Origin of the sequence: Chryseobacterium tructae (genome assembly GCF_030409875.1) — a bacterium.
Classification (GTDB): domain Bacteria; phylum Bacteroidota; class Bacteroidia; order Flavobacteriales; family Weeksellaceae; genus Chryseobacterium; species Chryseobacterium tructae.
Map to the genome: position 1 here is coordinate 3,517,958 of NZ_JAUFQR010000001.1, position 230,686 is coordinate 3,748,643.

Sequence of the window (230,686 nt, forward strand, 5' to 3'; positions counted from 1 at the left end):
CAGAGCCATCAGATGTTAATTACGGCGGAAATGTGCATGGCGGAAGTGTTATGAAATGGATTGATCAGGCAGGCTATGCGTGTGCCACTACCTGGAGTGGAAATTATTCAGTTACAGTATATGTTGGAGGAATACGTTTCTACGAACCGATTAAAATTGGAGAAGTGGTAAAAGTAGATGCTCAGGTCATTTACACTGGAAGCTCAAGCATGCATATTGCGATCAATGTCTTTTCCAGAAATCTGAAACAGCCTACTTTTGATAAAAAAACACATTGCATCATCGTCTTCGTTGCTGTGGATGAAAATGGTAAAAAGCTGCCTGTCCCTAAATGGACCCCCGAAACAGAAGAGGAAAAACTACAGGAACAATATGCCAAGCGTCTGATGGAACTCAGAACTCAGATTGAGGATGAAATGAAACCCTTTTTATAGAAATGTATAGCTTTGAAGCATTCGAATACTTTCAGTCAAAATATTGAGAGTATGGATACTAGGTACAAAATGAATCCAACTTTAGAAATAAGCTATTCCCATCAATGAAAAGCAAAAACAGAAACTTATTATTGAATTTTATAATGACCCATTTGCTTTTGAAAGGAATAATTTTAACAAAAACAACGGTAATTTACGCATCAATATCAACGGAAAGGAAATTCGCAATATAGAAGAACTGAATACCCAGGCCAAAAGCATGCAGGAGGTAATCAGAAAATACAACAATCCTGTAGAAATAGATAAGGCAATACATTATCCAATATATTAAACATCAATATCACCAAATCCTGTGGTTTTGAACTAGGTATTTATGATTAAAGATATGCTCAGTTTTTAGGTTTTGGCTAAAGCCAATGGATTGCATATTCATTTATTCGGATGGGCTAAAGCCCATCCCTATTGATGTTGATATCGGGATGGATAATAGATGTTTAACGACAAGATCTTTTATCTTTTATCTTTTATCTTTTATCTTTTATCTTTTATCTTTTATCTTTTATCTTTTATCTTTTATCTTTTATCTTTTATCTTTTATCTTTTATCTTTTATCTTTTATCTTTTAATCATAATTTATATCTTTGTAACATCAAAAGGAAATGGTGTTCTTCCTTCCCCAACCGCTTTACAAAAGCTGATGACGCCTGATTGAGAGATTATTAAACAATAACTAATCAGGATTATTATGTCAAAAAACCAACGAACACTTGTTAAAAAAACAATTTTTCACACTCAATTTTTCTTTAGAAAATTTCCGGCACTGCCTTATATTGGCAAATGGCTTCTAATCAGTATCATTATTGGAGCTTTGGCAGGAAGTGCCTCTGCTGGCTTTTTACAATCGCTGGAATGGGCGACAAATTTTAGAGAAAGCCATTTATGGCTAATTGCTTTGCTTCCTGTGGCTGGTTTTTTAATTGGGCTTATCTATTATTATTGGGGAAAAGATGTGGAGGCTGGAAATAATCTTCTGATTGATACTATTCATGATCCTAAAGAGATTATTCCATTCAAAATGGCTCCTTTCGTTTACTTAGGAACCATTGCCACTCATTTTTTTGGAGGTTCAGCTGGTCGTGAGGGAACAGCTCTTCAGATGGCTGGTGCTATTGCGGATCAACTTAGTAAACCTTTTAAGCTTGATAAAAATGAAAGGAAAATATTAATTATCTCTGCCATTGCTGCCGGATTCGGTTCTGTGTTTGGAACTCCTTTGGCAGGTGCTGTGTTCGGACTTGAGGTATTTCTGATCGGAAGGATACGTTATAATGCCATATTCCCAGCTTTTGCCTCAGCAATTCTTGCGGATTGGGCTACCAACCTCTGGAATGTAAAACATACTCACTATCATATTGATTTTATCCCTAAACTAGAGTTTCTCCCTATCTTATATAGTATTTTAGCAGGTATTACTTTTGGTATTTGTGCTGCAGCATTCAGTAAAATCATTCATTGGGCAGGGTCTATTTTTAAATCGAAGATTAAATATCCACCGCTTCGTCCGGTTATTGGAGGAATTATTATTGCCCTTGCCGTTCTGCTCATGGGTACAACAAGATATATCGGACTGGGAGTTCCGGTGATTCTGGAGTCTTTTGAAAAGCAGCTCCCATTCTATGATTTTGCCATAAAAATGATTTTTACCATCGTTACCCTTTCAGCAGGTTTCAAAGGTGGTGAAGTAACTCCATTATTTTTTATTGGAGCAACATTAGGAAGTGCATTATCCCTATTTATTCCATTACCTTTTGGATTATTGGCAGGAATGGGATTTGTGGCTGTATTTGCAGGAGCAACCAACACTCCATTAGCCTGTATGTTAATGGGAATTGAATTATTTGGGGCAGAATGTGGTATTTATATAGCTATTGCCTGCGTGGTTTCTTATCTTCTTTCGGGGCACAATAGCATTTACACTAAACAAAAGATTGGTGAAGCTAAAAATAGAAGGTATGAGAGCCAACAGGATAGATCTATTTCCGATTTTCTTTAATCATCCAACAAGCCATTAAAAGACGCACCACGAACCACAAACCTCTCCAACACTGTTACCCGAAATACAACTATAATCCGTACTTTTGCACCATGTTCGATTACAGGTTAAAAGTTTTCCATACCGTAGCTTCCAGACTGAGTTTTACTAAAGCTTCTGAGGAGCTTCATATTTCGCAACCGGCAGTTACCAAGCACATCAAAGAAATTGAAGTTCAGTTGAGCACCAAATTATTTGACAGAAAGGGAACTTCCATACAGTTGACGCAAAGTGGTAAAATCCTGTATGAATACGCTGAAAAGATCAGAAATATCTATCGTGATCTGGAATTTGAAATCAGTCAGATCAACCAACAACATAAAGGAAAACTAATCATTGGAGCCAGTACCACTGTAGCCCAGTATATTTTGCCTGAAATTTTGGCCAAATTCAATGCTTATTATAAAGATATTAAAATTGAACTGTTGACTGGGAATACTGAAGCCATTTCCACTCTTTTAAAAGAAGAAAAAATCGACCTTGGTATTATTGAGGGGGAATCACAATCTTCTTATTTTGATTATAAAGCTTTTAAACCCGATGAAATTGTTCTGGCCGCCAAGTCAGATCATCCTCTGGCTCATAAAATGTTAAATGTAAAAGACCTCTATCAGCTGAATCTTATTTTCCGTGAACAAGGTTCAGGAACTCTTGAGTATATCCAAAACCGATTAAGAGAAAAGGGAGTTAACATTCATGAGTTGAATACCGTTATTCAGTTGGGAAGCAGCGAGAGCATCAAAAACTATCTTCTTCATTCGGATTGTATGGCTTTTCTTTCTATCAGTACCATTTTAAATGAGCTGAAAAATAATATTCTTACTGTTATTGACATTAAAAACTTCAATATTGAAAGAGATTTTCATTTTATCCTTCCCAAAGGAGAGCAATCAGAGCTTATAGAACTCTTTTTAAGATTTGCAGAGTAATACGTTTTGGCTAAAGCCAGTGGATCTTTTTTATTTTTTGGCGGGCTAAAGCCGACCTTTATTGATATTGATACCCCAATACAAAATAGTTGTTTAACGACTTTATCTTTTATAACTTTTAGTTATCCGGTATAACAAAATACAATTTACTTTGTAATAACATATTTACGAATTTTGAACCAGATTTTAAAAGTTCGAAATATGAAAGATTTCATTCAAAATGAAACGACACGAAAAGTAATTTTTATTGGATTGGCAGTTTTATGTCTTACTCCATTCATTTCTTCTCCCATTGCTCTGGCATTAGGTTTTGCCCTAGCTGTTTTTATGGGAAATCCATTTGAAAAACATTTGCATCAATATATTCATCTGTTGTTACAGATCTCTATTGTCGGATTAGGTTTTGGATTAAAACTGGATGAAGCACTTCATGCCGGAAAAACAGGATTAATGTTAACGGTTGTAAGTATTGTTACTGTAATGGTTCTGGGATATTTTTTAGGAAAGATCTTCAAGCTTGAAAGACCACTATCCTACCTCTTATCTGCCGGAACGGCTATCTGTGGTGGAAGTGCCATTGCTGCGGTTTCTCCTATCATTAAACCCACGACCAAACAAATATCTCTGGCTTTAGCAATTGTCTTTACATTGAATTCTATTGCTTTATTTGTATATCCTGCAGTCGGACATCTGCTGAATCTTTCTCAAGAACAGTTGGTTTATGGTGTGCTGTGGGAATTCATGACACTAGTTCTGTGGTAGGTGCTGCCAGTAAATATGGTGATGAAGCCTTAAAAATTGCCACTACGGTTAAATTAGCTCGTGCTTTATGGATTATTCCGGTTTCCCTGATCACCATGTTTATTTTTAAAAGTAAAGATTCAAAAATTAAAATTCCGTGGTTTATAGGGTATTTCATCTTAGCTATTTTACTGAATACATATTTTCCTATTATGGATACTTTCAGTACGGCTATTACTTCTTTAGCTAAATCCGGATTGAATCTGACCCTGTTTTTTATTGGATCTACTCTTTCTATTCAGACTTTAAAATCAATAGGTTTTAAGCCCTTGCTTACCGCTGTACTGCTTTGGGTAACCATCAGTATTGGAAGCTTGTTATACATCATTCACTAAAAACAGCAACACCCTTCTGAAATCAGGAGGGTGCTGCCTATTAAATGTGGAAATGTTTATTTAATTCTAAATAATTTGTTATATCTGCGGACAGTTATATACCTGTAGACAGCCGATATATATAGAGCAATATTCCGGTCCTGTTACAGCACCTGAACAGCTGCATCCACAAAGAGATAAATCCGGTTTACCGCTTATTCCTCCTGTAATGTTTTTCAAGTCTGCTTTTTTCAATTTTTTAGCATTTTTAGTAATGTTCATGTTATTTGTTTTTAGTTAAACGTATAGTTTTAGTTACATTCCAAAGTTAAACAAATATTAAATATTCGCAACACAATTATATTCAAATTATAATAAATTATTGATTTAATATAATTATGATACCATAAAACACAATAACTCTACTTCTATTTTTTAAACAATTCAAAATTTACTCTATAAATTCCAGATCCTTATTATGCGTTTCTGAAATTGTCAATGAAGAATAAAATGCCAAACCAAATACCACAACCCCTACAATTGCCGCACTTTCTACGACAGAAAAACTACCTTTAAAGAAGTCAAAAGCCAGAATCATTACAGGAACCAGCCCTCTTACCATATTCGGAACAGTAGTGGTGGCTGTATTTCTGATATTGGTTCCAAATTGTTCTGCTGCAAGGGTAACAAACATTGCCCAATAGCCTGTCCCAAAGCCCAGCCAAACACAGAACATATAATACTTTGTTTCAGTATTGGTATTCCCAAATAACATAATTCCTACGCCAACCAAAGTAAACAACAACATGTAAAATATAGCCATCTTACGTGATTTTAAAGCATGAGAAATAAAACCACTCATTAGATCTCCTACAGAAATACCTACATAAGCCCACATAATGGCCTTCCCTGGATTAATCTCCTTGATTCCGAATTCGGGAGCAAATTGATTGGCCAAAACAGCCAAGATCCCTATACAATACCAGGTCGGTAATCCCACAGCAATACATTTCAAGTATCGTATCAACCTGTCTTTATTGGTAAAAAAAGAGAGAAAATTTCCTTTGGAGACATTTTTATGCTCAATATTCTTATAAATTCCGGATTCGGAAACACTGATTCTCAATAACAGTAATAGAATCCCCATAATTCCACCGATGATATAGGAAATATTCCAGCCTCCGGCTAATTCTACTGTTAATTGCGCTACAACAGCTCCCATTAATCCAAAACCAGCCACTACAGAGGTACCAATGGCTCTTAAATTCTTCGGCAGACTTTCAGAAACCAACGTAATTCCGGCTCCAAGCTCTCCAGCCAGACCTATTCCCGCAATAAACCTTAAACCAGCATATTGATACACTAAATGCTCTTTTGGAAAATAAGGCAAAAATCCACAGGCTATATTCGCAAGAGAATATACCAGAATAGAACCAAAGAGTACGGAAAGCCTTCCTTTTTTATCTCCGAAAACTCCCCAGAATATACCTCCGATAAGAAGACCTACCATCTGACAATTTAGGATAAAGGTTCCGTCAACATCAGGATTAAGCCCTAAAGCTTTAAACTGGGAATCCTCACAATCCCAAACAGGAGAAGGTCATAGATATCTACAAAATAGCCCAAGGCTGCGATAATAACGGGAATAGAGAAAATGTACTTCAATTTTGAAGACAGAGATAATTCTTGCATTGTTAAGTTTTGATAAAAATAAAAAACCTTTCAATTTCTTGAAAGGTTTTTATAAAATATCTTATTCCGATTATTATCTTGCAATATTCACGGCTCTTGTTTCTCTGATTACAGTTACTTTCACCTGTCCAGGGTAAGTAAGTTCATTCTGAATTTTTTCTGAGATATCATAAGACAGTTGAGAAGCAACTTCGTCGTTTACTTTTCCACTTTCTACCATTACTCTTAATTCTCTACCTGCCTGGATTGCATAAGCACTTGATACTCCATCAAAGCTTAATGCTGCAGATTCAAGATCCTTCAGTCTTTGGATGTAAGATTCCAATACTTGTCTTCTTGCTCCTGGTCTTGCTCCTGAAATCGCATCAGCTACCTGAATGATCGGAGATAATAGAGACTTCATTTCAATTTCGTCGTGGTGAGCACCGATTGCGTTTACAACCTCTGGGTTTTCACCGTATTTCTCAGCCCATTGCATTCCTAATAACGCGTGTGGTAATTCTGATTCCTGCTCAGGAACTTTACCAATATCGTGTAATAGACCTGCTCTTTTAGCTAACTTAACGTTTAATCCTAATTCAGCAGCCATAGTTGCAGCGATGTTAGCTACTTCTCTTGAGTGCTGTAGTAAGTTCTGTCCGTAAGAAGAACGGTATTTCATTCTCCCTACGATTTTGATCAATTCAGGGTGTAATCCGTGGATTCCTAAATCGATGATCGTTCTCTTACCTACTTCAATGATTTCCTCTTCAATTTGTTTTCTTGTTTTTTCTACCACTTCTTCGATTCTTGCCGGGTGAATTCTACCGTCAGTTACCAATCTGTGAAGTGATAGTCTTGCAATTTCTCTTCTTACCGGATCAAAGCAAGAAAGAAGAATAGCCTCCGGAGTGTCATCTACAATAATTTCAACCCCTGTTACCGCTTCTAAAGCACGGATGTTTCTACCTTCTCTACCAATGATTCTACCTTTTACCTCGTCAGATTCAATGTTGAATACTGATACTGAGTTCTCGATAGCCTGTTCTGTTCCGATTCTCTGAATTGTTTGGATAACAATTTTTCTAGCTTCATTCTTAGCGTTCATCTGAGCTTCTTCCATAATGCTCTGAACGTGTGCCTGTGCTCTTGTTTTCGCTTCTGCCTTCATGGTTTCTACCAATTCTGCTTTAGCTTCATCAGCGGTGTAATTAGAGATTTTTTCAAGTACTTCTACTTTTTTAGCAGTAGCTGTATCTAATTCATGCTGTTTTTTGTCTAAAATTTCATTCTTTTTAGCATAATCTGCAATCTGTCTGTCTAAGTCTTTTTCTAGTTTTGCGGTCTTGCTAAGTTCGTCAGTCACTTTATGCTCCTTATCCTTCGTTCTTTTTTCAGCTTCCTGCATTTTTCTTTCACGAGCCTGAATATCTGAGTCATGCTGAGATTTCAATTCAAGAAACTTTTCTTTAGCTTGTAAGTTCTTTTCTTTCTTTATGGATTCAGCTTGTACGTTAGCTTTTTCTATAAGGTTTTCGGCGTTTTTCTTGGCATCATCTATAATGAATTTTGCCTTAGTATTCAGAGAGCTTTTTGAGAACATTATTCCCACGGCAGCTCCGATTACTAAACATACAACACCGACTATAACTTCTATCATAATGTATATTGAGTTTTAATTGTATTCATATCCTTTAAAAATAAAAAAAGCCTACAATAATCCAGAGATTGAGAGTAAACTCCTAATCAACACGATTTGAACTGATTTCCACTGTCTGTAATCCGGAAGACCGGCACGCCATTCAGAGGACATTTGTTCGGTAATTGTTTAGCGTTGAGTTTACCTTTAATGTGTTAGAATTATTGTAGGCAGTTTGTTCAGGAAAAAAAATCTATTTCCCGATTTCATTCAACGATTGATTGATCTGTTGTAATCTTTCGTTGGTTGAATTAATATTTTTTTCGTAGTTAAGAGAAACTACTTCTGCATTGGTTCCTAATTTTAGGGCACACATTGCTAAAGCATCTTGTTTATCTCTTACATCGAAGTTCTGTTCAAAATCTTTAATCATATTCTCGATCTGCTTCCCTACCTTACGCAAAGTCTCTTCCTCTGCCGCCGGTACGTTCAGCGGATACACTCTTCCTGCAATGTTGACGGTTATTCTCCTTACCTCCATTATAATCCACTGTTTTGAAGCTGAGCAATACAGAAATCAATTTCTTTCACCAATCTGTTGATGTGGTTTTTCATTAATCTATTATGTTCAGGATTTCCTGATATTGCTGAATAAAGTTTTATATTTTTTTGTTCTTCTGCTAATACCTGATTTCTTCTTCTCTCCTCATCATATTTTATCTTCAGCTCTTCATGCTCACTACTTAATTCTGATAACTTTTCAGTAAGATTTCTGTAATTTTTTTGCAGAGCCAAAATTTTTCTCTCTAATTCTGAAAAATTGTTTTCTAAATCTTGAAGCATTTCAGGTTTGTATATTCTAACTAGAAGCAAAAATAAAAAAATATTAACACTAACAAAAATAAATAGTCCTATATTTTGATTTCCCAACAAAAAAGGAGATGCAAAAGCACCTCCTGAATATTTTAATATGATAATTTCTTATTCGAATTTCAGTACAAACATCACCGCTCTGGTTTGTAATGTAGAGATAGCAGAAGCCCAATAAGGAGGCGTAGTCGCATTATCAGCCACTTTCTCATTGTTCATGAAGAATGTTCCTCTGATGGCAGGAGTCAGCTTAAATTTATTGAAATAAAATTGAATTCCCATTTCTGCAGACCACGCAAAGTTGTGGGTAGTGGATCTGAAGATTTGCTGCATGTTATCATCTGTAGAACTAGAATTAGACTGAAGATTTACAATATAATTCACCCCTGCCGCAACATAAGGTCTTGAATTATACCATCTTCGTCCATGAAGTTCCAAAAGTACCGGAATATCAACCAATGTAGATTTAATGTCTCTTACTTTATCTTTTTCCTGTAAAGGAATCGGCGTAAAAATAGGATTGGTGGTAGTTCCACCTTGAAATCTATCATTAGCTTGAGTATTAAAAGTCAACTGTCTTTGCGCAAACTGTAACCCCGGCTCTACTCTTACATCCAAATAATCATTCAATCTCCATTTTGCGATAAGCCCGGCACCGAAGCTATAGCTTTCTTTGGTACTGGTCACGAGATTTTGATTATTTTCCATTCCATAAGTGGAATTGAGTACGATTCGGTAGTCTAGTTTATTCCCGTTCAAATAAAAACCCCAACTGAATTTCTGCTCGTCGAAATCTTCCAGCTTATCCATTCTGTTTCGGGTTCTAAATTGCGCGTTTGCAAAAACGGCAACATTTACTGAGGTTAAAACCAGTGCTTTTAATAGAAATTTATTCATAGGTTACTTTGTTGCTTTATAAATTGTGGCTATACCCAAACTTAATTTTTTATATTCAACTTTCTTAAATCCCGTATCTAAAAGAATTTGCTTCATCTTCTCCCCGAAAGGAAAAGCATTTACAGAATCCGGAAGGTATGTATACGCCCTATTATCTTTGGAAACCAGTTTACCTATAGCAGGTAATATATTTTTGAAATAAAACATATAAAATGGCCCCATGAAACCCTCAACCTTTGAAAACTCCAGTATATAAACACTCTTGTTATCTTTCACTACTCTTCTTAACTCTGCCAAACCTTTGGGTAGGTTTTCAAAATTCCTTACTCCAAATGCAACGGAAACAGCATCAAATCTATTGTCCTCGAAAGGTAAATTTTCTGCATCTCCTTTTTGCATGGAAATTTTGCCGTCTAATTTAAGTTTTTTTATTTTAATAACGCCAACATTGAGCATTTGTTGTGATAAATCTAAACCAACTACTTTTGAACCGGTTCCTTTTTCAATGGTAATTGCCAGATCTCCCGTTCCTGTAGCCACATCCAGCACTTCTTGCGGGTTATCATTTTTCATCCATTTTACCAATTTATTTCTCCATAAAATATCAATTTTCATGGATAAAACACGGTTCAAAAGGTCATATTTCGGCGCAATATTGTCGAACATATCCTCTACCTGGCTCTTCTTTGTAGCCTCAGAATTGTAGGGAGTAACTTTAGTGATATCTTTTGTCAAACTTAAAACTTGTAATATTCTTTATAATAATTTAGGTAATCCTGCTTTCTGAAAACCTTTGATCTCGATTCCACTTGCTGGACATTCTTGATCACTTTGTCATAATCTTCATCTACGTTGTAGTAAAAATCTTCTGTGTAAAGCTTATTGAAACGCTTTGCTCCTCCGTAGTAATCCTTTCCGTCAATCACAGTCTTGTCAAGCGCTGTCAATAACGAATCTTTTTTAAGGTTATACCCGTAGTACTGGTCATTCACGTAGTAATCCTGATGAGCAATGTTGAGCAGACCTCGAAGTTTGTTCACTTCAAATGCAGAATCGTAAAGCATTTTTTTATTCTGATCGAAAACCTGAATAGAGTTTTTCCCTTATTCAAATCCACATGCACATACTGCCCCGCTGATATAACTCCTTCAGAACCATTGTTGATTTTAAAGTAATACGTGTTCGGGGTAGGATTATCTACCACATAATAATTCTTCTTGGCTAAAAAAAGGAAGTAGATCCCAAAGGCAACGATAAACGCCACACCTGCAATAAGTAAGCCTTTTAAGGATGGGTTGTTTTTCATAGATTGTAAAGTACAATTTTTGCAAATTTAATAATATTTTTAATTCTCTGTTATTAATATTAATTATTAACTTTGCATCTTTAAAAAAATCATTTAAACGAATGCCGAATACGATCATTATTGGCTCTGGATCTTACATCCCGAACAGAGTTATTGGTAGAGATTACTTCATGAATTCCGAGTTCTACACTGAAGACGGAGTAAAGATTGAAAAGCCTGTGGAAGAGACCATTGCGAAGTTTGTAGAAATTACAGAAATCGAAAACAGGAGATTCATTGAGGATGATCTTTCCAATTCACAGATCGGTTATAAAGCCGCAAAAATTGCCCTTGAGGATGCAAAAGTAGACGGTGAAGAACTGGATTATATTATTTACGCTAGTAATTTCGGGGAAGTTACTGAGAACGGCTACGCAGACTTCATGCCAACAATGGCGGCAAGAGTGAAGAATAAACTGGGGATTAAAAACAGAAAATGTGTAACGTATGACATGATTTTCGGATGCCCGGGATGGGTAGAAGGTATGATTTTAGCGGACAACCTGATTAAGGCTAAAGTTGCCAAAACCATTCTTATCATTGGAGCTGAGACATTAAGCCGTGTCACTGATCCCTATGACAGAAACAGAATGATCTTTGCTGATGGTGCCGGTGCTGTAGTGGTAAAAGCTACAGATGAAGAAAATGTAGGAATCATTGCTCACAACACCATCTGTGATAACGGCCCTGAGTTAAATTACCTTGAAAACCAACCTTCTATCAACAAAGAAGTAGATCAAAAACGTCTTTATGTGAGAATGTTGGGTAGAAAAATCTACGAATACGCACTTAAAAATGTTCCTGTAGCGATCAAAGACACTATTACAGACGCTGGTCTTTCTATTGAAGACATTGATAAATCCTTATCCATCAGGCGAATGCTAAAATGGACTATGCGATGATTGAAAGACTTCACAGACTTTACGACGTGAAAGAATATGATCACGCGATCTCTCCTATGACCATCCAAGACCTTGGAAATACGTCTGTTGCGACTATCCCTACCATGTATGATTTAATAATTAAAGGAAAAATGGAGGGTCAATCGTTTAAAGAGAATGGTAACATTGTAATGACTTCGGTAGGTGCCGGAATGAACATTAATGCTATCGTTTACAGATTTCCTTAAAAATAATTTTAATTAAAAATATAAAAAAGCACAAAGGAAGTCTTCTTTTGTGCTTTTTTTGAATCAGAATATGCAAAAGAATTTTTTAATCATTGCCGGAATCTTCCTATTTCTGGAAGTTTACATTTATCAGGCTGTCCGAACACTGACCGATAATTTCTGGATAAGAACCAGCTATTGGGTAATCTCTTTAATCATATATGGGATATTCGCTTACGAAGTCACCCATTATCAGAGATCAGACCGAAGTACAATGAGAGCCCAGATCATGATCTCTCTATTTCTGGTATTCATACTTCCAAAAATATTTATTGTTTTATTCTTATTGATTGATGACCTTATCAGAATCGGAGGATACCTGATAGGCTTTGCAAAACCTGCTGAGAATTTCTTCCCGGAAAGGCGAAAGTTTCTGAGTCTTGTCGGGTTAGGAATGAGCGGTGTACTTTCTGCCCTATTCATTGATGGAATTACCTTTGGTAAATACCGTCATAAGGTAAGAAAAGTCAAAGTAAAGTTCTCTAACCTTCCGAAAAGCTTTAAAGGGTACAAAATCATTCAAATCTCTGATGTTCATAGCGGAAGCTTTGCTGATCCAAGTAAATTACAGCATGCTGTTGATCTGATCAACGAACAAAAACCCGATCTGGTTTTATTCACCGGAGATATGGTGAATAACGTAGCAGATGAGTTCAAGCCTTTCATTCCTTTATTTTCAAAAATTAAAGCGAAAGATGGCAAACTTGCCGTGTTAGGAAATCATGATTACGGAGATTATGTAACCTGGGATTCTCCAGCAGCCAAGAAAGCAAACCTGGATACCTTGATCGATTACGAAAAGCAAGCCGGATTTGATATGTTGAGAAATGAACACAGAATCATTGAAAAGAATGGAGAAAAATTATACATTCTCGGGGTTGAAAACTGGGGACTAAAACCATTCCCTCAATTTGGAAAAATTGATGATGCTTTAAAAGGAGTACCTGATTCCGCTACAAAGATCTTAATGAGCCATGACCCCACTCACTTTGATTATGTGGTAAAAAAACACCCTAAAGATATCCACCTAACCCTTTCAGGACATACTCACGGGATGCAATTCGGTCTGGATCTTAAGAACATAAAGTGGTCACCTGTTCAATATCGTTATCCAAAATGGGCAGATCTTTATGAAAGCGAAGGGAAATTACTTTATGTTAACAGAGGATTCGGAGTATTGGGATATCCGGGAAGAGTTGGGGTATTACCTGAGATTACGCTTTTTGAATTAAGTTAATAAGGAGTGAGGTTCAGGCACATTTCTGACCTCATATTGTTTGATTTTTTTATAAAAACAACAGCATTTGATTTAAAGATACTTTTGAGCAAACAACTCAATACGTGTTTTTGAATCAAGTGCTTTTTTTATTTAATATAATCTGAAAAATACTAAAATATATAATCTTTCATTCGGGAAGTGGCCATTTCTTTTTCATTAATGAAGGAAAGAAAGTCTTCCAGTTTATCCTCCATTTTTTTACCCGAAAATAAGCTTCTATAAAATGGGATATCAAAACGGTATTTATTGAAATCTGTGAATTGCCAGATATTGAGATACACCAGAACGAACTCTTCATTCTGTAATGTTTCCAACACCATATTCTGATAATACTTCATCGGCAGAATCTGGAATACAAAATCATTGTAAGGTAATTGACTGTAAGGAGAGATACTTTCCGGCACAATACTCAGTCCATCTTCTTCTGTAATTTCAGTATCTCTTTTCAGACGTTTGAATGGAAAAAGGATATTGGCATTATCGATATTGGAGACATAATTGAATTCCAAAAGCTTTAGATTTTCTTGCGGAATTTTTACATCTTTCTGACGAATGCCTCGGATCTGTTTTCCCAAAAGATCCTGAATATCCTTTTTGGCATTTTCAATTTCTTCCAGATTTGAACCTTTATTATAAAAAGCAATTTCATGCCCTTGGGATGAAATTGCTTTGATAAGATTTTGCAGTTTTTCAGCAAGAGAAACCTCCACAAAAAAACTTGCTTTTGTATCATGAATATCTAAAATTCTGAGAATCGCTTTTGTATTCTCTTCTGTTATTTTCAACCTATCTCCATCGGTAATCTGAGAACCTCTTTTTACTTCGGCCTCAATATTCGCAATGTTAAAAGTCAACAATATCATTTAAATTAAATTTTAGATAAAGTTTATAATAAATTAAAAATCAATCGTTAAAGCAATACTTAATTAAAGTATAACTTTACATTATTAATCCTTAGCTAATTTTACTTTAAGATTCTTGATCATATCTTTAGACATTTCAGAAATTCCGAAATCGTAAGACAATCCCCAATCTTTTTTAGCTACAGAATCATCAATTGAAGCCGGCCATGAATCAGCAATTGCCTGTCTGAAATCCGGGTTATAATCAATCTTAAAATTTGGGATTTCTTTGGTAATTTCCTCTGCCAATTCTTTTGGAGTAAATGACATTCCGCCTAAGTTATAAGATGAACGAACCGTTAAACTTTCCTTCGGAGCATCCATTAATTTCAGCGTTGCATTGATGGCATCATCCATATACAACATTGGCATTCCTGTGTTCTCAGAAATGAAACTTGTATACTTTCCTTCTTCAATGGCTTTATAGAAAATCTCAACCGCATAGTCAGTAGTTCCACCTCCTGCCGGAGTCTTCCATGAGATCAATCCAGGATATCTGATACTTCTTACATCCACTCCATGTTTATCGAAATAGTATTCACACCACTTCTCCCCTGCCATCTTAGAGATTCCGTAAACAGTTGTTGGATTCAGTACCACATCCTGTCCTACGTCATGTTTTGGAATTCCTTTTCCAAACACAGCGATAGAACTCGGCCAGAAGATCTTTTTAAGAAGCCCTTCCTTAGCCATTTCACAAAAATGAAGGAGAGGTTCAAGATTAAGTTTCCATGCAAAAATAGGTTGCTTTTCCGAGGTTCCGGATAAAAGCGATGCAAGGTGATACACTGTAGTGATGTCATAATCCTTAATGATCTGTCTCACTAATTGAGTATTCGTAACATCCATCCTTTCATAATGACCCGCAGAAGTAATTCCCTCCTGCCATCTGTCAAGCCCTGAAGCGATAACATTTTCCGCTCCGTGAATTTCAACAAGTCTATTGGTAAGCTCGGTGCCAATTTGTCCCAAAGCACCTGTAATCAGTATTCTTTCCGTATAGGATTCCATTTTTCAGATTTTTTTTAGAATTGTACAAAAGTAAAAAAAACATGTCAACCATAATAATAAAGGTGAATTTAAAATGTATTCCCAAGTTGTCATGATTTTTTTTTAAACTAAATTTTGATTATTGCAGGAAACCTGAAACTGGAAGCTGGAAGTTATTAAAGCCCTTAAATACTAAAAAAACAAACTTATACAAGTTACAAGACCAATAGAAACTCCCAGATTCCCTCTTCCTTCTCCCTATTCTCTCTATCCTATTTTCCTCGCTCCAAGCTCAGGTTATTGATGTAATTTCCATATTTTTGTTATAAGAAAAACAATCAATATGAAGAAGATCTTAATGGCTTCGATTATATTAGCCAGCCAGCTTAGCTGGGCTCAGTTTACAGATATCAATATTGTAAAAGAGGTAAAGGTTAAGAATAAAGGTGTAGTGGTCTCTGCCCATCCATTGGCAAGTGAAGCAGGAGCAAAAATCCTGAGAATGGGAGGAAATGCCTATGATGCGATTACCGCTACTCAATATGCACTGGCAGTAGTATATCCTCAGGCAGGAAACATCGGTGGTGGTGGATTCTTGGTGGGGGTAAAAAATAATGGTGAAAAATTCACTCTGGACTACAGGGAAACAGCTCCCAAAAAAGCTTCCAGAGATATGTATCTGGATAAAAACGGAAAAGCAAACACTGATCTATCTCAGAACGGACGTCTGGCAGTAGGTATTCCAGGAAGTATAGCTGGTTTTTTTGCGACCTTGAAACACTGTAAACTTCCTATGGAAAAGATTATCCAGCCTGCTATTGATCTGGCAGAACAAGGGTTTGCTATTACCGAGCAGGAAGCAGATATGCTGAATAATAATAGAGAGCATTTTAAGAAACATAATACATCAGCCATCATTTTTGTAAAAGACAACCTATGGAAAGCCGGTGATCTTTTGATTCAAAAAGACTTGGCTGAAACTTTAAGATTGATCCAAAAACTGGGAGCTAAGGGTTTTTATGAAGGAAAAACAGCTGACCTTTTGATTGCCGAAATGAAAAAAGGTAATGGGATTATTACATTAGATGACCTTAAAAAGTATAAAGTTGCTGAAAGAAAAGCTTTAGAATTTGACTACAAAGGCAATAATGTCGTTTCAATGCCTTTGCCTTCAAGCGGCGGATTACTTCTTGCCCAGATGTTGAGAATGGCTAGCTTTGAAAATCTTGAAAAATACCAGCAAAACTCAACACAAGCTGTTCAGATCATGACGGAAGCAGAAAGAAGAGCTTTTGCAGACAGGGCTGAATATATGGGAGATCCGGATTTCATTCAGGATAAGACACCTTACCTGATTTCGGACGAATACTTAAAAGGCAGATGGAAGAGCTTCAGTTTTGATAAAGCAACTCCAAGTGCTGAAGTCGGAAAAATCATAGAACAACCTAAAGAATCTACTCAAACCACTCATATCTCTGTTCTTGACAAGGATGGCAACGCTGCTTCAGTAACCACTACTCTGAACGGATATTATGGAAGTAAGGTATTGGTTTCAGGAGCCGGTTTCTTTTTGAATAATGAAATGGATGATTTCTCTATTAAGCCTGGCGTTCCCAATATGTTTGGAGCGGTAGGTGGAGAAGCCAACTCTATTCAGCCAAATAAAAGGATGCTTTCTTCTATGACGCCTACAATTTTGCTTAAAAATGGAAAACCTTATATGGTCGTAGGAACTCCGGGAGGAACTACTATTCCCACTTCCGTATACCAATCCATTGTCAATGTAGTTGATTTTAAGCTCAATGCTAATATTGCAGTGAATGCTCCTAAGTTCCATCATCAGTGGCTTCCGGAAACCATAAAAGTAGAAAATAACTTCCCGGAAAGCACCATTACTGAACTGAAAAAGAAAAATTACACCTTTGAAAAGGTAAAACAAATTGGAAAGACAGAAGTAATTGTTCTTGACGAAAACGGCAACATTCACGCTGTAGCAGATGGTCGTGGAGATGATTCTGTAGCTGTGGAATAATAATATTCTCCCTAATATAACCTATATAGCTTCGGCTTCATTCCTTACAGACGAGATTATCTGTGGAATGAAGCCGAAGCTTTTTGATATCTCAACTTAAAACAACAGATTAATTTCCATGACTTTTATCAGTTTTTTAGATGAAATTTCTTAATTTTCGCCCTTAAAAAAACAAAACGACTGTTCATTGAAAGCAAAAAAAATATACAATCAGCTCTATTTTCAGGTAATTATCGCCATAAGTGCGGGAATTTTACTGGGAAACTTCTATCCTGAACTGGGAGAAAAAATGAAACCTTTGGGAGATGGCTTTATCAAACTGGTAAAAATGATCATCGCTCCGGTAATCTTCATTACACTTACTCTGGGGATTGCTCATATGACTGACCTTAAAAAAGTGGGAAGAATTGCTATAAAAGCAATGATTTATTTCTTCACCTTCTCTACCCTAGCCCTTATCATTGGTCTGGTAATCGGGAATCTATTACAACCCGGACATGGATTAAACATTGACCCTGCAACTCTTACCGGAAATGTCTCAGAATACCAGGAGAAGGCTCATGAGTCTACCCTTACACGCTTTATTATGAATATTATTCCTGAAACACTTTTCAGTCCTTTGGTAGGAGATAATATTCTTCAGGTACTTCTTGTTGCTATTTTAATGGGTGTTGCATTGGTTTTAACAAAAGAAAAAAGCCAGAAAGTAACTGATTTTCTTCAGGATCTTTCTGCTCCCATTTTCAAGATTGTTCATATTCTGATGAAGCTTGCTCCAGTAGGTGCTTTCGGAGCCATGGCATTTACTATAGGAAAATACGGTATTCATTCTGTCCTGAATCTTCTATTTCTGGTGGCCACCTTCTATATCACCTCTTTCCTTTTTGTTGTTTTGGTGTTAGGAGCAGTGGCATGGTACAATGGATTTAACATTTTCAAACTGTTATTTTACCTTAAAGAAGAGCTTCTTTTGGTTTTGGGAACAAGCTCTTCGGAATCTGCGCTTCCGGGAATTATGGAGAAAATGGAAAAAGCAGGTTGTTCACGAACCATAGTAGGTCTCGTAGTTCCTACTGGCTATTCTTTTAATCTCGACGGAACTAATATTTATATGACGCTTGCTTCACTGTTTATTGCCCAGGCACTCAATATTCCCCTTTCCATCGAAAAGCAACTGATGCTTCTTTTGGTAGCTATGCTCAGTTCAAAAGGTGCAGCTGGAGTTACCGGTGCAGGTTTTGTAACATTAGCTGCAACATTAGCTGTTGTGCCGGAAATTCCCATAGCCGGAATGACCTTAATTCTTGGTATTGATAAATTTATGAGTGAATGCCGTGCCTTAACAAATGTTATAGGGAACTCTGTAGCTACTGTTGTGGTAGCAAATTGGGAAAAACAACTGGACAAGGAACAACTACAATATTGCTTGGATAATCCTCAGGAGGTTGAAAAAGAGCTGGAAGGCTGATTTTAGATAAGAGAGAGTAGACGAAGAGATAAGAGACGAAAGAGATCCTCATGTATTGTTTGGACAGTGAATCTCAATAGTCAATTTTATCTCGTAAGTGAATAATGAAAGGGCTGCAAAACCAACAACTTTGAAAATTTAAACCAAAATATTCAAACTTGCAGGCTGTACTTTCACATGGACAGGGGATTCTATTTTATTGAATTCCCCATCAAGATGCCAGTTTTTGGTATTTACTTTAAATGAAATCTCTGAAACAGGAAGGTAAGTAACATATTCATCATCTTTTAGCCTCTTGGTAAACATTCTGAAAGCAAATAATGCAGAATAAGTTAAAGGAAATTTTTTAACCAAAACCATATCTACCAATCCGTCACTTTTGCTTGCTTTGGGTGCAATATAGGCGTTATTTCCGAACTGACGGGTATTGGCAATATTCAGCATCAGATACCTTCCGTTGTACTGTTTATATTCCTCTTCAAAGAAAGTAACCTTGATCGGTCTATAGTTAAAGAATGTTTTCAGGGAAACTTTGATATAATTTTTGAAGCCGCGGCTGGTTTTTTCAAATTCTTTGACCACTTTCCCATCAAACCCTGTTCCTGAAACGTTGATGGAAAGCCTGTCGTTAACAGTAAAAGTATCAATCTTTCTGGACTGCTTGGCTTTTATTTTCTCTAAAAGTTCATCCAAATTCTTACTGAAACGGGTTTCATTGGAAAATCCATTCCCCGAACCTGCCGGAAAAATAGCCAGAATTTTATCTGTAGAAATCAGATTTTTTGCTACGGTAGAAATTGTTCCATCCCCGCCAATAGCCACAAAAACATCTACTTCATCAAAATGTTTTTTGATAAATTCGTCTGTTCCCGGAATAGATTCAGAGACGTAATACAAAGGATTACCTACCTTATTTTTAAGTTCGTTCAAAAACGGCTGATAATTCTTTTTGGCCGAAAAAGGATTGATAATAAAAGCTACTTTTTCCATTACCGCAAAAATAGAAAATGCTTCCTGAACCCGGAAGCATTAAGTTATTTAATTTTCATTCTTTCTTTAAATTCTGCATTTAATGTCCCTTTCAACTCCTCCCATGAAATAGGAATCGTGATATCTCCAGCTGCAAATGCTGCAATTTCATATGGGCTATAGTGAAAATATAGATTTTTGTCATCAAAATAGAAGTTGTCTGAAGCTGGAATCTTTTCCACCAACAACATTTCTGAATTTTTCACACTTCCGTCTCCATCCATTGTTCCGCTGTTGATATTATTGATGTTTCTCATCAACATGGCTTCAAGTTTAGCCTTTGGCGTGGAAGTAATATCTTTTAATTCTAATTTTTTATTGTTCTTCAGGTCAAATATCCTTTCTGAGAACCCATAATTATCATGTGCTCCGCCTTCATATCCGCTTCCTGTATACTGAATATGCAGATACCCATTGGTATTGGATACAAGGTTCATATGGGAACTTGAATACCAATCCTGGCCATAAGTAATATCTGAAGCCCAATCTTTGCTGTCTTTTTTTATAGAATTAAAATAATTATTTTTTTCACCTTCCACATACGTTTGGAGTCCTGTTTTAGAAAAATCCTTTATTTTATCATTCTGAAAATAGATGCTGTCTAAAAGACTTTTATCTTTTATAGTAGGAAATACCAATAACTTAGAAGTATAAGTAAGCTTTAAAGAATCTGCTATTTTTGTAGAATCTTTTACTATTACTGAATCAACTACAAATTCTTCAGAACTTTTATTTTCCGTTTTATCGGTTGGTATTTCTGCCGTTTTATCTTTCTTACAAGCAGTAAAAACAAAGAACGAAGAAAGTGCAAGAACGGCAATTGTATTTTTCATAATTTTAATTTTTGGTATTTAATACAAAAACCATTCAAAAGATGAATGGTTTTAAAAAATTTATTCAAAAAAGTTAAAATAACTCTTACAAACTCCTTATTTTTATTTCTTTACAAGGCTGATTACCTGATTTTGTTGCTTAGAAGCGACTCCCCAAATTTGTTTGAAAGCCGGATAATATTCTTTAGGATAATCTGCACTGGCCACTTTTGTGTAAGATGTTAGTTCCAGTTTATTTCCTTTTTGTTCAACAGCATAACTGAATTCTATCTCTTTATCATCTGTCCTGATCTTTTTATTTTTTGGCATTTCTTCAATGACATATCCTTCCGGAAGTTCAAGAATTACTTTTTTCACTTTCATGGTAGGGGCACCAAAATCAATAGGATACCTTCTGTCCTCCGTCTGATCGAATTCATTGGATACTTTATTTAAAAACAACATTGGATTGATGATTAATTTTTTTCCTACTTTGTCTATTAAATTGGATGATGAAAATTTCATAGTGCTTTCAAATTCTCCGTTTTCCAATACTTTTGAATCAATTCCTGTAAAGTCTATAGAGAAATTCTCTTTATATTGCTTTTTATATTTTTCGGGGTTCTCATCGTAACTATCTTTCACATACATCGCAAAAGCTCCAGTATCTTTATCTGAATAAGATCCTGAAATCGTGCCATCGTCATTCAACTTTGCATCAATTGTGAGGAATGTGTTGCTCTCTTTCCTATTTTCCATCTGAATTTGTAGAGCTTTGGTCTTAGTTAATAAAATCCCGTATTGATTCCAATCTCTTAAAGGAAGCTCATCTATGGAAGACTGTTTTGAAGTAGCATCATATATACGATACTGTCCGCCCATATTCACTGATGCAAGCACAAAATCCATATTAGAAACATTGGGTGAGACAAGATTGATGATCCCATGTCCTACTGTAGAAATAACCATTGGATCTGCCTGAAGGCCAGCTTCACGGAAAAGCATAGTCAGATACAGATTAATTTCTGCAGCATTCCCTACTTTGGTCTCCAATAGTTTTTTAATTCCATCATCAGTATAGATTCCCTTATCTTTGTTCCAGGTGAATGTTTTTTGGACATATGAAAATAGAGCATTGGCTTTTTCAAGGTCAGTTCTCATGTTGAGTACGCCTGCAGGCATATTATCCTTTGCCAGTTTTGTTTTCTTTAATTCATCTCCAAAATATTCATTTTCATAAAGTCTTTTACTGATCTGATCCCAAGAAGAGGAATAAAGTTTGAATTCTTTAAAATTGGTGGAATGAAGTTCTGCACTTACCTTTGTTCTGTAATTTCTGTCATTTCTTACAAATTTTTCTGGTTTGAAGCCTTTTACATTCTCGTATGCAAATCTATACGTTTTGTATTGGGCACCAAAAATAGACTGTTCTTCTATTACTCTGTGCTTAGGAATCAAAGCTCCTGTATAGTTTATGTTATAAGAAATATTAATGGGAGCATCTAAAACATATTCTGTATAAAGAGAGGGTGTATCCGATTCAATTAAAAATTCTGGGATATTGAATAAATAAGGTGAGATAATCTCATACTGATATTCTAATACAGATCCGTTTTTCACATTGGGAAAAGCAAATTTGGTTAAGTTTATGTATTTACTTTCCTTACTTTTATATTGCGAACTTTTTTCCACTTTTACAGGAACGGTAGCACCATTCTCTAAATTATAGGTAAAGGCTTTGAATTTTCCCAACAGCTCTTTATCTGATCCCGACTGATACAGAGGAACTTCAAGATTTAACCAATCTTCTGCTTTGTCTTTATCATACACTTTTACTCTATAAAAATATTTTTTATGCAAATTTCCTGTAGAGTTATCGATCATAAAATGTACTGATTTATATAAGATCTCTGCCGGAGCATTTTCATCTAATAATGACTTTGCTTTTGAAAGATCTGCATCAGAGAATTTGGGCGGATTCAAAAACTCATGCTTTTGAGCTTGAACGACCATTATGTTTGCTGAACAAATAATCAGCAATATTATTTTCTTCATCGTTTATATTTTTGTGATTAAAATTTTTGAGTTATCCATGTTTATTATTTTCTTTCTGAAGCCTACATAATCATTGTATTTCTCTTTTGAGTAGGTTCCTTTATTGATCTGGATCTTTCTAATGACCTTTATTTCCTCGCCATTTTTAACAAAGCTCAATTTATAATGACCAAATTCAGAATTAATATTGGTATCATCAGGGGTCTCATCAGTCTTATAACCTTTAGGAATCGTAAAGTTGATCTCATAATCATCTTCATAAGATTGTCTGATCTCAAAAGGCAGCTCACGGTTTTCTTCTGTTTTATAAACATTATCTGAGAAAATAGGAACGGCTCTGAATATGAGACTGCTTCCTGCATTTTTACAATAATTATTAGTTTTAAAGTCTATATCATAGGTAATAACAGCTTTATCTTTGTCATTGACAAAGTTTTTCATTTCCACTTTTTCAAAGTTTAATACATCAAATCTTTTTTTCAATGCATCATTTTTTTCTTTGGGGTTAAGGCTGCCAAATCCTAAATTATAATCATATTGATTTCCTGTATAGAAGAAATTTCCTTCTCCTGATATGCTGTTATCTTCTCCTATTTTTATTTTCAGTTTTTGTTTTTCTTTATTCTGATCTGCTGAATAAATTGGTGTATTAATCAATTCAATCCCATTTTTCTTTATAGAAAGTACATTTCTATCTGTAGTACTATAACTTAAATGATTGAATGCAGTCTGCTGTGATGTATTTTCAAGCCAAATATTTCCGTTTTCTGTAGGCACCATTAAAATAGCATGGTTTCCGCCCATTTTCGGAAAGTCCGGATCAAAGGAAACCTGTGAACCTCCTGAGTTGATCACACAGTAGTAAGAAGGAATTCCCGCTTCATTCAATAGGGTTTTCATATAATTGGTAAGACCTTTACAGTCTCCATATCCTTTTTTATGCACTTCATCCGGCATCATAGGAAGCCAGCCTCCAATCCCCAATCCCACATATATATATCTGGTTTTGGCTTGCATATACTGATAAATCTTCTTTACCTTTTCTTCTACAGAGCCCTGAAGTTGTAGAGCTGCCACTTCGGATTTAATGGTAGGGGTAGATACGGCTACAGGGTCAATAAGATTGTTATAATACCACGTTCCAAAATCTGTCCAGTTATTTAAAGTTCCTTGTTTCCTGCCAGATTGAACTTGGTAAGAGCAAAACTTACCTTAGGCAATATTTTAACAGGCTCCGGAATCAATAATGCATCATCTATGGCAGGAACATTTTTATAAGAATATTTTTTTTCATTCCCATTACTACTCTCCGTTGCTGAAGCGTAGTTATATTTTGATGGATAAATTTTGGTTCGAAGATCAATTCCTGAGGTATTAATAACCTTCATTTCTGCTTCCTCCAAAGAGGTATTGGTAGAGTAAAAGGGTACAAAATCAGGGATGAAAATAGTATTTTTACCTTGAGACTGATAAGAAAAATCAATGGTATAAGGATATTGAACAGGAGTATATGAAAATATCATTACTCTATTATCAGAATAAAACACTCCTTGTGTATTATTTGCAAAATCGCTAAAATCCGATTTAGAATAACTTTTAATTTTCTTTCCGGATTCATCATAGATGGTAACTTTTATATCGGAAATACTGGTTGTTTTATCATAAGGAATATAAGCAGTCGCTTTTTCATCACCATCTTTATTTAAAACGGTGGTTACTGTAGTATATTGATACTTTATTTCATCAATTTTATTGATCTGAACCGTTGTAAGATCTTTTCTGATAACAACGTTAGCATTTTTCTTTAAATTTTCTGGGATTGAAGAAGCCGGATAGCTTTGGGCAAAATATAATGAGGCTGTAGACAATGCCCCAAGAAAGAATATTTTCATCATGGTTATTAAAATTAGACAAAAATAATAAAATCTTAATAACTGTTAAAAATAACTTAAAAAAAATTGCAACATCCAATATATTCAGCCTTTTTTAATAAAAAAAATAAATAGTAAATTACTATTTCAAAGAATTTAATATTATATTTTTGATATATTAGTGAAAACAAGAAGCCCCACCATGTGGAGCCTCAGCTAATACTTAAAAAAGCACTATCCTAAATCTACCTTAAATAAGGTTGTAAATAATCAAAGGGTTTTTCTATACAAACAAAAATGACGGGTTGAATGTATATTCCTTTTCAATCATTTAAAATTAAAATATTTCAAATATGAAATGGTAAACTTCATATTGTCTGCATTCCCAAAATTAGGATAAATTGTAATTAGTATAATTCAAAGTCTGTAGAATTAATTACACAAAAGAGTACAATAAATTCTACAGATAATCCCAATAAAAAAGACTTCATTTCTGAAGCCTTTATTTTTTTCATTTTCTAATCATTTGGAATTCTTTTACTATCATAAGTATCACTTCCAAGTCCTAATACAGGAATAAAAATAAACCCTAAGAAAAATAACAGAATAGTATACAATGGAGTTTCTTTTGCAAAACCTTTAGCTAATCTGTCATTAACTACCCACGCAGCAAACAGATTTACAAATGGAATTAAGAATAAAATGATCCACCATATAGGTTTTTTCACAATATCCAGCATGACAACAGCATTATAAATAGGGACAAAAGCTGCCCAGGCATCTTCCCGACCTGCTTTTTTAAAGATCTTGAACATACAATATCCATAGAATAGATACACAAGTAAACTCATGAACATTGATCCAATCCCTAATCCTGCAGCGGCTGCACTGGAAGCCGCATCTACCCCATTGTAGGGGTCTGTTTGTAAAAGAGTTAACATATTATTATTTTTTTTGGTTTCTTCAAATATAAAAAAAGCTTCTAAATAATTAGAAGCTTTTTTTTGATATTTTAAAAACGTTTATGCATCAATTTTTGCATACTTCGCATTTTTCTCGATAAATTCTCTTCTTGGTGGAACCTCATCTCCCATCAACATTGAGAAAACACTATCTGCTTCTACAGCATTGTCAATAGTCACCTGCTTCAGAATTCTGTGTTCAGGATTAAGGGTTGTTTCCCAAAGCTGCTCAGGATTCATTTCTCCAAGACCTTTATAACGCTGTACTTCAACACCTTTTCCGTCCGGAGACATTTCTAAAGTGAATTCTTCACGTTCTTTCTCGTTGTAAGCATATACTTTTTTGTTTCCTTTCTTTAATAGGTATAAAGGTGGCTGAGCAATATAAATATATCCATTCTCAATAAGTTCCTTCATATATCTGAAGAAGAAAGTAAGAATTAGGGTAGAAATGTGAGATCCATCAATATCGGCATCGGTCATAATAACGACCTTATGGTATCTTAGCTTAACCATATTCAAGGCCTTGCTATCTTCTTCAGTTCCTACAGAAACTCCAAGAGCAGTATAGATATTTCTGATTTCTTCATTATCATATACTTTATGAAGCATCGATTTTTCTACGTTCAAAATCTTACCTCTTAGTGGAAGAATAGCCTGGAAGTGTCTGTCACGTCCTTGTTTTGCTGTTCCACCTGCGGAATCTCCCTCCACAAGGAAGATTTCAGATTCAGCTGGATCTTTAGATGAACAGTCAGATAGTTTTCCAGGAAGTCCAGATCCTCCCATCGGAGATTTTCTCTGAACCATTTCACGGGCTTTTTTTGCTGCCTGTCTTGCTTTTGCAGCGAGAACTACTTTTTGAACAATAGTTTTAGCTTCATTAGGGTTCTCTTCCAAAAAGTTAGTAAGCATCTCCCCTACAATTTTATCTACAGCACCAGAAACTTCAGAATTTCCTAATTTCGTTTTGGTCTGTCCTTCAAACTGAGGTTCCATTACTTTTACAGAAATTACAGCGGTTAATCCTTCACGGAAGTCATCTCCTGTAATTTCTACTTTTTCTTTTGCCGGAAGTCCCAATTCATCTGCATATTTCTTTAAAGTTCTCGTTAAAGCTCTTCTGAAACCAGCTAGGTGAGTACCTCCTTCATGAGTATTGATGTTATTTACATACGAGTGAAGATTTTCGTTGAAAGAAGTATTGTAACGCATTGCTACTTCTACCGGAATATTATCTCTTTCTCCTTCCATGAAAATCACGTGTTCCATAATAGATTCACGGTTTCCATCGATATAAGCAACAAATTCCTTTAAACCTCCTTCAGAATGGAAAATTTCCGACTTGAAAGCACCGTCTTCTAATTTCTCTCTTTCATCTGTAAGGGTAATCGTAATCCCTTTATTAAGGTAAGAAAGCTCTCTTAAACGGGTTGCTAATGTATCATAGTTATAAACCAGTTCTGTAAAAATAGTATCATCCGGCTGGAAAAACTGCTTAGTTCCTCTTTTATCACTATTTCCAATTTCTTCAACTCCTGTCTGAGCTTTTCCTTTTGAATATATCTGTTGATAAACATTACCGTCTCTGTAAACCGTAGTGATCATTTCATTAGAAAGAGCATTCACACAAGATACCCCTACTCCGTGAAGACCTCCTGAAACCTTGTAAGAATCTTTATCAAACTTACCTCCGGCTCCAATTTTCGTCATTACAACTTCAAGAGCAGATTTTTGTTCTTTTTCGTGGAAGTCAACAGGAATACCTCTACCGTTATCGCTAACCTCGATTCCGTTTCCTTCTTTAATCGCAACGAAGATTGTGTCGCAGTATCCTGCCAATGCCTCATCGATAGAGTTATCTACTACTTCATAAACCAAATGATGAAGACCTCTTAATCCCACATCACCAATGTACATTGAAGGACGCATACGTACGTGCTCCATTCCTTCCAATGCCTGAATACTACTAGCTGTATATTGTTTTTGACTCATATTAAATATTAAAAATCCTGCTATATGCAAAGACTTACAAATATCGTGATTTTTTTCGAGGTATGAAAGTTAAAAAGTGTCAAAAAAAGAGGAGTTAAAAACAAAAAAAAAGCAGATGATATCTGCTTTTTTAATTTCTATTCAAATCTAGGAGTTGTTCTTTTTAATTTTAAATATATTTTTCAATTTATAACCACTACTGAATCTATTTTCCTTTTTGGTCAGATGTACCTGTACCTCCATTTTATCTGGATAAAGAAAAAATTCAAAATAATTAATTTCGTTTTTTTTCACTTCTATATCTCCTATCTGATCTTTTCCTTTAATCATATCATAATATTCTCCTAAAAATTTAAAGTCTGAAGACATACTGTCAAAATGAGGGGTTATTTTAAATATGAGAATATAAGTTTTCTTATCAAAATCGTAGGTTAAATTCTGCTCGATCTTTTCTATAAAAAAAGAGATATCAGATTGATCGTTCTTATTATTTGCATAAAAAAATTCATGAGGGAGCAGCAGTTTTATGTCTTTTTCCATCACATTCAAATCTCCTCTTGGAAGAACGTAATCATTGGTCAGATTCTGCAAAGATATATTTCCCAATGATCTGAAAAAACGATCAATATTCTTTCTAGTTACATTTTCATCTTTATCCTCAATATAAGCCTTATAAAGTGCAAGGGTACATTCATTACCTGATGTTTGACTATTGATATCTTTACATAATCTTGTTAACAGTCCTGGTGTAAATTCATCAACCTTTTCTTCAATATTAATTTTATTTACCTTGTTAATATCCCTGATTAACTGAACATATTTTGAAATCTTACTGTTTGCAGGCAGATCCATCATATTTAAAAAATGAGCAAGAACCTGTTCATTCGTCATATTCAGATAAATAACCATGTACAGAAAATTGGTAACATTATTTCGCGGATTATAGGTTGCAAAGTCTACCGTTCCAAAAGCCATTTTCCATGTATTATTATTTCGAACCGGAACTGTGGAAATATTCTTTCCCATCAGTTGGCTGTTCATCTGTGGAACAAATACAAATCCCGTATTCAGGAAATCATATTTTCTATTTTCAAAAAAGATCAGTTCAAGAGAATTAAAACTACTATCTCTTCCACTGGATCGCTGAAGATTCTGGTAATATATTTCACCAGCAACTCTTCTTCCTTCATCAATAAAAAAATTATATTCTGCCGGAAGGTTGATTTGTTCTCCCTGGGGCATATAGATTCCCTTCAATCCATTTCTGTACTGAGCAGAAGAAAATGAATAAAATAAAAAGAAGGCTGTAAAAATTCCTTTATATAAAAATCTCATGGTTGATTTCCTGGTCATATTATTTAATCAAAATTCTTGCAAGTATCGCTATTTTTTTCGAAGTATGAAAGTTAAATAATGTAGAGTTTTCTCAGCAAAAACATAAGGAATCACTAACCAATAAAAGATTCAAAATTAAAATGTATTGTTGAAATATCAACTGTTTTAAATCATACTCAACATCAATAATTTATGCGTAAATTTATTTACTGAAAAGTTGATATTATGGATGATTTTATTGCTGCCCGCGCCCAGATGGCGCTTTCTCTGGGCTTCCATATCATATTCTCCTGTGTGGGAATGGTAATGCCTTTCTTAATGGCTTTTGCCCATTGGAAGTACCTAAAAACCAATAATGAAGTATATAAAGGGCTTACGAAAGCCTGGAGCAAAGGGGTTGCTATCTTATTTGCTACCGGAGCTGTTTCAGGAACGATGCTTTCCTTTGAATTGGGTCTTTTATGGCCTGGATTTATGAAACATGCAGGCCCTATCTTTGGAATGCCTTTTTCATTAGAGGGTACCGCTTTCTTTATTGAAGCTATAGCCATTGGGTTCTTCTTATATGGCTGGGATAAATTTAATAAGTGGTTTCATTGGTTCTGTGGTTTCTTGTAGGACTTAGCGGGCTAGCATCAGGTATTCTGGTGGTAGCTGCCAATGCCTGGATGAATTCTCCTACCGGTTTCGATTATATAAACGGACAATACCTTAATATAGACCCAATCAAAGCCATGTTCAATGATGCATGGTTTCCGCAGGCGCTCCATATGACTGTTGCCGCTTTTTGTGCTACAGGATTTGCAGTAGCTGGAGTGCACGCCTTTTTAATTATGCGAAAAAAGAATGTGGAATTTCATACGAAAGCATTCAGAATTGCGGTAGGCTTTGCTCTTATTGGAGCCTTTGGAGCTCCTTTGAGTGGTGATGTGGCAGCAAAATCTGTTGCAGAGCGGCAACCTATTAAATTAGCAGCTATGGAAGCTCACTTTGAAACAGAAAAAGGAGCTGCCTTTGTGATCGGGGGAATTCCTGATGAAGACAAAGAGGAGATCAAATATGCCATTAAAATTCCGAAGGTACTCAGTTTTCTTGTTAGCAATGACTTCAATGCTGAAGTAAAAGGACTTAAGGATTTTCCAAAGGATGAATGGCCTCCGATAGCCGTCACCCATTATGCCTTTCAGATCATGATCTTCTTTGGAGTTATAATGATTTGTATTGGAACTATATACCTTTATGCTTTCTTCTTTAAAAAGGAATGGCTGACTAAAAACTGGTTATTAAAAACATTCTTAATTGCTACTCCTTTCGGGTATATTGCTTTGGAAGCAGGATGGACAGTTACAGAAGTAGGAAGACAACCGTGGATTATTTATGGAGTCATGAGAACGATAGATGCGGTAACTCCAATGCCTGGAATACAATATTCATTCTACTTCTTCACTGCTATATTTATATCTTTATCATTGATTCTGGTGTTTCTTTAAGAAGACAAGTACAAATGGTACCTAAACTTTATGACCCAACAGACCCACAGTTTAACGATAAAAACAAAAAATCATGATTTACATTGTTATAGGTTTTCTATGGCTTTCCATCTGTCTTTACATTATTTTAGGGGGTGCTGACTTCGGAGCGGGTATTGTAGAACTTTTTACCAATAAAAAAGCCCGTCATAAAACCCATGAGATCATGTATGAGTCTATTGCTCCTGTTTGGGAAGCAAACCATATGTGGCTGATTATCGCGATTGTTATCCTTTTTGTAGGCTTTCCTGAGATTTATACTACAATGTCTACCTATCTTCATATTCCTTTGGTATTAATGCTTGTAGGAATTATTGCACGCGGAACGGCTTTTACATTTAGGCATTATGATGCGGTAAAGGATAACTGGCAGGTTTTATACACCCAGATATTCTATTATGCCAGCCTATTGACCCCATTCTTTTTGGGATTAATTGCAGCTGCAACAGTTTCTCAATCTATCAATCCTGATGCTACGACCTTTCCGGATCTGTATATTTATAGTTGGCTGAACTGGTTTGGAGTTTCTGTAGGACTATTTACGGTAGCCTTGTGTGCTTATCTTGCCTCTATTTTTTCATTAAGAGAAACACGTGGTAAGGAAGAGCTACTCCTGATGATCAGAAAATCAAAACAAACCATGATTTTTGTAATCGTTACAGGAGTTCTAGTATTCGCTACTGCTTATTTTTCAGATATACCTCTTTTGAATTGGGTATTTTCCAAACCTTTAGGAATTATGGCAATTGCCTTTGCTACGGTTGCTTTACTCCTTATTTTAAGAGCTTTGAATAATCAAAAATTACTTCCGGTGAGGGCTCTTGCAGGCTTTCAAATGGTGATGATTCTTGTGGCAGCTACGTATCAGCATAATCCTAATATCATTTTATTAGGTAACGGACAACATCTTTCCCTTTTGGAACATATGGCACCGGCTAAAACTATTTCTGCCTTAGGTTGGGCATTAATGCTGGGCTCATTATTTATTCTTCCGTTTTTGTTTTATCTGATGGCCTCATTCAGTAAATTAAGAAAATAAATATGCAAAATTATAAGGACAAAGCAGAACTTATTGAAGAGATAAAGAAAAGATATATCCTCTATGATCAGGAATTGAACGACATTAAAGAGGAAGAAAAAGATCTGCTAAAATCCGGCGTTGACAAAACTCCGTCACAAAATATATCCTATCAGATTGGCTGGACACATCTTCTTCTGCAATGGGAAGCTGATGAAAAGAAAGGAATAGAAGTAAGAACACCTACGCCTGAATACAAATGGAATAATTTAAAAGGATTATATCAATCTTTTTATGATCAATATGGCTCTTATAGTTTATTAGATCAAAGAGCGCTATTACAAAAACAAGTGAATGAAATTATAGCCTGGATTGAAAGCCTTGATCATGAAACTTTATTTGTTCCTGAACAGAGAAAATGGGCAACAACACCAGCTCAATGGCCCGTTTGGAAATGGATACATATTAATACTGTTGCTCCTTTTAAAAATTTTAGAACGCAGCTTAGAAAATGGAAAAAACAAACCGGAACAGAATAGCTCTGTTCCGGTTTTTATTTCTAATCTATTATAGTAGAGATCATATTAATTCTTAATGGCTTTCTTAGAAATGATCCGATTGGAGGCTGTTGTAATTTTAATCAAATAAACCCCATTGATCAATGATGCTGTATTTAGTTTCAATCCTTTGGATTCCTGAACTAAATGCCCACTTTCATTATATACCTCAACATTCTTAATCTTTTCTTTTGTATGTAAGGTTAGCTCATTTTTAAATGGATTCTCGAAGGTAACTTCTGCAGCTTTTTCAATTTTCCTAGATTCAGTAGAAAGGACTTGTGCTTGCTCACTAATGATATATCGTATTATTTTTTTGGGGCTGAAAAAATATAAATAATTTCCTATCACTTGAAAGTTGGGATATTCCCCATAGCCATAATGAGTATAAACGTTATCTCCAGTACTAAAAACAGGTTGATTATTGATATTTTTCAGTACACCCGATGAAGAATAGGAAGCAATAGCAATATCTCCCTCATCATAAGATTTTAATAGGAAAAATAATCGATTGGCATTATCTGTATAAAAATTGGAGTAAGGCGTGTAGTTGATAGAATTTATTTCTTTATTTAAAGTAAAAACACCATTACTTCCAAAGCTGGCATCAAGAAATCCATTTGATTTTGTTTTAGAAATGAAGCATTGTGATGAGCCTCCATCAAGCATATTCAGCATAGAGCCATCCGCTTCATTATACATAGAATTTCTCACATTTATAGGTACAATTGAGGTTTCCCCTAAGCCATTATTACCATAATTGAGATCCAGATTACCAGTCATAATATTCAACTTTCTTATTCCATAATTGTTGATGTTAGAATCTACTGAACCGAATTCATAAGCAAAGTTATTATGAATTGCTCCATAAGCATAGGTTGTAGAATAGCTTAATGTAGATTGCCTTCCATTGGTTCCATAGCTTGAATCCAAGACTCCATTCGCCAAAATTCTTGTAAATTATTATCTTTTCGGAATACTATCGTACCATTAGGCAATATCTGTATATATCTTTTTCCGGAAATATCATTCGTTGCCCAATTCATTTGGAATGCGGTATCATATTGTCCTGCAGCAGAATACTTATCATCACTATAATTGATTAAATAGTCAGCATTTGCATCCAGTAAACTTGATGGAGAACCTAAACTTCCAGAATCTACAAAAGAACCGTTACTCCCAAAACTAATATCGGGAGTACCATTAGAATTTAACCGTATGTACTTTATATACTTATTGTTCCCGGCAATAGTAAGGTAAGTATAAGCAACTAATAATTGGTCTCCAATAAATTTATGGGTTGAATAACCTCCGTTATCATTATAGACAAATTCGCCATTATTGCCATAAGAAAGATCTTTTTGTAGAGAAACTTGTGCATTAATTAGACTACATGCACATAGCACAAGGCCTGTGGTAATTATTTTTTTCATGAGAATTTATGTTTTTATTAAGAACTAATTTACTAGTTTTTTTCCAACTACAAATAAAAAAGAGTGAACGTAACGTCCACTCTTTTAAACTTATAATAGTAATATTGTATATCTTATACCAGCTTCATCAAAAGATTTTCATCAATCTTCTCCACTTTTACAAGATTATTTTTCGTTAAAGTCTTAGAAGCTTTATCCCATTTCTTACCGGATAACTGGCTTCTTTCTTTTACTTCAGCCAAAGACATTGCTTCTTCCTGAGAATTAAGGATTTCAAGAATTACTTTTTCATCTTCACCAAGCTCAATTTGAGGAACCGCTTTCTCTGGTCTCATTTGAGGGAAGAATAATACTTCCTGGATTGAAGCATTGTTCGTTAAGAACATGATTAATCTGTCCATACCGATTCCTAATCCTGAAGTAGGTGGCATACCATATTCAAGAGCTCTTAAGAAATCTTGATCGATGAACATTGCTTCATCATCTCCTCTTTCAGATAATGCCATCTGAGCTTCAAAACGCTCTCTCTGATCGATTGGGTCATTAAGCTCTGAATAAGCGTTTGCGATTTCTTTACCACAAACCATTAATTCAAAACGTTCAGTTAAACCTTCTTTGCTTCTGTGTTTTTTAGTCAATGGAGACATTTCAATCGGATAATCTGTAATGAAAGTCGGTTGAATGAAGTTTCCTTCACACTTCTCACCAAAGATCTCATCAATTAACTTTCCTTTACCCATTGTTTCATTCACCTCAATTCCGATAGACTTCGCAAAATCGTATAATTCTTTCTCTGTTTTTCCAGTAATATCGAAACCTGTGAATTTAAGGATGGCTTCCGTCATGGAAACTCTTGGATAAGGTGCTTTGAAATCTACTTCATGTTCTCCAAATGTAGCTGTGGTAGTTCCGTTTACCTGAATCGCACAGAATTCCAATAGTTTTTCTGTGAAATCCATCATCCAGTTGTAGTCTTTATAGGCTACATAGATTTCCATGGCTGTAAACTCTGGGTTGTGAGTTCTGTCCATTCCTTCGTTTCTGAAGTTTTTAGAGAACTCATATACTCCGTCAAAACCACCTACGATCAATCTTTTCAGATATAATTCGTTGGCAATTCTTAAATATAATGGAATGTCTAAGGCATTGTGGTGCGTGATGAAAGGCTTAGCCGCAGCTCCACCAGGAATTGACTGCAGAATTGGAGTTTCCACTTCAAAATATCCTGCATCGTTGAAGAAAGTTCTCATCGCGTTGAACAATTTTGTTCTCTTCACGAAAATCTCTTTCACCTGTGGATTTACCGTTAAATCTACATAACGCTGTCTGTATCTTAATTCAGGATCTGTGAATCCGTCGTGTACAACACCATTTTCATCTGTTTTAGCCTGAGGAAGTGGACGTAAAGCCTTAGTAAGAAGTACAAAATTCTTTACTAAAACAGTCTTCTCTCCTACCTGAGTCGTAAACAACTCTCCTTCAATACCAATGATATCACCAATATCTAAAAGGTGTTTGTAAACTTCGTTATATAATTCTTTGTCTTCACCCGGACAGATCTCGTCTCTGTTGAAGTAAACCTGGATTTTTCCTTTAGAATCCTGCAATTCTGCAAAAGAAGCTTTTCCTTGAATTCTGCGGGACATTAATCTACCAGCGATCTTCACCTGTTTACTTTCAGAAAAGTCCTGTTTTATAGATTCTGTAGTATCTGTAATGGTATACTCATCCGCAGGGAACGCATTAATCCCCATTTCAGTAAGCTTATTCAGCTTTTCTCTTCTAATGATTTCTTGTTCTGATAATTGCATTTCTTATTTTTCTAAAAGCGTACAAATTTAGTCATTTTTGAGTTGACCGTCAATTGATTTTTTCAGAAATTTTAAAATGTCAGCCGAAATGAAGGTAAGATACGGAGTATTGAGATGTAAGAAATGAATTAATGTACTATTTTTAACTTTAAACAGTGAACTTAAAGCTAAATAAACCAATGTTTCCTATCCTTTTGAAGAACAAATGTCCAGGCCAAAATTCTGCTGATCTTTTGTCCCTGAGCCATATCAATGGTTTTAACTTCTATAGCTTTTACCTTTTTTAAAAGTGTAGTTAACTTATACAGATTATCTTTTTTAGAAACCAGGCACGTGAACCAAAGAACCTGGGATGAATATTGAACACTTTCATTGATCATATTAGCAATGAATGCTAATTCGCCCCCTTCACACCATAGTTCCGATTGCTGTCCGCCAAAATTAAGTAATGTTTTCTGTGCTTTTCCCTTGTTTAAATTCTTTGTTTTTCTGATATTTCCTTTGATCATCGATTCTTTGGAGTCGTGAAAAGGAGGATTACACATGGAAAATGTGAACCGATCTCCCGCTCCGATTATATTCTTGAATACATATTGAGTGTCAGGCTGATGCTGTAATAAAATCGATGACGATAAATCAGGATTTTGATCCAGAATTTGCCGAGCATTTTTTAAGGAATCTTCGTTAATATCCGTCCCCAGCATCTTCCAGCCATAGGATTGATGAGCAATTAAAGGATACACAAGATTGGCTCCTACTCCAACATCCAATCCTTTTACAGAAGTTCCTGTTGGAATTTCACTCCGTTTTTCTGCCAAAAGATCTGCAATATAATGAACATAATCTGCACGTCCCGGAATAGGCGGACATAGATTAGCATCAGGAATGTTCCAATCTTTAACATTATAAAAATGGAGAAGTAAAGCCTTGTTTAATAATTTTACAGCTTTAGGAATGCTGAAATTAATGGTTCTTGTCCCATGAATATTCACAAAGACATACTGCTTCAGTTCTGGCACACAAGAAATGAGCAGATCAAAATCATAAGGATTACGATGCAGATTTCTTGTATGCAGACTGGATTTTTCTGTGGACATATCTTATTTCTTCTGGCTCAGAATATATTCCACCATTTTTTTGGCATCTTCTTTAGATACCTGTGGATGAGCAGCCATAGGGACACCGCCCCAAACTCCACTGCCGCCCTCTATAATCTTGGAAGCTAACAACTCGATATCCTTGTCAGAATATTTGGCTGCGATTTCCTGATAAGAAGGTCCTATCATTCTTTCATTGACAGAGTGACATCCAGAACAGTCCAATGTTTCCATGATCTTGTCACCGGAAAGATTGGATGCCGCAGGAGCAGACACCGATGCAGCATCAGAAGATGCAACCTCTGCCGTATTTTCTTTTTTAGAACAGGAAAAGATCAGAAGACCTAAAGTTCCCGCCAAAAATAAATTTTTCATTATTTCTTCGCTGTAGAATCTGTTTTAGCAGCTTCAGGAGCAGGTGTAGCCGGAGTTGCAGCAGCTGGAGCAGCAGGCTTAGCTGTAGAATCTACAACGGTAGTTGCTTCTGGCTCTTCAAGCATCGTGTTGCTATCCTGTAATGAGTGATCTGCTTTTTTTGAGCAGCTTGCTAATAATAAACCTCCGATAAATGCGATTGCTAATACTTTTTTCATTATTTTTTCTATAAAATTTAGACAAAAGTATAAAAAATAAGCTTTTAAAACGATGACATATCTCCACTTTAAGCATATTTTTTTCTAAATTTAATGAAATCATAACGGTTATATAAAGCGATATTTTTAAATTTAGTCTATGGTTTTAATTTCTAAAATACTGTTTTTCACCAGCCATCATGGTTTTTATACTGTGATCCTCCTTTTTTTGATTTTTGGATTATTATCCTATCTCACTAAAAAAGCATGGCTATTGATCTTTGCAATTCCACTTTCCATTTTAAATGGACTTTGCGGACAATTTCTGAATGCCTGGTTTCTGAATCAATATGGTGTGCAAAGTACAGCTATCATTACATCTGATGTGGAAACCAATTCTACGCTGAATGAGATGTACATCCACGATTACGAGGCAGTTGTTAGAAAACAGGATGGGAAATATGTTTCCACGTTTTTCTCTACAACATCGGCTACTATTTATCCTATTGAAAATGCTATCCGAATCCCACGGATGGAACAAAGTTTTCCTGTAAAATATATTCCGGGATATGAAAAAAACATTGTCATTCTTTATAATGAATCTGAAGAAGGAAAAGCTGCACTGAAATATTCAAAGCTGGCTCCCGTAAACACGGCAAGGATAAAATATGAAGCAGACAGAACCAATAAAGAATTTGTTGCAGAATATATTATAGCTTTAGAAAATTACTTAAACACTTATGATGACGAAGCCTACAAAATACAACTCGAAGTATTGAAAAAAGAGTTGAAACAACTGAAATAACATCCTCAACATATAAATAACCATGAAAAGAAAAAAAAAATTGATTACCCCCTTAGCTTTCCCTCTATCCCTCTTATTATTGTCTTGTGATAATAACTCATCCAACAAAGAACAGGAATCCACGATCAAGGCAGAAAGAATCACCCTTTTAAACACCACAAAATCCTGGGACGGCACTCCTTATCCCAACTATCCTCAAACAAAACCAGAGATCAGTGTTTTAAAAATATCAATTCCTCCTCATCAACAACTAGACTGGCATAAACATCCTGTCATTAATGTTGCCTATGTAGCCAAAGGAGAAGTCTTACTGGAAAAGAAAGATGATGGTAAAAAAATTTGGGTCAGAGAGGGAGAAGCCGTTCCGGAGACTGTAAATTTAGTTCATAAAGGACAAACTGGAGATAAAGGAGTTACCTTAATCGTCTTCTATGCAGGAACTCCAGGAGTTCCAATAACAGAACCTGAATAGAAAATTAATATTTTTTTGAATTTTTTATTTTTTGTATTAAAAAAATTTCTACATTTGTCCCATGTTTACAATGAGCAACAATATTTGGTGGTGGCTTTCAAACTCTTCGTCGGGTCTGAAGTTATTGTCATGTTGCTAACCAAACAGCAGATATAAACAAAACAATATACAATATAAGGCTTTGACGGATTCCGTTAAAGCCTTTTTTTTATTCTAAAATCTAAAAAAATAAAACAGCAGATGTTTACTCAGAAAATCAAAATAAAAACCGTTTCGAAAAAAACTCTTGGAGACCTTCATACTCCTATGAATATTTATCTTAAAATCAGAGATAAGTTCAGGGATACTATTCTTCTGGAAAGCTCCGACTCAAAAAGTATTGATAATAATTTTTCCTTTATTGCCATCAATGCTGTTGCAGGAATTGAAGTAAAAAACTTAAATGAGTTTGAAATTAAGCTTCCTGAATCCACACCAGTAAAACAGTTTATCATGGAGCGCAATATCACTGAGATATTTGAAGATTTCCGTACTGTTTTTGATTGTGAAAAGACCAATGATCCTATTGAACAAACTGCACAAAGCCTTTTCGGGTATACAAGTTTTGAAGCGGTACAGTTCTTTGAAAATGTCAATTTAAAAGCACAAAGCCCGGAAGTAGAAATTCCCATCCTCAGATACAGATTATACCAATATGTAATTGCCATCAATCACTTCAACGATGAGATGCATATTATTGAAAACCAAATGAACGGTGTAAAATCTGAACTTCACCTATTGGAAAACCTCATCAAAAATCAAAATACTCCTGTATATCCATTTGAAAAAAATGGTCAGGAGACTTCAAATATTACTGATGAAGAGTATATTGAACTGGTAAAAACTGCCCAAAAACACTGTATGAGAGGTGATGTATTCCAATTGGTATTGAGCAGAAGATTTGAACAGAAATTCAAAGGAGATGAATTTAATGTATATCGTGCTTTGAGAAATATTAACCCTTCTCCTTACCTGTTTTATTTTGATTATGGAAACTACAAATTATTCGGTTCAAGCCCTGAAAGCCAATTAATCATCAAAGATAACAAAGCCATTATTCATCCGATTGCCGGAACTGCCAAAAGAACAGGGAATTTTGATGCCGATCTGCAGGCTATTGAACTACTAAAAAATGATCCTAAGGAAAATGCAGAACACACCATGCTGGTAGACCTTGCTCGTAATGACCTTGGAAAATTGGGAAAAAACGTAACGGTTACTAAACTAAAAGAAATCCAGCTTTTCTCTCACGTAATCCACATGGTAAGTGAAGTGACTGCCGATCTTCCGGAACAAATCAATCCTCTCGACATGATTTCTGCTACTTTCCCTCAAGGAACTTTAAGTGGAGCTCCAAAACATAAAGCTCTTCAACTTATCGATCAATATGAAAAAGATTCCCGCGGATATTATGGTGGATGTATAGGTATGGTAGGTTTAAATGGAACGTGTAACCAAGCTATTATGATCAGGACTTTTTTAAGTAAAAACAATACTCTTTATTATCAGGCAGGAGCTGGTCTTGTAGCAAAATCTGTCCCAGAAAGCGAACTGCAAGAGGTAAACAATAAACTGAATGCTCTTAAAAAGGCAGTGGAAAAAGCAGAAAAAATAGTGAAAAACTAAAAAGACCAGTAACCGACTACAAAATTAATCATCAACAAAAAAGTAATGAACAACAATATAAACACTCAACAATCAGCAGTAAAGGTTCTCGTTTTCGATAACTATGACAGCTTTACTTATAACCTTGTCCAGATCATCGAAAGAATCCTGAATCAGAAAGTGGACGTGGTAAGAAATGACCAGATCACCTTGGAAGAGATTGGAAAATACGATAAAATCATTCTTTCTCCAGGCCCTGGAATTCCGGAAGAAGCAGGGATTCTATTGGATCTGATCAAAGAATACGCTCCTACAAAAAGTATTTTAGGAGTATGTTTAGGACAACAGGCGATTGCAGAAGCTTTCGGTGGAAGTCTTATCAATCTGTCCGAAATTTTCCATGGAGTGGCTACTACTACAGACTTGGTAAAAGAAAACACCAAGCTGTTTAAAGATTTAACATCAGGACTTGAAGTAGGAAGATACCATAGCTGGGCTGTGAATCCTGAGAGCTTTCCCAATGAATTGGAAGTTACAGCAGTGGATAAAGATGGAATGATCATGGCTTTACAGCACAAAACTTATGATGTACATGGAGTCCAGTTTCATCCTGAAAGTATTTTAACTCCTGACGGAGAAATAATTATCCGGAATTTTTAAATCAGTAAAAAGCTATTGATTACAATTTCCATTGAAAAATTTAATGAAGTAAGCCCCATATGAAAGCAACAATACAAGATCCATCAACCCTAAAAACTCCTCAAATGAAAGAAATATTGCAATATCTATTCAACCACAATACCTTGTCAAAATCTGAGGCAAAGGCTATGATGATTGAAATTGCCCAAAATAAGTTTAATACAGCAGAAGTAACCGCTTTCATCAGTGTTTTTCTAATGCGAAATATTACACTGAAAGAACTTGAAGGCTTTAGAGAAGCTCTATTACAAATGGCAGTTCCCATCCATATTGATGCCAGTGACGCCATTGATATCGTAGGAACAGGAGGTGACGGAAAAAACACAATCAATATATCAACATTGGCCAGCTTTGTGGTGGCCGGAGCCGGGCAGAAGGTAACAAAACATGGAAATTATGGAGCTTCAACCACTACAGGCTCATCCAACGTACTGGAGGAACTTGGATACCAGTTCAAGAACAGTTCAGAACAGCTGAATGAAGATCTTGAAAGAGCTAATATTTGCTTTTTACATGCTCCTTACTTCCATCCTGCTCTTCAATCCGTTGGGTTATTGAGAAAATCACTGGGATTAAGAACCTTCTTTAATCTTTTAGGACCTTTGGTGAATCCTGCAAAACCTCAATACTCAATGATTGGAGTGTACAACCTGGAAATTGCGAGAATCTATCAATACCTTTTACAACAAGAAGAACAGGAATTTATTTTAGTTCATGGATTGGATGGCTATGATGAGATCAGTCTTACCCACGACAGCAAAATCATTACTAAGAAAGGAGAGGAAATCTACTCTGCCGAAGACTTAGGCTTCAATCCTGTAACTCTAGAAGATATTAAAGCAGGCGAAACTACCAAAGAAACAGCAAAACTATTTATGAATATTCTGGAAGGAAAAGGAACTGAACAGCAAAATGCTGTGGTTTTGGCCAACGCATCTGTAGCGCTTTATCATACCCATAAATTCGGAACATATGATGATTGTTTGCTATTGGCACAGGAAAGCTTAGAAAGTGGAAAAGCATTAAAAACATTCGAACTTTTGATTAATTAATCTTATCATTCATTATTTTTTGAACCATTAAGAATTTTTAAGGAGTGAAGAATCGTTAAGATCATAGCTAAAGCTATTTATTCAACGTCATCCTTATTATCCATTTTTGATGGAACTTAATTTACTTTATCAAATTTCCATATCAAATGACCATACTAGATAAAATTATTGAAAGAAAAAAAGAAGAGATTTTGGTTTCAAAAGCTAATACTTCTGTCGATCAATTAAAGAATACAGTATCTTTCAGAAGAAAAAGCTCTTCACTGAAAGAATCCATTAAAAATAAAAGCGGAATTATCGCTGAATTTAAAAGACAATCTCCATCCAAAGGAATCATTAATGACCGTGCTCTGCCTTTAGACATTACTTCAGCTTATGAACAATTTGGAGCAAGTGGAATTTCCATTCTCACCGATAAAGATTTTTTTGGCGGAAGTTTTGATGATATCCTGAACGTAAGAGATCATATCAAGACTCCTATTCTGCGAAAAGATTTCATGATTGATGAATACCAGTTTTATGAAGCCAAAAGCATGGGAGCTGATGTCATTTTATTGATTGCAGCCTGTCTTTCGCCTAATCAGGTTCAGGAATTTACTGCACTTGCTCATGAACTGGATCTGGAAGTTTTATTGGAAATCCATACAGAAGAAGAGCTGAAGCATTTTAATTCTGATATAGACTTAGTGGGAATTAATAACAGAAATCTGAAGGATTTTAAAGTGGACTTACAACATTCCGTTCAATTAAAAGACCAGCTTCCCAAAGATACCTTGTCTGTTGCAGAAAGCGGAATCTATAGTTTTGAAGATTTTAAATATTTAAAGGAAAAAGGATTTGATGGCTTCCTTATGGGGGAATATTTCATGAAGAATGCAGATCCTGCAAAAGCTTTTGAAGAATTTTCTTTATTAATTTGAGAATTTGAAAATGAGTGTTTACCATACCATCAACCCACAACAACAAAATTCATTCTAATGAATCAACCATCAGCAACTACCCAATTCTCCCCTGCTCTCAAAGTATGCGGCCTGACAAAGCCAGATCAGATTCAGGACTTAATTGCCGTGAATGCAGATTTCTTAGGTTTTATTTTCTACGAAAAATCGCCACGATATGTTTTAAATTATCTGAGTCTTGAGGATATCTCACAGATTAACCACAAGGGAAAAGTAGGCGTTTTTGTGAATGAAAAAATTGAAAAAATGATTGAAATAGCTGAAAAAGGAAAGCTCAACCTCATTCAGTTACATGGAGATGAAGATGAGAATCTGATTATTGAATTGAGAAAACATCTTAATCCTGAGATTAAAATAATCAAGGTACTAAGAATTGGAAATGATACTGTTCAAAACAAAAAGAAAATAGCACAGACTTTCAGTAATCAATCAACCCACAACAATCTGTTGCCTATCACCTATTACCTATTCGATACAGACAGCAAAGCATTTGGCGGAACAGGACAACAGTTTGACTGGAATCTATTGAATGAGTTTGAAATCCCACTCCCCTATTTTTTGAGCGGTGGTGTTTCGGAAGAGAATATCAAAAACATTGAATCATTGAATCAAAAGCCTTTTGCTATAGACATTAATTCAAAATTTGAAATAGCCCCCGGTGATAAAAATGTAGAGACCATTAAAAAATTCAAAACCATCATCCATGGGAGTCCCGAAGGGACGATTTAGCCCAAAATTAGAAAATGGAATAAGATGAAAAATTTTTGTGGGATTGACATGATTGAATATATTAATAGCTAAAGAATTTTCTCATTTGCTACCATTAAATCGTCCCTTTGGAACTCTCTGTTAATTTTGATTAGAATTAAAACTATGAAATACCAAATTAAACAAACCAACGAATTAACAAACAACGAGATTGAACATATTTTAAAGCTATGGGACATTTCTGTCTGGAATACAATGGAACCTGATTATTTCCGCAATTTTTTTAAAGATTCGGAATTTCATTTACTGCTGGACTTACATTCAGAAATCATGGCCATTTTCCGGCTTAATTTTGATTTCGTATTGAAGATCTCTGAGGAACAATATGCTTTTGCAGAAGCTGTAGGATTGGTTGCCGCTCAAAAGAAAAAGGGATATGGAGCTCAGTTGGTTGAATATTTTAAAGACAATGTCACCCAAAGAAATATAGAAACGGTAGGTTTCTGCCATGCGGATCTTCGTCCGTTTTATGAAAAATGCAATATTGAAATCCTGTATGATAAAGCAAAAGCCATTAAAGAAAATGAAAATTCTGAATGGGTGAATTCAGAAGACGATGATATTTTAATTTTTAATGTATCCCAAAAAGAAAAAGAACAACTCAATACATTGAGCCAGCAACATAACGCTTATTTAATTACTAAAGAATAAAGAAATGAATTATAAAAACCCTGATGAACACGGATATTATGGAGAATTTGGAGGAGCTTTTATCCCCGAAATGCTTTATCCCAATGTAGAAGAACTTCAAAAGAATTATCTTGAGATCATTGAGTCGGAAGACTTTCAGAATGAATATCAGGATCTGCTTAAAAATTATGTAGGGCGGGCAACACCGCTGTACTTTGCTAAAAACTTAAGTAAAAAATACAATACACAGATCTATTTAAAGCGAGAAGATCTAAACCATACCGGAGCTCATAAGATCAATAATGCCTTAGGGCAGGTTCTTTTAGCAAAACGTCTTGGAAAAACAAGAATTATTGCAGAAACCGGAGCCGGGCAACATGGTGTAGCCACTGCGACTGCTTGTGCATTGCTTGGCCTCGAATGTATTGTGTATATGGGAGAAATCGACATTCAAAGACAGGCACCCAATGTAGCCAGAATGAAAATGTTAGGAGCAGAAGTGATTGCAGCCACTTCAGGATCAAAAACCCTGAAAGATGCGGTAAATGAAGCTTTAAGAGATTGGATCAACAATCCTGTAACAACACATTATGTCATTGGAAGTGTTGTTGGCCCTCATCCTTTTCCGGATCTTGTAGCAAGGTTTCAAAGCATTATATCAAAAGAAATTAAAGAACAGCTTAAAGAAAAAATTGGAAGAGAAAACCCTGATTATGTAATTGCTTGTGTAGGTGGCGGAAGCAATGCAGCCGGAACTTTCTATCATTTTGTAGAAGAAAAAGAAGTGAAAATTATTGCTGCTGAAGCCGGAGGACTAGGTGTTGACTCAGGAAAATCTGCTGCCACTACATTCTTAGGAACACTTGGGGTACTTCATGGAAGCAAAAGCCTTGTTATGCAAACTGCAGACGGACAGGTCATTGAACCTCATTCCATCTCTGCCGGACTTGATTATCCGGGAATCGGTCCTTTTCATGCCCATTTATTTCAGGAAAAGAGAGCAGAATTTTTCAGTATTAATGATGATGAAGCCTTGAAATGTGCTTTTGAACTAACTAAACTGGAAGGAATTATTCCTGCTTTGGAAAGCTCTCATGCTCTGGCAGTCTTAGACAAAAAGAAATTCAAAGAAGATGATGTGGTTGTTATTTGTTTAAGCGGTCGTGGAGATAAGGATATGGAAACATACCTTAAAAATCTGTAAAATGTAAAAAGTATTCATGTACATGGCCTTAAGAGATAAAACCAGATCGTAAATCCATTTTACATGAATACATCAAACAATAAAAAAATGAAAAAACTAAATATATACTTCACCGCAGGAATTCCACAGCTGGAAGATACTGCAGACATTATAAAACTCATCCAGGATTCCGGGGCAGATATGATTGAAATCGGAATGCCTTATTCCGATCCTGTAGCTGATGGTCCCGTGATCCAAAAAGCCCACGAACTTGCTTTACAAAACGGAATGACCATCGAGAAGCTTTTTTCCCAATTAAAAACCATCAAGAATGACATAAAAATACCCGTAATCTTGATGGGATATATCAATCCTGTATTGAGCTTCGGATTTGAAAACTTCTGTAAAGAATGTTCAGAGAGCGGTGTTTCAGGGCTTATTCTTCCCGATCTTCCTCCTATTGAATTTGAAAAAAACTATCAGCATATTTTAAAAAAATACAACCTTAATTTCACATTTTTGGTTACCCCTGAAACTTCGGATGAAAGAATACAATATTTGGATTCATTAAGTTCAGGATTCTTGTATGCTGTAAGCTCATCTTCCACTACCGGAAATGAAAACACCGTTCTAAAGAATGAGCATTATCTAAACCGATTGGCAGATCTTCCTCTTAAAAATTCTGTGATGATTGGCTTCGGAATAAAATCAAAGGCAGATTTTGAAAACGTAACTGAGAAGGCAGATGGCGGAATCATAGGAACAGCTTTTGTGAATGTTTTGCTTCAGGATAAAGATTGGAAGAAAAGTGCCATAGATTTTATCCATTCCATAAAAGCTTAAAATTCACTAAATTTGTATATCAAAAATTGAAATGAATACAAATCAAAATAAAGCAGTAGAATTTGAAGATTTAGGAATCAAAGAATATCAGCCCGCATGGGATTATCAGGAACAACTGATGAAGAGTATTATTGATATTAAAATAAAGAACCGCGATCTGCCTGCAGAACAGCATATCACGACTCCCAACCACCTTCTTTTAGTAGAACATCCTCATGTTTATACCTTGGGGAAAAGTGGGCATGAAGAAAATATGCTGGCCGGAATTGATAAGCTAAAGGAAATAGAAGCAACCTACGTTAAACGAATCGTGGTGGAGATATTACTTACCATGGTTACGGTCAGGTCGTTGGTTATCCCGTTCTGGATCTTGAAAATTTCTTTACGGATATCCATTTATATATGAGAAACCTTGAAGAGGTTATCATTAGAACCATTGGTGAATATGGACTTAAAGGAGAACGCTCTCAGGGGGAAACCGGTGTATGGCTGGATGTTGGAAAACCTTATGCAAGAAAAATTTGCGCAATGGGAGTGAAAGCATCCCGATGGGTTACTTTACATGGTTTTGCATTGAATGTAAATACAGATATGCGTTATTTTGAATACATTATTCCGTGTGGAATTAAAGACAAACAGGTGACTTCTTTAAAAAGAGAACTTGAAAGAGAATTGACGCCGGAAGAGATGGAGAATCTAAAAGCAAACATCAGAAAACACTTTGCTGATGTATTTCAGGCTGAATTGATTTATAAATAATCACAACAAAATAAAATATATGATCCCTGTGTATCTGCAACAATGATACACAGGGATCATTTTATGGATTAGGCCTATCCTTATTACTAAGAATAGGAGAATTTACTCAATTACTGCCCTTCTTGCCGAAAAGGGCTAATTTATTTTTTTTAAATAAAGAAGATTTTAATACCTCATCCCATAGGGTCTTAATACCCAGTTTTCATAGACATTCAACGGATATTTTATTTTTTTTGAAAAAATACTTGCATATGTTTTAATTTTTCATAATTTTATTATCACTAAATAGTGAATAAACAAAATGCTATTTAGTTGAAAAATCATTAACCACCAAAATATGAGAACTATGAAAAAATTTTTGCTATCCTTGATGGTATTTGCATCAGTACTATCAATGAATTCTTGTTCAGATTCCAGTGCGAATCAGGAGAATGTGAATCCTCAGTCTAAGGAAATGGCCATGAAAGACTATGGCAGAACTGTTCCGGTAGGGATAGATAAAGAAGATGGTAAATTTAAGGTTTCCTTTATTCTTTCTGCTCAGCCTTATGAAATTAAAGACACTAAAGAAAACGAGGCTTATATTTCAATGATCAGCCAGGCTGTAAAAAATGAATCTCCTGTTCATGTTTTCCTTAAGTCTAATTCTAATGAAATTGTAAAGGTAGAAAGCCCTACTCTGGAAGATATCAATTTCTTTAAATCAGCTTTAACAAAAGAAGTAAGGGCAGAAAAAGGGATTACCAATAAACTGGCCAGTGTCATTCCTGATTTGGCAACTTTAAACAGCTTATTTACTCAGATCAAAAACCAATCTTGTGGAACTTCTACAGCATCATCTCCTTGTATTACTTTCAGATATCCTGTAGACGGCTGCTATGCGAGAGCTCACAAGATGAGACAGATTTTAAACAATGCCGGATATGAATGTGAAAAACAATTTGTATATGGTAATCTAAGAGCTACCACGGGTACCTGCTGTGTATCGTGGGTATATCACGTTGCGATTCTTGTAAGCTTTAAAAATGCTTCCGGAGTTGTTGAAAAAAGAATTATAGATCCATCTCTGGTTTCAACAGGCCCTATTACTGATACTGCATGGAGAGCTGCATGTACTAACTCTACTTGTGGTTCAGCTTCGGTTTCTTCCTATGCTAATACAGCAGGAAATGTTTACTACAGAAATCCGGCAGGATCTCTATTATATGATAACAATCTGGTGAATACGAATTGTACTCTAACAGCATTTTCAGCTCTTTCCGGCTGTTCAGCTCCAGTACCGAGTACAGCACATTGTGGATTCTAACTAACTTTTTATAGAGCTCCTGCATTTATTGATATATTGCAGGAGCTTTTTACTCTATACTTTATTATTATGAAAGCCTGGACTTATCTATTATTAATCTTTATCATGATCACATCCTGTTCTTCTAATTCTGAATCCCAGAAATTAACATGGTATAATAATTCTACCATCAACAATATCCTGGAAGACCCGGATAAACCGGAAGAGGTTGTCCGTGTAGCCATTGGAATAAGTGCTCAGGTCTTTTATATTTCAAAAAAATCTGCTGACTATAAAACACTAATTGAAAAAGCTAATCTAAGTTTTAAAAAAGGTAAAGCTTATAATATAGGTGTTGAAAATAAAACCAATATAGTTAAACAGATCAATGAGGTTAAATAATCCTTTGTCAAGTTCAATCTACGATCTTATTACAGAAATTCCGGCATCTACCTTAATCTCCGCCCCATGAATATAGGATGCCTCTTCTGAAGCAAGGAACAAAACTGTATTAGCAATTTCCTCCGGGTTTCCCTGTCTCCTGAAAGGGATTGTTGGAATGATATTCTCAACGGCTTCTTCAATTTGATCAGGAGCTAAGCCTGTATTGTTGAAAATATTGGTCTTAATATGCCCGGGGCTCACCCCATTTACGCGGATTCCACGCTCCGTTAATTCTACAGCGAATGTTTTAATAAAAGACTGTACTGCCGACTTCGCTGCCGAATACACAGAAAAGCTGCTCATCGCAATTTCTGTAGCAACAGAAGTATTAAAAATAACAGAACTTCCTGATTTCATCAATGGTAACAATTGCTGAACGGTAAAAAAAGAGCCTTTTACCAATACATTAAACAGTTCATCAAATTGGTTTTCATCAACACTTTCAACGGGAGCAAATTTTCCATAGCCTGCATTGGCAAAAATAACATCAACCTTTTCAGTGTATTGCTTTACCTCTTCTTGTAAACGCAATAAATCTCTCATATTTCCAGCATCAGACACAATTCCAAAAGCATTCTCTCCTAATTGTGTTAAAGCTTTATGAACGGTTTCTTCGCTTCGCCCGGTAATTATTACACGACCTCCTTCTTCAATAAATTTTTGGGCAGTAGCTAGCCCCATTCCGTTTGTTCCGCCGGTAATTACTGCTGTTTTGTCTCTAAATCTTTGCATTGTTTTTTGGTTTTAAAATTCTATGGCAAAGATTGGAATCTCGATGATGGAAAAAAATCCAATTCATGTTGAAAATACAAAAATCGATTCATTTTATAAAATAAATAATCATCATCAATAAAATCTTTCAAAATTAAATTGTACACAATTTAATTGTCTATATATTTGCATAGATAATTGATCGCAAAATAAATAAATAATTACTTAATAATTTAAAATAAAAAAATGTCATTAATAGAAAACTTGAACTGGAGACATGCTGTAAAAGCTTATGACCCAACAAAAAAAGTATCAAACGAAGATTTAAATACTATTCTGGAAGCAGCGAGGCTGGCTCCTACTTCATCAGGGCTGCAGCCTTTCCGTATTATCGTAGTAGAAAATCAGGAATTAAAAGAAAAAATGATTGCAGGTGCTTTAAACCCTGAAGTGATGAGAGATTCTTCACATGTTTTGGTTTTTGCTGCATGGGACAGCTATTCTAATGAGAAAATAGATAAAGTATACGACCACCATACCGATGTAAGAGATCTTCCAAGAGGTCGTTTCGGAAGCTACACAGATAAAATTAAAGAAATGTATGGAGCGCAGACTCCTGAACAGCACTTTGCACACACTGCCCGCCAGACTTATATTGCTTTAGGAATTGCTCTTGCTCAAGCTGCAGAACTTAAAATCGACAGCACTCCGGCGGAAGGATTCAGCAATGAAATAGTGGATGAAGTTCTGGGATTAAAAGAATTAGGCTTAAAAAGTGTAAGTCTTTTATATCTTGGATACCGTGACGAAGCCAATGACTGGCTGTCTTCTATGAAAAAAGTCCGTCTTCCAATGGATGAATTTATCATTAAAAAGTAATACCTTCACGAATCTTTCGTACTTAACCTTATGGAACTTTCAAATACACCCAAACTAGAAAACCAGATCTGTTTCCCGTTATATGTAATCGCCAAGGAAATCACAGGATTATACCGCCCTTTTCTTGATGAATTGGACATCACCTACCCTCAATATCTCGTTATGATGATACTTTGGAATGGCGATGGGCTTACGGTAAGTCATATCGGAGAAAAGCTATTTCTGGATAGTGGAACGCTAACTCCCCTTCTCAAAAGACTGGAAACAAAAGGGTTTATCACGAGAAAACGTAAAAAAGAGGACGAGAGAGTTGTTGAAGTATTTTTAGACGAAGCCGGAAAACAGCTTCAAAAAAAAGCCTGTGAAATTCCGGGCAAGATCCAGGAAAAAATTGGGATACAACCTGAAGAACTATTGGAACTTAAAGAAACAGTCTTAAGAATATTAAACAAAATAGAAAAATAAATGAAAACGTTATATACAACAAAAGTGACTGCTACAGGCGGAAGAAATGGCCATGTAAAAAGTGAAAACGGAGTGTTGGATCTTGAAGTAAAAATGCCTAAAGCATTAGGAGGAGCTAATGATGACTTTACTAATCCTGAAATGCTTTTTGCTGCGGGATATTCTGCATGCTTCGACAGTGCATTGAACAGAGTGATCAGTTTAGGTAAAGTAAAAACCGGCGAAACTACTGTGACTGCTCAGGTAAGCATAGGACAGATTGAAAACGGAGGTTTTGGATTGGCTGTAGAACTGGATGTTAATATTCCTGGAGTTTCTATTGAGGAAGCACAAGCTTTAACGGAAAAAGCACACCAGATTTGTCCTTATTCTAATGCAACGAGAAACAATATTGAGGTGAAGCTTTCTGTCACCAATAATGATTAATCCAATTTTTTTATAATTATATTTGAAATGAGCTGTTTTTATCTCAAAAACAGCTCATTTTTTATTTTTGAAACAGTTTGACTATTCACAATAGCTGCTCTATTTAATCGTTTAACAAAATAAAGTATTGAGTATCATTAAATAATGAAAACACTACCTACCATACTATTTTCTTTAGGGCTTTTTTTAATTCCTTACAGCTGCTCTTTTGCACAAAAGAACATTTCTTTACAGCAGATTAATGAGCCTAAAGCAGCAACACATATTAACCAGCTTATAGATGCTAAAACCTGGAACTTGCTATTTCCCAACAGGAATAATATTCAGGGAAAAAATAGTAATCATCAGGATTTTTATTCTTATCAGGCATTTATAAAAGCTGCCGCTCACTTCCCTGATTTTCTGAATCAAGGAACTCAGGAAGATCAAAAGAGGGAGCTCGCTGCATTTCTTGCCAACATCGCTCAGGAAACAAGTGGCGGCTGGGATGATGCTCCGGGAGGTTATTATAAATGGGGACTTTATTTTATTGAAGAAAACAATAAGGGAAATGGGAATAATTATTCTGATGCTTCTAAGGTAAACTATCCACCTGCAGCAGGACAAGCTTATTACGGTCGTGGCCCTAAACAGCTCAGCTGGAATTACAACTATGGACAATTTAGTGAAGCTTGGTTTGGTGATAAAAATATACTTTTAAAAAAACCTGGACTTCTGGCTGAAAACAATGTTTTATCTTTTGCCTCTGCCATCTGGTTCTGGATGACCCCTCAATTCCCTAAACCTTCTTGTCATGATGTAATGATCGGAAAATGGCAGCCCACAGAAAAGGATACAGAAAGCGGAAGGATCTCTGGTTTTGGAACTACTGTAAATATTATCAATGGGGGGATTGAATGCGGACAATCTACCACACAGCCCAAAACAAAGTACCGTTATGAATACTATCGTTATTTTTGTCAATATTTTGGAGTAGATCCCGGACAAAACATTAGCTGCAGCACTCAAAAACCATTTGGTAATTAATCAAAAAGGTTACAGCATTGTGCTGTAACCTTTTTGATAGAGCTTATTATATGATCTGGACTCTATCTTTTATTCAGATCACTTTTCTGATAAGCATCTACCTTTTTATAGGAATCGTTTTTCTCTTTTTCTTTTTTATCAGAGATCAAAATTCCGAAAAGATGATCTATTTCGTGTTGGAAGATAACGGCTGTAAATCCTTCTACTACTTCTGAATATTTTTGCCCTTTCAAATCTACATATTCCAATTGAATGACTTTGCTTCTATAAAACTGATCCCTGAAATCAGGAATTGACAGGTCTCCTTCAGGTCCAAGGTTCTGCAAATCGGATCTCCAAACAATCACCGGATTGATGAAATATTCTAAAGGTGTTCCTTCTTTATCAAAACGCTGTACCCAGATTACCTTTCTGTTGATTCCTACCTGCGGGGCAGCAATTCCTACTCCACCATCGGTTGAAAGAAGCGATTCTTTCATTCTTTCACCAAAACAGCTGTATTAGGATCTGTTGGATTGATTTCTGAAGAAAGGCTCAACAATGTTTTATGCTGATGCGCATCGGTAGTCTGATAGATTGGTAAAGCAGAATTGACATCTCCTTCATTGATAATGGACAGTTCTGTGGAAGTGAGTTTCTGTGCATTAAGCAATACTGCAAAAAGTAAAAATAGAATGGATAATTTTTTCATGTTGACTGAAATGTTAAACAAAGGTAGAGATTGTCTGGTGAAAATGGATCATTGTGTTGGATTTTTTGGGCTGGAAGCTGGAAGTTACGGTGAGTCATTAATTCTATATTCGTATTTCAGTTCTTAAGTTTTGGCTAAAGCCATTGGAATTTTATATAAAAGAAGAACGGGCTAAAGCCCGTTCCTATTGAATTTGATATTGTTCTGATTATTTAAAAATCTGTGTAATCTGTGTGATCTGTGAGAAACAAAAATTAAAAAGTCTTCGTCATATCGCTTGGGATAATCAGATTGAATTCTGTTGGAATATAATCTTTTGAAGGAACTTTTAATTCCGGATCTTCTGATTCAAAAACAGAGATTACAGCCATTTTCAGATTTGGATTTTTCTGTTTGATATACCAATAAGTTCCACCAAATTCTTTACTGTGATAATTACCGTTATAATGAATAAAGGTCTTTCCTTCCTGTATATTTTTCAGAATAGACTCAGCCATTGTAGCATCCTTTGTTGCTTGGGCCGAAATAAAATTCATCACCTTTGTTCCTTCTGCATGGTCACCCATCATTGCCTTCATTTCCGGATATCCCGGAGTATCCAATGTTACTTTGATAGGTAACTGAGCAATGTACGTTTTTTCTTTCTCACTTAACTTATTCAAAGATTCCAATCCTTCTTTTGCTGTTTGTGAAGCATATCTTCGTGGAATATTCGTTGCTATGAAATTCAGTTTTTTATTTTTAGCAAAATCTACTAAAGGTTTATAGTCTGTTGCATAGTTATTCCATAAACGGGCAGAATCTTTAAATGTTTTGGCATCTAATTTTCCATTCAGATATTGATTAAGCTGAGCTTGATTATCTCTTTCAAACATTTCAGCTCCCAGAATAAGTTTTCCGTTTTTCTTTTCATACAAAGCTTCTGTAATTTTAAGCTGAAGCCAGTGATTAATAGAACTATTATGGTTTTCTCCAAAGAAAACAACATCGTACTCGGACAATTCCTTGATTAGCTTATCGGTTTTTACTTCTTTTCCTTTTTGATCATAAAACTGATAAGCTTTAAAGTTCTGTGCACTTAATGTACAAAACCCTGCAAGCAGCATCGCTATGAAAATATTCTTCATTTTATATCTTTACTATTTTAATTTAACTACAAATTACATAAATATCCGGTACAAATTGGCATTTTTAGCTTTTGCTCCTGACATAAAAAAGACCGCTTTGCATGTTACAAACAAAACGGCCTCCTTAAAAATTATCTAATTATTATTTCTCAAGAGATGCGACAAGGTCTTTCCATTCCTGAAGTTCTGGAATTCCAGGTTTTCTTTTTCCAAAGAACTGAACAATAAAATCTCCTTCTTTATTGAATACTTCAATAGCCGTAACTTCTCCGTCTTCAGTAGGTTTTTTTACAATCCATGCTTCTGCAATTTTAGTGACATCCAGGTGTAAGTTGAAATCAGGATCCATTACATTGAACCATTGTTGGTGCCAAAGTGTTTTCTTTACATTTCCTGTATGAATTTGAATGATTCCTCTGTTTCCTACGAAACCATAATTGGGGTATTCTTCTCAGAAGCTTCTTCAAGGACGTTTACTACTTTAGAATTATCAATTTTCTGAGTAAATCCTTCTGGTGCCAATCTTAAAGCCTGAGTTCTGCTTACTCCAAACTTTCTGGTCATCATAAAGAAATCGTGGGTATCTTTTAATTCTGTCCATGCCTTTTTAAATCCTTCAACATCTATTTCTGCATCCGGTTTTTCTGCTTGTTTTGGAGCTACTGCTTCAAAAGTGAAAGCTTGGTTTTGATCTTCTGCTTTGAATTTTTCAATGATAGCATCAAATGCAGCTTCATCGCTTTTCTTCGTCAAATAGATCTTATGCAATGCCAATCCGTCTTTTCCAAAGAACTGAAGGCTTTTTTTATCTCCTTCCACTACTGCAAAGGCAAATTTCCAATGGTTAAGGAAAATTCTAAGGTCAATATCTTCGCCAACGAAAAGTTGTGCATGTGGGCTGCTGAAATCTCCATTTAGGTAGGTTCCTTTTCTTTCATGAACACATTCATCATTACGGGTAAGAGCCATTACTTTTCCCAATTGCTCTGCCTCTGTAAGAATTCCTGGAAAATCAGGATTTAATACAGTTACTCCTTCTCCTACGCCTGTTGCTAATAATTCTGCCTCACTTACCCCAAACTGGGCAGCAGCATTTCTTATTCTTACGTGTGGATTTTCTGCTTTCAGAGCTTCCCATTTTTCTTTTAAATCATTAACTAATGTGCTCATTATCTTATTTTTTTATTGTTAAAATTGTATAGATTCTTTGTATAGTTTCGTTTCCTGTTTTGCTTTTTATCTGTTCTTCTTTTTCAGAAGTTTTCATTCTTTTAAAGTGACTTTTAGATACCAACTCTTCCATTTCATCATTATTATAAAGCGTGAAATTATAAGCGGTAAATGGCAGCTTTTCCATGAAATCTCTTTGCCCGAATGTCAGTACAAAGGTTCCTTTATCCTTTAAAACCCTGCAGATTTCATTTAAAAATTCAACTGGATTTTCCCAGAAGTAAACGGTATTGACTGTAAATATTTTGTCGAAAGTCTCATTTTCAAAAGGAAGCTTTGTTCCTTCATATAAAACGAATTCTGTCTGATCCTCAAACTTTTGATTCAGTCTTTTGGCTTCCAGATTCATGGTTTCAGAAATATCAATCCCTGTATATTTCAATCCTTTAGCCAGGCTGAGAATGCTTTTCACATGATCTGCATTTCCGTGGCCTATTTCAAGGATGTTTTCATCATCTTCAATCAAAAGGGTTCTGATACTTTCTAACGTCATACCGATGTTAGTGGCATTCATCATTTCTCCGATCTCTACGCCTTTTTCTCCCTGAGGGTTGGCAAGATTCTGTGCAAGGGTTTTTAGTTCTTCTTTTTCCATGGTTATCCAAAAATGATCATTGGGTTATTAGTAATGGGGTGTTCGCAAATGGTACACGGAAAGTTATAAGCATGACTGATATTTTCTGCGGTAAAGACTTCCTCTGGAGTTCCATAAGCGGAAACCTGTCCTGATTTCATTAATAAAATTTTATCTGCAAACTGTGCAGCAAGATTCAGATCATGAAGCACAACAATCGCACTGTTTGCTTTCCTGGTAAAATTTTTGATAATTTCCAACGCCTTATACTGATGCTTGATATCCAGATTATTCAGAGGTTCATCCAGAAAAACCAGTTTGTGAGCGACCTCATTTTCCAGTTGTGCCATTACTCTTGAAAGATGTACACGTTGTTTCTCTCCACCGGATAGAGTGTTATATTCTCTGTCTTTAAGATGAAAAATATCTGTTTCATACATCTTGTTGTTCATCGCTTCAAGATCTGCTTTTCCGGGTTGCGTATCAAAATAAGGATATCTTCCCATCATCACTACATCTTTTACCTCAAGAGGAATATCATTGCTGTTATGTTGTGAGAACTTGGCTTTATGTATTGAAAGATCTTTTACATTCCAGTCTTCAATGGGCTTATCTTTAAATAGTACCTTTCGTTTTTCAGATTTTACTTCATGAGCCAAAACACTTAAAAGACTTGATTTCCCAGCTCCGTTAGGGCCAACAATCGCTAAAAATTCTCCATATTCCAAAGAGACATCTACCCCATCCAGAATACGGAATTCTTTATGCTTATAGTTAATTTGATGTGCTTTGATCATTACAGTGATTTTTTAAATTTAACCAAAATAGCGATAAAAATAGGCCCGCCCATTAAAGCGGTCAAAATCCCGATCGGTAATTCTGAAGGCTCTACAATACTTCTGCTGAATGTATCTGCGGTTAGAAGCAGAATACTTCCACATACTGCAGACAGAGGCAGAATAAGGTATAATTGGATTTGAACAACAGTCTCAAAATATAAGGTACTATAAGACCTACAAAACCAATAGTTCCTGAAAACGCTACACAGGTTCCCACCATTAATGCTACAGTGATAATGATCTGCTTCTTCAGTCTTTCTACATTAATTCCTAAATGTTGTGCATCTTTTTCTCCCAGCATCATGGCATTCAAAGCTTTTCCTTTAGGCAGTAAAATAATATAGGCTCCGATCATTACAATGCCGAGAATAATATTCTTCGTCCATGTTGCAGCTGCTAAACTTCCCAGATTCCAGAATGTAAGGTCTCTAAGCTGTTCATCTTTTGAGATGTATATTAAAAATCCTGTGATGGAGAAACCTATTGCTGTAATAGCGACTCCCGTCAACAGCATCATAACCACATTGGTTTTTCCGCCACTTGTGGAAATTTTGTATACCAGCATCATGGATAAAAAAGATCCTATGAAAGCAGAAATACCTACTAATGAAAATTGTACAGCTTCAGGAAGATATTCTTTAAAGTGTCCACCTAAAACAATAGCAATAGCAGCTAGTAGTGTAGCTCCTGAGGTAAGACCTATTAAATCTCCTGTTGCCAGAGGATTTTTAAAAAGCCCCTGCAGGCTTGTCCCGGAAACGGATAACATCCCGCCAATTAAAATAGCCATAATAATTCTGGCTGCTCTTACATCCAAAACTACATATTTATCACTTAATGATAAATCAGAATCTCCTTGTATTACTTTTCCTAAAACATTAAATGCAGATTTACCACCAAAATCGTAAACCCCTGTATTAATAGACCATACTGCTATGATACCAAGCAGTACAGTACTTATTGTCATGTAAAAGTATAATTTACTTTGTGTTTTCAATTAAAAGTTTGTTTAATCCAACTGCTGCTTCTCCTAGTCTTGGCCCAAAACCTGAAACTAACCCTCCATCCATTGCGATGATCTTCTTATTTTTTCCGGCGTTTGTCTGTGAAACTCCAGGCATTTTAAGCGCTCCTTCATTTCCTCCTGCTCCCTGTAATCCTGTTTCAAAGAAGAATAGTACATCAGGATTAGCTTTTACAACAGCTTCCGGAGTTAACGGTTTGAAATCTTCAAACTCATTTACTGCATTTTCTCCCCCTGCAAGACTAATTAAAGAGGCCATTGGGGTATTTTTACCTGCTACCATCAGCATATTTCCTCTTGCATAAATGAATAAGACTTTAGGTTTTTTAGCTAATGGCTGAACCTGCTTCAGATCTGCATCAATTTTATCATTCAGTTTCTGATAATCTGTATTTCCGATTGCTTTGGCAACGTCTTCGATTAACTTTTTGGTTCCTTCCACCGTATATTCCTGCTTAAACACATCTGCTTTAATTCCTGATGACTTGATTTTCCCCATCAGTTCAGGGTTGATATCTTTATCAGAAGCAAGAATTAAGGTAGGACTTACAGCCATAATCGGCTCAATTGTGATAGATCTTACGTGCCCCAGATTTTTAGCTGTAGCTTTTAAACTTGCCGGATACGTACTGGTAACATCTGTTCCTACAATTTCTTTTTCGTGACCTAAAGCACTTACAATTTCAGTAATTCCACCGTTTAAGGTTACAATTTTATTATTGCTTTTTGGAGCTTCTGAAGAAGCTTCTGTTGTATTTTCTTTTTTTGCACCTTCTTCTTTTTTGCAAGAGTATACTGCTACAAGAACAGAAGCTGCAAGGATGAATTTTTTCATAGATAGATATTTTTATTTTTTCTAATTCTGATACTATTCTTTGGATGTACTATAAAGGATCGAATTCAAAGTTGGTAAAACCACGTTCGCCTGATTTGCTATTTTTCATGGTATTAAACCTCAATTTAAAATAGAAACCTTCAGCATCTTTCAGTACAAAGAAACGATCTGAGTATACAAACGGAACAGGATTCGCTGATGTTCCGGTAGTGGTTCTCCATTTATCTCCAATCGCTCTGTGGTCATTAAAAACAAATTTATTAGCATCTACATCTTTTAGTTTGAATGCACTATATGCATCATCAAGACTTCCGGTTACATTTACCTGATAAGCACCTACTCCATTAAGGGTATTGGTTACGATAAAATCAGCATAAAAATAACTTCCGGCACTATTTCCTGGCGAGATGAATACTTCATTGGTAAATGTAGTAAATGCCAGATCCCATTTTTTCTTTTTAGGTTGAATTTTTACAGGAGTTCCTGTTTTAAGATTAAAGAATGCAAAATTATATTCTGTATCTTTTGCAATGATGTATTCTTTGATATTTGTGCTTTCAGCATTTAAATCTGCATAACGAATTTTATATCCATTCTGTGCTCTTACAATCTGAACTTTCTTCCAGCCTCTTGCATCTCCGGATAATGAAACAGCTCCAGCAGGTACATTTCCTGCAGCTGGCATTTCTCTACCCATATTAACCAGATAGATGGGATTATCGGCATCATTTTCTTTGATCGTCTCAAATCCTGAAGTCTGTGTTAGAAAATTTCCGTTTGGATTATCAATATATTTCAGGTTTTCAGCATCAAAAGTTCCTACCTGAGCAATTTCCATAAGACTTTCTACATTCTTTTCTTTTACTTTACCAAGGTCTGTAGCATTAGGTATTTTAATGACAGTCATGGCAAGAGAACCATTCATGATCACACGAAAATCGTCCCCGGTATAAAACCCAAGATCCCAGTCTGTTCTTTTGTTAATACTTGGATTTTCAAATTCACTCAGATCAATCCAAACCTGATTAGGTTCTGTGGCTCCCCCTATTGTAACATTTACTTCAGATCCTGTCATAGGACGAACAGCCACCGGATCTTCGTCTGCAGAAAGGCATGACTGTGTAGCAGCCATAATAGAAAGAAGAGATAATATTTTTAAATATTTCATAATAGTAACCTGTTATTTAAAATTGAAACATAAGTCTTGCAAAATAGCTTCTACCATAATATAAATTAACTGTTCCGGAAGCTGCCGTATGTGCTGAGCCTGCCATAGCGGTAGATCTTACACTTGTTACATCAAAAATGTTTTTAACTCCCACAGCAATCTCAAAATGGTTATTCCAGAAAGGCTGGCTTACGATGAAATCCATCATATGGAATCCATCTGTTTTACCAAGTCGAACGCCCCCGGCTGCATCGGATACATAAAGCCTGTCGTCTCCTGTATATTTATAATAAAGTGAAAAGTTGGTGTCTGTATTTTTTAGCTTGTATGTTGCTGAAGCTCCTGCCTGTACGAGATATTGGAAATCTTCAGGGGCACCATTTTTTACCTCTGTCATACTAACGGATGTTCCATTCACAGATCCTCTTACGGAAAAAGCAAACTGATCTTTTCTGAAATCTACATTGGCAGACAACAACATATTCTTATATCTATTGATATTCATATATTTATACGTAGAAGGTTCTTTGATGATCATCATGTCGATCCTGTCGCGTACATCAAGGTATAATGCATCTACACTGTATGCAATTCTCCAGTCATTGCCTGTTGTAAAATTTTGATCCCAAAAAGCTCCTATTGAAAAGCCGGTTTCAGGTTTTAAATCCGGATTCCCTTGTATATCATGATTAAGGTTCACAAAATAAGTATACAGTTCATCATACTTTGGAAAACGGTTGGCTGATCCTACAATGGCTCTAATATTTGAATTTTCTGAAGTCTTATATCTTGCGGAAAGTGAATAATTATACTGATTCGCAAAATTTTCACTTAGGGATAGCCTTACCCCTGGTCTTACAGAAAGGCGGTCTGAAATATTCCATTCTGCAGAAAGGAAATTGGAATAAGTAAAGATTTTTCTTTTTACGGCTTCTCCAAAGAAATCACCCGCAATCAAAGCAGCATATCCGTTGGTATGATCCAATTCATATCCAAGCTGGAAATCAAAAGTTTTATTGTCCAGGAAATTGCTGAACATCCCTCTTGAATAGATTACATCTGTTTTATAATAAGATTTTTCTTCCTGCTCACTTTTTACAAACCTGTTGGGAATATCATAGTTGTAATCAAAATACCTTCTGTCCTGATTTTGGTAAGAGAAATCTCCCATGTATCGGATGTGTCCCAGATTCGTCTGAATATTAAACTGATGGATCCAACGGTGTGTATTGTATTTTCTATCCCTGCTTTCATATTCTACTCCTCCTAGCCCATCGTTAAGAGGTCTTCTGCTAACTTCAGGATTATAGAAGTTGAAATTCTCTTTCAGGTAAGACATCTTATAGAAGAATGATGTCTTGTTTTTTGAATATCTTACCAATGCAGAAGCTTCATACTGATCTTTCGGGTTCCATTCATATCCTCTTTTACCATCCTGACCGAAATATTTGTATCCTTCACTATTCCCTTCATATCCCATAAATTGATTATGGTTGAAGTTCACATTCGCAAACCATTCATTATTAATATTATAATCAACATTCAGATTCTGAATATGTCTTCCCTTTCCTTTTTTCTTAAGATCGTAATTATCCCTTACTGTTTCTTCCTGAAGTGATCCTCTTACACTGACCTTCTTTGTATTATTCTTTTTTGTAATGATATTGATTACCCCGGCTACAGCACCATTTCCATATTCTACTCCCATACTTCCCTTAACAATCTCAATACGCTCAATGTTACTTAAAGCAATTTTAGTAAGGTCAATATTACTGCCCAATCCTGTATCTCCTACTACCGGAATATTGTCGATCAAGATCTTTACATAATCTCCATTAAGTCCCATAATATTGGCCGTAGAATTACCTGATCGGGAATCCGGAGTAACCTGAATATTAAGACTTTGATTCAAAACATCAGCTACATTGTTGGCCGCCATATTTTTGATTTGTACGGCATCTATAACGTCAACTTTATATATGGATTTATTGATAGACTGTTGTTTATACTGTCCTGTAATAACAACTTCTTCGACTTTCTTTTGATTAAGAGAATCCTTTTCTTGCGCATTCATCCAAACCGCTATGGATAATGACAGAATGGAAAGTACCTTCTTCTTCATAAGGGTAAAAAATTTTCGACAAATATAATGCTTTATTTAGAACAAGTAAAAATAATTATACAATTTGATGGAATAATTCTAAATAAAAATAATTGAGTAATATGGATATTTTTTTTGAAAATACGAGTATGTAAAGCTATTAGAGAAGATATAAAAATCAGATTTTTCAAAAAATTACTTCCAGTAAAGCCATCTTAATAAAGATGTCCTTATAAAGTGCTATTATTTATATAAACCTAATAGTAGTGCTACTTTCAAGACATTTTTCTTTTTCTTAATCCTTCCCTCTTTAAAAAAAACAAGATAAAAATCATGTTTTTATTTAGAATGATTAAAAATAATTATATACTTTTGTGGAATAATTCTAAATAATAATTTAAAAAATAAATTATGAAAACAAAACTATTATTGGCTTCAATGTTTGCTCTTACTGTTCAACAAACAGTTCTTGCACAGACAGATGCATTAGGATACACACAGGCAAATATGACATTGGGAAATGGATATCAGAATCGTGCATTCTTTAATCTCTCTAATGGGAATATCGTTTCTCAACCTGCAAATACATGGGATATTGCATTCTATAGAAACTCAAATTTTTCAGTAGGAACAAGAATTAATGATGCTAAAAACATTGAAGTATATACCGCTGCCACTAGCTTAGCCGAATGGGATAATATCAGTATCAACAACGAAGCGTCATGGGGCGAGCCGCTTTACAATCCTGACCAAATTACGGATTGGAGCCAGGGAGCTTTTGAACAAGGCCCTATTACTTCTCCTAATCCTAATCTTCCTGCAACAGGTTGGGGAATTTACAATGGATTAACTCACCACATCGTAGGTAAAGCAATTTTTGTTTTAAAATATGCTACAGGAGATTACATTAAATTTGCGATCGAAGATGCATTTATGGGATATACCTTTAAATATGCCAAATGGAATGGTACTGCGTGGGGTGCAACAGAAACAAAAACTCTGGCGAACGGAACAGATGATGCATTTTTCAACTATTTCTCCTTTGATACCGGAGCAAAAGTTCCTAATATGGAACCCTCTAAAAATGCATGGGACTTAGTGTTCACAAGATATTTTACAGATTATCCTTATGTAGATCAGCAAGGGAATCCACAAACAATGAAATACAGAATGGCTGGTGTTATCCAGAGTCCTAATATCTCTGTGGCTAAAGTAAGACCAGAGGTACAGGCAATCGCTACAGGAACTTTACCTACAGCATACTCTAATAATATAACTACGATTGGACATTCATGGAAACCTACTTCAGGAATTTATAATGATGTGGTTTATTATGTGAAGCAAGGGACGGATTACTACAGATTGTATTTCACTTCTAATGAAGGTTCACAAACTGGTAATATGTATTTCAAATACAAAAAGATCACCGGATCACTAGGAGTTACTGAAGTAAGCAAAAAAGCTTCTTTTGGAATCTATCCAAACCCGACAACGGCAGATAAAAGAGTAACTGTTTTGTTTGATGTAAAGGAAAAAGCAAGTAACAAAGGAAGTGTAGAAGTATACGACCTTACCGGAAAAAAAGTATATACTGCTGAATTAACTAATCAAACAGGATTTTACAGTCAAGACATGAACTTGTCGCACCTAACTTCAGGAAACTATATGGTAAAAATTACCTTTGGAGGAACTTCTGAAACGAAAAAACTTATTGTGAAATAATATTTTACTCAAAATACTTTCTATTTTTTCTAATAAAAGGGCGGCTTCAGTATTCTGAAACCGCCTTTTATTTTATCATACTCAAAGCTGGAAACCGATTAATAATATTCAGTAATCATATAGCTAAAAGGAGCTTACAGCCTTCCTCTTCCTGCTTCCAGCTCTTATCATTTAATAGATTTTAAATCCTTTGTAAACTTCCGCTCCACTTTCCATGATCTTGGAAGCATCCTTACGAAAATCCAATAAATGATCCTGTCCGTTGTGTCTGTTGTGATGATCTACACTTTCCCAAAGTTCAATCAGGAAGAATGTACCTTTGTTATCTTTATCTTCAACAAGATCATACTGCAGACAGCCTTCTTCTTTTCTTGTCTCTTTTACCAGATTTTGAAAAAGCTCTACTGCTTCCATCAAATAATTTTCATTAAACTTAAAAAGTGCAATGATATGTAAGTTCATATTCTAATATTTATTGATGTAAAAGTAAAATATTTTCAAAATCAAATTTCTTTTTAATCTCTTTATTTTTATCTATTAAAGCATATTTTTCAACTGAGTGCTGATTTATAAATAGTTATAGAACTCATTACAATCACCAATACTCCAATAACAATAAACATTTTTTTCACAGGAAGCTTTGCAGTAAGCATTGCGGAAAAAGGAGCCGTAATAATTCCTCCGATCAGAAGCCCTAAAATAATATTCCAGTGCTGAATTCCAAGGGTTAGAAAAAAGGTAGTGGCGGCTGTTATGGTCAGGATAAACTTGGCAACAGTGGAACTTCCTACTGCAAATCTTGGAGTAAATGCATTTTTGATAAGAGTTCCAGTTACTAATGGCCCCCAGCCTCCTCCTGCAAAGGAATCTATGAATCCTCCAATCACTCCAAGTCTTGTAAGATTGGTTTTCCTTTTAAGAGCTTTACTTTGTTTATCTTTAAAAGCATTGGAAAGAATTTGGAATCCAAGGTATAAGGTATAGAAAGCAATGATCGTTTTGGTAATCTTTGCATAATATTCGCCAAAATAGGTAAGACTTACTGCTCCAATAATTGCTCCAATAACTGCCGGAATAGCTAATTTTTTCACCAGACTTTTGCTTACATTTTTAAGCTTAATATGACTTATACTTCCTGCTGCTGTGGTAAAACTTTCTGCAGAATGAATACTTGCACTTACAATATGAGGAGGAATATTCAGAAACATTAAAGTCGTTGTACAGATAACGCCATAGCCCATCCCCATTGATCCGGCTACAATTTCTGCGAAAACACCCACCAGAAGCATCCAATAAAAAATATAATGATCCTTCGCCAAAACCTGTTGCAATTCATCAAAATATCCCAATTCATACAGCGAAAAAAGAGCAATTGATCCTAAAGCAATCGTTACAAACAATATATTAAGCCTTATCTGAATCTTTCTTGTAATGACCATACCTATGAAATTATAAGTTTATATCCCTTACTATTCTTTGTATTACTCATCAGAACAATACTACTTTTCAATCTTCCTCCCGTTTTCAAAGGCTTTATAATATCTACATCTTCTTTTGGAATCATAATTTATTCTTTTTGAAGTCTTGCAAATATCCAATAAAAATATTATCCTACAAAATAAGTAGACTAATTATTCAAAAAAAAGGATCAGGTCAATCGACCAGATCCATTAAAGTTTTTTTCTCAAGAATATTCAGTGAAGCATCCCGGACTTCAATCAATACATCATGTAAGCCACAGTGATCTTCGTTGCAGTCTTCACATTTTTCGTAGAAGTTCAGACTTACGCATGGAAGCATCGCAATGGGGCCATTCACAAGACGAATGATTTTGGCTAACTTCACATTTTCAGGATTTTCTTTCAAGAAATATCCCCCTCCTTTTCCTTTCTTACTGTCAAGGATCTCCGCTTTTTTCAGTTCAAGCAGAATGTTTTCTAAAAACTTTAAGGGTATCTTTTTGTGTTCCGCAATTTCGGAAATAAGAACCGGGCCTTCATTTCTTTTTTCTACAAGATATGAAAGTGCCTTAAACGCATATTGAGATTTTTTTGATAGCATCACAGCAAAAATAAGAAAATTGTTTAAATATGTTTAAGCTAAAAGGCAAAATTGCCCAAGAGCCCATAAACGGTTTCATTTTTTATCTTTTTTGCCATACCGTAGTTTTGCCTTTTTCCTATTAAATCGTTATGTTTGCCCTATGTTCAGTAAACAAGAAGCACAACAACTAAAAAAGGAATTTTGGACAGCTTTTGGAAAATCTTTTCCAAGAAAATGGATCCTGTATGACACTAAGATCAAGGATATGGCTTTTAAATTTTCTGCCGATAACAAAAAAGTAGAAGTTTCTCTTGATATCGAAATGAAAGATGAGATGTTCCGCGATGCCTACTATAATAAAATATGGTCTTTAGAGGATATTTTAAAGGATTTCATTGGAGATTTCCAGAAAGAAGAGCATTTTACATTAGAAAATGGAAAGGTTATCAGCAGGATTTGGGTCGAAAAAAATGGTGTTTCAATTTTCAACAAAAACACATGGCAGGAAATTTTTGAATTCTTCGTCGACAAAATGGATGGATTTGAAAGATTTTATTACGAATATGAGGATTTTATAAAGGACATATAAAATAATTACGAAATAAATACCGTTTTACACTTTAGGTTAAGATAAAAAAGAAAACTTATCTTTGTTCCATACCACTTAAACTAATAGATGAAACTAAACATGATTAAAAATGAGAAAAGTGTACAAAAACATTTTTGGAGAAGTTATTTCCAAAAGTAAAGCTATGAAGCTAGATGAATATCATCTGTATTATTATGAAAGTGACTCCGATATACTGAAAGAGATTGAATTTATCAACGATGAAAGTATATATAACATCAATTATTTCTTAAATGAAAGCGACAATGAAGCGGAAATCCTGGAATATCTGAAAGAAAAATCAGATTTCTTTGATATCGAAAAAAAGGAAACTGCTGACGGTTTCATTATTTCCACCAATAAACTGTATTCATTATCCGTAGACGATCTGCCTCTAATTTCCAAGACTGTTTTTAAAATTGATGATCCTGAAAACTTTATATGTTCTCAGGTTATTGACAATGAAACTCAGGAGCCACATCTTGAAAGAACCGTGAAATGCTGGTATACTACGGATGAAACCGGAGAGAAATATGCTGCCCTAGAATGCAGTTACCAGGAAGACGGAAAGCTCGAACTAGCTATTGATAAAACTTCAGATCCTGATAACGAACACAATTGGGCTCATTATGATTACGAAACATTTCATGAACTTCAGGAGCAGTATCAGGTGGATATAAGCTATTACAAAACGGCTGCATTACTTCCTAAGGAGGCTTATCAAAACTAGAAAAAATTTAAAATACATCAGACAAACCAATTACAATTTATAATATGGAAAACAATCCTATTTTTTGGGCAGATGGAGATGACCCACAAATGATTGCAGCGTACAAGAAAGCACAGGAAACTTTTAAATATTTTTGGCGCGAACAATCCTGGGAATACAGAAGAATCATTCCGGGGCTTGATGTATCATGTGTAAAAGCTCTTTTTTCAGATACAACAGAAACAGGAGAAACTATCGTTGAGCACATGTGGATCAATGATGTTGGTTTTGACGGTGAGCGTGTAACAGGATATCTGATCAATGAGCCCAACACCTTGAAAAATGTTCAGGTTGGAGATTATATTGACATTCCGCTTACTGAGATCAGTGACTGGCTTTTTGCGATCACTCCCAGTGTAAAGCAGCCTAAAGGTCTTTCTAAATTATTCTCATCCTCTGCAGACCCTCTTCCGAAAGCGTATGGTGGCTTTACCATTCAAAAGATGCGTTCAGATATGTCTGCTTCGGAAAGAAAAGATCATGATGATGCATGGCAGCTGGATTTCGGAGACTTCAATGATATCCTTGTGGTGAATAATCAGAAGGAAGAGCCTGAAAACCTTATCGAACATCCGATGAGCAGAAACATGAAAGATGATTTTGTCAAATTCTTACAGGAATACCCTGATGAGATTAAACAGATCGATGAAAATGGACAAACGCTTCTTCACAGAGAAACCATCGCCGGAAACTTGACCACAATACAAACCGCTTTGGAAGCAGGAGCTGATAAAACAATTCAATCCAAAACAGGAAAAACGGCGCTAGATTATGCAAAACAGTTGAATTGGACACATCTTATTCCGGTATTGGAAAATTATTAATAGCGAAACAATAAGAGTGAAAAACTTAGAAGAATACTAGATCAAATAAAAAAGAGAAGCTTTACAGCTTCTCTTTTTTTGTGAAGAAATAAATACTTTTAAATCCATTATTAAAACTACAGGTTTATTCTAAGTTCTATTTATTTTATTATTTTTGTGAAACTAAAATCATGAAAAACATTACCATTACTTCCACGATTCTATAAACAATCAAAACAAATTAATTTCAATATTCATTAAATTCTTAACCATGAAAAAACTTTTATTTTCGATCGCTATGCTAGCGACAGGATTTGCTTTTGGGCAAATAAATTTAGTACACTCTTTTCCAGCCAATGAAGATGCTGCCGTCTACATTAATGACAATCAATTACAGTATTGTACACAAGTAATAGATCAACCTATCATAAAAATTTACGGACAAAACTACAATTATATCAAAACGCTCAATATCACAATGCCAGCAGGCTATGAATGGATGATTTTTAATGCTGGTTTAGATTACCAGGTTTCTAAAAATATATTCAATTCGGATGACAAACTGGAGTTTATCGTTTATTTCCACAAAAGCGGCACCCCTGATTCGAAGCTAAAAATCATTGACGAAGATGGTACCATTATCAAAGATTTCCCTGGAACCTACAGAGTTGAATACACCAAAATCTATCATGACCCTATAGATAACACCAACAAGATAAAACTCCTTAACGAGACTACTCAACAAACAGAAATTTATTCATTACCTACTACAGTTCTTGCGAACAAAGAGATTATGACAGTAAAGAATAAATTAGCTGCCTTTCCTATTCCTGCTAAAACTACATTAAAAATCAATAATCCTCAAAACAATGCTAATAAAGTTGAAGTTTTTGATACAACAGGAAAATTGGTGATTAATCAGTCTTTTTCCAACCATGATGATCTTATTACTCTGAATGTACAAAACCTAGCTAATGGTCTTTACATTTATAAAATCGGAGATCTAAGTTCTAAGTTTATCAAAGAGTAAAATTAAAATACTAACTAACAAAAAAGAGAAACTGTACAGTTTCTCTTTTTTTATCTGCTTATTTATTCAGTATAGCGTTTAAGTAAGGTATTTTAACCGCTTTAGTGGTTCAAAAATCAATGATTGGATTGGATAATATTGTCTACTAATCCGTTTTCAATCGGGTTTCCGCCTCCATTATTATAAAAATCAAGCGGAATAATTCCCAATCTCTTCTTTCCAGAATATTGGGTATACTGTTTCAGCCACGGATTCATAGCCGGATCAACTCCTGATCCGCCCCATGCGTATTGGTAAGGCGTATGATGAAAGACTCCATAAGCAATACTATTAAAACTCACATAGAGGATCGCATCATTAGGAGCATTTATCTGCATAGCCCGTTCCAGATTTTCCTGTACATATTTTACCTTTTGATGGGTATCATAGCTTTCATAATTATCCTCAATATAGAATTTTTGCCCATTGGCATTCGTAGTTTCAAAAGTTGTATTATCCTTCCAGGCTCCAAACCTCACTCCTACTTTATTTTTATCAATCCCCGAGTTGCCGACATTCAAATCAAACCTGTATAAAAAGAGAATTTTTCCTTTGGCTTCATTCAAGCTGGGAATCGCGTTTCCCTGAAAGTAAAGTGTATTGTATTTTTTAAGGTATTTGATGAAGTTATCAGAAATATCCTGCCCGCTTTTCTCATTGTTTACAGACATTAAAATAGTTTCAGACGGATGATCTTTTAAAAATGACTGGCAGGCATCCAATACATTCCCAAAGGTGACTCCACAAGAAATAATTCCGTGATAGAGATCTAATGGATCAGAAGAATTGGATGAATTCACAAGCCGGATATCCAGAAAACGAATCCCGTTTTCCAGCTGTTGTCTAATATCATAGTTCTGACATCTTGCACCGAATGATGCAGAAGAGATTTTATACGTTCCCGAATCATGGGTTCCCGGAATACTTAAAGCTTTGAGAGAAACGTTTTGATTCAGCTTACTCATCCATTCCGAGCCATTTAATTTAAGATAAAACTGGTTAACACCAGATACTGAAACATTACAGTTGAAATAGGTATTTCCATCTGTTTTTAAAATATAAGTTCCTGATATCTTTTTAATGTTTCGGCTTCCAATCCACCAATTGTTTTCCGATTTTGAATTATGTCCCTGCCCGATCTGAATATCATGTAATTCACAATGTCTGTTTTGATAATCAAAGGATAAAATACAGGTAAACGCAAAGTTCAGTTTCCCTGGTAAAGCATCATTAGAGCTGCAACCTATAGCATCACCGCCAGATATTTTACTCTTAAACCATTGGGCCACCGTATCGGTACCGTGTCTTCCGGCCTGAACATCAATTTCCCAGGTATTTCCTGATTTTTGAATAATATCTAGTGTATTTTCCCAGGGCTGCCCTGAGGAAATGCTATGATCTGTAATAACCATCTTTAAATTACTCACTCCTTCCATCATTTGAAGAAGAAATCTGTTGTGTTGTTTGTTGGCATGATATGGTGATTTAGTAATATTCCTTATGATAATTGATAGATTTCTCTATCTTTTCCAACAAAATTAGATAGAATTAAAGTGCATTCATAGCGTATAAATACGTGATTTTGATTTCGGGTATTTTTACTTAATGATCAAGAGTTGTAACAAAACACTCTATTCAAATGTCTTATTATTAAAATCTTATGGTGAAATTTTTGTTATTTTTCATAGCCTCCTTTTTACTGATTTCATGTCATCCCATGAAAAGCAGCTCAACATTGGCTTATCATAAGGCTACAGATTCTTTAGATCTGGAGATCAATAAAATATATCAACAAGGGAATTTTAATGGTTTTTCTGTTTCCATCGTTAATGATGAATCAACTCTTTATCAGAAGGGGTTTGGATATTCAGATGTGAAGGAAAAGAAACCTTATACCATTAATACCATTCAAAATATAGCCTCTATTTCCAAAACATTGGTTGGAATTTCCCTTTTGAAGGCTCAGGAATTGGGAAAACTAAATCTGGATGAGCCAATACAGAAATATTTACCATTTAAGATTGTTAATCCTAATTTCCCTCAAAAATCTATTACCATACGCCAACTGGCAACGCATACTTCTTCTATTTTGGATAATGAATTCTATTTATCTAAAAACTACTTTCTAAAACCCGATCAAAATCTAAATGGAGCAAAGCTTAATTTTGATGATGAACAGGTATTCAACCCTTCAGATTCGCTCATTACAATGTCTGTCTTTTTAGAAAATGTATTATCTGAACATGGAAAATGGAATACAAACAGTTTTTCCTCCCATCAACCGGGAACAATGTATGAATATTCCAATGTAGGAACGGCTTTAGCAGCTTTTATCATAGAGCGGGCAACTGGTCAGGAGTTCAGTATGTTTACCAAAAAATATATTCTGAAACCCTTACAAATGAATGATTCAGGATGGAAATATGAAGACATTCAATTTTCAAAGTTCTCCAGGCTTTATGAAAATCCTGAAACAGTACTTCCCTATTATCTTTCTGCAACCTATCCTGATGGTGGATTTATCACTAATAGTAATGATTTAAGTAAATATTTGACTGAGCTCATCAAAGGATATAACGGAAAGGGAACCATTCTGAGCCAGAAAAGCTATAAAGAATACTTCACACCACAACTTTCTGCCGCTAGTTTTACAGAAAGAAATACTCAGAATCCTTACAGCGAATCTTATAATGTGGGAATATTTATTGGATTTGGCTATACAGGCTATATTGGCCACACGGGTGGAGATCCGGGTGTAATGTCTATGCTATTTTTTGATCCTAAAAATAATCTGGGGAGAATAATGGTTTTTAATACCAATTTCTCGGATAAGAAAGGAAATGATGCTTTTTATGGGATATGGAATGTGTTGGAGAAATATCAGAATCATTTCCGGAAATAGCTTTAAAACTTCTTTTCATTTTATTTATATTTGTATAAAGACACAAATAAAAAGGTCATTATGGAAAAGCTAAGAAATCTAAGAAAGCAAAGAGGGTACACCCAAGAATATATGTCTAAAATCATCTCGACAGATGTTTCAAACTACTCTCGAAAAGAGAATGACGAAGTAAGAATATACGATGATGAATGGGAAAAGCTTGCAAAAGCACTTGATGTTCCTGTAGAAGAGATAAAAGAGGAAAAGAAAACAGCAATAGTTCATAATAACCATGACAATACTACTTTCAATGACAATGCTGGTAGTTATTTAACCACTTCCATAGTATTCCCAATTCTATTGTTGAAAATTTACAGAGTTATATTAAGATTCTGGAAGAACAAGTAGAAGTCTTGAAAGAAGAGAATAAAAAATTGAAGTCTAAATAAACAATCATTTTCAAATAAAAAAGAGAAGCTTTTCAGCTTCTCTTTTATTTTATCCAAATTTCTTCTTTCTCAGCCAGAAGAACAATCCTCCGATAAGACCAATAATAATCAATGGGAGTAATAAATTCAGCCATTGCCAAGTGGTTCTTTCTTCTTCTATTCTATGCCTGTCGAGAAGTCTTTCTTCGATATTTCTGTTTCTCAATTCCATTAGATTGCTGTCATCCAATAGATAATCAAGGGCGTTTCTAAGGAACTGTTCATTTCCGAACTGCTCGTTCGTCAGCATGTCTACTCCCAATGGAAGCGGTTTTCCTTTGATGACTTTATTTCGTCCTATATCTCCATCTGCAATCACGATCATTTTATTTTCAGGACTTTCCGCTTTAAAGCCAGGATAAGATTTTCTTTCAATCCTTGAAGCATAAGCAGAATTAAATTTACCTTCCAGTGCTACTGCGAAAATCTTAGGAGTGCTTGGTTTTTCCATTTGTCCTAAGCTGTCTACCGTGGCAATTTCCTTCAGATCAACATAATTCGGAACCTGTTTCAGCAATGTTCTTTCACTGGATTCGAAAAGAACTTTTGTTTTGATATTCTTTCTTCCTCCCAATGTATCAATAGAAGTAGGAAATTCGAATTTTACAGGGTTGATATTTTTAGTAACCGGATTATTATTTTCAGCAATTCCAAGAGGGAAATAAGGCCATGGCAAACTTGTATATTGTGGGTTTCCGCTCACTTCTCCTGTTACCAGTCTTAATAAAGCAAATTTCTTTACATCTTTTACCAATGCATTGTTGATTCTTAATCCGTAGTTGAAGAAGAAATCAGTCATATTGATATCCACAGGGAAAGGCATTACTTTTTTAGATCTTGTCAGTGTATCCATTTCAGCATTTACGGCATCAATCATCCAGAGCGTTTTGCCACCGTTCATGATATATTGGTCAAGAATTACCTTTTCATTGTCTGTAAAAGCTTTTCTTGGCTTTGCAATCACGAGAGCACTCATTTGCTTCAATAAAGGTACATCTGCGGCAGTAAGCTCAACTTGGTTTTTAGGAATAATAGGTCCTGCGTCATAATTTTCCATTGCAAGATGCACAAATCCTTGAAATTCATCAGGGCTCAGTTCGTCCTGATTAACCAAGATTCCAATTTTTTTCTTTTTATCAGTTGCAATATTTTTAATGTTGGACACCAGGTTATATTCAAGACCTTCGATGGATCTTGTTAATTGCTGATCTGCATCAATACCTGCTTGCTGTACAACCAGCGGAATAGAAACTCCGTCTTTATCATATTTTATAACTGCATACGGGAAAAGTGTGATTTGTGAAATTTTTCCATCCTTTATATCCGGAAGGATTGAGGGCTGCATTCCCATTGCCATCAAAGTATCCTGAGACATCTTTGTTTTAATAGGGTCGATGAATTTGAAATCGATCTTCGGGTTAATTTTTCTGAATTCCTCCAGCATAAATTTAGTTTCTCCCTGAAGTTGTTTAAAGCTCGCCGGAAAATCACCTTCAAGGTACACTTCTACGGTTAAAGGTTTTTTAACCGATTCCAATACTTTAATAGTGCTTTCAGAAAGCGTATATCTTTTTTCTTTGGTTAAATCCAGTCTGATTCCTGAATAGGTAAGAATGATCACCAAAGGAATAATGGCAATTAAGAAAATTCCCAATGGAGATTTAGCATTGATCTTCTTCATAATCTACTTCTTTTTGTTAATAAAATGATTAGACAATACTAGGGATGCACCGATTACCAGAATAAAATAAGCAACATCCTTGAAATCGATAATTCCTCTTGTAAACCCAAGAAAATGTTGGTAAAACCCTATATTCTGAAGGATAAAATCTGCACCACCTAAGAGTTTATAACTCGCCAGCTGTTCGATACCAAAATACATAATAAAGCAAATGAAAACTCCCAACAAATAAGCCATAATCTGATTCTGAGATAAAGAAGAAGCTAAAATTCCAACTCCGGAAAAAGCAGCGATTAAAATAATCAGCCCAATATAACTTCCAAAGGTCATCCCCATATCAATATTACCTTCCGGAACTCCCAGCACATAAACTGTATACAGATAAATTAATGATGGAATCAGGCATAAAACCCCAACAATCCATACAGATAGAAATTTTCCCCCTACCAATTCTGAAACCTTTAACGGCTGTGAAAACAACCAGTTTAATGTTCCCGTTTGCTGCTCTTCAGCAAAAGTTTTCATGGAAAGTGCGGGAATAATGAACATTAAAAGCCATGGAACCAGCACAAAATAGCTCTGCAGCGAAGCTGCTCCGATCTCAAAAATATTTGAATCGTTGTCGAAAAAGAACAGAAAAAGAGTGGCGATCAAACTGAAGGCGGCAATAATTACCCATGCACTCCAGTTTCCAAAGTAACTCCAAAGTTCTTTCTTTAAAATTGCAATCATAGTTTTTTAGTAAAATGTAAAAAGTAAATAGGTATAAAACACACCTGCTCATTTACTTAAACAATTATTTGTTTTTTTTATTCTTATTAACAAGTTTTACGGTCATCATAATCAGAAATACAAGAACGAAAAATCCTGCAATTAATTGCCACCAGTACTCAAGTACCATAGATTTTAGAATTACGGTAAACACCACCAGAAATAAAATAAAGGTCGCTATTTCATTGGCCTGTCTCAATTTGATGTTGGCCGTTTCCAAAGTATTGCCATTTAATGCTTTTAATTGTAGCACTTTTTTCCAGCACCAATAATGATAAATGGCAAGCCCGATCAGGAAGGTAAGCTTCAAATGAAACCATCCCATCTTCATCAGTCCCGGATTTAAAAAGATCATAACCAATCCACATATTGCCATGATCACTCCGGCAGGCACGGTGATAATATTCCACAGCCTTCTGGCCATAAATGTATACTGCTCCCTCAGAATTTTCTTCTTTTCTTCAGGAAATTCGTCGGTATCCTTATAATAAACAAAGATTCTTACGAGATAAAAGACTCCCGCAAAGTAGCTTACCATAAAAATAATGTGCAGCGCTTTGATGATTGTATAAAGCATTCAGAAAAAATTAACAGCAAAGATAAGCTTATTATATAATTTTTAAAAATAATTTTCTTTTGATTGGGAAAAGCTACTATTCGGATCAAAAGTTTTAAAAAAATACAGCTATATAAAAAAATACTTCGGCTCGGGGCAGCGAAGCTGCCCGAGCCGAAGATTATATTGTATTGATTGTATTCAACTCAAAAATTAAGAGATCACTCCCAATTCTTTTCCTACCTTTTCAAAAGCAGCAATGGCTTTATCCAAATGCTCTTTTGTATGAGCAGCAGATAATTGAACTCTGATTCTTGCTTTTCCTTTTGGTACTACAGGGTAGAAGAATCCAATTACATAGATTCCTTCATCCATTAGTTTTTCAGCCATTTTCTGAGAAAGTGGTGCATCATAAAGCATTACCGGAACAATAGCAGCATCTCCATCAGGAATATCAAAGCCTTTAGCTTTCATTTCTGTTCTGAAATAGTCTGCATTTTCCATTACCTGATCACGAAGGGAAGTATCATCAGAAATCATATCCAATACCTTCAAAGCAGCTCCTACAATCCCTGGCGCTAATGAGTTCGAGAATAAATAAGGACGAGAACGCTGTCTCAGCATATCAATGATCTCTTTTTTACCCGAAGTAAACCCTCCTAAAGCACCTCCTAAAGCTTTTCCTAATGTAGAAGTAATAATATCTACTCTACCCATTACTTCATTCGCTTCGTGCGTTCCTCTTCCTGTTTTCCCGATAAATCCGGTGGCATGAGAATCATCAACCATTACCAATGCATCATATTTATCTGCAAGATCACAAACTCCTTTCAGATCCGCTACAATTCCATCCATAGAGAACACTCCATCCGTTACAATAATTTTGAAACGGTGATTCTTTTCTGAAGCAGCGATTAACTGTGCTTCAAGATCCGCCATATTGTTGTTCTTATAACGGTATCTTGCTGCTTTACAAAGACGTACTCCATCAATAATGGAAGCATGGTTCAACTCATCTGAAATAATAGCATCTTCTTCAGTAAATAAAGGCTCAAAAACACCACCATTAGCATCAAAAGCTGCTGCGTAAAGAATCGTATCCTCAAGTCCTAAGAAATCAGCGATCTTTTTTTCTAAATCTTTGTGAATATCCTGAGTTCCACAGATGAAACGTACAGATGACATTCCATACCCATGAGACTGAATCATATCCTGAGAAGCTTTCATTACCTCTGCATTGTTGGATAATCCAAGATAATTATTCGCACAGAAGTTCAAAAGCTTTTTTCCATTTGCTTCTATTTCTGCACTCTGTTGAGAAGTGATGATTCTTTCTCTTTTGTAAAGTCCGTCGTTCTCAATATTTTGAAGTTCGTTCTGTAAATGTTGTAGGTATTTTTCAGAAATCATTTTTAGTAATTTTTTAGATGTGCTAATTTACTAAAAAGGCAGTAAAATAAAACCTTTTATAAGCTTAATTCTAAAATTTGATCTTCAGGTTCTTTTTTAACATTATTAGTCTACTAATTTAGTAGGATAATATTTATATTTGTTTAAAATTTCTGAATATGCAATTGATTCCAGTAAAGAAAACAAAGAAACTCGTTTCAAGAAACTTTATCAATAACCACATGAAACCTCAGATCCCTGTCATTATCGAAGATTTTGTAGATCCTGAAAGCCCGGCATTTCAAAAGTGGAACTATGAATATTTCAAAGAAATAGCAGGCAGTCAAAAAGTAGACATCTATGGCAGTGAAATGGATTCTATGGACAGAGTGGCGAGCCAGCCTATTGCACAGACTACTTTTTCTGAATATCTTGATCTGATAGACTCTAGCCCTACTGAACATCGACTGTTTTTATTTAATCTATTAAGCATAAAACCAGAACTCAAAAATGATATTATCTACAATGATGTTACCAATGGTAAAATATTAAAATGGCTCCCTTTCATGTTTTTCGGTGGCCAGGGCTCTGCTACCAGAAATCATATTGACATTGATATGTCTCACGTTTTCATCACCCAATTTGAGGGCATTAAACGAATCTGGTTATTTCCCTGGGAACAATCTGACCTGATGTATAAACTGCCTTATAATTTCCATAGCTTGCCTAATATTAAAAATCCGGACTATAGACAATATCCTGCCTTACTTTACCTAAATGGCTATGAGGCCGTTCTCCATCCCGGTGAAACATTATACATTCCATCCGGATGGTGGCATTATATACAATATGAAACCGGAGGATATTCCATATCGGTAAGAGCGCTGCCATCAAGCGCACTTGAAAAATGGCGTGGATTTAAAAACCTTGTTATTACACGAAATTTTGATAATATCATGCGAAATCTATTTAAAGAAAAGTGGTTCAAATACAAGATAAAAATAGCCAATAAAAGAGGTGCAAAAGCTTTCAGTAAACAAAAAAGCTTTCAAATTTGAAAGCTTTTATATGATATTAAACAGTATTTAATGTTTAATGAACTTCATATGTTTTTCATTCACTGTAAAAATATAGGCTCCAGGAGTAAGTTCCCCAATCGGTATTGCCTTACCAGGTTTGAATACTGATTTTCTGATCAATTTTCCATCAATCCCATGAATAGAATATTCTGTTTCTTTATCAATCCCTTTTAGGTAAAGCTCATTTTTGGCAGGATTAGGATATAAAGCAAAACCATCTTTTTCTATTTCAGAAATACTCAAACTATTATCCTGAGCCACAGTAGAGTTCTTTTCTAAAATCTGATATTCATAATTAAACTGAATATTGACTATAGGAAACGATATACTTTCATTAAAATATTGGTTATTGAAAGAATTATTCAGTACTAAATAAGCAGTCTGACCACCTGTTCCAGTGATTTTTACCGGTAATGGCAGTTCAAAAAAGCTAACTGTAGGACTACTTTGTGTCTGAGACACTTTAAAGGTAAGCTGAGTTCCCGTTTGTTTCCATTTTATGGCATAGGTTGGATATCCTTCTCTATATACCCAGTCATTGAAGAATTCTGTAAAATCTTTTCCTGTAGACTGAAGTAAAGAAGCTTTGAAATCTTCTGTTTTAACGTAATTGTAGGCCAGTGCTGGTCTTGCATGATACTCTTTAAGTGCCTGATAAAAAGCATTGTCTCCCAAGATCCATTTTACCATTCTTAAAATATAACCTCCTTTAGCATAAGATAATCTGCTGTCAAAAATTCTATTTTCATTATTAAGTTCCGCATCCGGAACATAAATAGTCCCTCCTACACTACTGGTAATATAGTTAATTTGACCATTCAGATAATTCATGAACTCACTATTGGTCATGATCAACTTTTCATTGGCTAAGTGCTCTCCAAAAGTAGCAAAACCTTCATTCAGCCATATATCATTCCATTTTCCACAAGTGACTTTATCTCCAAACCACTGATGAGTAAGTTCATGAGCAATAAGACCTTTAGTCCATCCACTCATGGAAGACATGGTCTGATGCTCCATTCCTCCTCCATTCAGGTATTCCATATGTCCATATTTTTCATTACGGAAAGGATAAAGGCCGAAATAGGTTTCAAAAGTCTCCATTATTTGTTTTGTCCATTCAATAGTGGAGACCTTAACTGGATCTCCAGCTGTTCCCGGATAAATATAATTAACAAATGGAAATGGAGGATTTCCGATTGTAGAATTTTGCTTAGCAAAATTGGTAATAGATAATGCTATAAGATAAGCCGCAGTAGGATACATCGTCCTCCAAAAGGTAAGCTTCGTCCCGGTAGTTGGCGATATGATTTCAGACATTAGTTTTCCATTAGCTGCAACACTATATTGAGAAGGTGTCGTAATTTTAAAATCAAATCTTTCAATCTTATCATTCAGACTTTGTTTGGTTGGAAACCAATCTTGTGCTCCATAAGGTTCACTTAAGGTAGAAAAAACGGGGATTCCGGCTCCTTGAGTTCCTACCATAACCGTATTATCTGATGGGTCTGGAGAGCCTGAATAATGAATAGTCAATGAGTCCAGAGTGCTTGCAGAAATAGAAGTTGGAAAATCTATTTTAATTTCTTTAGTAGGCAACTGTTGAAACGGAATACTGTTTCCATGGTATTGTACCTGAGAAACCGTCAGAATATTGGAAAGATCAAAATAAATACTTCCCATGTTTTGATTCGTTTTAAAATGAGAAGTCACAGATCCTGATACAGAATTAACAGCAGGATTAATATTTAAATCCATCCTTTGATACTGTAGATCATAATTCAGAGTATTAGGGTTGATATTCCCGACTGGCATTTTCTTGGCAAAAGATTTCATTTCTTTTTTCACCAAACCTTTCATTTCGATATTATGATCCTGTTTTTGGCCATAAACCTGCTGAGTGATCAAAAAACTCAGCATCAGAAGGTACATTTTTTTCATATGCAGGGATATTGTATTCTTCAAATATAAAAAAAACCTCTTAATCATTGATTAAAAGGTTTTTATAATATATAAAATAAACTGCTTCTAAAGATCCAGCGCTGGTTCAAGAATCTTCTCCATTCTTTTCTTCACCATATCCACTGATCCTGAGTAATTATTAACCATCAAAGAGAAAACTAACGTTTTACCGGAATTGGTTTTCAGATACCCAGCCAATGTCTTCACTTTATTTAAAGTTCCCGTTTTTGCAAAAACCTGTCCGTTTCCAGTTCCAAGGAACATTCTTTTCAATGTTCCAGACTGTCCGCCAATAGGTAAAGACGTCAAATAAGATCTGTAATATTTTTCATCCATTAAAGAAGTCAAAAACTTCACCTGAGAAATTGGAGTTACATTATTACTTCTTGAAAGCCCGCTTCCGTCTATATAATTCAGACCCAACATATCAAACCGGCGTCTTTCAAATGCTCAGTCACTACCATTCTTCCTGATTCGGATGTTTGATCACCCAATCTCTGAAATCCAACTGTCTTTAACAACGCTTCTGCTAATGAATTATCACTATGCTGATTGGTATAATAAATAATATCACCTAAAGTTGGAGATTTGTATACAGAGATCATTTTTCTATTCTCTGGCGCCGCATCTGTCATTTTAGGAAGTACTTTTCCGGTAACAGCAATTCCACTTTTTACCAGACTGGTTCTGAAAGAATTGGCCAGGTAAGCTGGTGCATCTGGAAGTTTTGTTGTTAAAACCCCATCTCCATCGTATTTTTCAGCATACACCATCTGATGAGCATAGGGTGAAACATAGAAGTATTTCTTTTCTGTGGAGAAACCTGATTTCTTAACAATCAATTTTTCATTAGCCGGGTTAATAGCACGAGTTGTTCCTGCAGGCAGATAGTAATTATTGCTTTCTAGCCATACAACATTTTCCGGAAGCATTGCAATATTGCCTTTGAAAAGCGCTGTCTGAATAATAATATCACCATTTACCTTTCTGATTCCCTCACGTGAAAGTCCACCTATGAAATCTGAAATAATGTCTCTGTAAGATCCTGCTCCTGCTTTATTGGTACCCAAAGATGGATCTCCACTTCCAACCACATACAGGTTTCCATTGAGAGTTCCGTTTTCATCCACCGTTCCTGAATACTCCAATTGAGTGTTCCAACGATAGTTCTCTCCTAGCAGGTTTAATGCTGTTTCTGTAGTCAGTAATTTTGTAGTAGAAGCTGGCACTAACGGAGTGCTTTCATTGTACGAAGAGATTACTTTCTTCGTTTTCGGGTCATACACCACGAATCCCCACGTTGCATTTTTCAGCACAGGATCCGCCATCATTGTGTTTACATTAATGTCTACAAGTTCTTTAGCCGACAAAACGCTTCTCTCCATCGAGCTCGCTGGCGACGGAAGGTTTAAGCTGTTTTTCTGATTGTCGTAATTTTGAGAGTAAAGAACAGTAGAAACGGTAGATTGCGCCAGGAAAAGACCGGAAGCCAACACCGCTGCACTTGAAATATATTTTCTGAAATTTACCATCTATCCTTTTTTTGTTCTATAGTTTGAGCCTATAAAAAATGATAAGTTAAATCATTCAATTAAAAAGCCAAACACTTAATCAACGACCAAAAGTAGAAATTATTGTTATAAAACGGATCACAGACGTCTTATAAAAGAGTGTAAAGTTTGTTAAAAATTGTTAAAAATCGACAAAAACATCCTTTTTAATGCTTTGGTAAGCAGTAATCTCATCGAATTCTTTCAAACTTATCAAAACCAAGCTTTTAAACTTTTCATAGTTTTTCCCACGGGGTAATTTTAATAAAATCTGGAATTGATATAAATTATTCAGCCTAGCGATCTGGGCTCTTTCTGGTCCTAAAATACATTCTTCAGGAAGGTATTTTCTCAGAATAGATCCTAAAAACTGAGAGGCACGATCTACTTTATCATCTCTTCGATGTTTCAGTTCGATCATAATCAGCTTGGTAAACGGCGGATAATGGAATTTCTGACGTTCAGTAAGGATATATTTATAAATCTTCGCCGGATTATTCATCTTTATCAGCTGGAATACAGAATGATCCGGATTATAGGTTTGAATCAAAATTTTTCCTTTCCCAGAAGTCCTCCCTGCTCTTCCAGACACTTGTGTGATCAACTGGTATGCTCGTTCTTCCGCTCTGAAATCCTGAACATATAATAAGGAATCAGCTTTAGGAATGGCCACCAATTCTATGTGGTCAAAATCAAGTCCCTTGGAAATCATCTGTGTTCCTACCACAATATCGGTTTCCCCGTCTTCAATTTTTTCATACAGCTTTTCGTAGGCAAACTTCTTACGCATTGAATCTACATCCATTCTGTCCACCTCATTTTCAGGAAAGAGTTTGGAAACTTCTTCATGAATCTGTTCTACCCCTACTCCTCTTTCATTCAAATTTTCAGAATTACATTTCGGACAGGTTCGAGGTTTTGAAGCTCTTTGACCGCAATAGTGGCATTTCATTTCATTGGCCGCTTTATGATACGTCATGACTACATCACAATTGGAGCAATAATTAACATACCCACAGGTTTCACACTCTATAACATTGGCATATCCACGTCTGTTATGAAGAACGATGGCCTGGTTCTTTTCATCAATGGTATGCTTAATAGCGTCAATAAGCCTTGTCGAAAAATTTCCGGATACGTTTTTAGATTCCTGAGCTTCTTTGAAATTAATCAGTTCATATTCAGGCAAGTTAACATTCCCGAACCTTTCGTTCAGGAAGATGTATTTCATTTTATCTTTTCTGGCTCTGTAATAGCTTTCAACAGAAGGTGTTGCTGAGCCCAGAATAACTCCAGATTTATATAAACCACCCAGCACCAATGCCGCATCTTTGGCATTAAAGTAAGGAGTAACTTCTCTTGGCTTATAGGCGGAATCATGTTCTTCATCTACCACAATCAATCCTAAGTTCTGATACGGTAAAAACAAGGCATTTCTAGTTCCTACAAGAATTTGGATATCATTCTGCTTTATTCTACGCCATACTTCTACCCTTTCAAAATCTGTCAGTTTCTGATGGTAAAAGCCTAACTGTCTGCCATATTTTTTTTCAAGTCTTTGGGTAATCTGCTTAGTCAAAGAAATTTCAGGAAGTAAAAACAAAACATTCTTTCCTTCCCGGATGCATTCTTCAATTTTCTCTAAATAAATATGGGTCTTTCCTGATGATGTTACGCCATGAAGCAGTACATTTTTTCCTTCTTCAAAAGCTTCATCAATCTCTGATTTTGCAATTTTCTGTTCCTCAGACAGCTCTTCGATCTCTTCAATTTCACCTTCATAACTTTCAATCCTATCTTTCTGCATATAGTATTCTTCAACAAGGCCTTTGTCTGCCAATGCCTTGAAATGAGAACTTCCAAAATAGCCGTCTTCAAATAATTCGGCTTTTTTAATATGAAGATCAGGTTTTTCAGTCTGTTTTTCCAAAATCAGGAGGAACAGATCTTTCTGTTTAGGGGCTTTATTAAGTTTTAAAAGAATTTCGGTAAGATTCTGATTGCTTAAAACGCTATCATTGATTCTTACATAAGCAACCTCTTTAGCTTTATATTTTTCTGCAATTTTCTCATCAATCTCAATATACTGAAGATCAATCAGAGAATTGATGGTTTTAATAATTTCTTTCTTAGGAATAAATGCTTCAATATCTGTAAGATTAACTAGTTGTCTTACTTCCAGTGCCTGAATCAAATACATTTCATTGACATCCAGATTTTCAAAGTCAACAACTATTCCTGGTTTTAATTTTAAATACGTCTCACTTTCCAGTTTTAATGAAGATGGAAAAGCCAATCTGTAAATTTCGCCAAGGTTACACAGGTAATAATCGGAAAGCCAGTTCCAGAAACGGATCTGTTCTTCCGGAAGAATTGGTTTTTCGTCCAAAATACTGATGACATCCTTTGCTACAAAGTTATCCGGAGCATTGTCATGAAGTTCCAAAACAATTCCGGTATAGATTTTCTTTCCACCAAAAGGTACTAACACCCGCATTCCCGGCTGAATTTCAGACATCAGTTCTTCCGGAACCTTATAGGTAAAGGATCCTTTTAAATTCAGCGGTAAAACAATTTGAGCGTATGACAAGGGAAATATTTAAAGTGTAAAATTAGATTTTTCTGAAGAGAACTGCAATTTTTTGTTAATGATTACACCTATTTTGTCTTATCTTTATTTACCATTTTTTTCATGGAAAATTATATTTTATTATTTTTGATAGGACTTATAGCGGGTGCTCTGAACGCGGCAGCCGGTGGTGGATCATTCATTACTTTTCCCGCTTTTATTTATGCGGGTGTTCCTCCGATTCAGGCTAATGCCTCCAGTACGGTAGCATTATTTCCCGGCAGTTTAGCCAGTGCCTGGAAATTCAAAGAGTACATTCAGCCTTTTCCCAATATTTCAATAGTAGCAATGATTATTTTTACTCTTTTGGGGGGATGTGCAGGAGGTTTGCTTCTTTTATATACACCATCAGGGGATTTTAAGCTAATTGTTCCATGGCTTCTTTTATTAGGTTCTCTCGCATTTGCATTTGGAAAACAAGCCGGCAACTGGCTTAGAAAAAGAATTAAGATTGGTTCCGGATTGGTTTTAGGTGCTCAGTTTATTTTAGGAATATATGGCGGTTATTTTGGTGGCGCAGTAGGAATTATGATGATGGCTGTATGGTCATTATTCGGTTTATCAGACATTAAAATCATTAATGCTAATAAAACACTTTTTACAGGAATAGCCAATGCTGCGGCCGTTATCTTATTTATTTTAGCAGATAAAATATACTGGCCGGAAACCTGTACCATGATGGCTGCTACCATTCTAGGCGGATATTTTGGTGCACATTTTACCAAAAAACTTGATCCGGTCAAGTTAAGAACCGGAATTATATTCTTCAATTTTCTGATCACCATCGTTTTCTTTATAAAAACTTTTTTTTAGCCGAAACCTATATTTAGAATATAATATCTATTATCTCATACCACATCGCAGAGGTAAAAAACCCTACAATAATACTGACACCGATGATCAGATTGGTGAGCTTTGTATTCAGCCTGAACTGTTCTGCAATAATACTTGAGGTTACCAATGTAGGCATCGCCGCTTCAAATATGGTAATTTTTGCCACATCTCCTCTTATTCCCAATAATAAAGCCATTCCCAATACCATTGCCGGAGCCAGAATCAATTTATAAAGCATGGAAGCTGACATTTGAGGAATCAGTTTTTTCCACCCGTTAAACTTCAGCTGTAATCCAACTGAGAACAGGGCTAATGGACTTACGGTAGCAGCTAGTTTATCAAAAAGTGGTTCTGCAACGCTTAAATCAACAAATTGAGATAACACCAATGCGGAAATACAACCTATTAATGGGGGAAATGTAATTAATCGTTTAAAAATAAATACAGCACTTACCTTTCCTGATTTGCTTCCTCCTTTCACTGCGGCAATAATCCCTAATGTTGAAAGGGCAAAAAACATGGTTTGGTCACAAATAATGGCAATACTTAAAAGGCTTTCACCATAAAAAGCACTGATCAAAGGGAATCCGATGAATGAGGTATTGCTGTACCCACTGGCCAGTTCTAAGGTACTTCTGGAACGTCTTGAATATCCCCTATTTTTACTGTAAAACATTACATAAAAGAAACAGAATACAGAAACTAAGAAAGTGGCTGCAATTGGAAAAAGCATTTCCATTGTCCATTGTACCTTCGGCAGATATTTGAATGAAACTGCCGGTAGAGCAAGATAAAGAATCCAGGTATTGATCCCCTTGTGGGCATCCGGGTGGATAGATTTTGTTGCTTTGAATATCATTCCTGCAATAATGCACACTGCAATCAGAACAAAATTTACCATAACTATAAAGAAATATGCTGCAAAGTTACGGCTGATTTTTGAGTTGGAAGGGTAAAATTTATCTTTTTTTGAGTAGAATTTCTGCCGATTCCGGATGTGCAACTAGAACAAATTCTTTCGCTATTCACACCTTATAGGTTTTCAGAAATCTATATGGTTTACTCTATTGTATATTCAATTTAAAATTATCTCGCTGATTGTTCAGATTTTTAATGACAATGATAAAAAATCATTCATAATTTATTCTGCTATTTTTTTTAAAAAGTATCAAATAAACTCATTACCTCAACCTTATCCAAAGATTTCGAAAGGGTAATTCTTTTTGAAGTACCTGGTAACAGATCGAAGAAGTTGTCACTGAAATGAGTATCTCCGATAAGATATACATCTTTTGCCAACACATCTGTTGAGATTTCAATTTCTGTTGGGGATATCTTTTTAAGGACAATATTAGGTTTTGAAAGTTTCAGATCTTTAGGTCTTGCCGGAAAGAAAAGCTTCTCAGCTTTTATACCTTCACTGTCTGAACTTATTTTTAAAACCGCTTTAGATACATCAAATTTTGCCAGATCAGCTTTATTGATATTCAAAATTTTCTCACTTACATCAGCCTTTAGATCTCTGATGATATTGGACTTCCACAGTTGTTTTCCTTTAAAATCAATGAGTTCAATTTTTAGATCAGCTTTTATCTCATTCAATACATCACTGACCAGATAGATTTCATAGCTTTTTTTGTTTTCTGCAACTGAAATTAACACAGGTTCAAAACTTCTTTTTACCTGATAGTGAAATGCTTTCCAATTTCCTAAATAATCAATAGATGACCATGAAACCACAGGCCAGCAATCATTGAGCTGCCAATATAAAGTTCCCATATTATAAGGTTTTGCTCTACGATGAGCTTCTATCGCAATCTGCATACCTTTAGCCTGCAACAATTGAGAAACATAGTTGTATTTTACAAAACCTGTTGGAATTTTATAATCACGCTTTATATATTCATTAATGATATCCCAACCTCTTGCATGTTTTTCATGAGCCTTAATGGTTGGATTCTTTAAGTCCAGATCAGCAACTCCTGAAAACATTGATTTGGTAGTTGCTAAAGTTGGCATTCCCTGAAAACCATATTCAGACATGAAACGGCCTACTTTTTCATTATACATTTCGAAAGGTTGTTCTCCCCACCAAACGCCCCAATAATGAGAGTCACCTTCCGTAAGGCTTTCTTTATGCCCCCAGCCGATCGAGGGAGAGCTAGGCCAGTATTTATTTTTATCTGAAGTAAGATTTTCCTTCAATGTATTAGGAATCACTTCATGAAACAGCTTTTTATAATCTTTCCAAACTTGTAATGAATCTGCTTTTGAATAGTTAAACTGCTTTTGGTATCCCCAGTTGACGATGGCCTCATCAACTTCATTATTTCCACACCATAACGCGATAGACGGATGATTTTGAAGTCTGTTGACCTGATCTTTTACTTCTTCTTTTACATTCTCTAAAAATTCCTGATCTGCCGGATAAAAACTTCCTGCGAACATAAAATCCTGCCACACTATGATTCCGTTTTCATCACAAGCTTTATAAAATTCATCGTCTTCATAGATCCCGCCGCCCCAAATCCGGATCATATTCATATTGGCATCTTTGGCTGCCTTAATGAGTTTTTGATATTTTTCTTTGGTAATCCTTGGCGAGAAACTGTCAGCAGGTATCCAATTTGTTCCTTTGATGTATAAAGGATTTCCATTCAATTTAAAATAAAAAGATTTTCCCTTTTCATCTTTCTCCTGAATAAGTTCAATATCTCGTAAACCATACGTAACGTTGATATCACGAATGATTCGTCCTCCTTTCTTGTATAAGGAAATTTTTGTAGCATATACAGTAGGTTTTCCTCTTCCATTAGCCTCCCATTTCTTCGGATTTTTGATATTATAAGGAAGTCTAATTGTATTAAAACCTTTATTAAGATGAAATTTATGCATTCCTCTGTTTAGGTTAAACCATGTAAAATACTCCCCCTCTTCTTCAACGAAAATGTTCATATTAAATGATACCTGAGCCAAAGAATCAGTAAGTAACTTTTGTTCAACCTGAATATTCTTAACCTTTGCATTTCTCCAGAACTCCAGTTTTACATCCTTCCAGATTCCTGCTGTTACCAACCTAGGCCCCCAATCCCAACCAAACTGATACTGAGCCTTTCGTACAAAACTTCGCGGTGATTCAGGCAGAGTAAACGGAATTTTTTCAGCTAATTCTTTTCCTTCATTGACTGCAGATTTAAACTTTATCTGTAACAAATTTGTTCCTTGTTTCAAATATTCTTTCACAGGAATCTCCCATTTTCTGAACATATTATCTGTCTTCTTCAGCAATTTTCCATTAAGATAAATCTCTGAAAAGGTATCTAATCCATTAAAAACAAGATCAGTATTATCGTAGTCAAATTCTTTGAATGAAATATCAAAATTGGTTTGATAATCCCAATCTTCATTTTCTACCCATTGCACTTTCTTTTCATTTTCGTCTTTAAAAGGGTCCGGAATAAGCTTATTGTTCATTAGATCCATGTGTACCGTTCCCGGTACTTTTGCAGGAAGCCAGTTTTTATCTTTTGAATTTTTGAACTGCCAGTTTTCAGAAGACAAGCTTCTTTCCGAATACTGAGCAAAAAGAATATTCTGAATGAGAAGAAAGACAAAAAGTAAATTTTTATGCATCAATAATTTTGTTTACAATTCTATGGATTCCGTATTTAATAAGTTCACTGTTAAAATTAATAAGAAGTCCGAGTTTTATATTCATTTGTTTTAAATAGGTCAAGACCTGAGACTTGAAAATAGGATGCAATTCCAGTACAGATTTAACTTCAACAATTACCTTGTCTTCTACAATAAGATCAATTTTATAGGCATTTTCTATTAAAATTTCTTTGTATTGTAACGACAAAGGCACTTGTTGTTTTACATTAAGATTTAAAGTTCTTAATTCGTAAGCCAAAGCTACTTCATATGCATTTTCTAATAATCTAACCCCTAATTTTTTATGAACTTCTATAGCAGCTCCTATTATCTTATAGGATAATTCGTTTTCGGTCATTTGTGTGTTTTTATTTTTTAACGCAAAGTTTTATTTAATAGTGCGTATTATTTCTAAGTGAGCTAGGAGGGAATCGATTTGCAATCGATTCTGATGAAGCGAATGTTATCCATCAGCTTATTCAGTAGCTGCTGCCTGACTTTGCTTCCTTAAAATATAACAGTCTATTGGATAAAAAATTTGCGTTTAATCAATTTCTACAAAATAATCATTATATCATTCCAAGGAACAAGGAATCCAGATTCTTCATTACGCTCAGAATGACAAATAAAGGCATATTTATTATTTACCCTTTAAGGCTACGACCTCATCAGGATTAGCAAAAGATCCACCATCAGTAATCGCTGAAGAATGGAAATAGCCAGCTTTTGTAGCTTCTCTGATATCTTCAATATTTGAGGAACGAAGCCCACCCCCTACAAGAATTTCAATTCTTCCATTGGAAAGAGCCACCAATTTTTTCAGATTCTCCTTTCCTTCTGATACATTAGGTTTCTGACCTGATGTGAGAATGGTTGTAAAACCACATTCAATCACTTTTTCCAAAGATTCTTCCAACCCTTTTGCTCTATCGAAGGCACGATGGAATGTACACGGAAGTGGTGAAGCCAATTCAATCAGACCTTTATTCTGATCTTTATTTACCTCATCATTTTCGTCCAGAATCCCAAATACAAAACCGTCAACATGTAATGATTTCAACGCAGTTAAGTCGGTCTTCATCTGCTCAAGTTCAGTGTCTGAATAGGTAAAGTCACCTCCTCGGGGGCGGATCATCACAAAGATTGGAATATCTATTTTCTCTCTTAATTCTTTTGTAATTTCAAAATCGGGAGTTATTCCTCCTTCACTTAATCCTGAACATAATTCTATTCTGTCGGCTCCATTTTCAAAAGCAATTATTGCTGATTCAGGATTAAAACATGCTATTTCTATTTTTGACATTGTCTTTCTTATCTTTTAATTAAATTCGGGAGTATTTTGCAGTACATCGGCAATCAGGAAGGTATTATTTTCTTTACTCACCCTAACTTTGACAGGATATACGGCTTTTAATGCTTTATCATTAAGAACAACATCAAACAAATAATTGTTTTCATTTTCAGAAATTAGCTGGCATTTGGTTACCTGTACCTTATCCCAATCCTGTCCTGCAATTAAGAATCCAACGCCTATACCCGCTTTTTTAGTATCGAACTTTCCTTTCCATTTATCGTTGAACTCTTTTCCTGTAAGACTTCCATCCACATCCATATCAACACTCATGGCATCACCTTTATAATCGTAATACTCCTTGGTTGTTATCTTTTGCATATTCTTATCCAGGTTACCAAGATCTGATTTAAAATATTCTTCAATACTTTTTTCTAACCATTTTTTCGCTTCTTCTGCTTCATTTGCCTGAGGTTTAGCTTCCGTAACAACATTTTCCTTCACTACAGGTTCTGGTTGGGTTGCCATTGCTTCTTTCTTTTCTTCTTTACATCCTATTATTAAAAACAGGGAAGCGATAATCGTTCTTTTCATATTCTATCTGTCTATTTTTTTGGTGGTGTCACCTATATTTAGTTTCAATTTATTGGTTTATATAAAGGTGCAGGTAAATCAAAGATTTCCTGTTTTTTTAGCCACGAATCCACGAATAAATTCATTAGTGCATTCGTAGCCATAAGAAAATTGTGTATTATTTCACTGCAAATTCAGGTTTTTCAAGACGGTTTCCTTTCTGGTCGTATACCGCAAAGTTAAATCCATCCTGGATACAATACGCTCCGTATTCACCTTTTTTATTGATGGCGATAAAACCTACCTGGATATCTTTAAGATTTTTATTTCTTCTCTGATTAATCTTTACAATCCTGTCCACAGCTTCTTTACAAGCTTGTTGGGGACTTCTTCCTTGTCTCATCAGTTCTACCACAAGATGGGTTCCTACAGTTCTTATCACCTCTTCACCATGTCCGGTTGCCGTGGCAGCTCCTACTTCATTATCTACGAATAAACCAGCTCCGATAATAGGAGAATCTCCTACTCTTCCATGCATTTTGAAAGCCATTCCACTGGTGGTACAAGCTCCGGAAAGGTTTCCTTGAGCATCAAGAGCGATCATTCCTATGGTATCGTGATTTTCGATATTGGCAATGGGTTTATACTGACTTGTTTTCAGCCATTCTTTCCATTCTTTTTCGGATTCCTCGGTAAGAAGATTTTCTTTTTTAAAGCCCTGGGAAAGAGCAAATTGTAAAGCTCCATCTCCTACTAGCATTACGTGAGGTGTTTTTTCCATCACGGCTCTGGCTACGGAAATTGGATTTTTGATATGTTCCAGACAAGCAACCGAACCAATATTGTAATTATCATCCATGATGCAGGCATCCAATGTTACCCTACCATCTCTGTCTGGACGCCCACCATAGCCAACACTTCTCTCTTTGGGATCTAACTCTACAAGGCGAACTCCTTTTTCAACTGCGTCCAGTGCCTTTCCTCCTTTTTCCAGGATTGTCCAAGCCTCTTCATTGGCTTTGATGCCAAAGTTCCAGGTAGAGAGAACGATAGGTTGATTGGTAACGGTATTGTTTTCAGGCAATTCTTTAGCCATTAGATCTAATGGATTTACAGCCAGTGCTGCTGTAGCGATTCCCAGTTTTTTGATAAAACTTCTTCGGTTATTGTTCATTGTAGATCAAAATTATAGTATTAACAAATCTAAAAAAAACTTCTCTGAAATCCTTAGTCTGACTTAACGAATATTGATATCCTATTTTTAGCTATCTTTACTGCTGTAATGGATGCGTTCAAAACTTTCAGGAATATTGTTTTCTTTCAGGAATTGTCTGATGAGGAAATCAATGTTTTGGTAAGCATCAGCACTCCCAGACTTCTTCAGAAAAAAGAAAAGCTTACAGAACCCGGGCAGTCTTTTAATCAATTATTTATTCTCCCCAAAGGATTATTGAGGTTTTTCTTTGATGATGAAAATGGTATTGAAACCAATCTTTTTTTACCTTCAGATAAAGAAGCAGCTATTATGGAAAGCCCGGAATCATTTTCTGAAGAAAGTGATAGAAAATACACGATTGAAGCTGTCATAGAGTCACAGATTTTCTTATTCAACAAAGCTGAATTTGAAGAATTAGCCTTCCAGCATAGGGGAATCTATAATGCCTATCTAAAATCTTTAAAACAGATCATTAATACTTTAAAGGTACGCACCGAGCAGCTTTGCTCTACTTCTCCTCATTCACGATACGAAGATTTTCTGGAAAGTCGTCCCTTTACCTCTCAAAATGCCAACAGAAAGTATATTGCCAATTTCTTGGGCATTACTCCTAACTCTCTTTCAAGGATGACTGCAAGAGTTCATAAAAAAAGGAACGAAAGAAAAAAATAACTTAGGAATACTTTTTCTCACTTTATTCGATCTATTTTTGCTTACTCAAAACACTGTTAAACAAATCATTAAAAGCAAAAATGAGGAAAATATCATTCACGAAAAATTTATAAGTATAGAATTATCTTTAATCTAAAGTGGCTGCCCAATATTCATTAAGGGCTCGGTTACCACCTTGTTTTACATTTCATTATACCTTATACCAATTATATTATGCAAAGAATAACCTTACTTCTCTGCCTGTTCCTTTCATGCAATTTTGTTCAGGCATCTACAGGCGGAATAGAAGACAATATAGCTGATGTTGCATCCTGGCTCATTCTACTTGTTTTACCTTTTGCCGGGATCTACCTTTTCTGGAAAGCTCACATTTATCCGGAGAAAGTAGCCGAAAAAAAGAAGCATCCTCAGCTCAACGCCATAAAAAGTATGTGCCTCCTTTCCCTTGTTTTTGGAGGCCTTTTATGGCCGATTGCCTTAATCTGGGCGAATTATGATTATGGCAATCAAAATGAACAGAAAAATGACTCGGATAATATTAAATCTGAAGAAGAGCTTAACACAATTGAAAATTAACCCTTATGCTAGAATTACTCATCGCTATATATGCTGGAATCTGCTGGCTCCTTATCAAAAAGTTAAAATTAATTCCCTGGACATTTACCACTCAGGTTGTGGTATACTCTCTTCCTATTTTTGGATCTATTGCTTTAATATTAAGTCTGAACTACTATTGTCCCATTACTTCTGATGTAAAAGTCGGGAACAGAAGTGTTGATATTACTACCCAGGTTCTGGGAAAGGTAAAAAAAGTATATGTAAAGACCAATCAGGAGGTAAAGAAGGGTGATACTCTATTTGTATTAGACAGAGAGCCTTATATACAGGAAATTAAATCCCTGGAAGCAAAACTCAGCAATATGAAAGCGACTGTGAATTCCTACAATACAGATATTTCTGCTTCCAGAAAAAATATTGCAGGTCTGCAGTCTCAACTTGATTTAGCTAATAAAAGAGTGGCTCAATATAAGGAATTAGTGGACGCAGGTGCTGCCAACAAATTTGATCTGGAGCAGGCTATGACTAATGTCAACGATCTTCAGTCCAGAATCAGTGCTGCTCAATCACAGCAACAATCTTTAGAAACTAAATCCAATGCTTCTTACAATGGAGAAAACTCTTCTGTATCTGAAATTCAGGCAAAACTGGAGCAGGCAAAATGGAATTTGTCCCAAACGGTTGTTTTAGCTCCTACAGATGGCATTATTCCTAATGTCCAGCTTAATGAAGGAGCAATCATGGCTCCCTTTAAATCTGCTTTTGTCTTGATTCAGAAACAACAGTCTGTTATTGGATTTTTTGCACAAAATGAACTTGAAGCAGTAAAAAACGGAAATGAAGTAGAGCTTGCTCTTAAAACAGAACCGGGGAAGGTAGTTAAAGCCAAACTTGAATATGTGATTGATGCTACCAGTCAAGGAATCATGAATAATGCCGGAGGAATGCTGGGTGGAAATGGCTCTACAGCAGGACTTCCTGATACTGCCAGACAATTACCGGAAACAGATGGAAAGCTGATTGCCAAATTTATACTGGAAGACAATCAAAAGCAATTGACCGTGGGAGCCAGAGGAACAGCTGTCATTTATTCGGATCATATCAAACCTTTACATCTTATCCGAAAGGTAATGGTACGCATCAACAGCAAAATCAATTTCGTTATCCCTAAACTTCATTAATATGTATAAAAGATTAATTGTGGCGGGAGTTCTTTCCTTAAGTCTAAGCTCATGCATTGGCTATAAAGAACCTACAAAAGAGCATATAAACCAGCTAAAGGAAAATAGTGAAGTTGCCTCTCATATTACCATTCCCGATGACTGGATCTTTGATAGAAATGCCAATTCCAGATCTCTTTCTTATGACTGGATTACCGATCTTAAGACTCCTCAGCTGGAGGCTCTTATCAATGAGGGGATGCAATACAATGCAGATATTATCATTGCCAGGGAAAAGCTTAACCAAATTGAATTGGCCATGGAAATTGCAGGAAGCAATCTTTATCCAAGTGTGAATGCTGTTGCTAATACATCCAATAATCTGGTGAGTGAAAGCCAGATTCGCCGCATTGCATTGAAAGCCAATTGGGAAATTGATTTATGGGGTAAAAATAAATCGGCACAGATGGCCAGCACCAGCGATTATTTTTCGGCTAAACATCAAAACATACTGTTGCATCAATCCATAGCTGCTATGATTGCAAAGGCGTATTATCTCAATATTACCGGAAACATTCAGGAAGATATGATTAAAGGGTATATTCAGAAGACAAAGGAGCTTGAAAAATTATATGCTGTTCAGAAAAAGGTAGGAACAGCCAATGCATTGGATCTATCTAATATCTCTGCTGAGATTATTTCTTTAGAGGGATATCTTGAAAGGATCAGAAATGCCAATACCCAGTCCAGAAGATCTCTTGAACTTCTGACCGGAAAATATCCCGAAGGAAAATTGAAAACCCAAAACTTTTTTAATCCTGCAGAAAATAAGATCCCGTCTTCTTTTCCATTAGAACTTTTGGAAGACAGATCTGATATACAGGCTTATCATTTTCAGATAGAAAAAGCTTTTTATGAAGTACAGCAGGCCAAGGCAGCGAGGCTTCCCTCTCTAACTATAAACTCTTCCTTAGGAACAGCGGGAAGTAATGTAGAAGCAATCAATTCTTTATTTTCAAACCCATTGCTTAGAGTTGGCGGCGGATTAGTTTCTCCTCTATTCAATAACGGAAAACTTAAAAAGAATGTGGAAATTAAAAACTCACAGCAAAAGCAAGTGGTTGAGGAATATTCAAAAGCGGTTCTGAATGCGTTGAATGAGGTGGAGTCCTCATTAGCCAACCTGAACTCTATTGAAAAACAAATGGATTTCAATGGTAAAGCCATCAACGAGCTGAAAAACAATATTAACCTCACTCAAAAACAAATTAAAGTAGGAACCAGTAATAGTTTCGTTCTGATCCGTAAGCAGCGGGATCTTCTTAAAAATGAGATGAACCTCATCAATCTGGAACTTCAAAACAGAATGGAGCGCATTAATCTTTATATGGCTCTTGGCGCAAAAAACTTCATTTTTTCATAATTTTATACTCAATAAAGACTGCTGAAATATCATCAACAGTCTTTATTTATTCAATTAAATTAACCTTAATGTGGGAGTTTATCTCTGAAGTAGCCATAAACCCAGGTTCCTGCAATAGCACTTAAAAGGGTTATGGATACTGCCAAAGCTCCTGTTCCGATCTGAGCAAACAGTGGTCCTGGGCATGCTCCGGTAATGGCCCATCCAAAACCAAAAATAAGCCCTCCATAAATCTGACCTTTATTGAATTGTTTCGGAGCCAGTGTTATAGGTTCTCCGTAAATTGTCTTGATATTAAATTTTTAATAAGCCATACGGAAACAATCCCTACTAAAACAGCGCTTCCGATGATTCCATACATGTGAAATGACTGCAAGCGAAACATTTCCTGAATTCTGAACCAACTGATGACCTCAGCTTTTACGAAGATAATTCCAAAAATAATTCCTGCTGCCAGATATTTCAAGTTATGAAACCATTTGTGATCCGGCTTATTTTCGTTCACATGCGCTGAGTTCTGATAGCGGATATTTTGTTCTTGTTCTTTTATCATTGATTTTAGTCTTTAAAAATTAAACTTACAAGGCAAGGATCATTGGTAGAATAAGGTTTGCCATTAAAAACCCGCCAATCATAAAACAAATAGTGGCCACTAAAGAAGGCCATTGCAGATTGGAAAGCCCCATAATAGCATGCCCACTGGTACACCCGCCGGCATATCTGGTTCCAAAGCCTACCAGAAATCCACCAACAACCATCAGGATAAATCCTCTTAAGGTCAGAAGACTTTCGAAGTTCATAAGCTGCACTGGAACAAGATTGGTGTAATCTGTAATTCCATACCCTGCCAATTCTGTTTTCAAATCAGGATTAACTGTAATTTCAGATGGATTGAGAAGAAAATTGGCAGCAATCATTCCGCCAAAGAAAATACCTAATACAAAAAACAGGTTCCAGGCTTCCTTTTTCCAGTCATATTTAAAAAAGTTGACATTAGCCGGTATACAAGCGGCACATACATGCCTCAGTGAGGAACTTATCCCAAAAGATTTGTTTCCCATGATCAGCAAGGCAGGAACCGTTAATCCAATTAAAGGTCCCGCAATATACCATGGCCATGGTTCTTTTATAATTTCCAACATATCTATTTCTTATTATTTTAAAATTTTCGTCTGACATACAAAATCACTTTTGGAAACTCCGGTAGAAGCAATGGCTTTAAAACCACCTTCTATTTCCGTAAAGTTTCTGAATCCTCTTGCCTGAAGAATACTGGCTGCCATCATACTTCTATACCCTCCTGCACAATGCAGATAAAAATGTTCTTCTGACCGGATCTCTTCAATCCATTTATTAATATAAGCTAGAGGCTTACTGTAGGCTTCATTAATATGTTCAGCAGCATATTCATTTTCTTTTCTTACATCAATAATTTTCACGTTTCTCCCTTCGATCTCTTTTTCAAACTGCGCAGCAGAAATACGGTTGACAGAATCCGTTTCGTTTCCACTGTTCTTCCATTCTTCAAAACCGCCTTGTAAGAACCCAAGAATATGATCAAATCCTACCCGGCTTAACCGGGTTACTGCTTCTTCTTCATCCCCAGGTTTTGTCACCAACAGAATAGGCTGATTTACATCTGCAATCAATGCACCTACCCATGGCGCAAAATCACCATCCAACCCTATATTGACAGATTTCGGAATAAATCCTTTGGCAAATTCACTATTGTTTCTCACATCCAACATCAAAGCACCGGAAGCTTCTGCTATTTCTTCAAACTGTCTGGGTGTAAGAGCCTGTAATCCTTTGACAATATATTATCAAAACTATTATACCCTTTTCTATTCATCATCACATTCATTCCGAAATAATCTGGTGGAGGTAAAAGCCCATCTGTTACTGCTTGGATAAAGCCTTCTCTATTGTTCTGATTAAGCGCATAATTTATTTTCTTTTGGTTCCCTAATGTATCAACCGTTTCCTTTTGCATATTCTTACCGCATGCTGAACCTGCTCCATGAGCCGGATAGACTGTAATATTGTCATTTAAAGGTAAAATTTTATGGTATAAACTATCATAAAGTAATCCTGCCAGATCTTCCTGTGTCATATCCGCTGCTTTTTGAGCAAGATCCGGACGGCCTACATCTCCCAGAAATAAAGTATCTCCACTGAAAAGAGCCTGCTCATTTCCTTGTTGATCAATTAATAGGTAACAAGAACTTTCCAATGTATGTCCTGGCGTGTGCAGAACCTTAATTTTAACATCTCCTATTTTGAATATCTGCTCATCTTCTGCAATAATAGCCTCAAATTCCGGCTTTGCTGTTGATCCATAAACGATGGGAGCATTTGTTTTTTTGCTTAAATCAATATGTCCGCTCACAAAATCAGCATGGAAATGAGTTTCAAAAATATATTTTAATTGTACCCCATCTTTTTCTAACCTCTCCATATAAGGCTGGGTTTCGCGCAAAGGATCAATAATGGCAGCTTCTCCGGCTGAAGTAATATAATAAGCACCTTGCGCCAAACATCCTGTATAAATCTGTTCTATTTTCATCTTACTTATTTTTTGATTTTGTTTTTCTGAGACAAATTTCCTGTTTCCTGTTTTCTCCTACAGCTACTTTTGTTACATAACAGAATTTTGAGTGTAAACATCCCTATTTTTACTTTTTTTATAACCACAAAAGTTTATTTTTATAACACTTTAGGAAGTTAAAAGGTATCGCATAAAAATTCACTAAAGATGAAAATCTATGATTTGCATGAAGCTTAAGTGCTCTTTTCAGCAGTAAGCATAATAACTTATATTTTACTTAAGTGTTATAAAAACTTTTCTGGTTTTAATTATGTTCCATTTTTTTAACCCTTCAAGATAAGCTTAAAGAAATATCTCCTTGGTTATAATATAGATTCCCATTACCAAAATAAACCATCCAAAGGCAGGTTTTAATTTTTCACCATCTATCTTTTTTGAAATTTGTGATCCTATGATAATTCCAATGATGGCAATCACAGCAATAGTGATAAGTACATTCCATTCTATTTTTGCATTGCTGATGGATGAAAAAAAGCCAATAAGAGAGTTTAAAGAAATAATAACCAATGAAGTTCCTATGGCTGTTTTTATCGGAACTTTCAAAAGATTTACCAATGCCGGGATAATCATAAATCCTCCTCCTGCACCAACTAATCCTGTTAAAATCCCGACCATCGTTCCTTCACCAGCAGCTAGCAAAACTTTATTTGTATTCAATTCATTTCCGCTTACCTCTTCCGTGGTCTGATTCTTAATCATTTTATAAGAAGCCAGAATCATCAAAAAGGCAAAAAGCAACAGGAGAAAAATGTTTTTAGTCACAGTAAAACCTCTTATGCTGAGAAGTTCATCCGGAATCAGAGGCAGCCAATACATTCTGGTTAGAAAAATTGAAATAATAGAAGGAATTCCAAATATCAGAGCCATTTTAAAATTCACCAATCCTTTTTTAAAATAGGTTATGGATCCCACGGCACTGCTCATACCCACAATAAAAAGAGAATACTCTGTAGCCAATAAAGCATCAATTCCAAAAAGATATACCAAAACAGGAACAGTGAGAATACTTCCGCCACCACCGATTAACCCTAAGGAAACACCAATTAAAATAGATGCTGCATATCCTATAAATTCCATTTGTTCAAATATTATGATGCAAAAATGGGATTGTTTGAAGAGAAGTACAGCTACTTTTGTTACATAGCAGAATTTTGAGTGCAGATATTGTTAATGTTTAGTTTTTTTAACCACCCCGTCAAAAATTCTTTGAATTTTTGACACCTCTCCAGAGGAGGGGAATATAAACGTTTATGATTAGCTGGAGGAGAAAGACAAAGGAAACGTGAAAAAAAATGGGAATTACTTTGTGATTTTCAAGAGAATGATTTTGTTTCTTCCCAGTTTTACTCTTCCATCTTCTTCCAGTTGTTTCAGAAGTCTTGACACCACTACTCTAGCCGTTCCGAGTTCATTGGCAAGCTGTTCATGCGTAATTGTAATCATATCGGAATTAGTAAGCTCAGATTTTTTATGGAGAAGATCCAGTAATCTTTCATCTACTTTTTTGAAAGCAATCGCATTGATAATATCAAGTAATTCTTCAAAACGTTTGTGGTAAAGTCTGAAAATATAGTCCAGCCATTCCGGATGTTCTTTGATGAATAAAGAAACCTTATCTACAGGAAGAAAAAGAATCTCAGCATCTTCTTCAATTTCTGCTTTTACGATACTTTTCTCATTATGCATTCCTCCCAGAAAAGACATGATGCAGCTCTCTCCCGCTTTGATATAATACAGCAGAATTTCACGTCCGTCCTCTTCCGTTCGGATGACCTTCAGCATTCCTTTCATCACAATAGGAATAGAACGTATGGAGGCATTTTCATCCAAAATAATATCTCCTTCATGGTAGTTTTTAGTGATTCCGTATTGATATAGCTTTTCAACCAGATCAGGTGAAGAGGAGAATTCAGAAGAAAGTATGTTATCTTGCATTTTGTTACATTGAATAGGGCTAATTTACGCCAATTTCATCAACAAACAGCCATGCATTTGAATCCGCTCCCGGATTTCCGGCTGGAATAATTCCTGCATTTTCGATGATCACCTTAACGTATCTTGCATTTTGTGCTTCCAGGTTTACTTGTATTTTTCCTTTAGCGCTTTGAATTTCTTCTTTTCCTATTTCTTTGATGATTTTAAATTCTTTATTATCGTCAGAAATAAAAATTTTAACAGACTTTGCAAGATGGATCCAGCTTCCTTTGTTTTCTAATGTATTACAATAGATTTCTGAGAAATCGGTTTTCTTTCCAAAATCTATGATTGCCGTCACATCTTTTCCCTGAAAGCCAAGCCATGTCTTCCCTAATTGTTTTACGTTTCCAATAATTCCATCTACCAAGGTAAAGGCACCACCGAATGAATAATTCTCACTAGGCTGTTGCTCTAGGGTAATTTTCTTCCCTGTCGATTTTGAGACCGTAAATGATTGTGAAGAGACAGCACTTTTCAGCTGCCCATTTTCAAAATATGCAGATTTAATCGTCAATGAATTAGGGATCAACACAGGACTTTGATAAATAGGAGAGTTTGTCGTTGGAACACTTCCATCCAGAGTATATCGGATTCCGTTTGAATGTTGTGAGGTGGAAAGTTCGTAGGCAATCCCGTTGTTGGAAGGAACTACTTTTCCTGAAATGTTGTATATACTTTTAGCATAGTTAATATTCATTTTATCCAATATTCTAAAATGGCTGATGACCCTGTTTTCAAAATCTTTATAATTTTTAGGATCAGAAGTTCCCCATCCTACTTCCGCAAGAGCCATTAGTCTTGGAAAAATCATATACTGAACTTGTTTGAAATCCAGAATATATTCCGTCCATAAATTAGCCTGAACTCCCATAATATACTGAGCTTGTTCGGCATTCAGTTCGGTAGGAATCGGATCATAAGAATACACTTTATTCAATGGCGTAAATCCACCAAAAGCGTTAGGCTCAGTTTGAGGATCTCCCTGATAATGGTCAAAATAACAATAGGCTCCAGGTGTCATTACTGCGAAATGTTTTGATTTTGCGGCTTCAATACCTCCATTTACTCCTGTCCAACTCATTACAGCGGCATTAGGAGCCAGTCCACCTTCTAAAATTTCGTCCCATCCGATGATTTTTCGCCCTTTACTGTTGATGTATTTTTCAATTCGTTGGATAAAGTAGCTTTGCAACCCATGTTCATCCTTTAAATTATTCTTTTTAATTAATTCCTGGCAATAAGCACATTCTTTCCATCTTGTTTTAGGACATTCATCTCCGCCGATATGAATATACTGAGATGGGAATAATTGAATGACTTCATCCAAAACATTTTCTAAAAATGCAAAGGTCTGCTCTTTGGGACAGAATACATCATCAAAAACACCCCATTTAGTAGCCGCCTCAAATGGGCCTTTAGTACAAGCCAATTCTGGATAAGCAGATAATGCAGCCAGAGCATGTCCCGGCATTTCGATCTCCGGAATTACTGTTATATGCCTTTCCTGAGCATATTTCACTACGTCTTTGATCTGTTCCTGAGTATAAAAATAAGGGCCATAAGGTTTTCCGTCGAATGTATTATCTACATAAGCTCCAATCATTGATTCTTTACGTTTTGAACCAATCTGGGTAAGTTTTGGATATTTTTTGATTTCAATTCTCCATCCCTGATCGTCTGTTAAATGCCAATGAAAGGTATTGAGCTTGTACATTGCCAGATAATCAATGTATTGTTTCACCTCATCTACGGTAAAAAAGTGGCGACAAACATCAAGATGCATTCCACGCCATGCAAACTTTGGCTGGTCTTCAATTTTCATGGCAGGAATTTTTCCAGTGTCCTTATACTGATCAAACAACTGGATCAAAGTTTGAAGAGCAAGGAAATATCCCTGCTGACTATACGATTGAATTTTAATCTGCTGAGGATTAATAATGAGGCTATAAAATTCTTTGTTTGCAGTTGAAGTTTTTGGCAACGGTGTATACACCAACTGTGCTTCAGTCTGTTTTGTATCCTGGAGCTTTAATACAGAGCTTAATCGCTTTTTAAAATATCCGGTCTCATTCTTAGGTAAGTCATTACTAAGTTTGAAAACTTGAGGAATTATAAAGCTTCCTTCATTCAACTGTACATTTTGAGGATAGGGAATCAAATTCAATTTATTTTGAGAAAAAACAATATTTGAAATTACTAATAGCACGGCTAATAAAATACGGGTCATGGAATCAGATTAAGTTGATACTAATATACTTATTTTTCAAAACTTTTAAATAGCTCAAACTGTATATTTTAACAAAAAAAGATCATTATTTCACTACTTCAATGGATCTTAAAAAGTAGATTTATTGTTGGAGGGTTTATTAATATTAAGAAATATCTTAATCAATAGCCCTCTATTTATTTAATATTAAAAGACATTAAAAATCAAACACTTAAATCACTAACATCATCTTTTTTAAAACTAAAAAAAATTGTGGTTTATTTTTTGATAAGCTTACGTCACTTAAAAGATTAAACATCTAAATTTGTAAAAAAAATACAATGAGAAAAAACATTTTTATTGCTGCCGGATTATTACTTTCAATTTCTACACAAGCACAACTTTTTGATATGATAAAATCAACAGTTAAAGACAAAACAGGAATTGATCTTAATGCTCAACAGCCAACCAAAGGTTCCACTACTCCTGCTACGACCACTACAAAGCCCACTACAACGAATGTTTCAACCAACACATCTCCTGTGAATCTAGGAAATCTTACTTCAACACAGATTTCTTCCGGATTAAAAGAAGCTTTAAGTGTCGGAGTAACAGATGGAGTAAAGAAACTAGCATTAACAGATGGTTTTTTGAAGAATGAAGCCGTAAAAATTTTAATGCCTGAAAAATTAAGAAAGGTTGATGCTACTCTACGCTCTGTAGGACTTGGCAGCCTGGCTGATGAAGGGGTAAAACTATTAAACAGAGCTGCTGAAGATGCTGTAACAGAAGCTGCTCCTATCTTCACCAACGCGATCACTTCCATGACGATTACAGATGCTAAAAATATTCTCTTAGGGAATAATAATGCAGCAACAAGCTACCTGCAAAGCAAAACTCAAAGCCAGTTATTTACAGCTTTCCAGCCCAAAGTAAAAGCATCTTTAGGAAAAGTAGGTGCTGATACGGTTTGGAAGAATATGATTTCAAAGTATAACACCTTTACAGGACAAGCTGTAACGACTGATCTTAATGAATATGTTACTACAGAAACCATCAATGGAGTATTCAAAATGGTAGCAGATAAGGAAAGCGGAATCAGAAATACGCCAGCAATGAGAACGACAAACATTTTGCAGAAAGTTTTCGGAGCTCAGGATGCTAACAGATAGATCAAAAGTTGATTCTAAATACTAAAAAGGTTGTTTCGTTTGTGGAACAACTTTTTTTATGCTTTAATTTCTTTTGTCTTGAAACAAAAGAAGCAAAAATTCAAGACTTGGATTTCTATGCCAGTTAAAAGACAAACCTATGTGGTTTAATCTTTTTCACCACATCGTCACATAGAATAAAATTATTCGTGCATCTGTGGCGATTAAAAATCTGCGAGATAAAAATGTGGTTTTAAGAGATTCTTCATTCCGCATTGCTTTATTCAGAATGACAAAAATATCCCTGATCCAAATTTTCTTTTATTCCTAGAACATGATGGGAATTAAAATAAAAAACCTTGCGCTTGGCAAGGTTTGTATTGTATTTAGAATTGCATTTCAGGAATTTCACCTTCAATGATAAGGTCTGCTTCTGTTGCTTTGATGATATCTTCTACTGATACTCCCGGTGCTCTTTCCAAAAGTTTGAAGCCTTTTGGAGTTACTTCCAGTACCGCTAATTCAGTGACTACTTTTTTCACACAGTTTACTCCCGTTAAAGGAAGAGTACATTGTTTAAGGATTTTACTTTCTCCGGCTTTATTTACGTGCATCATCGCAACGATAATATTTTCTGCTGAAGCTACCAAATCCATTGCTCCGCCCATCCCTTTTACCATTTTTCCTGGAATCTTCCAATTGGCAATATCTCCATTTTCTGAAACTTCCATAGCTCCCAGGATCGTAAGATCCACTTTCTGTCCGCGGATCATCCCGAAACTAAAAGCTGAATCGAAGAATGAGCCTCCGTCTAGAATAGTAATGGTTTGTTTTCCGGCATTGATGACATCTGCATCTTCTTCGCCTTCGAAAGGAAAAGGACCCATTCCCAGAACTCCGTTTTCACTTTGGAATTCTACGGAAATACCTTCCGGAACATAGTTGGCAACCAAAGTCGGAATTCCGATTCCCAGGTTTACATAATAACGATCTCTCAGTTCTTTTGAAATTCTTTTGGCAATTTGTTCTTTTGTAAGCATAATAAAAACTTAGACTGCAATTTAATTATTTTCAGCCGAATACGAAAGGTATTTTGAAGCCGGAAGTTGGAAGAGAGAAGCTGGGAGTAAGTTTTAGTTGAAAAATGACTCTACTGCCCTATAATAACTTATATGCTTTATCCTGGGATCTGGTTTTAAATCTTCCTCAACAACAGATTATTGTCATCAATAATTAACATCGTTAGTAAAAATAATATCATTAATTTTGTATCCTTATTTATTAGAATGAAAATACTTTTAAGATACCTAAAACCTTATCAATGGCTGATTGTTATTTCTTTGCTATTGGCCACTATTAATCAGGTTTTCTCTTTATTTGCTCCTGCCATTACAGGAAATATACTGGATCAGCTGGTTACCCATCCTAATTTTTTCGATAAAGAAAAACTTTTACCAAGAAACATCGACGAATACCTTTATGGAACTTCGATCTACCATGGAGCTTTCTACTTTTTAGGGTTGCTTATTGGAACAGCAATGGTGAGTAGGATTGCGAAAGCTTTTCAGGATTATGTGGTAAGTGTTATTACCCAAAAGTTTGGAGCTAAAATTTTCACAGATGGTCTAAGACATTCCATGGCATTGCCGTATCAGGAGTTTGAAGACCAAAGAAGTGGTGAAACTTTATCTATTTTAACCAAAGTAAGAGAAGATTCAGTAAAGTTTATTACCAATTTCATTAATATTTTCTTTGGAATTTTGGTCAGTATCATCTTCGTTTCAGTGTATGCGATCCGCCTGCATTGGTCTATCATGCCTGTATATATTTGCGGAATTTTCCTGATCGCTTTCATCACTAATTTACTGAGTAAAAGAATAAAAGGCATTCAGAAAAATATTGTTTCGGAAACAACAGCATTAGCAGGAAGTACGACTGAAAGTCTTAGAAATATTGAAATTGTAAAGAGTTTAGGTTTAACGAATCAGGAAGTTATCCGTTTGAATAACAATACCTATAAAATTTTGGGGCTTGAACTCAGAAAGGTAAAAAGCATTCGTTCTTTAAGTTTTATTCAGGGAACGATGGTTAATTTTCTTCAACAGATGATTACCCTGACGCTTTTGTATTTAATCTTTAAAAATGTTGTTACTCCGGGACAATATCTTTCACTGATGTTTTATGGCTTCTTTATTTTCGGGCCTATGCAGGAGATTGGAAACATCATCATATCTTACCGTGAGGCAGAGGCTTCTCTTCAAAATTTTGACCGATTAATGAAAAAAGAGGTGGAAGAAAAGCCACTTCATCCTAAGCAAATTGGTGCTATTGAAGAACTGGAGTTCAAGCATGTTTCTTTCAAACATCAGTCGGCACAATATAAAGCGTTGAATAATATTTCTTTCGATGTTAAAAATGGAGAAACCATTGCTTTTGTAGGGCCAAGCGGATCTGGAAAAAGTACACTGGTAAAATTATTGGTTGGTCTTTACAGACCACAGGAAGGGAATATTTTTTACAATGGTATTAATGGAAAGGAATTTGATTTTGATGAACTAAGAAACCAAATTGGCTTTGTTACCCAAGACACTCAGCTGTTTGCCGGAACCATCAAAGAAAATCTTCTCTTTGTGAATCCGAAAGCTACCGAACAAGAGCTTGCCATTGCTTTACAGAAATCGAGTTGTACGGCCCTATTAGAAAGAGCTGAAAAGGGAATAGAAACCGTTATTGGTGAAGGCGGATTGAAACTGAGTGGCGGTGAAAAACAAAGAATCGCTATTGCACGAGCGCTTTTAAGAAAGCCTCATTTATTAATATTTGATGAAGCCACTTCGGCATTAGACAGTATCACTGAGGAAGAGATTACTACAACCATCAAAGATATTTCAGAGGAAAGAGAACAGATTACGGTTCTGATTGCCCACCGATTAAGTACCATCATGCATGCAGACAAAATCTATGTATTGGAACGCGGTCAAATTGTAGAAACAGGTTCCCACAATCATCTTATTTCTGAAAAAGGACTTTACTATGCCATGTGGCGACAGCAGATTGGAGAAAGGAAAACAACTGTTCCACAATCTTAGAAATAAATGAGTAAATATGGTGATAAAGTCGCTGATTAAGCTGTATTATATTCTGCCACGAATGCACGAATAAAAAAGAATTTGTGCATTCGTGGCGTTTAAAAATCTGCGTGATCTGTGAGATCTGCGAGAAGCTTTTATCTTGAGATTCTTCATTCCACATCGCTTCATTCAGAATGACAGCACAACAAAAAGACACTAAAAAAAGTTAAGTTTACTCAATAAACAAAGCGCTGAATCAATATTCAGCGCTTTGTTTTTATTATTAAATGTATTTCTTTAGAAATTACTCTTTAGTTCTAACGGTTCTTTGTTCAATTCTCTTTTCGAATTTTTCCCCCTGGAAAATTCTTTGAATCATAATACCCGGAATATGAATCTCGTTTGGATCTAATTCTCCCGGTTCTACCAATTCTTCTACCTCAGCAATGGTAATCTTTCCAGCACCTGCCATTGGATGATTAAAGTTTCTTGCAGATCCTTTGAAGATAAGATTTCCTGCATGATCTCCTTTCCACGCCTTTACAATAGAAAAATCAGCTTCAAAAGCATGCTCCAGAATGTGAGGTTTCCCTTTGAATTCTTTTACTTCTTTTCCTTCTGCCACTTCAGTTCCATATCCTGCTGGTGTGTAGAAAGCAGGAATTCCAGCCTGAGCAGCTCTGCACTTTTCAGCTAAAGTTCCTTGTGGAGTAAGTTCTACTTCCAGCTCTCCTGAAAGCATTTGTCTTTCAAATTCAGCATTTTCGCCCACATAAGAAGAGATCATTTTCTTGATTTGTCTTTTATGAAGCAGTAATCCCAATCCAAAATCATCTACTCCGGCATTATTTGAAATACAGGTAAGATCTTTCACATCACTTTCTACTAAGGCATTAATTGAATTTTCAGGAATCCCGCAAAGTCCAAATCCGCCTAGCATCAGCGTCATTCCATCTTTAATTCCTTCGATGGCTTCCTTTGCATTTTTTACTCTTTTATCTATCATGAAATATTAGATTTTTCTGTTGGCTAAATTTAATAAAAATTTATCGTATCTCAGACGACCAGAAAAAGTTCCTCATCCCTATCCCATCCTGAATACCTATTTTTCATATTAAAAATATCATTATCAAAATTTTATAGCTAAAAGTGAACAAATCGGTTCATTTTTTCTATATATCTCGTAAAATTGATTTATATTTGGCGTTCAAATTCAAAAAAAACATATCTTTTTTAATCTTCGGATATAATTGATTTAAACACAATATTAATGTAAAAATTATTTCTGACAGTTAAACGACTGTCTCTTCAATGCTTTTATCTCTTACTTTCCTTCAAATGGGAATACAAAAGCAAAATCATCACAAAACTTAAAATCAGAACTTAATATAAAACATGAAAAAACTATTTACGTCGGCGTTACTGGCATTAGTACTCAGTATTAACGTATATGCACAGGAAAAAACTTATTTTGATGAAAACTGGGAAAAGACCACCCAAGAAAACATGGAGTATTACCGTGAAACGTCTCCTAAAGGTAAACTTACATTAATTAAAGACTTTTATAAAAACGGAACACTTCAAATGGAAGGTCTGGCTTCTGATACTACTCCCAGTAATGAAGTTTTCGATGGTAAAGTAACCTGGTACACTCCTGAAGGAAAAGTAATGAGTGTCGTAAATTATTCTAAAGGTAAACAGGTTGGAGTTTCTCAGAATTATGATGTTAAAGGGAAATTAATTGAAGACTTGGTTTATAAAGCTGATGGTACTTTTTCAGGAAAATCATTCAGTTATAAAGATCCGGAAAACGAGTATTATTACAATACACTTACTGTATATGAGAACTCTACTCCTACCCAAACGATTATTTATGACGAGGATATCAAAGGAATCAGAACCGAAAGTATTATAGGTAAAGACGGTGGATACGAAAATAAATACTACGGTGAAAAAGGAAAGTATATCGGTAGTGGCAGTTCTGAATCCAATAGCGAAAATACTCAGGTAGATTATTACTATAACCCGATGAGGGTTTCTAAAATTGAAAAACATAAAAGTGACGGAAGCATCAAAGAAAGTATAATTTACTCTAAAAACGGAAAAGTTCTTCAGGAGCAGAAAAGAGGTAAAAAAGATGGTTCTAAGACGACCTATGACGAATCCGGAAAGAAAATAGCCGATCTGACTTATCAATATGAAAAAGAAAATGACATCTATAAACCTATGGATGGTGAAGATTATCAGTTCAGCTACGATTACAGCCATATCTCAACTATAGATGTTTATAAAGGAGGCCTACAGGTTCTTAATAAAGAGTTTAATGAAGAAGGAAAGCTTACTACAGAAAAGACTCTAAAAGATGGCTCAACCCAGGAGATTAAATATTACGCTCCGGATGGAAAACTAAAATCTACCTTAACTTATAAGGATGATACACCTTACAATGGTATTTCCTATGAAGGTCTTACCGAAATGCAGTATAAGGAGGGGGTTTTAGTGAATACAAAAAACTATTTTGAAGATCATAAGCTAAAGTCTGAGAAGAAATTGAATTCCAAACAAAATGCTTACGATGCTACAATCTATGACAATAAAGGGGCGATTTTATATACTTATAACCAACCTGTAAATGAAGAAGAATATGACTACAGTTTTACTGCTCAGATTGTACAATATGTAAAAGGAAAACCTGCTAATAAATCTTCTGTAAAAGGAGGAATTCTTCAAAGCGGAAAAATCAGAATAAAAGATTATTACGGAGCAAAGGAGCTTGAACGTAATGGAAAATGGATCTTATTAAAGGTTTATAATGCAGAGGGAAAACTTGTTCAGGATTCTAAAATTTTGGCTGATACCAGTGATAATTTTTTATCTAGTGACAGCAATACTGCTATCCAGGAAGATCAATTGTACAGTGATATTGATAATTAACAGATCATTTGAATATAGAGCAGTTTCAGTTTTTGGAACTGCTTTTTTTATGGGTGCCTACTGACAGATTATATTATAATGATTTTGCTGATGATTCAGTGATTCTTGTGGTTTAGCCTTGTAAGAATCAGGGTTTTCCAATACAAAACAGGCTGTCATTTCTGACAGCCTGTTTATTTCATGGTTATTTTTATTCTGCTACTGGATAATCAGTTTTAAAGTAAATAGCTTTCTTGCGTGAACTTTCACAAAATAAACGCCTTTCGGAAGACTTTCATTCACTAAAGAGAAGCGTTGATTATGAATATTTTTGGATTCATACAATAATTCTCCTGCTGCTGATACCAATTCTATCTTTTCAATTGGATAATCACTTTTAATGAAGGTAGGTTCACCCGGTCTTGTAGGATTTGGATACAGGATTACATTTTTCTCTGTACTTTTTGCCTCATCTACTCCTAAAGATCCTGAACTTACCTGAAACTGTACCCTGTTTGAAACTTCAGTATAAGAATCATTGGTAAACATTACCATATAATAATTACCTGGTGTGGTTGGTACACCATTTACATTTCCTGTAACAGTTTGGCTACCTTCCGTGACTCCATTGAAATACGTATAAGAAACGAAGTTATCATCCGGTGTCTGAACATTCTGAGGGTAAATTCCTAACCAGTCTTTAATAATTCCCGGTGAATCTGTCCATGAAGCTGTGATATTCTCCCCTAATGAATATACAGGCTTATTGATCCACAGCTCAGTAACAATATCTCCTACTTTAAAGAATACTTTTTCTCCGATTCCGTTATAGCCATCTTCCAATAAGTATTGAGCATAATAATATCCTTTGGGAAGACCTGTAAAATTAAGAGCTCCTGATGCTGTAGTTACATAGCTCCACTTTATTGAAGTGGTAGTTCCCGGAGTCTGACCCATTTTATAAATTCCTATCCAGTCTTTCTGTAGACTTGGAGCATTCGTAAAGTTGATCGTTACTGTTCCCCCTACAGGATAAGTATCTGCTGTAGCCTGCAATTGTACCTTCGGGCCTACATAGAAGTTCTTTTTAGGGGCAATTTCCGTATACCCGTTGTTGGCAAAAAATCCTGCAAAATATTGACCTTTATTAGGTAAGCCATTGGTAAAAGTAGTTGTTCCTGCTGTTTGTCCATTCGTGTAAACATAAGTCTGTGAAGTTGCAGAACCTCCCGGAGTCTGTCCTTTTTTATAGATCCCTACCCAATCCTGCTGATTTCCAGGACCTCCTGTATAAGTCGCAACGATAGGCTCATTTTGAGTATATTCTGTTTTATCCAAAGTAAATGTAGGATTCGAAACCACACTTCCGGTAATTTCAAACTGTTTTACATCACTCCAGTCACTCCATTCCAGATTTCTGTCTCTGTAACGGGTCTTTACATAATAAATTCCGTTCGGGATAGAATTTGCCGCTAAAGTTACCTTTGTAATATCTACTCCTTCATTTAAATTTTTAGCTTTATCCGGATTTCCGTTACCATCTTTTCCGAACCAGTTTTCAAAATCACGATAAAATTCTTTTTCAATCACAGAAAAATCTGCTGCTTTACTGATCAGGAACTGGGTCGTATTTAAAAGTTCACCATTAGATGATGAGAAAGTACTTCCATTCAATGTTAGAGGCAACGTAACCGATCCTGAGAATGTATTGGTAACAGATGGTTTTGCTGGCTTTGGCTGATTTTTATACCTGTGAAATGAATCTACCAATTCATTATTTTTCTTGGTATACTTTCCTCCGATTGAGTAACATTCTATATCTACTTTTCCGGTTACTACATCCACTTCAACAATTTGATACGTCCAATCAGTCAATGTTTTCTGAACATCATCAAAATCCTGCTCATTAGACATTCCCCAATACTGATCCCAGGCAGTTCCTCCTGAAATAATCTGGTAATTGGGAGTATTTTTCAACTGTCCTCTATGGTACAAATGATGGTGAGCTCCCACGTGCATTAGATACTTATTGGAGGTTACCAAAAGTGGAACTGCATTATTTCTTACCCATGTAGAGATATCTCCCACATACTGTTCTGCCTGATAAGGTCTGTGGCTTAATGAGATAATCCAATCCACTGTAGAGTCATTATTAGCCTCATTTAGGATTTGTTGAAGCCATGTTTGCTGAGCGGCTCCTGTATGTTCAGAACTTAAGCTGATAAACAATACATTTCCTGCCTGCTGAGCATAATAATTTCGTTTCCGGAAGTGATTCCTTTATATTTGATCTCATCAATATAGAAATGAGCATAATAGGAATTCATTCCTAAAGTTCCATAGGTTTCATGGTTTCCTACGGTTGTCTGAATAGGCAGATAAGGCGATAATTTGATATTCTTTTTGAAGTGAACATTCTCATAATGATCCAATGTTCCTACATCCACCTGGTCACCCACCATAAAAGTAAGCGCAATATTATCTGATGGATCAGAGTTGGCTCCAAATTTCTCCTTTAATTTTTTATAAGCATTCAGGGTAAGACTATCATATCTTGGTTCCGCTTTGATCTGGTTATCTCCCATGATCAGGAAACGGATCTTTCCATTAGCTGTTACCGGCTGCCCTGGCAAAGGAAGGGTTCTGAAGTTGTATACCGCAGATTCATTAGCTCCGGTTTTAATCTTATAATAATACTTGGTATTGGGCTGTAGATTACCAATTTTCGCCGTGTGATAATAGTAATTATTATTATATCCTGTATCTGAAAAAATGTTGGTTGTACCTGTAACAGTTACATTCAGATTCGTTGGGGAATCCCCATAGATCACAGTGGTTTCGTTATCGGAAGCAGTCTTCCAATTGACAATCATAGAATTCGGAGTTGGGTTTTGCAGATATGGGAACAAAACTTGTCCGAACGCCATTTGAGCCACGAAACAAAAAAAGAAGAAATAATGTTTCATAATGGTTGAATTTTAAAATGACATATAGATTTTTAATTTGTGAATCAATAATTTAAAAAATCATCACTCTGATTTTTATTTCGGGCAAAAGTAGATGTCCCATGTAAACTTTAGCTGATGGAATCTTAACGAATCTGTTAATTTTTTAGCAAAACCGGAATGTAAAAATTATAGTTTTTAGTACATTAAATATTTGGTGTATTCAAAAACTATTTTGTACATTTGCAACCTGTTATTCAACCTCTGACGATAAACGTGTAAGTTGCTTAGCTTTAACATTTTATTTTATTAATAATGGATTTATTAAAGTACGTACAAGACAAGTACATTGCGAAAAAAGAATTCCCTGAATTCAAAGCAGGTGATACAATTACTGTGTATTACGAAATTAAAGAAGGACAAAAAACTAGAACTCAGTTCTTCAAAGGGACAGTTATCCAATTAAGAGGTACTGGTTCTACAAAAACTTTCACAATCAGAAAAATGTCTGGTGATGTAGGTGTAGAGAGAGTATTCCCTATCAACCTTCCTGCACTTCAAAAAATTGAGGTTGACAGAAGAGGTAGAGTTAGAAGAGCTAGAATCTACTACTTCAGAGATCTTAGAGGTAAAAAAGCGAGAATTAAAGACGCTGCTTACAAGAAGAAATAATTCAGACAACAATAAATGCAAAAGGAAGCTGTTTACTCGTAAACAGCTTCTTTTTTTATGGGTAATTGGTAATGAGTACTCTTATATCATGAATTTTGGCATTCTGAAAAGAGCCTTATTAAAAATAATATTTCTCTTTTTATATTACTTATCCTTTTGTCTTGAAACAAAAGGATACAAAAATTCAAGACTGGAATTATCCGCTAAAAATTTAAATGTACTCCTAAAATTTCCAAACTCGCATGGATCATTCTCTACTGCTTCGATTCAAAATTACTCCCATACTCAGACAGTGGAAATTTTTTAACGGATTACATTCAAATTTTATTAACGCTCCTAATTCCTAAGTCGATTAAAGAGCCTGTTTACATCTATATTTTCAAATATAACTTTTTACTTTCCAGAATTTTGCCATCTTGGAAGGATCTCAGCTTCATATTTTAATACATTTTTTTATATCCTTATCCTTTTATCTTGAAACAAAAGGATACAAAAATTCAAGACTGGAATTATCCGCTAAAAATTTAAATGTACTCCTAAAATTTCCAAACTCGCATGGATCATTCTCTACTGCTTCGATTCAAAATTACCCCTATGTTCAGACAGTGGAAATTTTTTAACGGATTACATTCAAATTTTCTTAACGCTCCTAATTCCTAAGTCGATTAAAGAGCCTATTTACATCTATATTTTCAAATATGACTTTTTACTTTCCAGAATTTTATCATCTTGTAAGGGTTTCAGCTTCGTATTTTAATACATTTTTTTATCCTTATCCTTTTGTCTTGAAACAAAAGTATACAAAAATTCAAGACTGGAATTATCCGCTAAAAATTTAAACGTACTCCTAAAATTTCCAAACTCGCATGCATCATTCTGTACCGCTTCGATTCAAAATTACTCCCATGCTCAGACAGTGGAAATTTTTTAACGGATTACATTCAAATTTTCTTAACGCTCCTAATTCCTAAGTCGATTAAAGAGCCTATTTACATCTATATTTTCAAATATGACATTACTTTTTATACGGATTACCTTTTCCGGTTTCCAGGAAAAGCTTCAGACTACCCAAGAATTGCACCCAGCCATTGGAACAGATGTCATAGCATTCAATATCCGGACGTAAACCAAGGTGGGTCACTTTTATATGCGCATTTTCTGCACTTTGTTCTATTTTCCAAACAATTGTAGTTCCTATCCATTCAGTCTGGTTCTTTAATTCCGGAAGAGCAATCAATGAGTCTTCCACATACCAGATTATCTTTGAATTTGGCATTGATTCATTTACCTTCATTGTTTTGTAAATATCAGCTCCGAATCTTATTGTAAACACATCTCCTACTTGCTCAGAAGATCCTTCAAACATCTCAGTCCACCAAAGCGGAATCTGATAAGCTAAAGCATCATAAGATTTATCTGCAGTAGTTTTTACTTCTATTGTATTGGTATAATTATCCATGGTATTTATTTTAGTTTGGTTATACAATTTTATGGAAATTAATTGCCAATGGACTTTACATAGGACAAGAAATAGCCTGAGGAGCAATAGTTTAACCACCCCGTTAAAAATTCAAAGAATTTTTACCATCCCTCCAGAGGAGGGGAATGATTACGTCTTCAACTGCAATGTTATGGATAAATAGTAGATTTATTCGTTCTTTATAAGATATTGTAGGGGTGTAGATCCGGTATGCTTTTTAAAAAATTCAATAAAAGCACTGTCTGAGGAGAAGTCTAAGATATGTGACACCTCCCCTATTGAATTTCCGTCCACCAGAAGCTCTATTGATCGCTGAAGTCGCCATTGCTGTCTCCATTCCTGATAAGAAAGATCAGTTTCTTTTCTAAAAATACGGGTGATTGTTTTTTCAACAGCTCCGGTTTGCTCTGCAAGATTTTTCAGCATTGGCGGCATAGAAACTCGTGTTGTCCACTCTTCCACTACTCTTTTAAAGCGTCTGTCACTAGGCATTTTAAGATTCAGGTTTTCTTCAGGAGCCTGTTTTATTTCATCCCAAAAGACATTTAAAATATTATTCTGAGCGGTATTCAAAGCCTCCCATTCCCAAAAACACATTCTTTCAATGATTTCTTTTAATAAAGAGTTTACATGCAATACTTTGAGGCTTGCACTCATATACTTTTCAGCATATTCACTATCAAAATAAACAGATCTGTAAGCCACAACATTCCGGAAATTAACCCGATGAATCTCATTCGCAGGAATCCACAGCATCCTGAATGGCGGTAATACAAACTGTCTGTCAGAAGTGGTTACTGTCATACAGCCGGAAGGTGCGTACAGCAACTGAGCCTTGGACTTGTGGTCATGAAATCCGGAGTCATGCATAACCATATCCGAAGCAATACCAATAACTTTTTCTTTGAGAGTGTCAGCGTTAAACTCTTCATTCTGCTTTAATACAGCCATGTCCTATTTTTGATATTTTTTGTTTTTATATCATTATAAATATACACTGAATTTTTCAAAACTTTGCAGAAAAAAATGAAAAAGACAAATCCTCTTTGGCTACTCACTTTGCTTGTAATGCTTCCTCAGTTTGTGGAAACCATCTACAGCCCAGTTTTGCCAATGGTACAGGAAAAATTTGGAGTAAATGAAGAATCTACGACTTTAACGATAAGCTTTTATTTTATTGCCTTTGCTCTTGGGGTGGCATTTTGGGGTGTACAATGTGATAGAATTGGAAGAAAGAAGTCGTTGGAATATGGGTTGATCACTTATGGAATTGGAACTTTAGCTGCTATTTTTGCTCCTAATTTTACGCTTTTACTGATTGCCAGAATTATTTCCGCTTTTGGGATTGCTGTAGGATCTATCGTTACTCAGACTATTTTGCGCGATACTTATGACAAAGACCATATCAGCAAAGTATTTTCATGGATTGGAATTGGTTTATCCATCAGCCCGGTTATTGGAATGACCACAGGTTCAGTTCTTGCTTCTTCAGCAGGTCATCAGGGCGTTTTTATCACTTTATGTCTGGCAGCAATTGTATTTTACATTCTTTCCAGAAGGAATGTTTCTGAAACCCATCATTCCGGGAAAAAGATCGGTTTTCAAATGCTGTTCAGCTTGTTAAAACGAATGCTCAAAGATCAGGAAATCATCAAATGCTGCTTATTGATAATGAGTTTTAATGTATTGTTATTCTCCTATTATTCATTGGCTCCTTTTATTTTCAAGGAACAACAGTATTCATCGTATGTTTTTGGATACAGCAGCATTGTATTAGCAGCAGGAACATTTGCCGGAGCTAAGCTTAACAGATTTTTACTTCTGAAAAATACAACTCCTAAGATTTTAATAACATCAAGTGTAATAGGATCATTCATAGCCTCTGTTTTTGTATGGCTCCTGACTGATCATGGTATTTATTTCCTGATTCCGTACTTCTTTATTGTCATGGCCTTCAGTATTGCTATTCCGAATATTCTGAGTACCGCCCTGATCAATTATAAAAATGAAACCGGAAGCGCGGGAGCATTGCTGGGGCTTATTTATTATGTACTGATAGGAAGCGGATTGGTAACTATAGGATTCATTCAAAATCTGGGAATTTCATGCCTCATTTTTTCAGGGATTGGCGTAATTACTTTATTTGCATTCAAACCAAAAGAGAAAACCGTTTAAGCTCTAAACGGTTTTTTCTTTTTTAATGTTCCAATATAATATATTATAACAAACAATCCAATTACTAATGGGATCATATAAAGACACAGGAATATAAATGGCAAAAACCAAAGTTGCCAAAATCCACCATGAATAGCGTTGGAAGGATCTTTTTTATCAAAATACACAGTTACATCATTAGACCATTCCCTGCTGCTACTGCCATAATCAGCATGAAGGGTATATGAATGGTTGGAAGAATCATAATAAGTAATAATCGGAGAATATATTCTGGTATAGATATCCTGGTCACTATCCCTAGACCAGCTTTCTTTATACCCTGTAATTCTTGCTTCCGTTTTCACGCCATTAGATACTAAATCGATATGCCTGTAAATTTTACTACAACTGTAATAGACTCCTCCAATCCCCATTGCCAGGAATGAAAGGGTAAATATAATGGATAAAGAAACCACCAATAAACGATTACTTTTCACCTGTTTTTTTGGGGCTTTTAAACTACTTTTCATTCAATTTTCTTTTCAATGTAAAAACCAACATTTTCGTAAATACAGAAGCTATTTTCATTCTGAAATTGTTGAACTTGTTCAGTTATTTAATAAAATTATACAAAGTATCAAAAAATTTAGAATAGACTTCTATATGAGGCAGATGTCCCACATTTTCAAGCTCCACAAGCTTTGAGCCTTCAATTTCACGTTGGGTTTTCTTCCCCAGCTCCTGATACTGACCCATTTTAGGCTGAAGTTCCTTCGGAGCCCTATCTTTTCCTATGGCTGTTCTGTCTCTGGTTCCAATAATCAGTAAAGTAGGTACTTTTATGTTTTTAAATTCATAACAGACGGGCTGATTGTAGATCATATCGGAAGTGAGAGCGGCATCCCATGCTACCTGTGGATAATCCTTATGGAGTGTCCATCCGGCAATAAGATCAAGCCAAGGCTGATACTCTTCTTTCCATTGATTGTCATAATAGAATTTTAGCTGATAATTTTTATACGTTTCAGCTGTATTTTTAAGTTCAGATTGGTACGCCTGGTCTATATTCTGATAGGCAGCAAATGTTTTATAATCCTCAAGTCCAATAGGATTTTCCAGGATCAGCTTTTGAACTTTCTCAGGATACAGTAAAGTAAATCTTGTAGCGACCATCCCTCCCATTGAGTGTCCCAGAACAATTGTTTTATCAATTCCTAATTCATCTAAAATAGCTTTAGTATTTTCTGCCAGTTGTGAAAACGAAAATTGGTAATTGTGGGGTTTTGATGATTTTCCAAATCCAATCTGATCCGGAATGATCACTCTAAATCCTTTTTCTGACAAATCTTTGGCTGTTTTTTCCCAATAGGCACCATTAAAGTTTTTTCCATGCAGCAACATGATCGTTTTTCCATTGGCTTTTTGTGGTTTCACATCCATGTAAGCCATTTTCAGAGAGTTCTCCTGCGATTTTAAATTTATAAAACGAACTTCATAAGGGTATTTGTAATCAGATAACATGCCATCCAATGGCCTTATTTGTGAAAACAATCCTCCTGATACAGCTACTAACGCTACTGTAGTTATTATATTTCTAAAATATCTCATGCTTCTTTACTTTAAGTTCTTAAAATTAAAAAAACCGCTCCACAAGGAACGGTTTTCAACTGTTATTTTTAGTTAAATATTATTTTTAAGATACTTCTGCCATAGAAACTTCTTTCTCTTTTTTGGAAGGAAGATTCATTAAAACAATCGCAAAAAGAATTAATGCAATACCTACCCATTGTATAAATAACACCTTTTCACCCAATAATACAAAGGCCATGGTCACAGAAACCGGAAGTTCCAGTGAAGAAACAATGCTTCCCAATCCTAATCCTGCGTTAGGGAAACCAATATTAAACAGAATTGGGGGTATAATGGTTCCAAACAAAGCCAAAATAGCTCCATACGTCCAGAATATTGAATAATTAAAAGAATGGATATGTTCTGTATTTTCTGTAAAGTTGAGATAGAAAGTTTTTAATCCGTCAAAATACATCGGTCCAATCTGCGCAAAGAATAGGAATGCAAAAACCACGATAGAACCACCAGCCAGCATAATAATACTTTTTCTGAAAACAGGAAGATGAGTAGCTAATGTATTAGAGGTAAACATCGTTAGTGTATACGAACCTGCCGCCATCAGTCCCCAAAAGACTCCATGCCAATCCAATTCGATATCCATATTAATAAGGTTGGTTGCAAGAACAGTTCCCAGCAATACAATAATTACAGCAACAATTTTCCTTGCATTGGGCAGCTTTTTAGTCAGAATACTTTCGACCACTACACTGATCCACACCGATTGCATCAGCAATACGATAGCAATGGAAACATTGATATACTGTACCGCGATATAATAAAACAAACTTGTTCCTCCCAATGATGTTCCGGCAAGCATCAGCATTTTGACCTCTTTGGAATTCGGCATTGATAACTTCTTTTTTGACGTTAGGGTTTGAATAAGATTCAGGATCAAAAGCCCTGTCAAACCTAGTACAAATTGGGATGTAGTTACTTCAGATGTTGTAAAACCATCATGATAAGCCATTTTCACAAAAGTGGCTAACATTCCGTATATACTAGCACCAATTCCTACAAATAAAACACCTTTTAGTATATTTTTCTTCTTCATAATTTTTTTAACAGCCTGCAAAGGTACAATATATAAATTAAAGTACTTTGAAGTGTTGCTATAATAGATAAATAAGATCGCCACAAGCAAAGCTTGTGGCGATCTTCAATTGATTATATAAATTAGTTATTTTTTTACAATCACTTTAGAATTAGCTTCAAAGCCAAGTCCTTTCACTTTCACGATATAAGTACCATTTACCAAACGGCTTGTTGAAATCGCTTTTTTGTTTTCTGGAGAGATCTTATCTTCTGAAGAGACCAATTTACCAGACATATCATAAAGCTCTACACTTACTTTTCCAAGAGTCTTGCTTGGAAAATTAATGTAGAATTCATCTTTCGCCGGGTTTGGATAAACAGAAATCTTGTTATCCTTAATTGAAGTAATTTCATCTGTACCTAACGTAGCACATTCTGCAGGTACTTCAAAATTTTCTACCTGATCGTTAATATTCGTTTTATCCCCAGCTGATGCATTTATCCCTAATCCTCTTTTTGCAAAAACCTTCCAGATCATACATTTATCCTGGCCTTCTGTTGCTGCCAATTCTGCGGCTAATATTGCGTTTCTTCCTTCAATAAAACTAGGATCACATGTTTGCAGTTTAAGTCCATTAACAATTAATTGTAATACTCTAGAACTTCCATTTGTTGCATTAGCAGTTACATCAGATGAATACCCATATTTTTCTACATATTTCCAGTGAAGATCCCATAGCATAGATGCCCAAACAAAACCAATAGAATGCGAATCAGCAACCATTGTTCCATTATCAGAATACTCCATTCCGTTTGTATCAGCATAGGTAAAGCCATTCACATTGAAATCCGGAGAATATTTTTCAGGTCTGATTCCTCCACCTGTTATTGGCTGCCCAATTGGATAAGTCCCTATTCCTCTTGCAACAGTGGAGTTATCTCCTGGCTTGTTAGTAAGCATTAATGCAAAGAAGTCAGACCATCCTTCACCCATTTGTTCTTTAGAATAGGTTGGATTACCATTATAAGGTCTTGCATTTAAACAGCTATACCCATCTCCTGTTAATCTATTGGAAATTCCATGACCATATTCATGGGTAACAATACCGTTATCAAAGCTTCCATCATATTTTGTATCAGCTCTCAGCGTAGTATTTACTGTTGTATTGGCATCAAGTTTATCTTTCATAAACAATCCTTCAGCCTCAGCAACTAATATTGAAGGTATTGTAACTGTTGGAGAAACAACTCCATCGCCTGCCATATTACCAATTGTAGCGCCATTTGCAGCGTTGTTATAAATAATAGCTCCTATAGCTCCTGCTGTTTCTGCATTTTTAACTTTAATAGCAAAACCACAGGTTCCTCTTTGAATCAAAGCGATCTTACCTGTTAATTCACCTGCCGGAATGCTTGTACAAGCTTCTAAAACAGTAGGTATCTTAACATCTCCTGTAATTCCTATATCATTAAGCTGAGAACCAAACTGGGCTATTCCGGCATTTACAACTCTGGAAGCAGCATCTGTAGGGGCATTATACCAAAGTTTTCTATTAGAACCTAGCCAAAGGTACATTTGCATTATCGGGTTATAATTATCCGGATAAGTTGCAAAATTGGCATTATTAAATCCTCCTCCATCTTGGGATTGAGCAAAAACCTCATCATCATCTAGCCCTCCGTTCCCAAAATTATTACTTTGGAAATTTCTTGCAGACTCTGTAAACCCAAATTTATAGAATATATCATGCACCATATTGCTGATATAGAACAAATTGGTAGTTGCCGCAGATAAATTATTATATGTTAATCCATTGGGATCATAAGCAAAATTAAAGTTTCTTGTTGCTCCGCCATCAGGTGAAGCTCCAAAAGTTTGTTCATCATTATCTTTATCATCGTAAGCATATACATTATTTCCTCTTGTAATCGTATAATGAGTAGTTACGTTAGAATGCCATCCTTCGGGTGAAGAAGCAAGAATCCAAGGATTACTGACTAAAGAACGCTGCCCAAAAGTAGGAGCTTCAAGAGGTAAAGCAAAAACGTTATATGATGCATTATCCGGAGCAAAAAACATCATATTCTTTTTTTGGATATTATCATGGATATAAAAATCCTGTAGCTGCGGCATCATATTTACCTGACTTCCACTGTGGTCATGGCCATAAGCACCATCGTGAAAATTACATGCAAGGTTCAGGTTAATTTTGCTAAGAATTTTTCCGGTATTTGCATCGATCAGTATATTCCAGGAATTAGCTGTATCAGGTTCTTTAAATATAAACTCATATGCTAAACGAAGCTCTTTATTTTTATCACTGATATAAACAAGCCTTTGCTTTGCCGAAGTCAATTTATCTGTTCCTTTTTCAAAAAATCCAATAATCGGAAGACTTGAAACCTTATCATTTTCCAGATCAATTGCAATATTTTTAAGTGCTATTTTTTCACTTATTGATGCATTTTTAGCTGATGCAGCAACATAATCTTTTATAAAATTATCTGTATAGTAAGCTACTTTACTATCCTTAATAAGCGCCGTCCCTACTGAACTATATATTGGCAAGCCATTATAAGTTTGTATCAGTTTAACAACATCACCATTCAATGATTTTGAAGGATCTACATTATCAACAATAAAATTATTGAGGTCAGACTTCTTATATTCTCTTATTTTGTTTTGAGAAATATAATCTTTAATAAGCTTTTCATTATCTTGTCCGAAAACAATAGCCGGAAACACAGAAAAAACGGCAAATAAAAGAGGTAGAGTTTTGTTTTTCATATTCATTATCAAAGCCGCCAATTTACAAATATTTTATATAAAAAACATAAAATAAATACACAAAACATAAAATTGGATTTAAAATATATTTTAAATCCCTCAATATGAAGAATCCAATTCAGATTTTCAGATCCAAAATATATTTTCTAAAAGAAGAAAACTGCTCATAAGAGCAGTTTTCTATAATTACCTATTCTTTTAAAAGTTATTTTCTTACCATCACTTTTGAGCTAGCCTCAAAACCAAGTCCTTTTACTTTCACAATATAAGTGCCATTCACTAAACGACTTGTAGAAATTGCTTTCTTGGCATCCGGCGAAATTTTATCTTCAGAAGAAACCATTTTACCAGACATATCGTAAAGTTCTACACTTACCTTTCCTAGAGTTTTGCTTGGGAAGCTGATAAAGAATTCTTCTCTAGCCGGATTTGGATAAATAGAAACTTTATTTTCCTGTACAGACTTCACTTCATCAGTAGCCAATGAACGACATTCTTCAGGTAAATCAAAGCTTTCAACCTGATCGTAAATATTATTTTTAATCCCTGCAGAAGCATTTACTCCCAATCCTCTTTTTGCAAAGACCTTCCAGATCATACACTTATCTTCTCCATTGGTTGTTGCTAAATCTGCATTTAAGATTGCATTTCTACCATCAATAAAACTAGGGTTACAAGCCTGAAGTTTCAAAGCATCAGTAACCAGCTGCAATACTTTAGTACTTCCATTTGGAGTGCTAGACAATACATCAGAAGAATATCCATATTTTTCAACATATTTCCAGTGAAGATCCCATAACATTGTTGCCCATACAAATCCTATAGAGTGAACATCAAGAGATAAACCACCATTTGCGTTTGTATACACCATTCCGTTTGTATTTCCATACGTAAAGTTATTGATTGCAAAATCAGGAGAATATTGAGCAGGCCTGATTCCTAAACCAGCCGGAGTCTGTCCCATTACATATGTTCCTATACCTCTAGGAACTGAAGCATTATCTCCGGGTCTATTAGTGAGCATAAGTGCAAAGAAATCCGACCAACCTTCTCCCATTTGCTCCATACTAACATTCGCATTTAAACAGTTTGATCCTGTTCCTGTTAATCTGTTAGAGATACCATGTCCATACTCATGAGTGATGATACCATTATCAAAACTTCCATCCGGAGTCATACTGGTAGACAGATCATTTTTCAGAGTAACATTTACTGTTGTATTGGCATTCAATAGCCCTTTAATATAATCGCCTTCGGATTTTGTAATCAAAACGGTAGGAATCGTAACTGTTGGATCTGTTCCTGTCATATTACTCAATGAATTCCCATTGGCATCATTATTATAAATGATCGTTGCAACCGCACCGGCATCCTGAAGGTTTTTAGTTTTAACAACAAATGAACACGTACCTCTTTCAACCAATCCAATCTTTTCCACAAGAGATCCTGCAGGTAAAGCTGTACATCCATCAGAAACCAGAGACAATTTCACATCACCTGTAATCCCCACAGCATTCAATTGATTACCAAAGTCTGCAGTTCCCACCACAGGTTTTCTTTGAGTAGCTGTACTTGGTGCATTATAATAGAATTTTTGATTGATGGTACTCCACAGATACATTTGCATTCTTGGTTTACTTCCATCTGCTGGGCTTGAAAAGTTTGCATTATTTGTACCTCCACCATCTTGCGCTTCTGCATTCACATAGTCATTTCCTACCCCTCCTAATCCAAAATTATTTTGCTGGAAATTTCGCGCCGTTTCAGTAAATCCAAATTTGTAAAGATATCGTGAACCTTATTATTAATGTAAAATAAATTGGTAATCGCCGCATTTAAATTATTGTCCGGGGTGCCATTAATACTGAATGGAAAATCAAAGCTTCTATTAGCCCCACCATCAGCATAAGTACCAGGTGCATTAGTATTGGCCTTATCATCGTACGCAAAAACATTATTTCCTCTGGTATTTGTATAATGATTTGTTCCATCAGAATGCCATCCTTCCGGAGATGAGGTAAGTAACCAAGGGTTTGTCACTATTGATCTCGCCCCAAATGTTGCAGATTCTATAGGCAATGGAAACACATTGTAAGTCGCATTATCCGGTGACAATAAAGCAGACGGAGCACTCATCTTCACAGGTCCTATAAGATCATGGTGACTAAGTGTTGATTCGCCATGCGAGAAAGCATCATCGTGAAAGTTACAGGACAGGTTTAAGTCTGATTCACTAATAATTTCTCCTGTTTTTGCATTCACAAGAATATCCCAGTAACTAGGTGATTTCGGGTCCTGAAATGAGAATTGATAAGCCAGCTTCAGACTTCCTTTATCCTCAGCGTATACTAATCTTTGTTTTGCAGCATGTCCATTTTCTGCATCTGTCTCCGAATACCCAAGAATATGATAAGATTTTACCTCATCCTTCCCTAAATGATCTGCAATTTTTTGCAATGCCTCTCTTGCTGCAATGGAAGCGCTTCCCCCTGTAGATTCTTTATAATCTTTTACAAAATTATCTGTATAATAAACAATCTTTTTATTCTGAATAAGCGCAGTTCCTACAGAGCTATATACCGGAAGACCATTATATGTTTGTAAAAACTTCACAACATCTCCGTTCAATGATTTTGAAGGATCTACATTATCAATGATAATATTATTAAGGTCAGATTTCTTATATTCTTTAATTTTATTTTGAGAAATATAATCTTTAATAAGCCTTTCATTATCTTGTCCGAAAACAATTGCTGGAAATACAGAAAACACAGCAAATAAAATAGGTAGAGTTTTATTTTTCATATCCATTATTAAAGCAGGCAATATACATATATTTAATAAAATAAATACAGTTACGTTAAATCCAAAACACCTATAACACGAAAATAATAAACAATAACAATATTAACAAAATTAAATACATCACAATAAAGAGAACCTATTTTCTTATTATCTGCTTACAACACAGCAACAACAATGAGTTACATACTATTATCATCACCTAATAGAGAGAAAAAAAGCATTAAAACAGCAAAAACTTTCTTAATTTTCTTCTGTATATTTTAATTTTTTTTTAATTTTTTTCACTCATTAAACGCATTACTTTTAAAATAAATCACAAAAAAAAGCCGCTCAAATGAGCGGCTCCTATTTATAAATGGTTCAAAGATTATTTACCTTCTTCCATTTTTCTTTTCAACTCTGCTAATGCATCGATGTCTCCAAGAGTAGATCTTTCTTCGTTGTTTGAAGAAGAAGATACGTTTCTAGAAGAAGATTCTTTAACGTTTTTCTTTTCTTCGTCTCTGAAGATCCCTGTGTGAGAAACTACAACTCTCTTGAATTCTTTGTTGAATTCAATTACTTTGAATTGAGCATCTTCACCTTTCTTGATTTTAGATCCATCTTCTTTCTCTAATAATCTTGAAGGGCAGAAAGCTTCAACCTCAGCATCTTCGAATTGTACAGAAGCTCCTTTATCGTGAACTTCTACCGCTTTACCAGCGTGGATAGTTCCTTCAGCATATTTAGTTTCGAATTTATCCCATGGGTTTTCAGTCAATTGCTTGTGACCTAGAGATAATCTTCTAGCTTGGATATCTAATTCAAGAACTACAACATCTAATTTATCACCTACTGCACAGAACTCAGATGGGTGCTTGATTTTCTTAGTCCAAGAAAGATCAGAGATGTAGATTAATCCGTCGATACCTTCTTCTAACTCTACGAATACACCAAAGTTAGTGAAGTTTCTTACAGTTCCTACATGCTGAGATCCTACTGGATACTTAGCTTCGATGTTTCCCATGGATCTTTAGACAATTGCTTGATACCAAGAGAAATTTTTCTTTCTTCTCTATCTAAAGTTAATACTTCAGCTTCAACTTCATCACCTACTTTTACGAAATCTCCAGCAGATCTTAAGTGAGTAGACCAAGACATTTCAGAAACGTGGATTAATCCTTCAACACCTGGAGCGATTTCTACGAATGCACCATAGTCAGCAAGAACTACTACTTTTCCTTTTACTTTGTCTCCAACTTTCATATCAGCAGAAAGAGCATCCCAAGGATGAGCTTCTAATTGCTTCATACCTAATTGGATTCTTGTTTTCTCATCATCAAAGTCAAGGATTACAACTTTTACAGTTTGTCCGTCCTCAAGGATTTCAGATGGGTGGTTCACTCTAGACCAAGAAAGGTCTGTAATGTGGATCAATCCATCAACACCTCCTAAGTCAATGAATACACCGTAAGAAGTAATATTCTTAACAGTACCTTCAAGAACCTGACCTTTTTCAAGTTGAGCGATGATTTCTTTTTTCTGACCTTCGATATCTGCTTCGATCAATGCTTTGTGAGATACCACTACGTTTTTGAACTCAGGGTTGATTTTCACAACTTTGAACTCCATAGTTTTTCCTACGAACTGATCGTAATCTTTAATTGGCTTAACATCAATTTGAGAACCAGGTAAGAATGCTTCGATTCCGTGAACGTCAACGATCATACCACCTTTAGTTCTTGATTTAACAAAACCGTTAACGATTTCTCCAGTTTCGTGAAGTTCGTTTACTTTATCCCAAGCTTTAAGCGTTCTAGCTTTTCTGTGAGATAATTGTAATTGACCAGTTTTGTCTTCTCTCTTGTCTACCATTACTTCTACCTCGTCACCTACTTTAAGGCCTTGGTTGTAACGGAATTCGTTAAGAGAAATAACACCTTCAGATTTGAAGTTGATGTCTACGATAGCTTCTTTATCAGTTAATCTTACAACTCTACCAACTAAAACGTCATTATCGTTTAGGCTGTTAAGAGATCCGTTGTAGATTTCTTCTAAATCGCTTTTTTCTTTTCTCGCATCTGCATCAAGACCTGATTCGAAAGAATCCCAATCAAATTGTTCTGGTGCTACGTTGTGGTTTAATAAAACCTCTGCTGAATTTGTCTCTTTTGACATTTTCTAATAAAATTTGTATTCCTTCTTTTTTAACGGTTTGAATAAATGTGGATCTAAAAAATACGGAAGTAATTAATTTTTAATATTTTACCTTTTCAAACCTTTCACACAAAAAGTGGGTGCAAAGATATAAATTTTATTTGAGATAAGCAATATTTTCAAACCCCTTAATTCACCTCGCAAACATCTGGTTTTCAACACCAAGTAAAATATTAAAATGAAATGTTTAGCAATATCAGCTTATAAAGACTTTTTCCAATGCCTGTTCAAATTCTCTTTCATTTTCATGATTATAAAACGGTACTGCTGTAATTAAATATTCATCCGTATGAATGGTAATGGTCTTCTTTTGATCCCCCATATTTCTTAAAAAATCATCTTTCCATCTGTCATAATCTATTAAATGAGCTCCTTTAGGCTCTATAAAAACCTGATAGGTAAGCTGTTTATCTTTTTTCTGACTGCAAAACAGGATAAAATCCGGTTCAAAGGCACGTCCTAATTTATCAAAGATCTTAACTTCCCTTTCATTACGGATCAGGTGAATATCCTGAAATTTTTGTTTCAGTCCTTTGAAGCGTCTGGAAAACAATTCTACGAATCTTTTTTCTTCATTGGTTCCATAATTGGCGTTATAAGCATACCAAGGTTCATCTGAAACCACACCTTCCTGCCCGTCTGCTTTTATACTGCCTTTACTGACTCTTATTTCTTTATCTCTGAAAACCTCACGAATAGGCTGTGCCTTGAATGAAGATCCTTCATAATCCGGGGCGTTATGTTTAATATCTGCTTCTATATTCTGCAGTAATCCATTCAGGGCCTGAAGGTAATCAAAATGTGAAATTTCCTGGAGACGACCTTGGGTTCCGTAGAATATGATTTCCATTCCGCCCAAATATTTTTCATCCTCTATAAAATCCCAGATAGACTTTATATTAGGAAAATAGCGTGAAAGATTATCAAAATAATAAAACGGATTCCGGCTCAAAGCATATCTGATTACATGTTTCTGAATATCCTGAATTCTGACGCCTTCAGATTTTATACCTTCATCAAATGAAACCGGTTTTTCTAATTCAAAAAAGATATTGGATGTTCTTCCATTTCCTGAAGATAACTGATGACTAAACTTGGGTTTAATAATTCCCAGATCTTTAAAAGACTTTATCTGATCAAATTTTTTGGGGATTTTCCTGTTAGAAAATACGACTCCGCTTTTATATAATTCTGTGGTTTTAAATGCAGGTTTTAACTTCAACTGTTTGGTCTCAAGATTGGCTTCATCTTCATATATTCCGGAGTCTACCAATGCTTTTTAAGTTCTGAGATATAACGGCTGTCTTCTTTGGTATGATAGTACAATTCTTCTAAGATCTTCAGATCGTTTGAAATATCATCATCATATTTTCGAACAAACTTATCTTCTCCTTCTTCCACAGCAAACGGATAATATCTTGCTCCACGCCCAATTAGCTGGGCTTCGGAAAGGGTTGTTTTTCCTGGCTTTCCATCTTTGCCGTCACGGTCTTCATACAATCTTACAATGTCAAATAAGTTGAGCACATCCCAGCCTTCATTAAGCTTCTGAACCGCAAATACAGCACGAATCGGATTATTTTCTTCTTCCAGTGTATTGAGTAAGATCTGGTTTTTCTCTGCTTCTGAGTCATTGTTGGCACTCAGGCAGTTTTCTTCCCTGAAATAAGTCTGTATTCGTTTCACAATCTCATTGTTTGAAATATTTCTGGTTTTAAAAAAATCAAAAGCCTTTTGAACAACAGCAACTGTAGATGTTTTTCTGATCTTCTCTACCATTACTTCGGAGAAACCATCAATCAGTTGATGAAAGTTTTCTTTATTATGCTCTGATTCTTTGATGGTTTTCTTAGCTTTGAAAAGAATAACGGGTTTCAGATTAATATGATGTATAGTGGCTAGCTCCTGACGATACAAATTGAGAATCAAAGCCTGAATAATTCTTTCCTGTTCATCATACATAGAACGGACAAGATTGATCTCCTTTGAAAACTTATCCGTTCTGAACTGAGCCAGATCATATTTATAAATGACCTTATTCTTATACTTTTCAGTAATTTCCCGGCTTTCATAATCCAAAGTAGCTGTGAATTCCAAAAGGATATTTTCAAAATTCTGATGTAGAATCTCCAGAACGGTTTCTTCCCAACTCCCAAAAAGGTTTCCACTTTTAGTTCCACTGTTCAGATGATGAGCCTCATCAGCAATCAAAACGATCTTTTTGTCCTGAAAGTCTTCATAGGTAATACTGTTTTCTTTGGTATTATTTAAATCAATATGAAGCTGCTGAATCGTTGTAAACTTGATATTAATATTTTCATGATCTGATTCATCAAAATTATCGATCTGCTTCAAAAAAACTTCTTTCCCATTGATAACAATCTTCTCCTGAAATAAATATTTGGATGTATGAGGATTAAGAAAGTTATCCTTTGTTTTCTGAATGATATTATTGCTGTTGACAAAAAACAAAAAATTACGGTAACCTTTTTCATAAAGATGCAGCATCAAACCACCCATTACCATTGTTTTTCCGCTTCCTGTTGCCATATTATAAAGGAGATGGAGAGGCTTTTTCGGTTTACCATCAAAATCTTCCCTTTCAGTATATAAATAACGCCTGAAGGCTTCTTCCTGATAAGGACGAATTTCAAATTTCAGATTATCTGCGATTCCATTGGGCAAAGCAACTTCTGCCAAAGCCTTGCGCGCAAAAGGATTATTAAATATATCGTGTAAAAATGCCATCTGCTTAGTTTTTAAATTGATAAAATGCCTGGGTTACCTTTTGCTCTTCAGGTGTACACTCAAAGTTTCCATCCTTAAGGGAAGAAAGATTGACATAGAGCTGATTTTTGTCGAGCAATTCACAAAGATGCTGTTTCTGTTCCTGTAGGCTTAATGTTTTAAAATCTTCAATATGTTGTTCCTGTTTTTGGATATCTACATTATAGTTCAGAAAAGACTTCGTTTTCATTTCCTCCCAAACCTGAAGAAGTGTTTCTTCATCTTTCGCTTCTTCTATTTTTTCAATAAAGGTTTGATTGTATTTTTTGAGCTCGAGGTAGATGAATGAGCCGCCGCCTTGCCAATTGACATCATCAGTTTTTGAAATGCCAGTTATATCACCATTGATTACATTCTTCATTCTGCTTGTTGACAAATCTATCTGGCTTTGCATTTGTTCAATACCTATATATTGTCTTCCTAGTTTATGTGAAGTAGCGATCGTTGATCCACTCCCTAAATGATAATCAAGTATAATGTCATTTGGATTACTGAATATCTGTATCAAAAACTTTAATAGTTCTTCAGGCTTTTTTCCATTTCTAAATTCTACTCCTCCTTGTTTTGAAACATTATTATATTCTTTTTCAAAATTATAAAAGTTAGGAAATTGTTTTTTTGTAATATCACTACTTGTAGGCATTCCTTGATAATATCCTCCATTCTTATTCCCTTTTGGGGCTGAATAAAAAAATCTATAATTCACTGCATCATCACCCATATCCGGAACTTTAAAAAGTGTTTCTGAAGGATATTCATTTAGTTTCTCTAAATGTTTAACAAAAAATCTTCCACTACTATTTTTTTCTCTTATCGAACCACGAATACTAATCTTTTTGAGCCCTTCTTTACTTGATGGTATTTGAGTAACTTTATATTGATATGGTAGATACACCTCCACATTTTTTGATCCACATTGAATTGTTTCAATTATAGCTTCTGGATCTATTTCTATTTGTAAATTATAATCATCAATAGTTTTCTGTTCTTCAATAAAAGGCATTTTTTTATTTTTATCATTTGAATAAATAAGAATATATTCAATAACATCATTAAATTCTTTATCTCCTGTTAATGCTCTATCTGGATGTCTAACCTGAATATTAAAGTCACACAAATGCTTTTCAAACAAATCATTCATAAGGACTTTTAAGTAAGCGTATTGATGGAAAGAACATTGAACTAAAAAAACTCCAGAGGAAGACATTAATCTTTTAGCAGATTCAATTCTATTTTTCATAAATGTCAACCATGTAGATTGATTAAATGAATCATTATAGCTAAAAGAATCATTTCCCGTATTATACGGCGGATCTATATAAATCAGTTTCACTTTTCCAGCAAACTCTTTTTTCAAAGAATGCAATGCCAAAAGATTATTTCCTTTGATAATAAGATTGTCAGTAATAGTTCCATTTTCATTTCGTTTGAATTGATCAAAAGAATGTTCGCCATCTTTATCAAACCGTTTAGCATTAGTTAATACTTTGGGATCCAGCAATTCTGTAATTTCATCCTGCGCCAGAACTTTATTGAAGAAAATTTCTTCTCTTTTATCTTCCTCACGGCTTTGGCCGCCCTCCAGAATACAGTCTTTGAATGGCCAGACCAATGATACTTCGTTGTGTTGTTTCAGATGCTTACCATCAATCGTTAATCCTACTTTATTTTTAAATTGAGTATAGCTGTCATTCAGGTAATTTTTCTGTTCAAGAAATTGAATGAAAAGGTTTTGGTTGAATACCCAGACCTCTTTTACTTGTATGAAAAATTTTTCTTTCAGATCTGCATCTTCCAAGAGTAATCCGATCAGTTCTTCATCGAAGTTTTGTGCTTTATTCAAGACAACCCATTTTTTTATTTCTCCGTTATCGGAAACGTAATTAGGTTCTTTTTTAATTTGATTTTCCAGGGTTTGGTAGAGTTTCATGATGTTAAGTTTTGTTTCGTCAAATCTACTCGAAGCTCAGAGCTTACAATTATGGGAAACCATAAATAAGCTAAAACTTCAATAGCCAATTTTGTTTCGCAGGTGAATCTTCAATTATACAGTAGACAGATGATCTGCATTGTATTGGAATTGTCAAGGTCTGTATAAACTGAAATTCTACAAGCGAAGTTCAAAAAGCATTTATAAAGCCGAACATTGAAATTCTTCGCTTCGGAATACCCATTGAAGAATGACAATAATATAAACTTTAGTCACAACTTTCTGCACTTACTCTAAAACTCTATCATCCTAAAACCCTCAAACACAAAATTCACTACCTTTGCAGCATGGAACTACAATCAATTTATCAAAAGCTGCAGATTCAGGATATGAATCAGATGCAGAAATCTACTTATAAAGCGTCTGAAAACAATACAGATATTGTTCTGCTCTCTCCTACTGGCTCGGGAAAAACTCTTGCTTTTTTATTTCCGGTTCTCAGAAATCTGAAAAAGGACGTTCAGGGTGTTCAGGCTTTAATATTAGTTCCTGCCAGAGAACTCGCATTACAGATTGAGCAGGTTTTCAAATCGATGGGAACAGATTTTAAAGTTTCCGTTTGCTATGGTGGACATGATAAAAAGATTGAAGTCAATAATTTAATTGAAGCTCCGGCTGTTTTAATCGGAACTCCGGGAAGAGTTACTTATCACGTTAGGAATGATAATTTGATCCGAAAACAATCAAGACATTGGTTCTGGATGAATTTGACAAGGCATTGGAACTAGGTTTCCATGATGATATGGAGTTTATCTGTAATTCTTTAAAAGGACTTTCTCAAAGAATTTTAACGTCTGCAACAGCAATGGATGAAATTCCTGCATTTACAGGCTTAAAAGATGAAAAAATCATCAGCTTCCTTAAAGAAAATGATATAAAACCGGATCTTCAGCTAAGAAAAGTAATGACGATTCCGGAAGAAAAACTGGATACATTATTCAATTTGGTTTGCAAAATCGGGAATAAAAGAACGCTGATCTTCTGTAATCACCGTGATGCAGTAGACCGTATTTCTGAGCTTCTTCACCAAATGGGTATCGACAGAGAAACCTTCCACGGTGGAATGGAACAGGATGAAAGAGAACGCGCGTTACTGAAATTCAGAAATGACTCTGCAAGAATCCTTATCACCACCGATCTTGCTGCTCGCGGACTGGATATTCCTGAAGTAGAATCTATTGTACATTATCAACTGCCTCCAAAAGAGGATGCTTTCATCCATAGAAACGGACGTACCGCCAGGATGAATGCCAAAGGATTTGTATACCTGATTATGAATGAGGATGATAACTTCCCCTTCATCAAGAATGATACTCCAGAAGAAAGTGTTGCCGGATTTACTAAAGTTCCTGAAAAAACACCTTACCAGACGATTTATATCAGTGCCGGAAAAAAAGATAAGGTAAATAAAGTGGATATTGTAGGTTATTTACTTAAAAAAGGAGAATTACAGAAAGAAGATGTGGGTGTTATTGAAGTAAAAGATACCACTTCTTATGTTGCCGTTTCCAGAAATAAAGTGAATGCTCTTTTACGAAAGCTTCAGAATGAAAAACTGAAAGGGAAAAAAGTGAAGATGGAGGTTGCTTATTAAAGAAATAGTTCAAGATTTTTCTTTAATAAATTGAATACTGTTAATCAAAAATATTTTAATTGCCACGAATGCACGAATAAGATTAGTACATTCGTGGCAAAATTTTATTTTATCCCTCTTACTCTCATCGGAAAAGTATATACCGATTTTGAAGCTGTGATAAATAAAACATCATTATTTTCTCCTCCGAATGTTACATTGGAAGTCCATTTTTCGGGAATGGTAATATGATAAATTTTCTTTCCTTCACGGTTAAAAACATGAACTCCGTCTCCGGTTAAGTAAAGGTTTCCATGTTTGTCCAGCGTCATTCCATCTGAACCCATCTCGCAAAAGAGCTTCTTCTCAGATAGCTTCCCTTCACCCAGGATATCATATACATAGGTTTTTCCTGCGTCAATGTCTGAAAGGTATAATTTTCTTAATTTTTCACTTCCTACAATTCCGTTAGGCTGAGTAAAGGTCTCTAGCTTAGCAATTTTACCTTCTTTATTTCTGTAATAAAGGCTTTTGTGAGGCAGTTCTTGTTTAAAGTCTATCCAATAATCCCTTTCATATAAAGGGTCGGTAAAATACATTCCTCCAAAAGTATCATTCCAGACATCATTAGGGCCGTTTAATCTTTTCCCTTCGAAATCTTTTAGCAATACCTCTACTTTTTTATTTTTTGAAATCTTCCAGATCTCTCCTTTATCGTCTGAACAGGTGATCAAAAAACCATCTTTATCAAAATGGGTTCCGTTGGCTCTTCCTGTTTTGTCTAAAAACTCTACAATCTGATTACTTTTCCAGTCCCAATAATAGATTTTATCATTAGGCTGATCCGTAAAATAGACATTTCCCTCCTTATCTGTTGAAGGCCCTTCTGTAAAGCTAAACTTATCCGAAATCCTTTCCGGTTTCACTCCCTCATAAAACATTTTACTACTATTTACTGATTGGCAGTTTACCAATGCGAAAACCAAACCAATCAGGCTTGCTTTACAGATATTCTTCATACTTCATTTTTAGATCTGCAATTTACGATATGCTTAATCGGTTTCAAAAATATTTTCTCATTTTGATAAATTATTCTTCAAAATACAGAATGTCCCAATTGTCCTATTTTTGAAGTAGATCATATTAGGAGCGAAAAGAGATTATTAAGAGCTTTGCAGTAGAGGAATCGATACCGTTTATCTATGTAAATTCAGCGGGATAAATAGGAGTTGATTCGGATGAAAAATATTACCAAAATACTTTTATAGCATACGATAATGAGCGCAGAGTCCAACAACATCAAATCCCTGGATATTGAAAATGAAGATTTTAGAAATTCGGTAGGAACAATGGATGAGACCGGAAAAAGAAAATGGATCTTCCCCAGAAAACCTAAAGGAAAATACACCAATTATAGGAACTATACCAGCTATGCTTTATTAGCTTTATTCTTCGGATTACCTTTTCTAAAAATTAATAATAATCCTTTCTTCCTATTTAATGTTATCGACAGGAAATTCTTTATCATAGGACAGCCATTTTACCTTCAGGACTTTTTTATCCTTGCCCTTGGAGCGGTTACCTCTGTTATTTTCGTGATGTTGTTCACTGTAGTTTTCGGAAGAATATTCTGCGGTTGGCTTTGTCCGCAAACTTTATTTATGGAAATGGTATTCCGTAAAATAGAATATTGGATTGAAGGTGATCGAAACAAACAAATGAAGCTGGACAGACAGGAATGGGATGCTGAAAAGATCAGAAAAAGAATTACGAAATGGTCTGTATTTATTTTGATTTCTATGATCATTTCTACCTTTATGTTCATGTATATTGTAGGCTATGAACAGGTATTCCAAATTATGATTGAGGGGCCTGCAGAACATCCATTAAAGTTTATCACAATGATCTTTTTCACGATGACTTTTTATTTTGTTTTTGCATGGCTTCGTGAGCAGGTATGTACACTGGTTTGCCCTTATGGCAGACTTCAAGGTGTGTTAATTGATAAGCAGACCATCAACGTATATTATGATTTTAAAAGAGGGGAAGGCCGCTCAAAATGGAGAAATAATGAAGATAGAAAAGCTGCCGGTAAAGGAGATTGTATAGATTGTAATCAATGCGTTGTGGTCTGCCCTACGGGAATTGATATCAGAAATGGTCAACAATTAGAGTGTGTCAACTGTACAGCATGTATTGATGCCTGTGATGAAGTAATGGATAAAGTAGGCTTGCCTAAAGGGCTTGTTCGATATGCAACGGAAGCAGAAATTGAAACCGGGAGCAATTTAAGTTTACTCCGAGAATGAAAGCTACCACAGTTATTCTGGCGTTATTAGTTGGGTTCCTTGGCTTTTTAATGTATGATCGTGGTTCTATGGAAGCTAAATTCATTAAACCTGCCGGTTCTACTTTCTTTATTAAAAATGGTAAAATTACCAACACTTTTATCTATACTCTTCTGAATAAATCGAATGAGAAAAAGACATTGACCATTAAAGTGATCACTCCTGACAATGCTGAAATTACCTATTTCGGCTCTGAAAAAATCATTCTGAAGGGAGACCAAATCTTAAAAGGAAATATCAATATCTCTTTCCCTGAAGATAAAATCAAGTTCTCTAAACAAAATATGGTCATTGGTGTTTTTGATGAAAATGGAAAACTCATTGATTCTTTTGAAACAACCTTTGAAGGGCCATTTAAGCTTGCATTATAACGAATAGAAATAATATTTTGTAATTGATATTTGATATTTTTAGAGAGGTGCGGTTCGGGTTCCAGAGTTTGAACATATATTTTAAATGTAATAACTGATAACCATCATCATAAACAATTTCAAACTTTGAACCTTGAACCTCAAACTTTAAACCCAATTAGGCCTTATATTTCCTCATAAACTGAGTAGGAGTCATTCCGGAGTTCTTTCGGAATACTCTTACAAAGTAGGAATATTCTTCATAGCCTAACGTGAAGGCAATTTCAACGAGGTTTTCATCAAGATACATCAGCATTCTTTTGGCTTCCAATATGACTCTTTCCGTGATGACTTCTGTAGCTGTTTTTTGAACTACCGCCTGCACAATTCTATTCAAATGTTTGGATGAAATTCCCAATAAGGATGCATAATAGGCAATGGATTTATGTTCTGTAAAATGCTGTTCAATAAGACTTTCAAAATCCTGATAATGTTTAAAATAAGAAAGTCCGGCAGAAGAGGTCAATGTATCAAAATCCTTTGAAAATAACCGAGTAGCATGAATGAAGATCTGGGACATCAATGATAAGATAAGTCCGTTTTTCATCAAATCTTTAGATTCGTGTTCTTTTCCCAATTCCTGAAATAAATGAATGCACTTCTCTAATTCTACGGTATCCAACTGCAATTTTCTAGGAAAAGAAACAGATCCGAAAAAAGGAAAATTTCGCAATTTCTGATTGACATAATGCATTTCATAAAATTCCTGAGAACAAAAGAAAATGTATCCTTCTATATCTTCTGAAAGCTCCCAGCTGTGAATTTGTCCGGGAGATAAAAAAAACAAACTTCCCTCTGAAACATCATAGCGCTGGAAATCTATTTCGTGTATACCACTTCCTTTCGTAAAAAGAACAGCAGCATAGAAATCATGTCTGTGTGGTTTTTCTATGTGCTGATGCCCCACAATCAAATGCTTTTTCATGGTATTAAAATAAAAATCCGAAGGATTCTTACCCTGAAAAAGATCAATATGAAGAACGGAAATAGAATTCATCCTATACAATGGATTAATAAATGGCTGATAAAAGTACTATAAATAAAGCCAAGCTACAAATTCAATACAAAAAAGGATCGACAATCGCCGATCCTTCTTATATAATTTACTGATGATTATTTTATAACCAGTTTACTGTTATATACTCCTTTTGAAGAGCTTATGCTGATGACATATACTCCCTTAGGTACATTAACACTCAATTCTTGAGTATTATTTCCTTGGCTTTGATATGCTGATGAATAGATCAGTCTTCCGCTTGAATCAAATAAAGTGACTTTTACTTCTCCTTTTATATTCTGAGACTTGATAAAGAAATTACCATCACTCGGGTTAGGATATACTTTAATATCATCTGCTAATGGAGAGGATGCTTCTTTGGTCGAAAGACTTTGGGTTTCCTGGGTACATACTTCTAGTGACCATCCGGTAATACTTCCTGCGCTTCCCAGATAATTATCTGATGCAAAAAGCTTCCATTCACCTTGAGCCTTGTGCCCTTTAAATAGAGCCAAAGATTCAAACGATTTGGTTTCTCCCTGAACCGGAGAAGCACAAGCAACCGCACTGCCCGCATCACTGAATGAAGCTGTAATTCCTGAGGAGTTATTACATTGGCGATTCCAAACAAGCGCTGAAGAGCCTATAGGACTTTCAATTCCAATAGATACATGTCTCACATTCGGATGGGTAACTGTTGGAGTAACCTTAATTTTAGTAATCGTTCCTGTATTGTTTACCATTAATGGAATACTTACTTTAGGAGAAGATATTGGGTTTCCACCTACTCCACCAGGGCCATCAATAATCGCCACCGGATCACCGTTATACGTATAAGTATTACAGTTCTCTCCTATCACCGAATAATCGATTACAAAACTTGGGCTCACTGCATAATAAACATTATCAATGGCTTCCACCATAATAAAAGCATTGGCAGAGATAGAACCTGTAGGAATTGTTACCTGTTCATTACCATCATTAGGAGTATTAGCAGCAATTATGGTAAATGTTTTCCCTCCGTCTTTAGATAATTTAATGTTAACATTTGCCGTATTAATCGGAGCTTGGTTGGTATTGGCAACATCCCAGGTTACATTGAAGGCATTCCCGGAACTTAATGACTGTCCGAATGCAGGCGCTGTTATCTGAAACGGCCCAGCCGATGCATTTACCGTTACCATCATCTCATCTTTGCCAGTCTGTGGATCATTAACACTATTATTCCTTGCTGTTAAGGTGAAATTAAGATTTCTTGCCACGCTTGAAACAGATTCCCAACGCGTGGTTAGCACTCCGGCTAGCACTTTATTAAAATCAGGAAAATATCTGATGGGTTCGTTAATGGGTGATAAAGATCTAAAGTTCGGCCCGGCAGGTTTTGTAAGATAGGCAATAGAGTTTGCTCCCACCACCGTACTTCCGGCAGCATCCATCTGTTCCCATGTATAAGTATATGATGAATTATTTGCATCAGATGTTGTTCCTTTCAGAACAAAAGCGGTAGATTTTGGAATGGTATAATCTGCTCCGGCGTTAATTGCAGGAGCTGATGTGGCAAAAGGGGTATTTACACCACAAGTAACCCCGTTTATTGTGTTCTTAATCTCCGTTACATTAAAAGTGTGGTAATAATCATTGGAATTAAACTGGACATCTGTATTGCCTCCTGTAATTCCTGTATACGCCATAATGGTTGTCCCACTTCCAGGCTCTACTTCCGAGGTGTCTGATCCATCTAAATAAGAAGAAAATGTATGATTAGCTCCTAATTGATGCCCCATTTCATGAGCTACATAATCGATATCAAAAGTATCACCCTCCGGAAAATTACACGATGTATATCCTGCAGCTTTATAAGTACCACATATTACACCTAATCCGGCAACGCCATTGGCTCCTCTTTTATCAAATAAATGTCCCATATCATAATCTTCAGCATTAATGCGTGTAGATATCGCATAATATGCTCCTATATGATCATAATCATTTGTATCGTCTGCATCTGACTCATCAAACGGATCGGTAGCAGGATCCAAAAACACGACCAAATCGTTATTAGCAATCAGATTAAAATGGAGTGATAGATCTTTTTCAAAAACGGCGTTCATTCTTGTAAGACTGGCATTCATTGCAGCCAATACTACTCCTTTTTTCTCTGCCTCTGTAGCATTTGCAGGAGTTCCTGCAGCATTCAAATGATACTGAGCATATTCTCCCGTACAGGTTATGGCAAGTCTGAAAACATTAAATCCTGCCGTTTTTTTATTCGCTACGCTATTTTTTTTTTCGATAGCTGTTTTTTTTATCCCTTCATCCATCGTAGAACATTCAAAAGGTTCCTTCTCCTGCCCTCTTCTGGCATTGGAATCAAAAACAGCATATACTTTTCTGTCTTCTGAATAAGGTTCAATAAATTCTGTTATTCCGGAACGGGTGATCATAGAGGAAAAACCAACCGGAGACATACTGAACCTCAGATATACGGAAGGATCTTCCAGTGCAGTTCCTACATAAGATTTAATGTCTGGGTATTTTTTCTGTAATTCCGGTGCCATATTAGAATATTCCCAAACCTGGAATTTTTCTAGTCCACCTTTAGCCGTAGGAAGAGAAATAACGGTTCCTTTTGGGCTTGAAAAGCGGGCAGGTGCATTTTTCAAAAGCTGCCTGAGCTGATCTGTATTCAGGGAATACAATCCGGAATATTCAAGTTTTTCCTGTGATTTTTTTACTTTTTGAGCCCTAAGCTCGGTTCTTGTCCACTGTGAAAATCCAAAGAAAGGAATCATCAGTGCGAAAATTAAGAAATAATGTTTCATATCATTGTAGGGTTTTGTGTTTCACTAAATTATAAAAAAAATCAACTGTATTTTATATTTTTTCACAACATCATGATTTTTTTTCTCATTTTTAAAAATTTAATGATATAGTGGTACTTTGCAAGATATATTTGGATGAAACTTTAAAAAATTTTTATCTTTGAAGTTTAGGAGCTGTAAAATGAAAATAAACTTACCTGATAAACTGTATTATTCTATAGGAGAAGTCGCTAAGGCATTCGATGTAAACACTTCATTAATACGCTATTGGGAACAGGAATTTCCTATCATCAAGCCTAAAAAGAATAAAAAAGGAAACCGTTACTTCACTCCTGAAGATATCAAGAATTTACAGATGATCTATCATTTGGTAAAAGAAAAAGGATATACATTAGATGGAGCGCGTGTTGCTTTAACTACCAATAGTAAAATTTCTGAAACAATCACCATTATCGACCGTCTTGAATTTGTAAAAGCTGAGCTTTTAAAGCTGAAAGAATCATTGGGTGATCAAGATTCAGAATAATTCTTCAATTTTCCTTTAAATAATCCTTCATTAAAGGACATAAAATCTTATTTTTTAAGAGATTAAGACTTTTTATGTTTTAAAATCAACCATTCAAGCCTTCCCTATTGCCATGTATGGTTTTTATCAATATGTTTATACACATGATGAGAAAAAACTATTACCAAAAACTGGCTTTTATGGTCACCTTACTGGCTATACTATTAGCTTTCCAGAAATATACCAGCAAGGATAAAGAGCCTTTTCCTGAGGTGAAGTTTATTGCTGCTCCTTCCGCTTCTGCAAATTTATCAGATTTTGATCCGAATATTTTAAATCAAGAGCAATGGCAAAAACTTGGCTTTTCAGAAAAACAAGTCTCTACTATCCTTAAGTATAAAGATATCGTAGGAGGAACTTTCACTTCAAAGGAGCAACTGAAAAAATGCTATGCCATTTCCAATGAAAAGTTTGAAGAATTGAACTCTTTCATATTGCTTCCTGAAACCTCTGAAAAGAATATTTCTAAAGCTTTCCCCGGATTTGCAAAAAAAGAGGTTACGGTTACTAGAAAATTCAATCCTGATCTCTTAACTGTTCAGGAATGGAACAAAATGGGATTCAGTGAGCGACAGACAGAAGCTATTATAAAGTATAAAAACTACTTGGGCGGAAGCTTTATCAGTAAAGAGAAATTCAAAGAATGCTTTATTATTTCTCCCGAAAATTACAATAAACTGGAGCCTTATTTACTTTTACCTGCAAAAACTCCTGAGAATTTTAAAGCTTTCGGAGCTCAATATCCGGAAAAACCTAAGATACGATATCATCCTTTTGATCCTAATCACCTCGATGTTGATGGGTGGAAAACACTAGGCTTCACGGAAAAGCAAGCCCATATCATTGTCAGTTACCGGGATAGAAATCTACATGGCAGTTTTAAAAACCTTGATGATATCCAAAAGTGCTTTGTTATTTCTCCAGAGAAATTCCAAGAAATGAAACCATTTATTAAACTTACCTCTGAAACGATCATAAAGAAAGAGGAAATTAAGCAGGAAAAAACAGATTTTTCAAAAACAGATCTGAATGCCATTGCATTCAAACAACTTATAGAATTTGGTCTTGATGAAAAAAGTGCCGGCTCTATCATTGGTTTTAGAAAAAAACTGAGAGGTTTTGTCAATAAACAGCAGATCTTAGACACTTATAACATTGACAAATAATTAGTTCAGAAATTAATTTCGATTGCTCCATTGGACGCATCTGATGTCCCTAAATATACTTTAGCAGATGCTCCCGAAGAATGGCTGAAAGATCATCCTTATTTCAAATATTCTGCAGATAAAATTATATTCTACCGAATCACCTATCCCGATGATAAAAAGATCCTTAAGTTTTTAAAATTAAAACCTGAATATGAAGAAAAAATGAAATTATATTTAAAATAATCACCTCAATAATACAAAACGATCCAAAATAGTACTTGCTATTTTGGATCGTTTCTATTCTTAAGTATGCCTTTAAATTTTTAGTGATGCATATAGCTGCTAGGGCCGTTGGTTCCTTCAATGGATTCAGGAAGTATTCCATATTTGGAACGTAAATTAACTGTTCCCAGGGTCTTTCCGGTCTGGATTTCAATGACGCTAATCGTTCCGGAATTTAAATTAGGAATATCCAGCAGGTTATTTGTACTGCCACAACTTCCTTTCCTTTTTTGGTTTTAAAGAAAACCATATGATGTGCTCCTTTATCAGCAGTAAGGGTCTTTAAAAGTTTTAATTGTGGAAGATTACTTATGTCAAAGACTAAAACTTTTCCCGGATCGGCAAAACTTACATAGAGTCTGTTGTTATCATCAATGTACATTTCTAAAGTCCAGCCCAGTCCTTGTGTGCTTCCATCAAATATTTTAGTAAAAGCATCATATTTCTTGGTTGTAGCATTGTATGGAGCAATCCAGATATCTCCGCCAAGCATTGTTGTGGCAAGTGCATACTGTGGAAATTTTCCACGAAGCAATAAAACTTCAACAGGGCTTGATAAGTCTGTTGGGGAGTCTGCCACCTGATAGGTTTCTTTTATTTGATAAGTATTGAGATCTAATAAGGTACAGGTATTCCCAAAACCACTGGTAAGATCCGGATGAATAGTAGAGGTAACCATCATCAGTCCTTTCTCTTCATTAATAGAGATACCATGTGGATACATAATAAATTTATTAGGATTGTCCTGAATAGAGGCTTTAATGGTTTTGATAAGCTGATTATTATTGGCATTAAAAACTCCTACACTGCCATCTTTCAATCCTCCTGCTCCCCCCATAAAAGTCATAAAGAATCTCCCGTCATTGGTAAAGAATATATTTTCACCTACTGTATTTTCACCTGTGTCAATAGGTGTTGCACTTACTAGTTTTGGTTGCCCAATTTGATCTTTTTCAGTTTTTACCTGATAGAGATAACTACCTCCTAAAGCTGTTGTATACAATTTGTTGGCACTCTGGTTATAATAAAGGTGATGAGGCAGGACACCAACACCTAGTTCAAGCTTACTGCTAATATTTCCAAAATCCGGGGCTTCAGGATCGAGTTCTATTACTGCTATTCCATCTGGTTGTCCTGTTAAGCTTCTATAGTCAATATAAAAAGCAGTATCGTGTGGAATTTCTGAATGATTGTCGTTTTGACAATTAGAAGTGATCATCAGAATAATGATCAGCAAGGGAACTTTGTTAAATTTTAATTTCATGATTTTCAGTTATTTAGTTATTTTAATGATAAATATAACACAATTCCAATAACAAACTGAAAATATTACACCATTTAGTGATTATATTTGAATAATAATCTCACAAACCCGCTCCAATCCTTATTTTTTCACAAAGAATAAGTCAATTACCAACAGATCATAAAAAAAGTAGGAAAATATTTCCTACTTATCATATATAGCTTTAATTCTATAATAATCTTAATCAATAGTTTTGCTTGAGTCTGTGAGCAAAGTATTTAATGCATTCAGCTCATCCTCGGTTAAATCTCTCCATTTTCCAATGGGAAGATCCAGTTTGATATTCATGATACGAATTCTTTTCAGCTTTTTTACTTCATATCCTAAATATTCACACATTCTACGGATCTGCCTATTCAATCCCTGAGTAAGAATAATTCTGAAATTCATATCATCAATCTTCTCTACCTCACATTTCTTAGTCACTGTATCTAAGATAGGAACTCCATTTCTCATTTTTTGAAGAAATGTTGGCGTTACCGGTTTGTCTACCCGTACCAGATATTCTTTTTCGTGGTTATTTCTTGCCCGAAGGATTTTATTTACGATATCACCATCACTGGTTAAAAGAATAAGTCCTTCACTGGGCTTATCCAATCTTCCGATTGGGAAAATTCTTTTAGGATGGTTGATATAATCTACAATATTATTCTGCTCACGCTTGGTATCTGTAGTACATACGATTCCTACCGGTTTGTTGAAAGCGATATAAACAGGTTTGTCCTGCGGTTCTCTGATAGGCTTTCCATCTACCTCTACCAAATCTTCATCAGAAACCTTGGTTCCCATTTCAGGCACCTGCCCATTAATCTTTATTCTACCTTCTTCCAACAGCTTATCTGCTGCTCTTCTTGAGCAATAGCCTACTTCTGATAAATATTTATTGATACGTGTCTTTTCCATGAGTTTCTACCGTAACGGGTATAATTTTATTCGCCTTGAAATCTGAAGTCATTATTCAAAAACTGGTCTGTAGCATCTTCAATTTTATACTCTCCGATTTTTGTTCTTCTCAATTGTGTTAAATAAGCACCTACTCCTAATTCCTGCCCGATATCATGAGCAAGACTTCTGATATAAGTTCCTTTTGAGCATCCAACTGTAAAGCTTATCAAAGGAAAATCAATTTTAATATCGTTGAGATAATGAATCGTAGTTTTTCTGGATTTCATTTCCACTTCTTCTCCTGCCCTTGCCAGATTATAGGCTCTTTCGCCATCAATCTTTATTGCAGAATACACAGGTGGTTTCTGTTCAATTTCACCCACAAATTTTTCCAACGCTTCTTTTACCTGCTCTTCTGTGATATGAGTAATATCCTGATGAAGAATTTCCGGTTTTTCAGTGTCATAAGACTCTGTTTGTACTCCTATTTTAATTTCTGTCCAGTATTCTTTAGGGGCATCCTGGATTTCAGGAATCTTTTTGGTGAATTTTCCGCAACACACAATCAGAAGTCCTGTAGCTCTTGGATCCAGGGTTCCGGCATGTCCGATTTTAAATTTTTTAGGAAGATCAAACTCCCTTTTAAGTTTATATTTCATTTTATTGACAGCCTGGAAGGAAGTCCAATCCAAAGGTTTGTCTAATAAAAAAATGTGTCCTGATTGTAGATCTTCTGCAGTCATGAATGAGTATAAAAGAGGAATTTCTTATTTAAAGAAATAAAAATAAATTAACAAAGCGACCCCCACAAAGATACGGTACCATCCCCAAGGCTTGAAACCATACTTATTAAGCACTCCAATGAATGCCTTGATCGCAATAAGTGCTACGATAAATGCCACCACATTTCCAATAATGAAAATCATAATGTGATCCTGAGATGCCATGATCATTTCATATCCTTTCTGTGGATTGGGAGTTTCTTTCCCCCAAGTTTTCACAAAAACAGAATATACGGTTACTGCCAGCATCGTAGGTACCGCCAGGAAGAAAGAAAATTCGGCAGCTGCTTTTCTGGTAAGCCCTTGTGCCATTCCACCAATAATGGATGCTGCACTACGACTGGTTCCCGGCATCATTGCCAAACACTGCCAAAATCCTATGGTCACTGCTTTCTTTATTGTAATTCCTTTCTCATCATCAATGGTAGGATTTTTAAACCATTGATCTGCAAATAGCAAAACAACACCTCCTAATACCAATACTGAAGAAATGGCAATCTGATTTCCCAAAACAGCTTCAATCTTATCATCAAACAAATATCCTAAGACCAATGCAGGAACTACTGCAAAAGCCAGCTTAAAATAAAATTGGATATTATTCAGATCGAAAAACTTTTTCCAATAAGCTACAACAACCGATAAAATTGCTCCAAACTGAATAGAAACCTGAAACATTTTTAAAAACTCGTCATCAGGCATTCCCAGTAGATTAGCAGTGAATCCCATGTGCGCAGTAGATGAAATAGGAAGATATTCCGTTAATCCTTCTACAATGGCAATAATAATTGCTTTAATTAAATCCATATTCTTTTACCAAAATTAAAAGATTAAGAGATTGAGATATTTAAAGTACAGGACTCTAAATGTCTTAATCTCTTAATCTCTAAATATAAATTTTTATTTATTTTCTTTTTAAAATAGCGTAGACTTCTATCACAAAACCTATCACAACAAATAATGGAGCGATTCGGATTCTTCTGATAGAAAAGACATCGTCATTCCATGAGTTAGGGTCAAATTTACCATCTACAGTATTAGCATCAGCTCCCATCATCAAAAGAAATCCAACCACAATAAATGCCAGCCCGATCAGCATCCATTTAAAGTTCTGCTGTCCAAAATAGAAAGTGTTTTCTTGTGGCGCATCTGCTTCGCTTCCAAAGCTTGAAGCAGATAATTTATTTGTTTTTTTGCTCATTGTTAAGAGTAATATAAATCGTCAACGTTTGATTTTAAGAATCTCCATGTAGCGAAAATAGTACTTAAGACAGAAATAAAAACTCCTACCCCTAATACTAAAACTACCAACCAGAAATACTGATTATTGTCCTGTACGAAAGCTGATCCGATCTGGTTTGTGAAATAATACCAAACCCCGCCTAAAGCAATAAGACCAATGAAAGAACCAATAGCTCCCAAAACAATGGCTTCTATAATAAAAGGTTTAAGAATAAATCGTCTCTTCGCTCCTACCAGCTGCATGGTTTTAATAATAAACCTCTTAGAGAAAATTTTCAGACGGATAGAGTTGTTGATCAACACTACAGCTAATACTAAGAACAACAGTGAAAATCCAAAAATCCATTTTAAAATTCTGCTCAGATTATTGTAAACATCTACCATCAAAGTACTGTCATTCTTCACATCAATGATGCCCGGAACGGATTTGATTACCTTGATTGCTTCATCAATTTTTGCAGGATCTACATATTCAGGTTTTAAAGCTACCTCGATAGACGATGGAAAGATATTTTCTTCAAATAATGCATCACTATCAATACCCATACTTTTTTTAGCTTCCTTAGCGGCCATGCTTCTGGAAATATAGGTTGCTTTTTTTACAGGAGCTAACGTCTGTACCTTTTTAAAAGTTTCTTCCTCTAGTTTTGCAATTTTTATAGAGTCTTTCGCATCATAGTTTTCATCAAAGTAAGCGTTCACCACCAATTGTTCTTTGATATAGTCAGAATACTTCTGGGCATTAATTAAAATAAGCCCCATTAATCCCAACAAAAATAACACTAAGGCAATACTTATCACTACTGTAATATTGCTGGACCGAAGCCTTTTCTTATTAAACTCATCTACAGATTTAGCCATTAATATTAAAATTTTTGGCTAAAATAGAAAAAATCTTCCGAAATTTGGGAACGAAAAAGAGAAAATCACTGTTAATAAAATCATAAAAAACATTGAGTGTAAAAGCAAAAAAGCATCTTGGTCAACACTTTTTGACGGATGAAAACATCGCAAGAAAAATCGTAGAAGGTCTTAGTTTTGAGAACTATAATAACATTATGGAAGTAGGCCCCGGAATGGGAGTTCTTACCAAATATCTTCTGGAAAAAGATCACAACATTTACCTTGCAGAAATCGACACGGAGTCTATAGAATATCTGAAAAACAATTATTCGAAGGTTACAGAAGATACTTTTGTAGGTGATTTCCTGAAACAGGACTTTAATTTTATCAAAGATGAGCAAATTGCTATTATAGGGAATTTCCCATATAATATTTCCTCACAGATATTATTCAAGATCATTGATCACTACAAAATGATCCCTGAAATGGTGGGAATGTTCCAAAAAGAAGTCGCTGAAAGAACGGCTGCTGTTCCTAGAACTAAGGATTATGGTATTCTTTCGGTTCTTATTCAGGCTTATTATGATGTATCGTATATGTTTACGGTACATGAGAATGTATTTAATCCACCACCAAAAGTAAAGTCTGGTGTAATCCGTCTTACAAGAAATCCTAAAGAAGGTTTAGCGGGTAATGAAGTTCTTTTTAAACAGATTGTGAAAACAGGCTTCAACCAAAGAAGAAAGAAACTTTCCAATGCATTAAAAACCCTTATTATTCCTGAAGCTTTAAAAGGTCATGAATTTTTAGATAAAAGAGCGGAACAACTCAGCGTAACTGATTTCATCCACTTTGCCAATCTTTGGAAAGAAAACCAATAGAATATCTAACAAAAGCTCTTTTGATAAGGAGCTTTTTTATGATACTGATATAAAAAGAAAGCCTTTCTCATCGAAAGGCTTTACTTTATTTTATATTATTCTCTGTTCTTCAAAATGATCCAACCAGACCAGCTCATTTGAGCTTTAGATTTTGGATAATCATAGGTAAACTTATACCAGTAAGTTGCTGAAGGTAACCTCTTACCTAATATAGTTCCGTCCCAACTTGGAGTTTCTTTGGTAAACCTGAACATTTCTACTCCATATCTATCATAGATTGAGCCTTTAAAGTTTTTAAACTGACCTAAAGATTTCAGATCCAATACATCATTAATTCCATCATTATTAGGAGTAATCACATTGCTGATCTGTAGGGTAAAGAAATCAAAAGTTCCTATACAGTGAGTTCCTACTCTTCTCAACAAAATGGTATAATTAGTATTGTCTAAAAGTCCGGAAAAGATGTTGGAGTCCTGCCATGTAATTCCGTTATCAATAGAATATTCCAGAGTGCTTGGAGTATTATTCATTGGTGGATTTTCTGCAGCAATCGTCAAGGTCTTTTTAGAGGTTTCATAGTTGAGTCCGATTACATAAGGAAGTCCCGCTCCTCTCACTTCAGCTGAGAATATTTTTTTACAATATCCATTATCAATTTCAACGGTATAAATCCCCCATTTTTCTACATCAATTTTTTGTGTAGTGGCTCCTGTACTCCACTTATATTTATATTTAGGCCCTGCTCCTGCATCAAGGGTAACACGATCTCCATCACACATTTCAACATCAGTTAATGGGCTTTTAATTTCAGGAACAACTTCAATTCTTATGGTTGCAGGATTTAAAGATTTACACCCTTTTTCTCCTATTGCATATACATTAAACACTGTGGTCTTATATAAAGTAACCGTCTGTATATTGCCTGTTCCTGGGAAGTTATCCCAAAGATAAGTATTTCCACCCTCACCGGTAAGCGTTACTGTTTCTCCCGGACATATTTGTATACTGGATGCTTTTACTTTAGCAACAGGAGTTTCTTCTTTTAATAATTTCAGTTCAATCAATCTACTACAGAAACCTCCATTTGAAACCACCACATATAATATTTGGCCATCTGTACCATTGTAGTTCAGAATATTTTGGATATAATTATTATTCTCAGCAACGGCATCTGTCTGTTTTTCATAAAATTTAAATATTGCTCCCGGTGTTGTACTAATGGTTGGTTTAATAGTACTCAAATCAAAAGTCGTAATATCTGGCGTACTACATAACAACAATGTAGCATCATTTGCCTGTGGCGTGGTTCCCCCGTGAATTTCTATTGAAGCTTTACCAGGACATGGATTTCCAGGAACACTTACTTCAATAGTATAAGTTCCAGGTTGAGTAGCGGTAACAGTGTTAGTTGCAGCGTTAGGAATCAAGGTTCCGTTATAATACCATTGGTATAATAAATTGGGATCATTTACGGAAGCTGTAAGCACCTGAGGGACATTATCACAAACATTAATATCACTCGGCAATTTGTTCCGCCAGGCCCTAACAAGTCTACCCCGATATTAAAAGAACCACCTTCTAAAAATACTGCAGAGTCATAACTATGGTCAAGATAATCTGCGATAACCATTTTAAAATGATATTGCTGTCCTGCCATTACATCTGCTATAGCTGTAAGCGGTATTGTTCTTCCGTTAAAATTCGTCTCAATATTGGCTGTATTATATCCGCCAAAATATTGTTCGTTCACAGCTCCACAAGTCGTTCCGATTGCTGGGTGAATATTGGTGATACTTACCGGACCGGCTCCTCCTGGCAATATAGCCATGTTGGTGTAAGGTCCACCTGCTGTAGGCTTTAATAATATAACAAATGCATCCGCATATTTACAAGGAAAAGTACCTGTATATTCTTCCGATGCAATTAAATAGTTAAATTTAATTTGAGAAGTTGTAGGTACAAAGTCAAATTCTAAAAGTACCGCATCATTTAAGTCACTTGCAGGAACGCCAATAACTTGTGCCAGATCAGAATCTGTTCCACCGCCATTGGTATCACTATTACTAGATTCAAAAGTATTACCAGCCTTTCTTGCATACCCTGTAGAAAGTATAATCCCATCTTTAAAAGGAAAGTTCGTATTTGCCTTATGAAAATACCCCCATGCTCTGTTTGCATCTCCCGGGGCATGATTAGGAGTAATCTTTACGTTCGTTACATTCGGAGTGATACAAGTATTGGTTCCGGATGAGATCAACACATCCTTCACCAGTTTTTCTATAGTAAACGCTGATTCCGGATAGGCAGGAGCATTCACATCGATAAAAGCGCCTGCCTTTTTAGATTGAGCAGTCGCTTGCTTCTTTAGCAATTGTCTGGGTTGTTGATTTTGAGAAAATAAAGAATTTGAAACAAATAAAAAAAACAAACAAATCGGTAGGTATCTTATCATAATATTCTTGTTTCAACAAATTTAATTTTTTTTTAAATATCTCATACACATATTTGCATTTTTTATAAAAAAACAATAGAATTTCAACCAACAAAACAAGACTATAAGCAATAACACTCATTTTAACAAAATGATAATACAAATTGAAAAAACAATTTATAAAATTCACCAACATTCGAAAAATATTTTAAAATACAAACAACGTTTCGCTCTAGTAAACAAACAAACCCCTCGATAATGAGGGGTTTGTTTGTTTATATTACATTTTTTGCAATAATTTTAATTTCTATTTTTCAACAATATCCAACCGGAACGTTGCTCTAATTTTTTATTTGCAGGATTTTCCCATTGAACTCTATACCAATAAGTACCTGTAGGCAAGTTGATTCCTTTTAGAGATCCTTTCCATATCACATCTCCTTTACTTGCCTTGAAAACCTCAGCTCCATATCTATCAAAAATGGATGCCGCAAAATCTTTATATCCGCTTATCCCTGTAAAGTCTATGGTATCATTTATTCCATCCATATTCGGAGTAATGGCATTACTCAATACGAATGTAAAATAATCTATTGAGTTTCCACATTTTGCATCCTTCACTCGCACCCTCAAATGATACATCGTATTATTTAAGACTCCAGTAAATACATTTGAAGATTGCCAGGTTAATCCGTTATCTATAGAATATTCCAAACGCCTCCGGTCGGGTTACTTGCCGTAAGGGTGAGCGTCTGTGTGGTCTTATCATGAACAACATTTACTATTTCAGGCAATTCAGGATTAATAAGCTGTGCTGTAAAGACTTTAGAACAAACTCCATTACTGATTGTTACAGAATAAGTTCCGGCAATTTTTGTAGTAATAGTCTGCGTAGTAGCTCCTGTACTCCACAGATAAGTATAATTAGGCCCAGCTCCGGCATCCAGAGTACCATTATCTCCCGCACAGACATATACATTTTCTAATGTGGAAACAATAGCAGGCACTACTTCAATTTTTATCTTAGCTGGATTAATAGAGCTACATCCATTTCCTCCTAATGCAAATACAGAATATTCTGTAGTAACTGTAGGAATAACAACTTGTGTGTCTCCATTTCCGGTAAGGCCTACCCAATTATAAGTAATTCCCCCTGTTGCAGTAAGAGTAACAGATTCACCGGCACATATTTTCACTTTGTTTGCAGATACCCCAGCAATCGGAGGTCCTACCAGAACCGTAACATTTACAGGTGTAGAGGCACATCCATTAGCACCTATCGCTGTTACCGTATATACTGTTGTAGAGGTAGGCGACACGGTTTGAGTATTTCCGGTACCCGTAAGACCATTCCCCCAAGTATAGGTAACTCCACCAGAAGCCGCTAAAGTCACCGATTCTCCTTCGCAGATACGAGGCTGTGATGAAACAAGTGCTGCCACCGGCGCTACTTTATCCTGGGTTACTGTTACTGTTGAATTATATGAACAAGACAAGCTTCCAGGCTGGAATACATTGGAAACAGTTAATGTATATGTACCTCCTGCACTTACCACCGGAGTAAGGGTAGTTCCCCCTGATACAATAGCTCCCCCAACTGTAGTCCAGACAATAGTAGAGCCTGGTGGTATCACAGAAGCTGATGCATTAAGTGTTATTTGAGGTGTTGTACAGGTAATAGTCTGTGGCGTTGCTATCGTCAAGGTTATCTCTGCGGTTCTCAATAATTGCAGAGTAACCACATAGCTACACCCTCCATTGCTAACTCTTACAAATATTGTCTGATTTGCTGAAGTAGGTGAATATGTTGTAGGAGCCACAATAAAATTACCATTCCCCAAATCGGCATCTGTCTGATTTACATAATAAGTAAATGTCACGCCCGCAGCGGTCGTAATCTGGCTTTCTGATTCTTTAAGATTATACGTTAATCCCGGCTGATAGCATTTATGTAGGATTGCATTTTGTACTGTAAATGGTTCAGATACTTCAATGGTGATTGTTGCAGGAGTAGCAGAAGCACATCCATTAGCACCAATAGCAGTTACACTGTATGTTGTAGTCACTGTAGGTGATACAGTCTGAGTATTTCCATTTCCAGGGAGGCCGCCACCCCAATTATAAGTTGCTCCTCCTGAAGCGGTCAATGTTATAGATTCTCCTTTACAGATCTTTAATTTAGGAGCTGTAAGTGATGGATTGGGTGGTGCACTGTTTCCTGTTACCGTTACTGTTGCTGTCGCTGTACAATTGATATTTCCAGGTTGATATGTTTGTGATATGGTTAGCGTATAGGTTCCCGGTGCATTGATTACAGGATTTAGAGTAGTTCCTCCAGAAACAATATTCCCTCCTGTAGTAGTCCAGTTAAATGTAGCTCCGGTAGGATAGACTGAAGCTGAAGCATCTAATGTAATCTGAGAATTGGCACAAGTCAGTACCTGAGGAGGAACAATAGATCCTGTCATCTGTGGAGCCTTAACGAGATTTAACTCAGCTACCTTAGCACAGAAACCAGTTCTCACTCTCACATATACAGTTCCACCCGCGCTTTGATATGCTGCAGGAGTAGGAATTGTATTGTTATTCCCTGCATTAGCATCTGCCATTGCTGCATAATAAGTAAAGACGGCTCCTGGCGTTGTACTAATTGCAGGCTGTGCTGTAGGCAAATTAAAGGTAGCATTTCCTGCCGTATAACAGGCCGTTAATGTAGCGTTTGTACTGTAGGGGAAGTTCCTCCCACAACAGTAATGCTTGCTTCTCCCGGACAAGAGCTTCCCTGTACATAAACTTTAACGGTATAGAGTCCAGGTTGTGTTGCTGTATAACTAGCACCGGTAGCTCCCGGAATAGGATTATTATTTAAAAACCATGCATAGGTTACGTTAGGTTCCTGAACAGAAGCTGTAAAAGTCTGTGGTGTATTATCACACATATTTACAGAGCTTGGAAGCTGTACACCTCCTGGCCCCAAAATACTCACTCCTATATCAAATGAGCCTGCATCTAAAAACACGGCAGAATCATAATTAGCATCCTGAAAATCAGCTAATACCATTTTAAAATGATATTTTTGCCCCGGTACAACGGTAGCTTTTGCCGTTAAAGGAATAGTACGGCCATCAAAATTTGTCTCAATTTTAGGATTACTATTGGTACCTCCGTAATAAGTGACATTTTTAGGCCCGCAGTTTGGATACGCTGGATGAATATTTGTTACACTTACAGGCCCAGCACCTCCTGGAAGTACCGCCATATTGGTATAAGTGGGATCACCTACTTTTTTCAGCAATAAAGCAAAACCATCTGTAATATTACAGGGAAAATTATCTTGATATTCTTTTGACGCAAACAGGTATTTAAAGGTAACTTGAGAAGAAACTGCAACAAAATCGAATTCTATATAGGTAGCATTAGTCAGCTTGTCTCCAGGAATCCCCAAAGCCAAGGCAAGATCTGCATCTCCTGTCGTTCCCAAATCATCATTAAGATCGCCTATAGCATAATTTCCTGCATTTTTCGCAAATCCGGTGGAAAGAATAATTCCTTTGTTGAATGGAAAATTCGTAGTTGCTTTATTGAAGTATCCCCAGCTTCGATTTTGATTTGTTGGAGGTAGATTGGGATACACCACTACATTGCTTACATTATTACTGGCACATCCGCCTCCTGATATGAGAACATCTTTTATTAACTGAGTAATGCTGTATGAAGACTCAGGATAATTGGAAGTATTTACATCTATAAAAGCTCCGGCTTTTTTTGCTGCTATACCATTATTTTTTGAGGGTAATTCTTTTTTTACCACCCTGTTCTGAGCAAAAATAAAGCTTCCTATAAAAGCGAAAAATAACACTAAAAATAAACTTCCTTTCCTCCTATTTAACATTTTATATTATTTTAAACAAAAATACTATTTTTTTTGATTGAAATTCAGTTTAACACAATTTACATTGCTACTAATTCAAATTTATTTATCGTAGAATATCAACTTTATTTATTTCAATATCATAAAAAAAGACTGACAAAATAGTCAGTCTTTCAATTATTATTTTAAATTATTCTATATTCTTAAGCAGGATCCAACCTGTTTTTACAGTAAGCAATTTACTTGCGGGATCTTCAAAGGTAACCTGATACCAATACGATGCAGAAGGTAATCGTTTCCTTGGAAGTAACCGTCCCAATAAGGTCTGATTCTTTCAGCTTTAAACACTTCTTTTCCGTAGCGATCGAAAACCCTGCCACTGAAGTCTTTATATGCCATTATTCCTCGGAAATCAATAAAATCATTGATGTTATCACCATTTGGAGTAATGACATTTTTCATCACAAAAGTAAAATACTGAAGGAAGCCTACACAACTTGTATTCTTTACTCTCACACGAATAGAAATGATCTCATTTTTAGGCACATTGGTAAACACATTGGAAATCTGCCATGTAAGCCCATTGTCTACAGAATACTCTAAAATCCCATTACTAGGGTTAGATGCTGTAAGAACCATTGTTCCTCTGTCATTGTAATTAACATTAATAATTTCAGGAACAATAGCTTTTATAACCTGTGTTTTAAATTCTTTAGAACACACTCCATTGTTGATTGTTACTCTATATTCTCCTGGCTTATTCACTGAAATAGATTGCGTTGTCTCCCCGGTATTCCATTCATAGGTATATCCAGGGCCTGAACCTGCGTCTAGAGTAATCCTGTCCCCTTCACAGATATGTCCCCCTTTTAAAGTCGAAACAATTGCAGGAACCACCTCAACAGTAACTTCCGCAGGCACGGGAGACTTACATCCCTGTGCTCCGATGGCATATACAGAATATTTTGTTGTTTTGGTAGGACTCACCGTTCTTGTTCCATCTGTAATGGAAGCATTATCACTCCATAAATAAGTTGCCCCACCCGTTGCTGTCATCAGGACTGATTCTCCCAAACAGATTTTTAGTCTTGCTACATTAAGACCTGCAGTAGGGGTTTCTTCCTTATTCAAAGTTAATGTTGCGATCTTACTACAAAATCCTCCATTCGTTACAAGAACATGCAGCACTTCACCGTCGGTTCCGTTGTAACTGGTAGTATTTTTAATATTATTATTATTTTGAGCCTGTGCATCAGACAGTTTAGTATAAAAACGAGGTACAGCTCCTGTTGTTGTTGTAATCAAAGGTACCGCGCTATCTAGGTCAAAAGTAGTCAGTGTAGGTGTTGTACAAAGCTTAAACACAGCATTCTGTACTGTAGGACTCGTCCCCCCTATCACCGTAATTTTAGCTTCACCAGGACATTGGCTCCCTGGGCTCATTACTTTTATTGAATATACTCCTGGCTGAGTGGCCACATAAGCGACATTAGTTGCTCCAGGAATTAAGACACCATCTTTATACCATTGAAAGGTTGTCCCTGGAATCAATTCTAATTGAGCTTTTAATGTCTTAGGCTCATTATCACACATATTGATGGTAGGTGGCAGATTTGCCCCATTTTCATCTATAATTTTAACTCCAATATCAAATGATCCTCCTTCTAGAAAAACGGCAGAATCTAAGCTTGGATCTTTAGCATCTGCAATAACCATTTTGAAATGGTACGTTTCACCTGGAATTACATTCGCGATAGCAGTCAAAGGAATAGTTCTTCCAGCATAATTGGTTCCCACATGTGGAATATTAAGTCCCGCAAAAAAGGCCTCATTGATAGGACCACAATTAAAATATCCTCCTGCCGGAACAATATTTGTAGCACTCACTGGCCCTGCATTCCCAGGCAATACTGCTAAATTAGTATAAGTAGGATCTCCTACTTTTTTCAGTAAAAGCGCAAAAGCATCAGAAAATCCCTGACAAGGATATCCTGCTGAATATTCTTCTGACGCAAATATATAATTAAATCTTACCTGAGTAGAATTAGGAACGAAATCAAATTCTAGTGACACCGCATCTTTCAAAGTTACAGTAGCACCAGTAGCAGTCACAAGATCAGGATCACTCTGTGAACCAACAGTCTTGCTCGCCTCATCAATAAATTCATTTCCAGCCTCACTCGCATGACCCGTTGTCAATACAATCCCATCTTTAAAAGGGAAACTTGCTGTCCCTCTATTAAAGTAGCCCCAAAACCTATTACTATCAAATATGGTATGATTAGGAGTTACTGTAACATTGCTAATATTTGCTGTTGTACAAGTACTTCCTCCGTTAATCAGAATATCTTTTACCAACTGTTCAGGAAAATATCCTGTAGCTGGATAAGGAGGAACATTTACGTCTATAAAGTTAGTTGCCTTCAAACTAGGCCCTGTAGGCTGCACTTTTACTGACTTTCTACCAGGCCTAGCCTGTGAAAACAAAGAAGCGGTACTCAGTAAAAATGTTAAAAGAAAAAAGTAGTGTTTAAATCTATAATTTAACATTTTGATTCATTTTGTCCAAATGTAGCAAAAATAATTGTACCAATTCAGCATTCAAGACACTTATTACCTGATTTTCAACAAAAATTCACAATGAATATATTTTATTTTTAAATTTATTATAAAGAACACATTCTATTATATAAAAAAACAGATCAACAATACTGATCTGTTTTTCTATACCTATGATAATTTTTAAGAAAGTCTCTTATTCTTCTTTTTTCAATTCGTCAATCTCATTCCGAAGCTCGGCAATAATATCCTTCAAAGCTTTTATTTCGTTTTTATTTGAACTTACATTGCTTTTCAGTATGGCATTCTTTGCTTTTTCATTATGATCTTCTTCCTCTTCGTCTTCATTAATTTCTTCTATATCCTCACTAATTTCCTCAATGTCTTCCTGAATATCTTCTATATCTTCATTAATTTCTTCAATATCTTCACTGATCTCTTCAATGTCCTCGCTGATCTCCTCAATATCTTCCTGAATATCTTCGATATCCTCCTGAATATCTTCAATTTTTCGTGGCTTTTATTAACCGACATCTGAATAAAAATTGCAAGATAAATAGCCTCCAATGAAAGTACCGTAGTCAGAATCAGCAACATTTTATCAAAATCCACAATCTTCAGCATTGGGAGCAAAAACGAAGTAACAAACAACAGCGTATGCACAATCAAAGACTGAATAGATCCTATCCAGGAAGTGATACTATCCGCTATTTTTTCAAGAACTTCTGCTTTCTCATTATATTTTTTCATCCTTTATATTTTTTACAATAGTTCTTTAGTTACTCCTAATCCAAACAGCGCAAAATCGTATTTTGCAGGATCTTTATCATCAAATTGCCTGATCGCCGAATCCAATTCTTCTACTGTTTTCCAATCATTCTGAGTTCTTTCTAGCAACCCCAGTTTTCTAGAAATATTTCCGGTGTGTACATCCAATGGAATAGACAGGTATTTCTGATCAATATCTTTCCAGATTCCAAAATCTACCCCTCGCTTATCTTTACGCACCATCCATCTTAAAAACATAATAATTCTTTTGGCTGAAGAATTTTTGTATGGTGAACTGATGTGTTTATGGCTTCTGTGTTTTTCACTTTCCAGAAAACCATTTCTGAACCTTTCTATGGCATGCTGAAAATTAACTTCAGGATCTTTTACCTTAAACAGGTCTTCCAGGCTCTCATTTTCGTTATAAATTCTGTTGAATTGTCTAATAAAATAAGAAAAATCTTCTCCATTAAAGGTTCTGTGAATACTTTTGTCCTGAATATCTTTTAGATCTCTTTCAGAGTAATTCAATACAAAATCATAGGGTGAATTCCCCATAATATCCAGCATTTTGTTGGCAGAATTAATGATTGATTTTCTGTTTCCCCATGAGATTGTTGCGGCCAGAAATCCAGCGATCTCTATATCTTGTTTTAATGAAAAACGATGCGGAATCTGAATCGGATCATCTTCTATAAAATCTGGAGTATTGTATTGATCTGCCTTTTCATTCAGAAAGCTTCTAAGCTCTTCAAAGTTCAACATATTGATTTAAATTTTTACACTTTCCAGAGCTTTTGGAAGGAAGGAATTAGGAAAAATATTTCTGGCTTCATCGGTAAACACTGTTAAATCTGCATATCTGTTTGAAAAATGTCCCAGAATCAGTTTTCCAACCTGAGCTTTCTGAGCAATAGTAGCCGCTTCCAATGCCGTAGTATGCCCGGTATAGTCTGCCATTTCCTTTAAATCATGCAGGAAAGTAGATTCATGATACAGAACCGTAGCATTTTTAATGATCGGAATTACACTTTCAAGATAACGGGTATCACTACAGAATGCATAGGACACTGGTGGAGCCGGCTCAAGGGTCAACACTTCATTTTTAAGAACATAGCCATCACTTAAAACAAAATCCTTTCCTGCTTTTATATTATGATAATCACAGCTTTCTATTTCGTCGTATTTAGCAATTTCCTTCATATTCAAATGTCTGTCCTTCGGCTTTTCTTTAAAAAGATAACCATTACAATATATTCTATGATCTAAAGGAATGGTGTACACTTCTACCCTGCTATCTTCATAGATTTTTTCTGAATAATCTTTATCCAGCTCATGATAGACCACCTCAAAACCACGATGTGTTTCTGTAATCTGAAAGATCGTATCTAACATTTTTTTTATTCCTTTCGGGCCATACACATGTAAAGGGTTTTCCCTTCCTAAAAGACGGAAAGAGGCAATAAGCCCCGGAAGCCCAAAACAATGATCTCCATGAAGATGAGAAATGAAAATATGATTGATCTTTGAAAATCTGGCTTTTGCTTTTCTCAATTGCACTTGTGTTCCTTCCCCACAATCGATCAGGAAGTTTCTTTCTTCCATTTCCAGTAGCTGGGCTGTTGGTGAGGTATTGATCGTCGGAATCGCTGAATTAAAACCTAATATTGTTAAATAAGTACTCAAATCAATTGTTTATTGTAACAAATGTACGACAGAAATTTTAAAACATATATTTTGCAGCCAAATTTAAGCAGGAAAAGCATAAAAAAACCATTTCTCCGTGATAGAGAAATGGTTTATATTGATCTTCAGTATAGATTACTTTACTTTTAAAAAGTCCATAAACAGATCCAATGCCTGCTTACGGTGACTGATCTTGTTTTTATTTTCAGGTTCCATTTCTGCAAAAGTTTTGTCATAGCCTTCAGGAACGAAGATCGGATCGTATCCGAATCCTTTGTGACCTTTATTATCGGTCAATAAATTACCATGAACTCTTCCTTCAAAATATTGAGCTCCATTTTCGTCATAATAGCACAAAACAGTAACGAAATAAGCTTTTCTGTTTTCTACTCCCTGCATTTCCTCCAATACCTTTTCAATATTTTTAGCAAAATCATGATCTCCGGCATAGCGGGCAGAAAAAATTCCCGGTCTACCGTCTAAAGACTCTACTACAAGTCCGCTATCATCTCCTAAACTTGGAACCCCTGTCTTTTCAAAACAGTATTTAGCTTTGATTAAAGCATTGGCATGAAAAGAATCTCCATCTTCTACAATTTCTTCATGGATATTATAATCCGTAAGACTTTTAACGACACAGTCATTCCCTAAAATCTGCTGAATCTCTTCTTTTTTATGCTCGTTGTGTGTAGCGACCAATAATTCCATTTCTATATTCATTTTCAATTTTACTTTTTTAAATAGTGTTGATTACATTTCAGCATAATGTACTTTATATTTCTTCATAAAAAGATAGTAGAATAAAGCAAAAAGCACAATTCCGACCCCCAAAATCAGCCATTCTGAAACATTAAAAACTTTCGCAAAGCTTTCCTCTTTACCATATAGCACCAATAATGACAACGTCAGATTATTAAATGCATGCAATAATATTGGCATCAGTAAAGATTTTGTTTTATGATATACTAACCCCAAAACACATCCCAGCATTACCGCACTGATAAACTGCCATGGATTTCCGTGAACAACTCCGAAAATAATGGATGCATATAAAATAGCCTTCCATGGTGTTACTCCTTTATTAATTAACCCTTTTTGAATAATCCCTCTGAATATGATTTCTTCAAAGATAGGAGCCATAATGACGGTCATAATAATCATCACTACCGGATTATCGGTTAGCTGACTCATTAGCTGAGTAAAGTATTCATAAAAATCTCCAAAAAAAGGTCCTGAAGTAGGAATCAGTGTTGTAGTAAACTCTGAAATAAACATCATCCCGGCCATCATTGGAAAAATAAGTAGATAGGTAGAAAAATTAACGGACGAAAGATTGAAATTAAGTCTCTTTTGGGTAGTACGTCTTACAATGAAAAAATCAAAGAAGGCAATCGCTGTAACAAACCCTACAGAGTTAGCTACCATCAGAAACCAGTCTTTCAGTTCAAGATTTTCTTTGAAAATCACTTTCCAAAAGGTACTGAATAAAGACACCGCCATCGTTCCCACAAATAATCCAACCACTAAAGTAACAGCGCCCAGCCATGTGAAAGTAAACTTCGGATACCTGCTATTTTCCATTCTTTTTCTCTGTAAAAGTTTATTGAAACAAAGATAATTTTTTTGAATGCCACAAGCAACTAAAAAAGAAAATACTTAATTTAGCCTCATTGCCATGAATATCACCAAAACAAATACAGAAACTCCTTTCCCCGGTGTTGAATCTGAAATTAACCGATGGGTTACTTTTATTCTACAGACAACCTATTGGGGAATGCTTATATTCTTCTTCTGCCTTTTCATTATAGGCCCAGCTTATGGAATCTATAACAAAGGAACTAAAATGATGCTTTCAGTAGCATTAATATCCTGGGGATTCTCACTTCTGATTTTAATTCCTGTCATCCGACAATACATCATAAAAAGAAAGAATATTGCCCATAGAATTGTTATAGACCATACAGGCCTTTTATTTTATAATGTAAAACATGAAATCATACAACACATATTGTATACAGAGCTTCGTTCTTCAAAGCAAAATTTTGATATTTACACAGTTACCCCAATAGGTTCAAGTATTATTCCCTTGCTGGAAGTTACCGTACAGCAAGAAAAAAACGACCCCGAAATCAAGCGTATAGATATGAATCTTCCTCTTCGGGTTCTGAAAAATAAATTCACATTGTATGCTCATTTTATGCATGGAATTGCTGTATTCCGTCCAGATTTAAAAATAGACCCAATCGCTCTTAAAAGCTTCTCCATTGACCCAAACACCTGGCATATCAACAGTAAAAAAGGAGTTTCATTGGGCGGCTGGCTATTTATTTTGGCAGTGATTGTTATTACTTGTATCCTTGTAGGAATTCCATTTTTATTTTATGAATTTAAAAACTGATATGACAGAAAAGTTTCAAACCGTCACCTCTAAAGTGAATAAACCGATCACTTATCTTTTGATGGGAATGATGTGGGTAGTCGTCCTCATTATTGTTGTCCTCATCGGAGTTGTTTTCGAAAATATGTATAGCCACTTTAAAGACTATTTACAAAATGACCTTGGGACTTTTTTCATTCTTATTTTTGCCCAGTTCTTATTGGCATTTTGTTTTGTCGCCATGATTATGTCTTTAATCTATCGAAAAAAAGAACAGGTCCGAACCGCTGTTATAGATCAACAAGGGGTCACTTTTTATAGTAATTTAGGTAATATTATCAATACCATTTCATATCATGACCTGCAAAGGACTAAAAAAGGATCATATGACACTTATATATACAGCACAGGTGGAAAGTATCCTAAAACGTATTTGAATATACATCTTAAAAATCCATCAGGTGAAACTGCAATGACCCGTATAGATTTCAACTTTGAGTATGTTATTCTGAGTAATCAATTTGAAATGTACCGCCAGTTTTTAAGAGGAATCCAGTGTTTCCGGCCAGATCTAAGGATAAATCCACAAACGATTGAACAATATAGTCTTACTCCGGACTTTCCGCCGGTTAAAGACCCCCGTCTATTAGAATTTCTTATTGCATTTCTTTTTACTTTTGCTATTCTTGCATTAATTTATTCTGTTTCGCTGCTCTTATAGCGTTAAAATTATAGTGAGAGATTCATCACATCTTTTAATTACAAAGTAAAACAGGCCATCATAAAACGGGAAATTTGCTTATTAAATTTCATCTTGACATCTTATTATCCAATCTGCCTTTTACCTCTGATTGATATTGTCCTAATTTAAATTTGAAAACCTCATAAAAAATCACGATTTTTGCAACTTCAAAATACGATATGTCAGACTTAATCAAAGAAATACAAAAAAGAAAGACCTTCGGGATCATTTCCCACCCGGATGCCGGAAAAACTACCCTTACGGAAAAACTACTTCTTTTCGGGGGTGCAATTCAGGAAGCGGGTGCGGTAAAATCCAACAAAATAAAAAAAGGAGCTACCTCCGACTTTATGGAAATCGAAAGACAGAGAGGGATCTCGGTAGCGACTTCCGTATTGGCATTTGAATATAGAGATCATAAAATCAACATTCTTGATACTCCGGGTCACAAAGACTTTGCTGAAGATACTTATAGAACGTTAACTGCTGTAGATTCAGTAATTGTTGTTATTGACGTGGCAAAAGGGGTTGAGGAACAAACTGAAAAATTGGTTAAGGTTTGTAGAATGAGAAACATTCCAATGTTGGTATTCATCAACAAACTTGACCGTGAGGGAAAAGATGCCTTCGATCTTTTGGATGAAGTGGAACAGAAACTGGGATTAACGGTTTGTCCGCTTTCTTTACCTATTGGTATGGGGAGTGATTTCCAGGGAATTTATAATATCTGGGAAGACAATATTCAGCTTTTCTTAGAAGAGAAAAAACAAAAAGTTGGAGATTCTATCAAGTTTGATGATATTAATGATACTTCAATAGATGATGTTATTGGAGAAAAAGCAGCGGCTACTTTAAGAGAAGAGCTTGACCTGATTCAGTCTGTTTATCCGGAATTTAATCGTGAAGATTATATGAAAGGTGACCTGCAGCCAGTATTCTTCGGATCTGCATTGAATAATTTTGGGGTTCGCGAGCTATTGAATGCATTTATTGACATTGCTCCAATGCCACAGCCTAAAGAAAGTGACACCCGTTAGTAAAACCGGAAGAAAGTGCTTTCACAGGGTTTGTATTCAAGATCCACGCTAATATGGATCCTAAGCACAGGGACCGACTGGCTTTCGTAAAGATCGTTTCAGGAACTTTCAAAAGAAACGAAAACTATCTATTGGTAAGAGAAGGTAAAAAGATGAAGTTCTCTTCTCCGAATGCTTTCTTTGCTGATAAAAAAGAGGTAGTGGAGGAAAGTTTCCCTGGTGATATCGTTGGTCTTCATGATACGGGAAGCTTCAGAATCGGTGATACTTTGACAGGTGGTGAAAAACTAAGCTTCAAAGGGATTCCAAGTTTCTCTCCAGAACATTTCCGTTATATCAACAACAATGATCCACTTAAAGCGAAGCAATTGGCCAAAGGTATCGATCAGTTGATGGATGAAGGAGTTGCCCAGCTGTTTACCCTTGAAATGAACGGAAGAAAGATCATCGGAACTGTGGGAGCCCTTCAGTACGAAGTTATCCAATATCGTTTAGAGCACGAATATGGTGCAAAATGTACATATGAGCCTCTATCTATGCATAAAGCTTGTTGGGTAGAAGCTGATGAGAAATCAGAAGAATTTAGGGAGTTTGCAAGATTAAAGCAAAGATTCCTTGCCAGAGATAAGTACGATCAATTGGTATTTTTAGCGGACTCTTCATTCACCATCCACATGACTCAGGAGAAATTCCCGAATGTGAAACTTCACTTCATTAGTGAATTTAGAGATCATTAATTAAAAGCCTAGAAGCTACAAGATACAGATCCGCAGAAATTTTTCTGCGGATTTTTTTTGATCACCCCTCCGGAGAATGGGAATGATCACATCTTCAAGTGGAGTTTCTTTTCCTGATACATCTTAAGCTGAATTGTAAGTTCTACACTTGGATGTAAAAAGTGTTTTGTAAAACTCTTGTAAAACAAATACAAAGAACTGAAAATATTACAGTTATCATTTTACGACCATAATACATTCCATTTACAACTGCTTCCGATGCTTCATGACTAATTTTACTTCATCAAAAAAATAATATTATGAAAAAGTTTATCTTACTCATTGCAATTTCAGGTTCTTTTATTGCCTGTAAAAAAGGAGGAGTTTCTCAATCTAAAATGGAAGAAACGGTTAACAGTATAGACAGCACAGCTTCTGTTGCTTCAGATGCTATTGATAATGCGAACAAAATAGCAAACCAGGCTCTTGATTCAGCGAGTATAAGAATAAAAGATATTGAAGGCGCTAAAAACGAAATCCAGGATAAAGTTGAAAGAACATCCAAAATGGTAGATTCTTTATCTGATAAGATTGCTGCTACAAAACTGGAATCAAAAGTTGAGAAAAAAGATTCTGCTTCTAAAAAGTCTGAAAAGATCGTGGTTAATGTTCCTGCTCCTAAAGTTATAAAAGAAACCAAAGTTATTTATAAGGAGAAACCGAAGAATGACAGCTATGAATTGAATATGCCAAAAGATAAAATGGTAAAAACAGGATATCTTGTGGTACGAGCAGATAATGCCGAAACGGTAAAACAAATCATTAAAGAAGAAGCTATTAGAAACAATGGCTATATTAAAAGTGAAAACCAATCTTATATTGAATCGGCCAATCAACGGGATGAAAATCAAAAAGTATACAGCATGGACATTAAGGTTCCAATACAACATTTCGATGGCCTGATGGAAGCATTAAACAGTAATATAGGAGATATTGAAACCAGAGACATTCAGGTTACAGGACGTAATTATACAGACAATACTATTTGCAGCATCAATATAAATATCACCGATAAAACGGAAGCAGAAAAGACGCCTAAAACTTTTGGCGGAAAATCATTGGCTGCCATTGAATCTGGTTGGGATGTTATTACTTCAATATTCCTATTCATCCTTCCTTTATGGCCAATATTCTTGATCGGAGGTATTGGGTACTATTTTTATAAAAAGAAAAAAAACAACAATATTCCTAATCAGGATTCTCACTAGAATTTCAAAGTCCATCCTTGTGATGGATTTTTTGTTTTTTATTTTTAAGTGAAGCTTATTTTAAAACACAGATATCACGGATTTTCGCAGATGCTTGTGTTTGTTGATCTCTAAAATGGTCTATTTTAGGTTTTGGCTAAAGCCGAAGGAATATGATTTAATTATTTATTTGAGTGGGCTAAAGCCCACTCCTATTGATATTGATATTGATATTGATATTGATATGCAAATGGATAATAGATGTTTAATTAAAAAGGAATAAGATCCTTACAGGATGACAAAATTGACTATAATACAATGATTATGATACAAAAACGTATCTATCGCTAAAGAACTACCAGTATTGAGACTTAACAGCAATATCATTCATCATTCATCATTCATCATTCATCATTCATCATTCATCATTCATCATTCATCATTCATCATTCATCTTACTTATTACTCATAAAAAAAGGCTTCCAAACGGAAGCCTTTCAAATTATTTCATATTCACTACTTTGTCTACAACAAACTTTGTGTTACCTCTCCAGGGAAGAGCACCATTATATTCTTTGTAATGGAGATCAAAGGTTTTGCCACTGTTGGTTTCCAATTGTTTGAAAACTTCGGGGTCATCTACAGAAAACTCAAACTCGTAGCTTGTAATGCCTCCCGCTTTTCCTTTTCCAAATCCTTCCTGAATCAGTTTACCTTCATATGTTTTGAAGACATAGCCTTTTTTCATGGCATAATTCAGGTATCCGGATTTCACGCCTTCTCCGAAAACGAAGAAGAACTTATACCATACAAATACTCCTAACAATAGCAGTACGACACCAAGGGTGATCCACAAAGATTTTTTCATAGATAAGTGTGTTTTATTAATTCTTATTTTGCAATACTTCTTGAGATCACGATTTTCTGGATTTCAGAAGTTCCTTCGTAGATCTGAGTGATTTTTGCATCTCTCATTAATCTTTCTACGTGGTATTCTTTCACATATCCGTATCCACCGTGGATCTGTACAGCTTCAATAGTAGTATCCATTGCTACCTGAGAAGAGTATAATTTTGCCATCGCTCCGCTTTCAGAGATATCTTTTCCTGCATCTTTCTCACAAGCTGCTTTGAAACATAGCATTCTTGCAGCAGTGATCTGAGTTGCCATATCAGCTAATTTGAATGCAATAGCCTGGTGGTTGATGATCTCCGTCTTGAACGCTTTTCTTGTTTTAGCATATTTCAATGCCAATTCATAAGCTCCTGAAGCAATACCTAACGCTTGAGAAGCGATACCGATTCTTCCGCCATTCAATACAGCCATTGCAAAATTGAAACCAAATCCGTCAGCACCAATTCTATTTTCTTTTGGAACTTTTACGTTATTGAAGATCAAAGAGTGAGTATCACTTCCTCTGATTCCCAATTTATCTTCTTTTACCCCAACTTCAAAACCTTCCCAACCTCTTTCTACGATGAAAGCGTTGATTCCTTTATGTTTTTTCTCAGGATCAGTTTGTGCAATTACGATATAATATGTAGCTGTTCCACCGTTAGTGATCCAGTTTTTAATACCATTTAAAAGATAGTAATCTCCTTTGTCTTCAGCAGTCGTTTTCTGAGATGTTGCATCAGAACCAGCTTCAGGCTCAGATAAAGCAAATGCTCCGATTACCTGTCCACTTGCAAGAGGGGTAAGATATTTTACTTTTTGTTCTTCAGATGCAAATTTTTCAAGACCAGCACAAACCAATGAATTGTTTACAGACATTACAACTGCTGCAGAGGCATCTACTTTTGCAATTTCTTCCATTGCCAGCACGTAAGAAACGCTGTCCATACCTGCACCACCGTATTTTGGATCCACCATCATTCCTAAAAGTCCCATTTCGCCCATTTTCTTCACCTGCTCTACAGGGAATTTCTGGTCGCGGTCTCTTTCAATAACTCCAGGTAATAGTTCGTTCTGTGCAAAGTCTCTTGCCGCTTGCTGAATCATCAGCTGTTCTTCCGATAAATTAAAGTCCATAAAAAAAATAATTAGATAGCCGTAAATTTACACTTTTTAAGCAAATCTGAAAAAATAAATTAAAAGCGAGGAAAATACTGATGCAAAGGGAGATGGAAGAGCTATGAGGTGCAAGATTCGAGACGTATGATTTTATGATATTAATGGCTTATAGAACAGATAATGGTATTATCCATACAATCTAACTGGCAATAAAGCCGGATCAGATCATTAATCCGCTTTGTGGCTCCCAGAGCCCATTTCCAGAAGAATTGCTATGGTACACATTCAACTTATCTCTAATTATCAGATTCAAATGTATACAATTAAAAAAAATGCTTATATTTAGATTTCTTTATAAATTATTTAAAAAATCATGACGATCAAGAGATTATTCGATATTCCACACTACGCTTTAGAAAAATATCCTAAAACGGATATGTTTGTAACGAAGTATCATGGTGAATGGAAAAAAACTTCCACCCAGGAGTTTATTAATGAGGGAAATAAGATATCCAGAGGATTGCTGAAGCTAGGAATAAAGCCGGGAGATAAGATCGCTTTGATAACCACCAATTCCCGTACTGAATGGGCTATTATGGATTTCGGGCTATCCCAGATCGGTGTTGTTTCAGTTCCGGTATATCCAAGTATTTCTCCGGAAGATTATGAATTTATCTTCAATAATGCTGAAATCCAGTATTGCTTTGTTTCAGACAAAGAACTGCTTAATAAAGTAATGAAGGTAAAGCACAACATTCCAACTTTACAGGGAATCTTTACTTTTGATAAAATAAGTGGTGCGGCTAACTGGAGCGAAATTCTGGATCTTGGCAAGGATGAATCTACCCAAATTGAGGTGGAAGATCTTTCCAATGCCATTCATACGGAAGACTTAGCCACTATTATTTATACTTCAGGAACTACCGGAAGACCTAAAGGAGTAATGCTCACTCATAACAATATTGTTTCCAATGTATTAGGCTCCATTCCAAGAATTCCTAAGAAAAAAAGTCTGGATTACAAAGAGACAAGAGCATTAAGCTTCCTTCCCATCTGTCATATCTTTGAAAGAATGCTTTTTTACCTTTATCAATACAACGGTTTTTCCCTTTATTTTGCTGAAAGCATTGATAAAATGGGGGAAAATGTAAAGGAAGTGAAACCTCATTACATGACCGTAGTCCCAAGATTGGTAGAAAAAGTATATGATAAAATCTACAATACCGGTTCTTCTGCGGGAGGTTTAAAATCAAAAATCTTCTTCTGGGCTTTGAATTTAATTACTAAAAAGAAATCAGTTTCAAAACCATCAGGTATTCAAGAGCTTATTGCAGATAAATTGGTTTTCTCTAAATGGAGAGAAGGGCTAGGAGGTGAAATTGTCACCTTAGTTTCAGGATCTGCAGCCTTATCTACAAGACTGAATTTAATGTTCCAGAATGCGGGAATTCCTATTTTGGAAGGATACGGTTTAACGGAAACATCTCCTGTAATTTCTGTAAATAGTTTTGAAAAAATGAAAGTAGGAACCGTTGGAGTTCCTTTGGATAATCTACAGGTAAAGATTCAGGAAGATGGTGAAATTACAGTGAAAGGGCCATCTGTTTTTAAAGGTTACTTCCAAAATGAAGAAATGACCAAAGAAACATTTACACAAGATGGATTCTTTAAGACGGGAGACATCGGTCATATTGATAGTGACGGATTCTTACAGATTACTGATCGTAAGAAGGAAATGTTTAAAACATCCGGCGGAAAATATATCGCTCCACAAACTATTGAAAATTTAGCCAAAGCATCGAAATTCATTGAGCAGATCATGGTAGTAGGTGATGGTGAAAAAATGCCGTGTGCCTTGGTACAACCTGATTTTGAATTTGCTAAAAGCTGGGCTATGAGAAACAACCTCAACATTGGTTCTACTCCTGCTGAAATTGCCAACAGCACAGAACTGAAACAAAGGATTGAAAAGGAAATCGAAGGAATCAATGAACACCTTGGAAATTGGGAGAAAATTAAAAAGATTGAGCTGACTCCTGAGATCTGGAGTATTGAATCCGGACTTCTGACTCCTACGCTGAAGCTGAAGAGAAAGGCGGTAAAAGAGAAGTTTATTGCCCTCTACAATAAGATGTATGACCATCAGGATTAAATAATATCAACCGCTTCATTTTTGAGGCGGTTTTTTTGTGAGGCTTTACTATAGGTTTTGGCTAAAGCCAATGGAATTGGTTGTTTTTTTATATAAATGGGCTAAAGCCCATTCCTATTGATTTTTTATTTCTCTCGCGGATCTAGCTGATTACGCTTATTTTTTCAACTGTAATCTTTGTCATTCCGTAGAAAACAAAAAAGCTGTCTCAAAATGAAACAGCTTTTGTATTGTTGAAAATCAATAATTAGAATTTAATTACAGAGTTCATTCTTTCGTTTTCTTCCATTACCAACTCATCGTCAACAAGAATTTTTCCAGAGTGTTCATCAATGATGATTTTCTTTCTCTGAGCAATTTCCATTTGCTTTTGTGGTGGAATAGTGAAGAAAGATCCTTTTGGAGCTCCTCTTTCTAATCCTACTACAGCAAGACCGTTGATAGAGTTTGTTCTGATTCTGTTGTAAGAAGCTAATAATCTCTCGTCAATTTTCCCTGCATATTCTTTAGATTGCTCTAATAAGTATTCTTCTTCCTTTTGAGTTTCAGAGATCAAACCATCCAATTCTTCTTTCTTGAATTTTAAGTGGTTTTTCAAATCGTCGATCTTTGAAGTTAGTTCACTTAAAGTTTCGTTTTTGTGAGCAATTTTAGCTCCGAATTCTTTAATTCTCTTTTCAGCAAGTTGGATTTCAAGATCCTGGAATTCGATTTCTTTTCCTAATGCTTCAAACTCTTTATTGTTTCTTACATTATCCTGCTGAGATTTGTATTTCTCAATTAAAGTTTTTGCATGGTTAATCACTTCATGCTTTGTTTTGATCTGATCATCCTGATCTTTAATGTCTGCATGAAATTTTTCAGCTCTCTTTTCAAGACCTTCAATCTCGATTTCAAGATCTTCAACTTCAATTGGCAATTCTCCTCTAGTATTTCGGATTTCATCCAATCTTGAATCAATGATCTGTAAATCGTATAAAGCTCTTAATTTTTCTTCAACTGAAATATCGTTGGTTTTTGCCATATTTAAATGAAATAATTTACTGGGTTTGTTTTTTCAATAGATTTTGAAATTGCAAATGTACTAAATTTTTGTGATAAAATTTCAAATAATTGTTGAGTTACAAATTGTTCTGATTCATAATGTCCTATATCACAGATCAACATTTTAGACTCGGCTAAAAAATAGTCATGGTATTTAAGATCTCCGGTAAGATAGGCATCACATTTTTTGGAAACTGCAGAGCGTATTCCACTGGCTCCAGAGCCTCCCAGAACCCCTACTCTTTTAATTTTTTTGTTATTAAAAGCTGAGTGTTTTATCATTTCGAGACCAAATTTTTCTTTTACAAATCCCAGGAAATCTTTTTCCTCCATTTCTTCATCCAGATCACCATACATTCCCAAACCAACGTGATGGTTTTTATTATCAAGACTGTATATCTGATGAGCTACTTCTTCATAGGGATGTGCATCTTTCATTGCCCCCACAATTTGCCCCTGCTTAAATCCTTCAAAAATCACAGAAATCATATCTTCATCGGCATTCTCCCGAATGTTCTGCTGCCCTGAAAATGGATTTGAACCTTCAACAGGTCTGAATGTACCGTTTCCATTAACAGTAAAGCTGCATTCATCGTAAAACCCTATGCTTCCTGCTCCGGCAGAGAACATTGCTTCTTTTACTTTCTCTGAATAATCTTTAGGTACGAAAACCGTCAGTTGTTTTAAATTATTTTCCTTGGGCTGAAGAATTTTCATATTCTTTAATCCCAATTGACTGCATATTCCATGGTTTACCCCAAAGAAATCATTATCAAAGGCAGTATGAATGGCATAAATGGCAATTTTATTTTCAATAGCTTTTAAAACGGCTCTTTCCACATAATTTTTCCCGGTTAAAGATTTCAGTCCGGAAAAAATAATAGGATGAAAACATACAATCAGGTTACAGTTTCTCTCAATAGCTTCATCTACTACATTTTCCAAGGCATCATGACAAACCAGAATTCCGGATACATTCCGGTCAGGAACTCCACATAACAACCCTACGTTATCAAAATCTTCTGCCTGCTGCAACGGAATGAGCCTATCTATTTCTGCAATTACTTTTCTTATTGTCATTTTATTCTGTATGTTTGCTACGAAAATAACGATAATTTGTTAATTTAAAAAAACATTCAAAAATGGAAAGAGAGCACAATCTTGTTCCTGAAGATTCTTTATGGAAAAGATACCTTTACAGGATCATTTATCGCTCTGATACAAGGCTCGGAAAACTCTTCGACATTATATTATTATCTTTAATTCTTGTAAGTACTGCCATTATTATGATGGAAAGTGTACCTCAGCTGGATAGAAGATTCCATTATACATTTCTGATTCTTGAATGGATTATTTCTATTTTTTTCACGGCAGAATATTCTATGAGAATTGCAGTGCTAAAAAATAAAAAGCACTATATATTCAGTTTCTTCGGAATCATAGATTTCCTTGCTCTGGTTCCATTTTATCTTAGTTTTTTCTTTCCGATCACCAAGTATTTTCTGATCTTCAGAATGCTGAGAATGCTGAGAATCTTCAGGATTTTCAATTTATTGGACTTCATGAATGATGGCTATCTTATTGTAAGAGCTTTAAAAAACAGTTCAAGAAAAATTTATATATTCCTTCTGTTTCTGATTATATTTTCAGTGATTGTAGGCTCGCTGATGTTTATGGTGGAAGGTGGCCGACAAGGGTTTGAAACGATTCCTCAATCTATTTACTGGGCTGTAGTCACTGTAACTACCGTGGGATACGGAGATGTCTCCCCTATTACTCCTTTAGGAAAGTTTTTTGCCGTTGTCCTAATGCTTGCCGGTTATTCCATTATTGCTGTTCCTACCGGAATTGTAACGGCTGAAATGCGAAACAAAAGACAAAATCTAGAAAAGGTATGTGACCGTTGTGGCAATGAGGACATTGATGATGATGCAAGGTATTGCAAACAATGTGGCAAGAAATTAGCTTGATATCTGGTATTAGTTAAATCTATTCACCAAATACCACAAAATCATGGAACCAAAAAAGAAAAACAAACCGAATAGCTTAGTAATCATTCTTTTTGCATTAATCGCACTGATGATTATAATTTACTTTATTCTCGTCATGTTCTTTCCAACTGTTTTCGACCTTATGAATACGGGAGATATACAACCAGTACCAGACAAATAATACGTAATAGATCAATTACAATAAAAAAGATGAGCAAAATATTTCGCTCATCTTTTTTTAATCAAAAGGCATTCGTTATTGGGTTGAATGCTTTATAAACTTTTATTTCTTTATGGTTTTAATTGTTTGTGTAGTACCATCTTTCCTATTTAAGACTACCAGATACATTCCTTGTTTCAAGTCTCCTAAGTGAAGAACAGAAGAAGGTTTTTCAATTGTTTTCACCAATCTTCCGGAAAGATCCAATATGAAGACTGATCTCACCTGATCTACTTTTGAAATATTCAGAATCTCAGCGAATGGATTTGGATACAGCTTGACTTCGTTCTTGGTCTTAGTTATTTCAGAAGTTCCCAGCGTTTCTTTATTAATAGCGATAGTAAATGTTCCCTCTAGATAATCTTCTTCGTCATCGTAATGTCCTATATTAACGTAGTATACTGTCCCTGCCACTGTTGGAAGAGACATTGTTTCCGTTTCACCCGTTCCTTCATTATCTACAGTATTTACACAAGTTAAACTCCCACATGTTCCGTTATACACTCCTATCTGAGGATCAAAATTGCTTTCGGAAGGCATTGAAACAGTAATATCATAAACAGTTCCATCTCCAGTGAAAGTAAACCACGTCCCATCATTCATCCCATTAGAACACATATTAATAAATCCGCCATTATTGGTAGCTCCTGCGGCATCAGATTGAGTATATGTATAAGGAAATACTGATGCTACCAAAGCGCCGGAGCAATCATCATTTGCAGGTGGTGGTGGAATTGTTCCTACACAAATATCAAAACTTTGCGCTGCACCAGACCCTCCAGCAGTATACACTCTTATATAATAAGTCTGTCCTGTGGTAAGACCTGAAATGACCTTCATATCGTCATAATCTGAACATTCAACACTGGTCAGACTGCTACAATCACCATTGAGAACCTGAAATAAAAGAGAGTAACTAGATACAGTTCCTATAGACACCATATTACTTAACGAAACGATATGGCTACTTGAAGTTGCAGTAAACTTAAACCATACATCATCATCCGCTTCCCCATCACAAGGATCAACAGTTAGGTTTGAATCAGTTGCTCCAAGGGTGTGTCCAGATGTTTTATTTCCACAATTCATATCAGGATTCACTGTTAAAGAAACTGCCGCAGTACATTCATCGTTTAAAGGCGGCGGAGGTAATGTTCCAATACAGATATTGAAACTTTGAGCCGAGCCAGATCCTCCATAACTGTATACTCTTACATAATAGGTATTTCCTACAGTAAGCCCATCTATGATTCCATAATCAGGATCTGAACAAAAACACTGGTTAAACTATTACAATCTCCGCTTAAAACCTGAAAATAGATATCTGAACTGGTTCCCGTTCCGGCAGGTTGTACATTTTTGAGTGAAACAATATGAGATGAATGTGTTGCTGTAAATTTATACCATACATCATCATCAGGATCACCATAACAAGGATCCGGTGCTATCCCTGAATCGGTTGCAGAAAGTGTTGTTCCTGCCGTAGTAGATCCACAACTCATATCCGGATTTACAGCCAGAGTAACTGCAGCTGAACAATCATCATTAGATGGTGGTGGTGGCAGTGTACCAATACATATATTAAAGCTTTGTGCAGATGCAGCTCCTTCAGCATAACTAAAAACTCGTACATAATAAGTATCTCCGGGGTTAAGCCCATCAACAGTTCCTGTATTAGGATCTGAACATAAAATACTATTCATATTTCCACAACTTCCACTAAGAACCTGAAAATAAGTATCGATATCTGAATTGGATCCAACGGAAGTAATATTTTTAAGAGAAATTATATGGTTGGAAGCTGTAGCAGTAAATTTATACCATACATCGTCATCAGGATTACCATAACAAGGATCTGATGCCAATCCGGAATCTGTTGCAGAAAGCGTAGTTCCTGCTGTAACGACATCACAATTAAGATTTGGATTTACAGTCAATGTAATAGCACCACTACATTCATCATTAGCCGGCGGTGGCGGGATTGTTTTAAATTTTATAATAGAACAATCTGAAGATTCACCTCCTGTTCCCACTGAAACTACTCTAAGATAATAAGTTGTATTAGCAGAAAGCGGAGAAGAAGGGGTAAAACTTGCAGTGGTTACAGTTTGCTGATTCACAACATCTGTTCCGCCCGGTGTAGTCCCTATAGAAACTTTATAGCTTGTAGCTCCTGATGACATTGCCCACGTGATTGCAGGAGACTGTGGTATAAGAGTGGCATTATTTACCGGATACATCACAGAGGCACATGTAGGTATTGGACTTGGACTAAGCCCTGCTATGCTGGTAACCGCTCTGTATTCTTGCAAGATTCCTTCGGGAGGGCTTGAGGGATCGGGATCATTGCCATCTGTTCTATATAAAATAGATCTGTTTTGAGCATTTGGAAGGTTATATACAGTAAATGTATTATTATCAAAATCATAACCCGAAGTATTTTCATCTACTGCAATCACCAGATTCTGGACATTATCATAGGCAAAGGGAGTAGAAAACATAATCTCTATTACTCCATTTGTATTGGTAACGGTTCCTGAAAAAACTTCTGTAAGATCTGCAACAGAAGTCCAATCACCTCCTGAGGAAAAGTTTGTCTTAGAAGTATGTCCGAGATAAACTACCCATGCTGAGGAATCTTCGAAGCTTGCAGAAGGATTTGCATAGAACTTTAGTCCTGTAATATTACCTGCAGCACTTGCGTTAATTTCCTGCTTAGTAAAAATTTGTTGAGAATAGGAATAGTTATAATTCGTGTTGATCGGAACATTTCCAACCGCTGTGCTCCCTTCCCCTAGGGTTATCTGAGCATTTAAAATTAGGCTTACCATCAGTAAGCACCAGAGTAAGATTCTTTTCATATATATATATTATTTTGGGTGTTGAATTCAATTAGAAAATTAGTAATAATTCAAACAAAACATTAAAAACCAGTCATACAACAAGCAAAAAAACATCAAATAATTATTTTTATATCATAATTAAACTCATTTATTGATTATTTTACACATTTAACCTAAAATTAGAATAAAATTTAAAGCCACTTATCATTCCAAGACCATCTATCTTTAGATAAAATCTAATATTTATACAAACTATAATTACAAAAAAAAAGACGAATCTAAAATGATTCGTCTTTTTCAATAGTTTAATTATTTTTTAATTGCTTTAACGGTCTGTTTAGATCCATCCTTCATATTTAACACAATGACGTATACGCCTTGTTTCAAATCTCCTAAATGAAGCTCCATAGAAGGATTTTCGATAGTTCTCACCAATTTACCTGAAACATCCAGAACAGAAACTGATTTTACCTGATCTGCCTTTGCAATATTCAGTACTTCGGCAAACGGATTTGGATATACCTTAATTTCATTCTTATCCTTAGAGGATACTTCAGAAGTTCCAAGACTTTCCTTATTAATTGTGATGGTAAATGTACCTTCCATTTGATCTGCATAGTTACTATAATGCCCTACATTTACATAATACACAGTTCCTGCTACAGTAGGTACGGAAGCTGTTTCTGTACCGCCGGCAGTTCCATTATCAGCAGTTACCTCACAGCTCAGGCCACCACATACACCACTATATACCCCTATTTGAGGATCAAAAGTACTTCCTGCCGGCATTGAAACTTTAATGTCATAAACAGTACCATCACCTGTAAAGGTAAACCATGTACCGTCATTCATCTTGTCTGGGCAGGTTTCAACGATTCCGTCATTATTGGTAGCTCCTGCAGCGTCAGATTGTGTATACGCATAAGGGAATGTTGAAACAGTTAAAGCTCCAGAACAAGCATCATTTACAGGAGGTGGAGGAAGTGTTCCTACACAAATATCAAAGCTTTGAGCTTCTCCTGCTCCACCGTCCGTATACATTCTTAAGTAATAGGTCTCCCCTACAGTAAGCCCAGAAATAATTTTCATATCATCATAATCTGAACATTCAACACTTGCCAAACTGGCACAATCCCCGTTTAATAGCTGAAACATAAGCGAATAGCTATATTCTGATCCGATAGAAACATTGTTACTAAACGAAATGGCATGAGTATCTGAAGTAGCAGTAAATTTATACCATACATCATCATCTGCCTCTCCATAACAAGGATCTATAGATAGATTTGAAGGAGTTGCTCCAAAAGTATGTCCAGATGTTTTATTTCCACAATTCATATCCGGATTTACTGTTAATGTAATCGCTGTAGTACACTCATCATTCGAAGCAGCTGAAACTTCGGTGCTGAATTTTGTTTCTGAACAACCTGAAGATTCTCCTCCCGCTCCCACAGCTACAATTCTTACATAATAATTGGTATCAGAAGTAAGAGGAGCTGATGGTGTAAAACTTGTAGTACTTACAGATTGCTGATTCACAATATTTGAACCGCCAGGGGTAGTTCCTATAGATATTTTATAGCTTGTTGCTCCAGGTGATGGATACCAGCTTATTTCTGAAGATAATGGTACCATAATCGCATTATTTGCCGGAGACATTAGAGAGGTACACGCTGGCGTTGTATTAGGAGTTAATCCGGTAAAAGTGATCACAGATCTATAATCAAGCAAACTTCCATAGTCAGGAGTTGAAGGATCAATATCTTCAAAGCTACTTATCGTACTAATTGTGGTTTTAGTCGCATTATTAAGCTGATGTACATAAAATACTCTATCATCATCATATTCCGAATTATTTTCATCAACTGCAACGACAAGATTCTGTGTATTATTATAAGGAAAAGGAGTAGCAAAGGTAAGTTCTACCATTCCGTTTACATTACTCACGGTACCAGCATATACTTCTGTAAGATCCGAAACAGGAACCCAATCATTATCATCTGCAAATTCAGTTTTAGAAGTATGTCCCAGATAAACAACCCAATCTGATGAGTTCGTTATATCTCCTGCCGGATCCAGGTAAAATGTAAGACCTGTAATATTGCCTGCAGCATTCGTATTGATTTCTTGTTTCTTAAAGATTTGTTGAGAGTAGGAATACTCCCAATAGCTGTCAACCGGAACTTTCCCGACAGTAGTGCTTCCCTGTCCTAAGTAATTTGAGCACTTAAAATCACGCTCATCATCGACAAGCACATAAGTAAGATTTTCTTCATATACAATTTTTTTAAGGTGTTAATACATTTGCCAAATTAATAATAATTTTAACACAACATTAAAAAAATATTAAAAAAAGCAGTAACTATTAAGTTACTGCTTTAAATTATTATATTAATCGGTTTTACCTCTTAATAACTTTAATAGTTTGTTTCGATCCATCTTTCATATGAAGTACCACCAGATACATCCCTTGTTTAAGGTCTGATAACTGAAGGACTGAAGAAGGAGTTTCAATAGTTTTCAATACTCTACCTGACACATCTATGATCTGAACAACTTTTACTTTAGAAACATCTGTAATATTCAGAGTATCAGAGAATGGGTTAGGATAAACTTTGATTTCATTCTTAACCGTTGCTACTTCAGAAGTAGAAAGGTTTCCAGCCTGATACACAAAGTCATCAATCAATACACTATTAGAAGGAACTCCCGTATGTCTTAATACCAGTTTATTAACCCCAGCAGGAACTCCTGTAATATTTAAAGAATAATTATCAATGACAGAAGTACTTGATGCAGTATAGGTATCCAATACTACAAATGTAGAAGTATCTGTAGGGTTCGTTAAATACCCAATCTGAACAACTCCACCAGCAGTAAGATTAGCTCTTCCTTTAAAGCTGAGTGTTGCATTGTTAGAATCCAACCCTACAAGCTCAGGCGTTGAGACCATAGCTATACTTGTATTACTACTGCTATAAATATATAGAGCATTAGGAGCACTTGCAACAGTTGTTGAATAAGCATATACTTTCACATTAGAAACAGCATTTCCTATGCTAGTCCAGCATGTAGGAAGAGCATCAACAGGAATTGTATCAAAGTTTGAGAATACACTTGTAATGGAGCACATGCTGTAGCAAATGTTGCTGCCTGTGACCAAATACTCTTATTGGTAGCACTGCATGCTGAGCGAACCCATACATAATAAGCGGTACCAGGGCTAAGACCATTTAAAACAGTACTTGTAGTAGTACTTGTTCCTGATATAGCGACATTAGCAGTAGGCACTGTATTATTGGTAGAATAATAGTACTCATATCCATTAGCAGGTAATGAAGCAGGAGCATTCCAAGATAGATCAGAGGTAGTACCAGTAACATTTGCAACCACTGGAGAATCTGGTTCCATACATGTTGGTGTAGGTTCTACGATGAAATCATCAAGATGGAAATAAATATCAGGCGAAGTAGAACTTGTAGTGGCTACAAAAGCCACTTTAATAGTACCAGAATATGCTGAAAGATCAATAGTTTCTGTTTGACCTATATTAGAATAGGTTCCGGCACCTGTATACGTTTTTATAGCATTAGTATTGCTCCAGGTAGTTCCTCCATCTGTAGAAATAATTACTCTAACCTGGTGTGTTCCTAATGTCGACTGAGCTGTGGTACCTGAATAACTTGTAACAGCCATTCTATATCTAATTCTGTTAGCTCCAGGAGTTGCTCCAAGATTGATTGGTTGAGAAATTAACCAATCACCAGTACTTGTTCCGTATAAATTTAATTTTACGGCCGTATTAGTGCCTGTATTAGCAAAACCTGGTGCAGCTGTCCATTTACTGCTTCCATATGTTAAAGTAGAATTAGCAGTCACATCCCCTTTAGCAGTAGACCAGCATGTTGGAGTCAATGTACTGAACCCTTGTGAAATAGTTGGTATATTTTCAGCGCCGCAAACCGTTGTAAAGTTACGCTCAGTACATGAAGCAGAAGTACTTGTCGGGGTATAGGCGTTTACTGTATAATAATATTTTGTAGTATAATTAAGTGCAGCAGAAAGGGTATATGAGGTAATATTTCCAACATCCACATTATTCATCACGTCAGTTCCACCAGCTGTTGTTCCGATAGATACCTTATACCCTGTTGCATCCGTTACAGCAGTCCATGTGATGGTTGGTGTAAGAGAGACTCCTGATGCCCCTGATGCAGGTAACGTCACTGAAGGACAACCAATATTTTTTGTAGTAAATGATACTTCTGTACATCCACTTGCTGTTCCGGTACTGTTTGCAGGCAATATGGTTGCGTAATAAGTCGTACCATATAATAACTGGCTAGCTGCAGGGATAGTATAAGTAAGTACATTTCCAACATCTACCCCAGCGATCACATTGGATCCACCTGGTGTAGTTCCCACCTTTAACTTATATGATGCTGCATTAGGCGAAGCATCCCATTTAAAACTTGGAGTAACTGCTACTCCTGTTGATGCATTGGCAGGAGCCGTAATAGGAGAACAATCAGGAACAACTGCCACAGCAGAAACTTTAATATTATCCACATAGATATCATCACTTCCGTTATCTCCTTTCGCTAAAAACCTTATGATAGCATTAGGGCTGGAAGATGCTAAATTCACATAGTTTGTGACCCATGGTGCCGTTGATGAAGTAACTCCAAATGGCGCCCCAATATCGGTAAAGGTCGTTCCATTATCTGTTGAAATTTGTATTTTCAAAACATCTGTTCCGGATGGATTTGCATAGTCAAAACTTAGAATCCTATCTCCTGAACCCGACGATAGATTAATATACAAGTCCATATACCCTGAAGCATATTGACCGTTATAAGAATGGAATCTTGCCGTAGGAGCTACTGCAGATCCTCCAATTGCTACAGACCCACTGGTACTCGTCCATCCTGAAGTAGATGTAAATCCACTGCTTGAAATATCACTTTGCCTCCAGGAATTATCACCTCTTGACGGCCATGTTCTCCAATAATTAGCATTAGGCAAATCTAAGGTAGAATTACCATTTTCCCATGTACTGAAAGTTTCAGTAAAAGGCAAAGTGGCAAAGGTATTAGGCGCAGATTGCCATGTTCCCGGAGTAAAAGTAAGGGTTAATCCTGAAGCAGGAACCGTTGTTCCATTACTCGTCCCTAAAGTTAAGCTGGAAGTAATGGAAGTGCCCACAGCGGGTGTCGCCCAATTTGTTCCGGTAAAATTATTAATATCTGACCCTTCAGATCCTCTTATCCCTACCTGTCCAGAAAGTGTAGAACTTCCGGAAACACAGTTCCCATAGACGATAGCTACCGCTCCTGTGGTAAGATTCAACTGAATCTGAAAATTCAAAAGTTGAGCAGCAGATCCTGAATTCCCCTGCAAATCGGTAAATTGTACAATAAATTTATTACCTACTGTTTCATATGCAATTTCAGAAGTTGACGTATTTGCATTTCTTAAATTTACTGAAAACCCAGCAAAAGCAGCCTCATGAGTAGTGGGAGAATTATCCGTAGATAATGAGCTATACGTTGTATTAGTTGTTGCCGACCCCAATGTAACAAAACCATTATTGCTGATATAAACAGAATTATAATTCTGGTTATTATATCTAAAAACGGAAGGTAAAGGAATCGCTCCCGATACTAAATCCGTAGCCAGTGTAGCACCCGATTGCCATACAGTTCTACTTGCAGATAATGGGGCATACGTTTCGGAGGATTGGGTAACTCCATATCCGTTATTCGTGTTAGGGGTTGCCATTTGTGGTGGCCCTACTTGTGCGGACACGCAATAATAGAAAGCGGTCAGGCACGTGAGTAAAATTCTCTTCATAAATTAGTAATAATAGTTAGGGCGATAAATTTAAAAAATATTTAACTAAATATCATAAAATATTAAAAAACATTATCTAGTGAATTAAAAATAACATTTATTTTTAAATAAAATTAAACAATTATTTAAATTTAACATTTATTCATCAATCATTTATTAAAAATATAAAACACTAATTATCAATAAATTAAAAACAAAATAGCATAAATTCCTATTAGCGAAAAAGCTCAAACTTAACATAAAATAATATTTTCGTATAAGTCAAATAATATCAGTTATTTAATCTATTTAAACAAAAAAAGTGGCCAAAAGCCACTTTTCAATTTCTTGTATTTTTAGTTTTAGTTCAAATAGAACTCATATTTATTAAGTAATTGTATCTCCTTGATCAAATCTCCATTCAAATCTACAGAATGCTTCATAGACTGAACTTCAATATGAGAATCATCATCAATATTCTTGATAAAGAATTTTAGTTTCTGATTTCCTTTGTTCCGATCCAATACTGTTCTAAAGAAATCCAGATCCTCAGGCCTTACATCCATCACATCCATCACCAGGGAAATACTCTTCGCAAACCTTTCAAATGCCTCTTGAAGTTCAATCACATCATTTACGTTCACAAAGACTCTACCATCTTTTACCTGAGCAAATTTTATTTTAAAAATAACAAATCTTTGTACCTCAAGCTTCTCTTTTAATTTCATATAATCCCTATCCCCTAGCCTGAAGGAGTATGAGCCGGAATAATCTTCTAATGTCACAAAAGCAACTTTTTCACCACTTCTGAAACCATCCTGAACCCTATATTCCGTAATTAAACCCGCTACAGTATACTCTTTTCCGCCACCGCCATTTTCTCTTTCTTTCTGAAGTGTTTTCCAATCTTTCTTTTTTTCTTCAAATAATTCATCTTGCTTATTGGCAAAAGCCTGCTCTTTGTAAGCATCTACCTCATCAAGATTTAAGAATAAGAAATTTCCTTTCGGCTCTGCCTTTTTGGTGGTTTCTTCTATCACAACTTCATCTCCTACAGACAATTCATCAGAGACAATTTCAGTAAGATCGGTAGCCTCATCCGGCGAATCCTGCTCAAGAACAGGGGCTTCGTCAGTAACTATTTTCTCCTCTTCTTCTTTTTCCAGAACTGATTTCTTGGAAAGTCTTCCCTGCATAAACTGGAATTGATATTTAAACTCATCCAATGGATGGGCAGAAAGATAGAATCCGATAGTTTCTTTTTCCTTATTCAGCTTATGCATATTAGGCCATTCAGGGCAAGGAGGTAATTTAGGCTGCTCAATTTGAACCTCATCAGCAAAATCTGCAAACAAGGAATGCTCCATTTCATTTTTACTTTCCTGGAAACTTTGTCCGTATCTGATCAACCTTTCCAGATTGGTTCTTCCTGCCATATCAATATCAAAATACTGACCTCTGTGGAAAGCATCAAGTTCATCAAAAGCTCCGGCAACCACTAAACTTTCCGCTACCCTTTTATTCATTTGGGAAGGCATTATTCTTTCAAAAAAATCATAGATATTTTTAAACCTTCCGTTTTCTCTTTCTCTGGTAATCGCTTCACTTGGTCCTTCTCCAATTCCCTTAATAGCACCCAGACCAAAACGGATCTGACCTTTTTCGTTTACAGAGAATTTATATTGAGATTCATTCACATCCGGTCCCAAAACATCAACTCCCATACTTTTACAATCCTCCATGAACATGGTAATTGAATCGGTATTGTTAATGTTATTACTCATTACACTCGCCATATATTCAGCAGGATAATTTGCTTTTAAAAAGGCTGTTTGATAGGCAATAAAAGCATAACAGGTCGAGTGAGATTTATTGAAGGCATATTCTGCAAAGGCTTTCCAGTCATTCCAGATCTTTTCTAATCTTTCTTCGTTTAGATTATTTTTTCTACCTCCTTCAATGAACTTAGGGTACATTTTGTTAAGAACATCGATCTGCTTCTTACCCATTGCTTTTCTCAGCGTATCTGCTTCACCTTTCGTAAAGTTCGCCAACTTCTGAGAAAGAAGCATCACCTGCTCCTGATATACGGTAATCCCGTAGGTTTCCTTTAAATATTCTTCCGTTTCCGGCAAATCATACACAATCTCTTCAATACCATGCTTTCTATTGATAAAGTTTGGGATATATTTAATGGGTCCCGGACGATAAAGAGCATTCATGGCAATAAGATCGGCAAAAACAGTAGGTTTAAGCTCCCTCATGTATTTTTGCATCCCGGGACTTTCATATTGGAAAATCCCAACTGTTCTTCCTTCTTTAAATAACTGATACGTCTTAGTATCATCCAGTGGAATAAGATCCGGATCTATATCTAATCCATATCGTGCTTTCACTAATTTTAAGGCATCTTTAATGATCGTCAGTGTCCTAAGACCCAGGAAGTCCATTTTCAGAAGACCTGCACTTTCTGCCACCGAGTTATCAAACTGAGACACCAAAATATCAGCATCTTTAGCAGCAATTGTCACCGGAACCAAATTACTTACATCTTCCGGAGTAATAATTACACCACAAGCGTGAATACCAGTATTCCTGATACATCCTTCCATCTTTTTAGCACTTGCCAAAACTCCATGACGGGAATCATCAGGACTCTCCAGAACATATCTCATTTCATCAACAAGCATTTGTTCTTCCGGTTTCAGTTTATCATATTTTGCTAATGCTTTCGCAATATTCATCCCTGGTGTAGAAGGAATAAGTTTAGCAATATTATTCGTATCAGGAATCGGAACATCCAAAACCCTTCCAGCATCTTTGATCGCCGATTTTCCACCAAGTACAGAATATGTGATAATCTGTGCTACCTGAGTTTTACCGTACTTTTCAACTACCCATTTGATAATTTTATCTCTTCCTTCATCATCAAAGTCAATATCAATATCGGGCATCGAAACCCTTTCCGGATTCAGAAATCTCTCAAAAAGGAGGTCATATTTAATAGGGTCTACGTTGGTAATTCCAATACAATAAGCAACAGCAGAACCTGCCGCGGAACCTCTTCCAGGGCCTACCCAAACGCCCATATTTCTAGCTTCATTGCAAAAATCCTGTACAATCAGGAAGTATCCCGGATATCCGGTGTTAGCAATTACCTCGAGTTCAAAATCAAGTCTTTCTTTAATTTCAGCAGTAATTCCCGTATCCTCGTATCTTCTTCTCGCTCCTTCATAAGTAAGATGGGTAAGATAAGCCATCTCCCCTCTTTTTCCGCCATCTACCTCATCTTCTGCATGGATAAATTCTTCAGGAATATCAAATTTTGGAAGAAGAACATCTCTTTTTAAGGTATAAGGTTTAAATTTTGCAAAAAACTCTTCATACGCTTCAAACGCATCCGGATAAGCAAGAAAGGTCGCTTTTATTTCATCAGAGTTCTTCATATAGTACTCTCTTGTTCCCAATCCTCTTCTCTTACCAAATCCCTTTCCAACAGGTGTTGTCAGCTTTTCTCCGTCTTTGATGCAGCTTACAATATCCTGAATATTAGCATCATCTTTATTGGTATAAAAAGTTTCATTTTGTGCTAAAATTTTAACGCTATATTTATCAGCCAGATATAAAAGAACCTCATTTAAGTGCTCTTCTTCAGGTAAATTATGGTTTTGAAGCTGAACATAAAAGTCTTCGCCAAAAGTTTCACTCCACCATTTGAAAAGTTCCTCTCCTTTCTGTTCCCCGGTATTTAAAATTGCATCAGGGATATCTCCCATAATTCCGGAAGTCAGGGCAATAATACCCTCTTTATATTCAGCAATTAATTCACGACTGATCCTTGGAACTCCAAAATAGAAACCTTTTAAGAAACCGATACTTGAAAGTTTTGCTAAGTTTTTATATCCGTTAAAATCTTTTGCCAACAGCACCACTTGGGTTCTCCTATCCGGATCATCTTTGGTAAACTGCTTTTGCTCGTAGCGTTCTGAAATATAAAATTCACATCCGACAACAGGGATCAATGGTTCAGAAACCGGTTCCGCTTCATTAAATTCAGTTCCATTTTCTTCTGCCTCCTGTTTTTTAGCCAGATATTCTTTATGTTTTTTAGCCCTGTCTCCATTTGCGCCTTCCACTGCAGAAACAAACTTAAAAGCTCCCATCATATTTCCAAGGTCCACCATTCCGACTGCCGGAAAGTTTTCATCTGAAGCTTTTTTAATTAAGTCATTAATGCTGGTAGTAGCCGTAAGGGTAGAAAAAACACTGTGATTATCAAAATTGAAATATTTTCCTAAATCAATTTCCTCAATACTTCCGAAATCCTGCTGCTTCTTCTTATTATGAAAATCTGCAACCTGTCTTCTTATAACAATATTGAAAGGCTTAATCGGATCAGGATAAAGGCTCTTGAAATAAGCCAACTGATCTTCTGAAATTTTTAATGTTTCAGCAGGAACAACTCCAATCCTTATCATTTCAAAGAATGCTCTGGCTGTCGCATTCACGTCGGCAGCAGCATTATGGGCTTCATCAAATTTATTCCCATATAACTTTTCATAAAGTTCTTCCAGTTTCGGAGATTTATATCGGCCACCTCGACCTCCTCCAAGCTGACAGTAGTCTGTTCCCAGAATCATTGTATCAGCCTTGGGCTTTTCCTGAAGGTTGTCTTTTATATTTTTTCTATAAAATTCCGCTCCCACAATATTGTAATCAAATTCAACATTGTGTCCGGAAACTACTCTTATCTTTTCAAGAACCTTAGAAAACTCTTCTAAGATCTCCTGCAGGTCGCGTCCTTCTTCATGAGCTATTTTCGTGGTGATCCCGTGAATCCTCGCCGCATTAAAGGGAATATCGTACCCTTCAGGTTTTATTATATAATCCTGATTTTCAATTAAATTACCATCATCATCATGCACCTGCCATGCAATCTGTACCATTCTTGGCCAGTTATCTGAATCTGAAAGGGGTGCATTGAAATTTTTTGGTAAACCTGTTGTTTCTGTGTCAAAAATTAAATACATATAATTTTCTAACTTTTTTATAAAAAAGAGAATGTAAAGTTACTTCATTTTTTCCAATTATTCATTTGAAAAAGTAGTTAAAGACTCATTATATTCTCTAAGAAAAATCAAAAAAAACACCCGTATTGAACAATATTTTCTATTGATTTTGGTCAAACATCTATTTTAAGTCAAATTTTATTAAAAAATAGGACTTAATTACCTTTTCCAGACCTACTCACTCTCTCAACTTGAATGAAAATAAAACTATTAAAATTTAAAACAATTTAATATTTTAAATCAAAAACAAATAAAAATACAAAAATTAATGCAAAAAACAAAATTATAAACACTAAAAAAGGAATAAAAATACAATATTCATATATTTGAAAAAACACAACAACTCTTAAACATTTATCAAATATTATGAAGAAAATCTTTATTTCGATCAGCATCTTGACTATTTCATTAGCAGGTGCGCAAAAAAAGAATGAGTCTCTGAAAAGAGAATTTGAAAAACAAAGATCAGAAGACGTTCGAAAATTTGAAGCTTATGTTGCTAAAAATTTTGGATCAAACAGAAATCAGGAAGCTTCAAAAGAAATTGAAGAACAAAGAGCTAGCCTGGCTGGCTTTACAGATGGCAATAAGCCCTATTTCTACACAATTCATGACCTGGATCAGGTCAAAAACTCCAATTCCGACTTTCTTCAAGGAGGTAATATTACCGGATTAACAGGTTCCTTTAATGGCGAAAATATCAAATTCACCATTTTTGATGGCAGCACTGTGTCCAGTACAGCAAGGGTATTTGCGGCGCATGTTTTATTCGATAATGCCACCAACAGAATTACCAATAAAGAGGATTCCACTCTTGATTATGGAAACCACGCTACTGCCGTAGCTAGTTTTATTGGAGCAAAAAACCATCCATTTACTTTAACTTTTACCAACGGATCGACCAGACAGGTTAATTTCAGAGGAATTGCCCCCAACTGCACTATTGATGCGTACTCCTTTGGCACCACAACACTTCCAGGAGAAACAGCCTCAAGTAATGTATTTCAGAAAATTTTAAAAGCAGCTCCTAACATTTCTAATCATTCTTACGGAATCAATGCAGGCTGGGATATTCAGCAAATCAATAATGAAAATGCATGGGTCTGGAAGGGGTCTTTTACGCCTTCAGCAACATCTTATGACATGCAGGGCTCCTATGTCATCAATGATAGACTTTATGATCTACTTGTTTATAGCGACCCTTCATATATTATTGTAAAATCTGCAGGAAATTCATTCGGAATGGGAAGTCCTAATTATTCTACCTCCGCTGCTAGTTTTAAAAAATATTACAAAAACGCTTCAGGAAACTGGACTGAATTTGCTGCAACAGACACGCCTGCTCCCTCCAACTGCGCACAAGGTTATGATTGTATCTCACCGGGATCGGTAGCTAAAAATATCATTTCAGTAGCTGCTACAGATAGAATTACAACAAATGATGCCAGATACACAACCTCTTCAGATGTAGTTCATTCAAGCTATAGCAGTGCCGGCCCGAGAGATGATGGAGGAATAAAACCTGATATTACAGCCGTAGGAACTGATGTTGCAAGCGCATCTACTGATAATAATTCAACAGGTGGCAGCAAAGCATCTGTTGGAAGCGGTACTTCTTATTCCGCTCCAATTGTTACAGGAATCATTGGACTTTGGACACAGATCAATAAGCAATTATTTGCGGGAAGCTTGTTAAATGCAGCATCTGCAAAAACCCTAACGATTCATTCTGCCTTAGAAGCAGGCAATATAGGTCCGGATCCACAATTTGGCTGGGGATTTATTAACGCTAAAAAAGGAGCAGAGCTTCTTGTAGGAAAATCTAACAATACAGTTATTTTTAATGATGAAACATTAACAAGCGGGACTCCAAACCGCAAAACAGTCATTGCATCTGGAAGTGAACCTTTAAAGGTAACCATTTCCTGGGTTGATCCTGAATACTCAAATGTTGATAATGATACTCCTTTAGCAACTTTGTATAATAACAGAGTATCCAAACTAGTGAATGATTTGGATTTAAGAATCACTGACATCACAACAAACACAGTGTATCTACCTTGGAAACTAGATCCTACCAACCCTATGACAGCAACAAAAGGAGATAATACTGTAGATAATGTAGAACAAGTAATAGTAGATGCCCCAGTTGCAGGAAGAACATACAAAATAGAAATTACAAACAAAGGTACTTTAAAAAATAGCGATGCTGAAAATGCACCTCAAAATTATTCTGTTATAGTGACCGGATATAGCGAAGTATTAGGAACCAAGGAATCTAAAGCGGGAATTTTAAACAGCCTTTCTGTTGCACCTTCTGTTACAAAAGATGTAACAAACATTCTAAAAGCGCCTATAAAATCTACCTTCTCTGTTTATGATATGTCCGGTAAAAAATTACGCACCGGCACGATCAATAGCGACAAGGAATCCATTGATTTATCGACTTATACAAAAGGAATTTACATCATCGAAGTTAAAACAGACAAAGACGTTATTTCTAAAAAAATAATTAAAGAATAATCAGTAAAATCACTTTTTTTTTGCAAAATACTAACAGTTGTTAGTATTTTGTTTTTTTTATATATATTTGTCTCCTATGGAAAATGCACTTCACGAAAAAGTTTCTCAGGATATTTTACTTAAAGCGTATCATCACATGATGCTTGCTAAGGCTATGGCAGATATTTATGAGGAAAACAGAAATATTTGTAAATATGTTCATAGTACTTCAAGAGGCCACGAAGCCATCCAGTTAGCAACCGCTTATCAATTAAAAAAAGAAGACTGGGTTTCTCCTTATTACAGAGACGAAAGTATTCTTTTAGGAATCGGTTTTGAACCTTACCAACTGATGCTTCAATTACTGGCTAAAGCTGACGATCCTTTTTCAGGAGGTAGATCTTATTACTCACACCCTTCAAGCAGAGATGAAAACAAACCAAAGATCATCCACCAAAGTTCTGCTACCGGAATGCAAACCATCCCTACAACCGGGGTTGCACAGGGATTAAAATATATTCAGGATTTCAATCTTCAAGAGTTTGAAAACAATCCTGTTGTAGTTTGTAGTCTTGGCGACAATTCTGTAACAGAAGGTGAAGTAAGTGAGGCATTACAATTTGCAGCATTACACCAGCTTCCGATCATCTTCCTGGTTCAGGATAATGAATGGGGAATTTCTGTTACCAAAGAAGAAGCCAGAACCTGTGATGCCTACGATTTTGTAGCAGGATTTACAGGATTAAGCAGAATGAGAGTTGATGGAACTGATTTCGTAGAGAGCTTCGAGGCCATGAAAAAAGCCGTAGATTTTGTAAGAACAGAGAGAAAACCTTTAGTAGTCTGTGCAAAAACAGTATTAATTGGTCACCACACTTCAGGAGTAAGAAGAGAATTCTATAGAGACGAAGAAGATTTAACGAAACATAGAGCTAAAGATCCGGGAGAAATCCTTAGAAAACACTTACTGGAAACGGGTACAGATGAGGATCTTTTAAAACAAATCACCAAAAAGACACGCCTGGAAGCGGAAGAAGCTTTTGAAAAAGCTAAAAATGCAGAAGATCCAAAGCCTGAAACGGTGATGCAACACGTATTTGCCCCGACTCCAATTACGGAAGAAACAGGAACTCGTGAACCTGCCAACGGAGAAAAGATTGTCATGGTTGATGCAGCCATTCATGCCATACAAGAATTGATGTGGAAACATCCGGAAGCTCTTCTCTACGGACAAGATGTAGGAGAGAGAATCGGTGGAGTTTTCCGTGAAACAGTAACCCTTGGAAAAAAATTCGGGAGTAAAAGAGTTTTCAATACAGCTATTCAGGAAGCTTATATTATCGGTTCCACTACAGGGATGAGTGCTGTAGGCCTAAAACCAATTGTTGAAGTTCAGTTTGCTGATTATATTTACCCTGGAATCAACCAACTGATCACAGAAATTTCAAAATCTAACTATTTAAGTGGTGGAAAATTCCCGGTAAGCAATATTATCCGAGTACCTATTGGAGCTTACGGCGGCGGCGGTCCATACCATAGTGGCAGCGTTGAAAGCATCCTTGCTAATATTAAAGGAATAAAAATAGCATATCCAAGTAATGCAGCAGATTTCAAAGGATTATTAAAGGCTGCTTATTACGATCCGAATCCAGTAGTCATGTTGGAACACAAAGGGTTGTATTGGAGTAAAGTTCCTGGAACTGAAGATGCTAAAACCATTGAGCCTGCTGAGGATTACGTTCTTCCATTCGGAAAAGGCAAAGTAGTGATTGAAGCCGATCAAAATGAAATGGAAAAAGGCAGAACATTATTAGTAGTAACTTACGGAATGGGTGTTTACTGGGCTAAAGAAGCAGTGAAGAACTTTAACGGAAGAGTTGAAGTCATTGATTTAAGAACATTAATCCCTCTGGATGAAGAACTTGTGTTGAAAGAGTAAAAGCCCATGGAAAGTGTATCGTTCTTACGGAAGAACAGCTTAACAATTCTTTTGCAGAAGCATTTGCACACCGTATTGCTAAAAACTGTTTCAAATATCTGGATGCTCCGGTAGAAACCATGGGATCTTTAGATGTACCTGCAGTTCCTATCAATCTGGTACTGGAAAAAGAAATGCTGCCCAATGCAGAAAAGCTTTCCAAAAAGATCGAAGAAATGTTACAATATTAAATCAATATAAAATAAGACCTCTAAAAAAAATTAGAGGTTTTTTTATGCATTTTTTTTACTACTTTTATTTAAGATTATCAAACTCAATCCGAGAACATTATCATCAAACAGAAACTGAAATTAAATTTATAACAGGCATTCCCTTACTAAACACTTAAAAAGTTTGGTACTTATTTTGTCTGTACACGCAAAACACATTCCTCTTTATGATCACTACTAAATACGTCAATTATAAACAAGTTCTCAATCTATCCGGAGTACATCTTATTTTAATATCAATTTGGTGCACCTTGATTGCTGTTCTGTTTTATTTTTTCAACTGGCATTGGATGTCTATTCCGTGGGTACCAGTTGCCTTGATTGGTACAGCAGAAGCATTCCTTGTGGGATTCAAGAACAACCAGGCTTATGACCGACTTTGGGAAGCCCGAAAAATCTGGGGTGGAATCGTAAACTCCAGCCGTTCATTTGCGGCTATGGTACAGGCGTTTGACACAAAAAATGAAGAAATAGGTGTTTTTGATCTTGAAGATCGAAAGAAAAAAATTATCTATCGTCATATTGCATGGTTATACACATTCCGTGAACAGCTTTTGGTACCAACAGAATGGGAACACATCAGCAGTGATAATAATAAATTCGGAAATATTAACCTTAGGAGAAACAGATTGATCAAAGCGGGCTTTCCGGATTATGGAAGAGCTCCTATTTTCTTACATAAATATCTTTCCGAAGAAGAATATGAATTAAAAAGCGAATATAAAAACTTTGCCACCTATTTGATTTCTCAACAGGCAAAAGATATCAACGAACTAAAAAACATGAATGCCATCACAGATTTCAACCAGACACAGTTACAAAACAGTCTGAACGAATTTTATGGTTTTCAGGGGCAGGCAGAAAGAATCAAAAAATTCCCTTCCCCAAGACAATTTGCCAGTACAGCGTTTGTCTTTAATATTCTGTTCATCACCTTACTCCCTCTTGGATTAGTGAATGAATTTGCAAAATTAGGAGACTGGGGAATCTGGACATCTATTCCTTTCTGTATCATCATTGGTTGGGTCTACATCATCATGGAGCTTGTAGGTGACTATTCGGAAAATCCTTTTGCAGGATTAATGTTTGATGTTCCCATGCTTTCCATCTGTAGAACCATTGAAATTGACCTTCTTCAAATGGTAGGAGAAACAGAATTACCGGATCCGATCGCTTCTAAAAAAGGAGTCTTAGTTTAAGTAGAAAATTCAAATAGTAATTTTCGTCACTATAATTTTCACAAAACAATTGCTGTGGTATTTTTCACCTCAGAAATCATAAATGAGCTGTGCGTGCTTGCGATGTGTTGAATCGTCGTAAGCTTCGTCAGCATAAAGTTTCGGTAATCTTCAATATTCTTTACTCCTATTTTGAGAATATAATCATAATCTCCGCTTACATGGAAACATTCTGTAACCTCCAGAAGATTCATCACTTCTTTTTCAAACTGGAGAACAAACTCTTTCTTGTGCTGTGTTAATTTTATATGGCACAACACAATAAATTCACGGTTGATCTTTTTCCTGTCCAATAATGCCACATATTTTGAAATAATACCTCCGTTTTCCAACTTTTTAATCCGTTCATATACAGCTGTAACCGACAATCCAAGCTTACCAGACAACGCTTTGGTGGTTTGTTTGCAGTCTTCCTGTAAAAACAGCAACAATTTTTTATCAGTTTCGTCAAGTTCCATAGATAAATTTTTGGTGAAAATTTAATATTTCCGAAGATAGCAATTATATTTTCTAAATAAACAACATTTTCCAGTTTTATATTCTATAAATTCAAATTTATATTGTAATAATTAGGAAAATGATGCAAATTAGGCCAGTAAAATAAAAACAATGCTTATGGAAAACTTTAATGCAGCCAACGAGATCCAGGATCTTCAGTATTTTGGCGAATTCGGAGGAGTAAACCCTTCTATTTCTGACAGCTCTACCTATACTTTCCTTTCTGCAAAGACTATGTTTGATACTTTTGAAGGGAATGCAGAAGGATGTTATCTATATTCCAGACATTCATCTCCCATGAATCTTTATCTGGCGCAAGCGCTGGCCAAAATGGAAAATACAGAATCTGCTAACGTTACAGCATCCGGAATGGGAGCCATTACTTCTGTTTTGATGCAGGTATGCAAAAGTGGAGACCATATTATTTCAAGCAGAACTATTTATGGAGGAACGTATGCCTTTCTTAAAAACTTTTTACCACAATTCAATGTAGCAACCACTTTCGTTGATATCAATAATTTTGATTCAATAGAAAATGCAATCACACCTAATACAAAAGTAATCTATTGTGAAAGTGTAAGCAATCCGTTACTTGAAGTAGCTGACCTTAGAAAGCTTTCTGAAATTTGTAAAAAACACAATTTAAAACTGATTGTAGACAATACATTTTCTCCTCTTTCCATCTCGCCTCAATTATTCGGTGCAGATGTTGTGATCCACAGCTTAACTAAATTTATCAATGGAAGCAGTGATACTGTTGGTGGCGTATATTGTGGTACCCAGGCCTTCATTGACGATACTAAAAATGTAAATTCCGGAGCATGTATGCTTTTGGGACCTACTATGGACAGCTTAAGAGCATCAAGCATCCTTAAAAACCTCAGAACCCTTCATATCAGAATAAAACAACATAGCCACAACGCTATGTATCTTGCCGAAAGATTTGAACAAGATGGTTTAAAAGTATCCTATCCAGGATTGCCTTCCCATAAAAATCATGAGCTGATGAAGAGCATGATTGATGATGAATATGGATTCGGAGGACTATTAACTCTGGATGCAGGAACTACAGAAAAAGCCAATGAATTGATGGAAATGATGCAAACAGAAAATCTTGGATACCTTGCTGTAAGCTTAGGATTCTACAAAACATTGTTCTCCTGCTCAGGAAAATCTACATCATCTGAAATCCCTGAAGAAGAACGTGCTTCAATTGGTATTTCCGATGGATTAATCAGATTCTCAATTGGCTTAGATCACGATATCAAAAGAACTTATCATAAAATGAAAGAATGTATGCTGAAAGTAGGCATTCTTACCCATGAAAACATCTCTATATCCTAAATTTTATTGTACAAAAGAAGGCTGTCTCCAATGAAACAGCCTTCTTTATTTTTTATTCAAAAATTCCATTATTTTAATTACAAACCAAATCTGTGAGATGTAGGATCAGCCGGATAAAATTATATGTTTTTAAGTTTTGGCTAAAGCCAATGGAATTTTATTTTTATAGTAAATGTGCTAAAGCCCATTTCTACTGAATATTTTCCCTCATTAGTTTACCATTAAATCAACGAGAGAAATATCTACCTTAATCAGCTTTATCGGAGATAAATCTCGCACCTTACAACATAAAGCGTAAAAAATCTTCGCGTTTTCCAACAAAAAAAATCGAAAGATACCACGGAACAGACAGCTAATTATTTCTTATGATAATGATGCGGAAATGCATCCTCCGGTTTCATTCTGAAAATATTCAGCAGAACCCAGGATTTTAAGAATCCATATCCGTAAGAAAACATCTGAATATAAGTAGAAATGACCGCCATTCCGGCAATACTTATATTTTTAGTTAACAATAAAGCGTGGAAAAACACCAAAAATGTATATAATCCATAGAAAGCAAGAATAAATCCTTTTCCCAACATAAAATATTCAATAAACCCCATAAGGTATCCCAACATAAATAAGGTAGGAAATGCAAAGGATATTTTCACATAATTCGGATGTCTTTGATTAAGGATCGGTCTTGCACAGCCAAATTGATACACCTGCTTAGAAAACTTACCAAGGTCTACTCTGCGCTTGTGATATACTGCAATATCATCAAAAAAAGCCGTTGTAAATCCGTTCTCCCAAAGTGTCATCGATAAATCCGGATCCTCTCCTATTCTCATTTCGGAAAAGCCTCCTACTTTTTTAAAGGCCGTTTTTTTCACCCCCATATTAAAACTTCTGGGCTGAAATTTTGAAACGGCTTTTTTACTTCCTCTAATTCCTCCGGTCGTAAAAACAGAAGTCATAGAATACGAAATCGCTTTTTGCATCAGATTAAAACCTTTATGAGCTTTATCTGCACCTCCAAAAGCATCACAAGGAATGGTCAGGATATCTTTTTTGATATGTTCAATATAATCTTTTTCAACAATCACATCACTGTCTACAAACACGAGCCATTCATTAGCGGCTCTTTCTGATCCATAATTTCTTGTAAGCCCTGGCCCTGAATTGTCTTTTCTGAAATATTTAATATCCAGAATCTCTTCAAAATTCTTGATCGTAGGTTTCAGATCAATGATTGAACCATCATCAACGATAATAATCTCAAACTCTTTATCAGTCTGTTGGGTCAAAGAAGTCAGCAACTCGAAAAGTTCATCCTTTCGGTTGTAAATAGCAACAATAATAGAAATACTAGGTTTCAAATTGAAAATTTTTCAAAATTACTTATTCGGGGAGGAAACCACAAACAGTTTAACAGCTTATTGGGAGAATTAATCTTAATAATCTTAAATAAACACTCCAGATTTATAGTAAACACACATCACCAAAGCAATAAAAAATGCGATTACAGAACAGCTAAAAAAAAGCAGCTTGAAAATGCTTTTGAAATAATAAAGCTCCAGAAGATTCAGAAGAAAAAATAATACACCCGAAATCGCTACTCCTATTATTGTAGATACAATCAAAGCTGATGTTTGATCTCCTACAGGCAATGGCTTATGAAAAACAACAAAAAAGAGAAAGACAGACGCAAGAATAAATCCTGCGCTGACCTTCTCTGTAAAATATTTATCTTTTTTCTTATCCTTTTTTCGAGCACGAGCTTCAGAATCTTTCACTGGCTCAGTTGCCACAATAGAAGCCGCATCTGCTAATAGCCCTAAAATCTCAAGAATATTCCAAGACATAGTTAAAGTTAGCTTTAAGATTTATCCTCTAATTTATGAATCTTCTTCGTTCCTTCATACATTTCGTACTGTAAAAATCTCGTTTCCAGCTTTCCGTTGAAAAGTTTGATCTTTCTTGAAGGACGTAACCCAATTTTCTTCACTGCCTCAAGGTCAGATGAAATCAGCCAAGCAAGGGTATTCGGATAATTCGTCTTAAAGGTATCCCCTATTTTTTTATAGAAATCATCATCATTAATCGAGATTCTCTCATCATAAGGAGGATTAAATACCATTAATAATGGGAAAAGTTCTTTCTTAGAATCAAAGAAATTCTGTTTTTTGATCTCGATCACATCCTCCATTTCTGCGGCTTCTACATTCATTCTGGCAGCATTCAGCATTCTGGCATCAATATCATACCCTACAATCTTCCCATCAAATTGTCTCACTCTGTTAACTCTGAATTCTTTGATTTTCGAGAATAAATCAGCATCATAGTTTTTCCAGTTCTGGAATCCGAATCTTTTTCTGAAAATCTGAGCCGGAAGATCCATGGCAATCATCACTGCTTCAATCAATAATGTTCCCGAACCACACATGGGATCTAGGAAATTACCTTTTCCGTCCCAGCCTGCCAATTGCAGCATTCCACTAGCCAAAACCTCATTGATTGGAGCTTCACCCTGCTCTCTTCTATATCCTCTTTTGAATAAAGCATCACCAGAAGAGTCCATAGAAATCATCACCAATTCTCTATCAATATGAAGATGGAACTTAATATCCGGATTTCTGGTTTCTACATTCGGACGTCTTTTAAATTTATCCTGAAAATAATCTACAATAGCATCCTTCATTTTTAAGGTTACAAATTGAGAATGTTTGAAGGTTTCAGAGTTTACCGTTGAATCAATCGAGAAAGACTGATCTACATCCATAAATTCCGCCCAATCAAATTTGAACAGCCTATCATAAAACTGATGCTGGTTAAAAGCTTTGAACTCATGAATCGGCACTAATATTTTTAACGCTGTTCTTGCAGAATAATTGATTTTATAAAGAAAACCAAGATCTCCTTCACAATTCACTGCTCTGTTTTTAATTTCAACCTTTCTCCCGCCTAATTTCTTGATCTCTTCTGCCAGAATTTGTTCTAATCCGAAGAATGTTTTGATCTGTATTGGTAGATTTTCTATATCCATAATTTTGAATTAAAAGTTTTAAAGCATTAATAATTAAAAGATTAACCATCCAATTCATTGGTCAATTGAATTTTTCAATCTTTCCATGTTGTAAAATACTTTGCTTTTAAGACCACAAATTTAGTTATTTTTGCATTATGGAATGGTTTGAATCTTGGTTTGATACCCCTTATTATCATTTGTTGTATAGCAACAGAGACTATACTGAAGCTGAAAACTTCATCACAAAACTTACTGCGGATCTACAGCTTCCGCCTCAATCTAAGATCATTGATCTTGCCTGCGGAAAAGGAAGACACTCTGTTTTCCTCAATAAATTAGGCTATGATGTTTTAGGTCTGGATCTTTCAAGACAAAGTATTGAATCTGATAAACAATATGAAAATCAAACCCTGATTTTCCAGGTTCACGATATGCGAAACCCAATTGATGCAGATCCGATGGATGCTGTTTTCAATTTATTTACAAGTTTTGGATATTTTGATAATGAAAATGACGACAAAAAGGTTTTCCAATCTGTATACAATGCATTGAAACCCGGTGGATATTTCGTTTTAGATTATCTGAACGAAGAATATGTCAGAAATACCATGGTTCCGGAAACGTTAATTACCCGTGGTGATATTGATTTTAAGATTTTGAAAAAGATTGAAGGCAGACACATTATTAAAGATATCCGTTTTGAAACAGAAGGAAAATCTTTTCATTTCTTTGAAAAAGTAAAACTTCATACGCTGGAAGCCATCCATGCTTATGCCTCTGATTGTGGCTTTGAAAGAATAAAAATATGGGGAGATTATCAACTGAACGAATTTAACAAAGAAACTTCCCCACGTTGTATCAATTTATTTAAGAAAAAATAATGGTAACAGTACTTTTACTGATTTTAAGTGTAGTAACAGGAGTCTATCTGGGAAAACACTTTGGTAAAAAGGAAAAACTGGCTAAAAACCTACTGATATTAAGTGCAGGTTTCCTGATTACAATTTGTCTGAATGAAGTATTTCCTCAGGTCTATACTTCTTCAACAGGCAGCAGCCTGGGAATATTTGTCATCGCAGGAGTTCTTCTGCAAATGATCCTGGAGGCTCTTACCAAAGGTTTCGAACACGGACACTTCCACCATCATGGTGAACATAATATTCTTCCAATGGCTTTAATGGTAGGGTTATTCATCCACGCCTTTATTGAAGGAATCCCATTGGCTAATGAAGAACATGAATTATCTCCCTATCTTTTAGGGATTGTATTTCATAACCTTCCTATTTCATTTATTCTGGGAGCATTTTTATTCAATAGAAAAGGAGAATCAAAAAGTTCTTCATCTTATCCGTCATTACTGATCGTAGCCTTATTTGCATTAGCATCACCTATGGGAATGTTATTGGGAAATTATTTTAATCCTAACCTGCAGCCTTATTTTCTGGCGATTGTAGGAGGAATCTTTTTACACATTTCATCCGTGATTATTTTTGAAAGCAATAAGAACCACAATATTGACTGGGTGAAAATAGGACTTGTTGTATTAGGAGTTTCTTTAGCTCTGGTTATGCACCTTTTCCATCATCATTAAAAATAAAAATATTTAAACATAAAAAAGCTCTGGACTACAAAATCCAGAGCTTTTATTTTTATTTCCTTATATCGATTGAAAATTAGAATTTCCAACCCACAGTAAGGAAGAAATTATTTCTGCTATTTTTAACTTCACTTACAGCATAAGCGTCATTCTCATAGATAGACTTAGAACCTGTTGAATAATAAGCACTATCATAATCATTTCCAATAAGTCCTCTTACAGAAGGACTACTATACTTGGAAGTTATATTCTGATAAGATGCATCAACATAAAATGCTTTGAAATCATATCCAATACCGAATGAAACTAAATTTCTATCGCTCAGCATCAGATTACTATATGATTGATCTCCTACATTACCTGCATTATCAAATCGGGTAATGGTAAGAGCATCTAGAGGATTGGATAAATAAGAATATCCACCTCTTAATCTAAATTGCTGAACTCTATATTCTGCTCCTACTCTTACTTCCGACATGTTCTTATAATTCTCTTTAAAGAATGAATTAAGATCACGTTCTATGTTACCATATACTTTATAATCAGGTTTTGTAAGCCCTAATGTATAGTCTACGTTCAATGAGAAGTTTTTATTGGCTACAAATGCAGCACTCACAGTTGCTTTAAGTGGAGAAGTAAATTTTCTATTTTCTGATCCTATCCCATTTCCATAGTCCGGATTATTATAGAAGCTAAAATCACGATCTATACTCCAGAATGTAGGGGTTTCAAGGGTTGCTCCTACTCTGAAATTAGGACTTAATTTTCCAATTACCCCTAATGATGCAGAGAAACCTGAAGCTCTTTCCCAATAAGGACTATCCTGTTTGTGAAAGTAATCAACACTATTATTATTAGCCATTCTAAATGCCAATTGGTCAGTCTGATCAACTGAAGCATTGAAAAAGTTCAATCCTGCTCCAATGTAGAAATTATGATTATAATTGGCACCTACACCAAAACTCATCTTTGATAAATTCCCAGATCTGTAATATTGATGTCCTGCTAGTGTTGCATTTCCATCTGGTAACTTAGCTGTAATATTTGCATTTCCCGGAGATTCTACAACATTATCAAGAGACTGATTAGAAAAATTAACCCCAACATTAATAAACTTCCATGCGGATTTAGTCAATAATGGAAAAGCAATGATTCCACCTGCATTTCCTAAATCACCTCTCGTTTTGCTGTAATCTACTGTGGAGCCTCCTAAAGAAGTACTGTTCTTATTACCCATGATAGATAAAGTTGCCGAAGCTTCTCCCGAAATAGCAACTCCCAGACCTGCAGGGTTAGTCAATAATGAATTGGCATCCCTCCTAATGCACCATTAGCACCAGCCATACCATTAAACTTAGCAGATCCAACCATTGGACTGCTTGAATAAACATCTATAGTATTTCTTATTAATGAAACATCCTGAGCCTGTGCATAAAATGCAGCAGAAATACTCATTAATACTAAAGATTTTTTTAACATTATTTTTTTAATAGTTTTTATGAAGTTGAATATTATCTGAAGCCGCCAGATCTAGAACCTCCGCCACCAGATGAACCGCCTCTAAAGCCTCCGCCACCGGATGAACCACCGGATCTAAAGCCTCCTCCAGAGTTGTTGAAACCACCGTTGCTTCTAAAGCCACCGGAATCACCGGATCTGAAACCACCATTATTGTATCTTGGCTGTTGCTGCGGAGTTGTATTACGGAATCCTCCTGAATCTGAATTTCTAAAACCACCAGAGTTTCTGAAACCTCCATTCGAGTTTCCATTTCTAAACCCTCCAGAATCTCCGTTTCTAAAACCACCGGAGTTAGAATTTCTGAATCCACCGGAATTAGAGTTTCTAAACCCATTAGCATCTCTGAACCCGTTATTATTTCTAGCAGTATTGGTTCTGTACACAGCATTGCCCATACCTGAACCACTATTACCACTTCTCATATAAATTCTGTTATAACCGCCCCAGTAGCCACCTCCGTAGCCCCATGGGTTGCCATAGTAACCACCCCAGAATGGATCATAGAATCCGCCCCAATAAGGAGAATATCCATAACCCCACGGGCCGCCCCAACCGATAGAGCCACCCCAGCCCCAACCGAATGATCCGCCCCAGCCCCAGGAAAGACCGGCACCCCAGCCCCAGCCACGGTTCCAGCCCCATGGGCTATAACCTCCATACCATCCCCAAGGAGATCCCCAGGAATTATCATAGTAATTGGTTTGCGCACCTGCATACATTCCCCAGTCAGAGTCTGTAGCATTGGTATTCCAACCGGTTCCGCTCCATTCGTTATATTTATTTTGCTGTTCTCTTGAATTCGTCTGTGCATTTTGAATCACATTGGAATCCTGGTAGTAGTCGTAATAATCTCCTACTCTGTTCCCGCTACCATTAATGATAACTCCTTCTGGCAGCGTATCCTTATTAGGGTCATAATATACCCCATCTGTCTCGCTATACCCTCCCATCTGAGCACCACAAGACATAAGCAATAATCCACCTGATATTGCTAATACCCCTTTGGATTTTAGCAGACCAAGTAAATTTTTATGTATATTTCTTTTCATGATAACGTAAAAATTTTTAATTTAAATTATATTTGCAATCTGTACCAAAAATGTACCAATACTGATTAAAAAATCTATCAAAAATAGATTTTTATTTTTAGATAACAATAATGTGCAAAAGTTAAAAAAATTTTAAAAGATAATGGCAAAATTAACCTCAAGAAGCGAAGATTACAGCAAATGGTATAATGAGCTGGTTGTAAAAGCTGATTTAGCTGAAAACTCAGGAGTGCGTGGATGTATGGTAATCAAACCGTATGGCTATGCAATCTGGGAAAAAATGCGTGATGAAATGGATAAAAAATTCAAAGAAACAGGTCACGTTAACGCATACTTCCCGCTTTTTGTACCCAAAAGCTTATTTGAGGCTGAGGAAAAAAATGCAGAAGGTTTTGCAAAGGAATGTGCGGTAGTTACTCACTACAGACTAAAAACAGATCCTAATAATCCTTCAAAACTGATTGTAGATCCGGATGCAAAACTGGAAGAAGAACTCATCGTTCGTCCTACATCTGAAGCGATTATCTGGAATACTTATAAAAACTGGATCCAGTCTTACAGAGACTTACCTATCCTTATCAATCAATGGGCAAATGTTGTACGTTGGGAAATGAGAACCCGTCTATTCCTTAGAACGGCAGAATTCTTATGGCAGGAAGGGCATACCGCTCACGCTACAAAAGAAGAAGCGGTAGAAGAAGCTGAAAAAATGAATGAAGTATATGCAGATTTTGCAGAAAACTTTATGGCAATGCCGGTAATTCAGGGATTAAAGACTCCTTCTGAGAGATTTGCAGGAGCAGATGAAACCTATTGTATTGAAGCACTTATGCAGGATGGTAAAGCTCTTCAGGCAGGAACATCTCACTTCTTAGGTCAGAATTTTGCGAAAGCATTTGACGTAAAATTCACCAATAAAGAAGGAAAGATAGAACACGCATGGGCAACATCTTGGGGAACTTCTACTCGTTTGATGGGAGCATTGATCATGACTCACTCTGACGATTTCGGATTGGTATTGCCTCCAACATTGGCTCCAATTCAGGTCGTAATTGTCCCTATCTTTAAAGGGGAAGAACAATTGGCACAAATCAGCGAAGTTGCTTTAGATATTCAGGCTAAATTAAAAGCTAAAGGTATTTCTGTGAAATTTGATAATGATACTCAGAACAAACCAGGATGGAAATTCGCTGAATACGAATTGAAAGGTGTTCCGGTAAGAATTGCAATGGGACCAAGAGACCTTGAAAATAAGTCTGTTGAAATTGCAAGAAGAGATAACCTAACCAAAGAAGTTCGTTCTATTGAAGGTTTAGATGTTTATATTGAAGAGTTATTGAAAACGATTCAACAGGATATCTATAATAAGGCCGCTAACTTCAGAAAAGACAACATCACCAAAGTAGATACTTATGAAGAGTTCAAGAAAGTTCTTGAAGAAAAAGGAGGATTTATCTACGCGCACTGGGATGGTACAGCTGAAGAAGAAGAACAAATTAAGGATGAAACGAAAGCTACGATCAGATGTATTCCTTTAGATGATGACATTGAAGAAGGTATTTCATTGATTTCAGGGAAACCATCTAAGAGACGTGTATTATTCGCAAAAGCGTATTAATAAATTTAACGATTTTAAAAAAAATCGTTAAATTTTAAAGAATTATTCAAAAAAAAATGACATTTAGACGGATTTTTGTTTAAATTTATCTCAACATTAATCTAAAAAAATTTATTATGTCTTTAAATGTCATTGATTTAATTAAAGGACAATTAGGTCCTGCTTTGGTTTCACAGGCTGCTTCACAGTTTGGAGAAAGCGAATCAGGAATTTCTAAAGCAATTGGTGGTTTATTACCTGCTGTAGTAGGTGGATTAGCCAATAACGCAGACAACCCTGGCGTTGTGGATGCTATTACAAAGCCTCTTCAAGTGGTATTTTGGGAAATCTATTAGGTGGATCATCTAATAACCCTATCATCTCCACTTTATTATCTTCTCTTTTTGGAGATAAGGTGGGCGGATTAGTGAATTCCATTGCCAGTTTTTCAGGAATCAGCAACAATTCTGCAGGTTCTTTGTTAAACCTGGTGACCGGGGCTACAGTAGGCACAGTGGGAAAATATGCAGCAGACAATAATTTGGGTGCTTCAGGTATTTCCGGCTTACTGAATGATCAGAAAGGCATTATTTCTTCTTTACTGCCTGCAGGTCTTTCTTTGGCTTCTTTTGGATTAGGAGCTGAAAATTGGTTTGGTCAGGCTAAGGAGACCGTTTCTTCAGTAACTTCTACTGCTAAGGATAACATCGCTGAAGGTGTTGCTACGGCAAGAGAAAATGTGAGCGAAGGAGCGAGAGAAATAAGAGAACAATTTGAAAATAACAACAATAATAATCAAGGAGGAGGTTCAATCTGGAAATGGTTGCTTCCGCTTTTATTATTAATTGCTGCTGGATATTTCCTTTGGAAGCAGTGTGAGAAGAAGCAAACAACAACTACAATGACTTCTACCTCAGACTCAACAGGAACCCATACAGATACAACTTCTGCAACAACATCCACGCCAGCTACCACCGCTACACCTGCTGCTAAAACCGATGAAAACATCGACCTTAACGGAGTAATGCTGAAAGGATATAAAGGTGGTATGGAAGATCAAATGATCACATTCCTTAAATCTGGAGGATACAAAAACGCAGCAGATGATGCAGCATTAAAAGACAAATGGTATGATTTTGACCATGTTAACTTCAAAATAGGAAAGTCTACAGAACTAGAAACAGGTTCACAAGGACAATTGGATAACCTGGTAGCCATCCTTAAAGCTTTCCCAGAGTCTAAAATCAAAATCGGTGGCTATACTGATAAGACAGGGAACGAAGCTTCTAATGTAAAATTATCTCAGGAAAGAGCTGATTTCATTAAAGCTGCTTTAGCGAAAGCTGGAGTTGGAGCACAAGTAATCGGAGCGGAAGGTTACGGAAGTAAATTTGCTAAAGTAGATGCTAAAGCTTCTGATGCTGAAAGAGCTGCAGATAGAAAAATGTCTATAAGATTTGCTAAATAATCTTTAGAACCAATAAAAATTGAATCCCGGAAAGTTATTTTCGGGATTTTTTTATGCCATGATTTTTGTGTTTACATTTATTTAATTAAATTTGTTAGTCATTTCTAACATTTATGAATTTCAATTTAAAAAGCGCCTGGCGAAAAGATAAAACCTCACACTCTTTATCAGAAGTGTATTCTTCTATTAAAGTACCTAAAAAGGCTAGTTTCTGGAGAAAATACCTTGCTTTTGCAGGACCTGGTCTTATGATTGCGGTAGGGTACATGGATCCTGGAAACTGGGCTACGGATATTGCCGGAGGTGCTCAGTTTGGGTATACTCTACTTTCTGTTATTCTTATTTCCAATATTTTTGCAGTGGTTTTACAACATTTATCTGTAAAACTTGGAGTAGTTGCGGAAAGAGATTTAGCACAGGCTTGTAGGGATCATTTCAGTCCTACAACCAATTTTATTCTCTGGGTATTCTGTGAAATAGCCATTGCCGCCTGTGACCTTGCCGAGGTCATTGGTTCTGCCATTGCTTTAAACCTACTGTTTCATATTCCTTTAACATGGGGAATTGTCATTACAACGGTAGATGTACTGATCATTCTGTTACTGCAAGCCAAAGGATTCCGATGGATTGAGAGTATTGTAGGTGGGCTTATTTTTATTATCCTAGCCTGCTTTGCTTATGAAATTGTAATTTCAAAACCTGCTTTTAATGAAATTCTGGGTGGGCTAGTTCCGCAAAAAGAAATTATTCAAAATCCTGCCATGCTTTATATTGCCATTGGGATTTTAGGAGCTACTGTAATGCCACACAATCTATACTTACATAGCAGTATTGTACAGACCAGAGATTACACCCGTGATACTGAAGGAAAGAAAGAGGCTATTAAATTTGCAACTTTAGATAGTACAGTATCATTGATGTTGGCATTTTTTATCAATGCAGCCATTTTAATCCTGGCAGCAGCCACATTTCACACTACAGGAAACGAACATGTAGCTGATATTCATGACGCTTACCAGATGCTAACCCCGATTTTAGGAGCATCAATGGCAAGTATTGCATTTGCGATTGCTCTATTGGCTTCTGGACAGAACTCCACGCTTACCGGAACTTTAGCTGGCCAGATCGTCATGGAAGGCTTTTTAAATATTAAACTAAAACCATGGCTGCGAAGATTGATTACAAGACTTATTGCTGTGATTCCTGCATTGATTGTTGCTATCCTTTACGGAGAAAAAGGAACAACGGAATTATTAGTTTTAAGCCAGGTAATCCTGTCTATGCAATTAAGCTTTGCTGTAGTTCCTCTTGTCATGTTTACCAATGATAAGGCTAAAATGGGTGAATTTGTGAATAAACCATTCTTGAAGTTTTGTGTATGGATTATTACCATTATTATCATTGTTTTAAATCTATATCTGTTGTATCAAACGTTTACAGGAGAGCAATAATCTGATATAGAAATTTCCAATATCCGAGATATCAAAGTTCAAATTTCAGAGTTGAGAGTATTGTATATTCAATCGTCTTAAGTCTAAAACTTGAACTTTTATTTTTTTCACCTCCTTTCTTCCATCTATTCGACTCTTATCTCTGAGCCTCGTACCGATATAGTCTTCCTTTTCTTGCTTATTTTTCTGCCTTAATGTCCTGTTTTTTCCTTTGGCAGAGTCTTTGCGAAACATTCATGTAAATAAATATTGAATTATGGAAAATCAGGATATTAACGAAGAAAGCATCAATAATCAGGAAGATAACAATGTTCAGAATGAGGCTACGGCTCAGGACAATGTGACAGTGGCTCCTTCTGCAGAAGAACTTTTGGCAGAAGAAAAAGACCGTTACATCAGATTATATGCTGAATTCGAAAACTATAAAAAAAGAACTTCTAAGGAGAAAATGGAATTCTTCCAATATGCCAATCAGGATATGATGGTTTCTATGTTGGGCGTTTTAGATGATTTTGAAAGAGCATTAAAAGAGATCGCTAAAAACGGAAACCCGGCTGATCTTCAAGGAGTAGAACTTATCTATCAGAAATTTAAAAATAAACTTACTGAAAAAGGATTAAAAGCTATGGAAGTGAGCGCTGGTGACAGCTTCAATGTAGATTTCCATGAGGCTATTACTCAAATTCCGGCTCCATCAGAAGAGTTGAAAGGGAAAATCGTAGATGTTATTGAAACAGGATATACTTTGGGTGATAAGGTAATCCGTTTTGCAAAAGTAGTAACAGGAAACTAAAATTCATAAATGATAGATGATGAGTGATAATTGATGAATGTTTCACTTATTAGCTTTACAATATCTTTTATCATTTATCAGTAATCAATTATACAATTGTCATGTCAAAAAGAGATTATTACGAGGTTCTTGAGATCAGCAAATCTGCATCTGCCGACGAAATAAAAAAAGCATACCGTAAAATGGCCATCAAATTCCACCCGGATAAAAATCCAGGGGATAAAGAGGCTGAAGAGAAATTTAAAGAAGCTGCTGAAGCTTATGAAGTACTAAGCGACGATCAGAAACGTGCCAGATATGACCAATTCGGTCACGCCGGAATGGGTGGAAATGGAGGTTTCGGAGGCGGAGGCTTCGGAGGCGGAATGAACATGGAAGATATTTTCAGCCAGTTTGGAGATATTTTCGGTGGTGGTTTCGGAGGATTCGGCGGTGGCGGCGGTGGTCGTCAGCAGGTGAAAGGTTCTAATTTAAGAATCAGAATCAAGCTGAACCTTGAGGAAATGGTAAACGGAACTCACAAAACCATTAAAGTAAAGAAAATGAAGATGGCGGAAGGTGCCACTTCAAAAACATGTCCTACCTGTAACGGTTCGGGTGTTCAACTTAAGGTAATGAACACTATGTTTGGTCAAATGCAGACTCAAACGACTTGTGGAACTTGTCAGGGTATCGGAAAGGTTGCAGATAAAATTCCTGCCGGGGCAAATGCTCAGGGTCTTGTAAAAGATGAAGAGGAAATCACAATCAATATTCCTGCTGGAGCAAGAGATGGAATTCAGCTTAATGTAAGAGGAAAAGGAAACGATGCTCCGTTTGGTGGTACTCCTGGTGATCTATTAGTGATCATTGAAGAGGAAGTTGATCAAACGATTAAGAGAGAAGGCGATAACCTTCACCAGGAATTGTATGTTTCATTTGCTGAAGCAGCTTTAGGAACGAAAAAAGAAATTCCTACAGTAGGTGGAAAAGTAAAAATTACCGTTGATCCAGGAACTCAATCTGGAAAAATCTTAAGATTAGCAGGAAAAGGTCTTCCAAGTATCGACAGTTATGGTAAAGGAGACATGTTTATTCACATCAACGTATGGACTCCGCAAAAGCTTAATAAGGAGCAAAAAGATTTCTTTGAAAAGCAAATGTCCAGTGGAGATATGGTTGCAGAGCCTTCCGGAAAGGAGAAAACTTTTTTTGATAAAGTAAAAGATTTATTCAATTAATATAATATAGAAAGGATTCCTACGGGAATCCTTTTTTCGTATATATCACAAAGCTTTAATTTAGTTCTCAAATAAATTAAAGCCATGAAAAAAGTATCAATTTGTCTTTTCATATTGTTAGTTACAATTACTTCTTGTAAAGATGAAAAATCACCACTCATTATTAAAGAAAATAAATCGGCGACTAAAAAGTATAATTTACCTAATGATGAATTTCGTGAAAAAATACTTTCTAAAATTAAACACGAAAACGACAAAAAGAAACTTGAAAAACTTTTACAAGATTTAGATAAAAAGAATTTAAGTTTTTGCAATTTTGTAAAAAATGAATTTAAAATAGATGATTCTTGCTATAGCGCTGCATTAAAAAGATACCCTGCCCCAGAAATGCAGAAAGAATTTATGAAAGTTCATAATGATATATATGAGATTGCTCAAAAAAAATATTTACAACAAATAGGTATAACTGATAAAGACGCAAACTTTTTAACAGTAGTATACTCTTTTGATCAAAATGTTCAAAAACTATGTGGTAAATACTAATAAAAAAACCTGCATGTTTTTGATGCAGGTTTTCTTCTATATGGTAGTGATAGTTTATTTTTTTGCAACTAAAGAATACATTCCTTTTCCTAAAGTGAAGACAGCAACCGCTGCCAATCCGCCAACAATTCCAAGCATAAGCTTTTTCAAAACATCCGGCCAAGTTGGAAGTAATCCATGAAAAAATTCTATTCTATGTAGAAAAATTTCACCAGCAACCATTACTAAGGCAATTGTTCCTACAACTCCTAATATTTTAATAACAATAGGCAAAGCCTTCACTAATATATGCCCAAGCTTTCCAAAAAAACCTTTATCGTTACTTTTCTTTATTAATTTAAACCCTGCATCATCCATTCTTACAATAAGAGCTACAATTCCATAAACTCCAACAGTCGCAATAAATGCAACCAAGCTCGTTACTAAAATCTGTGTAATGAAAGGATGGCTTTCTTCCAATACGGTTCCTAAAGCAATAATAACGATCTCGATTGATAAAATAAAATCCGTTGTAATTGCCGATTTTACTTTCTGTTTTTCTATTTCTTCTGAACTTTTTTCTTCTTCTACAATTTCCTCTATAACTTCATGCCCCTTTTTGTGACGATGAAAAAGAAATTCTATTATTTTTTCAACTCCTTCAAAGGCCAGATAGAATCCTCCAAGGATCAACACATAATTAATAGCCGGAGCATACAACCAATTGAGTAAAAAAACGATAGGAAGAATAATGAGTTTATTGATAAACGAGCCTTTTGTGATCGCCCATAATACCGGAAGTTCTCTGGAAGAAAGAAAGCCTGTGGCTTTTTCTGCATTTACAGCCAGATCATCTCCCAAAATTCCTGCTGTTTTTTGTGTAGCTATTTTACTGGTAACCGCTACATCATCCATCAATGCAGCAATATCATCTAAAATTGCAAAAAAGCCTGATGCCATATTTTAATATTTTTTTAATCTCTGTTAACTTTCGCAAAAATAAATATTTAATTCTATTTTCAAACGGTTTATTAAAACAATAATTTAAAGAATAAAATGGTGAGATCATTTTGTATCTTTCCAATCTAATGTAAGAAATTAAAACTAAGCCTTGAAAAAATACCTGATCTTTTTATTATTCTCATTTTCAATCCTTCAGTCTCAAGGAATAGAGGATAAACAGATTTTTAAAAAATGTAAAAAAGAGTATTCAAAGAAAGTTTGCCTTTCTGATGAAGATCAGGATGGTATTCTCTTTTACCTTGACAAATGCCCGAAGCAAAGTGGCTCCATAGATAACGAAGGATGTGCATGGCCAGATACTGATAATGACGGAGCCATAGATAAGGATGACGCATGTCCTGATGTAAAAGGGGATCCGGAAAACCAAGGATGCCCATGGCCCGATACGGATGGGGACGGCATTTTGGATAAAGATGATCAATGTCCCACTATTCCTGGAATTGCTGACCTGGGCGGATGTCTCGATAACAATTGTGATGAGTATCTCAAAAAACAGAAAAAGACTCTTGAAGAGTTTAAGGTAAAAAACAATGCTGAAAAGGAAAAGTTTGCTCTGCTTAGAAACGTTATTTTTAACAATATTACCCCAAAATTTCTTTCCGGAAATAATATCATTGTAAGTATTCATGTAAATACCTTCATTAATGATAATATTAAAGACTGCGCTTCCAGATCATCTTTATGGCATGACAAACAATTATTTCTCGACCAGCTTTTCTGGAGTGAAGAAACCTTCAAATATGCTGGCAAGAAATTGAAAAAAAATATCTTTCCCACCGCAGAATTCGGAAAATATCCCATAGCAGACATTTTATTGAAAGCCTATAATGATGATGGATATTATAATTTTATGAAAAACTTTTCAAGAGCTCCCGGTATTCATGATTCTTCTGTTGACTCCAAGATTTACTATTATCCCAGCAGTCCTCAAAAACCTGAATTCAGGCCGGACAATACCCGAATGAGAATTCTTTTTGACAAATACGAGACCCAAAACCAAGCCACCGTTGAAATGGTAAAAAATAATGAATATCAATCTTTTACTTACGAATACAATAATGACAAATGGATTCTCATAAGCAAGGATTCTCATAACCGTTGAAGCAGAAAAAATCTACTTCCTCAATCAGGATCATTCATCCCAGTAGAGCGTGTTTCTCATTGAAAATATGGTAAAGACTAATATCACACACTCTGATAAATTTGTATATTCGTAATACACCAAAAATATTCATCAATATGAGATTTTTTCCCATGCTTTTCATGCTTTTCTTAAGCAGTTTGTTTCAAAGTCAAAGCAAACAGTTTTTCTATGAATATCATTTTATTCCGGATTCTACTGAAAAGAAACAAAGTATAACTGAAATAATGGTATTGGATATTGACAAAAAAAGATCTCTTTTTTTCGGGCAGGAAATGTACAGATCAGATTCCACTCTGCTCAGTGACTCCAAAAAAGGCATTTTTTCAATGCCTGCAGAAAAACCAATGATCGCTGATCAGGTCATTAAATATCCAAATTCTAATAAAATTGACTATATAAAATTAGTTTCATATGAAAAATATATTGTCAGCCAGGAAATAGAGCTTCTGTGGAAACTTACTTCTGAATTTAAAACCATATTAAATCACAAAGTTCAGAAAGCTACAGTATCGTATGGAGGAAGAAAATGGATGGCATGGTTTGCTCAGGATATTCCTTTTCAGGATGGACCTTATAAGTTCTATGGCCTTCCGGGGCTCATTCTTGAATTGGAAGATGATACTAAAAGCCACCAGTATCTCATTAAAGGAATTAAAGACAATCAGGAAGAATTTATATATCCTAAGTTAAACAATTATAAAATATCAAAAGTTTCATATCCGCAATTTATTAAAATATATAAAAATTATCGGATCAGTCCTGTTGCCAATCTGGTGGGAAGAATTCCGGACTATGAGGATGAAAATGGTAATACAGTAAGTGGCCAACAGAAAGTAAGGGAAATAGAAAAGATAAAACTTGATCAAATTAAAAAAGACAATAATATCATTGAGATAGATCTACTGAAAAAATAAATGAGCTCCGCTCTATACTTCCACAACAAAGACAAACACCTCCAACCCCCTGAAAAGCAAAACAAAAGCCCATATAAATCATATATTTTCATTAGCTTTGCAGCCTCTTTTTTTCTAATTTTGATCTATGAAAAAGCTCATTCTCAGGTACCATTTTTTCGTTATGGGGTGTATTAGTTTTCTAATGCAGTCCTGCAATACGAAATTCAGGGTTTGGGTAGGCCCGGGAGGCCAGCAGAAGATCTATAACTTAAAATATGGAGAACATAAAAGACAGAAAATGGATGTTTTCCTTCCTAAGGATTACGCTGAAGATTCTCCTGTCGTTCTTATTGTACATGGTGGAGGCTGGACGTTGGGAAAAAAGGAACATATGATCCAGATTCAGAAAATGCTTTTCAAAAATAAAATACCCAGCATCAACCTGAACTATCGACTTGTTTCTAAACAAAAGCAGATCACTTACAAACAACAACTTGAGGATATTGGTTCTGTGGTGGAAAAGTTTAACTCATTAGCCGAAAAAGCAGAGCTTCAGCCTAACAATTATATTATTCTTGGCGAAAGTGCCGGCGGACATCTTGCCTTATTGTATGGATATCAGCATCCGGATCAGATTAAAAAGATTATTTCTTTAAGCGGCCCCACTGATTTTTACAGTCATGAATATCTGAATTCCTTTTATTCTAAATATACTTCACCTACTATTCAAAAAATGGTGGGAGCTAAATTTGACCGTAAGAATTTTTCAGAAGCCTTTAAAGAAGCCAGCCCAATTGCCAATATTACCTCCGTTCCTACTCTATTGTTTCAGGGAAATCGTGATTTTTTAGTCAATCAGCATCAGGGGATTGCCATGGATTCAGCACTTACTCAGATGAATATCCCACATAAATTTATATTTATGGAGAGAACAGGACATACTCCTAGGTTTTTCAGCAAGAAAAAAAGAGATAGTATTATCTACCCGAATATTCTGGATTGGATAAAAAAATAGCTTCATTTAAGATATTCAATAATATTCCAAAGATTATCGTTCAGCATCATACAAATCTTTTTTTATGGGTGCACATTGGTTAAAATAAAAAAGACTGCCTTTGGGAGACAGTCTTCTATATTGTAATTGAATTGATTTTTATTCAAAATCTTTATTTTCGTATTTAGAGAAATCTTCTTTTTTTCCAAACATGAACTTAATAATTATCGGAAGTGTTGTTACCAATACGATAACGATAATAATGTACTCTAGTTTTTCCTTCAGATTGATTCCAAACTGTTCCATGAAAAGTTTATCTAGGTAGTGTCCTGCAAAGATCAAAATAAAAGACCATAGAACAGCTCCAATAACATTATCTCTCAAGAACTCTTTTTTGTCCATCTTTACAATTCCTGCAACAATCGGAGTAAAGGTTCTCACCACAGGTAAGAATCTCGCCATAATGATGGCCAATGCCCCGTGTTTTTCAAAGAAATCATGAGCCTGATAAAGGTATTTCTTCTTGAAAAGCATTGAATCTGGTCTTTTGTATAACGCAGGTCCCGCTTTTCTTCCAAAGTAATATCCTACTTCGTTTCCTATAATGGCAGCAAGAGCTACTCCAGAGGCTAATATTGTTGTATCTAAGAAATCACTTCCTGTAGAACCAAATGTCTCTTTGATGATTTCAACGGCATAAATTCCCGAAACGAACAATAATGAATCTCCGGGTAGAAAAAATCCTACAAAAAGACCTGTTTCAGCAAAAACAATAAATAAAATAAGCCAAAACCCTCCCATTTTAATATAAAATTCGGGGTTTAATAAATCCTTCCAGCTATTGAAATCTTCCATATATATTGATGAACAACAAAAATAAGTCTAAAATATCTGAAACAAAAATTAATTATAAGATTTTAACTAAAATTTCACATGATATTTATAGGTCTAGGTCATCATCAGAAACCGCCGTACCATCGGCCATTAAGAAAGCTTTAAGAAAAGGGGTAAGATTTCCATTCATTACAGCGTCCACATCTGAGGTCTCATGGCCTGAGCGTACATCTTTTACCAATTTGTAAGGATGCATGACGTAGTTTCTAATCTGGCTTCCCCACTCGATCTTCATTTTATTAGCTTCAATCTCATTTCTTGCCTTCATTCGCTCTTCCAATTCCATTTCATATAATCTGGAACGTAGGAGTTGCATTGCTTTTTCTTTATTTTGAAGCTGAGAACGGGATTCTGAGTTTTCAATGATAATTCCAGTAGGTGCATGGCGAAGACGTACCGCTGTTTCTACTTTGTTTACGTTCTGACCTCCGGCTCCGGAAGACCTCATCGTTTCGAAAGAGATATCCGCAGGATTGATATTAATTTCAATGGTATCATCCACTAAAGGATAAACATATACGGAAACGAAACTGGTGTGACGTTTAGCATTAGAATCAAAAGGTGAAATTCTTACCAAACGGTGAACTCCATTCTCTCCTCTTAAATACCCGAAAGCAAATTCACCTTCTATTTCAAGGGTAACGGTCTTTACTCCGGCTACATCCCCTGCCTGAAAGTTAAGTTCACGGATTTTATAGCCTTGCTTTTCTGACCACATGGTATACATTCTCATCAGCATGGATGCCCAGTCACAGCTTTCTGTTCCTCCGGCTCCGGCAGTGATCTGAAGAACCGCAGAAAGCTCATCACCTTCATTGGAAAGCATATTTTTGAATTCCAGATCCTCAATTTTTTCCACCAATTGTGGGAATGTTGCATCCAGCTCTTTTTCTGAATCAGGGTCTTCTTTAGCAAAATCGGCTAATACCTGAAGATCTTCAAATTGGGTATGAATCTCATCATAGCTTTCTACCCATTTTTTCTTGGAACGAAGCTGCTTCAGGAAAGCTTCTGCTGTTTTAGGACTATCCCAAAACTCAGGGGCTGCTGTTTTTTCATCATCATTGGCAATTTCGATCTTCTTTTTTTCAATCTGTAAATATTTGTATAATTCTTCAATTCTGGATTGAACTTCTTTTATCTGGTCGTTGTTAATCACGATTCTTTCTTTTTGCAAAAATAAGGGATTTCTTTTAGAACTGAGAGTTTTTTAAGATGGGAGATGCAGGGATTCTCGTTTAAAGTCTAAGATTAGTATCCTCATGGTTATTTCTTCTTCTTTATTTATTTGTAATCATTATTTTTCATCATATATTTACTTTTAAAACACATTGAAACAGTATGGATGATTTTAATATTAGGCTTAATGATTATAACAGAGACTTTATACAGCTTAAAAAACTAATTTATTCGATGAATTTAATTCCCGGCCTGTCAAAACACGGTTGGGATCATTTAACGCAAATAATCCTTCAATAATTGGAAAAAGGAGTTGATTTTGAAAAGCTCGAAAGTATCATCGAATTTGAACTCGGTGCAAAGTATGGACTTTATATTGATGAATTCAATTCTGAAGAAATCACCAGTGATATTATGAATTGGTGGAATTCATCTTCCTAATCTGAAAGTTCACAATTCTGCTTAAAATCAGTCTATTATTTTTTGTAAATTACTTACCGCAACCCCATCATTTTTCTCACAGTTTCACCTATCTTTGGAGCCAACGCTACTCCCATTCCGGAAAGCCTTACTGCACAAAATTGTCGGTCTGAAACCTGTTTTACAATCGGCGTTTTGTCTGAACCCATGGCCATAATTCCAGACCAACGCAAAGCAACTTTAAAGTCTTGATCCGGTAAGATTACTTCCCTTAAAAAGTTCTCTAAGTGATCTTGCAGAAACTCAGTAGTTTCAAAAGCAATAGTTTCCTCGGTTTTAAAATCCTGATTCCTGCCACCACCCAATAAGACTCTGTTTCCTACATTTCTAAAGTAATAAAATCCTTCATCATAGTGAAAAGTTCCCTTTAGTTTTAAATTTTCTATAGGCTCAGTAAGCAGAATCTGCCCACGTGCAGGAACGATATCTTCTTTTTCCAAAAATTTTGAGCTGAATGCATTTGTACAATGAATTAATTGATCACCATTAACAAAAACTCCATCCGAAAAATGAACACTCACTTCATTTCTTGTTTCCTGAATTTCTTTAACTTCTGTTCCAAACAAAAATTCAATCTTCAATTCATAGCATTTCTCTAAAAGTTTCTGCAGCAATTTCCCTGAATGTAAACCTCCCTCACAAGGATTTTCAACCAGAAATTGAGATTTACCCAATCCAAATTCTTTTATTTTATCCTGATTTAAAGAATAAGTTTCTTCAAGTCCTGTAATTGACTTTAGTTTGTCATTGACTTCATTGATATATAATAATGGCTCGTCATTATTTAGAATTTCATATCCTCCATTGCCTTCAAAGTCTATTTCATCATTTTTGAAATATTGTCTGATCTTCTGAAGACCATCGAACCTCATTTTAACAAGATCCAATGTTTTTTCCCAACCCATTTTCCGAGAATCGGCAATCACTTCCGTAAGGCTTCCAAAACAGGCAAACCCTGCATTTCGGGTAGAGGCTCCTAATGGCACTCTGTTTCTTTCAATAATCAATACAGATTTTTCAGGAAATTGCTCTTTAATGGAAATAGCCGTCCAGAGCCCGGAAAATCCGCCTCCAATAATGATAATATCTCTTTTACGGTAAAAAGTTTCCTGTTCCCAGATGCTGATCATAAGTAATGGGTAATGAGTGATAAATAATTGATGATAGTGGAAAGTTTGAGATGTAGAGAATAGACAAAGAAACTTGTTACATCATTACCATTTTAGTAACTAATAGCCTACCCTTTCATATCTCTTACCCCAAAGCTCGTATCTCGCCCCACTTACTAATTTTCTTTTTCCCCGTTATGATGAAATCCAATAGCACGTCTTGGTTCTTCGACTATTTTATAGGTTTCAAGTTCGCTTTTTAATGCCTGAATTCTAAAATGAAATTCATCAAAGTTATTAATGATCGCATCTGCTAAAAATCGGGCTACCTGATCAAGGTATTCTTCGGTGAGTTTTGCTGCAGCATCCCTTAACGCTCCATTGATAAGATTCTGATCAATTTTAAGTTTCTCGTTGCGGGTTCTTTGATAAAGATTTTTGATTCTTTTCTTTAAACTTTGGGTAAAATCAATCAGCATGGTATTGCTAAAGGCTTTCATCCTTGAGGCAGCATCATGCCAGAAAGGAATTTTATCTGCTTTATTATTTTTAAGAATTTTATAGAGTAAGGAATCTTCTTCAAGCCCTCTTGTCATCGCATATAAGATAATTTCGGAACGTTCGGAAGCATTAGGTGGAAATATTGGAATCATTACATCAAATCTCCCCGGAGCTAGGATTTCTTCATCAATTTCGGATACTGAATTGGCTGAACCTACCATTAAAACGCCTTCTTTCTCAAATTTTCCAATATAATGAAGGATCAATTCTTGTGCTTCAAGATTACAAGATGCAACATCCGTATCGGCTTTTCTTTGCATCATAATTTCATCAAAATCATCAAGGAAGAGCAACATTTTATTTTCTTTCAACATGGATAAAAGAAAGTCACTGAAATTGATTTGATTTCCATCAATCAATGAAGTGCTCAGGTAATGTTTTTTCACTTCTTTGAACTGATAGCCTATGATTTCGGCAATTTTATTGGCCCAGAAAATCTTACCACTTCCGGGAGGGCCGTATAAAATAATGCCTGCCGGTTTATTGATGCCCCAATCCTTAATCTGCTGTGGATTCAAAAAGGGTTCAAGAATAACTGATGTATAGAAAAATAAATCTCTGTATCCTATAAAATCTCTTTTCTGCAGGCTGGTTTTATGTCCAAAATAATTATATACAAATTGATAATTGCCACCTAACTTATTATCAATCCCATAACTTGAAATGGATGATTTGAAAAAGCCATTGTCAAAAATATTAGGATTATTATCCTTGATTACTTTCTCTACTTTCTCTTTTGGCTGATTGATAACTTCAGCAATCTGTTCTAAGGTCTTATTCTTATCCAGATCTTTTTCGTACAGCCTTAAAAAATCAATATTCTCACGGGCAAATTTTTCAAAATCTTCCTTTACATCAAAGTTGGTACTGATACAATCTACCAGTTCCAGATCAAAATCCTGTATAAACTGTTTTATCGCTTCTGCAGAAACATTTAATTCTTCTGCGAGTTCAATTAACTTCATAATTCCCTATTAGTTCTATCAAATTTAATATTTTAATCTTGAAAGTCTATGAAAGTATCAGAATTTAATATCATTTTAATTCAAATATTATCAATATTCTTTTTTTTATTTCTCAGTTCTGTTAAATATTGAAGTTCTTTAATCATTTGCTTTTTCATTCTTACATTATTTTATAATTTTATCGAAACGAAGGAAATGAAAAAAATATACTATCGTCCGGGACTCATCAGCGCTTTAGTCATTCCCGTCTTATTTTGGCATTTCGGAAATAGAAAAATTCAAGAAATAACTACTTCAGTGATGGATATTGGCATTCCTCCTAAATTAGATAAAGATAAAAGCAATTCTAATGATGTTCTTGAACTATTTAGAAACTGGAATCTCAAAAAAATAAAGGTTCCGGCGGGTAAAGCCAAAGAAAACTCAGATTTATATGTTTCAGAGGTGAACGCACTACAGAAACGAAATGAGAAGCATACCGGAATAGAATTTATTTTAGGGGAAGAAAACACCTATGGAGATTTTGCTTCTATTATCAATGATATGCATATTACCAAACACGCAGAATATGCGGTGGATCTAGAAAAAACAGGAAATCTACTTGTTCCTGTAACGATCACTTATCCAGACCCTCCCGCAGGACCTTGTGAACTTTTTGATGATCAGATAATTACATTCACAGATGACCCAGAACCCAGCCTTTTTGAAAAAACACAGGCATTTTTCTCTCACCTGACCAAAGAGGCTTATATTCTGATCGCAGGCTTCCTGATACTATCTTATCTTTCTATATTAAGTTTTAAAGAAAGGTCTCTACTTTCCAGATACCCCTTAAAATAAAAGGCTGCCAATGGGCAGCCTCTTTCTTTCAATTTACTTTTTATCTAACAACGGAAGATATTTTCCGTATCCTTTTGTTTCCATCTCCGCTTTGGGGATAAATTTCAGAGAAGCACTGTTGATGCAGTAACGAAGTCCGCCTTTATCCTTAGGTCCATCAGTAAAGACATGTCCCAAGTGAGCATCTCCGGTTTTGCTTCTTACCTCTACTCTTGTCATTCCGTGAGTACCATCCAGTTTTTCATCAATCAAACTTTTGGTAATCGGTTTTGAGAAGCTTGGCCAGCCACAACCTGATTCAAATTTATCTGTTGAAACAAATAATGGTTCCCCGGTAGTGATATCTACATAAATTCCTTCACGGGTTTCGTTCCAGTATTCATTTTGGAAAGGTCTTTCTGTACCATTTTCTTGCGTTACATTATATTGTTCAGCCGTTAGTTTTCCCTTTAAAGCTTTTTTGTCCTGTTTTTGATAAGCTGTTGTTTTCGGAAGTGGGTTTGCTTTTTTGGCCATTTCAAAAAGTCCTGGTTCAATATGGCAATATCCGCCTGGGTTTTTATCCAGATAATCCTGATGATAATCTTCCGCTTTATAGAAATTTTTCAAAGGAGTGGTTTCTACAACTACCGGTTTCGTATAGTTTTTTGCCAGCTTCTGCACTTCAGCTTTTACCAAAGTTTCATCTGTTTTATCTGTGTAATAAATTCCTGTTCTATATTGGTCTCCTCTATCATTTCCCTGCTGGTTAAGACTTGTAGGATCAATGGTTTTAAAATACAAATCAATCAAGAGTTTCAGATCTACCTGTTCCGGATCGTATTTTACTTTCACTGTTTCTGCAAACCCGGTTGTGTGACTTACTACTTCTTCATACGTAGGGTTTTGAGTTTTACCATTGGCATACCCTACATCTGTTCCTACAACACCACGAATCTGCTGAAAGAAATGTTCTGTTCCCCAAAAACATCCACCTGCAAAATAAATCTCTCTTACATTTTTATTATCCATAATTTCTTGTTTTTCTTTTTTCATGTCTGTTTCAACAGGCTTATTCTTTTTAAAAAGCCCGCTTTCTGTAGCAAAGACTGCAATACCCAGAACAATTCCGAGTACAATTAATATATTTTTCATATTTAGCTTTTTATTCATTATTTCTTATTGTTTTTGTGTGATCATCAATCCAAATCCTAAAAGCATCAGATCCTTCACTATAAAAAAGTCCGTAACAGGAACTCCATCTACTATTTTCCACATTCCCGGAGTCGTAAACAAATAACTTAATGTCACCAGAAAAGTGACGATCATCCCTATTCCGGCATACTTTTTAAGTACAGCAAATTTCGCACTAAATATCAGTAATAAGGCAATGATAATTTCTATCGCTCCGATAAGGTTTGATACCATCTGAACGCTCATTATCTTATATACGAAAAAAGTTAAGAAATGGTTTTCCACCAAAGGTTTTATGGATGCTGCTTCGGTAGGTGTAAATTTGAAGATTCCAATCCAAAGCAAAATAAGTGCTGCTCCGAAAAGGGAAATGTAATATCCCAGATGATAGGTTAATTGATTTTTACCAGATGTATTTGTTGTTCCGACCATTTTTTTAGATTTTGAATTAATACTTTTATTATTTTCAAAAGTATAGTCGGTGTTATTTCAAAATCCTGACATAATTTTCTTAGAAATTTAATTTTTCAATTATTTTATTTTTAAAATCCTGAATTTCAGATTCATTAATTTCAGTATTTTTTTCAGCAAGCGTTTTTCTAAAAATCTTATCCAACAGTTTCAGCTTTTCATTATAAGCTTTACACCATTTACATACAAATATATGGATGCTCAATCTCCTGTTTTCTTTGGCAGAGATTGTTTTGGCATTACGTTTTTCCATGAGCAAAGTAGCTTCGATGCATGGTAAGAACAGAATATGTAATATCTTTTTCAGCATTTTTTAATTATAATCTTGAAAACCAGTTAAATTCCAGACATTCTCTAAGTTGCATCCGGCTTCTTTGAAGGATCTTCCAAAGGTTAGTCGTAGAAACATTCAATTCCTGACTCACATCGGGGGCTTTTTTTTCTTCAAGGTAATACATCTTCAGTAAAATTTTCCATCTGGAGGGTAATTCCTCGATACACTCTTCAAGCGTTTTATTAAAATCCTGATTGTCCAGAAGCTCAGATTCCGTTGAAACATTCCAATCATTTAAGACATCATTATTTTTCCAGGAGCCTGTTTCATCAAAAAAATGATCCAGCTTAATATTGGGTTCTGATTTATATTTTTTTCGGTAAAAATCTGCTACTTTTCTCTGAAGAATAGCCATAAGCCAAGTGAGTGGCTGACTTTTCTCTTCAAAGGAATCATAATTGGAAAAGGCAGCAATAAAAACATCCTGAACCACATCCTGAGCATCCTCTTTATTGGAAAGCATATATAAAGCTTTCTTCAAAAGCGGCCCGGAATACTGATCGATCCAGCTTTTCAGAATTTCGTTTTTCATCATCGAGTTATGTTTTTTTATCTTATTCAGATCTTAGCTAAGGTAATAAGTTAAATGGAATGAACAAAATATTCTTGGAATGAATGTTTTTTGTTGGAAAACGCAAGGACGCAAGGATTTTAGATAATGAGCCTGTTTTTAAGGCGCAAGGATTTTATCTGCGATAAAATTTTACACTGCTTTTAGAGTAGCCACGAATGCACGAATAATTTTAATGATGTATACATTCTATGTGAAATCTATGTGGTTTAAATAATAATTTGATTTTTACAACATAGACACATAGAATAAGGTAATTCGTACATACGTGGCAAAAAATATTTATATCTAGCCATTTGATAAAAAGCTAGAGCCTGTATAAGTATATATTCCTATTGGCAAGCAATTATTATGTCCGATATTTGATAAAACATCCTTGAAAATATGAAATATTAGATATTAAATCACCTAAAAATCTTAAATTTGCATCTTATCAAAATTTGATACTAAAAAAGCAAAAGCAATACTATGACATCACAAGAGATACGTCAAAAATTTTTAGACTATTTTAAAAGTAAGGAACACCTTATCGTTCCTTCAGCTCCTATTGTGCTGAAAGACGACCCTACCCTTATGTTTTCCAACTCAGGAATGACGCAGTTCAAGGATTTTTTCCTTGGCTACAAAACACCTACGGCCCCAAGAATCGCCGATACACAAAAGTGTTTGAGAGTTTCCGGGAAACACAACGATTTGGATGATGTAGGTAGAGATACTTACCACCACACCATGTTTGAAATGTTGGGGAACTGGTCTTTCGGGGATTACTTCAAAAAGAGGCTATTGCTTTTGCCTGGGAATTACTGACTGAAGTATACGGAATACCTAAAGAAAATTTATATGTAACGATTTTCGAAGGTGATCAATCTGAAAACCTTAACAGAGATCAGGACGCTTATGATTTCTGGAAATCTCATATTTCAGAAGACAGAATCATCAACGGAAATAAAAAGGATAACTTCTGGGAAATGGGTGCCAGCGGGCCTTGTGGGCCTTGTTCTGAAATCCATATCGATTTAAGAACTCCGGAAGAAAAAGCTAAAGTTTCCGGTTTGGAACTGGTGAACAACGATCACCCTCAGGTGGTGGAAGTCTGGAATCTCGTTTTCATGGAATTTAACAGAAAAGCAGATGGTTCTCTGGAAAAATTACCTGCTCAACATGTAGATACAGGAATGGGCTTTGAGCGTCTTTGTATGGCGCTTCAAGGGAAATCTTCCAACTATGACACTGATGTTTTCACTCCGCTCATTGCAAAGGTTGAAGAACTTTCAGGAAAAAAATATACCGGAATTTTAGAAGATGAAAAAGATATTGCAATTCGTGTAGTTGTTGATCACATCAGAGCGGTCTCTTTTGCAATTGCAGACGGACAATTGCCTTCAAACGGAGGAGCTGGTTACGTGATCAGAAGAATTTTGAGAAGAGGAATTTCTTATTCTTATCGATTCTTAGATATGAAAGAACCTTTCCTTTACAAATTGGTTGCTGTTCTTCAGGAACAAATGGGTGCATTCTTCCCTGAGCTGAAAAAGCAAGGAACTTTGGTAACAGAAGTTATCAAAAGTGAAGAAGATTCATTCTTAAAAACGATTGAAAATGGTCTGATCAGAGTTGATAAACTGATTCAACAGACTATTGCTGATAATCTGAAAGTATTACCTAGCGAAGAGGTTTTCGAATTGTATGATACTTACGGTTTCCCTGATGACTTAACGAGAATTATCGCTGAGGAAAAAGGGTTAACGATCGATGAAGAAGGATTCAAAGAAGAGATGAAAAAGCAGAAGCTTCGTTCAAAAGCGGATTCTGCTCAGAAAGTATATGACTGGGTTGTTTTAGAAGAAAAACCTGAATCATTCGTTGGATATGATCAGATTGAATCTGAAACCTATATTACAAGATACAGAAAAGTAGAAAATAAAGACGGAGAATTTTATCAGGTGGTATTAAGCAGCTCTCCATTCTACCCTGAAGGTGGTGGACAAGTTGGAGACAAGGGTGTTCTTGAAAATGCTACTGAAAGCTTCGAAGTACTGGAAACTAAAAAAGAAAACGGTTTGATCATTTCTTTGATCAACGGTCTTCCTAAAGATGCAGGGGCTGTTTTCTATGCTAAAGTAAACGCCACTGACAGAAGGAATTCTCAGGCAAATCACTCTGTAACTCACCTTCTCCATGAAGCATTAAGAGAAGTTCTGGGAACTCACGTAGAGCAAAAAGGTTCTTATGTAGGCCCTGATTATTTGCGTTTCGACTTCTCTCACTTTAATAAAATGACTGAAGAAGAGGTCGCTTTAATTGAAGAGAAAGTAAATCACAAGATTAAAGAAAGCATTGCATTACAGGAATTCAGAAGTATTCCGATTAAAGAGGCTTTGGAAAAAGGAGCAATGGCTTTATTTGGTGAAAAATATGGTGACAATGTGAGAATGATCCAGTTCGGAAGTTCTAAGGAACTTTGCGGAGGAACTCACGTAAAAAACACCAGCGAAATCGGGCACTTCAAAATCACTTCTGAAGGATCTGCAGCTGCAGGAATCAGAAGAATTGAAGCGATTTCCGGAGATCAATCTGAAGAATATTTCAAAGGGCTTGAAAAACAGATCATTGAGCTTTCTCAATTGCTAAAGTCTAAAGATGTTGTAAGATCTATCGAGAAATTAATCGAGGAAAATACATCATTGAAGTCTGAAGTAGAAGCCTTTAAAAAAGAAAAGGCAAAAGGAGAAATTGGTGACTGGAAGAATGCTTACGAGCAAAAAGGCAACAAACAATTGTTAGTGAAAAAGACTTCTTTGGATGCTGGTTCTGTTAAAGATATTGTATTCCAGTTAAAAAGAGAGATCCCAACTTCGGTAACGATCATTCTTTCTGATGCTGATGGTAAACCAATGATTACTGTAGGAGTTTCCGATGATCTGGCAGCAGATTATCAGGCAGGAGCTATTGTAAAAGATCTTGCTAAAGAAATCCAAGGTGGCGGTGGTGGAAACCCAGGTTTTGCTACTGCAGGTGGTAAAAACATCGATGGATTGGAAAATGCTTATCAGAAGGCCTTAAATCTTTAAAGATATCACCGCTTTGCGGTTTTGAAGGATTTCATTATCCTGATTTAATATAAACAATGATCCCTTTCAGTTTTTGAAAGGGATCATTTGTATTTGATGAATTTAGTTTGCTTTGATGTCATTATACAAGCTATCAACTACTTTTTCTAAAATTTCTCCTGTTTCATTAAAGCTGGTGTTTGTCAAAATCGATATTCCTATATTTTTTTTAGGATAAACCACAAACCAATTCTGCATTCCATAGATACCTCCGTGATGTCTGTACATTAATCGATTATTATCTTCTATGATGTACCAATGATAGCCTTCCCAAAAATCAGAGCCTTCTTTATATAATTTTTTATGAGATTCGTTAACAACAAGATTCGACTTATCAAGTTGCAGCTTCATATATTTCACTAAATCCGGAACCGTAGAATGCAATCCTGAAATTCCACCCCATAAAGTTCTATTGAAATTAGGCATTAGCTCGTTTTTATCGTTATACCCTTTTACCAATCTTGTTCTGTCATTTTCATTGAGTGTAAACTTGGTTTGATTCATCTTATTGGGTTTTAAAACAAATTCGGATACCAATTCTTCAAAAGGTTTTTGATACACTTTTTCAAGTATATAGGCTGTCACCTCCGGTGCTGTATTTGAATAGTAATATACATCTCCAGGTTTAGTTTCAATTTTGATGAGTTTTAATCCTTCAAAAAAAGCTTCTTTATTTTCACTTTTTATAGGGAGATTAGGAAATCCACCTGTATGGGTGATGAGATGTTTGATTCTTATAGGCTCACCTTTAAACTCTAAATTAGGATAAGGTTCATTAAGATAGATTCTAATATCATCATCCAGATTTATTTTTTTATCAAGTACTGCTTTAGCAGCCATATATCCTGTAAAAGTTTTAGTGACGGAAGCTAATTCATACAGTGTAGAATCGTTGGGTTTGTTTCCTTTTCCAATCGTTAATTCTCCAAAATGTTTTATGGTGGATTCACCATCTTTCAACACTGCAATGGAAACGGAATGAAATCTTTTATCCTCTAATAACTGAAGAGCATTTTTTGTAATTGCATTTTCAACATTTTGTTTATTGACTTGCTGAACACTTTTACACCCCAATAAGGCCAAAAATAAAATAATGGTTAGATATTTCATGGTTATAGTTTAATTTTCTGATTAAATGGTTAAATAGCGCATACCATTTGGTTTGCATAATGTATTAATCCAAATTATAATGTTGTTAAAAATAAATAATTATCGATTAAGAAAATAATTTTATTTCAATACGATATGTAAAAAATTATATTTTCATATAGTCTGTAACTTTCTTATCAATAGTTTCGTCTTATTTATAAAAAAACAATGACAAGACTATTATTTCCTTTATTTTTTTTCTTCACTGTGCTTTTTTTTGGCCAAACTCAAATGAGAGTGTTCAATAAAAGCAATAAACAGCCTATCCCAAACGCGGGTGTTTATTGTGATGACAATTTGTTAGGGAAAACCAGTCAGGAAGGAGTTTTATCTTTCAAAACAAAATGTAAAAAAGTAGAAATTCTTGCCAGTAATTTTGAAGATGTTTTAGTGGATGTGAAAGTATCCATGGAGATCCCAATGCAGCCGTTATCCGAAAAGAGAGAAAATATCGAGCGAATTATTATCACGGATAAGAGCGACCCCAGAGCGTTGAAAATTCTGGATGAAGTGAATAGAAAAGCAAAAGAAAACTCACCAAAGTCTTTAGATTCTTATAATTTCAAGTCGTATACCAAATTTTCAATTGATGTTGATAAAGATTCTATTGACACTTTTAAAAATTTCTTAGCGATAAGAAAGGATTCTCTTTCAAAAGTTGACAAAAGTGGTTTCAAACAGAAAGAAAGTGAAAAGAAGGATTCATTAATCAATGAAGACTTTCTGAATGCCTCACAGGAAAGCCAGATGTTTCTTTGGGAAAAAGCCTCTGAATACAAATTTTCTAAGAAATATGGTGAAAAGACCAATATCATCAATAACAGAATGTCAGGGTTTAAAAGTCCTATCTATGAAGCTTTAGCGATCAATATTTCAAATCTGGATAAAACGCCAAGACAGCTGAGACCTGAAAACAGAAAACTGTTTCATTTCTACCTTTCTGATACGTTGCAGATTGAAGGCAGAAAAACATATGTCATCAAATTCAAAGAAATTACTGATAAGAAAAAGCAGAATCCCAGAAAATTTAATGGAAAAATATATATTGACGCGGAAAGTTTTGCTTTGAAAAAGTTTGAAAGCGTTAATAAAAAACAAAACGAGGGAAATATTGTCTCTGTGTGGAAGCCTATCAATAATAAATGGTTTCTGGATTATGAAGACATCAAATTAAAAATGGGCGACCAAACCTTTAACACCTCTAAAAAAGACAGTTTAAAACCTGGAGAAAAAATAAAATACAACAAAAAAAGATTTGGAAACTATCTCTATGTCAAAAACAGATTCTTCGATTTTGAATTAAATGAAGCACAAAAAGCATCGGAATTCAGAGGCTATTCTCTTGAAATGAAAAACCCGGATGGAAGTCTTATGCAAAAATATAGAACCGACAGTCTTACTTCCAGAGAAAGCTCAACGTATACCAAAATTGACAGCTTTGTAGAAAAACATGACTTCGAAAAGAAGCTGAACTTTTTAACCCAGTTAATGAGAGGGAATTTAAGATATAAAATGATTGATTTTGATTTTACAAAATTCATCAGCTACGATCAATACCAAGGGATACGTTTGGGAGCGGGAATAAAACTTAATGAAAAATTCAGTAAGACATTTTCTCCTGATGGATACTTCGGATATGGCTTTAAAGATCATCATTGGAAATATGGCCTAGGTTTAGATATGAAATTATCAGACAAAAGAACCTCTGTTTTCCGGATTGATTATGTAGATGATGTATTTGCTGCGGGGAGATTCAATAATAATATGTGGGATGCAATGATGAAATTTTCTGATATCAATCTTGATCTTCACAACGCTAGTTTCTATAAAAATCAAAAATGGGGCGCGTCATTTCTTTATGACATTTCCAATTCATTAAGCATGAAAGTTGCGGTGAATAAAGAAAAGCAGGAAGCTCTTTTCGATTATCAATATAAAAACTTAGGCCACCGTTTTGACAATACAAGCGCAACGTTGTCCCTTAAATTTGCTCCGAATGATAAAAACATCATGACTCCAAGCGGGAAATACACTTATGAAAAAGGATTTCCGCAAGTTTTCATGAATTACGAGCAGGGACTTAAAACATTAGGTGGAGATCTTGAGTATCAAAGACTGGATCTATTGCTTATTCATCAGTTCAGATCAAAGTTGGGATATACCAATGTCAAGCTTTTTGGAGGAATATCCTCCGGTACAGCCCCAATTTGGAAAAACTTTGAAATTGCAGGACAAACAGATAATAATGCCGATAAATGGTCTTCAAAAATAAGTACTCCTACCAATCTGGGATTTGCAACCATGCCTGCCGGAACTTTTTTTACGGATAAATTTGTTGCTTTTCATGTTTCGCAATATCTGCCTTTCCGATTTAAAACTTTTGGTAACAGATATTCCAACATAGAAATTGAATATCAGTCTGCCATTGGAGATTTTAAAAACAGAGGCGATCATCAGTTCAATTTTCAGGTTCTCGATCATTATTATCAGGAGGTTGGACTTATCTGGAATCGTTTTTTAGGAAGAAATTTTGGCGTTGGATTTTCTTATAGACTAGGATACTATCAGACTTCCCAGTTTAAAGACAATTTCGGAATTCAATTCAGACTCAATATATTGCAAAAAGATTAAAAATAGTAAACCTGTTTTTATTACAAACTCCTGAAAATTTCAGGAGTTTTTTATTTATATCCATTCTAATTATTGACCTTCGCTTAACAAATCTTTACCTAATCTTAAACTATTTGTTTTCTCCCCGTAAAGTCTAATTAACACTAAGCCTTTAGTTTTGCTGTAATCGAAATTCAAAAAAAGTAATTATGAAAATTAACAAAACTATTGGAGCTTTACTCTTTGGAGCCCTTCTTTTCCAGAGCTGTAGTGAAGACAATAACGGAAGTGATAACAACACTCCTTCCAACGACAAAATCAAAATTGAAAACTTTTCTAAAGAACCGGCCTTCGTTTATGGAATGACTGGTTTTGAAAACCTAAATATTACGACATTAATTTCCAGTTCCGATGTTCTTTCTGGATCTCCCGATTTCGTTTTCGGAGGACAACCGGATGGAATGGGAATTATGAAAGATCCTAACTCTGATGGTTACCTGATGATTACTAACCACGAGATCAAACAATCTGTTTCAAGAGTATATCTGGATAAAACATTCAGACCTGTAAAAGGAGAATATATTTTAAATGGAACCGGAGGAATGACCAGATTATGTTCTGCTACATTGGCAACACCAGAAGTTCATGGCTTCAGTGCATTCCTTACTGCCGGAGAATCTGGTGAAGAAAGTATGGTGCATGCTCTAGATCCTTTGGCACCAGCATCTCAGGCATCTGATAAAACCAGAGTAAAACCTGCGTTAGGAAAAGCGTCTATGGAAAACGCTGTTCCACTTCCTAAGGATGTTTCTAATGGAAAGTCTTATATCATCATTGGAGAAGACCAGTCTTATTCTTCGTCTCATCAATCTGCCGGACAATTGATCATGTACGTTGCTGATACCCAAGGAGACTTGAATAATGGTAAATTATATGCTCTAAAAAGAACAAACAACAATTATACTGAAACGGATATGACGAAAGGAAGTGCCTATGACGTAGAGTTTGTTGAAATTCCTGGCGCTAAAAACCTTACCGGAGCTCAAATCAACCAGAAAAACATTGATAACAATGCAATCCGTTTTTCAAGAGTTGAAGATGTAGATTACAGAAAAGGAGCAGGAAAAGGAAGAGAGATCTACTTTACAGCTACCGGAGAATCTTCTGATGGGGTGAATCCAAAACCGGGATTAACAATGTGGGGAAGAGTTTACAAACTTGTTCTAAACTCCAGCAATATGTTGACAGGAAAACTAGAAGTAGTTGCAGAGGGAGATTCTAATCCTAGTAATAACCTGATTAACCCTGATAACTTATGTGTAACAGAAAACTTTGTTTACATCCAGGAAGATGGAGACTCCTATTACAAAGCAGCGAATCATGATTCTTATATCTGGCAGCTGAATATCGCTACAAAACAATATAAACCATGGTTGAATATGAAACACAACAGAAACAATTCAGCATGGCAGACGGCCTACAACCAATCCGGAGATCTTCTTAAATTCGGTTCATGGGAATTTGGAGCAATGGTAGATATTTCCGATATCATTGGAGTTCCTAATACATTTGCCGTTAATATCCACTCTCATACATGGCAGTTGGATAAATTTAAAAATCCTGACGGTTCCGGAGTAAACACCAATAAAGAAGGTGGGCAAATTGTGATCATCAGAAACGTAGAAAAATAGTTTTAGTTATTCCATATCAATCAAAGTATCAACAGTAAACTCCTGTTGGTACTTTTTCGTACTTATGAAGAAAATTTCAAAATACCCGATACTTCTTTTTTTATATTCCGCATTGGCTCTTTTTACGCTTTCATATTGTAAAAATGAGAAACAGCAACCGGTATATGAAGACCTTGGCTCTGTAAAAAACAGAATCATCAAAAACAATTCTGATTTTGCTAAGCAAATCAATGAATTGAAAATGCTGGTTTCCAAAAATGCTGATGAAAAACTTCTTCAGAACCAGTTTGAAACTATCAGAAAGACCTACAAAAAAATGGAATGGGCCATAGAATACTTTCTACCCTACTCTGCAAGATTCATCAATGGTCCTGCCCTTCCAGAAATAGAAATGGATGAACATACAGAAATAGAGCCTGAAGGATTACAGGTCTTGGAAGAAATGTTTTATCCTTATCAACAGGAAAATAAAGATGAGGTGATCAGGATGCTCAATAAACTCGTGAGCAAAAGCAACGGTATAGATACCAATTTCCAGGTTATCACAATCAGTAAGGATCAGGTATTTGATGCTTTAAGACAGGAGGCATTCAGAATTTCCAGTCTTGGAATTTCAGGTTTTGACACGCCTATTTCCGGAGTTTTTTTACAGGAAATCCCATCCTCATTAGCAGGTATTAAAGAAACCTTGGAGCAAATATCTACAGGTAAGTCAAAAGATAAGGCTTTAAAAAATATCGTAGCTGAAATTAATGCTGCAACTGAAGTTCTGAAAAAAAATACAGATAAGAATACCTTTGATTATGTCAATTTCATCCCTGATCATCTCAATAAGATCACTGCTTTGATGCTTGATTTTAAAAACCAGGAAAAAATCCCTGATGTAGAAGTGACCACTGCCTTAAATAAAAATGCAGCTACATTCTTTTCTAAAAACGCGTTCAATCCTAATGCATTCACTCCCGGAAAAGAGTATGCATTTTCTGAAAATAAAGCAGCTCTTGGACATCAGCTTTTTAATGACAACATTCTATCCAATAGTAACAATCGCAACTGTGCTACCTGTCATATCCCTGAAAGAGCATTTACAGATGGATTGCCAAGATCTATGTCTCTTGAACATTCAGAACTTGCGCGTAATGCGCCTTCTCTCAACTATGCAGGGTTTCAGCATGGCCAGTTTTGGGATATGAGAAAGGATGATCTGGAAGGTCAAAGTGCAGATGTGATTTCCAATAAAGAAGAAATGCATGGTGATTTGAATCTTATTATTGCTAAGATCAATCAGGATAAAAGTTATCAAACAGCTTTTAAAAAGATCTATCATTCACAAAGGGTTGAGGTTTGGCAACTTCAGAATGTACTGGCTAGTTACATCCGATCTTTGGCAAAATTCAATTCTAATTTTGATGAATATATGCAGGGAAACAAGTCGGCCATGACTGAGAGTCAAAAACGCGGATTTAAT

At 35.6% G+C, this 230,686-nt stretch carries 182 protein-coding genes, 19 pseudogenes and 1 riboswitch (2 of these 202 cut by a window edge); of the genes and pseudogenes, 79 read left to right on the forward strand and 122 right to left on the reverse strand.

Annotated features, from left to right (window positions below; genetic code table 11):
- The 4 genes and pseudogenes from QWZ06_RS17510 to QWZ06_RS17525 all read left to right on the forward strand — a co-directional run.
- On the forward strand, nt 1–434 hold the 3' portion of the coding sequence (locus QWZ06_RS17510; RefSeq protein WP_290299962.1) for an acyl-CoA thioesterase. 34 nt of this gene lie to the left of the window's left edge; only the last 434 of its 468 coding nucleotides appear in the window; its start codon lies beyond the left edge, outside the window; the stop codon is at nt 432–434.
- A 646-nt stretch (nt 435–1,080) separates the two neighbouring features.
- Nucleotides 1,081–1,148, forward strand: a riboswitch (Fluoride riboswitch).
- A gap of 31 nt (nt 1,149–1,179) precedes the next feature.
- Nucleotides 1,180–2,487, forward strand: a complete 1,308-nt coding sequence (locus QWZ06_RS17515) for a voltage-gated chloride channel family protein (protein ID WP_290299963.1) — start codon at nt 1,180–1,182, stop codon at nt 2,485–2,487.
- 92 nt (nt 2,488–2,579) lie between these two features.
- On the forward strand, nt 2,580–3,455 hold the full coding sequence (locus tag QWZ06_RS17520; protein ID WP_290299966.1) for a LysR substrate-binding domain-containing protein: 876 nt from the start codon (nt 2,580–2,582) through the stop codon (nt 3,453–3,455).
- Nucleotides 3,456–3,656: 201 nt separating this feature from the next.
- Nucleotides 3,657–4,591: pseudogene (locus QWZ06_RS17525) on the forward strand (YeiH family protein).
- A 78-nt stretch (nt 4,592–4,669) separates the two neighbouring features.
- Here the strand turns inward: QWZ06_RS17525 and QWZ06_RS17530 are convergent.
- From QWZ06_RS17530 to QWZ06_RS27955, 8 genes and pseudogenes are all read right to left on the reverse strand, one after another.
- Nucleotides 4,670–4,852, reverse strand: a complete 183-nt coding sequence (locus QWZ06_RS17530) for a hypothetical protein (RefSeq protein ID WP_290299968.1) — start codon at nt 4,850–4,852, stop codon at nt 4,670–4,672.
- Nucleotides 4,853–5,021: 169 nt separating this feature from the next.
- Nucleotides 5,022–6,262, reverse strand: a pseudogene (locus QWZ06_RS17535) (MFS transporter).
- 73 nt (nt 6,263–6,335) lie between these two features.
- Nucleotides 6,336–7,901, reverse strand: a complete 1,566-nt coding sequence (gene rny / locus QWZ06_RS17540; RefSeq protein ID WP_290299971.1) for a ribonuclease Y — start codon at nt 7,899–7,901, stop codon at nt 6,336–6,338.
- Nucleotides 7,902–8,133: 232 nt separating this feature from the next.
- Nucleotides 8,134–8,421 carry a cell division protein ZapA gene (locus tag QWZ06_RS17545; RefSeq protein WP_045495179.1) on the reverse strand — a complete coding sequence of 96 codons (288 nt, stop codon included), beginning with the start codon at nt 8,419–8,421 and terminating at the stop codon, nt 8,134–8,136.
- Nucleotides 8,421–8,810 (reverse strand): hypothetical protein, encoded by a 390-nt coding sequence (locus QWZ06_RS17550; RefSeq protein ID WP_290299980.1) that lies wholly within the window; start codon nt 8,808–8,810, stop codon nt 8,421–8,423. Before QWZ06_RS17550 ends, QWZ06_RS17545 begins: the two co-directional genes overlap by 1 nt.
- 51 nt (nt 8,811–8,861) lie before the next feature.
- Nucleotides 8,862–9,647 (reverse strand): type IX secretion/gliding motility protein PorT/SprT, encoded by a 786-nt coding sequence (gene porT, locus QWZ06_RS17555; RefSeq protein ID WP_160136892.1) that lies wholly within the window; start codon nt 9,645–9,647, stop codon nt 8,862–8,864.
- Between the two features lie 3 nt (nt 9,648–9,650).
- Complete coding sequence (gene ubiE, locus QWZ06_RS17560; RefSeq protein WP_290299987.1) at nt 9,651–10,382, reverse strand: bifunctional demethylmenaquinone methyltransferase/2-methoxy-6-polyprenyl-1,4-benzoquinol methylase UbiE; 732 nt, start codon at nt 10,380–10,382, stop codon at nt 9,651–9,653.
- A gap of 2 nt (nt 10,383–10,384) precedes the next feature.
- A pseudogene (locus tag QWZ06_RS27955) lies at nt 10,385–10,953 on the reverse strand (hypothetical protein).
- A 101-nt stretch (nt 10,954–11,054) separates the two neighbouring features.
- Here QWZ06_RS27955 and QWZ06_RS17575 point away from each other — a divergent pair.
- Together QWZ06_RS17575 and QWZ06_RS17580 are read left to right on the forward strand one after the other, a co-directional pair.
- Nucleotides 11,055–12,121, forward strand: a pseudogene (locus QWZ06_RS17575) (3-oxoacyl-ACP synthase III family protein).
- A gap of 70 nt (nt 12,122–12,191) precedes the next feature.
- Complete coding sequence (locus tag QWZ06_RS17580; protein ID WP_290299990.1) at nt 12,192–13,397, forward strand: metallophosphoesterase; 1,206 nt, start codon at nt 12,192–12,194, stop codon at nt 13,395–13,397.
- 152 nt (nt 13,398–13,549) lie between these two features.
- Here QWZ06_RS17580 and QWZ06_RS17585 read toward each other — a convergent pair whose 3' ends face one another.
- Both QWZ06_RS17585 and QWZ06_RS17590 read right to left on the reverse strand, forming a co-directional pair.
- On the reverse strand, nt 13,550–14,302 hold the full coding sequence (locus QWZ06_RS17585) for a polysaccharide deacetylase family protein (RefSeq protein ID WP_290299991.1): 753 nt from the start codon (nt 14,300–14,302) through the stop codon (nt 13,550–13,552).
- Nucleotides 14,303–14,386: 84 nt separating this feature from the next.
- Nucleotides 14,387–15,352, reverse strand: coding sequence for an NAD-dependent epimerase/dehydratase family protein (locus QWZ06_RS17590; RefSeq protein ID WP_290299994.1), 966 nt, complete (start codon nt 15,350–15,352; stop codon nt 14,387–14,389).
- A 322-nt stretch (nt 15,353–15,674) separates the two neighbouring features.
- Between QWZ06_RS17590 and ggt the strand changes: the two genes are divergently transcribed.
- Complete coding sequence (ggt, locus tag QWZ06_RS17595) at nt 15,675–17,363, forward strand: gamma-glutamyltransferase (protein ID WP_290299996.1); 1,689 nt, start codon at nt 15,675–15,677, stop codon at nt 17,361–17,363.
- Nucleotides 17,364–17,550: 187 nt separating this feature from the next.
- Nucleotides 17,551–18,831 (forward strand): dicarboxylate/amino acid:cation symporter, encoded by a 1,281-nt coding sequence (locus QWZ06_RS17600; protein WP_290299997.1) that lies wholly within the window; start codon nt 17,551–17,553, stop codon nt 18,829–18,831.
- Between the two features lie 138 nt (nt 18,832–18,969).
- Here the strand turns inward: QWZ06_RS17600 and QWZ06_RS17605 are convergent, their stop codons facing one another.
- The 8 genes from QWZ06_RS17605 to QWZ06_RS17640 form a co-directional block, all read right to left on the reverse strand.
- The gene (locus QWZ06_RS17605; protein WP_290299998.1) at nt 18,970–19,821 is read right to left on the reverse strand and encodes a diacylglycerol/lipid kinase family protein; all 852 of its coding nucleotides are present in this window, start codon (nt 19,819–19,821) and stop codon (nt 18,970–18,972) included.
- Nucleotides 19,822–19,865: 44 nt separating this feature from the next.
- On the reverse strand, nt 19,866–20,693 hold the full coding sequence (locus QWZ06_RS17610) for an RsiV family protein (protein WP_290300000.1): 828 nt from the start codon (nt 20,691–20,693) through the stop codon (nt 19,866–19,868).
- 102 nt (nt 20,694–20,795) lie between these two features.
- Nucleotides 20,796–22,727, reverse strand: coding sequence for a transglutaminase-like domain-containing protein (locus tag QWZ06_RS17615; RefSeq protein ID WP_290300002.1), 1,932 nt, complete (start codon nt 22,725–22,727; stop codon nt 20,796–20,798).
- Between the two features lie 3 nt (nt 22,728–22,730).
- Entirely contained in the window at nt 22,731–23,804 is a 1,074-nt protein-coding gene (locus QWZ06_RS17620) for a DUF3858 domain-containing protein (RefSeq protein WP_290300003.1), read from the reverse strand.
- A gap of 83 nt (nt 23,805–23,887) precedes the next feature.
- Nucleotides 23,888–24,622, reverse strand: coding sequence for a DUF3857 domain-containing protein (locus tag QWZ06_RS17625; protein WP_290300005.1), 735 nt, complete (start codon nt 24,620–24,622; stop codon nt 23,888–23,890).
- Nucleotides 24,623–25,116: 494 nt separating this feature from the next.
- A complete protein-coding gene (locus tag QWZ06_RS17630; RefSeq protein ID WP_290300006.1) occupies nt 25,117–25,539 on the reverse strand; it encodes a DUF5684 domain-containing protein in 423 nt (140 codons plus the stop codon).
- An 81-nt stretch (nt 25,540–25,620) separates the two neighbouring features.
- Entirely contained in the window at nt 25,621–27,555 is a 1,935-nt protein-coding gene (gyrB, locus tag QWZ06_RS17635) for a DNA topoisomerase (ATP-hydrolyzing) subunit B (RefSeq protein ID WP_290300008.1), read from the reverse strand.
- 147 nt (nt 27,556–27,702) lie between these two features.
- On the reverse strand, nt 27,703–28,908 hold the full coding sequence (locus QWZ06_RS17640; RefSeq protein ID WP_290300010.1) for a hypothetical protein: 1,206 nt from the start codon (nt 28,906–28,908) through the stop codon (nt 27,703–27,705).
- 282 nt (nt 28,909–29,190) lie between these two features.
- Here QWZ06_RS17640 and QWZ06_RS17645 point away from each other — a divergent pair.
- The 3 genes and pseudogenes from QWZ06_RS17645 (at nt 29,191) to QWZ06_RS17655 (ending at nt 31,976) form a co-directional block, all read left to right on the forward strand.
- A pseudogene (locus tag QWZ06_RS17645) lies at nt 29,191–30,380 on the forward strand (cytochrome ubiquinol oxidase subunit I).
- A 73-nt stretch (nt 30,381–30,453) separates the two neighbouring features.
- Nucleotides 30,454–31,458: a cytochrome d ubiquinol oxidase subunit II gene (locus tag QWZ06_RS17650; RefSeq protein ID WP_290300012.1), complete on the forward strand. Its 1,005-nt coding sequence runs from the start codon at nt 30,454–30,456 to the stop codon at nt 31,456–31,458.
- Between the two features lie 2 nt (nt 31,459–31,460).
- Nucleotides 31,461–31,976 carry a ClbS/DfsB family four-helix bundle protein gene (locus tag QWZ06_RS17655; protein ID WP_290300014.1) on the forward strand — a complete coding sequence of 172 codons (516 nt, stop codon included), beginning with the start codon at nt 31,461–31,463 and terminating at the stop codon, nt 31,974–31,976.
- A gap of 45 nt (nt 31,977–32,021) precedes the next feature.
- Here the strand turns inward: QWZ06_RS17655 and QWZ06_RS17660 are convergent, their stop codons facing one another.
- From QWZ06_RS17660 to QWZ06_RS17685, 6 genes are all read right to left on the reverse strand, one after another.
- Nucleotides 32,022–32,942, reverse strand: a complete 921-nt coding sequence (locus QWZ06_RS17660; protein WP_290300017.1) for a T9SS type A sorting domain-containing protein — start codon at nt 32,940–32,942, stop codon at nt 32,022–32,024.
- Nucleotides 32,885–33,427 carry a hypothetical protein gene (locus tag QWZ06_RS17665; RefSeq protein ID WP_290300018.1) on the reverse strand — a complete coding sequence of 181 codons (543 nt, stop codon included), beginning with the start codon at nt 33,425–33,427 and terminating at the stop codon, nt 32,885–32,887. Before QWZ06_RS17665 ends, QWZ06_RS17660 begins: the two co-directional genes overlap by 58 nt.
- 113 nt (nt 33,428–33,540) lie before the next feature.
- Entirely contained in the window at nt 33,541–35,238 is a 1,698-nt protein-coding gene (gene lysS, locus QWZ06_RS17670) for a lysine--tRNA ligase (protein WP_290300020.1), read from the reverse strand.
- A gap of 167 nt (nt 35,239–35,405) precedes the next feature.
- Nucleotides 35,406–36,335: a 23S rRNA (adenine(1618)-N(6))-methyltransferase RlmF gene (gene rlmF, locus QWZ06_RS17675; protein ID WP_290300022.1), complete on the reverse strand. Its 930-nt coding sequence runs from the start codon at nt 36,333–36,335 to the stop codon at nt 35,406–35,408.
- Between the two features lie 3 nt (nt 36,336–36,338).
- Nucleotides 36,339–36,710, reverse strand: a complete 372-nt coding sequence (locus QWZ06_RS17680) for a c-type cytochrome (protein WP_290300024.1) — start codon at nt 36,708–36,710, stop codon at nt 36,339–36,341.
- Nucleotides 36,710–36,928 (reverse strand): hypothetical protein, encoded by a 219-nt coding sequence (locus QWZ06_RS17685; protein WP_290300026.1) that lies wholly within the window; start codon nt 36,926–36,928, stop codon nt 36,710–36,712. The genes QWZ06_RS17680 and QWZ06_RS17685 overlap by 1 nt, the downstream gene beginning before the upstream one ends.
- Nucleotides 36,929–37,067: 139 nt before the next feature.
- Between QWZ06_RS17685 and QWZ06_RS17690 the strand changes: the two genes are divergently transcribed.
- The 13 genes and pseudogenes from QWZ06_RS17690 to QWZ06_RS17750 all read left to right on the forward strand — a co-directional run bounded on the left by QWZ06_RS17690 (nt 37,068) and on the right by QWZ06_RS17750 (nt 48,408).
- The gene (locus tag QWZ06_RS17690) at nt 37,068–37,712 is read left to right on the forward strand and encodes a hypothetical protein (RefSeq protein WP_290300028.1); all 645 of its coding nucleotides are present in this window, start codon (nt 37,068–37,070) and stop codon (nt 37,710–37,712) included.
- A gap of 22 nt (nt 37,713–37,734) precedes the next feature.
- Nucleotides 37,735–38,184: a cupin domain-containing protein gene (locus QWZ06_RS17695; RefSeq protein WP_290300030.1), complete on the forward strand. Its 450-nt coding sequence runs from the start codon at nt 37,735–37,737 to the stop codon at nt 38,182–38,184.
- A gap of 240 nt (nt 38,185–38,424) precedes the next feature.
- Complete coding sequence (locus QWZ06_RS17700; protein WP_290300032.1) at nt 38,425–39,849, forward strand: anthranilate synthase component I family protein; 1,425 nt, start codon at nt 38,425–38,427, stop codon at nt 39,847–39,849.
- Nucleotides 39,850–39,894: 45 nt separating this feature from the next.
- The gene (locus tag QWZ06_RS17705; RefSeq protein WP_290300034.1) at nt 39,895–40,488 is read left to right on the forward strand and encodes an anthranilate synthase component II; all 594 of its coding nucleotides are present in this window, start codon (nt 39,895–39,897) and stop codon (nt 40,486–40,488) included.
- 104 nt (nt 40,489–40,592) lie between these two features.
- Nucleotides 40,593–41,579, forward strand: coding sequence for an anthranilate phosphoribosyltransferase (gene trpD / locus QWZ06_RS17710; protein WP_290300036.1), 987 nt, complete (start codon nt 40,593–40,595; stop codon nt 41,577–41,579).
- Between the two features lie 146 nt (nt 41,580–41,725).
- Nucleotides 41,726–42,499 carry an indole-3-glycerol phosphate synthase TrpC gene (gene trpC / locus QWZ06_RS17715; RefSeq protein WP_290300038.1) on the forward strand — a complete coding sequence of 258 codons (774 nt, stop codon included), beginning with the start codon at nt 41,726–41,728 and terminating at the stop codon, nt 42,497–42,499.
- A 57-nt stretch (nt 42,500–42,556) separates the two neighbouring features.
- Nucleotides 42,557–43,267: a phosphoribosylanthranilate isomerase gene (locus tag QWZ06_RS17720; RefSeq protein ID WP_290300040.1), complete on the forward strand. Its 711-nt coding sequence runs from the start codon at nt 42,557–42,559 to the stop codon at nt 43,265–43,267.
- Nucleotides 43,268–43,411: 144 nt separating this feature from the next.
- The gene (locus QWZ06_RS17725; protein WP_290300042.1) at nt 43,412–43,957 is read left to right on the forward strand and encodes a GNAT family N-acetyltransferase; all 546 of its coding nucleotides are present in this window, start codon (nt 43,412–43,414) and stop codon (nt 43,955–43,957) included.
- A 4-nt stretch (nt 43,958–43,961) separates the two neighbouring features.
- Nucleotides 43,962–45,140, forward strand: coding sequence for a tryptophan synthase subunit beta (gene trpB / locus QWZ06_RS17730; protein WP_290300044.1), 1,179 nt, complete (start codon nt 43,962–43,964; stop codon nt 45,138–45,140).
- Nucleotides 45,141–45,203: 63 nt separating this feature from the next.
- A complete protein-coding gene (gene trpA, locus QWZ06_RS17735) occupies nt 45,204–45,962 on the forward strand; it encodes a tryptophan synthase subunit alpha (protein WP_290300046.1) in 759 nt (252 codons plus the stop codon).
- 31 nt (nt 45,963–45,993) lie between these two features.
- A pseudogene (gene lipB, locus QWZ06_RS17740) lies at nt 45,994–46,721 on the forward strand (lipoyl(octanoyl) transferase LipB).
- 346 nt (nt 46,722–47,067) lie between these two features.
- Nucleotides 47,068–48,027 (forward strand): protein-glutamine glutaminase, encoded by a 960-nt coding sequence (locus QWZ06_RS17745; RefSeq protein WP_290300048.1) that lies wholly within the window; start codon nt 47,068–47,070, stop codon nt 48,025–48,027.
- Between the two features lie 69 nt (nt 48,028–48,096).
- Nucleotides 48,097–48,408 (forward strand): hypothetical protein, encoded by a 312-nt coding sequence (locus QWZ06_RS17750; protein WP_290300050.1) that lies wholly within the window; start codon nt 48,097–48,099, stop codon nt 48,406–48,408.
- A gap of 18 nt (nt 48,409–48,426) precedes the next feature.
- On the opposite strand, the gene QWZ06_RS17755 is transcribed toward QWZ06_RS17750, so the two are convergent.
- Nucleotides 48,427–49,182, reverse strand: a complete 756-nt coding sequence (locus tag QWZ06_RS17755) for an SDR family oxidoreductase (RefSeq protein ID WP_290300053.1) — start codon at nt 49,180–49,182, stop codon at nt 48,427–48,429.
- 225 nt (nt 49,183–49,407) lie between these two features.
- On the opposite strand from QWZ06_RS17755, the gene QWZ06_RS17760 reads away from it, so the two are divergent.
- From QWZ06_RS17760 to QWZ06_RS17775, 4 genes are all read left to right on the forward strand, one after another.
- Nucleotides 49,408–50,040, forward strand: coding sequence for an NAD(P)H-dependent oxidoreductase (locus QWZ06_RS17760; protein ID WP_290300054.1), 633 nt, complete (start codon nt 49,408–49,410; stop codon nt 50,038–50,040).
- A 30-nt stretch (nt 50,041–50,070) separates the two neighbouring features.
- The gene (locus tag QWZ06_RS17765) at nt 50,071–50,505 is read left to right on the forward strand and encodes a MarR family winged helix-turn-helix transcriptional regulator (RefSeq protein ID WP_290300057.1); all 435 of its coding nucleotides are present in this window, start codon (nt 50,071–50,073) and stop codon (nt 50,503–50,505) included.
- Nucleotides 50,506–50,931 carry an organic hydroperoxide resistance protein gene (locus QWZ06_RS17770; protein ID WP_290300059.1) on the forward strand — a complete coding sequence of 142 codons (426 nt, stop codon included), beginning with the start codon at nt 50,506–50,508 and terminating at the stop codon, nt 50,929–50,931.
- A gap of 144 nt (nt 50,932–51,075) precedes the next feature.
- A complete protein-coding gene (locus QWZ06_RS17775) occupies nt 51,076–51,957 on the forward strand; it encodes a chitinase (protein ID WP_290300061.1) in 882 nt (293 codons plus the stop codon).
- A gap of 62 nt (nt 51,958–52,019) precedes the next feature.
- On the opposite strand, the gene QWZ06_RS17780 is transcribed toward QWZ06_RS17775, so the two are convergent.
- The 10 genes and pseudogenes from QWZ06_RS17780 to QWZ06_RS17825 form a co-directional block, all read right to left on the reverse strand.
- On the reverse strand, nt 52,020–52,436 hold the full coding sequence (locus QWZ06_RS17780; RefSeq protein ID WP_290300063.1) for a peptide deformylase: 417 nt from the start codon (nt 52,434–52,436) through the stop codon (nt 52,020–52,022).
- Complete coding sequence (locus tag QWZ06_RS17785; protein WP_290300065.1) at nt 52,433–52,648, reverse strand: hypothetical protein; 216 nt, start codon at nt 52,646–52,648, stop codon at nt 52,433–52,435. The genes QWZ06_RS17780 and QWZ06_RS17785 overlap by 4 nt, the downstream gene beginning before the upstream one ends.
- A 254-nt stretch (nt 52,649–52,902) precedes the next feature.
- Complete coding sequence (locus QWZ06_RS17790; protein WP_290300067.1) at nt 52,903–53,775, reverse strand: ChaN family lipoprotein; 873 nt, start codon at nt 53,773–53,775, stop codon at nt 52,903–52,905.
- A 142-nt stretch (nt 53,776–53,917) separates the two neighbouring features.
- A pseudogene (locus QWZ06_RS17795) lies at nt 53,918–54,945 on the reverse strand (hemin-degrading factor).
- A gap of 4 nt (nt 54,946–54,949) precedes the next feature.
- Nucleotides 54,950–55,600 (reverse strand): class I SAM-dependent methyltransferase, encoded by a 651-nt coding sequence (locus tag QWZ06_RS17800; protein ID WP_290300068.1) that lies wholly within the window; start codon nt 55,598–55,600, stop codon nt 54,950–54,952.
- A gap of 2 nt (nt 55,601–55,602) precedes the next feature.
- Entirely contained in the window at nt 55,603–56,376 is a 774-nt protein-coding gene (locus QWZ06_RS17805) for a heme ABC transporter ATP-binding protein (protein ID WP_290300070.1), read from the reverse strand.
- A pseudogene (locus QWZ06_RS17810) lies at nt 56,376–57,415 on the reverse strand (FecCD family ABC transporter permease). The gene QWZ06_RS17805 and the pseudogene QWZ06_RS17810 overlap by 1 nt, the downstream one beginning before the upstream one ends.
- Nucleotides 57,399–58,277: a heme/hemin ABC transporter substrate-binding protein gene (locus QWZ06_RS17815; protein ID WP_290300071.1), complete on the reverse strand. Its 879-nt coding sequence runs from the start codon at nt 58,275–58,277 to the stop codon at nt 57,399–57,401. The pseudogene QWZ06_RS17810 and the gene QWZ06_RS17815 overlap by 17 nt, the downstream one beginning before the upstream one ends.
- A 49-nt stretch (nt 58,278–58,326) precedes the next feature.
- Complete coding sequence (locus tag QWZ06_RS17820) at nt 58,327–59,445, reverse strand: HmuY family protein (RefSeq protein ID WP_290300072.1); 1,119 nt, start codon at nt 59,443–59,445, stop codon at nt 58,327–58,329.
- Between the two features lie 16 nt (nt 59,446–59,461).
- On the reverse strand, nt 59,462–61,567 hold the full coding sequence (locus QWZ06_RS17825; protein ID WP_290300073.1) for a TonB-dependent receptor plug domain-containing protein: 2,106 nt from the start codon (nt 61,565–61,567) through the stop codon (nt 59,462–59,464).
- 390 nt (nt 61,568–61,957) lie between these two features.
- Between QWZ06_RS17825 and QWZ06_RS17830 the strand changes: the two genes are divergently transcribed.
- Nucleotides 61,958–63,268 carry a T9SS type A sorting domain-containing protein gene (locus QWZ06_RS17830; RefSeq protein ID WP_290300074.1) on the forward strand — a complete coding sequence of 437 codons (1,311 nt, stop codon included), beginning with the start codon at nt 61,958–61,960 and terminating at the stop codon, nt 63,266–63,268.
- Between the two features lie 171 nt (nt 63,269–63,439).
- Here QWZ06_RS17830 and QWZ06_RS17835 read toward each other — a convergent pair whose 3' ends face one another.
- The 4 genes from QWZ06_RS17835 to QWZ06_RS17850 form a co-directional block, all read right to left on the reverse strand.
- Nucleotides 63,440–63,730, reverse strand: coding sequence for a putative quinol monooxygenase (locus QWZ06_RS17835; protein ID WP_290300075.1), 291 nt, complete (start codon nt 63,728–63,730; stop codon nt 63,440–63,442).
- A gap of 89 nt (nt 63,731–63,819) precedes the next feature.
- A complete protein-coding gene (locus QWZ06_RS17840) occupies nt 63,820–64,707 on the reverse strand; it encodes a sulfite exporter TauE/SafE family protein (RefSeq protein WP_290300076.1) in 888 nt (295 codons plus the stop codon).
- A 2-nt stretch (nt 64,708–64,709) separates the two neighbouring features.
- Nucleotides 64,710–64,832, reverse strand: coding sequence for a hypothetical protein (locus tag QWZ06_RS17845; protein WP_290300078.1), 123 nt, complete (start codon nt 64,830–64,832; stop codon nt 64,710–64,712).
- Nucleotides 64,833–64,921: 89 nt separating this feature from the next.
- On the reverse strand, nt 64,922–65,329 hold the full coding sequence (locus QWZ06_RS17850) for an RrF2 family transcriptional regulator (protein WP_045502189.1): 408 nt from the start codon (nt 65,327–65,329) through the stop codon (nt 64,922–64,924).
- Nucleotides 65,330–65,471: 142 nt separating this feature from the next.
- Between QWZ06_RS17850 and QWZ06_RS17855 the strand changes: the two genes are divergently transcribed.
- The 4 genes from QWZ06_RS17855 to QWZ06_RS17870 all read left to right on the forward strand — a co-directional run bounded on the left by QWZ06_RS17855 (nt 65,472) and on the right by QWZ06_RS17870 (nt 68,520).
- A complete protein-coding gene (locus QWZ06_RS17855) occupies nt 65,472–65,900 on the forward strand; it encodes a DUF4268 domain-containing protein (protein WP_290300081.1) in 429 nt (142 codons plus the stop codon).
- Nucleotides 65,901–66,009: 109 nt separating this feature from the next.
- Nucleotides 66,010–66,648 (forward strand): hypothetical protein, encoded by a 639-nt coding sequence (locus tag QWZ06_RS17860; RefSeq protein ID WP_290300083.1) that lies wholly within the window; start codon nt 66,010–66,012, stop codon nt 66,646–66,648.
- A 44-nt stretch (nt 66,649–66,692) separates the two neighbouring features.
- Nucleotides 66,693–67,511 (forward strand): DUF2314 domain-containing protein, encoded by an 819-nt coding sequence (locus QWZ06_RS17865; RefSeq protein WP_290300084.1) that lies wholly within the window; start codon nt 66,693–66,695, stop codon nt 67,509–67,511.
- 250 nt (nt 67,512–67,761) lie between these two features.
- Nucleotides 67,762–68,520 carry a T9SS type A sorting domain-containing protein gene (locus QWZ06_RS17870; protein WP_290300085.1) on the forward strand — a complete coding sequence of 253 codons (759 nt, stop codon included), beginning with the start codon at nt 67,762–67,764 and terminating at the stop codon, nt 68,518–68,520.
- Nucleotides 68,521–68,636: 116 nt separating this feature from the next.
- Here the strand turns inward: QWZ06_RS17870 and QWZ06_RS17875 are convergent, their stop codons facing one another.
- Nucleotides 68,637–69,986: a phosphatidylinositol-specific phospholipase C gene (locus QWZ06_RS17875; protein WP_290300086.1), complete on the reverse strand. Its 1,350-nt coding sequence runs from the start codon at nt 69,984–69,986 to the stop codon at nt 68,637–68,639.
- 290 nt (nt 69,987–70,276) lie between these two features.
- Between QWZ06_RS17875 and QWZ06_RS17880 the strand changes: the two genes are divergently transcribed.
- Both QWZ06_RS17880 and QWZ06_RS17885 read left to right on the forward strand, forming a co-directional pair.
- Nucleotides 70,277–71,461 (forward strand): serine hydrolase domain-containing protein, encoded by a 1,185-nt coding sequence (locus QWZ06_RS17880; protein WP_290300087.1) that lies wholly within the window; start codon nt 70,277–70,279, stop codon nt 71,459–71,461.
- Nucleotides 71,462–71,521: 60 nt separating this feature from the next.
- Nucleotides 71,522–71,848, forward strand: a complete 327-nt coding sequence (locus QWZ06_RS17885) for a helix-turn-helix domain-containing protein (RefSeq protein WP_290300088.1) — start codon at nt 71,522–71,524, stop codon at nt 71,846–71,848.
- 90 nt (nt 71,849–71,938) lie between these two features.
- Here QWZ06_RS17885 and gldG read toward each other — a convergent pair whose 3' ends face one another.
- From gldG to kbl, 4 genes are all read right to left on the reverse strand, one after another.
- A complete protein-coding gene (gene gldG / locus QWZ06_RS17890) occupies nt 71,939–73,609 on the reverse strand; it encodes a gliding motility-associated ABC transporter substrate-binding protein GldG (RefSeq protein WP_290300089.1) in 1,671 nt (556 codons plus the stop codon).
- Between the two features lie 3 nt (nt 73,610–73,612).
- Nucleotides 73,613–74,341: an ABC transporter permease gene (locus tag QWZ06_RS17895; protein WP_290300090.1), complete on the reverse strand. Its 729-nt coding sequence runs from the start codon at nt 74,339–74,341 to the stop codon at nt 73,613–73,615.
- A 64-nt stretch (nt 74,342–74,405) separates the two neighbouring features.
- Nucleotides 74,406–74,957 (reverse strand): CopD family protein, encoded by a 552-nt coding sequence (locus tag QWZ06_RS17900; RefSeq protein WP_290300091.1) that lies wholly within the window; start codon nt 74,955–74,957, stop codon nt 74,406–74,408.
- Between the two features lie 192 nt (nt 74,958–75,149).
- Nucleotides 75,150–76,346, reverse strand: a complete 1,197-nt coding sequence (gene kbl / locus QWZ06_RS17905; RefSeq protein WP_290300093.1) for a glycine C-acetyltransferase — start codon at nt 76,344–76,346, stop codon at nt 75,150–75,152.
- 158 nt (nt 76,347–76,504) lie between these two features.
- Here kbl and QWZ06_RS17910 point away from each other — a divergent pair, with 158 nt between their 5' ends.
- A complete protein-coding gene (locus QWZ06_RS17910) occupies nt 76,505–77,383 on the forward strand; it encodes a cupin-like domain-containing protein (RefSeq protein WP_290300095.1) in 879 nt (292 codons plus the stop codon).
- A gap of 27 nt (nt 77,384–77,410) precedes the next feature.
- On the opposite strand, the gene QWZ06_RS17915 is transcribed toward QWZ06_RS17910, so the two are convergent.
- From QWZ06_RS17915 to priA, 3 genes and pseudogenes are all read right to left on the reverse strand, one after another.
- Entirely contained in the window at nt 77,411–79,345 is a 1,935-nt protein-coding gene (locus tag QWZ06_RS17915) for a M1 family metallopeptidase (RefSeq protein ID WP_290300097.1), read from the reverse strand.
- An 87-nt stretch (nt 79,346–79,432) separates the two neighbouring features.
- Nucleotides 79,433–80,898: pseudogene (gene dacB, locus QWZ06_RS17920) on the reverse strand (D-alanyl-D-alanine carboxypeptidase/D-alanyl-D-alanine endopeptidase).
- A 160-nt stretch (nt 80,899–81,058) separates the two neighbouring features.
- Nucleotides 81,059–83,506: a replication restart helicase PriA gene (gene priA, locus QWZ06_RS17925; RefSeq protein WP_290300098.1), complete on the reverse strand. Its 2,448-nt coding sequence runs from the start codon at nt 83,504–83,506 to the stop codon at nt 81,059–81,061.
- A gap of 102 nt (nt 83,507–83,608) precedes the next feature.
- Here priA and QWZ06_RS17930 point away from each other — a divergent pair, with 102 nt between their 5' ends.
- Nucleotides 83,609–84,358 (forward strand): sulfite exporter TauE/SafE family protein, encoded by a 750-nt coding sequence (locus QWZ06_RS17930; RefSeq protein WP_290300099.1) that lies wholly within the window; start codon nt 83,609–83,611, stop codon nt 84,356–84,358.
- 13 nt (nt 84,359–84,371) lie between these two features.
- Here the strand turns inward: QWZ06_RS17930 and QWZ06_RS17935 are convergent, their stop codons facing one another.
- The 6 genes from QWZ06_RS17935 to QWZ06_RS17960 all read right to left on the reverse strand — a co-directional run bounded on the left by QWZ06_RS17935 (nt 84,372) and on the right by QWZ06_RS17960 (nt 91,071).
- A complete protein-coding gene (locus tag QWZ06_RS17935) occupies nt 84,372–85,280 on the reverse strand; it encodes an AEC family transporter (RefSeq protein WP_290300100.1) in 909 nt (302 codons plus the stop codon).
- 257 nt (nt 85,281–85,537) lie between these two features.
- Nucleotides 85,538–88,012 carry a beta-mannosidase gene (locus QWZ06_RS17940; RefSeq protein ID WP_290300102.1) on the reverse strand — a complete coding sequence of 825 codons (2,475 nt, stop codon included), beginning with the start codon at nt 88,010–88,012 and terminating at the stop codon, nt 85,538–85,540.
- Nucleotides 88,005–88,391 carry a GxxExxY protein gene (locus QWZ06_RS17945; RefSeq protein ID WP_290300104.1) on the reverse strand — a complete coding sequence of 129 codons (387 nt, stop codon included), beginning with the start codon at nt 88,389–88,391 and terminating at the stop codon, nt 88,005–88,007. The genes QWZ06_RS17940 and QWZ06_RS17945 overlap by 8 nt, the downstream gene beginning before the upstream one ends.
- 282 nt (nt 88,392–88,673) lie before the next feature.
- Nucleotides 88,674–89,336, reverse strand: coding sequence for a copper homeostasis protein CutC (locus QWZ06_RS17950; protein WP_290300105.1), 663 nt, complete (start codon nt 89,334–89,336; stop codon nt 88,674–88,676).
- A gap of 15 nt (nt 89,337–89,351) precedes the next feature.
- A complete protein-coding gene (locus tag QWZ06_RS17955) occupies nt 89,352–89,918 on the reverse strand; it encodes a hypothetical protein (protein WP_290300106.1) in 567 nt (188 codons plus the stop codon).
- Between the two features lie 157 nt (nt 89,919–90,075).
- On the reverse strand, nt 90,076–91,071 hold the full coding sequence (locus QWZ06_RS17960) for an isoaspartyl peptidase/L-asparaginase family protein (protein WP_290300108.1): 996 nt from the start codon (nt 91,069–91,071) through the stop codon (nt 90,076–90,078).
- Between the two features lie 108 nt (nt 91,072–91,179).
- Here QWZ06_RS17960 and QWZ06_RS17965 point away from each other — a divergent pair, with 108 nt between their 5' ends.
- The 4 genes from QWZ06_RS17965 (at nt 91,180) to QWZ06_RS17980 (ending at nt 94,926) form a co-directional block, all read left to right on the forward strand.
- The gene (locus QWZ06_RS17965; RefSeq protein ID WP_290300110.1) at nt 91,180–91,785 is read left to right on the forward strand and encodes a Crp/Fnr family transcriptional regulator; all 606 of its coding nucleotides are present in this window, start codon (nt 91,180–91,182) and stop codon (nt 91,783–91,785) included.
- Nucleotides 91,786–91,998: 213 nt separating this feature from the next.
- Complete coding sequence (locus QWZ06_RS17970) at nt 91,999–92,361, forward strand: DUF3302 domain-containing protein (RefSeq protein ID WP_290300112.1); 363 nt, start codon at nt 91,999–92,001, stop codon at nt 92,359–92,361.
- A gap of 5 nt (nt 92,362–92,366) precedes the next feature.
- Nucleotides 92,367–93,524 (forward strand): HlyD family secretion protein, encoded by a 1,158-nt coding sequence (locus tag QWZ06_RS17975; protein WP_290300113.1) that lies wholly within the window; start codon nt 92,367–92,369, stop codon nt 93,522–93,524.
- 1 nt (nt 93,525) lies between these two features.
- Complete coding sequence (locus tag QWZ06_RS17980) at nt 93,526–94,926, forward strand: TolC family protein (RefSeq protein WP_290300114.1); 1,401 nt, start codon at nt 93,526–93,528, stop codon at nt 94,924–94,926.
- A 65-nt stretch (nt 94,927–94,991) separates the two neighbouring features.
- On the opposite strand, the pseudogene QWZ06_RS17985 reads toward QWZ06_RS17980, so the two are convergent.
- From QWZ06_RS17985 to QWZ06_RS18010, 6 genes and pseudogenes are all read right to left on the reverse strand, one after another.
- Nucleotides 94,992–95,479 (reverse strand): annotated as a pseudogene (locus QWZ06_RS17985) (DUF6691 family protein).
- 25 nt (nt 95,480–95,504) lie between these two features.
- On the reverse strand, nt 95,505–96,068 hold the full coding sequence (locus tag QWZ06_RS17990) for a YeeE/YedE family protein (protein ID WP_290300115.1): 564 nt from the start codon (nt 96,066–96,068) through the stop codon (nt 95,505–95,507).
- A 12-nt stretch (nt 96,069–96,080) separates the two neighbouring features.
- Nucleotides 96,081–97,492: pseudogene (locus tag QWZ06_RS17995) on the reverse strand (MBL fold metallo-hydrolase).
- A gap of 324 nt (nt 97,493–97,816) precedes the next feature.
- Nucleotides 97,817–98,611 (reverse strand): sulfite exporter TauE/SafE family protein, encoded by a 795-nt coding sequence (locus QWZ06_RS18000; RefSeq protein ID WP_290300116.1) that lies wholly within the window; start codon nt 98,609–98,611, stop codon nt 97,817–97,819.
- A gap of 222 nt (nt 98,612–98,833) precedes the next feature.
- The gene (locus QWZ06_RS18005; protein WP_290300118.1) at nt 98,834–99,469 is read right to left on the reverse strand and encodes a Crp/Fnr family transcriptional regulator; all 636 of its coding nucleotides are present in this window, start codon (nt 99,467–99,469) and stop codon (nt 98,834–98,836) included.
- Between the two features lie 19 nt (nt 99,470–99,488).
- Complete coding sequence (locus QWZ06_RS18010; RefSeq protein WP_353959989.1) at nt 99,489–101,669, reverse strand: glycoside hydrolase family 20 protein; 2,181 nt, start codon at nt 101,667–101,669, stop codon at nt 99,489–99,491.
- Between the two features lie 389 nt (nt 101,670–102,058).
- Here QWZ06_RS18010 and QWZ06_RS18015 point away from each other — a divergent pair, with 389 nt between their 5' ends.
- Entirely contained in the window at nt 102,059–102,889 is an 831-nt protein-coding gene (locus tag QWZ06_RS18015; RefSeq protein WP_290300122.1) for a DUF4197 domain-containing protein, read from the forward strand.
- 365 nt (nt 102,890–103,254) lie between these two features.
- Here the strand turns inward: QWZ06_RS18015 and QWZ06_RS18020 are convergent, their stop codons facing one another.
- Entirely contained in the window at nt 103,255–103,908 is a 654-nt protein-coding gene (locus tag QWZ06_RS18020) for a CoA transferase subunit B (RefSeq protein ID WP_290300123.1), read from the reverse strand.
- A 246-nt stretch (nt 103,909–104,154) separates the two neighbouring features.
- Here QWZ06_RS18020 and QWZ06_RS18025 point away from each other — a divergent pair, with 246 nt between their 5' ends.
- Nucleotides 104,155–105,957 (forward strand): ABC transporter ATP-binding protein, encoded by a 1,803-nt coding sequence (locus QWZ06_RS18025; RefSeq protein ID WP_290300125.1) that lies wholly within the window; start codon nt 104,155–104,157, stop codon nt 105,955–105,957.
- A 286-nt stretch (nt 105,958–106,243) separates the two neighbouring features.
- On the opposite strand, the gene QWZ06_RS18030 is transcribed toward QWZ06_RS18025, so the two are convergent.
- Nucleotides 106,244–106,945, reverse strand: coding sequence for a CoA transferase subunit A (locus tag QWZ06_RS18030; RefSeq protein WP_290300126.1), 702 nt, complete (start codon nt 106,943–106,945; stop codon nt 106,244–106,246).
- A 389-nt stretch (nt 106,946–107,334) separates the two neighbouring features.
- Between QWZ06_RS18030 and QWZ06_RS18035 the strand changes: the two genes are divergently transcribed.
- Nucleotides 107,335–108,873, forward strand: coding sequence for a toxin-antitoxin system YwqK family antitoxin (locus tag QWZ06_RS18035; protein ID WP_290300127.1), 1,539 nt, complete (start codon nt 107,335–107,337; stop codon nt 108,871–108,873).
- Nucleotides 108,874–109,071: 198 nt separating this feature from the next.
- On the opposite strand, the gene QWZ06_RS18040 is transcribed toward QWZ06_RS18035, so the two are convergent.
- Together QWZ06_RS18040 and QWZ06_RS18045 are read right to left on the reverse strand one after the other, a co-directional pair.
- A complete protein-coding gene (locus tag QWZ06_RS18040; protein WP_290300129.1) occupies nt 109,072–111,081 on the reverse strand; it encodes a T9SS type A sorting domain-containing protein in 2,010 nt (669 codons plus the stop codon).
- A complete protein-coding gene (locus tag QWZ06_RS18045; protein WP_290300130.1) occupies nt 111,066–111,818 on the reverse strand; it encodes a fibronectin type III domain-containing protein in 753 nt (250 codons plus the stop codon). The genes QWZ06_RS18040 and QWZ06_RS18045 overlap by 16 nt, the downstream gene beginning before the upstream one ends.
- 294 nt (nt 111,819–112,112) lie before the next feature.
- Here QWZ06_RS18045 and rplS point away from each other — a divergent pair, with 294 nt between their 5' ends.
- Nucleotides 112,113–112,469 carry a 50S ribosomal protein L19 gene (rplS, locus tag QWZ06_RS18050; RefSeq protein ID WP_068942389.1) on the forward strand — a complete coding sequence of 119 codons (357 nt, stop codon included), beginning with the start codon at nt 112,113–112,115 and terminating at the stop codon, nt 112,467–112,469.
- 1,015 nt (nt 112,470–113,484) lie between these two features.
- Here the strand turns inward: rplS and QWZ06_RS18055 are convergent.
- Together QWZ06_RS18055 and QWZ06_RS18060 are read right to left on the reverse strand one after the other, a co-directional pair.
- Nucleotides 113,485–113,928, reverse strand: coding sequence for an SRPBCC family protein (locus QWZ06_RS18055; RefSeq protein WP_290300134.1), 444 nt, complete (start codon nt 113,926–113,928; stop codon nt 113,485–113,487).
- 189 nt (nt 113,929–114,117) lie between these two features.
- Complete coding sequence (locus tag QWZ06_RS18060; protein WP_290300136.1) at nt 114,118–114,900, reverse strand: AraC family transcriptional regulator; 783 nt, start codon at nt 114,898–114,900, stop codon at nt 114,118–114,120.
- A 75-nt stretch (nt 114,901–114,975) separates the two neighbouring features.
- Here QWZ06_RS18060 and QWZ06_RS18065 point away from each other — a divergent pair, with 75 nt between their 5' ends.
- The gene (locus tag QWZ06_RS18065; protein WP_290300139.1) at nt 114,976–116,124 is read left to right on the forward strand and encodes an MFS transporter; all 1,149 of its coding nucleotides are present in this window, start codon (nt 114,976–114,978) and stop codon (nt 116,122–116,124) included.
- Here the strand turns inward: QWZ06_RS18065 and QWZ06_RS18070 are convergent.
- The 10 genes and pseudogenes from QWZ06_RS18070 to QWZ06_RS18120 all read right to left on the reverse strand — a co-directional run bounded on the left by QWZ06_RS18070 (nt 116,121) and on the right by QWZ06_RS18120 (nt 131,270).
- Nucleotides 116,121–116,633, reverse strand: coding sequence for a DUF3592 domain-containing protein (locus tag QWZ06_RS18070; RefSeq protein WP_290300140.1), 513 nt, complete (start codon nt 116,631–116,633; stop codon nt 116,121–116,123). The two genes, QWZ06_RS18065 and QWZ06_RS18070, sit on opposite strands and share 4 nt — an antisense overlap.
- An 82-nt stretch (nt 116,634–116,715) precedes the next feature.
- Nucleotides 116,716–117,711 (reverse strand): alpha/beta fold hydrolase, encoded by a 996-nt coding sequence (locus tag QWZ06_RS18075; RefSeq protein ID WP_290300142.1) that lies wholly within the window; start codon nt 117,709–117,711, stop codon nt 116,716–116,718.
- Nucleotides 117,712–117,796: 85 nt separating this feature from the next.
- Nucleotides 117,797–118,783 (reverse strand): EamA family transporter, encoded by a 987-nt coding sequence (locus QWZ06_RS18080; protein ID WP_290300144.1) that lies wholly within the window; start codon nt 118,781–118,783, stop codon nt 117,797–117,799.
- Nucleotides 118,784–118,909: 126 nt separating this feature from the next.
- A complete protein-coding gene (locus QWZ06_RS18085; protein ID WP_290300146.1) occupies nt 118,910–121,552 on the reverse strand; it encodes a T9SS-dependent M36 family metallopeptidase in 2,643 nt (880 codons plus the stop codon).
- A 205-nt stretch (nt 121,553–121,757) separates the two neighbouring features.
- A complete protein-coding gene (locus QWZ06_RS18090) occupies nt 121,758–122,150 on the reverse strand; it encodes a T9SS type A sorting domain-containing protein (RefSeq protein WP_290301381.1) in 393 nt (130 codons plus the stop codon).
- 15 nt (nt 122,151–122,165) lie between these two features.
- Nucleotides 122,166–124,363 (reverse strand): annotated as a pseudogene (locus QWZ06_RS27960) (T9SS-dependent M36 family metallopeptidase); the annotation flags it as partial.
- A gap of 361 nt (nt 124,364–124,724) precedes the next feature.
- Nucleotides 124,725–126,514: pseudogene (rpsA, locus tag QWZ06_RS18105) on the reverse strand (30S ribosomal protein S1).
- 235 nt (nt 126,515–126,749) lie between these two features.
- On the reverse strand, nt 126,750–127,826 hold the full coding sequence (locus tag QWZ06_RS18110; protein WP_290300150.1) for a hypothetical protein: 1,077 nt from the start codon (nt 127,824–127,826) through the stop codon (nt 126,750–126,752).
- The gene (locus QWZ06_RS18115) at nt 127,820–129,301 is read right to left on the reverse strand and encodes a DEAD/DEAH box helicase family protein (protein WP_290300151.1); all 1,482 of its coding nucleotides are present in this window, start codon (nt 129,299–129,301) and stop codon (nt 127,820–127,822) included. The genes QWZ06_RS18110 and QWZ06_RS18115 overlap by 7 nt, the downstream gene beginning before the upstream one ends.
- A gap of 4 nt (nt 129,302–129,305) precedes the next feature.
- Nucleotides 129,306–131,270: a DNA methyltransferase gene (locus QWZ06_RS18120; protein ID WP_290300153.1), complete on the reverse strand. Its 1,965-nt coding sequence runs from the start codon at nt 131,268–131,270 to the stop codon at nt 129,306–129,308.
- A gap of 347 nt (nt 131,271–131,617) precedes the next feature.
- Between QWZ06_RS18120 and QWZ06_RS18125 the strand changes: the two are divergent.
- Nucleotides 131,618–132,924, forward strand: a pseudogene (locus tag QWZ06_RS18125) (DEAD/DEAH box helicase).
- A 104-nt stretch (nt 132,925–133,028) separates the two neighbouring features.
- Here QWZ06_RS18125 and QWZ06_RS18130 read toward each other — a convergent pair.
- Nucleotides 133,029–133,922 carry an SMP-30/gluconolactonase/LRE family protein gene (locus QWZ06_RS18130; RefSeq protein WP_290300154.1) on the reverse strand — a complete coding sequence of 298 codons (894 nt, stop codon included), beginning with the start codon at nt 133,920–133,922 and terminating at the stop codon, nt 133,029–133,031.
- A 258-nt stretch (nt 133,923–134,180) separates the two neighbouring features.
- Between QWZ06_RS18130 and ccoG the strand changes: the two are divergent.
- A pseudogene (gene ccoG, locus QWZ06_RS18135) lies at nt 134,181–135,622 on the forward strand (cytochrome c oxidase accessory protein CcoG).
- Nucleotides 135,623–135,779: 157 nt separating this feature from the next.
- Here ccoG and QWZ06_RS18140 read toward each other — a convergent pair.
- Nucleotides 135,780–136,658: an AraC family transcriptional regulator gene (locus QWZ06_RS18140; RefSeq protein ID WP_290300155.1), complete on the reverse strand. Its 879-nt coding sequence runs from the start codon at nt 136,656–136,658 to the stop codon at nt 135,780–135,782.
- Nucleotides 136,659–136,774: 116 nt separating this feature from the next.
- Complete coding sequence (locus tag QWZ06_RS18145) at nt 136,775–139,480, reverse strand: reprolysin-like metallopeptidase (RefSeq protein WP_290300157.1); 2,706 nt, start codon at nt 139,478–139,480, stop codon at nt 136,775–136,777.
- A gap of 181 nt (nt 139,481–139,661) precedes the next feature.
- Between QWZ06_RS18145 and QWZ06_RS18150 the strand changes: the two genes are divergently transcribed.
- The gene (locus QWZ06_RS18150; RefSeq protein ID WP_290300159.1) at nt 139,662–140,006 is read left to right on the forward strand and encodes a MerR family transcriptional regulator; all 345 of its coding nucleotides are present in this window, start codon (nt 139,662–139,664) and stop codon (nt 140,004–140,006) included.
- Between the two features lie 143 nt (nt 140,007–140,149).
- A pseudogene (locus tag QWZ06_RS18155) lies at nt 140,150–141,436 on the forward strand (helix-hairpin-helix domain-containing protein).
- Nucleotides 141,437–141,650: 214 nt separating this feature from the next.
- On the opposite strand, the gene QWZ06_RS18165 reads toward QWZ06_RS18155, so the two are convergent.
- The 6 genes from QWZ06_RS18165 to QWZ06_RS18190 all read right to left on the reverse strand — a co-directional run bounded on the left by QWZ06_RS18165 (nt 141,651) and on the right by QWZ06_RS18190 (nt 146,545).
- Nucleotides 141,651–142,739: a YncE family protein gene (locus tag QWZ06_RS18165; RefSeq protein WP_290300164.1), complete on the reverse strand. Its 1,089-nt coding sequence runs from the start codon at nt 142,737–142,739 to the stop codon at nt 141,651–141,653.
- A 219-nt stretch (nt 142,740–142,958) separates the two neighbouring features.
- The gene (gene rluF, locus QWZ06_RS18170) at nt 142,959–143,681 is read right to left on the reverse strand and encodes a 23S rRNA pseudouridine(2604) synthase RluF (RefSeq protein WP_290300166.1); all 723 of its coding nucleotides are present in this window, start codon (nt 143,679–143,681) and stop codon (nt 142,959–142,961) included.
- Between the two features lie 26 nt (nt 143,682–143,707).
- Nucleotides 143,708–144,406: a tRNA pseudouridine(55) synthase TruB gene (truB, locus tag QWZ06_RS18175; RefSeq protein ID WP_290300168.1), complete on the reverse strand. Its 699-nt coding sequence runs from the start codon at nt 144,404–144,406 to the stop codon at nt 143,708–143,710.
- Nucleotides 144,407–144,430: 24 nt separating this feature from the next.
- On the reverse strand, nt 144,431–145,249 hold the full coding sequence (locus tag QWZ06_RS18180; RefSeq protein WP_290300170.1) for an undecaprenyl-diphosphate phosphatase: 819 nt from the start codon (nt 145,247–145,249) through the stop codon (nt 144,431–144,433).
- A gap of 97 nt (nt 145,250–145,346) precedes the next feature.
- Complete coding sequence (locus tag QWZ06_RS18185) at nt 145,347–145,643, reverse strand: DUF3098 domain-containing protein (protein WP_290300172.1); 297 nt, start codon at nt 145,641–145,643, stop codon at nt 145,347–145,349.
- Nucleotides 145,644–145,645: 2 nt separating this feature from the next.
- Complete coding sequence (locus QWZ06_RS18190; protein WP_290300174.1) at nt 145,646–146,545, reverse strand: cell division protein FtsX; 900 nt, start codon at nt 146,543–146,545, stop codon at nt 145,646–145,648.
- A 92-nt stretch (nt 146,546–146,637) separates the two neighbouring features.
- Between QWZ06_RS18190 and rsmA the strand changes: the two genes are divergently transcribed.
- On the forward strand, nt 146,638–147,408 hold the full coding sequence (gene rsmA, locus QWZ06_RS18195; RefSeq protein WP_290300175.1) for a 16S rRNA (adenine(1518)-N(6)/adenine(1519)-N(6))-dimethyltransferase RsmA: 771 nt from the start codon (nt 146,638–146,640) through the stop codon (nt 147,406–147,408).
- 95 nt (nt 147,409–147,503) lie between these two features.
- Here the strand turns inward: rsmA and QWZ06_RS18200 are convergent, their stop codons facing one another.
- The 11 genes from QWZ06_RS18200 to QWZ06_RS18250 form a co-directional block, all read right to left on the reverse strand.
- A complete protein-coding gene (locus tag QWZ06_RS18200; protein ID WP_290300177.1) occupies nt 147,504–148,934 on the reverse strand; it encodes a T9SS type B sorting domain-containing protein in 1,431 nt (476 codons plus the stop codon).
- Nucleotides 148,877–149,779 carry a choice-of-anchor L domain-containing protein gene (locus QWZ06_RS18205; protein ID WP_290300179.1) on the reverse strand — a complete coding sequence of 301 codons (903 nt, stop codon included), beginning with the start codon at nt 149,777–149,779 and terminating at the stop codon, nt 148,877–148,879. The genes QWZ06_RS18200 and QWZ06_RS18205 overlap by 58 nt, the downstream gene beginning before the upstream one ends.
- Nucleotides 149,780–150,139: 360 nt before the next feature.
- Nucleotides 150,140–150,553 carry a T9SS type B sorting domain-containing protein gene (locus tag QWZ06_RS18210; RefSeq protein WP_290300181.1) on the reverse strand — a complete coding sequence of 138 codons (414 nt, stop codon included), beginning with the start codon at nt 150,551–150,553 and terminating at the stop codon, nt 150,140–150,142.
- Nucleotides 150,538–152,613: an FIDD domain-containing protein gene (locus QWZ06_RS18215; protein ID WP_290300183.1), complete on the reverse strand. Its 2,076-nt coding sequence runs from the start codon at nt 152,611–152,613 to the stop codon at nt 150,538–150,540. Before QWZ06_RS18215 ends, QWZ06_RS18210 begins: the two co-directional genes overlap by 16 nt.
- Nucleotides 152,547–153,731 (reverse strand): choice-of-anchor L domain-containing protein, encoded by a 1,185-nt coding sequence (locus QWZ06_RS18220; protein WP_290300185.1) that lies wholly within the window; start codon nt 153,729–153,731, stop codon nt 152,547–152,549. Before QWZ06_RS18220 ends, QWZ06_RS18215 begins: the two co-directional genes overlap by 67 nt.
- A 204-nt stretch (nt 153,732–153,935) precedes the next feature.
- Entirely contained in the window at nt 153,936–156,260 is a 2,325-nt protein-coding gene (locus tag QWZ06_RS18225) for a choice-of-anchor L domain-containing protein (RefSeq protein ID WP_290300186.1), read from the reverse strand.
- A 408-nt stretch (nt 156,261–156,668) separates the two neighbouring features.
- A complete protein-coding gene (locus tag QWZ06_RS18230; protein WP_290300188.1) occupies nt 156,669–157,019 on the reverse strand; it encodes a hypothetical protein in 351 nt (116 codons plus the stop codon).
- Nucleotides 157,020–157,031: 12 nt separating this feature from the next.
- On the reverse strand, nt 157,032–157,802 hold the full coding sequence (locus QWZ06_RS18235; protein ID WP_378170866.1) for a TIGR02757 family protein: 771 nt from the start codon (nt 157,800–157,802) through the stop codon (nt 157,032–157,034).
- A 6-nt stretch (nt 157,803–157,808) separates the two neighbouring features.
- Nucleotides 157,809–158,723: a ribonuclease Z gene (locus QWZ06_RS18240; RefSeq protein WP_290300189.1), complete on the reverse strand. Its 915-nt coding sequence runs from the start codon at nt 158,721–158,723 to the stop codon at nt 157,809–157,811.
- 135 nt (nt 158,724–158,858) lie between these two features.
- Nucleotides 158,859–159,443 (reverse strand): RdgB/HAM1 family non-canonical purine NTP pyrophosphatase, encoded by a 585-nt coding sequence (gene rdgB, locus QWZ06_RS18245; protein WP_378170867.1) that lies wholly within the window; start codon nt 159,441–159,443, stop codon nt 158,859–158,861.
- Nucleotides 159,444–159,473: 30 nt separating this feature from the next.
- Entirely contained in the window at nt 159,474–160,304 is an 831-nt protein-coding gene (locus tag QWZ06_RS18250; protein WP_290300191.1) for a CPBP family intramembrane glutamic endopeptidase, read from the reverse strand.
- 94 nt (nt 160,305–160,398) lie between these two features.
- Here QWZ06_RS18250 and QWZ06_RS18255 point away from each other — a divergent pair, with 94 nt between their 5' ends.
- The 4 genes and pseudogenes from QWZ06_RS18255 (at nt 160,399) to QWZ06_RS18270 (ending at nt 164,863) form a co-directional block, all read left to right on the forward strand.
- A complete protein-coding gene (locus QWZ06_RS18255; RefSeq protein WP_290300192.1) occupies nt 160,399–161,121 on the forward strand; it encodes a hypothetical protein in 723 nt (240 codons plus the stop codon).
- A gap of 1 nt (nt 161,122) precedes the next feature.
- A complete protein-coding gene (locus tag QWZ06_RS18260; protein WP_290300194.1) occupies nt 161,123–161,821 on the forward strand; it encodes a hypothetical protein in 699 nt (232 codons plus the stop codon).
- Between the two features lie 200 nt (nt 161,822–162,021).
- Nucleotides 162,022–163,616: pseudogene (locus QWZ06_RS18265) on the forward strand (peptide chain release factor 3).
- 299 nt (nt 163,617–163,915) lie between these two features.
- Complete coding sequence (locus tag QWZ06_RS18270) at nt 163,916–164,863, forward strand: DUF4349 domain-containing protein (RefSeq protein ID WP_290300197.1); 948 nt, start codon at nt 163,916–163,918, stop codon at nt 164,861–164,863.
- A 481-nt stretch (nt 164,864–165,344) separates the two neighbouring features.
- Here the strand turns inward: QWZ06_RS18270 and QWZ06_RS18275 are convergent, their stop codons facing one another.
- Complete coding sequence (locus tag QWZ06_RS18275) at nt 165,345–165,710, reverse strand: hypothetical protein (protein ID WP_089732947.1); 366 nt, start codon at nt 165,708–165,710, stop codon at nt 165,345–165,347.
- Nucleotides 165,711–165,733: 23 nt separating this feature from the next.
- Entirely contained in the window at nt 165,734–166,873 is a 1,140-nt protein-coding gene (locus QWZ06_RS18280) for an acyl-CoA dehydrogenase (RefSeq protein WP_089732945.1), read from the reverse strand.
- A gap of 355 nt (nt 166,874–167,228) precedes the next feature.
- Between QWZ06_RS18280 and QWZ06_RS18285 the strand changes: the two genes are divergently transcribed.
- Nucleotides 167,229–169,007, forward strand: a complete 1,779-nt coding sequence (locus QWZ06_RS18285) for an AMP-dependent synthetase/ligase (protein ID WP_290300201.1) — start codon at nt 167,229–167,231, stop codon at nt 169,005–169,007.
- Between the two features lie 247 nt (nt 169,008–169,254).
- On the opposite strand, the gene QWZ06_RS18290 is transcribed toward QWZ06_RS18285, so the two are convergent.
- Nucleotides 169,255–170,031 carry a zinc ribbon domain-containing protein gene (locus tag QWZ06_RS18290; protein WP_290300202.1) on the reverse strand — a complete coding sequence of 259 codons (777 nt, stop codon included), beginning with the start codon at nt 170,029–170,031 and terminating at the stop codon, nt 169,255–169,257.
- A 2-nt stretch (nt 170,032–170,033) separates the two neighbouring features.
- Nucleotides 170,034–171,131, reverse strand: a complete 1,098-nt coding sequence (locus tag QWZ06_RS18295; RefSeq protein ID WP_290300204.1) for a Nif3-like dinuclear metal center hexameric protein — start codon at nt 171,129–171,131, stop codon at nt 170,034–170,036.
- Nucleotides 171,132–171,193: 62 nt separating this feature from the next.
- Here QWZ06_RS18295 and QWZ06_RS18300 point away from each other — a divergent pair, with 62 nt between their 5' ends.
- On the forward strand, nt 171,194–172,021 hold the full coding sequence (locus QWZ06_RS18300; protein ID WP_290300205.1) for an ion transporter: 828 nt from the start codon (nt 171,194–171,196) through the stop codon (nt 172,019–172,021).
- A 304-nt stretch (nt 172,022–172,325) separates the two neighbouring features.
- Here QWZ06_RS18300 and QWZ06_RS18305 read toward each other — a convergent pair whose 3' ends face one another.
- From QWZ06_RS18305 to dnaE, 6 genes are all read right to left on the reverse strand, one after another.
- On the reverse strand, nt 172,326–173,513 hold the full coding sequence (locus tag QWZ06_RS18305) for a T9SS type A sorting domain-containing protein (RefSeq protein WP_435384140.1): 1,188 nt from the start codon (nt 173,511–173,513) through the stop codon (nt 172,326–172,328).
- Complete coding sequence (locus tag QWZ06_RS18310) at nt 173,507–175,123, reverse strand: Ig-like domain-containing domain (RefSeq protein ID WP_290300209.1); 1,617 nt, start codon at nt 175,121–175,123, stop codon at nt 173,507–173,509. The genes QWZ06_RS18305 and QWZ06_RS18310 overlap by 7 nt, the downstream gene beginning before the upstream one ends.
- A 291-nt stretch (nt 175,124–175,414) precedes the next feature.
- Complete coding sequence (locus QWZ06_RS18315; RefSeq protein WP_290300211.1) at nt 175,415–177,361, reverse strand: T9SS type A sorting domain-containing protein; 1,947 nt, start codon at nt 177,359–177,361, stop codon at nt 175,415–175,417.
- Between the two features lie 145 nt (nt 177,362–177,506).
- Nucleotides 177,507–178,238, reverse strand: a complete 732-nt coding sequence (locus QWZ06_RS18320; RefSeq protein WP_290300213.1) for a T9SS type A sorting domain-containing protein — start codon at nt 178,236–178,238, stop codon at nt 177,507–177,509.
- On the reverse strand, nt 178,160–180,958 hold the full coding sequence (locus QWZ06_RS18325; protein WP_290300215.1) for a fibronectin type III domain-containing protein: 2,799 nt from the start codon (nt 180,956–180,958) through the stop codon (nt 178,160–178,162). Before QWZ06_RS18325 ends, QWZ06_RS18320 begins: the two co-directional genes overlap by 79 nt.
- Before the next feature lie 341 nt (nt 180,959–181,299).
- Nucleotides 181,300–185,967 (reverse strand): DNA polymerase III subunit alpha, encoded by a 4,668-nt coding sequence (gene dnaE / locus QWZ06_RS18330; RefSeq protein ID WP_290300217.1) that lies wholly within the window; start codon nt 185,965–185,967, stop codon nt 181,300–181,302.
- Nucleotides 185,968–186,372: 405 nt separating this feature from the next.
- On the opposite strand from dnaE, the gene QWZ06_RS18335 reads away from it, so the two are divergent.
- From QWZ06_RS18335 to QWZ06_RS18345, 3 genes and pseudogenes are all read left to right on the forward strand, one after another.
- Entirely contained in the window at nt 186,373–188,529 is a 2,157-nt protein-coding gene (locus tag QWZ06_RS18335) for a S8 family peptidase (protein ID WP_290300219.1), read from the forward strand.
- Nucleotides 188,530–188,605: 76 nt separating this feature from the next.
- Nucleotides 188,606–190,677: pseudogene (locus QWZ06_RS18340) on the forward strand (alpha-ketoacid dehydrogenase subunit alpha/beta).
- Between the two features lie 206 nt (nt 190,678–190,883).
- Nucleotides 190,884–191,915 (forward strand): bestrophin family protein, encoded by a 1,032-nt coding sequence (locus QWZ06_RS18345; RefSeq protein WP_290300220.1) that lies wholly within the window; start codon nt 190,884–190,886, stop codon nt 191,913–191,915.
- Nucleotides 191,916–191,953: 38 nt separating this feature from the next.
- Here the strand turns inward: QWZ06_RS18345 and QWZ06_RS18350 are convergent, their stop codons facing one another.
- Nucleotides 191,954–192,412, reverse strand: coding sequence for an Lrp/AsnC family transcriptional regulator (locus QWZ06_RS18350; RefSeq protein WP_290300222.1), 459 nt, complete (start codon nt 192,410–192,412; stop codon nt 191,954–191,956).
- A 157-nt stretch (nt 192,413–192,569) separates the two neighbouring features.
- Between QWZ06_RS18350 and QWZ06_RS18355 the strand changes: the two genes are divergently transcribed.
- On the forward strand, nt 192,570–193,796 hold the full coding sequence (locus QWZ06_RS18355) for an aminotransferase class I/II-fold pyridoxal phosphate-dependent enzyme (RefSeq protein ID WP_290300225.1): 1,227 nt from the start codon (nt 192,570–192,572) through the stop codon (nt 193,794–193,796).
- Nucleotides 193,797–194,152: 356 nt separating this feature from the next.
- On the opposite strand, the gene QWZ06_RS18360 is transcribed toward QWZ06_RS18355, so the two are convergent.
- The 3 genes from QWZ06_RS18360 to QWZ06_RS18370 form a co-directional block, all read right to left on the reverse strand.
- Complete coding sequence (locus tag QWZ06_RS18360; RefSeq protein ID WP_290300226.1) at nt 194,153–195,157, reverse strand: glycosyltransferase family 2 protein; 1,005 nt, start codon at nt 195,155–195,157, stop codon at nt 194,153–194,155.
- A gap of 84 nt (nt 195,158–195,241) precedes the next feature.
- Nucleotides 195,242–195,643, reverse strand: a complete 402-nt coding sequence (locus tag QWZ06_RS18365; protein WP_290300229.1) for a branched-chain amino acid ABC transporter substrate-binding protein — start codon at nt 195,641–195,643, stop codon at nt 195,242–195,244.
- Nucleotides 195,644–195,657: 14 nt separating this feature from the next.
- The gene (locus QWZ06_RS18370; RefSeq protein ID WP_290300231.1) at nt 195,658–196,824 is read right to left on the reverse strand and encodes a THUMP domain-containing class I SAM-dependent RNA methyltransferase; all 1,167 of its coding nucleotides are present in this window, start codon (nt 196,822–196,824) and stop codon (nt 195,658–195,660) included.
- 137 nt (nt 196,825–196,961) lie between these two features.
- Between QWZ06_RS18370 and QWZ06_RS18375 the strand changes: the two genes are divergently transcribed.
- Nucleotides 196,962–197,687 carry a class I SAM-dependent DNA methyltransferase gene (locus QWZ06_RS18375; protein ID WP_290300233.1) on the forward strand — a complete coding sequence of 242 codons (726 nt, stop codon included), beginning with the start codon at nt 196,962–196,964 and terminating at the stop codon, nt 197,685–197,687.
- The gene (locus QWZ06_RS18380; protein ID WP_290300235.1) at nt 197,687–198,397 is read left to right on the forward strand and encodes a ZIP family metal transporter; all 711 of its coding nucleotides are present in this window, start codon (nt 197,687–197,689) and stop codon (nt 198,395–198,397) included. Before QWZ06_RS18375 ends, QWZ06_RS18380 begins: the two co-directional genes overlap by 1 nt.
- Nucleotides 198,398–198,479: 82 nt before the next feature.
- Here QWZ06_RS18380 and QWZ06_RS18385 read toward each other — a convergent pair whose 3' ends face one another.
- Genes QWZ06_RS18385 through QWZ06_RS18395 form a run of 3 tightly spaced genes read right to left on the reverse strand, consistent with a single transcriptional unit; the run spans nt 198,480 to nt 200,973 of the window.
- Nucleotides 198,480–199,703, reverse strand: coding sequence for an OmpP1/FadL family transporter (locus QWZ06_RS18385; protein WP_290300236.1), 1,224 nt, complete (start codon nt 199,701–199,703; stop codon nt 198,480–198,482).
- Entirely contained in the window at nt 199,700–199,858 is a 159-nt protein-coding gene (locus tag QWZ06_RS18390; RefSeq protein ID WP_290300238.1) for a hypothetical protein, read from the reverse strand. Before QWZ06_RS18390 ends, QWZ06_RS18385 begins: the two co-directional genes overlap by 4 nt.
- Nucleotides 199,859–199,914: 56 nt before the next feature.
- A complete protein-coding gene (locus tag QWZ06_RS18395) occupies nt 199,915–200,973 on the reverse strand; it encodes a prolyl-tRNA synthetase (RefSeq protein ID WP_290300240.1) in 1,059 nt (352 codons plus the stop codon).
- Nucleotides 200,974–201,115: 142 nt separating this feature from the next.
- On the opposite strand from QWZ06_RS18395, the gene proS reads away from it, so the two are divergent.
- The 7 genes from proS (at nt 201,116) to QWZ06_RS18430 (ending at nt 208,045) form a co-directional block, all read left to right on the forward strand.
- A complete protein-coding gene (gene proS / locus QWZ06_RS18400) occupies nt 201,116–202,591 on the forward strand; it encodes a proline--tRNA ligase (RefSeq protein ID WP_290300243.1) in 1,476 nt (491 codons plus the stop codon).
- A 116-nt stretch (nt 202,592–202,707) separates the two neighbouring features.
- A complete protein-coding gene (locus tag QWZ06_RS18405; RefSeq protein WP_290300245.1) occupies nt 202,708–202,926 on the forward strand; it encodes a DUF937 domain-containing protein in 219 nt (72 codons plus the stop codon).
- Nucleotides 202,911–204,038: an OmpA family protein gene (locus QWZ06_RS18410; protein ID WP_290300246.1), complete on the forward strand. Its 1,128-nt coding sequence runs from the start codon at nt 202,911–202,913 to the stop codon at nt 204,036–204,038. The genes QWZ06_RS18405 and QWZ06_RS18410 overlap by 16 nt, the downstream gene beginning before the upstream one ends.
- 113 nt (nt 204,039–204,151) lie before the next feature.
- On the forward strand, nt 204,152–205,489 hold the full coding sequence (locus QWZ06_RS18415; protein WP_290300247.1) for an Nramp family divalent metal transporter: 1,338 nt from the start codon (nt 204,152–204,154) through the stop codon (nt 205,487–205,489).
- Nucleotides 205,490–205,745: 256 nt separating this feature from the next.
- On the forward strand, nt 205,746–206,282 hold the full coding sequence (locus QWZ06_RS18420) for a nucleotide exchange factor GrpE (protein ID WP_290300248.1): 537 nt from the start codon (nt 205,746–205,748) through the stop codon (nt 206,280–206,282).
- A gap of 101 nt (nt 206,283–206,383) precedes the next feature.
- Complete coding sequence (dnaJ, locus tag QWZ06_RS18425) at nt 206,384–207,502, forward strand: molecular chaperone DnaJ (RefSeq protein WP_290300249.1); 1,119 nt, start codon at nt 206,384–206,386, stop codon at nt 207,500–207,502.
- Nucleotides 207,503–207,586: 84 nt separating this feature from the next.
- The gene (locus QWZ06_RS18430) at nt 207,587–208,045 is read left to right on the forward strand and encodes a hypothetical protein (protein ID WP_290300251.1); all 459 of its coding nucleotides are present in this window, start codon (nt 207,587–207,589) and stop codon (nt 208,043–208,045) included.
- Nucleotides 208,046–208,099: 54 nt separating this feature from the next.
- Here QWZ06_RS18430 and QWZ06_RS18435 read toward each other — a convergent pair whose 3' ends face one another.
- A complete protein-coding gene (locus tag QWZ06_RS18435) occupies nt 208,100–208,984 on the reverse strand; it encodes a DUF808 family protein (RefSeq protein ID WP_290300252.1) in 885 nt (294 codons plus the stop codon).
- Nucleotides 208,985–209,135: 151 nt separating this feature from the next.
- Between QWZ06_RS18435 and QWZ06_RS28230 the strand changes: the two genes are divergently transcribed.
- The 3 genes from QWZ06_RS28230 (at nt 209,136) to QWZ06_RS18450 (ending at nt 212,102) form a co-directional block, all read left to right on the forward strand.
- Nucleotides 209,136–210,149: a thrombospondin type 3 repeat-containing protein gene (locus QWZ06_RS28230; RefSeq protein ID WP_378170875.1), complete on the forward strand. Its 1,014-nt coding sequence runs from the start codon at nt 209,136–209,138 to the stop codon at nt 210,147–210,149.
- A 137-nt stretch (nt 210,150–210,286) separates the two neighbouring features.
- The gene (locus tag QWZ06_RS18445) at nt 210,287–211,105 is read left to right on the forward strand and encodes a GLPGLI family protein (protein WP_290300254.1); all 819 of its coding nucleotides are present in this window, start codon (nt 210,287–210,289) and stop codon (nt 211,103–211,105) included.
- Nucleotides 211,106–211,232: 127 nt separating this feature from the next.
- Nucleotides 211,233–212,102, forward strand: coding sequence for an alpha/beta hydrolase (locus QWZ06_RS18450; RefSeq protein ID WP_290300255.1), 870 nt, complete (start codon nt 211,233–211,235; stop codon nt 212,100–212,102).
- A gap of 138 nt (nt 212,103–212,240) precedes the next feature.
- Here QWZ06_RS18450 and QWZ06_RS18455 read toward each other — a convergent pair whose 3' ends face one another.
- Together QWZ06_RS18455 and prfB are read right to left on the reverse strand one after the other, a co-directional pair.
- Nucleotides 212,241–212,936, reverse strand: a complete 696-nt coding sequence (locus tag QWZ06_RS18455) for a DedA family protein (RefSeq protein WP_290300257.1) — start codon at nt 212,934–212,936, stop codon at nt 212,241–212,243.
- A gap of 85 nt (nt 212,937–213,021) precedes the next feature.
- On the reverse strand, nt 213,022–214,134 hold the full coding sequence (gene prfB / locus QWZ06_RS18460; protein WP_290300259.1) for a peptide chain release factor 2: 1,113 nt from the start codon (nt 214,132–214,134) through the stop codon (nt 213,022–213,024).
- Nucleotides 214,135–214,454: 320 nt separating this feature from the next.
- On the opposite strand from prfB, the gene QWZ06_RS18465 reads away from it, so the two are divergent.
- Nucleotides 214,455–214,595, forward strand: coding sequence for a hypothetical protein (locus QWZ06_RS18465; RefSeq protein WP_290300261.1), 141 nt, complete (start codon nt 214,455–214,457; stop codon nt 214,593–214,595).
- A gap of 53 nt (nt 214,596–214,648) precedes the next feature.
- On the opposite strand, the gene QWZ06_RS18470 is transcribed toward QWZ06_RS18465, so the two are convergent.
- Together QWZ06_RS18470 and QWZ06_RS18475 are read right to left on the reverse strand one after the other, a co-directional pair.
- Nucleotides 214,649–215,764 carry an NAD(P)/FAD-dependent oxidoreductase gene (locus QWZ06_RS18470; RefSeq protein WP_290300263.1) on the reverse strand — a complete coding sequence of 372 codons (1,116 nt, stop codon included), beginning with the start codon at nt 215,762–215,764 and terminating at the stop codon, nt 214,649–214,651.
- Between the two features lie 155 nt (nt 215,765–215,919).
- The gene (locus QWZ06_RS18475) at nt 215,920–217,269 is read right to left on the reverse strand and encodes an ATP-binding protein (RefSeq protein WP_290300265.1); all 1,350 of its coding nucleotides are present in this window, start codon (nt 217,267–217,269) and stop codon (nt 215,920–215,922) included.
- Nucleotides 217,270–217,464: 195 nt separating this feature from the next.
- On the opposite strand from QWZ06_RS18475, the gene QWZ06_RS18480 reads away from it, so the two are divergent.
- Entirely contained in the window at nt 217,465–218,109 is a 645-nt protein-coding gene (locus tag QWZ06_RS18480) for a hypothetical protein (RefSeq protein ID WP_290300267.1), read from the forward strand.
- 33 nt (nt 218,110–218,142) lie between these two features.
- On the opposite strand, the gene msrB is transcribed toward QWZ06_RS18480, so the two are convergent.
- From msrB to QWZ06_RS18500, 4 genes are all read right to left on the reverse strand, one after another.
- Nucleotides 218,143–219,243, reverse strand: coding sequence for a peptide-methionine (R)-S-oxide reductase MsrB (gene msrB / locus QWZ06_RS18485; RefSeq protein ID WP_290300269.1), 1,101 nt, complete (start codon nt 219,241–219,243; stop codon nt 218,143–218,145).
- Nucleotides 219,244–219,267: 24 nt separating this feature from the next.
- On the reverse strand, nt 219,268–219,714 hold the full coding sequence (locus QWZ06_RS18490) for a DUF417 family protein (protein ID WP_290300272.1): 447 nt from the start codon (nt 219,712–219,714) through the stop codon (nt 219,268–219,270).
- A gap of 79 nt (nt 219,715–219,793) precedes the next feature.
- Nucleotides 219,794–220,063: a hypothetical protein gene (locus QWZ06_RS18495; RefSeq protein ID WP_290300273.1), complete on the reverse strand. Its 270-nt coding sequence runs from the start codon at nt 220,061–220,063 to the stop codon at nt 219,794–219,796.
- A gap of 7 nt (nt 220,064–220,070) precedes the next feature.
- Nucleotides 220,071–220,622 (reverse strand): RNA polymerase sigma factor, encoded by a 552-nt coding sequence (locus QWZ06_RS18500; protein WP_290300275.1) that lies wholly within the window; start codon nt 220,620–220,622, stop codon nt 220,071–220,073.
- Between the two features lie 504 nt (nt 220,623–221,126).
- On the opposite strand from QWZ06_RS18500, the pseudogene alaS reads away from it, so the two are divergent.
- A pseudogene (gene alaS, locus QWZ06_RS18505) lies at nt 221,127–223,729 on the forward strand (alanine--tRNA ligase).
- 102 nt (nt 223,730–223,831) lie between these two features.
- On the opposite strand, the gene QWZ06_RS18510 reads toward alaS, so the two are convergent.
- Nucleotides 223,832–224,878 (reverse strand): serine hydrolase domain-containing protein, encoded by a 1,047-nt coding sequence (locus tag QWZ06_RS18510; RefSeq protein ID WP_290300277.1) that lies wholly within the window; start codon nt 224,876–224,878, stop codon nt 223,832–223,834.
- 270 nt (nt 224,879–225,148) lie between these two features.
- Between QWZ06_RS18510 and QWZ06_RS18515 the strand changes: the two genes are divergently transcribed.
- The 3 genes from QWZ06_RS18515 to QWZ06_RS18525 form a co-directional block, all read left to right on the forward strand.
- Entirely contained in the window at nt 225,149–227,548 is a 2,400-nt protein-coding gene (locus tag QWZ06_RS18515) for a DUF5686 family protein (RefSeq protein WP_290300278.1), read from the forward strand.
- 188 nt (nt 227,549–227,736) lie between these two features.
- Nucleotides 227,737–229,218, forward strand: a complete 1,482-nt coding sequence (locus QWZ06_RS18520) for an alkaline phosphatase PhoX (RefSeq protein WP_290300292.1) — start codon at nt 227,737–227,739, stop codon at nt 229,216–229,218.
- A 64-nt stretch (nt 229,219–229,282) separates the two neighbouring features.
- Nucleotides 229,283–230,686, forward strand: the 5' portion of a protein-coding gene (locus tag QWZ06_RS18525) for a cytochrome-c peroxidase (RefSeq protein WP_290300293.1). The gene runs 411 nt beyond the window's last position; only the first 1,404 of its 1,815 coding nucleotides appear in the window; the start codon lies at nt 229,283–229,285; its stop codon lies beyond the right edge, outside the window.

Coding starts and splice junctions, on each gene's coding strand:
- QWZ06_RS17515 (WP_290299963.1), top strand. CDS start 1,180: ATGTCAAAAAACCAACGAACACTTGTTAAAAAAACAATTTTTCACACT.
- QWZ06_RS17520 (WP_290299966.1), top strand. CDS start 2,580: ATGTTCGATTACAGGTTAAAAGTTTTCCATACCGTAGCTTCCAGACTG.
- QWZ06_RS17530 (WP_290299968.1), bottom strand. CDS start 4,852: ATGAACATTACTAAAAATGCTAAAAAATTGAAAAAAGCAGACTTGAAA.
- rny (WP_290299971.1), bottom strand. CDS start 7,901: ATGATAGAAGTTATAGTCGGTGTTGTATGTTTAGTAATCGGAGCTGCC.
- QWZ06_RS17545 (WP_045495179.1), bottom strand. CDS start 8,421: ATGGAGGTAAGGAGAATAACCGTCAACATTGCAGGAAGAGTGTATCCG.
- porT (WP_160136892.1), bottom strand. CDS start 9,647: ATGAATAAATTTCTATTAAAAGCACTGGTTTTAACCTCAGTAAATGTT.
- QWZ06_RS17580 (WP_290299990.1), top strand. CDS start 12,192: ATGCAAAAGAATTTTTTAATCATTGCCGGAATCTTCCTATTTCTGGAA.
- QWZ06_RS17585 (WP_290299991.1), bottom strand. CDS start 14,302: ATGATATTGTTGACTTTTAACATTGCGAATATTGAGGCCGAAGTAAAA.
- QWZ06_RS17590 (WP_290299994.1), bottom strand. CDS start 15,352: ATGGAATCCTATACGGAAAGAATACTGATTACAGGTGCTTTGGGACAA.
- ggt (WP_290299996.1), top strand. CDS start 15,675: ATGAAGAAGATCTTAATGGCTTCGATTATATTAGCCAGCCAGCTTAGC.
- QWZ06_RS17605 (WP_290299998.1), bottom strand. CDS start 19,821: ATGGAAAAAGTAGCTTTTATTATCAATCCTTTTTCGGCCAAAAAGAAT.
- QWZ06_RS17610 (WP_290300000.1), bottom strand. CDS start 20,693: ATGAAAAATACAATTGCCGTTCTTGCACTTTCTTCGTTCTTTGTTTTT.
- QWZ06_RS17615 (WP_290300002.1), bottom strand. CDS start 22,727: ATGAAGAAAATAATATTGCTGATTATTTGTTCAGCAAACATAATGGTC.
- QWZ06_RS17625 (WP_290300005.1), bottom strand. CDS start 24,622: ATGATGAAAATATTCTTTCTTGGGGCATTGTCTACAGCCTCATTATAT.
- QWZ06_RS17630 (WP_290300006.1), bottom strand. CDS start 25,539: ATGTTAACTCTTTTACAAACAGACCCCTACAATGGGGTAGATGCGGCT.
- gyrB (WP_290300008.1), bottom strand. CDS start 27,555: ATGAGTCAAAAACAATATACAGCTAGTAGTATTCAGGCATTGGAAGGA.
- QWZ06_RS17640 (WP_290300010.1), bottom strand. CDS start 28,908: ATGACCAGGAAATCAACCATGAGATTTTTATATAAAGGAATTTTTACA.
- QWZ06_RS17650 (WP_290300012.1), top strand. CDS start 30,454: ATGATTTACATTGTTATAGGTTTTCTATGGCTTTCCATCTGTCTTTAC.
- QWZ06_RS17655 (WP_290300014.1), top strand. CDS start 31,461: ATGCAAAATTATAAGGACAAAGCAGAACTTATTGAAGAGATAAAGAAA.
- QWZ06_RS17665 (WP_290300018.1), bottom strand. CDS start 33,427: ATGAAAAAAATAATTACCACAGGCCTTGTGCTATGTGCATGTAGTCTA.
- lysS (WP_290300020.1), bottom strand. CDS start 35,238: ATGCAATTATCAGAACAAGAAATCATTAGAAGAGAAAAGCTGAATAAG.
- rlmF (WP_290300022.1), bottom strand. CDS start 36,335: ATGTCCACAGAAAAATCCAGTCTGCATACAAGAAATCTGCATCGTAAT.
- QWZ06_RS17680 (WP_290300024.1), bottom strand. CDS start 36,710: ATGAAAAATTTATTTTTGGCGGGAACTTTAGGTCTTCTGATCTTTTCC.
- QWZ06_RS17685 (WP_290300026.1), bottom strand. CDS start 36,928: ATGAAAAAAGTATTAGCAATCGCATTTATCGGAGGTTTATTATTAGCA.
- QWZ06_RS17690 (WP_290300028.1), top strand. CDS start 37,068: ATGGTTTTAATTTCTAAAATACTGTTTTTCACCAGCCATCATGGTTTT.
- QWZ06_RS17695 (WP_290300030.1), top strand. CDS start 37,735: ATGAAAAGAAAAAAAAAATTGATTACCCCCTTAGCTTTCCCTCTATCC.
- QWZ06_RS17700 (WP_290300032.1), top strand. CDS start 38,425: ATGTTTACTCAGAAAATCAAAATAAAAACCGTTTCGAAAAAAACTCTT.
- QWZ06_RS17705 (WP_290300034.1), top strand. CDS start 39,895: ATGAACAACAATATAAACACTCAACAATCAGCAGTAAAGGTTCTCGTT.
- trpD (WP_290300036.1), top strand. CDS start 40,593: ATGAAAGAAATATTGCAATATCTATTCAACCACAATACCTTGTCAAAA.
- trpC (WP_290300038.1), top strand. CDS start 41,726: ATGACCATACTAGATAAAATTATTGAAAGAAAAAAAGAAGAGATTTTG.
- QWZ06_RS17720 (WP_290300040.1), top strand. CDS start 42,557: ATGAATCAACCATCAGCAACTACCCAATTCTCCCCTGCTCTCAAAGTA.
- QWZ06_RS17725 (WP_290300042.1), top strand. CDS start 43,412: ATGAAATACCAAATTAAACAAACCAACGAATTAACAAACAACGAGATT.
- trpB (WP_290300044.1), top strand. CDS start 43,962: ATGAATTATAAAAACCCTGATGAACACGGATATTATGGAGAATTTGGA.
- trpA (WP_290300046.1), top strand. CDS start 45,204: ATGAATACATCAAACAATAAAAAAATGAAAAAACTAAATATATACTTC.
- QWZ06_RS17745 (WP_290300048.1), top strand. CDS start 47,068: ATGAAAAAATTTTTGCTATCCTTGATGGTATTTGCATCAGTACTATCA.
- QWZ06_RS17750 (WP_290300050.1), top strand. CDS start 48,097: ATGAAAGCCTGGACTTATCTATTATTAATCTTTATCATGATCACATCC.
- QWZ06_RS17755 (WP_290300053.1), bottom strand. CDS start 49,182: ATGCAAAGATTTAGAGACAAAACAGCAGTAATTACCGGCGGAACAAAC.
- QWZ06_RS17760 (WP_290300054.1), top strand. CDS start 49,408: ATGTCATTAATAGAAAACTTGAACTGGAGACATGCTGTAAAAGCTTAT.
- QWZ06_RS17765 (WP_290300057.1), top strand. CDS start 50,071: ATGGAACTTTCAAATACACCCAAACTAGAAAACCAGATCTGTTTCCCG.
- QWZ06_RS17770 (WP_290300059.1), top strand. CDS start 50,506: ATGAAAACGTTATATACAACAAAAGTGACTGCTACAGGCGGAAGAAAT.
- QWZ06_RS17775 (WP_290300061.1), top strand. CDS start 51,076: ATGAAAACACTACCTACCATACTATTTTCTTTAGGGCTTTTTTTAATT.
- QWZ06_RS17780 (WP_290300063.1), bottom strand. CDS start 52,436: ATGAAAGAATCGCTTCTTTCAACCGATGGTGGAGTAGGAATTGCTGCC.
- QWZ06_RS17785 (WP_290300065.1), bottom strand. CDS start 52,648: ATGAAAAAATTATCCATTCTATTTTTACTTTTTGCAGTATTGCTTAAT.
- QWZ06_RS17790 (WP_290300067.1), bottom strand. CDS start 53,775: ATGAAGAATATTTTCATAGCGATGCTGCTTGCAGGGTTTTGTACATTA.
- QWZ06_RS17800 (WP_290300068.1), bottom strand. CDS start 55,600: ATGGAAAAAGAAGAACTAAAAACCCTTGCACAGAATCTTGCCAACCCT.
- QWZ06_RS17805 (WP_290300070.1), bottom strand. CDS start 56,376: ATGATCAAAGCACATCAAATTAACTATAAGCATAAAGAATTCCGTATT.
- QWZ06_RS17815 (WP_290300071.1), bottom strand. CDS start 58,277: ATGAAAAAATTCATCCTTGCAGCTTCTGTTCTTGTAGCAGTATACTCT.
- QWZ06_RS17820 (WP_290300072.1), bottom strand. CDS start 59,445: ATGAAATATTTAAAAATATTATCTCTTCTTTCTATTATGGCTGCTACA.
- QWZ06_RS17825 (WP_290300073.1), bottom strand. CDS start 61,567: ATGAAGAAGAAGGTACTTTCCATTCTGTCATTATCCATAGCGGTTTGG.
- QWZ06_RS17830 (WP_290300074.1), top strand. CDS start 61,958: ATGAAAACAAAACTATTATTGGCTTCAATGTTTGCTCTTACTGTTCAA.
- QWZ06_RS17835 (WP_290300075.1), bottom strand. CDS start 63,730: ATGAACTTACATATCATTGCACTTTTTAAGTTTAATGAAAATTATTTG.
- QWZ06_RS17840 (WP_290300076.1), bottom strand. CDS start 64,707: ATGGTCATTACAAGAAAGATTCAGATAAGGCTTAATATATTGTTTGTA.
- QWZ06_RS17845 (WP_290300078.1), bottom strand. CDS start 64,832: ATGATTCCAAAAGAAGATGTAGATATTATAAAGCCTTTGAAAACGGGA.
- QWZ06_RS17850 (WP_045502189.1), bottom strand. CDS start 65,329: ATGCTATCAAAAAAATCTCAATATGCGTTTAAGGCACTTTCATATCTT.
- QWZ06_RS17855 (WP_290300081.1), top strand. CDS start 65,472: ATGTTCAGTAAACAAGAAGCACAACAACTAAAAAAGGAATTTTGGACA.
- QWZ06_RS17860 (WP_290300083.1), top strand. CDS start 66,010: ATGAGAAAAGTGTACAAAAACATTTTTGGAGAAGTTATTTCCAAAAGT.
- QWZ06_RS17865 (WP_290300084.1), top strand. CDS start 66,693: ATGGAAAACAATCCTATTTTTTGGGCAGATGGAGATGACCCACAAATG.
- QWZ06_RS17870 (WP_290300085.1), top strand. CDS start 67,762: ATGAAAAAACTTTTATTTTCGATCGCTATGCTAGCGACAGGATTTGCT.
- QWZ06_RS17880 (WP_290300087.1), top strand. CDS start 70,277: ATGAAAAGCAGCTCAACATTGGCTTATCATAAGGCTACAGATTCTTTA.
- QWZ06_RS17885 (WP_290300088.1), top strand. CDS start 71,522: ATGGAAAAGCTAAGAAATCTAAGAAAGCAAAGAGGGTACACCCAAGAA.
- gldG (WP_290300089.1), bottom strand. CDS start 73,609: ATGAAGAAGATCAATGCTAAATCTCCATTGGGAATTTTCTTAATTGCC.
- QWZ06_RS17895 (WP_290300090.1), bottom strand. CDS start 74,341: ATGATTGCAATTTTAAAGAAAGAACTTTGGAGTTACTTTGGAAACTGG.
- QWZ06_RS17900 (WP_290300091.1), bottom strand. CDS start 74,957: ATGCTTTATACAATCATCAAAGCGCTGCACATTATTTTTATGGTAAGC.
- kbl (WP_290300093.1), bottom strand. CDS start 76,346: ATGATTTCTGAAAAATACCTACAACATTTACAGAACGAACTTCAAAAT.
- QWZ06_RS17910 (WP_290300095.1), top strand. CDS start 76,505: ATGCAATTGATTCCAGTAAAGAAAACAAAGAAACTCGTTTCAAGAAAC.
- QWZ06_RS17915 (WP_290300097.1), bottom strand. CDS start 79,345: ATGAAAAAAATGTACCTTCTGATGCTGAGTTTTTTGATCACTCAGCAG.
- QWZ06_RS17930 (WP_290300099.1), top strand. CDS start 83,609: ATGGAAAATTATATTTTATTATTTTTGATAGGACTTATAGCGGGTGCT.
- QWZ06_RS17935 (WP_290300100.1), bottom strand. CDS start 85,280: ATGGTAAATTTTGTTCTGATTGCAGTGTGCATTATTGCAGGAATGATA.
- QWZ06_RS17940 (WP_290300102.1), bottom strand. CDS start 88,012: ATGCATAAAAATTTACTTTTTGTCTTTCTTCTCATTCAGAATATTCTT.
- QWZ06_RS17945 (WP_290300104.1), bottom strand. CDS start 88,391: ATGACCGAAAACGAATTATCCTATAAGATAATAGGAGCTGCTATAGAA.
- QWZ06_RS17950 (WP_290300105.1), bottom strand. CDS start 89,336: ATGTCAAAAATAGAAATAGCATGTTTTAATCCTGAATCAGCAATAATT.
- QWZ06_RS17955 (WP_290300106.1), bottom strand. CDS start 89,918: ATGAAAAGAACGATTATCGCTTCCCTGTTTTTAATAATAGGATGTAAA.
- QWZ06_RS17960 (WP_290300108.1), bottom strand. CDS start 91,071: ATGAACAATAACCGAAGAAGTTTTATCAAAAAACTGGGAATCGCTACA.
- QWZ06_RS17965 (WP_290300110.1), top strand. CDS start 91,180: ATGGATGCGTTCAAAACTTTCAGGAATATTGTTTTCTTTCAGGAATTG.
- QWZ06_RS17970 (WP_290300112.1), top strand. CDS start 91,999: ATGCAAAGAATAACCTTACTTCTCTGCCTGTTCCTTTCATGCAATTTT.
- QWZ06_RS17975 (WP_290300113.1), top strand. CDS start 92,367: ATGCTAGAATTACTCATCGCTATATATGCTGGAATCTGCTGGCTCCTT.
- QWZ06_RS17980 (WP_290300114.1), top strand. CDS start 93,526: ATGTATAAAAGATTAATTGTGGCGGGAGTTCTTTCCTTAAGTCTAAGC.
- QWZ06_RS17990 (WP_290300115.1), bottom strand. CDS start 96,068: ATGTTGGAAATTATAAAAGAACCATGGCCATGGTATATTGCGGGACCT.
- QWZ06_RS18000 (WP_290300116.1), bottom strand. CDS start 98,611: ATGGAATTTATAGGATATGCAGCATCTATTTTAATTGGTGTTTCCTTA.
- QWZ06_RS18005 (WP_290300118.1), bottom strand. CDS start 99,469: ATGCAAGATAACATACTTTCTTCTGAATTCTCCTCTTCACCTGATCTG.
- QWZ06_RS18015 (WP_290300122.1), top strand. CDS start 102,059: ATGAGAAAAAACATTTTTATTGCTGCCGGATTATTACTTTCAATTTCT.
- QWZ06_RS18020 (WP_290300123.1), bottom strand. CDS start 103,908: ATGCTTACAAAAGAACAAATTGCCAAAAGAATTTCAAAAGAACTGAGA.
- QWZ06_RS18025 (WP_290300125.1), top strand. CDS start 104,155: ATGAAAATACTTTTAAGATACCTAAAACCTTATCAATGGCTGATTGTT.
- QWZ06_RS18030 (WP_290300126.1), bottom strand. CDS start 106,945: ATGATAGATAAAAGAGTAAAAAATGCAAAGGAAGCCATCGAAGGAATT.
- QWZ06_RS18035 (WP_290300127.1), top strand. CDS start 107,335: ATGAAAAAACTATTTACGTCGGCGTTACTGGCATTAGTACTCAGTATT.
- QWZ06_RS18045 (WP_290300130.1), bottom strand. CDS start 111,818: ATGAAACATTATTTCTTCTTTTTTTGTTTCGTGGCTCAAATGGCGTTC.
- rplS (WP_068942389.1), top strand. CDS start 112,113: ATGGATTTATTAAAGTACGTACAAGACAAGTACATTGCGAAAAAAGAA.
- QWZ06_RS18055 (WP_290300134.1), bottom strand. CDS start 113,928: ATGGATAATTATACCAATACAATAGAAGTAAAAACTACTGCAGATAAA.
- QWZ06_RS18060 (WP_290300136.1), bottom strand. CDS start 114,900: ATGGCTGTATTAAAGCAGAATGAAGAGTTTAACGCTGACACTCTCAAA.
- QWZ06_RS18065 (WP_290300139.1), top strand. CDS start 114,976: ATGAAAAAGACAAATCCTCTTTGGCTACTCACTTTGCTTGTAATGCTT.
- QWZ06_RS18070 (WP_290300140.1), bottom strand. CDS start 116,633: ATGAAAAGTAGTTTAAAAGCCCCAAAAAAACAGGTGAAAAGTAATCGT.
- QWZ06_RS18075 (WP_290300142.1), bottom strand. CDS start 117,711: ATGAGATATTTTAGAAATATAATAACTACAGTAGCGTTAGTAGCTGTA.
- QWZ06_RS18080 (WP_290300144.1), bottom strand. CDS start 118,783: ATGAAGAAGAAAAATATACTAAAAGGTGTTTTATTTGTAGGAATTGGT.
- QWZ06_RS18085 (WP_290300146.1), bottom strand. CDS start 121,552: ATGAAAAACAAAACTCTACCTCTTTTATTTGCCGTTTTTTCTGTGTTT.
- QWZ06_RS18090 (WP_290301381.1), bottom strand. CDS start 122,150: ATGATCTGGAAGGTCTTTGCAAAAAGAGGATTGGGAGTAAATGCTTCT.
- QWZ06_RS18115 (WP_290300151.1), bottom strand. CDS start 129,301: ATGGCATTTTTACACGATATATTTAATAATCCTTTTGCGCGCAAGGCT.
- QWZ06_RS18120 (WP_290300153.1), bottom strand. CDS start 131,270: ATGAAACTCTACCAAACCCTGGAAAATCAAATTAAAAAAGAACCTAAT.
- QWZ06_RS18130 (WP_290300154.1), bottom strand. CDS start 133,922: ATGAAGAATATCTGTAAAGCAAGCCTGATTGGTTTGGTTTTCGCATTG.
- QWZ06_RS18140 (WP_290300155.1), bottom strand. CDS start 136,658: ATGAATTCTATTTCCGTTCTTCATATTGATCTTTTTCAGGGTAAGAAT.
- QWZ06_RS18145 (WP_290300157.1), bottom strand. CDS start 139,480: ATGAAACATTATTTCTTAATTTTCGCACTGATGATTCCTTTCTTTGGA.
- QWZ06_RS18150 (WP_290300159.1), top strand. CDS start 139,662: ATGAAAATAAACTTACCTGATAAACTGTATTATTCTATAGGAGAAGTC.
- QWZ06_RS18165 (WP_290300164.1), bottom strand. CDS start 142,739: ATGAAATTAAAATTTAACAAAGTTCCCTTGCTGATCATTATTCTGATG.
- rluF (WP_290300166.1), bottom strand. CDS start 143,681: ATGGAAAAGACACGTATCAATAAATATTTATCAGAAGTAGGCTATTGC.
- truB (WP_290300168.1), bottom strand. CDS start 144,406: ATGACTGCAGAAGATCTACAATCAGGACACATTTTTTTATTAGACAAA.
- QWZ06_RS18180 (WP_290300170.1), bottom strand. CDS start 145,249: ATGGATTTAATTAAAGCAATTATTATTGCCATTGTAGAAGGATTAACG.
- QWZ06_RS18185 (WP_290300172.1), bottom strand. CDS start 145,643: ATGAGCAAAAAAACAAATAAATTATCTGCTTCAAGCTTTGGAAGCGAA.
- QWZ06_RS18190 (WP_290300174.1), bottom strand. CDS start 146,545: ATGGCTAAATCTGTAGATGAGTTTAATAAGAAAAGGCTTCGGTCCAGC.
- QWZ06_RS18220 (WP_290300185.1), bottom strand. CDS start 153,731: ATGTTAAATAGGAGGAAAGGAAGTTTATTTTTAGTGTTATTTTTCGCT.
- QWZ06_RS18225 (WP_290300186.1), bottom strand. CDS start 156,260: ATGTTAAATTATAGATTTAAACACTACTTTTTTCTTTTAACATTTTTA.
- QWZ06_RS18230 (WP_290300188.1), bottom strand. CDS start 157,019: ATGAAAAAATATAATGAGAAAGCAGAAGTTCTTGAAAAAATAGCGGAT.
- QWZ06_RS18235 (WP_378170866.1), bottom strand. CDS start 157,802: ATGTTGAACTTTGAAGAGCTTAGAAGCTTTCTGAATGAAAAGGCAGAT.
- rdgB (WP_378170867.1), bottom strand. CDS start 159,443: ATGAATATAGAAATGGAATTATTGGTCGCTACACACAACGAGCATAAA.
- QWZ06_RS18250 (WP_290300191.1), bottom strand. CDS start 160,304: ATGGAAAATAGCAGGTATCCGAAGTTTACTTTCACATGGCTGGGCGCT.
- QWZ06_RS18255 (WP_290300192.1), top strand. CDS start 160,399: ATGAATATCACCAAAACAAATACAGAAACTCCTTTCCCCGGTGTTGAA.
- QWZ06_RS18260 (WP_290300194.1), top strand. CDS start 161,123: ATGACAGAAAAGTTTCAAACCGTCACCTCTAAAGTGAATAAACCGATC.
- QWZ06_RS18270 (WP_290300197.1), top strand. CDS start 163,916: ATGAAAAAGTTTATCTTACTCATTGCAATTTCAGGTTCTTTTATTGCC.
- QWZ06_RS18275 (WP_089732947.1), bottom strand. CDS start 165,710: ATGAAAAAATCTTTGTGGATCACCCTTGGTGTCGTACTGCTATTGTTA.
- QWZ06_RS18280 (WP_089732945.1), bottom strand. CDS start 166,873: ATGGACTTTAATTTATCGGAAGAACAGCTGATGATTCAGCAAGCGGCA.
- QWZ06_RS18285 (WP_290300201.1), top strand. CDS start 167,229: ATGACGATCAAGAGATTATTCGATATTCCACACTACGCTTTAGAAAAA.
- QWZ06_RS18290 (WP_290300202.1), bottom strand. CDS start 170,031: ATGGCAAAAACCAACGATATTTCAGTTGAAGAAAAATTAAGAGCTTTA.
- QWZ06_RS18295 (WP_290300204.1), bottom strand. CDS start 171,131: ATGACAATAAGAAAAGTAATTGCAGAAATAGATAGGCTCATTCCGTTG.
- QWZ06_RS18300 (WP_290300205.1), top strand. CDS start 171,194: ATGGAAAGAGAGCACAATCTTGTTCCTGAAGATTCTTTATGGAAAAGA.
- QWZ06_RS18310 (WP_290300209.1), bottom strand. CDS start 175,123: ATGAAAAGAATCTTACTCTGGTGCTTACTGATGGTAAGCCTAATTTTA.
- QWZ06_RS18320 (WP_290300213.1), bottom strand. CDS start 178,238: ATGTGCTCCATTACAAGTGTATTCTCAAACTTTGATACAATTCCTGTT.
- QWZ06_RS18325 (WP_290300215.1), bottom strand. CDS start 180,958: ATGAAGAGAATTTTACTCACGTGCCTGACCGCTTTCTATTATTGCGTG.
- dnaE (WP_290300217.1), bottom strand. CDS start 185,967: ATGTATTTAATTTTTGACACAGAAACAACAGGTTTACCAAAAAATTTC.
- QWZ06_RS18335 (WP_290300219.1), top strand. CDS start 186,373: ATGAAGAAAATCTTTATTTCGATCAGCATCTTGACTATTTCATTAGCA.
- QWZ06_RS18345 (WP_290300220.1), top strand. CDS start 190,884: ATGATCACTACTAAATACGTCAATTATAAACAAGTTCTCAATCTATCC.
- QWZ06_RS18350 (WP_290300222.1), bottom strand. CDS start 192,412: ATGGAACTTGACGAAACTGATAAAAAATTGTTGCTGTTTTTACAGGAA.
- QWZ06_RS18355 (WP_290300225.1), top strand. CDS start 192,570: ATGGAAAACTTTAATGCAGCCAACGAGATCCAGGATCTTCAGTATTTT.
- QWZ06_RS18365 (WP_290300229.1), bottom strand. CDS start 195,643: ATGTCTTGGAATATTCTTGAGATTTTAGGGCTATTAGCAGATGCGGCT.
- QWZ06_RS18370 (WP_290300231.1), bottom strand. CDS start 196,824: ATGGATATAGAAAATCTACCAATACAGATCAAAACATTCTTCGGATTA.
- QWZ06_RS18375 (WP_290300233.1), top strand. CDS start 196,962: ATGGAATGGTTTGAATCTTGGTTTGATACCCCTTATTATCATTTGTTG.
- QWZ06_RS18380 (WP_290300235.1), top strand. CDS start 197,687: ATGGTAACAGTACTTTTACTGATTTTAAGTGTAGTAACAGGAGTCTAT.
- QWZ06_RS18390 (WP_290300238.1), bottom strand. CDS start 199,858: ATGAGTATTTCTGCTGCATTTTATGCACAGGCTCAGGATGTTTCATTA.
- QWZ06_RS18395 (WP_290300240.1), bottom strand. CDS start 200,973: ATGAAAAGAAATATACATAAAAATTTACTTGGTCTGCTAAAATCCAAA.
- proS (WP_290300243.1), top strand. CDS start 201,116: ATGGCAAAATTAACCTCAAGAAGCGAAGATTACAGCAAATGGTATAAT.
- QWZ06_RS18405 (WP_290300245.1), top strand. CDS start 202,708: ATGTCTTTAAATGTCATTGATTTAATTAAAGGACAATTAGGTCCTGCT.
- QWZ06_RS18415 (WP_290300247.1), top strand. CDS start 204,152: ATGAATTTCAATTTAAAAAGCGCCTGGCGAAAAGATAAAACCTCACAC.
- QWZ06_RS18420 (WP_290300248.1), top strand. CDS start 205,746: ATGGAAAATCAGGATATTAACGAAGAAAGCATCAATAATCAGGAAGAT.
- dnaJ (WP_290300249.1), top strand. CDS start 206,384: ATGTCAAAAAGAGATTATTACGAGGTTCTTGAGATCAGCAAATCTGCA.
- QWZ06_RS18430 (WP_290300251.1), top strand. CDS start 207,587: ATGAAAAAAGTATCAATTTGTCTTTTCATATTGTTAGTTACAATTACT.
- QWZ06_RS18435 (WP_290300252.1), bottom strand. CDS start 208,984: ATGGCATCAGGCTTTTTTGCAATTTTAGATGATATTGCTGCATTGATG.
- QWZ06_RS18445 (WP_290300254.1), top strand. CDS start 210,287: ATGAGATTTTTTCCCATGCTTTTCATGCTTTTCTTAAGCAGTTTGTTT.
- QWZ06_RS18450 (WP_290300255.1), top strand. CDS start 211,233: ATGAAAAAGCTCATTCTCAGGTACCATTTTTTCGTTATGGGGTGTATT.
- QWZ06_RS18455 (WP_290300257.1), bottom strand. CDS start 212,936: ATGGAAGATTTCAATAGCTGGAAGGATTTATTAAACCCCGAATTTTAT.
- QWZ06_RS18470 (WP_290300263.1), bottom strand. CDS start 215,764: ATGATCAGCATCTGGGAACAGGAAACTTTTTACCGTAAAAGAGATATT.
- QWZ06_RS18475 (WP_290300265.1), bottom strand. CDS start 217,269: ATGAAGTTAATTGAACTCGCAGAAGAATTAAATGTTTCTGCAGAAGCG.
- QWZ06_RS18480 (WP_290300267.1), top strand. CDS start 217,465: ATGAAAAAAATATACTATCGTCCGGGACTCATCAGCGCTTTAGTCATT.
- msrB (WP_290300269.1), bottom strand. CDS start 219,243: ATGAAAAATATATTAATTGTACTCGGAATTGTTCTGGGTATTGCAGTC.
- QWZ06_RS18490 (WP_290300272.1), bottom strand. CDS start 219,714: ATGGTCGGAACAACAAATACATCTGGTAAAAATCAATTAACCTATCAT.
- QWZ06_RS18495 (WP_290300273.1), bottom strand. CDS start 220,063: ATGCTGAAAAAGATATTACATATTCTGTTCTTACCATGCATCGAAGCT.
- QWZ06_RS18500 (WP_290300275.1), bottom strand. CDS start 220,622: ATGATGAAAAACGAAATTCTGAAAAGCTGGATCGATCAGTATTCCGGG.
- QWZ06_RS18510 (WP_290300277.1), bottom strand. CDS start 224,878: ATGAAATATCTAACCATTATTTTATTTTTGGCCTTATTGGGGTGTAAA.
- QWZ06_RS18515 (WP_290300278.1), top strand. CDS start 225,149: ATGAGAGTGTTCAATAAAAGCAATAAACAGCCTATCCCAAACGCGGGT.
- QWZ06_RS18520 (WP_290300292.1), top strand. CDS start 227,737: ATGAAAATTAACAAAACTATTGGAGCTTTACTCTTTGGAGCCCTTCTT.